A 172,559-nucleotide genomic window follows, 5' to 3' on the forward strand; every position below is an offset into this window, starting at 1 on the left:
ATCCGATGAATTGTAAAAGGAAAATAGCCGGATAATTGAGAAACCCAAGCCACCACACTTGTGGGCGAACTGTTTTGGGAACGCGCTTCCAAACTCGTACAAACATAGGGAAAACAATAAAGCTGGCGATGATCAGACGCATTTGTACCATTAACACCGGATCTAACATGGAATAGGTGTATTTGCCAGCAACAAAAGAGCTGCTCCATAAAAACAGCGCAATGAGAATGTAGCGCATAAGAAATCCTTGAGGAAGTAGATTAGGGATTATTGTAGTGCGCTTTTAGCGTAGCGTAAATGTGCAAGGCGTTTTATTTATGGTTAAAAGTGCGGTCATAAAAAGGAATGTTTTTTTGAAGATCGGATTGACCCGATCCAACTCAGTAGGTGACGACATGGCCGTAGCCTTCAAGAATGGCTTTTATGTGTTCAAGCGATTCTTTTGTCGGGGGTTTTACGTCTTCCAATTCATATTTTTCGCCCATTGCCGCCCATTTATGTGCGCCAAGGCGGTGATAAGGAAGAAGTTCTACTTTTTCAATGTTTGTCATGCCTTCGATAAATTGACCGAGTAAATGTACGTCATGGTCAGAATCTGTATAGCCCGGCACGACTACGTAGCGAATCCAAACCGGTTGGTTACGTTTTTGCAAATATTTGGCAAATTCAAGTGTGCGTTTGTTCGGTACGCCAATAAGATTTTGATGCACTTGATCGTTGAGTTCTTTCAAATCAAGCAAAACCAGATCCGTCACATCAATGAGTTCATCAATCACATGATCGTAATGACGCACAAAACCGTTAGTGTCTAAGCAGGTGCTTATGCCTTCTTTTTTACAGGCTTGGAACCAATCACGAACAAATTCTGCCTGTAAAATGGCTTCACCACCGGAAGCTGTCACCCCACCGCCTGACGCATTCATAAAATGACGATAGCTGACCACTTCTTTCATTAGTTCTTCCACCGTAACTTCTTTGCCACCATGCAAATCCCAAGTATCGCGGTTATGACAATACTTACAGCGCATTAAGCAACCTTGCAAAAAAAGAATAAAACGAATGCCCGGGCCGTCAACGGTGCCACAGGATTCATAAGAGTGGATTCTTCCTACAACTGACATATGTTCCTCAATAATGTGTCATGTGTTCGTTAAAAGTGCGGTAGTTTTTGCCAGCGTTTTTTGATGGCCTTGTCATGTTTATAAAATGAAATGTTCCTAAAAAAATCAGACCGCTTACCTTGCGGCAAGCGGCTGAAATATTAACACAGTTTTATCACGAAATTACATGGATTGTGTAAATGTACGGGTGATAACGTCTTGTTGTTGTTCTTTGGTTAATGAGTTAAAACGTACGGCATAACCGGAAACGCGAATGGTTAATTGCGGATATTTTTCCGGATTTTCCATGGCATCTAATAACATCTCACGGTTCAACACATTGACGTTCAAGTGCTGACCGCCTTCAACTGTTGCCTCGTGATGGAAGTAACCATCCATCAAACCTGCCAAGTTACGTTTTTGCGCTTCGTACTCTTTACCTAACGCATTTGGCACGATAGAGAAGGTATAAGAAATACCGTCTTTCGCATAAGCAAATGGGAGTTTGGCGACAGACGTTAAAGACGCTACCGCACCTTTTTGGTCACGACCGTGCATTGGGTTTGCGCCCGGTCCGAATGGTGCACCGGCGCGACGACCATCCGGGGTGTTACCGGTTTTCTTACCATAGACCACGTTAGACGTGATAGTCAGTACAGATTGTGTTGGCGTTGCATTGCGATATGTTTTGTGCGTTTGAATTTTCTTCATGAAACGTTCAACGAGATCACAAGCAATGTCATCTACACGCGGATCGTTGTTACCAAATTGCGGATATTCACCTTCGATTTCAAAGTCGATAGCAACATTAGATGCCACAACCTTGCCCTCTTTATCTTTGATATCGCCACGAATTGGTTTGACTTTCGCATATTTGATTGCGGCTAAAGAGTCGGCTGCAACGGAAAGTCCGGCGATACCGCAAGCCATGGTGCGATAAACATCACGATCATGGAATGCCATCAATGCGGCTTCATAAGCATATTTATCATGCATGAAGTGGATGATGTTCAATGCGGTCACATATTGTGTTGCCAACCAATCCATGAAGCTGTCCATGCGGGTCATGACGGTGTCAAAATCAAGCACTTCATCTTTGATAGGTTCAGTTTTCGGGCCGACTTGCATACCGTTTTTCTCATCAACACCACCGTTGATTGCGTATAACAAGGTTTTCGCCAAGTTTGCACGGGCACCGAAGAATTGCATTTGTTTACCCACCACCATCGGGGAGACGCAACACGCAATAGCATAGTCATCGCTGTTGAAATCCGGGCGCATTAAGTCATCGTTTTCATACTGTACGGAAGAAGTATCAATAGACACTTTGGCACAGAAACGTTTGAAGGCTTCAGGTAATTTTTCGGACCAAAGGATAGTTAAGTTTGGTTCCGGAGATGGGCCCATAGTGTAAAGGGTATGTAAAATACGGAAGCTATTTTTGGTCACTAAGGTACGACCGTCTAAGCCCATACCACCAAGGGTTTCGGTTGCCCACATTGGGTCACCGGAGAACAATTGATCGTATTCAGGAGTACGTAAGAAACGCACCATACGAAGTTTCATCACTAAGTGGTCGATTAATTCTTGTGCTTCTTGTTCGGTAATTTTGCCGTTTTTCAAATCACGTTCGATATAAATATCTAAGAAGGAAGAAATACGACCGAAAGACATTGCCGCACCGTTTTGTGATTTCACGGCGGCTAAATAAGCGAAGTAAGTCCATTGAACGGCTTCGTGTGCATTAGTTGCCGGGTTGGAAACGTCATAGCCATAAGAGGCAGCCATTTCTTTAATTTTGCCTAAGGCACGATGTTGTTCGGCAATCTCTTCACGTAATTGAATGGTGGCTTGAATGTCTTCACCACGTTCTAGTTTAGGTTGAAGTGAGTCGAATTGTTTTTTCTTATCTGCCATTAAGTAGTCGATACCATAAACGGCTAAACGACGATAATCACCGATAATTCGACCACGACCATAAGCATCCGGCAAACCGGTTAACACACCGGATTTACGGCAACGAAGAATATCCGGTGTATATACATCAAATACGCCTTGGTTATGGGTTTTACGATATTCAGTGAAAATATGTTCGACTTCAGGATCTAATTGACGACCGTAAACTTCACAAGAACCTTTAACCATTTTGATACCACCGAATGGCATAATGGCGCGTTTTAATGGTGCATCAGTTTGAAGACCTACGATTTTTTCTAATTCTTTGTTGATGTAACCCGGTTTGTGAGAGGTGATGGTTGACGGGTTATCCGTATCAAAATCTAACGGCTCATGCGTTTTATTTTCGATTTTGATGCCTTCCATGACTTTATCCCACAACGCCGTGGTTGCAGGGGTTGCATCGGCTAAGAAAGATTCATCACCTTCATACGGGGTATAGTTTTTTTGGATAAAGTCACGCACGTTGACTTCATGTTGCCAATCACCACCGACAAAACCTTCCCAAGCCTTTTGTTGAGCTTCTGTTAATTGAGTCATAACATTCCTCTTTTAGATTATTGATAAAAATAAACCTGTCTAGGAAGGAAATAAACAACGCAAGTTCCCTTCCTTTTATGCACCGATTAATGCGGTCGGTTGATTGACCACAAGGCCAATCCAACACAAAAACCACCGCCGACAATGTTTCCTAATGTCACCGGAATCAAATTTTTCACGATAAAATGATAAAGATTTAAATCTGCGAACTGCTGAGAATCTATATTAATGGCTTGCCAAAATTCCGGTGCGCTAAAGTGTGCCGTGAGGATCCCCATTGGGATCATAAACATGTTCGCTACACTGTGTTCGAATCCTGACGCAACAAACAACGCAATGGGTAAAATCATAATGAATGCTTTATCTGTCAAGGTTTTTCCTGCGTAGCTCATCCAAATGGCAAGACACACCATCACGTTACACAAAATGCCCAAACAAAAAGCCTCAAACCAAGTATGGTGAATCTTATGTTGAGCGGTCGTTAAAATGGTGAATCCCCACTGTCCATTTTCTGCCATTGTTTGACCGGCAAACCAAATGAGAGAAACGATAAAAAGCGCGCCAACGAAATTGCCGAAATAAACCACAATCCAATTTCGTAGCATCTGAAAACGACTAATTCGCCCGCTGGCTCGGGCAATAGTTGTCATGGTTGATGAGGTGAATAATTCAGAGCCGCAGACCACGACCATAATCACACCAAGAGAAAATACCACGCCGCCAACCAGCTTAGTTAAGCCCCACGAAGTTCCGAGATTGCCTGTTTGTGTTGTGGTATAAAAAACGAACGCTAACGCAATAAAAGCACCTGCCGGAATGGCAGAGAAAAAAGAGAGAATTTGTTTTTTAGATGCCTTATAGACGCCGGCATCCTCGCCAATTTGGCTTATTTCTGCCGGAGAGACCATACAAGTTGTTTTGGACGTTTCGGTATTCATTACAGAATTCCCTGTTAATTTATTTGGCTTGTAAATACGTCCACGACAGCGTGGTATTACAAGGAAAGGCCTAAAAAACTTAAAAAAAATTGAATTTTTATCATTTTTGTTAATTATATTTTCTTTCCCCTGCAAAGTAAAAATATTTCTCCCTTTTAATGCGAGAATCTTGTTCTTTGTCAATAATTAGAACGGTGTAGTCAAAAGCCTTTCTTGACGACAGCCAAATTGCTATTTGGGTTGTTTTCTGTTAAAAAGTGCGGTCATAAAACGCAATATTTTTTAAGGAGAAAACCATGGCCGCAGAAACCATTTTCAGCAAAATTATTCGCAAAGAAATTCCCGCCAACATCGTCTATCAAGATGACCTTGTTACCGCCTTTCGCGATATTGCACCGCAAGCGAAAATTCATATTTTGATTATACCGAACAAGCTTATTCCAACCGTCAACGATGTAACTGAACAAGATGAAGTGACTTTAGGCCGTCTGTTTACGGTGGCGGCGAAACTGGCGGCACAGGAAGGCATTGCGCAAGACGGTTATCGTTTAATTGTCAACTGCAACAAACATGGCGGACAAGAAGTGTTCCATTTACATATGCATCTCGTCGGTGGTGAACCTTTAGGTAAAATGCTGGATAAATAATGAAAAAGTCTATTTCTCTCTTTTTTGTGACCGCACTTTTAGCCGGATGTAGCGCAAAGGTGCCGACCTTATTAAATACGCAAAGCCCGATTTTAAACATTGAAGCCCCTGCCGCAGAAAGGCTGGAAGCGGGCGTTGATAGCGACAGTGCGTGGGTCAAAAATAAAACCGAACAGCCGATCAACTTGGCTTACCGCCTGTTTTGGTATGACAAACATGGCGTGACAGTGACGGCTGAAGAGCCTGTCGTTTGGCATAGGTTGGCGTTGCAACCACTGCAAAAACAAGCGCTCACATTGGCTCGACCAACGGCGGATAGTGCCAATTACCGCTTATATCTTCGCTTAAACTAAAATGTCTACACTACTCATTGATTTAGCCGGTTACGAGCTGGAACAAGAAGAAATTGAATTGTTGGAACATCCGCTCGTGGCGGGATTGATCCTCTTTACGCGTAATTTTCACGACCGTGCGCAATTACAAGCGCTGATTCAATCTGTGCGACAAAAGGTGAAAAAGCCCTTGTTGATTACGGTGGATCAAGAAGGTGGCAGAGTACAGCGTTTTCGTGACGGCTTCACCCAACTTCCTGCAATGCAGGCGTTTTCCGCATTGATTGAAGATCCGATTGCACAACAAAAAATGGCATTTGAGGCCGGCTGGCAAATGGCAGCGGAAATGACTGCACTTGATATCGATTTGAGCTTTGCGCCGGTATTAGATCTTGGTCATGCGTGCAAAGCCATCGGTGATCGCAGTTTTGGTTGTGACGTAAAAAGTGCGGTGGATTTAGCGGCTAATTTTATTCGCGGTATGCATCAAGCAGGCATGGCCGCAACAGGAAAACATTTTCCCGGGCATGGCCATGTGATTGCCGATTCTCATTTGGAAACCCCTTATGATGAGCGTAGCCAAGAAGATATTTTCAATCAGGACATTCAGCCATTCCAACAACTTATCGAACAAAATCTGCTCCAAGCCATCATGCCGGCACATGTGATTTATTCGCAATGTGACAGCCAACCGGCGAGTGGATCTAAATTTTGGTTACAAGACATCTTGCGTGCTCAACTGACTTTCAACGGTGCCATTTTCTCTGATGATCTCGGCATGAAAGGGGCGGGATTCATGGGTGATTTTGTGGCGCGTAGCGAACAAGCACTGAATGCCGGCTGTGATTTGTTGTTGCTTTGTAATGAGCGTGATGGTGTGATCCAAGTTTTAGACAATTTAAAACTCTCGGAAAAACAACCGCACTTTTTGTTGCGGCAGCAGCGCCTACAAAGCCTATTCAAACGTAAAAACCTGACGTGGTCAGAACTGGAATGCGCCCCACGTTGGTTGGAAAATTGTCAAAAACTAACCGCACTTCAACAGCAATGGTTGGCAGCGAAAAATTAATATGATGCAATGTGAACATTATCAACGAGGCGATTGTCGTTCTTGTCAATGGTTGGAGTTGCCCTATGCCGTTCAACTGGAACAGAAAACAGCGCATTTGCAACAGCAGCTGCAGGGTTTAGAAACGTCTCATTTGATTTGGTTTGCCCCTTTTCAATCACCCCAAGAAGGGTTTCGTAACAAAGCCAAAATGGTCGTCAGTGGTCCAGTCGAACGCCCAGTCCTCGGCATCTTGCCGAACCCATTGGCGCCACAAAGTGCGGTGGATTTATGTGATTGCCCACTTTATCCACAACGTTTTCAAATCCTCTTTCCCATTCTCAAAGATTTCATTGCTCGCGCCGGGCTTGTGCCCTACAACGTGGCAAAGCAAAAAGGAGAATTGAAACATCTTTTATTGACAGAAAGCCAACACAGCCACCAACTCATGTTGCGCTTTGTGTTACGTTCGGAAGCCAAATTGCCGTTGATTCAACGGGAATTGCCCGAATTGTGCCAAAAATTGCCGCAACTTGCCGTCATTAGCGTGAATATCCAGCCGCAAAATGCCGCAATTCTCGAGGGTGAAAAAGAGATTTTCCTGACGGAACAACACACCTTACCCGAAAGGTTTAATCAGATTCCGCTTTTTATTCGTCCGCAGGGGTTCTTTCAAACTAACCCGCAGGTTGCTGAAGGGTTATACGGCACGGCGCAACAATGGATAAAAGATCTGCCCATTCGTCAACTTTGGGATTTGTTCTGTGGTGTGGGCGGTTTCGGGCTACATTGCTTAAAAGCGTTACAAATGCAGAACCCGGAACAACAAATTTACCTCACCGGCATTGAAATCTCCGCGCCTGCCATTGCTGCCGCGAAACTATCGGCACAACAACTCGGCTTGGAGGCGCAGGTTCATTTTCAATCGTTAGATGCGGCAAATTTTGCCTTGGCACAAGTCGATAAACCGGATTTGGTGATCGTCAATCCCCCTCGTCGAGGCGTTGGCCAATCGCTTACTGAATTTCTCAATGAAATGCGACCGCACTTTATTTTGTATTCCAGCTGTAATGCGGAAACCATGGGCAAAGACTTGCGATCTTTGACTCATTATCAACCGGAAAAAATCCAACTGTTCGATATGTTTCCACATACCGCGCATTATGAAGTGTTGGTGTTGTTGAGATTGAAGTCGTAATACACTAATTTTTTCAACCGCACTTTTTTTATTAAGTGCGGTACTGTTTTCAGTTATTTCTGATCATGCAAAGCCTTATTCATTTTTTCATCTCATTCTCTATTTTTTAGCAATATAGAGAAATTGGTCGCGTTTATAGGTGTACGTTGGGTGATGTCAGGCGTTCAGCAAGTCTTCTCTGGTGGTGAACAACAACGTTTAAACTTCGGGTGAGCATTGTTGCTTAAACCGAATTTATTCTGTTTAGATGAAAGTACCAGCCAATTAGATTTTCCTTCCGCGATAGGGCTTTTAACCTTATTAAAACAACAGCTGTCTCATACCATAGTTATCAGTGTTACTCACCTAGCAGAACTTACCTGATTCTTTGAGCAAATTTTCGGATTAGAAGTATAAAAGTGCGGTTGTAAAAAATACCACTTTTTTAACTACGCTTTGATTTCTTTTGTTAATTTGAACTCACTTTCTATTTATGACGATAATTTTCATATTTGATTATTTTATTGTTTTTATACCTTTACATATAAATAAAAATCGTTATTATTTGCATTTTTGTTATTATTTGGAGCCAAAAATGCATCGTTCTCATCTTTCACCCTCATCTTATTTTCACCTTAGTTTGCTTTCTATTTCTTTATTTTGTACTTGCCAAACCGCGTATACGGAGGACAGTTTAGAGCAGATTAATGTTATTGAAGAAACTGATACTAATACCACTGAAGGTAGCCGCGGCTATACAATTAAGTCGATGAAAACAGCTACCGGACTAAAAGTTTCCGGTAAGGATACGCCACAATCTGTTAGTGTGATTACCAAAAAGCAATTAGATGACAAAGCTATTCATACTCTTGAAGAAGCAATGAAAAATACGACAGGTGTTAATGTTGTACGCGATTCCGGGTTACAAACTCGTTTTCTTTCCCGTGGCTTTTATGTCGATCAAATCGGTGAAGATGGTATTACGACTAATGTCGGTGGGCGTTCAGGTTATACTGCCAAAATAGACGTTTCTCCTAGCACTGATTTAGCTATTTATGATCATATTGAAGTTGTACGTGGTGCGACAGGATTAACCCAGTCAAACTCTGAGCCGGGTGGCACAATTAATTTGATTCGAAAACGGCCTACAGACAAATTCCAACACTTAGGCGAAATCACGATCGATCACCGAGGTAGTGCCCGTACGATGCTGGACGTCGCGGGTGGTATAAATCAAGATAACAGTATTCGTGCTCGTTTAGTTGGTGTAGGGGAAAAAGCGAAGTCTTTTAAAGATAATGTACATGGTAAGAAAGGTTTAATTTATGGTGTCGCTGACGTGGATTTAGGCAATGTTGGTGTGTTAACTTTAGGTGGTATGTATCAGAAAATTAATGAAGTGCCGGATTTTTCTGGTGTGATATTACCTTGTGAAAATCCCCAAGTCGCTCCTTTTGCCTCCCGTCCGGCATGTAATAATCCTGTGAAACTCCCCCGAAATACCTATTTAGGGCAGAGTTGGTCTCGTTTGAAGGGAGATAAATATAACTTATTTGCCAATACCAAATTTGTTTTTGATAACGATTGGGAGTTTAGTATTGAGGCGTCCTATACAAAAAATAATTCAGATGCAAAAGTTGGGCAATTTTTTATCAAAGATGAGCATGCTGCCGGTTTGTCTGGTTCTGATGCAAAAGGATTTCTAACCGAGAAAGGTGAAATTATTCCTTTTGAGCCGAAAGACCAAGCACTTAAAAAATTAAAAGAATATCGTGATCAAGCAACTAAAGAATACGAGCAACGTAAGGCAGATTATGCTCAAAATCAATTTAATCAAGGAGAGTTTAATCAATATAGAAACGATCGGCTTGCAGCCCGGAAGAAAGGATTTGATCAATGCATGAATGATATAGGTCTTGATTTTTTATGTAATGATTGGGCTGATCCTGGTATTGATAAAGATAAACAAGAATATATTGATAAAAAATTACAAGAAGCAGGTATTACTAACGATGCAGAAAATCGTTTTTCAAACTATCTCTACAATAGAGCTTATAACAATAAGGGTACAACTAACCGGAAATTTACATTCGCACCAATTCGACATATTAAAAAAGATGAACAATACGGGATTAAATTGAACCTAACTGGGCACTATAATCTTTTTGAACGAGACCATGATTTTTATGTAGGTTATGCTTATAACCATGAAAATATTCAATCAGATTTTGTTGAAATTTTTCAGAAACGTTATCGTATTAGTACTATTGATGAGGTTGGTCAAGTGCATCAGCATTTAGCCGGTCGTTGTGTTCCTAATGAGCAAGGAAATTATTATTCTCCAACCGATAAAAATCTTCCTGAACCGGATTGGGACAAGCATGATGAAAAAGGTGACCACATGCTTTATACACCGGACTGCCAACATGCCTATAAAATTAAAGTCGATAAAGACGGTAATATTTTGTATGAATTAGATAAAAATGGGCAAAAAATTCCGGAACGTGATAGCAACGGTAACATTAAGTATAAAAATGGTGCTTACGGAAATCCAAATGAAATTGTTTATAAGATGTTAAAGGAGCCGGATGACCATGTTTTAGCTCGCTATAACTATGCTAAATATTTCAATAAAAATGAAACACATGCAGTTATTTTGAGCACTCGTTTTAATGCAACGGAACGCTTCCATTTATTAGGTGGTGTGCAGTTTACCCATTTTGAGACCTCACAACGCAAAGAAACGCCGGTTTATAATGGTGAGCCAGCGACGCGCTATCAATCGCAATCAAATATTGATAAGGATAATGAGCACTATACTGCCAAAATGAAGGGGCATCATTTTACACCGTATGTTGGTATTACTTATGATTTGACGAATGAGCAGAGCCTTTATGCAAGTTATACTAAGATTTTTAAACAACAAGACAACGTAGATATTACCAGTAAAACGGTTTTACCTCCGTTAATTGGCACAAACTATGAAATCGGTTGGAAAGGTTCCTTCTTTGATAATCAGTTAAATAGCTCTTTGGCTTTATTTTCTGTTGAGCAAAAAAATCGTACTGTTGTTGATTTTGGATATATACCGGGAAAAAATGGCGCTGTCGGGTCATTCCAGACCATCGCAAAACCAATCGGACGCGTTGTTAGCAAGGGGTTTGAATTAGAGTTGGCTGGGAATATAACAGAAAATTGGCAACTTTTTGCAGGCTACACTTACAATAAAAGTAAATATAAAAATGCGGAAGAGATTAATAATGAACGGGCAAAAGGCGCTAAAGATCCTTACAACTTTAGTAATTTTACACCTGTTCAGATGTTTCGACTTGCCACCAGTTATCGAATTCCAAGTAGCAAATGGACGATTGGGGCCGGTATCTCTGCACAGAGCCCAACGAGTAGCTTATATGGCATTAAACAAGCAGGTTATACTCTGTTTGATGCCAATATTCAGTACGAGTTTAATCACCACGCCAAACTCAGTTTGATTGGAACGAATTTAGCGGATAAAACTTACTTTGAAAATAACTATAATCGTACCCGCGGGATGAATAATTTCTACGGACGCCCGCGTACTATCATGATGAAATTTGATTGGCAGTTCTAACGAAATAAACAAAAAGTGCGGTCAAAATCCATTGTGTTTTTTGACCGCACTTTTGTTTTGGCTAAAAATAATAGTATTTAGTCTAAACGTTTAAACATCTTTAACCAATCTGCCTTGAATTCACGGCGCATATTATTGATAGCATCGATAATATCGTGGTGAACCAGCTGTTCATTTTGAATCCCTACACAATAACCGCCTTTGCCTTGAAGCAATAAGTCGATAGCATAGACCCCCATGCGGGAACCGAGGATACGGTCAAATGCACATGGTGTACCACCACGTTGGATATGGCCTAAAATGGTAGCGCGGGTTTCATGATGAACGCGTTCTTCAATTTCTTTTGCTAACTCATTCACATCACAAATTAACTCAGTAATCGCAATAATCGCATGGCGTTTGCCTTTAATGATGCTGCGTTCAATTTGGCGAATCAGTTCTTCTCGGTTAAATTCCACTTCGGAAGCTACGATATATTCACAACCGCCGGCAATCCCTGCGGAGATCGTCAAGTCGCTACAGTGGCGCCCCATGATTTCTACGATAGAAATACGTTGGTGGGAACTGGAGGTGTCGCGTAAACGGTCGATCGCTTCAACTGCTGTTTGTAAGGCAGTTTGGTAGCCGATGGTATAGTCGGTGCCGGCAACGTCGTTATCGATTGTCCCCGGAATCCCAACGCATGGGAAACCGTGTTCTTCGGTCAGCAGTTTTGCTCCCATATAAGAACCGTCCCCACCGATCACAACTAACGCGTCAATCCCATGAGAACGTAAAATATCGGCGCATTTGGCGCGGACCTCAGGATTTTTAAATTCCGGAAAGCGGGCAGAGCCTAAACAGGTACCACCACGGTTGATGATATCCGATACGCTATAACGGGTTAATTGCTTAATATTGTTATGGTATAAGCCATAATAGCCGTCATAGATACCATAAACTTCTAACCCCTCATTCAAGCCGGCACGAACCACAGCACGAATTGCCGCGTTCATACCCGGTGCGTCTCCACCGCTTGTTAGTAGTGCAATTTTTTTGATCATGCGTTATTCCTATTAAAATATAAAAGAATGAATGTTAAAAACTGTACAAATTATATCACTTTTTTATCTAACTGCATTTCCTGTTGCACAATAAATGTCGGTTCCGGATGAATCACAATATCACTGCGCGGAAATGTCTTACATAGGCAACGTTCCAAATGTTCGGTAATGTCATGGGCTTCAATAAAAGACAGTTCATCGGCTAATTCTAAGTGAAATTGAATAAAGCGAATGGCACCGGAACGACGGGTGCGTAGTGCATGGAAACTGAGCATTCTTGAATCTTGAACAATTTCTTGATTAAGTACGGCGTGAATTTGTTCAATTTCCTCCGGCGGTAACATTTGATCAAGCAACAGCTGTGTTGAATCAAACAACATTTTTGCGGCATTCCATAAAATATACAGGGAAATTAAAATTGCAAAAACCGCATCTGCCCACAAAATACCGTATGCACTCAAGCCTAAGGAAAGCAAAATAGTGAAATTCATCAGCAAATCGGTTTGATAGTGAAGGCGATCCGCTTTAATCGCCGGACTCTCTGTTGCTTTAATGACCCGTCCTTGATACCACACTAACAATCCGGTAGCTAAAATGGAAAAGACAGTAACGGCCATACCAAGCAGCGTATTGCTCAAAGCTTGCGGGGAATTAAAACGATGAATGCCTTGTAATAATAAGAAAATCGCCGAACCAGAGATAAACGCACTTTGCACGAGCGAAGCCAGGGATTCTGCCTTACCGTGCCCAAAAGAGTGATTATGATCCGCAGGCATTAAAGCGAAACGCAAAATCAGCATGCTCATGAAAGAGGCTAATAAATCCAACATGGAATCGGTGATTGAGGCGAGCATACTCACCGAGCCTGTTTGCCACCAAGCTATGCCTTTTACGATAATCAACACTAAGGCGGTGATAATAGAAAAATGTGCCGCCTTTTTGACTTGAGCAGAATATTCAGAAGCCGGCATTACGATTTACATCCCAACAGCCAATCTGCTTTGCTCAGTTGTTTCATTTCTTTCTCAACCAAATATTTTTTCAGATGGTTGACCACGCGTTTGCTATTCATATTGCCGAGTTTGTAATTTTTCGGAATTTTCAAGGAATACTGATATTGCACAAAGCCACAAAACGGCAATTCTTTACCCTTTGCCATGTCGATTTGCCAGTCTTTGTTTTGTTCGGACGGCTCATAAATGACGTAGGCGTATAATGTTTCGTTTTGACTATAAAGCTGAAAATTTTTCACGCCGGTGTTGGTATAAACTCGTTTGCGTAAATCAATGCGTTGTTGCAAGGTACGGTTTTGAAAGTTTCGATCGAGTAAAATTTCCACCGCACTTTGCCATTCTTTCGGTGTTTCGCCTGGCAACAGATAAACATAACGAGCGACACTGCCCAAATCTTGTTGGGTAGCAAGTTGGTAGGTTTTATCGTTGTGTTGAATGCTTTGCGGCACGTCTAATTGTGAGTTGGAAACGCACGCGGTCAGGAAAAGTGCGGTCAAAATAACAAGTGTTTTTTTCATCATGTTTATTCCGCCAAATCCCGTTTAAAGACAAATTCCGTTTTAGTCGATGCCGCGCTGTCAAACCAGTAGCCGCCAAGGTCGAATTCCTTGAGCTGTTCTACGTCGCTAATGCGATTTTGAATGAGGTAACGACACATTAAGCCGCGTGCTTTTTTAGCATAGAAGCTAATCACTTTATACTTCCCATTTTTGTTATCTAAAAATACCGGTTTAATGATGTTAGCTTTGAGCTTGTGTTCTTGCACCGATTTGTAATATTCATCAGATGCCAAGTTAATGAGTGTACCGTTTTGCTGATCGATCGCTTGTTGCAATACCGGCGTAATGACATTATGCCAGAACGCATATAAATCCTTGCCTTTCGGGTTAGCGAGTTTTGTCCCCATTTCCAAACGGTATGGCTGGATTAAATCGAGTGGCGTTAATAAGCCATATAAGCCGGATAAAATACGCAAGTGTTGCTGGGCAAATAACACATCTTCTTCGTTGAGAGATTCAATGTCTAATCCCGTGTAAACATCGCCTTTGAACGCATAAACCGCTGCTTTGGCATTGTGTTCGTTATGGTTTTGTTGCCATTCGGCAAAACGGGCGGCATTGAGTCCGGCGAGTTTATCGCTGATTAACATTAATGAACCGATGTCTGCCGGTGTCAGTTCACGACAAATATCGATCAGCTGCTGGCTTTGCGCTAAAAAGTTCGGTTGAAAATGCGGAAGTTTTTTGGGCACTGCATTCTCAAAATCTAATGTTTTTGCGGGAGAAATAATCGCTAACATAAAAATTCCTGTAATGGTTCTGATAACAACGCTAAAGCGCGCTTAATTGCCAATTAATCGGGGCAATACCATGTTGTTGTAAATAGGCGTTGGCTTTTGAAAAATGGTGGCAACCGAAAAATCCGCGATGAGCAGACAGCGGTGATGGATGCACGCTGGTTAAAACACAATGTTTTTGGCGATCAATAAATTGCCCTTTTTTCTGTGCCGGGCTACCCCATAATAGAAAGACCAGATTTTCGCGATGTTGATTTAAGGCTTCAATGACTTTATCCGTAAAGATTTCCCAACCCCAATTCGCGTGGGAATGGGCTAAACCTTGTTCTACGGTTAATACCGAGTTAAGCAACAACACGCCTTGTTGCGCCCATTCCACTAAATAGCCATGATTTGGCATCTGAAAGCCTTCGATGTCATTGGACAATTCTTTATACATATTTAACAAGGACGGTGGTGGTTTGACACCGGGTTTAACGGAAAAGGATAAGCCGTGCGCTTGATTTGGCCCGTGGTAAGGATCTTGCCCTAAAATCACCACTTTGACCTGTTCGAATTCTGTTAATTTAAAGGCATTGAACACGTCCGGTGCCGGCGGGTAAATAATTTTCCCCAGTTCCCGTTCTGCATGTACACGTTGCAACACTTGTTGAAAATAAGGCTGTTGTTTTTCCTGCCCAATGACATCTGTCCAGGTTTTCATCATGGAGTTCTCATCTAATTTTGCATAGCGGGAATTATAATGAAGCCATCATGAAATTCATAGCAATAAGCGTGGTTAGTTTGCGATCGATATGTAATTAAATATACCTAGAATAGATTGTTTTTGATATGTATCAAATATTGAAAATAGATTTAAAAAAGACTTTGGTTCTATATCAAATTAATTTGAAATTTTCAAAAGTTTTGATAGAATTTGAACAGTTCAATTAATATACAGAAAAGCCAAACTTAGGAGGCATTTTATGATTAAAGGTATCCAAATTACCCATGCTGCTAACGACAATCTTTTAAACTCTTTCTGGTTGTTAGATAGCGAAAAAGGTGAAGCACGTTGTTTATGTGCAAAAGGTGATTACGCAGAAGATCAAATCGTAGCAGTAAGCGAATTAGGTCAAATCGAATACCGTGAATTACCGGTAAACGTTGCACCAACCGTTAAAGTAGAAGGCGGGCAACACTTAAACGTGAACGTATTACGTCGTGAAACTTTAGAAGATGCTGTATTACATCCGGAAAAATATCCACAATTAACCATTCGTGTTTCCGGTTACGCTGTGCGTTTCAACTCATTAACCCCTGAACAACAACGCGACGTTATTACCCGTACTTTCACTGAAAGCCTATAATTTCAGTTTGAATGAAAAAAGAAACCCCGAAGCAATTCGGGGTTTTGTTTTTTTAAACACACTAAAAACTGACCGCACTTTTCCTTTTCTTTTCTAGCGATTTACACGCTTTTCGGGTACAATCCGCCAGTTAAATTCTATGACTTTTGAATGAGAAAACTGACTTATTTATGAAGAATATTCGCAACTTTTCTATTATTGCCCATATTGACCACGGTAAATCTACCTTATCTGATCGTTTAATTCAAACCTGTGGGGGGCTGTCGGATCGTGAAATGGAAGCGCAAGTACTCGATTCTATGGATTTGGAGCGCGAACGCGGAATTACCATCAAAGCACAAAGCGTGACCCTGAACTATAAAGCCAAAGATGGCGAAACCTATCAACTGAATTTTATCGATACGCCAGGACACGTTGACTTTTCTTATGAGGTATCTCGCTCTCTTGCGGCTTGTGAAGGCGCATTATTGGTGGTAGATGCCGGACAAGGTGTGGAAGCCCAAACCTTGGCAAACTGTTATACCGCCATCGAAATGAACTTGGAAGTGGTGCCGATTTTAAACAAAATCGACTTACCGGCAGCCGATCCTGAACGTGTTGCGGAAGAAATTGAAGATATCGTGGGAATTGATGCCATGGAAGCCGTGCGTTGTTCGGCGAAAACCGGCGTCGGCATTGAAGACGTATTAGAAGAAATTGTTGCTAAAATTCCTGCACCGGAAGGTGATCCGAATGCGCCATTACAGGCATTAATTATTGACTCTTGGTTTGATAATTATTTGGGCGTGGTGTCTTTGGTTCGCATCAAAAACGGTACGTTACGCAAAGGCGACAAAATCAAAGTGATGTCCACCGGCCAATCGTATAACGTCGATCGTTTAGGGATTTTTACGCCGAAACAAGTGGATACCACTGTATTAAATTGCGGCGAAGTTGGTTGGGTCGTTTGTGCCATTAAAGATATTTTAGGCGCACCGGTAGGAGATACCTTAACGCTACACAATAATCCGGCAAGTTCCGTTTTACCGGGCTTTAAGAAAGTTAAACCACAGGTTTACGCCGGATTATTCCCGGTCAGCTCTGATGATTATGAAGCATTCCGTGATGCGCTTGGTAAATTAAGTTTAAATGACGCCTCCTTGTTCTATGAACCGGAAAATTCCACCGCACTTGGCTTCGGTTTCCGCTGTGGTTTCCTTGGGCTGTTGCACATGGAGATTATTCAAGAACGTTTGGAGCGTGAGTACGATTTAGATTTAATCACGACGGCACCAACCGTGGTCTATGAAGTGGAATTAACCAATGGTGAGGTAGTCTATGTAGACAGTCCGTCAAAACTGCCACCGTTAAACAATATTGCTGAAATTCGTGAACCCATTGCGGAATGTAATATGCTATTGCCACAAGAATATCTCGGCAATGTGATTACCCTTTGCGTTGAAAAACGTGGCGTGCAAACCCATATGGTTTATCACGGCAATCAAGTGGCGCTGACTTATGAAATCCCGATGGGCGAAGTGGTGCTGGATTTCTTTGATCGTCTGAAATCCACCTCGCGCGGTTATGCGTCTTTAGATTACGGCTTCAAACGTTTCCAAACGGCAGATATGGTGCGCGTGGATATTATGATCAATGGTGATCGTGTAGATGCGTTAGCGTTAATTGTACATAAAGACAATGCACCGTATCGCGGTCGAGAGTTGGTAGAAAAAATGCGTGAACTTATTCCACGCCAACAATTTGATATCGCGATTCAAGCCGCGATAGGCAACCACATTATCGCCCGTTCCACCGTGAAACAATTACGCAAAAACGTGTTGGCAAAATGTTATGGTGGTGATGTCAGTCGTAAGAAAAAATTGCTACAAAAACAAAAAGAAGGTAAGAAACGAATGAAACAACTCGGCAATGTTGAAGTGCCGCAAGAAGCATTCTTAGCCATCTTACACGTAGGAAAAGACAAATAAGGAAAGTATTAATGTCGAACGTATTTACGATTATTTTAATCGCTGTCGGATATGGTTTGTGGAAAGTATTGGATCATTTTCAGTTACCCAATACCTTTTCTATTTTGCTCATTATTTTTACCGCACTTTCCGGTGCTGTTTGGTGTTATTTGCGTTTTGGCGTGTTACCAAAACGCGCCAGACAAATTGCGCGCTTGGAGCAACGCGGTGGCAAACCGCTAAACGAAGAGGAAAAAACTCAAATTGAACCGATTTCAGAAAGTTCTGAATTTGTCGCGTCTTTGTTTCCGGTATTAGCTTTTGTATTGATTGTGCGCTCATTTATTTTCGAGCCATTTCAAATTCCCTCTTCTTCTATGGAACCCACATTGCGTATTGGCGACTTCATCTTAGTCAATAAATTTGATTACGGTATTAAAGATCCTATTTTCCAAAATACCCTTGTGAAAATGGGCGAGCCGCAACGTGGTGATGTGATTGTGTTCAAAGCACCTGAATCACCAAGCACAGACTATATAAAACGTATTGTCGGCAAACCGGGTGATCGCGTGATTTATAATGAAGCTAATCGTCATTTAACCTTGGTTTACGCCAAAGACGGTAAAGAGTGTTTGACAGATTGTGATATCAAAGAATTTAGCTATACCCAACCTGAACCTAATGACAATTTCCGTTTTATTTTAGGGCGAGATCACAGCGGAAAAGTGCAATATGGTCCGGCGCCGTTGGAGACTGTTGAAACGGGTGATGTGGCACACGCTATCCACTGGTATCCACAGCCGATTAACGAAGGATATCGTTATAAAGCCTTTAGCAAACAAGAAAATTATGTAACAGAATGGGTTGTGCCGGAAGGGCAGTATTTTGTCATGGGCGATAACCGTAACAACAGTGAAGACAGCCGTTTCTGGGGCTTTGTGCCGTCACAAAATATTGTGGGTAAAGCGACCTATATTTGGCTGAGTTTAAAGAAAGAACAGGATGAATGGCCAACCGGCGTTCGCACTGAGCGCTTGTTCCAAAAAATTCAATAATATGCGAGAAGATAACTTAGATCGTTTACAACGAAAAATTGGCTATCATTTCGAAGATGTTGCCTTGCTTAAGCAAGCACTTACCCATCGTAGTGCTGGGCATAATCATAATGAACGCTTAGAGTTTCTAGGCGATGCCATTTTGAATTTAACCATCGCGGAAGCGTTGTTTCATCAGTTTCCAAAATGCAATGAGGGTGAGTTGAGCCGGATGCGCGCGACTTTAGTGCGTGAGCCGACCTTAGCCATTCTTGCCCGTGATTTTCAATTGGGTGATTATTTATCACTTGGGCAAGGCGAGTTAAAAAGTGGCGGTTTTCGCCGTGAATCTATTTTGGCGGATTGTGTTGAAGCGATTATCGGGGCTATTTCACTGGATAGTAGCTTAAGTCATGCGACACAGATCGTGAATCGTTGGTATCAAACGCTTCTTGAAACGATTAAACCGGGCGACAACCAAAAAGATGCTAAAACCCGTTTACAGGAATATTTACAAGGTAATCGCCAACCGTTACCCACTTATCATGTGGTAAGTATTCAAGGGGAAGCCCATAACCAATTATTTATCGTGGAGTGTTCCATTTCAGATAATGACCGCACTTTTATCGGTAAAGGTTCCAGCCGTCGTAAAGCAGAACAAGCGGCAGCAGAGCAAATTCTTCAAGAGTTAAATATCAAATGACAGAACAACTTGAAACGTATTGTGGTTTTATTGCTATTGTAGGTCGTCCGAACGTAGGGAAATCCACCTTACTGAATAAAATTCTCGGACAAAAAATTTCTATTACATCGCGCAAAGCGCAAACGACCCGCCATCGTATTGTGGGCATTAAAACCGAAGGCCCGTATCAGGAAATTTATGTAGATACGCCGGGGCTACACATTGAGGAAAAACGGGCTATCAACCGCTTAATGAACCGTGCTGCCAGCAGTGCGCTCACCGATGTGGATTTAGTCATTTTTGTGGTGGATGGTACTCATTGGAATGATGACGATGAAATGGTGCTTAACAAACTGCGCAAAACCAATGTGCCGGTTGTACTTGCCATTAATAAAATCGATAACATTAAGAATAAAGACGATTTATTGCCATTTATTACGGAAATCAGCAGTAAATTTACCTTTACCGACATCGTGCCGATTTCTGCTGAAAAAGGGAATAATTTAGAGGTGATTGAGAACATCGTGCGTCAATCTTTGCGCCCGGGTGTGCACCATTTCCCGGAAGATTATGTCACCGATCGTTCGCAACGTTTTATGGCATCGGAAATTATTCGCGAAAAATTAATGCGCTTTATGGGGGAGGAATTACCTTATTCTGTGACCGTGGAAATCGAGCAATTTAAGGTGAACGAGCGCGGAACTTATGAAATCAATGCCTTAATTTTGGTTGAGCGTGACGGACAGAAAAAAATCGTCATTGGCCATAAAGGGGAAAAATTGAAAAAAATCGGTACGGAAGCCCGTTTAGATATGGAGCGTTTATTTGATAATAAAGTCCATTTAGAACTTTGGGTGAAAGTGAAATCCGGCTGGGCGGACGATGAACGTGCCTTACGTAGCCTGGGATATATGGAAGAGTAATGTAAAAAAGGTGAGCAACGGGCTCACCTTTTTTATCTTTAAAGTGCGGTGAAAAATCAAATTGTTTTCTGACCGCACTTTTATTTTTTAGAGATTTCTTAATTTATTCGAGTAGAGCACTAAGCATAACGCGATTACCATAATTAAAATGGCGCCGGCAAAGAGAAGTGTGTCTACGGAACTTTCATGATTGACGATGATTAAACGCAACATGGCAGTGATACCGGCATAAATAAAATAACGCAGAGGGAAATGGTAGCCACTTTTGAAATATTGCACGATAAGACCGATAAAACCGAAATATAAGAAAAACATGACCGCTTGTTCAGCAACGTTATAAGGCACAATAGTTGAGGTATTTAAGACCATCATTGCCAAAGAATACGTAATTTTGACGAGGGCGATAATAAGTACAACGGCTAACGCAATTAACGCAGAGCTTAAAACGATTTTTAATATTCCAGTGACGACTTGGGGGAGTTTTTCTAATTGTTGGGATTCTTCCATAGTTTGCTTTCCTTCATTTTATAACGAGATTCAAAGGCTGCGTATTCTAAAACAAGAGAGGATAAGGGTAAATAGATTTGACTAGCGAGAAATATCGGATTTTTTAACCGCACTTTTATAAAAAGAAAGGCTGACATTTGTCAGCCTTTTTGTTTCATTGTTAATTATTTGATTACACCGCAGGCCATACGTGCACCGCCACCACCAAGTGGAGCCGGGTGGTCAGAGTGGTTGTCGCCGCCAGCATGGATCATGATGGAATGGCCACGAACCTCATCAAGGTGTTTAAGGCGTGGCGCAAGAACCGGATTGGTGGCTGTGCCATCATGTAATACGGTTAATGCCGGTAAATCACCTAAGTGAGCGTCATCTTGCCATGGATAGCCATGTTGTTTTGTGCCTTTAGGATCCCAGTGACCGCCAGCGCCTAAGCCCGCAGTGAGTTTTCCTTCTTTTTCTTTGGGTTCACAACTTGGATTTTCATGAATATGGAAACCATGTAATCCTTCGCTTAATCCTTGTAAATTCGGGGTAAACACTAAACCATAATTGGATTCGGTAATGGTAACGGTCCCCACATCTTTATTACCGTTTACCGGATCAAGTTGTTGTACTTTCACTTCAATGGAAGCACCGGCAGGTGCCATATGGTCGTGTTTGTGTTCATGCGCATTGGCGACAGCGCTCGCACAGATTGCGCTGATGCTTACGGCTAAGAGCGTTTTAAATTTCATTTATGTACTCCTTTTATGTTAAAAGTCTTTACTATTCTAACTAAAATGAGGCATAAATCGAATGTTTTTTAAGAAGTTATTGGCTATTAAAGTTATTTGGCATTTTTATCTAACAGGGTTTTATCTTTTTCTTTCATCAAAATAGGATTGATTTATAATAGGAATAGTTACGATTTCATTTAGGAGGAATACGATGGCGAAAGAAGAAGTGGGTCATAATTTTTTGGCACGTCTAGGTAAAACCCGTTTACGTCCGGGCGGTCGCAAAGCAACAGAATGGTTAATTGCAAGCGGTGACTTTAATAAAGAGAAAAAAGTCCTCGAAGTGGCTTGTAATATGTGTACCACTGCCATTGGCTTGGCAAAACAATATGGTTGTCAGATTGAAGGTGTTGATTTAGATGAAAACGCCTTGGAAAAAGCCAGAGCCAATATTGCTGCAAATAATTTACAGGATAAAATCCATGTGCAACGTGCCAATGCGATGAAATTGCCTTTTGAAGACAATACGTTTGACATTGTGATTAATGAGGCGATGCTCACCATGTTGCCTGTTGAAGCCAAAATGAAGGCCGTTGCCGAATATTTTCGTGTATTGAAACCGGGTGGCTTTTTGCTGACGCACGATGTGATGTTAGTAGGAGAGGATCATAAAACGATTTTGGAAAATATGCGCAATGCCATCAATGTGACGGTCACGCCATTAACCAAAGACGGTTGGAAACAAGTGTTTTTAGACAGTGGTTTTCGTAATATCGAAACCTTTTCCGGTGAGATGACACTGTTGTCGCCAAAAGGGATGATCTATGATGAAGGCGTGTTAGGCACATTGAAAATTATTAAAAATGCCATGAAAGCAGAAAATCGTGAGCAGTTTAAGCGAATGTTTAGCACCTTTAATGACCCTGAGCATAAATTGCATTTTATTGCGGTTTGTAGTCAGAAGTGATTGACTTTTTTGAGATTAGCCTCTAAACCGGAGGCTAATTTTTTATAACAATTCAATTTTTCCTGACTCGATCTTAAAAGTGCGGTGCTTTTTTGGTTGCATTTCTTTGAGCTGGTTTTGTGTAATAGCGCTGACAAAAACTTGGGAGCCACTGTTTTGTAAGCGTTCGGCAAGGAGACTACGTTTAGTTTGATCCAGTTCTGAGGCAAAGTCATCAATGAGAAAAATACAATGGCGCTGTTTTTGTTGCATCAAATGTTCACCTTGAGCCAAACGCAGTGCGCACATTAATAATTTCAACTGACCGCGCGATAAAATATCTTCCACCGGCAATCCATTGGCCTTAAAGCGGAAATCTGCTTTTTGCGGACCGGAAACCGTATAGCCTAATGTGCGATCCCGTTCAAAATTACGTGCCAATAATTCGGCATAATTTTGATCTTTTTCCCACCCTTGATGAAAGCTCACACTAATGTCCAGTTCCGGCAGGAATAGACGGCAGGTTTGTTCAATTTCAGGTTGTAGGGCTTGCGCATATTCAGTTCTGAGCAGGCTTACCTGTTCGGCAAGTTTTACCAATTCTACGTCCCAAATTTTCATTTGTTGATAACTTGAAACTTGCTGTAAGGCAGCATTTCGTTGTTTGAGTAAACGACTTAAACTCGCCCACAGAGTATAAAAACTCACGTGATGATGAAATAAGCCCCAATCCAGAAAGGCGCGACGATAGCTTGGGCCACCATTGAGCAAATTTAAACCTTCCGGCGTGATGATTTGCATGGGCAATAAGTGTGCTAGGTCGGAAATTTTATTACCGTCTTCGCCATTGATTTTCACGAGCGTGTTGCCTTGGCGTAGTTTTTGCAAGCCGACTGACCACTGATGTTGCTGTTCTTGAATTTGTCCGAAGAGGGTAAAGTGCGGTTGAGCGTAGGAGATAATCCGATTACTGACCGCACTTTTAAAAGAGCGTCCGTGACCTAAATAGAAAATGGCTTCCAGTAAGCTGGTTTTGCCACTGCCGTTGTTGCCGACCAAAAAGTTAAAGCCGTGATCCAATTCCAGATCCACGGCTTGTAAATTACGAAAATTTTCAACGGTTAAACGTGAAATCGCCATACATTATAAGCGCATCGGCATAATCACATATTCTGCGCTGGCGTCTTCACAATCTTCAATTAAGCAGCTGGAAGAAGCATCGGTTAAGCGCATACGCACTTGATTGCATTTCAACGCATTTAACACATCAAGAATATAGCTGACGTTAAAACCCACTTCCATTTCTTCGCCACTGTAAGAGACATCGATAATTTCTTCTGCCACCTCTTGTTCCGGGTTGGTAGCGGTGATTTTAAGTTGGTTTTCACTGAGTTGTAAGCGTACGCTACGGAAACGTTCGTTAGATAAAATTGCAGCGCGTACAAAGGCTTGTTTTAAGATTTCCCAACTCGCTTCAACGATGCGGGTTGCATTGCGTGGCAACACACGACGATAATCAGGGAAACGACCGTCAATGAGTTTTGATGTGAATGTGATGTTATTTAATTGAATACGTAGGTTATTTGTGCCGATTTGCAAACGCGCCGGTTGATCGCTTGGTTCCAACAAACGTGCCAGTTCTAGCACGCCTTTACGCGGTAAAATCACTGAATGAGTCTGTAAATCTTGTTCTAATGGAATAGTACAAACCGCTAAACGATGCCCATCGGTTGCAACAGTGCGTAATAAATTACCTTCCGTTTCAAATTTCATACCATTTAAGAAATACCGTGCGTCCTGGTTTGCCATAGAAAATTGCGTGGCTTCAATCAAACGGCGTAGCGTCGCTTGCTCAAGCGTGAAATCCACTTCTGATTGCCAATCTGTGAGATTTGGATAGTCTTCTGCCGGTAAGGTGGATAAATTAAATTTACTGCGATCTGAGCGCACAATGGCGCGATCTTCTTCAAATGTGACGGTAATTTCCGCATTGTCCGGTAAACTACGGCAAATATCTAAGAATTTTTTAGCAGGAATTGTAAATTTACCGTCTTGTTCCGCATGAAGTAATGGCGTTTGGGTTGAAAGTTCCACTTCTAAATCCGTACCGGTAATGCTTAATTGATTATTCTCAATTTGCAATAAGACGTTATTTAATACCGGAATATTCGGACGACTATTCAATACGCCACACACTTGTTGCAACGGTTTTAATAAATTTTCTCGGGAAATAATAAATTGCATCTGGTGACTCCTATACGGATAAAGTTCGGATTAAGTTAGCCCAATCTTCTTGAATATTCGGATCTGTGTCGCGGAAACCTGCAATCGTGCGACAGGCGTGTAAAACAGTTGTGTGATCGCGGTCACCGAAGGACTTGCCAATTTCCGGTAGGCTGCGGTTAGTTAATTCTTTTGCCAGCGCCATTGCTACTTGGCGTGGACGAGCCACTGAGCGGGAGCGATTTTTGGATTTTAAATCGGACACTTTTATGCGGTAATATTCAGCAACCACTTTCTGAATATTGTCTACGGTCACCAGTTTATCTTGTAATGCCAACATGTCTTTTAAAGTTTCTCGTACAAAATCAATGGTGATCGGTTCGCCCTTAAATTCCTGCATCGCTTTTACCCGGTTTAAGGCGCCTTCTAATTCACGCACATTGGTGCGTAATTTTTGACCGATGAAGAATGCCACATCATGAGGTAAATCCACGTTATTTTCTTCCGCTTTTTTCATCAAAATGGCAACACGGGTTTCAAGATCAGGTGGTTCAATGGCTGTCGTAAGCCCCCAGCCGAAGCGGGATTTTAAGCGCTCTTCAATTTTCTCAATTTCCCGTGGATAACGATCTGAGGTCAGAATGATTTGGCGACCACGTTCAAATAAGGTATTGAAAATGTGGAAGAATTCTTCTTGGGTTTTTTCTTTGTCACTGAAAAATTGAATGTCATCCACTAACAAAGCATCCAAAGAACGGTAAAATTTTTTAAATTCTTCCATTTTGTTGTCACGAATATACGCCACAACCTGCTGTACAAAACGCTCAGAGTGAATATATACCACACGCGCCTCCGGATTATTGGCGATAATGCCGTTGCCGATGGCGTGCAGCAAGTGCGTTTTACCTAAGCCTGTACCGCCGTATAAGAAAAGCGGGTTTGCGGTTTGTTCACCGGGACTATCTGCCACTTTTTGTGCCACTGCGCGCGCCAGTTGGTTAGATTTCCCCTCAACGAAATTTTCGAAAACTAATTTGGTATTTAGATTGGAGTGGTAAGGTGTTTTATTTGTACTTTTTTCTTCCGAAAAACCGACCGCACTTTGTTTTTTTATAGGTTTCTCTACTTTTGGTGAGGTGGGTTTAATGCCTTCAATAACGGATACGCTAAGATTAGGATTTGCACTGGTTTGACGAGCAATATCGGTAATTAAAGGAAGATAGTTATCAATCACCCATTTTTGCACAAAAGCATTTGATGCATAAAGTAAGATGCCATTTGCGCTAGCCTCAGCTTGTAACGGATAGAGCCAGATTTTGAAATCGTCCGTAGGAATTTTATCTTGTAGTTGCAACAGGCAATTTTGCCACAGAGAATTCGGCTGGTGTTCCACGTTAATATATCCCTTGTTAGTTGGTTTATGGTTTTCCTTTGATTACCTTGCCAACCTTTTATCTTATTGTTTTATATAGGTATTGCTTGTTGAGCGGCTGAATTTTCGGCAATAAAGTGCGGTTGGAAGGGTAGCCATTTTACAATAACAGAGGAAAAAGATCTGCTATCTAGCTCTAAAAAAAGCAAAAAAGGTTGCTTGCCATTTTTAGCCAAAACCGTATAATCGCCTCGCTTTTAAATGCTGTGAGTGATGGAAAAATGAACGAGTTTCCGTGTTTTTTCCCTAATCTCATTTGACGAACGCTGAATTTATGATTACAATTCCGTTCCTTATTTTTTGATAATCTTTGTTTATTTAAACGTTTCCCAACGTTTAAAGTAGAAACAGTTACTGAAACTATTTGACTTAGGTACATTATAATGAAACGCACATTTCAACCTTCTGTATTAAAACGTAGCCGTACTCACGGTTTCCGTGCTCGTATGGCAACTAAAAATGGCCGTCAAGTTTTAGCTCGTCGTCGTGCTAAAGGTCGTAAAAGTTTATCTGCCTAATCGCATATTAATGTGGTTAAGCTAAACTTTCCTAGGGAGTTACGTTTGTTAACTCCCGAACATTTTAAATACGTCTTCCAACAGCCGTCCCGCGCCAGTTCACCTGAAATCACTATTCTAGCCCGCAAAAATCACCTTGAGCATCCCCGCTTAGGTTTAACTGTGGCGAAAAAACATCTCAAACGAGCCCATGATCGTAATCGTATTAAACGGTTATGCCGTGAATCTTTTCGTTTAGCACAGCATGACTTACCGAATTATGATTTTGTTGTTGTAGCAAAACAGGGAATCGGCCGCTTAGATAACCGCACTTTATGGCAAACGCTGGATAAATTATGGCAAAGACACATTCATTTGGCGCAAAAATCCTCATTGGATTAATTCGTTTTTATCAAATCGTTATCAGTCCATTAATTGGCCCCCGCTGTCGTTTCACACCAACTTGTTCTTGCTATGGTATTGATGCTGTAAAAACACATGGAGTGCTAAAAGGTGGTTGGCTTACGGTTAAACGTATATTAAAATGTCATCCCTTAAACGCGGGTGGGTACGATCCCGTTCCACCCAAGATCAATAATAACAAAACAGAGAATAAATAATGGATTCAAGACGCGGCCTGTTGGTCATTGCACTACTCTTTATGTCTTTTATTGTTTATCAGCAATGGCAACTTGATTATCACACGCCAAAACCTGTGGCAATTGAGCAAACTGTAACATCCACATCAGATGTTCCTGCTTCTTCTGGGAACAATACGGTCATCGCAACGGATACCCAAGTAAAAGGTAAAGTGATTACCTTAGAAAATGATGTATTCCGTTTGAAAGTTAATACCTTAGGTGGTGATGTTATTAGTTCTGAATTGTTGAAATATGATGCTGAACTAGATTCCAATATGCCATTTGTATTGTTACAAAATACACCGGAACATGTGTATATCGCTCAAAGCGGTTTAATCGGTAAAGATGGTATTGATACGAAAGCTGGTCGTGCTGATTATCAAGTAGAGGGTGAAAACTTCAAATTAGCCGATGGTCAAAACGAATTAATTGTTCCTTTGGTTTATCAAAAAGAGGGCGTGACTTATCGTAAAATTTTTGTCTTGAAACGCGGTGAATATGACATTGCGGTCAATTACGAAATTAATAACCAAAGCGATAAAACGATTGAAGTTGAGCCTTATGGTCAGTTAAGACATACTTTAGTTGATAGCTCCGGTAGTGTGGCGATGCCAACTTATACCGGTGGTGCTTATTCTTCTTCTGAAACTAATTATAAAAAATACAGTTTCAGTGACATGGAAAATGCCAATTTATCAGTGAATACCAAAGCAGGTTGGGTTGCAGTGTTACAACATTATTTCGTTTCTGCTTGGATTCCTAACCAAGATGCCGACAATCAACTTTATACTTTAACAGATAAAGCGAATAATATCGGTTCAATTGGGTATCGCGGTCCGGTTGTTGCGATTCAACCGAATACAACCGAGAAATTAACCAGCAAATTATGGACCGGTCCAAAATTACAAAATGAAATGGGGCAAGTTGCAGATCATTTAGATCTCACTGTGGACTACGGTTGGGCGTGGTTTATTGCAAAACCATTATTCTGGTTGCTGACATTCATTCAACAATTGGTTCACAACTGGGGTGTGGCGATTATCTGTGTTACCTTAGTGGTTAAAGCGATTTTATATCCGCTCACAAAAGCACAATATACCTCAATGGCTAAAATGCGTATGTTGCAACCAAAATTGCAAGAAATGCGCGAACGTTTCGGTGAAGATCGTCAGCGTATGAGCCAAGAAATGATGAAACTCTACAAAGACGAGAAAGTAAACCCATTAGGTGGTTGTTTACCGCTGTTGTTACAAATGCCGATTTTCATTGCCTTGTATTGGACGTTTATGGAAGCCGTTGAATTACGTCACGCACCGTTCTTTGGTTGGATTCAAGACTTGTCTGCGCAAGATCCGTATTACATCCTACCGATCTTAATGGGCGCCTCCATGTTCTTGTTGCAAAAAATGTCTCCGACACCGGTTGCCGACCCAATGCAACAAAAGATCATGAACTTCATGCCGTTAATCTTCATGGTGTTCTTCCTTTGGTTCCCTGCAGGTTTGGTGCTTTACTGGTTGGTATCTAACTTGATCACGATTATCCAACAACAACTGATTTATCGTGGTTTAGAGAAAAAAGGGTTACATACCCGTCATAAAAAATAGTGAAATCTAGAGAATTAAAAGGCACGCATTGTGCCTTTTATTTTAGTTAAAAAAATGCATGAAAAAATGACCGCACTTTTGCATCATAAAGTGCGGTTACAAAACGCAACGCTTTTTGACGGTTGGTTCTGTCAACGACCCAATTAGCGGAAACAAGCGACCTTATAAAGAAAAAATTAAACGTTTTGAGAGCAGACTTATGAAAGAAACAATCGTAGCTCAAGCCACTGCGCCAGGGCGTGGTGGTATTGGCATTTTACGTGTATCAGGTCCAAAGGCCGCTGATGTGGCACATGCGGTATTAGGAAAATGCCCAAAACCACGTATAGCAGATTATTTGCCCTTTAAAGATGCTGATGGCACCGTGTTAGATCAAGGGATTGCATTGTATTTTAAAGGGCCAAATTCCTTTACCGGTGAAGACGTGCTTGAACTTCAGGGGCATGGGGGACAGGTCGTATTAGATTTATTGCTAAAACGGATTTTGCTTATTGATGGCATTCGGCTGGCGCGTCCGGGCGAGTTTTCTGAGCAGGCATTTTTGAACGATAAATTGGATTTAGCCCAAGCGGAAGCGATTGCCGATTTAATTGATGCCTGCTCCGAACAGGCCGCACGTTCAGCACTCAAATCGTTGCAAGGCGAGTTTTCCAATAAAGTGAATCAGCTTGTGGATTCCGTTATTTATTTGCGTACTTATGTCGAGGCGGCGATTGATTTTCCGGATGAAGAAATCGATTTTCTTGCCGATGGTAAAATTGAAGGACATTTGAATGGCATTATTGCGCAGTTGGAGCAGGTTCGTGCTGAAGCGAAACAAGGTTCTATTTTGCGTGAAGGGATGAAAGTGGTCATTGCAGGCCGTCCGAATGCAGGTAAGTCCAGTTTGTTGAATGCCCTTGCCGGACGTGAAGCGGCCATTGTCACAGACATTGCCGGCACTACACGTGATGTATTGCGCGAGCATATCCACTTAGATGGCATGCCATTACATATTATTGATACTGCAGGCTTACGTGATGCGACAGATGAGGTGGAGCGCATTGGTATTTCGCGTGCATGGAGTGAAATTGAACAGGCAGATCGGATTTTATTGATGCTGGACAGCAGCGATGCCGAACAAGATTTAATAAAAGTGCGGTCGGAATTTCTGGCAAAATTACCGAACACTATTCCGGTTACCCTTATTCGCAACAAAGCGGATTTAACCGGTGAAACGGAACGCTTATATGAGCAAGACGGTTATACGGTCGTCAATTTGTCCGCAAAAACTCAGCAAGGCGTGGATTTATTGCGTGAGCATTTAAAACAAGCGATGGGGTATCAAACGGGTATCGAAGGGGGCTTCTTAGCACGCCGTCGCCACTTGGAAGCCTTAGAACAGGCAGCACAACACTTACAGACAGGACACATTCAATTAACCCAATTCCATGCCGGTGAATTGTTGGCGGAAGAGTTGCGTATGGTGCAAGATGCCTTAAGTGAAATTACCGGCCAGTTTACCTCTGATGATTTGCTCACGAATATTTTTAGTTCGTTTTGTATCGGGAAATAGAGGCAAAGTGCGGTCGGTTTTGACCGTGTTTTTCAGGTATAAAAATACCGATGGTTTTCCATCGGTATTTTGGTTTTTTAGGGTTTAGAAGGCATTATTCTAAGCCAATAATTTCCCAGTTGTGGTGAGAAAGACCTTCGATTTTACCTTTCTTCACGTTTTGGATGTAATCTATCATCATGTTTTGAATGGTACCTTTTTCACGTCCCATTGCTACTTTTGACTCCCACACAACAGGAATTTCCTGTCCTTCAAGAATGCCACCTTTACCGTGCAGTTGGTTGAAACGATAAGAGTTCATACCGACTTTTAATTTCATGTCATCGGTGATCGGTTTGCCATTCGCAAGCGTTAAATCGACGATTTTTTGTCCGCTTGGTTTGCGTAAATTAATTTTATATTTCACACCGCCAAAAAGATCGTAAGTGATGTATTTGGATTTCTTGCGTTCTGCGTTGTAGCGATAGTCAACATCACCAGCTTGAACGGTGTCGAAATAATTCGCCGACCATTCCATATATTGTTTCAGTTGTTTACCTGTCATTTCATAAACAGTCACATCACCGCCGGCGTAACGATAGTTGAAGATAATGTCTTTTTTCTTGATATCGCCTTTGTCCATACGGGCATTTTGGTGGTCGAAAGAGAAAGAAACAACATCTGCATTGCTGTAATAGCGTTCAACATCGTGGATAAAAGAAGAAAGGCCGGTGTCTTGAGCAAAAGCAATGGCCACACCGTGTTTTTTACCTTGCGGTACCATTTCATTTTCCGCTTGACCGATTACTACGTTATTCAATTCACGTAATTTCTCGTGATAGGGCTTGTAGATTTCCACGATTTTTTCATCGGAAGCCAGATCTTTAACCGGTACGGTTTTGGCTTCTTTTTTAAGTAATTTCACTTCTTTTTTATCGTTGATATCAAACGTTAAATCCACCTCGGAAACCACAGTGCCGTAGCGGTGCGGTTCGGTGATCAAGGTGTCTTTGATGGTTTCACTTGGTACATTTTTGTGCATATGACCTGCGATCACTACATCGATACCATCCACTGTGTTAATCACATCACGCATGCCGGTATCCGGAATGTTGTTTTCATTGTCGATACCCATGTGGCTTACGGCAATGATGACATCCACACCTTTCGCTTTTAATGCGGCGACTTGTGCTTTAGCTTCTTCGGTTGGTGAGGTGAATTTCATGTCTTTTAAGTTACCGGTGTCTTCCTCAAATTTGGCAGACATTGGTGTCGTGAGACCGATAATGCCAAGTTTCACACCGTCTTTTTCAATGATGGTGGTCGGTTCGATGTAGCGCTTACCATCTTTGGCATAGTAGAAGTTTGCGGTTAATTTTTGCGCTTGGATGTCTTTTAAGATTTCATCTAACGCCTTCATGCCGAAGTTAAATTCATGATTACCTAATACGAAAATATCGTAGTTCATCGCGTTTAAGACTTTCGCTACCGGATGATCTTTGTAATATTTTTCTTCTTTGGCGAAGACATCCACTTGGTTGTCTTGAATGGCGTCACCCACATCAACCAGTACGACATTTTTATTGTTTTTGCGTACTTCATTAACATAAGTCGCAATTTGAGCGTAAGAACCGGAACGATCTTCTACGTCTGCACCATAGCTCCACGGAACAATACGACCGTGTACATCGGAGGTACCTAAAATTTTGATATTCACTTCTTGCGCCACAGCAGTGCTAAGGGCAGAAAGTGCGAATAGGGAACAGATAAGTTTTTTCATGTGATTTCCTTGTAAATGATAAATCTGCGACGAATTATAACGGTTCAAATACCACAAGCAATATGGATTCAGCAGGATGCTGGCAGAAAATGAAAAAACGCACTTAACAAGAAATTAAGTGCGTTTTTTGATTTCGTTTATTTTGATTAGAGCAACAGAGCGGAGCCCCATTTGATGATATCGAAGAAGAATTTATTTTGGTTAGTCGCCACGCCGTCAGCTGATTTTGTAGTGCCATCAGGATTTTTCTGAACTTCGATCATGCCATTTTTATATTGGCCTTTTACCACTTCTAAATCATCGGCGGCATTTTTTCTTAATATCTCACATTGTGCTTTATCCATCTCTTCCACTTTATCCTGTCTAAATTTCTTATATTGATAAGTGGCGTAATTCATGGATTTTTCATCGTCTTGAATAATTTTTACATATTTCTCGCCAATGATGTTTTCTAACGGGTAGAAGAAAATATATTGTGAATGAATGTAAGCATCTTCTTTTGGAAAGTGCTGTTGCAAAATACGGGTTAAATTTGGATAGATACATTGTTCCGCTTGTTTGCTGGCGAATACCCAACGTTGTGCATTATCATCGGATAACAAATAATCTGCGCCGGCATATTCGCCGGGAATTGGGTCCTGCTTGGTGCCAAATAATGAGCAACCGGTAAGGAATAAAATGACGCCCGAAAAAATAAATTTCTTTAACATGGTTAAACCTTTATAGCTTGATACATTACAAAAAACGTTGGCTATTCTAGCAATAAGCGTGTCATTTAGAAATGATTTGTTTTGTGGAAGGTAAAAAGTGCGGTGGGTTTTCAGCATAAATTATGTTGGAGGCTCCACCGCACTTTTATAAGAGGAAAAACTATCAGCAAATTACCTGTTCAATCATACGACCTTTTTTAGCAGCGTTGGTGTTAGGCTATTTATCGTCACTTTAGTTGATAGAGGAAGGGGATTTTCCACAAAGGTCTTGTTCGTTACTTGCATTTATTGATTTTCTATTATGTAAATACATCACAGGAATCAGCATGTACCCTCTGAATTCTTGTTGATAAATTTCTCCAAGGCTTTTGCTTCCTTGTTGTGCTTTTTCATATTGCTATTTTTCCTGGGTATCGGCATGACCGAAGGCGATTAATGTCATGATTGCGCAGGCAAGCGTAGTAAATTTTAAGATTTTCATTTTTCTCCTAAAATTCAACTATTGATAATAAAAAAACCGCACTCTTTTAAAAGTGCGGTCATTTTTACGGGTGTTTTTTTATTCGTTAAACGAATCTTTCAAACGTTCATCAGCGCGACGGGCTTCGCCTTTGTGTTGTAATTTATTAAGCTGTTTCTCAAGTTTCTCTTCAACGTCGTTGATGGCTTTATACATATCTTCCGCCTCAGCGCTGGCAATGAGGTTGCCAAATGGAGTGCCGATAGAGGCATCAACGGAAAAGCCTTTAGGCGTTTTGTTTAAAATAAAATGAGGATTGATCAGTTGGGTATGCCATTTATTCAGTTTGACAAGTCGTTCTTCAACATGAGCACGGATTGCAGGGGTGATATCCATTTGTTTACTGGTAATATTTAATGTCATAGCATTTACCTCTTATGTGAATGGGGTCTGAGACCCGGTTGAAATCCTTAGTTACAACATAGTAACCTTGCCTTTAATTTTCAAGCGCTTTTTAGGTTGTTTAAAAAGAAAAGTTTAAAAATATGATCCAGGTCTGAAAATTGGGAAAAGATGCTTTTTTTGGGGAGAGAAGTTGCTATGATGGGCAAGTTAAAGAAAGCGGATATTATATTTAATATCCGCTTTCTTTTTTATTGTTGGGTCATTTCGTCTTGATCAAACTGATTGGCATTGAGGCGTGAAAAATAGTCTTTCGTTTCTTCAATGACCACTTTGCGCAAGCTGATTAAGGCAATTAAGTTTGGAATCGCCATTAAGCCATTGACGATATCCGCTAAAATCCAAATGAGATTTAAATGAATAAACGCGCCACAGCCGACTAATGCGATAAATGCGATACGGTAGAGTTTAATACCTCGGATTCCCACCAAATAAACAAAGCAACGTTCACCGTAATAGCACCAGCCAAGAATGGTCGTAAAGGCGAAAAACAGGAGCCCAATGGTGACAATCGTTGCGCCAATAGAAGAACCTAAACCTTGAGAGAATGCATAGTTGGTCACGACAGCACCTTCCATGCCTGTCGTTTGCCACGCACCGGTTAGGACTAAAACAATACCCGTCATAGTACAGACGATAATCGTATCTAAGAATGTACCGGTCATGGAAATCAGACCTTGGCGTACCGGCTCTTTGGTTTGTGCGGCAGCCGCAGCAATCGGAGCACTCCCTAAACCGGATTCATTGGAAAAAATCCCGCGAGCTACACCGGATTGGATGGCTTTCATCACGGTAAAACCTAATGCACCGCCCAATGCGGCTTCCGGATTGAATGCACTGTGAATGATTAACTGAAGTGCGGTCGGAATTTTCTCTAAATTTAACAGAATGATAATGATGGATGTCGCAACATAAAAGACTGCCATAAACGGCACGATGTAGGATGACACCAACGCGATACGTTTTACTCCACCAAGAATAATTAAGCCTACTAACAGAGTGATGATAGCCGCGGTGATACTGACAGGAATGCTAAAAGTATCTTGCATCGCATGAGTGATAGCGTTGATTTGTGGAAACGTGCCGATACCAAAGAACGCAACCAGTACCCCAAATAGGGCAAAGAGTTTTGCTAGCCATCCTAAACCAAGACCGCGTTCAATGTAATACATCGGACCGCCAGCCATAAAACCGTTTTTATCACGTACACGATATTTAACGGCTAATAAACATTCTGCATATTTGGTCGCCATGCCAAGCAATGCGACTAACCACATCCAGAAGATGGCGCCAGGACCACCGGCTTGTACTGCTGTTGCAACACCCACGATGTTTCCTGTACCGATGGTGGCGGCAAGTGCGGTACACAGGGCGGCAAAAGAAGAAACATCCCCTTTTTGTTGTAAGCCGGAATCGCGTTTAAACAAATAGCGTAAGGCACGAGGCAATTGAACGATTTGAATAAAGCCTAAGCGAAGGGTTAAGTATAATCCGGTACCGGATAATAAAATGAGTAGAGGCGGACCCCATATAAAGGAGTCTATTAAAGATAAAATATTTTCAAATGTCATTGATGATTCCTCGTAAATAACCTGATTACAAGGAGGCGGAAAGAATTTTACGGATAGATAAAATAGGAAATAACTCAATAAATTGAGTATGTTATATTAACCGAAATCTTCTGCCCCTGTCCTTTTGCCTGAGCGTTTGAAAAGCGGAAAATATTCCGCTTCTTTGCGCCTTCGGCGTCCATGAGTACTTTCAAGTAGAACTTAAAAGTACCTTGGATCTCTCCAAGGGTTCGTCCAGTAACAGTCCCTGCCATCGCGCCTGAAAGATTTTACCTCGTCGGCGTGGGGTCGATTCCCCGCTCTCCAGCTACCTTCGTCCGAACAATTTATGCTTGTACATAAAGTGCGGTAAATTCTAGCAATATAATTTTAAGATCTCAATCATGCCGTTGGTTGCGTTGCCATTTTTTTGCAATATAACTGCATGTGGGCACCAATTTGAGCTGATTTTCGCGAATAAACGTGATTAAGGCTTGATATAACTTGTCTGCAACGCCTTGCCCACGTAATGTTTCCGACACATAAGTGTGATTGGCGTTGATGGTGTGGTCGTCAATGAAAAAATAAGTGAGCTTGGCAACACGTTGTTGTCTTTCGTCTAACACAAAAAATGTTCCTTGCTCGGCATTTTTCTCGTGCTGAATTTTCATGAGTGGTTTACCCAGTCATTGTCTTCATTTAATAGTCCGCTAGCTGCAAAATCGGCCGTTTCGCATGGAATTGCTTTTTCTTCCGCCGCCCATTCACCTAAATCAATGAGTTGGCAACGTTTGCTACAAAAAGGGCGGTAAGGACTTTGTTCCGACCATTCAACCTGCTTATGGCAAATAGGACAAGGAACCGTAAAAATATCATCGCTCATTGAATTTCTCCGCGAGTTGTAAATAGAGGTGGTGTAAGTCTAGCACTTTTTGTTTAAGTTGAGGCAGGCCGGCAATAAGGTCTTCGTTATTGTTAATGACATCATCGGCATATTTTAAACGTTCTTGGCGGCTCACCTGAGATTGCATAATGCGTTTAATCTGCTCAACTTGATTGTTATCCCGTTGGCCGGCACGTTCTACTTGGGTGTGCTCTAACACATCAATGACTAAGATTCGCTGACAAAGTGCGGTCAAATTATTTTCAATTAATAACGGTACCATGAAAATGCAATAAGGCGCTTGTTGTGCGGCGAGTTGTCGTAACATTTCATGACGAATGGCGGGGTGCAATAATTGATTCAGCCAGTGTTTCTGCATTTCATTGGCAAAGATCTTTTCTCGCAGGGCTGCGCGATTGAGCGTGCCGTCTTCAAGCAAAATTTCCGGTCCGAAATGAGCTGCGATTTCTGCCAATAACGGTGAGCCTTTTTCTACCACTTGGCGAGCAACGAGATCGGCATCAACGATCGGTACGCCAAGCTCTGCAAATAATTCGGCAATGGTACTTTTACCACTACCGATCCCCCCCGTTAGCCCAACCACATATGTCATATTATGTCCTTTGTATCATCAACAGTGGCGCGATCATACGTTCATGTGTTCAATTAAGCAATAAACAGACGAGCCCAGAAAGAGAGAGAAATGGACCGAATGGTACTACGTTGAGTGTACGATTTCGATATTTGGCGTAGGTCGCGTAGGTTAAGCCGAAAAGGCAGGCGAGGAATAAAAAGACGGGGAGTTGCTGTGCCGGCAGAAAAGCCCCTAACCCGAGAGCCAGCCAGTAGTCGCCTCGTCCTAACGCTTCTTGTCGGTAGTACCCTTTGGCAGCATGATAGATAGCATAAAAAACGCCTCCAAAGAGGGCCGCACTTTGTAGGCCCTGTTCAAGGGATAATGCTCCGATTTGCCAATATGCCACTCCTAAGCCGAGGGCAAGTAAGGCTTGGCACAATGTGGGCGAGATCAGGCGATAGTGCCAATCCACCAAAGAAATTGCGCTCAAAATGGTGATATAAAGCGCAAGGCAAAGTCCCTTTGATGGCTCGTCATTGGTGGCATAGCAAAGTAAAAACAACAGTGCGAACAGAATGCCGTAAGCCAGTGCGGAAGCTTGTCTTTGGAGTGGCTTGAGAACGGATTTTTCCGGCATAAAGTGCGGTGGATTTTCCGGGTAAATTTCAATGTATGTGCTGTAAACCTCATGGCTTAATTTGTGGGCAAAATGTACCACATAATTGTGTACCAACCTGCCACAGACAACACCAGCAAGCAGAAAGAATAGCCACATCATTGTACTAGCGAACCCATGTTGAAAATCGGTAGGTACATGCCGAGCATAATTAAACCGATAAGCCCGCCGATAATGACCATTAATAAAGGCTCCAGCATTTGTGACAGGAGATCAATTTGATGATCTAACTGTTGTTGATGATCGTTGGCGATAAATTGCAGCATCTTGGGTAATTGTCCGCTTTGTTCTCCTACTTGTAGCATTTGTTGCGCTGCAGGGGGGAAAATTTGTCCACTCACGCTGGCAGAAAACGGATAGCCTTGTTGAATCCAATGGAGTGCTGATTGCACCTCTGCAATTAATACTAAATCACCTTGTAATTGAGGTTTGGTTTGCCAACTTTGTTGTTTCGGCAGGAAAGATTGAAGTGCCTGATTTAGTGGAATGCCTGCTTGTAACATCAGAAATAAACTGTGGCTGAAACTCACTAAACGGGAAAGCTGAATGATGTGATTAAGCAACGGAATACTATTGATCAGGCGCGTTTTTTGTCGATGAAACCAAGGGGACTGTTTTAATCGAAAACGAATCAATATGCTGGTGAGTACAACAACGATGAGTAGAGCCAACCAATAATTTTGTAACCCTTGGGACAGTGTAAGCAGAAGTTGTGTAAAGGCGGGGAGTTGGGCTCTGTTGTTGTCATACATTGCGGTAAACTGTGGCACGATGAATAACAATAAAAGGATAGTCAAGATTAACGAAATACCAAGCACCAATACAGGGTAAAGCAGGATTTTTTGTATTTTACGCTGCAACGCCAGAGTTTGTTGTTTATGTTGAGCTATTTCATGACAAACCTCAGCAAGTTTGCCGGTCATTTCACCTACTTGAATAAGTTGGCGTTCTTGATAGGTAAGGTATAACCCTTGCTGTTCTAAGGCTTGAGAAAAGGCTAAACCCCTTTCAATGTCTCGTAATAAGAGACGGAGCCATTGATTCAGTGCGATATTTGTGCAGTTTTGCAATAGAATTTGCAAACTATGTTTTAAGGGGACCGCGGCTTGTAATAATGTCGCGAGCTGTGAAAGTAAGGCGCAGATCTCGGCATTTTTCGGTTTATTGCTCAGTTGCCAGTTTTGTTGCAATGTAATGCTTTGCAAACCTCGCGCCATTAAGCGCTGCCGTGCCTTTGCATCGCTTTCTGCTACGATTAGTCCCTTTTGTTTTTGTTGTAACCGATTGATGGCTCGCCAGCGAAACAGTTTTAATTTAGTCATGTGTTTGTCCTAATACCCGTTGAATTTCAGCCAGATCAGTTATGCCGTTTTTGATTTTTTCTAAGGCGCTTTGACGTAAATCATCGAAATCCACCGCATAGCCTTGTGGATGATGTGATTGAGGCTGTAGAAATTGATATACCCCGATACGTCCTTTGTAGCCTTGATGACAGTCACAAAAATACGCAGGATTTCCACCGCACTTTAGGCAACGTTTACGCACCAACCGTTGCGCAATGACGAGCAGCAAACTGCTGTCGATTTCATGGCGCTGAATACCCAACTGTTGCAAGCGAGAAATGGCGGAAGGAGCATCATTGGTGTGTAAGGTAGAAAGGACTAAGTGTCCTGTTTGTGCGGCGCGTAGTGCCATGGCGGCACTTTCTTCATCACGAATTTCACCTAGCATAATGATGTCGGGATCTTGGCGTAAGAAGGTGCGAAGGAGACGGCTGAAATCCAAGCCAATAGGATTATTTACTTGAGTTTGAATAATGCCTGGCAACTGAATTTCAATGGGATCCTCTGCCGTCATAATGTGTTTTTCCGGTGTATTTAAATACTGTAATGCCGTATACAAAGAAATACTTTTGCCGCTACCGGTCGGGCCGGTTACTAAAATCAACCCTTGGGGTTGGCTTAATACATGACGGAAAAGTTGTTGCTGTGATTCATTCATGCCCAGTTCACTAAATTCCAACTGAACGGGTCGATTTTGCTGTAAACGCAACACAGCTTTTTCGCCAAATTGGGTTGCAAGGGTCGAGAGACGAAAATCTAAAATATCGGAAAAGGTGGTTTTAAACTGAAAGCGACCGTCTTGCGGTAAACGTGTCTCGCTAATATCCAATTTCGCCAATAATTTCAGACGGGAAATTAAGCGGTTTGCCAAAGAACGCGAGATTTGTTCTTGTACTTGCAATACGCCATCAATACGAAAACGCACTTGTAATCCTTCGGCTTGCGGTTCCAAATGAATATCGGATGCTTTTTTCTGGGTAGCGTTTTCAAAAATCTGATTGAGTTGTTGAATGATCGGCTCATCAATTTGCTGGGTATCAGGCTGTTCTTGTAGTTCAGTTGAATAAAAGAGCGGTTGATTTTCCTCGACTTTTTCAGATTTTGTTAAATCCTGTAGTGCGTTTTTGAGTACATGGTTAGGCAATAACACCGGCTCAATGTGCTTTCCACTGAGAAAGGAAAAGGTTTCACAAGCGGCAAGATTGGTTAACGAATCTAATCCCAACCACAGCGTTTGGGCATCTTCTTTTAACGGTAATGCCAAATAACGTAAGAGGGCGGTTTGTTGTTGCTGATTTCTAAGCCAAAGCTCAGGCGTAATACAAAATTCTTCGCCCTGTTGATTGATGACCGAATAATGCCGTTCCATCGGATGTTGCATCCCCTTTACCGCCCTATTGGATTAGCACTTAAGAGCAAAAGCCAGCGGGGAAAATCTCTGCATTATTACCGCAGGAAGCCGTCCAACTTACCCCCGTGGCAGCGGTGCCGGAGGCACTGAGGGTGTAGCTAATATTTTCGAGACTGCTTTTCCCGGTTACAGTGATAGCGCCACTTTTTACCGCCGTGGATTTTACGTATTTTTGTTTTGTGGCATCGGTAACATCGGCTTGAATGCCATTTTGTCCTCCGCTGCAGTTGTCGGTTTTGCCGGTGTTATAAATGCACAGTTCCACTTCGGCGCGAAGCGGAGCAGAAGCCTGTAACAATTCGGAAATAGCCGCTTTTTTGGTGTAATTTTGATAAGATGGCACCGCGACAGTGGCGAGAATCGCGACGATCGCAATCACAATCATTAATTCGATTAACGTAAACCCTTTTTTAATGGATTTCAGTGAGATAAAAACGGATTGAATTTTCATAAAAAATACCTTGTTCAATGAAAAATAATAAGGTTGATTTGAAGCAGGAGTATTTTGGCTTAGTGGAAAAATAGCGTGAAATTACACCGCACTTTTCTGGGATCTTGATCGCAAAATAAAAATCTTATGATGGAAAAACAGTTACAAATTAAAGACGGATGGTTAGTCAACGAAAGGAGAGTGTTGTCACCGCATTTTGATCAACGCCCTGAGCCAAAGGAGATTTCCTTGTTGATTATCCATTATATCAGTTTGCCACCGGAGCAATTTGGCGGCGGTTATATTGATGATTTTTTTCAAGGAAAATTAGACCCACAGGCACATCCTTATTTTCAAGAAATCAGTCCGTTACGGGTGTCAGCCCATTGTTTAATTGAGCGTACAGGACGGGTTACTCAATATGTGAATTTTGGTGATCGTGCTTGGCATGCAGGTTTATCTTGTTTTGACGGGCGGGATAAATGCAATGATTTTGCTATTGGCATTGAGTTGGAAGGAAGTAACGAACAGCCGTTTACTGATGCACAATATTTGGCATTACAAGCACTTACGAGGGAAATTATGCGGACATATCCGCATATTACCAAAGAGCGTATTGTGGGGCATTGCGATGTGTCGCCGGGGCGGAAAATTGACCCGGGACAATATTTCGATTGGCAGCGGTATTTACAGAATATTTAAATTGAACAATAAATAGACAGCACAAGGCGGCATTTTTCATTAACAGGAAAATGCCGTTTCTTTTTTATTATTGTATTGATAAATAAGGATAAATTTTCTTTTGATTATTTGCTAAATTGAAATTTTTCAGGTTATTTCTAGTTATTCTGTGGTTGAAACACAATTTTATCCACAGAAATACTGAATAACTCACAAGAGGATGAAAAAGTGTAAAACAGAAATTGAAAAACGAAAACGTGCTCATTTGTCCAACATAAATTGTTGAAAAAATCGCAAAAAACGGATGAGGTATAAATCAGTGAAAATTTGTGAGAAAAATTTAAACAAGTAAGCGAGAAACAGGGAAAGAATTGGAGGGTAGAAAAAGAAATGACAGATTATTTCCTGTTTTTAGCTCGCTATTCACAGGGTTATCCACATCATCAAAAATTCCGCTCAAGAATAACATAAAAATTCGACGTATTTTGGGGCTGCACTTTATAACTTTTTAATCTACAGCATAACCTTTATTTCTTTTTCAATATCCAGAATTCTACGTAATATTGACGACCAATTCATCACCCGTTTTATTTATAGGAGTTTTATATGTCACAATTTCCCATCCATACCATCGAAACTGCACCTGAAGCGGCAAAAGAAGCGTTGAAAGCTGTGCAAAATGCGAATGGATTTATTCCAAATTTAATCGGCGTTCTTGCGAATGCACCGACAGCATTAGAAACCTATCGTACGGTAGGTGGAATTAATGGGCGGAACAGTTTAACTGCAGCGGAACGAGAAGTGGTTCAAATTACAGCGGCGGTGGTCAATGGTTGTGGTTTTTGTGTGGCAGGGCATACTAAAATTGCCTTAAAACTATTGAAACTTGAAGAGGCTCTGGTTAAACAAATTCGCTCGACTGCGCGCATTGAGCAAGATGCCAAATTAGATGCTCTTGCCCGTTTCACACTGACAGTCATCTTGCAAAAAGCAAAACTGACCCAAGCTCAACAACAAGCCTTTTATGATGCAGGTTACACAAAGGAGAATGCCCTTGATGTGGTATTAGGGGTAAGTCTAGCGACCTTATGTAATTATGCAAATAATCTTGCGGATACACCGATTAATCCGGAATTGCAGCCTTTTGCTTAAGGTTCTTTTTATATGTAAGGCAGCTCTTGTGGGCTGCCTTTTTTATGCCCTACTTTTGTTATAACTGATGGTTTTGAAATATGGTCACTAATTCTTTTCTTTTTAAAACGTCCTTTGTTAGATTTTAAGCATTGGCAACACATTAATAAACAAGGAGAAAAATATGCAACAGCGCGATCTTTACCCCCACGAAATCTTGCAGGATGTCATCGACAAAAGTTATGCAAAATCAATTGGCAGCGTAAAAACCTTGGCTATTCTTAGCTTTCTAGGGGGGGGGGGATGTAAGTTTTGGTTATATGGCATATTTAAAAGTCGTCAGTGGTATACCGGCGGAGTGGGCTGGATTGGCAACATTATTGGGGGCAGCGGTCTTTCCTATTTGCTTAATTTGTATTCTTATCGGAGGTGGCGAATTGGCCACGGGGAACATGATGATGATGGCTTTGGGGCGATTAAGCAGACAGGTAAGTTTTCAGAAATTATTACGTAACTGGGTAATTGTGAGCTTAGGTAACCTTGCCGGTGCATTATTTATGGCGTTTTTTCTTGGGCACTATGTGGGGCTGGCTGAAGGCGCAGCAGCAAGTAAAACCATTGCTATTGCAGAAGCGAAAGTAAATATGGATTTCTTGCGAGCCTTTGTTTCAGCGATTGCGTGTAACTGGATGGTGTGTATGGGGATTTGGTTTTATTTTGGTGCAAAGCAAACATCTGGACGTATTCTTGCCATGTGGTTCCCTGTGATGATTTTTGTGTTGATTGGGCTACAGCATTTTGTGGCAAATATGTTTATTATTCCGGCAGGGATTTTTGCTGGAGCAAATGTAACATGGGGCGAGTTTTTCTTAAATATGCTTCCCGTCTTCTTGGGGAATGTGACAGGTGGGGCGGCATTTGTCGGGGCCTCTTATCTTTACGCCTATCGTCATTTGCTCAAAGAGGATTATCAAATTTAGCGCATAAAAGTGCGGTGGCGTTTTTCTGCGTTTTGAATGAAAAATAGGGAATCATGCAGATTCCCTATTTGATTCTTGAATGTGATTGAGTGAAATTTATTTAATTAACTCAATCGGCACTTTAACCACCAACTTTTTAATTTTGGCAGATTGTCCGTTCACGTTACAACAAGGTTTATGGGGTTCATAAGGATAGAATACCGCAAACGTATTTGGCACTAAAGTAATCGTGCTTTTGTTATCGATATCTTGAGTGAGTTGGTAATCATCATCTTCGTGATAGGCTTCGTATTTATTTAAGTCAGGGTAGGTTGCGCCGACTTCAATATTTTCCACACCACGAATCAGGACTTGAATATCCAAATAGTTATGGTGCAATTCTGCTTTTTTGCTGGCAGCGTCAGCCAGTTCAGGTTCCATCACGTTCATGTAAATGCGATCGGTGATGTCATGACGGCCAACCTCTAATTTTTCTAAATCCAACCCTTTTAAATACTCACAGGTTTCAGCAATAACTTTTGGTAAGCCGAGTTTAAAATCGGCACGAGTTAAATCTCCAATTAACATGTTTCCTCCTTTTTTATTTTGAAAACTGGAGTGATTTTATCATCAACCTTATTTTTCAGATAGTCATAAATGGGAATTGCGTAAATAAAGTTACCCATCAAGGCAAAAGCTCTGTATAATGCCTGCGTTTTATTTTCTAAATTAGCGTGCGGCTAACAAAAATGATTTTGTGTCGTAGCCGGTAAAAGTGCGGTGGTTTTTGAGATTATTTTTGCTAGTCGCAAATTGGAAGATAAAACATTGTGATTACTCATTTAAAAAGGAAAACATTGTGAATCCAATTGTTAAACAATTTAAATACGGTCAACATACCGTGACCTTAGAAACCGGTGCCATTGCTCGCCAAGCCACTGCTGCTGTGATGGCAAGTATGGATGATACCACTGTATTCGTTACCGTGGTGGCCAAAAAAGAGGTGAAAGAAGGACAAGATTTCTTCCCATTAACCGTTAACTATCAAGAACGTACTTATGCTGCCGGCCGTATTCCGGGCGGTTTCTTCAAACGCGAAGGTCGTCCGTCTGAAGGCGAAACCTTAATCGCCCGTTTAATCGATCGTCCAATTCGCCCGTTATTCCCGGAAGGCTTCTTCAATGAAATCCAAGTGATTGCCACCGTGGTTTCTGTCAATCCGCAAATCAGTCCGGATTTAGTCGCCATGATTGGTGCGTCTGCGGCGTTAACCTTATCCGGTGTGCCATTTAATGGTCCGATTGGTGCGGCGCGTGTCGGTTTCATCAACGATCAATTCGTATTAAACCCAACCATCAACGAACAAAAACAAAGCCGTTTGGATTTAGTGGTTGCAGGTACTGATAAAGCCGTATTAATGGTGGAATCTGAAGCGGATATTCTCACAGAAGAACAAATGTTAGCCGCTGTCGTATTCGGTCATCAGCAACAACAAGTGGTGGTGGAAGCCATTAAAGAATTTGCCAAAGAAGCCGGTAAACCACGCTGGGATTGGGTTGCCCCAGAACCAAACACCGATTTAATCAATAAAGTAAAAGCATTAGCTGAAGCACGTTTAGGCGATGCGTATCGTATCACTGAAAAACAAGCGCGTTATGAGCAAATTGATGCGATTAAAGCCGATGTCATCGCACAAATTACCGCTGAAGATGACACCATCAGCGAAGGAAAAATTATTGATATTTTCACCGCACTTGAAAGCCAAATCGTGCGTGGACGTATTCTTGCCGGTGAACCGCGTATTGACGGACGTACCGTGGATACCGTGCGTGCATTAGATATTTGCACCGGTGTGTTACCGCGTACTCATGGTTCGGCAATCTTTACCCGTGGTGAAACCCAAGCATTAGCTGTTGCCACTTTAGGGACTGAACGTGATGCGCAAATCATTGATGAATTAACCGGTGAGCGTTCTGATCACTTCTTATTCCACTACAACTTCCCTCCGTATTCTGTGGGCGAAACCGGTATGATTGGTTCACCAAAACGTCGTGAAATCGGCCATGGTCGTTTGGCAAAACGTGGTGTAGCCGCAGTAATGCCAACTTTAGCCGAATTCCCGTATGTGGTACGTGTAGTATCTGAAATTACCGAATCTAACGGTTCTTCTTCCATGGCTTCCGTGTGTGGTGCTTCTCTTGCCTTAATGGATGCCGGTGTGCCGATTAAAGCAGCGGTTGCCGGTATTGCGATGGGCTTGGTGAAAGAAGATGACAAATTTGTCGTGCTTTCTGATATTCTTGGTGATGAAGACCACTTAGGCGATATGGACTTTAAAGTGGCGGGTACACGTGAAGGTGTGACTGCACTTCAAATGGACATCAAAATTGAAGGTATCACTGCTGAAATTATGCAAATTGCATTAAATCAAGCGAAAAGTGCACGTATGCACATTCTTGGTGTGATGGAGCAAGCGATTCCGGCGCCACGCGCGGATATTTCTGATTTTGCACCACGAATCTATACCATGAAAATTGATCCGAAGAAAATCAAAGATGTGATCGGTAAAGGCGGGGCGGTGATTCGTGCATTAACCGAAGAAACCGGTACTTCGATCGATATTGATGATGACGGCACAGTGAAAATCGCTGCAGTGGATAAGAATGCTGTACAAGATGTGATGGCTCGTATCGAAGACATCACTGCTGAAGTCGAGGCCGGCGCCATTTACAAAGGTAAAGTGACTCGCTTAGCGGATTTCGGCGCATTCGTTTCTATCGTAGGTAATAAAGAAGGCTTGGTTCACATTTCTCAAATTGCTGAAGAGCGTGTAGAAAAAGTCAGCGACTATCTACAAGTAGGACAAGAAGTCATGGTTAAAGTCGTCGAAATCGATCGTCAAGGTCGTATTCGTTTAACCATGAAAGACCTTGCTCCGAAAGCAGAAGCTGCTCAACACGTATCCGATGATATTGTAGAGCAGGCATAATTTAAATTTTTTCAAAATGTTACGGTACATTATGTGCCGTAACATTTGTTTTTCAACAAGCAATACTCTGCTTTAAGGCTTATAAAGAAATGACGCAACGTAATGGGTTGTCTAATTTCGCGATTTTCCTAACCATTTTATTTTCAGTCTTTGTATTATCAGGCTGTGTCGGCTTGAGCAATACCTTTGTGTCTAAAAATAAAGTCGTGTTAGCCGAGCAAAATCCAAGCCAGCATTTTGAACAGGAAGTCATGATTGTTCGGATTAGTCAGGTGTTGCTCGTTGGAAAAATGAGTAATGAAGAACGTGCTTCTCTCCATTTTGAACGGGGCGTGCTGTACGATAGTTTGGGGCTTTGGGCTTTAGCGCGTTATGACTTTACTCAAGCTCTTGCATTGCAACCAAAAATGGCGGCAGTGTATAACTATCTAGGGCTTTATTTATTACTGGATGAAGACTATGACGGCGCATTAGAAGCCTTTAATACAGTTTTCAGCCTCGATCCTGACTATGAATATACCTTTCTTAATCGAGCATTAGACTTCTATTATGTGGAACGGTATAACCTCGCCGAACAGGATTTCTTGGCATTTTATCAACGTAATAAATCGGATCCTTACCGCGTCTTGTGGCTGTATTTGAATGAATTAAAATTCAAGCCGGCTGAGGCGCAAAAAAATCTGGCTCAACGTGCTGTTGGGCTGTCTCAGGATTATTGGGGTACCTACATTGTCCAGTATTATTTGGGCAAATTGTCAGTTCAGGAACTACAGGCTAAAGCGCAGCAGTTTGCCACAAAAACAGCGACGCAATACGCAGAGATTCTGACTGAAACCTACTTCTATCTAGCAAAACAAAAACTCAATATGGGACAGGTTGATGAGGCTGAGACCTTATTCAAACTGGCTGTTGCAAATCAGGTGTATAACTTTGTGGAGTATCGTTTTGCGGTGTTTGAGCTTTCAAAATTAGGACAACAGGCTCAAGCAGAATAACGGTGAGCATAACTCAACCGGCGGATGCGTTGTAAGGCGCAAAACGACACATGGTAATAACCTGAAAGCTTTCGTTGAGCTTTCCTTTTATACATTCGAGTATTTTTAATGACTGAAACTAAAATGACTTTCAAGGATTTAGGCTTGCCTGAATTCATTCTTAATGCTGTTGCCGATCTTGGCTTTGAAACACCCTCTCCAATTCAACAAATTTGCATACCGCACTTATTAGAAGGCCGTGATGTACTGGGCATGGCGCAAACCGGGAGTGGGAAAACCGCCGCCTTTTCTTTGCCAATTTTGGCGAAAATCGATCCGACAGAAAAACACCCGCAATTATTAGTGATGGCACCGACCCGTGAATTAGCTATTCAAGTTGCTGATGCTTGCGAGCAATTCGTGAAATATGCCAAAGGTATTAACATTGTGACTTTATATGGTGGCCAACGTTATGACATCCAATTACGTGCGTTAAAACAAGGGGCGCAAGTTGTGGTGGGGACACCGGGACGCATTTTGGATCACCTACGTCGTGGCACCTTAAGTCTTGCTGAGCTTAAAGCCATTGTGTTAGACGAAGCGGATGAAATGTTGCGAATGGGCTTTATTGATGATGTGGAAACCGTGATGGCAGAATTACCTGAACATCACCAAACCGCACTTTTCTCCGCCACCATGCCGGAGCCGATTCGTCGAATCACCAAACGCTTTATGAACGATCCACAAGAAGTCAAAATTAAAGCGACCCAACAAAGTGCGCCGGATATTGCGCAAAGCTGCTGGTATGTTCATGGCTTCCGTAAAAATGAGGCTTTATTGCGTTTCTTGGAAGTGGAAGATTTTGATGCGGCGATTATTTTCACCCGCACCAAAAGTGGCACGTTAGACGTGACGGAATTATTAGAAAAACACGGTTTCCGTGCGGCGGCATTGAACGGTGATATGACCCAACAATTACGTGAACAAACCTTAGAACGTTTGCGTAGCGGTAGCTTAGACATCGTTGTGGCGACAGACGTGGCGGCACGTGGTATTGACATTGAACGTATTAGCCTTGTGGTGAACTATGACATTCCACTGGATGCGGAATCTTATGTACACCGTATTGGTCGTACCGGTCGTGCAGGACGTTCCGGTCGTGCGTTATTGTTCGTAGAACCACGCGAACGTCGTTTGTTGCGCAATGTTGAACACCTTATCAAGAAAAATATTGAAGAGCTGGAATTGCCGAATCATGAAGTGTTACAAGCTTGTCGCCGTAAAAAATTCAAAGATAAAATTACTGCGCAGTTGGAACATCATGATTTAGATCTTTACCGTGAATTGTTGGAAGATATGTTTACTGCCGACCAATCACAAGAAGACATTGCTGCCGCTATGATGATGTTGTTACAAGGCAAACAAAAACTGATTCTTCCACCGGATCCAGTTGTGGACAAAAAAGCCCGCCGTGATCGTAATGAACGCGGTGACCGTCGTGAGAATCCACGTTCAGCAGAACGTCGTGGTGAACGTAAAGGTTATGGCAATCCACAACCAATGGATTTATATCGTATTGAAGTGGGTCGCGGAGATGGTGTGGAAGTTCGCCATATTGTTGGCGCGATTGCCAATGAAGGCGACATTAATAGTCGCTACATCGGTCACATCAAGCTGTATGATGATTATTCCACCATTGAATTGCCACAAGGTATGCCGAAAGAATTGTTACAACAATTCGCGAAAACACGTGTGTTGAATAAACAAATGCGTATGTCTTTTATCGGCGAAGCCAAAGGCGAGCGTGGAGGTGATAATTTTGGCGGAAAACGCCGTGGCGGCCGTTTTGAAGATAAAGGTTTCAAAGGCGATCGTAAATTTAAAGAAAAATCCCACCGCACTTTTAAAGAGAAACGTGAGTTTAGAAAATAAAAAAGAAGACCGCACCTAAAGTGCGGTCATTTTTTAGATACATTTATGGTTTATCATGTGATAAGCCGTTTTTCTTATTCTTCTAGAATGACTTTGCCGATATAGCCGAGGTTGCGATGTTGTTGTGCATAGTCAATGCCATAACCCACCACAAATTCATCAGGAATAGTGAAACCAACCCAGTCTACCGGTACATTTACTTCACGACGGGATGGTTTATCCAACAGAGTACAAATTGTCAAAGAGGCTGGAGCGCGTAAATTAAGAATCTCACGCACTTTTTCTAAAGTGTAGCCTGTGTCAATAATGTCTTCTACGATCAGCACGTTTTTATCGCGGATATCGCTTTCAATATCTTTTGTAATGCGAACATCGTGGTTAGTTGTCATGCCGCTACCGTAGCTTGATGTGGTCATAAATTCGATTTCTACTGGCAAATGTAATTCGCGTACTAAATCCGCCATAAACATAAAGGAACCACGCAACAAGCCTATTACCACAAGGCGATTAACGTTTTTTTGTTGATAGAATGCGGTGATTTCTTTGCCAAGTTCAGCAATACGGGAACGGACTTCTTGTTCGGAAATAAGAATATCGACGTGGTGTTTTTTCATTTAAATGTTACCTTTGGCAGATGATAAGGGCGCTATTTTAACAAAAAAAAGACTGAAGTTTAAACTTCAGTCTTTTTAAGTACCCTAACGAATTTACTTTCTACTCTACCTGTTTGGCGTGCTATGCAGACGTCCAATAACAACCATTCATCTCCATTGCAATACTTAACAGATGCGGCTTATGTTAGCAGAGTTTTCACTCTTGTCAATAAGAATTATTCTCATTTTTATTTTTTAGTTTCCTGAAATTTTCATTTTTTCCAACAAAATGGAACCTGTCTGAATATTGGAGCGATGCTCAATATCATCGGCAACAGCAACAATATTGCGTAACATGTCCGGCAGTTGTCCTGCGATGGTGATTTCTGCAACCGGATATTGAATTTCACCGTTTTCCACCCAAAAACCGGCAGCACCTCGTGAATAATCACCGGTAACTAAATTTACACCTTGTCCCATCACTTCCGTTACAAGCAATCCTCGATTCATTTGGCGTAAAAGTGCGGTCAGTTTTTCTGATGAATTTGGTTTGACCAACCAGTTGTGAATGCCGCCGGCATGCCCGGTGCTTTGCATGCCGAGCTTTCGTCCGCTGTAACTGGTGAGCAAATAAGTTTGTAGAATCCCGTTGCGAATAATCTCTATGTCCTGCGTTCTAACCCCTTCACTATCAAATGGGGTTGACGCTAATTGACCGATAAGATGCGGTCTTTCAGCGATCTCAAACCAATCAGGCAATACTTGCTTACCTAAATGATCCAATAAGAAGCTGGCTTTGCGGTATAAGCTCCCTCCACTGATAGCCGCGGCTAAATGGCTGATTAAGCCGGTTGCGACATCATTTAAGAAAATGACCGGGGCTTCTTGTGTGGCAAGCTTCTGGGGCTGTAATCGAGCAATCGCTTTTTGTGCCGCATTTTCACCGACCCAATGAGGTGGCGCTAATTGATTGATATTGCGTGCTACTGTGTATTCATAGTCTCGTTCCAGTTGTTCTTGATGCTCTGCAATGACGGAGCAAGAAAGCGAATAGCGGCTGGATAAATAGCTTTGCAACATGCCGTGGCTGTTGCCATAAACACGCACTCCGGTGTGGGCATTAAAAGAAGCCCCTTCACTGTTCACGATACGTTCATCATGTTCTAGGGCTGCTTTTTCAGTATCCAAAGCAAGTTGCACCGCTTTATCAACGTCAATTTCAGCAGCGTGATACAAATCCAAATCCGGTGCATTAAATGCCATTAATTCTTTGTCGGCTAACCCTGCACACTCATCCGGTGAAGTGTATTTGGCAATAGCAAGCGCCGCTTCTACGGTATTTTTGATGGCTTCCGGTGTTAAATCGGAGGTGGAAGCATTGCCTTTTTGTTGTCCTACATAGACGGAAATACCCAACGCACCGTCGTTGTTAAATTCAATGTTTTCAATTTCCTGTAAGCGGGTGGAGACGGAGAGACCACCGGATTTAGTCACACCCACTTCGGCCGTTGCACCTGCTTTTTGTGCAATTTCAATGGCAAGGCTGACAGCATCGCGTAGTTGTTGTTCTTGTTGGCGTAAAAGTGCAGTGGTATTTTCAAGTGTTTTTTGTGGCATTGTGCTTTTCTCAATGGTGAAATTTCGCTAATTTTAGCGTATTTTTCTTTTTAAGGCGAACCACGGATTCTGTGCTAAAATGCACCGCACTTTTAAGTAGAACGATGGAAAAGAAGATGGCAAAACGTAAAAAAGAAGATTTTGACTGGCAAGACGAAGAACAGGAAGAAATTATTTGGGTCAGCAAAAGTGAAATTAAACGGGATGCGGAAGTATTAAAAAAACTGGGGGAAAAACTGGTTGAGCTGACAAAGGCAAAATTAGATAAAATCCCTTTGGAAGATCCTTTATTGGAAGCCGTGAATTTAGCGCAGCGTCTGCAAAAAGAAGCACGACGTCGCCAATTGCAATATATCGGTAAATTATTGCGCGGGATGGATGTTGACCCCATCCAAGCAGCGTTGGAAAAATTAGAGAACAAACATCAGCAACAACAAGCAATGTTGCATAAGTTGGAATTATTACGTGATGCGTTAGTGGCAAAAGGCGATGATGCATTAACGGATTTTCTAACGGATTATCCGCATGCTGATCGACAACATCTGCGAAATTTGATTCGTACCGCAAGTAAGGAAAAAGAACAGAATAAACCGGCAAAAGCCTACCGTGAAATTTTCCAGTATTTGAAGGAAATTGTGTTGGAAGATTAGCCCGATGTGAAATAATTCAGCCCCTTAATAAGCAATTTATTAAGGGGCTGTTTTTTATGAGCGGATTAATTTAGCCAGAAGAAGTAACCGAAGGTTGCAATAACTAAGATACACACGATATTCAAAAGAATACCGGCTCTGACCATTTCACTTTGTTTCACTTCACCGGTACCGAACACAATGGCATTCGGTGGTGTTGCGACCGGCAACATGAAGGCACAGGAAGCCCCTAACCCGATGATTAAGGCTAAGCCGATTTCCGGCATACCAAGAGATTGTGCGATAGAAATGAAAATCGGCACTAACAAGGCTGCACTGGCAGTGTTGGAGGTAAATTCCGTTAAGAAAATGATAAATGTCGCAACTAATAAACCGATGAGATAGAAGTGGCCACCTTCAATCAGGAATACGATGCCGTCAGCCAAGATTTTGCTTGCGCCGGAATTTTTTAATACCGCACTTAAGGTTAAGCCGCCACCGAAGAGCATTAATACGCCCCAATCGGTGTTGTTTTGAATTTGCTTCCAGTTTGTTACCCCGGCAACACAAAGGAGCACGGCGGCAGATAAAGCGATAACGCTATCGAAGCTGGCAATTTTACCCTCTAATCCTAATGCGCCTGCAAGAATTGGGTTAATTTGGCTACTGAAAACCCAGCTCAACGCAATAAAGACGAAGATCGCTAAGGTGATCCAACGTGGTTTATTCATTGGAATGGCTTCAAATTGTTGGTCAAAACGAATATTGAGTTTTGGCTTGAAGACAATATAAAGCGTGCCGATCATCAGTGGCATAAGAATTAACATAATCGGTAAGCCATACCACAACCAATCGGCAAAAGTGAGGTGCAATTGGGTGGCAACGATGTTGTTTGGTGGGCTTCCCACTAAGGTTCCCATGCCGCCGATGCTGGCGCTATAGGCAATCCCTAAAAGCACGAACACATAGGTGTTATGTTCTGAATCACGATCTAAACGGCTAAGCACGCCCATGGCAAGGGGTAACATCATAGCTGCGGTCGCGGTGTTGCTGACCCACATGGACAAAAATGCGGTCACGGAGAATAAATACATCACCGCGACAAATAAATTGCCTTTCGCCAACGCCATAATTTTGTTGGCAATCATTTTATCTAACTGTTGAATATGAAGTGCGGTGGCTAAAGCAAAGCCCCCGAAGAATAGAAAAATATTCGGATCAGCAAAGGTCGCTAGTGCCGTGCTGGTTTTGACTAATCCTAAGAAAATGGCAAGTAGCGGAACAATTAACGCCGTGATTGTGACGTGTAAGGCTTCCGTTAACCACAAAATGGCAACCAACGCCAATAATGCCAACCCACCATTGGCATTTTTATCAAAAGGCAGTGTATTGAGTAAGACAAAAAAGAGAATAACCGCAAAAATAAAGATAATTGCACTCCTATAATTCTTACTTTGATTTTGAGTTGTGTCTTTCATAATTTTAATTCCTGTCAATAAAATCAAAGATCAACATATTGCTAAAAATAGGCAATATGCTAAGAAAACTAACACTTCGTTAACAAAAAGCAATTAGTTTTTTATGGAATTGTGACATTGCGCAAAAAAAGTGCGGTGAAAACTTTCTGTATTTTCACCGCACTTTTAGAAGAATAATGATGCAGACTAGGATTAGTCTTGCTCGAAATCTGCGAGGTCTAAGGCTTCTTGTGACAGAATAATGCCGGTGAGATCTGCATAAACAAAGTCTTCCGGGAAGAAGGTTACACCACCAAAGTTGACCGGAACATCTGTTTCGCCGTGGTTGTTTTCATCTGCGCCTACCGGAATTGGGGCTAAAGCATGGATGCCGATGTCGATATTTTCCAGCTGCTGGATTTGACGAACCGCACCATAAACGATGATGCCTTCCCAATGGTTGTCTGCCGCTAATTGTGCAAGTTCCGCATCAATTAATGCACGGCGTACTGCGCCGCCGCCATCAACGACTAATACGCGTCCTTCACCGTTTTCTTCTAAAATTTCAGCTATTAACCCGTTATTTTCAAAGCATTTTACGGTGGTGACTTTGCCATAAAAAGAACTTAGCCCGCCGAAACTTGAGAAAACAGGTTCGACAACATCGACTTGATCGAGATAAATATCGCAAAGTTCAGAAGTATCAATGTACATAAAAGACCCTATTTTTTAAGATGAATACTGCGAGCTAGTATAGTCCGTTTCAGCCTAGAAGCAAGCCAAAACTAAATAGCCCATTGATAAGTAACGCAATCAGCGACATTTGCGCCAGCATCGGGCGCAACGCTACCGGCTCTTTATGAGAGAAAACAAAATAAGCATGTTTGAACAAGAGCGGATAAGTGAGCAAAAAGACGAAACTCAACGGATTACGCAAATTCATGAGGGCAAACAAGAGATAAAACAACGCCGCAATGGAAAGCAACAAGCAATGATAAATCCGCCCATTATGTGGCCCTAAGCGTACAGCAAGGGTGTTTTTGCCCGCTTTGCGATCTTGTTCAATATCACGCAAGTTATTGATATTTAAAACCGCTGTCGCAAGTAATCCGCTGGCAATGGCAGGAAGCAAAATAACGGCAGAGATATCATGTACTTGCAGATAATAGGTGCCGCCGATGCCCAATAACCCAAAGAAAATTAACACGGAAATATCGCCTAAGCCCAAATAGCCGTAAGGCTTGCTGCCCACGGTGTAGGTGATAGCTGCCACAATGGCAAGTACGCCGAGCATGGAAAATGCGATTAAGTCGCTCACATTTTGATAAGCAATGCCGATTAAGAGAGCACCACAAAGGAAACTCAAGGCGATCATCACATAAAGCCCTTTTTTCAACTGTGCAGCAGAAATGGCGCCTTGCTGAATGCCGCGTAATGGCCCAATACGTTCTGCCGTATCGGAGCCTTTTTGGTGATCACCGTAATCATTGGCGAAGTTGGAGAGAATTTGCAGAAACAACGTGGTGAGTAAACATAACACCGTGATTCCCCAATGGAAACTGCCCGCCCAATAGGCAAGCGCGGAACCGGTTAAAATCGTTGCTAAGGCTAACGGCAAGGTTTTCGGACGCGCCGTCTCAATCCACATTTTTATTGTATTTTTTGTCATAATGGCTACTCGAATAACGAAAAATAAGGCGATTTTTTACCGCACTTTTAGCTAAAATAGGCGCCATTCTACAAGGTTATTCTGCAGATTTTAACTGTTTTAAGGAAAATATGTCCGATTCTCTCATATTGCAGCCTGTGGCTGTGATTCACACGCCTTACAAAGAAAAATTTTCTGTGCCGCGTCAACCTAATTTAGTGCAGGATGGCACAGGCATTGTCGAATTGTTGTCGCCCTATAACCAAGCGGAAACTGTCCGTGGTTTAGAACAATTCAGCCACCTTTGGCTGATTTTTCAATTTGATCAAATCCCGCAAGGCAAATGGCATCCTACCGTGCGCCCGCCACGCTTAGGCGGCAATCAACGGGTTGGCGTGTTTGCCTCGCGCTCGACACATCGCCCAAATCCTCTTGGTTTATCCAAAGTGGAATTGCGCCACATAGAATGTAAAAACGGCAAGGTGTTGTTACATCTCGGTGCCGTAGATTTAGTGGACGGCACACCCATTTTCGACATCAAACCTTATCTGGCTTATGCCGACAGTGAGCCTGACGCGATTTCCGGTTTCGCCCAAAGCGAGCCCAAACCGTTGTTACAAGTGGAATTTACTTTGGAAGCGGAAAGTGCGGTTAAAAAACACAGCAAAAACCGACCGCACTTACAACGTTTTATTACCGACGTTATCCAACAAGATCCCCGCCCGGCGTATCAACAAGGCAAAGCCACCGATCGTCTTTACGGCATTTCGTTGTATGACTTGAATGTGAAATGGCGGATTAAAGCGGAGCGTGTGGATGTGGCGGAAATTGTGCAAATTGAAACCTTAGTAAATCATCAGGAAGATTAATCTGCGAACTTTTTGAAGTGTATTTCTGATGAGAAAATATTTTAAATTTTCACTGCACTTTTCAGGATTTCTTATTCACTCAACCCCGCTAAAATCGAACATTCCGGGCAATCGTTGCCTTGGCAGCTGTCGTGCCAGCGTTGGAGTTCAGCCACCATTTTTTGTAGTGCATGAATTTGTGCATTGAGGGTTTCGATATGTTGTGCCGTAAGTTGTTTCACTTCACGGCAGTTGCGATTCGGGTTGTCTTGTAATTGAAGTAATTGGGCGATTTGTTGCAGGGAGAAACCCACGCCTCGCGAGTGGCGGATAAAACGCAAACGGGCGAGATCGTTTTCTTCATAATAGCGGTAACCTGAAAGTGTACGTGTGCCGGCTTTGAGTAAGCCCCGTTTTTCGTAATCACGGATTTGTTTGGCAGATAAGCCGGTGAGTTTGGCTGCTTGACTGATGTTCATAAAAAGTGTTTGACCTTAACCTAACGTTAAGGTTTATATTAATCTCGCCGACCAAGGTCGGCAAGGTTTAACTTAACAAAGGAGCAAATAATGCAAAACGTAACCCTAAAAATTGATGGCATGACCTGTGGTTGTTGTGTGAAAAACGTGACTCGCGTATTGAGTGAATTAGATGGTGTCGCGCACGCAGAGGTAAGTTTGGAAAAAGCGCAAGCGGTCGTGAGTTTTGATGAAAATAAAGTGCAACCTGCCACGTTGGTGGAAGCGCTGGAAGATGCCGGGTTTGATGCGGCAGTAGCGTAATTTTTCTACTTGTTAACGCGGCATGAAAACTCTGTCTTGTTTGACACCGCAAAAACGAGTTGAAAACCCACCGCACTTTTCTGTGAAAGGAAATAAAAAGAGGATGTTATGCAAAAAGTCTCCCTTCAAATTGGTGGCATGACGTGCCAGTCGTGTGCCAGTCGGATTGAAAAGGTATTGAATAAAAAGGATTTTGTGCAGAAGGCGGGCGTGAATTTCGCCAGTGAAGAAGCGCAGATCACTTTTGATGAAAAGCAAACTTCCGTTGAACAGCTGATCCAAATTATTCAAAAGACCGGTTTCACGGCACAGCTCAAGCAAGAACAGGTAGCGTTGCCGCAAGAACGAAACATTTCGTGGCGGTTGATTTTATTGTGGCTGATTAACGTGCCGTTTTTAATCGGTATGCTCGGCATGATGCTGGGGCGGCATGATTGGATGTTGCCGCCGATGTGGCAAATGGCGTTAGCCACGATTGTGCAATTCGGCTTGGCGATTCCCTTCTACAAAAGCGCTTGGGGCAGTATTAAAGGTGGCTTGGCAAATATGGATGTATTGGTCAGCCTTGGCACCTTAACCATTTATTTTTATTCTGTTTTTATGCTGTTTTATATGCCGTACATGCCCCATGATCACGGTTCGGCAAATATTTATTTTGAGGCGTCCGTCATGGTGTTGGGCTTTGTGAGTTTGGGAAAATTCTTAGAAGATCGTACCAAAAAACACAGCCTAAATAGCCTTGGTTTATTGTTACAGCTGACACCAAAACAGGTGCGCGTGCAACGTAACGGCGAATGGCAAACCGTGCCGTTAAATCAAATCCAAGTGGGCGAATTGTTGCGCGCTAACCAAGGCGAACGCATTGCGGCGGATGGCGTGGTGGAAGAAAGTTCGGGTTGGTGTGATGAAAGCCATTTAACCGGCGAATCGTTGCCTGAAATGAAAAAATCGGGAAGCCCTGTGTTGGCGGGCGCGATGGTGACGGACGGCAGTTTGGTTTATCGCTCGCAACAGCTTGGTAGCCAAACGTTGCTCGGCGATATGATGAACGCCCTTTCTGAGGCGCAAGGCAGCAAAGCGCCTATTTCCCGTTTTGCCGACAAAGTGGCGGCAGTGTTTGTGCCAACGGTGATAGGCATCTCCTTGCTGACGTTTTTACTCACTTGGTGGCTTCAACATGATGTGGTGACAGCTTTAATTCATGGGGTTGCGGTGTTGGTGATTGCCTGCCCTTGTGCCTTGGGCTTAGCCACGCCGGCAGCGATCATGGTGGGGATGGGCAAAGCCGTGAAACAGGGCATTTGGTTTAAAGATGCCGCTGCCATGGAAGAATCCGCCCATGTGAACGCGGTGGTGTTGGACAAAACCGGCACGCTCACAGAAGGCAAACCGCAAGTGGTCGCTTTTTGGCAGGCGCAAAGTGCGGTCTATTCTGAAGATGAAATTTATGCGTTGGCGGCCGCTATTGAACAAAGCGCGACACATCCGCTGGCAAAAGTCCTTGTGCAAGCCGCAGTGGCGAAAAACGTAGTGTTGCCTGCGGTGCAACATATTCAGGCAGATGTGGGACAGGGGATTCAAGGCGAGATTGAACATATTGGCACGGTGAAAGTGGGGAAACCTGCCTATTGCGGTTTGACGTTACCAACTGATCTTGAGCCGGTGTGGCAAATCGCCAGCATTGTGGCAGTCGCTGTAAACGAGCAGCCCGTTGCCGCGTTTGCCTTAGCAGACGCCTTAAAATCGGACAGTCAAAAGGCAATTCAGCGTTTGCAGGCACATAATATCGATGTGTATATCATGAGTGGCGATAATCCTAACGTAGTGCAATACATTGCCGATCAGCTTGGGATTCAACATGCGCAGGGTAATATGTCGCCGCGAGATAAAGCAAGTGCGGTTAAAATTCTACAAGAAAATGGCAACGTGGTCGCTATGGTGGGGGATGGCGTAAATGACGCGCCGGCACTTACAGCCGCCAATGTAAGTTTTGCTATGCACGATGGCGCGGATGTGGCGCAACACAGTGCGTCGGCAACCCTGATGCAGCATTCGGTCAATCAGTTGGTGGATGCCTTACTGATCTCCCGCGCGACGCTAAAAAACATTAAACAAAATTTATTTTTTGCGTTTATTTATAACGTGTTGGGCATTCCGCTAGCCGCCTTGGGGTTGCTCAGTCCAGTGGTTGCCGGCGCGGCGATGGCGATGAGTTCGATTTCTGTGTTAAGTAATGCGTTACGCTTAAAGAAAGTGAAAATTGAATAGTCGAGGAAAAGAAAAGTGCGGTTAAAATTCATTGTGTTTTTTAACCGCACTTTTTTATTAGTTGGAATAAATCAATTCCGGAGATTGATTGTCGTTGATGACGCTTTCGTTGACCACCACTTTTTCTAATCCTTCTAAAGAAGGCAAGTCGTACATGGTGTCGAGCAAGACGCCTTCGATGATGGAGCGTAAGCCGCGGGCGCCGGTTTTACGGGCAAGGGCTTTTTTTGCCATGGCGATTAAGGCTTCTTTAGTGAATTCCAGTTTCACGTTTTCTAAGCCAAATAGCGCTTGATATTGTTTACATAAGGCATTTTTCGGTTCGGTCAGAATACGCACGAGGGCTTCTTCATCTAATTCGCTTAACGGTGCAACCACCGGTAAACGTCCGATAAATTCCGGGATTAAACCGTATTTCATTAAATCGTCCGGTTCTACTTGTTTGAACAAGTCGGTCAATGTGGCTTTGTCTTTTTCGCTCTTAATTTCGGCGCCGAAACCAATGGCAGTGGCGACGCTGGTGCGTTTTTCAATGACTTTATCTAAGCCGGCAAAGGCACCGCCGCAAATAAACAGAATTTTCGATGTATCGATGCGCAACATTTCTTGTTGTGGATGCTTGCGTCCACCTTGTGGTGGAATGGAAGCAACCGTGCCTTCAATCAGTTTTAACAAGGCTTGTTGTACCCCTTCGCCGGAGACATCACGGGTGATGGACGGATTTTCTGATTTGCGGGTGATTTTGTCGATTTCGTCGATATAAATAATGCCTTGTTCCGCACGTTCGATGTCGTAATCACAGTTTTGCAGTAATTTTTGTAACACGTTTTCCACGTCTTCGCCCACGTAACCGGCTTCTGTCAAGGTGGTGGCATCCGCCATGGCGAAAGGCACATTTAACATACGCGCCATGGTCTCTGCCAACAGGGTTTTACCGCTACCGGTCGGGCCGATCAGCAAAATGTTACTTTTACCTAATTCCACATCATTGGTTTGATGTTTGGTGCGTAGGCGTTTGTAGTGGTTATACACTGCCACCGCCAACACTTTTTTCGCGTAATCTTGGCCGATGACATAATCGTCTAAATGGGCGCGGATTTTATGCGGTGTGGGTAATTCCTGCTCTTTTGTTGCTTCTGCGTCTTCGCTTTCGGCTTCTTCGCCATGCTCTTCGTTGAGCAACATATCGTGACACAATTCGATACATTCATTACAAATGTAACCAGAGGTGCCGGCGATAAGTTTATTGACTTCGTCTTGTTCTTTGCCACAGAAAGAACAATGTAATTCTTTATCTTTTGCCATGTTTATCTCTTAACGTTTGGTAAACACTTCATCGATCAAGCCGTAGTTTTTGGCTTCTTCGGCAGACATAAAGTTGTCGCGATCAGTGTCTTTTTCGATGGTTTCAATGGGCTGTCCGGTGTGGAAAGCCAAGCGTTCGTTTAAGGTGCCTTTAATTTTTAAAATTTCTTGCGCATGAATTTGAATATCCGATGCTTGTCCGCGGAAACCGCCTAACGGTTGGTGGATCATCACGCGAGCATGTGGCAAGGCACCACGTTTGCCCGGTGCGCCGCCGGCCAATAAAAAGGCTCCCATGGAACAGGCTTGTCCAACGCACAAGGTACGCACATCGGGCTTGATGAATTGCATAGTGTCGTAAATTGCCATGCCGGCAGTCACAGAACCGCCAGGTGAGTTGATATATAAATTGATGTCTTTATCGGGATCTTCTGATTCTAGGAAAAGCAATTGTGCCACAATCAGATTGGCCATGTTGTCTTCCACTTCACCGCTTAGGAAAATCACGCGATCTTTCAGTAAGCGAGAATAAATATCATAGGCGCGTTCGCCGCGGGAAGTTTGGTCAACGACCATAGGAATTACACTCATATGTTCCTCAATTTAGTCAGGATAGGGTGAAAAGTGCGGTCAGAAAAAACGGAGTTTTTTGATATTGGACGAGCCAACAGCGCCGCAAAAACAAATTTATTTCATAAAAAACGGCGGCTATTTTACCTGAAAAATTGGGTTTGCTGAATGACTATTCCGGCAAAAATAAAAATGCGGTCATTCGTTTGAAAAAATGACCGCACTTTTAGGCGTTGGAACCTGTTATTACGGTTCTTGTTTTGCCGGATCCTCTTTTAACGACTGATAGTCCACCAAGGCTCGCCAGTTAAACACTTTGATTGGTTGCGGTTTCGGGTTGAAAAAATCTTCTTGGCTTAAATGACTTTCTTTAATGCCTAACCATTGGGCAAAGCCGTGAATAAAATTAAAGGCGCTTTGCGGGTTTTTAATGAGGGTTCTTTTGGTATCGTCACTGGAAAAACGAACAAAAGGCACCGCATAACTTTGTTTATATTCCTTGTTATTTAGCATAGACAGATTTTTTCCTGCGCCTAAATGCGCCAAGCCGTGATCCGAGAAATAAATGACGGAATAGCTTTGTCCTTGATCTTTTAGAATTTGATTCACTTCAGACAATAAGCTGTCCGTTTGTTTTAAGGTATCTAAATAACAAGACATTTCTCGGCTAATTAAATGGAATTTCGGTTCTTCGCCATTTAAATGGGCGCAAAAGGTCGGGTGCGAACCAATTAAATGTAAAACGATTAATTTGGTTTGATCTTTATCTTTCGCCAAAAGTTGTTTTAACGGATCCAATAATGCCGTGTCCGAGATATTGTCCGAATCATACCCGCCTTTTTTGGTAAAGAACGATTCATCCGCTTGAATGCCGATACGCGATGCCATGGTGTCCCATTCGCCCACTTTGCCTTGGTTGGACAACCAATAGGTTTTGTAATGGGCAAGTTTGGCGAGCGAGATAATGTTATCGGTGTAAACCGTTTCTTCATTGTTGTTAATAGAACGATACAGCGTGCGTTGTAAAGACGGTTGCGTATTTGGGCCGGCAGCCACATATAAATTGAAAATCAAACCGTTCACTTGTTCCAAAAACGGCGTGGTTTTTTGTGGATAGCCGTATAAAGATGTGTAATCCCGTCGCATACTTTCGCCGATAACTAAGACATAGTTTTGATATTTGGGCTCCACGGAAAGGATTTGCCATTCCGGTGTTTTGGTTAAGGCGTCATTTAATAATGCCCGTTGCGTTAAATAGGTGTTATTCACTTTGATGGCGTTAGACATAAAGCTGACTGGATAAAAGTTTGAGGCTTTAAAAAATTCGGAGAGCTTGAATTCTTTTTCGGGATCCGTATTTTCCACTTCTTTTGTAATGGGCGTATAAAGTGAAAAGGCGACAAGACCAAGGTAAACGGCAGCATAGATTTTTTTCTGAGATTTATTTGAGGTTTTATGTCGTTGAATCAATAAGATAACGATAAATAAAAGAAGATAGAAAAAAGTAAAAATATAAATAGAGAGCGGAATCGCTTTAAAAAAGCCGATAGTTTCACTGAAATTGGTTTCATAAACTGAGGCAATTACCCCAATCGACACCGGGCCATATAATAAGCCGGAAGGAAGATAGCCGAGAGAGAGCGCGAAAATAAAAAGAAAACCAATCAAAAATAAGATCTTGCTGTGTTTCCGTAAGGTGAAAAGCAGCAAACCTAATGCGAAAATGCTCACCAGATTAGTCAGATAATTATCCAAAATGCCTAAGGCAATGTGGGAAAGAAAGGAAAAAATCAATAATAACAACGCAAAAGTGATGTCATTATTGATGAAATGGTGTTTTTTGAATTGACTCATTTTAGGTGCCACGGGTGTTTTTCATGTACTTTTCTAAGGGCGGAAATTTTAGACCCTTTATTTCCTAAAATGAAGTATTTTCGTTTCAATACATTAAGTTATAACTATTCCTTATGGGGGATGCGATTTTTTTATTTGCATTTAAGGGGATTAATTTTAATAATGTGGCGATTTTTGAAAAGGTATTGATGCAGTAAGGCTTGAGCGAGTTGAGCCTTACGCGAATTAAGGAAATTTTATGAATATTCAGCAGGTTATAAAAGAAAATCGCTTGGAGCTGTTGTTCCAGCAAGGGTCATTTGGTCTTGAAAAAGAAAGCCAACGTGTGCACGCAGATGGGGCAGTTGTGGTTACTGAGCACCCAAAATGCTTTGGCAATCGTTCTTATCATCCTTATATCCAAACGGATTTTGCGGAAAGTCAGCTTGAATTAATCACCCCACCCAATAAAAAAATTGAAGATACGTTGCGTTGGTTATCCGCCATTCACGAAGTGGTGTTACGCTCTTTACCGGAAGACGAATATGTCTTTCCGTTGAGTATGCCGGCCGGCTTGCCACCGGAGGATCAAATTAAAGTGGCACAACTGGACAATCCGGTCGATGTGGCGTACCGCGAGCATTTGGTGAAATCGTACGGTAAAAGTAAGCAAATGGTGAGTGGTATTCACTACAACTTCCAGCTTGAGCCAGCGTTCATTCAACAGCTGTTTGCACGACAAAATGACTATCAAAGTGCGGTGGATTTTCAAAACGATTTATATTTGAAAATTGCCCGTAATTTTTTGCGTTATCAATGGATCCTCGTTTATTTGTTTGCGGCCACGCCAACGGTTGACACCAATTATTTCCGTCACGGTACGCCATTAAAAGCGGGGCAATACGTCCGTAGTTTACGTTCTGGCCAATATGGTTATGTGAATGACCCGAGTGTGAAAGTATCTTATGACAGCTTGAACGATTATGTGAAAACCTTGGAACACGCGGTGAGTAGCGGACAGCTTATTGCCGAAAAAGAATTTTATTCCAACGTGCGCTTGCGTGGTGCGAAACAGGCGAGTGAATTGCTACAAAACGGCATTCAGTATTTGGAATTCCGCCTGTTCGACCTAAACCCGTTTGAGGCTTATGGTATCGCATTAAATGATGCCAAATTCGTGCATTATTTTATTTTGCTAATGGCGTGGCTAGATGAAGAATCCTTAGCAAGTGCGGTGGAATTAGGCAAAGAAAAATTAGCGCAAGTGGCATGGGAAAATCCGCTGTCGGCAACGGCTTTCCAAGCAGAAGGCGAACGTGTTTTACAGCAATTATTGGCGATGTTGTCGGAAATTCATGCTGACGCAGAGATGACTGAGATCGTCAAAGAGAAACTGGCGCAATTTGCCGACCCAAGCCAAACGCTTGGTGCACGCTTAGTCAATGCCATCGAAGCACATGGCGGTTATCAAAAACTGGGTGCGGAACTGGCGATTCGTTACAAAAAACAAGCCTTTGAACGTTTTTATGCGTTGTCGGCTTTCGACAACATGGAGCTTTCCACCCAAGCCCTGATGTTTGATGCCATTCAAAAAGGCTTAAAAATGGAGATTTTAGACGAGCGCGATCAGTTCTTAAGTCTGCAATTCGGTGATCATTTGGAATATGTCAAAAACGGCAACATGACTTCCCATGACAGCTACATTTCGCCACTCATCATGGAAAATAAAGTGGTGACCAAAAAAGTGTTGGCGAAAGCCGGCTTTAACGTGCCGCAAAGTGTGGAATTTACCAGCGTAGAACAAGCGGTAGCCAATTATGCTTTATTTGCTGGGCGTGCCGTTGTGATTAAACCGAAATCCACTAATTACGGTTTGGGCATCAGTATCTTCCAACAGGGCGTGCATGATCGTGAGGATTTTGCCAAAGCCATTGAAATTGCTTTCCGTGAAGATAAAGAGGTGATGGTGGAAGATTATCTCACCGGTACAGAATACCGTTTCTTCGTGTTAGGTGATGAAACCCTTGCCGTGTTATTGCGTGTACCGGCAAATGTGATTGGCGATGGCGTGCATACGGTGGCGGAATTAGTGGCACAGAAAAATGATCATCCGTTGCGCGGCGATGGCAGTCGTACGCCATTGAAGAAAATTGCGTTGGGCGACATCGAACAGTTACAGTTAAAAGAGCAGGGCTTAACCGTTGATAGCGTACCGGCGAAAGATCAGTTGGTGCAGCTGCGTGCCAATTCCAACATCAGCACCGGTGGCGATTCCATTGATATGACCGACCAAATGCACCCAAGCTACAAAGCCTTGGCGGTCGGTATCACTAAAGCCATGGGCGCTGCGGTGTGTGGTGTGGATTTAATCATTCCCGATTTAACCAAAGCGGCTGAACCAAGTTTGCAATCTTGGGGCGTCATTGAAGCCAACTTTAATCCAATGATGATGATGCACATCTTCCCGTACGCAGGACAATCCCGCCGGGTGACGCAAAACGTGCTGAATATGCTCTTTCCGGAACTGAAATCATAGCCCAATAGCGTAAAAGGCGAATCTGAGGATTCGCCTTTTTGTTTGCTTGAAGTGCGGTTGGTTTTACAACCGTTTTTTGCCACATTCGATACTTGCGATCATGGTAAAAGACACACGTTTCAATGCAATTTATGCTATATTGTTCCTCACTTTTTGTGCATTTATTGAGGCTGAATTTTGACCGAACAAGTTACTCAAACCTTGACCTTGGAACCGCAGGATAACGAGCGTTTGCGTTCGTTGTGTGGCGCGGGAGACGAACACCTTTCTTTAATAGAAAAATATTTCAATCTTTCCATTGCCCGCCGAGGTTTTACTTTTACATTGCAATCGCAAGGGGAAAATCCATCGGCACATGTTCAGCACCTTGTGCAAAGTGCGGTAGATTTAATTCGTGATTTATATGCGCAAACCGCGCCGGTGCGTGGGCAGATCAAAGAGTTAGATTTGGAAGATGTGCACATCGCGTTGGTGGAAAGTCGTATTTTAGAACAAGATGCCGAACCAACCCGCTCTGAAAGCAAGGTGTATAGCACAACGATTAAAACTAAGCGGGGCTTAATCAAACCGCGCGGACCAAATCAAATTCAGTATTTGCACAATATTTTGCGTTATGACATCAGTTTCGGTATTGGTCCCGCCGGGACGGGAAAAACCTTTTTAGCGGTCGCTGCTGCGGTAGAAGCCTTAGAACGACAGGAAATTCGTCGTATCTTGCTGACCCGCCCTGCGGTGGAAGCCGGTGAAAAGCTGGGTTTTCTGCCGGGCGATTTAGGGCAGAAAATCGAGCCGTATTTACGCCCGCTCTATGATGCGTTATTTGAAATGTTAGGTTTTGAGCGCGTGCAAAAACTCATGGAACGCAATGTGATTGAAATTGCACCGCTGGCGTATATGCGTGGGCGCACCTTAAACGACAGTTTTATTATTTTGGATGAAAGTCAAAACACCACCGTGGAACAAATGAAAATGTTTTTGACCCGCATTGGCTTTAATTCGAAAGCGGTGATTACCGGCGACATTACGCAAATCGACTTGCCTCGCTCGCAAAAATCCGGTTTGCGTCATGCCATTGAAGTGTTGTCCGGCGTGGAAGAATTAAGTTTTAATTACTTTGACAGCAAAGACATTGTGCGCCATCCGGTGGTGGCGAAAGTGGTGCAGGCGTATGACGCTTGGGATGCGCAGGAAGAAATTCGTCGTCGCGAATTGGCGGAGCAACGTAAAGCAGAACGTGAAGAAAAAGCCGAGCGCGAAGAATAAACTGAGAAAGAAGAAAAAGTGCGGTCAGAAATGACAATGAATTTAGGAGAGCAATATGGGTAAGATGATCATTGATTTACAAATTGCTTGCGAGCAAGAAAGCGGCTTGCCAACCGCAGAACAAATCGAACAATGGGCAACAGCCGCAGTACAACCGCAAAGTGATGAAGTGGAAATGACTGTACGCATTGTAGATGAAGCGGAAAGCCATGCCTTGAATTTGAATTATCGCGGTAAAGATCGCCCGACCAATGTGTTGTCTTTCCCTTTTGAATGCCCTGATGAAGTGGAGCTGCCGTTACTCGGCGATTTGGTGATTTGCCGTCAAGTGGTAGAGCGTGAAGCGCAGGAACAAGACAAACCTCTCATGGCGCATTGGGCGCACATGGTGGTGCACGGCAGCTTGCATTTGCTTGGTTATGATCACATTGAAGATGATGAAGCAGAGGAAATGGAAAGCTTGGAAACCCAAATCATGACGGAACTGGGCTTTGCAGATCCGTATTTGAGCGAGAAATGAGCCGAGTACTCCTCATTTTAGTGGGTGAGGATGACTTTCTTGCCCACCAATTAAATCACAACCTTTCACTTAAAAGTGCGGTCTGGATTGGCGATGTTTCACCGTACTTTGCCACCCAAGCCTATTTTCCTTTTAGCAAAACGAAAAATCTGCTCGGTAGTGAATTTCCTGCCATCATTTATGACGCACGACAAGGCATTCACTTGGATGCCCTCGCCATGGCGGCAGGCACATTGCAGGACGGTGGTCAGTTATTATTGTTGTTGAATCATTGGGCAGATTTAGCCAACCAACCGGACAGTGACAGCCTGCGTTGGTCGGGCGAAAAACACGCCATAAACACACCGCACTTTATCGCCTTTTTGCAGGAAAAAATCGCAAAATACGGTTTTCCTGTTTATCAAAGTACGCCGTTAACGCTTGCCTCGCCGAAGCCTCAAAAAGACCGTTCAACATATTGTCAGCCAACCTTAGAACAAGTCCGTTTATTGCAACAAATGGCGGAAGCCGAGGAGGAGATCCTGATCGTCACGGCAAAACGTGGGCGTGGAAAATCGGCGTTGGCGGGACTCTTTGCCAAACAGCAATTGGCACAAAACCAGCCGATGATTCTCACAGCCCCGAATAAAAGTGCGGTCAATATTTTCAATGAATTTGCCGGGGCGGAAATCACCTTTATGCCGCCTGATGAACTTAGCCAAAACCTCAGCGACGCGCCACAACAATTTGCCAACCATTGGTTGTTTGTGGACGAAGCGGCGATGATTCCGCTAGACATCTTATTTCGCCTAACTAAGGCCTTTAAACGCGTTGTGTTGACGACCACCATTCACAGCTATGAAGGCACAGGCAGAGGATTTTTATTAAAATTCATGGCGAAAACTGATCGCACTTTGCGCCATGTTGAACTGTTTACGCCGTTACGTTGGCAGGCGGATGACAAACTGGAAGCGTTTATTGACGACCTTTTGCTGTGCGATTGCGAAGATCGTCTGCCACAACCGCCTTATGATGAGGCACTTGCTGAACAGCTTCAGATTTCTCATTGTGAACGGATTCCTCATGATCAAATTGAATCTGTTTACGGCTTGCTGACCTTGGCGCATTATCGAACCTCGCCTTTGGATTTACGCCGTTTATTGGATGCACCACAGCAGCAATTTTACCTTGCACAAGTACAGAATTCCTTGCTTGGTTGCGTATGGGCAGTGCCGGAAGGTGGGCTGGCGGACAAAACGTTAATTCGCCAAATTCGACGTGGAGAACGTCGCCCACGCGGCAATTTGGTGGCGCAAATGCTGTGTTTCCAAGCTGGGTTGGAGGAAGCGTGTGAATTGCGTTCTCTGCGCATTTCCCGCATTGCCGTGCAACCCAACTGGCAACAGCAGGGGCTAGGACAACGTTTAATTACGCAGATGAAACAACAGGGCGCAGTGGATTTTCTTTCCGTCAGTTTCGGTTACACGCCGGAACTGCTCGCATTCTGGCAAAAGTGCGGTTTTATTTTGGTGCATTTTAGCGAAAGCAAAGAAGCCAGTAGCGGTTGTTATTCTGTGGTGGCATTATGTCCGTTGAGTAAGGAAGGGCGATTATTCGTGCAACGGGCAGAAAAACAATTTCAACGTAATTTGCCTCTTTCTTTGCATCCGCTGGCGACACAGTTTGCTCGAACAGAAATAGATTGGACGCTGGATAGCTCAGATTGGCAATCGTTAACCGATTTTGCCGATTTTTTCCTGCCGTTATCTTCTGCCTTGCCGTCGATTCGGCGTTTAATCACATCGGCAGGTGAAGCGCCTTTCCCCTTGTTGGCAGATTATTGCAAACAGCCGGAAAAAAGACCAAATAAGAAAATATGGTTAGAAAATTGTCGTAGGGAAGTGAAGAAATGGTTGCAAAAAAATGCTGTCCTTTTATGATAACAATCCCTTAACAATTTAAAAGAAAATAAAAAACGAAGGAGACAAAAATGAGCGAAGAAGGCAAAAAAAGTTGGGTGAAACGTGCCTGGGAAGCCTATTCTGATTTTTGTAAAGAAGCCGGTATTGATCAAGGCACTTGCCGTGGCTGTGTGCCGGTAGTGAAGTTTGACGAAGATGCCGAACCGAAAGAGAAAAAAGAACAGAAAGAGGAAAACACTCATTAAGATTAGCATACCTAGGGGATGAATTCCCCTAGTATAACACTGTTTTTTTATACAGACTTTTATTGGAAATCCCCCCTGTTTGCGCTAAACTAGCGACAATTTTTTTTTAAGATATTGTCGTTTTATGCAAACTCCATTTTTTCACATCGAAATTCCAACTCAAGCACAAGATCATAAAATTTTAGCCAATATTCTGCCCGGTGCGGATAGCCTTGCCGTGAGTGAAATTGCGGCGCAGTTTAACGGGTTAACCGTCGTGGTGACGAACGACACTCGAAGTGCGGTGCGTTTAGAAAAAGAATTAGCGCAACTGAGTCCACTTAATGTCACCTTTTTCCCCGATTGGGAAACCTTGCCTTACGACAGTTTTTCGCCTCATCAAGATATTATTTCTGCCCGCTTGAGTGCTTTATTTCATTTACAGCAACGCAAGCAAGGCATTTTCATTTTGCCGATTGCCACCTTAATGCAACGGGTTTGCCCGCCCTCTTATTTACAACATCGGGTGTTACTGATTAACAAAGGCGACCGTTTTGTCATTGAAACCCTTCGTTTGCAATTGGAAAAATCAGGTTATCGCGCGGTGGAGCAAGTGTTGGAACATGGCGAATATGCCGTGCGCGGTGCTTTGTTGGATCTTTTCCCGATGGGAAGTGCGGTGCCTTTTCGCTTAGATTTTTTTGATGATGAAATTGATTCCATTCGTACTTTTGATGTGGATACACAACGCACGTTGCAGGAAATCGATCAAATTAATTTATTGCCGGCACACGAATTTCCAACGGACAACCAAGGCATTGAATTTTTCCGTAGCCAATTCCGCGCAGCGTTTGGCGAAATTCGACGGGATCCGGAACATATTTATCAACAAATCAGCAAAGGCACGTTAGCGGCAGGGATTGAATATTGGCAGCCCTTGTTCTTTGAAGAAATGGCGACCTTATTTGATTATTTTCCTGAAAATACACTGTTTATTACCGGTGAGCAAAATCAAACGCAGGGTGAGCGTTTTTATGCGGATGCGGAACAACGTTTTGAGAGTCGCCGCGTCGATCCGATGCGTCCGTTATTGTCACCCGATAAACTTTGGCTGCGCATTGATGACGTAAATCGTCAGTTAAAAAATTACCCTGCCATTGCATTAAAAACGGAAAAAGTGCGTTCGTCCGCGCGGCAGAAAAATTTGGCCATTACGCCCTTACCGCCACTGACCATTCAATCGCAACAAAAAGAACCGTTACATCAATTACGCCAATTTATTGAGCATTTTAAAGGCAATATTTTATTTATCGTGGAAACGGAAGGGCGCCGTGAAACCTTGTTAAGCCTGCTTGCTCCGTTAAAACTGAAACCAAAACAGATTCATAGCTTGGCGCAAGCAACGGAAGAAAAATTGGCGTTAATGGTTAGCCCGTTGGAGCATGGTTTTATTATTGAACAGGATGTGCCCCTTGCCATTATTTGTGAATCGGAATTGCTTGGCGAACGCGTGCAACAACGGCAGCGGGATAAATCCCGCACGGTAAATCCCGATACCTTGATTCGTAACCTTGCCGAATTACAAATCGGTCAGCCTGTGGTGCATTTGGATCATGGCGTGGGGCGCTATGGCGGTTTAGTGAGTTTAGAAAACGGCGGCATTAAAGCGGAATATTTGTTGCTCAATTATGCCAACGACTCGAAATTGTATGTGCCGGTGGCGTCGTTACATTTAATCAGCCGTTATGTGGGCGGTGCTGATGAAACCGCGCCGTTGCACAAGTTAGGCTCCGAAGCATGGGGCAAAGCGCGCAGCAAAGCGGCGGAGAAAATTCGTGATGTGGCAGCAGAGTTATTGGATGTGTATGCGCAACGTGAAGCGCAAAAAGGCTTTGCGTTCCGATATGATCGTGAGGAATTCCAACAATTCACCGCCACGTTCCCGTTTGAAGAAACGCATGATCAACTCATGGCAATTAATGCGGTGATTTCCGACATGACTCAACCGAAAGCTATGGATCGTTTGGTGTGTGGTGATGTGGGTTTTGGTAAAACGGAAGTGGCGATGCGTGCTGCCTTTTTAGCGGTGATGAACCATAAACAGGTTGCTGTGTTGGTACCGACCACGTTGTTGGCGCAACAACATTTCGATAATTTCAAAGACCGTTTCGCCAATTTGCCGGTGAACGTGGAAATGTTATCCCGCTTCAAAACCGCGAAAGAGCAGAAGCAAGTGCTGCAGGATTTAGCCGAAGGCAAAGTGGATATTCTGATTGGCACCCATAAAATCATTCAAGGCGATGTGCAATTCCATGATCTAGGCTTGTTGATTATTGACGAAGAACACCGTTTTGGCGTGCGCCAAAAAGAAAAAATGAAACAGCTGCGCGCGAACATAGATATTCTTACTCTGACGGCAACGCCAATTCCACGTACCTTAAACATGGCGATGAATGGTATTCGCGATCTTTCCATTATTTCTACGCCACCGGCGCGCCGTTTAACGATTAAAACCTTTGTGCGTCAAACGGATGAACTGGTGATTCGAGAAGCGATTTTGCGTGAAATTTTGCGTGGCGGACAGGTGTATTATTTGCATAACGATGTGGCGAGCATTGAAAATACGGCAGAAAAACTGACCGCACTTGTGCCGGAAGCGCGCGTGATTGTGGGGCATGGACAAATGCGCGAACGTGAGCTGGAACGCGTGATGTCGGATTTTTATCATCAACGTTATAACGTGCTGGTGTGCTCTACGATTATTGAAACCGGTATCGATGTGCCGACCGCGAATACCATTATTATCGAGCGTGCCGACAATTTCGGTTTGGCACAGCTACACCAGTTGCGCGGACGGGTTGGGCGCTCTCACCATCAAGCCTATGCGTATTTGCTCACACCGCCACCGAAACTGATGACGAAGGATGCGCAAAAACGCTTGGAAGCCCTGGAAAGCCTAGACAACCTTGGTGCTGGCTTTATTTTGGCTACTCACGATTTGGAAATTCGCGGTGCCGGGGAATTGCTAGGCAACGAGCAAAGCGGACAAATTGAGAGTATCGGTTTTTCGCTTTACATGGAATTGTTGGAGCGCGCAGTAAAAGCCCTAAAAGAAGGGCGAGAGCCGTCATTGGATGAACTGACGCAACAACAAACAGAAATTGATTTACGGATGCCGGCACTATTGCCGGAAGATTATTTGGGCGATGTGAATATGCGTTTGTCTTTCTATAAACGCATTGCCGGTGCGGAAAATACCGAAGCGTTGGATGAGTTAAAAGTGGAGCTTATTGACCGTTTCGGACCATTGCCACAAGCCACGCGGAATCTGTTGCAAATTGCGCAATTCCGACTGGATTTAAAACCGCTTAATGTCATTCGCTTGGATGCCAATGCGCAAGGCGGATTTATCGAATTTGCGCCGAACGCCGTGTTAGACCCGATGATCTTTTTACAGTTAATCCAACGCAATCCGGCGGTTTATCGTTTTGACGGTCCACATAAATTCCGCTTTACCAAAGATTTAACGGACTACAAAGTGCGGTTAGAATTTGTGGAGAATTTGGTCAAAGAATTAATTAAGAAAGAAAGGGTATAAATTTATCTCGCGGAGTTCTTATCATTGGCAAAGTCAAGGTTGCATTTTGCCAATTTAAAAGATGAATCTAAAATGAGATAAATGCCAAGTAGAAGAAATGTAAAAGGCGCTAAGTTTTCACTTAGCGCCTTTTTTGAATATGGCGGAGGAACTGGGATTCGAACCCAGGGAGGGCGTAAACCCTCGCCGGTTTTCAAGACCGGTGCCTTCAACCGCTCGACCATTCCTCCGTGTTTTGAGCGAGGTGAATAATACGGACTTTGCTATACCAAGTCAAGCAGTTAAATAAAAGATTCTATTTAACTGCTTCATTTTCAAACGACTAGTTTTCAGACGCGGCTTTTGTTGGTTCTGCGTAGACATGGCTGATAGCCGTATGATGCCCAGCAGCACCTTTACCGTAGAAATAATAGCGGGATTCCTGCCATTCTTGAACCGGATATGTTGTGATTGGCTCACCGGAGGCTTTAGCTAAAGTCGCGTCAGCTTTGGTATGAGTTACTGCAGAGAATGTCCCAATACGGCCATTGAACACATAAGTGCGGTCAATTTCGGCCATGAATTTCACATCATGCTCAGCTTTAGGCTCAAGTTGTTCTGCGATTGCCGCTGTGGGTTCTGACGTCACGTTATTGTTTAAACGTTCTAAGGACGCCTGAATTTTCTTCTCAACAGAATCATTTGCCGGTTGGGTGATAAATTCAGTTAACGGCTGAACTTCACTTTTGGCTTTCTCAACAATCATATCCAAGGCAGGCACGGTAATATTTTTCTCGACTTCTGCACTTGATTGATTTTGTTGTTCAAGCAGTTCATCAACAGACAAGAACGGTGTTTCTTTAGGTTGATTCACTTGCGTCATATCAATCCATACTTTACCGCTGGCAAGTTCAGGAGATGCTACTGCAGCAAATAACGGCATAGGTGATTTTTCTTGTGGACGACGACGGCGTTGACTATTCACACGTAAATGACGTGGTAAACGACGTTGACGAGAATTATCACGACTGCGTTCTGACTCATTTGAGGTTTCAGTTGCGTTTGTTGAAACGGTATCTTCTACATTACGAGTATCATTGATGTTTTCAGCAAATGCCATGTTTTCCGCTTGCGGTATTAGATTGTCAGTGGCTTCGTCATAAACACGAACTTTTTTATGTAAATCTCGACGTTGACGACGTTGTGTCGGTTCGGTCTTTTCTTCGTTAAGCGGAGAAGAAACGCTAGGTTTAATGATTTCTTCAATCACCTCTGGTTTATGACTGCGTTTGTTATTGCGTTCTTGGTTACGACTTCTAATCTCAGATTTATCAGAACTTTGTTCTTCAACAACGTTTTCTACGTTTTCGCTACGAACACGACGGTTGTTACGACGGTCTTGATTACGACGATTACGGTTGTTCATGTTTCTGTTGTTTGGACGAGCTTTTTTATTTTTCTCTTCCGGTTTTGGCTCAGACGCAAATAAACCTTTTAAGGCAACGAATAAACGGCTTAACAACGATGGCGCTTTGGGTTCTTTGCGCTCAATCGGTGCCGGTGCCGGCATGGTAATCGCCAATGAAACTGCCGCACTTTCCACCGCCGGGGTTTCTGCCGGTGTGGCTTCAATGTTACGAGAAACTAGCGATTCCTCTGCGGCAAAGGTTTCATCTTGATCTTGATGTAATTTTGCTAAATTGTAGCTTAACTCATTCACTTCTTCGCCATCACGAACACGGAACACACTGAAGTTCGGTGTTTCCATCGCTTCGTTTGGCACCACGATAATATCGACATCATGGCGTTTCTCGATGCTATGAATGGCTTTACGTTTTTCGTTTAATAAGTAAGACGCGATTTTTACCGGAACAATGGTATGTACCTGTTTGGTATTTTCTTTTAATGCTTCTTCTTCCAATAAACGCAAGATAGACAGTGAAAGTGATTCGTTATCACGGATTTTACCGGTGCCTTGGCAACGCGGGCAGACATGATGAGAGGATTCACCTAATGACGGACTCAAACGTTGGCGTGACATTTCCAACAAACCGAAGCGGGAAATACGACTAATTTGAATACGTGCACGATCTTGGCGTACGGCATCGCGAATGCGGTTTTCTACTTCACGCTGATGGCGCACCGGTGTCATGTCGATGAAGTCGATCACAATCAAACCACCTAAGTCGCGTAAGCGAAGTTGACGCGCAATTTCATCTGCCGCCTCAAGGTTAGTGTTTAATGCGGTTTCTTCGATATCGCCGCCACGGGTAGAACGTGCGGAGTTAATATCAATGGCGGTTAAGGCTTCAGTAGCGTCAATGACAATAGAACCCCCGGAAGGCAAACGCACTTCACGTTGGAAAGCCGATTCAATTTGGGATTCGATTTGATAATGACTGAACAGCGGTACTTCGCCTTGATACAATTTCACTCGATTAATGAAATCGGGACGTACGAGTTTGATGTGTGCTTTCGCTTTTTCATAGACTTTCGGGCTATCAATCAGAATCTCACCGATATCACGACGCAAATAGTCGCGAATCGCACGCACGATGACATCACTTTCTTGGTGAATTAAGAATGGCGCAGGGCGACTTTCTGAGGCTTGTTTGATTGCTTCCCAATGGTGCAAGAGTACTTTTAAGTCCCATTGCAATTCTTCCGGCGATTTCCCGACCCCGGCAGTGCGCACGATTAAACCGACACCTTCAGGCACATCCAAGGAACTCAAAGCATCTTTTAATTCTAAACGCTCATCGCCCTCAATGCGACGGGAAATACCGCCGGCGCGGGGATTGTTTGGCATGATCACCAAATAACTTCCGGCGAGGGAAATAAAGGTTGTCAGCGCAGCGCCTTTATTGCCGCGCTCTTCTTTGTTCACTTGAACAATGACTTCCTGTCCTTCCGAGATAATATCGCGAATATTCGGGCGGCCTTGATAGACATAATCTGCCGGGAAATATTCACGTGCAATTTCTTTCAACGGTAAAAAACCGTGACGTTCTGCGCCATAATCCACAAAAGCAGCTTCCAAACTCGGCTCAACGCGAGTGATTTTCCCTTTGTAAATATTGGCTTTTTTCTGTTCATGTCCTGGGCTTTCAATGTCCAGATCAAATAAGCGTTGCCCATCGACTAACGCAACGCGCAACTCTTCTTTTTGAGTTGCGTTAATTAACATTCTTTTCATTCGTTTTCTCTTTTATTAAAAAGGGGGAATACCTTAAAAATACGCCATCAAAATTGACCGCACTTTGCTTAGTTGCCGACCTCGTGTCTGTCGCAGAATGTCCGTCTTCCCGACTGTCATCCGCTGGGTGCATTGGCCACCTTATTCACACTCATATCATCCTGATATGTGAATAAAAACAAAACCGGTTAAAAAATGGTTTGCAAGCTGTCGCTCATGTTGATGGTTAAAATCATTGTAATAACAACGTCTTATGCCGAATGCTGCATTGTATTTTATCAATGATAACCTGTTTATTTTAAAGCCTTTTTTATGACTCAAAAAGACGCATTATTATCGCTTGAATAGGGATTTTTAGCAAGGCGTTTCGCCCTGTCGAGGCGATTCTTTGCAACATTCAAACTCTCCGCACAATATGCTATGATGCGCGCCAATTTTTATGTAAAAGATCGTAATAAACACAAGATGAATGAAAAGATAGTAAACCCGAACGTGCAATTTCTCACCATAAGTGATGATGAAGCCGGTCAGCGATTGGATAATTTTCTTCTTGCGCGCTTAAAAGGCGTGCCTAAAAGTCTGATTTATCGCATTGTACGCAAAGGCGAAGTGCGGGTGAATAAAGGCAGAAGCAAGCCGGAATATAAATTACAAGCCGAGGATGTGGTACGAATTCCGCCGGTGCGTGTGGCAGAAAAAGCACAGGACACCGTCTCCAATAAACTCACCAAAGTTGCCCAACTAGAACAACACATTATTTTTGAAGACAATTATTTACTCGTGCTGAATAAGCCTTCCGGTATTGCCGTGCATGGGGGCAGTGGGCTTGATTTTGGCGTAATTGAGGCGCTACGCGCACTTCGTCCGGAGGCACGTTTCTTGGAATTGGTTCATCGTTTGGATCGCGATACTTCGGGGATTTTATTGGTGGCGAAAAAGCGTTCTGCGTTGCGTCATTTACATGAACAGTTGCGTGAAAAAACGATTCAAAAAGAGTATTTAGCTCTTGTGCGTGGGCAGTGGCAATCACACTGTAAAGTGGTGCAGGCGCCGCTGTTGAAAAATGAGTTATCGAGCGGTGAGCGCATTGTGAAAGTGAGTGAACAAGGTAAACCGTCGGAAACCCGTTTTTCCGTAGAAGAACGCTACGAGAATGCCACGTTGGTGAAAGCTTCGCCGGTAACGGGGCGAACCCACCAAATCCGTGTGCATACCCAATATGCCGGCCATCCCATTGCGTTAGATAGCAAATATGGCGACAAAGTATTCGATCAACAAATGGCGGAATTGGGTTTGAATCGTTTATTCTTGCATGCTTATTCTATTCGTTTTGAGCATCCGCATAGTGATGAAACGTTACGTTTAACGGCACAGTTGGATGAGAAAATGAAAGGGATCTTAAAACGATTGCGAGAGATGAAGTAAAGTGCGGTGGATTTTCCGTGCATTTTAAAAATACTGAAAAAATGACCGCACTTTGTACGATAGAAAACAAAAACGCCAAGCAAAAGCTTGGCGTTTTTTATGTTTCAATTAAATATTTTGGTTGATAAATGCAGCCAATTGATTTTTTGGTAATGCACCCACTTGAGTGGCCACCGGTTTACCGTCTTTAAACAAGAGTAATGTTGGGATACTGCGCACACCGAATTGCATTGGGGTTGCTTGGTTGTCATCAATATTCATTTTCACAATTTTCACTTTACCGCCAAATTCGGCTGCCAAATCGTCAAGGATTGGCGCAATCATTTTGCATGGTCCGCACCATGGCGCCCAAAAATCTAATAATACCGGCACGTCTGAATTTAATACGTCTGCAACGAAAGTCGCATCGCTGGAATGTAATACTTTACTCATTTTTCTGTCCTTATTTCCTTTAGTGAACAATGTCATTTTACATGGCATTTTTGTTTAAATGTGCGCGCATGATAGCATAGCGCAACGCGATTCGCACAAATTAGTTTAATTGCCGAAAACTAAGAGGGTTGCACGGTATTGGCGCATGGCTTGCCCTTACCGATGGCATAAATGTTCGATAAGGTGACGTCAGCGATGCTGGTGAGTGCCTCCTCCGTTAAAAACGCTTGGTGTCCGGTCAACAATACGTTGTGACAGGAAGACAATCGACGGAACACATCATCTTGAATGACTTCGTTGGATTTATCTTCAAAGAATAAATCTCGTTCATTTTCATAAACATCCATGCCTAAAGCGCCAATTTTACGTTGTTTTAACGCATCAATAGCTGCTTGCGTATCAATGAGCGTACCACGGCTGGTGTTGATGATCATGACACCGTCTTTCATTTTGGCAAAGGCGTCACGGTTGAGCAGATGGTAGTTTTCCGGTGTTGCCGGACAGTGTAATGTAATCACATGAGCGCGATGATAAAGTTCATCCAAGGTGACATATTCTGCGCCTAACTCTTCTGCTAGCGGATTTTTAAACGGATCGTAGGCTAAAATCTGCATGCCAAAACCTTTGAGAATGCGAATGACGGCAAGGCCGATTTTCCCTGTCCCGACCACGCCGACGGTTCGCCCATGCATATTAAAGCCGATCAGCCCTTCTAAAGAAAAATTCGCCTCACGCGTGCGTTGATAAGCACGGTGAATACGGCGATTTAATGTCATCATCAACCCAACAGTGTGTTCTGCCACGGCTTCCGGGGAATAGGCCGGCACGCGAACGACAGTTAAACCAAGCTCTTGAGCGGCTTTTAAGTCTACGTTGTTAAATCCGGCGCAACGTAAAGCAATAATTTTTACCCCAAGTGCGGCGAGTTTTTCTAATACTTTTCGGCTGCCGTCATCATTCACGAAAATACATACGGCTTCGCAGTGTTCCGCCATTTTGGCAGTGCGTTCACTGAGCATAAAATCGTAAAATTCCAACTCCAAACCATACTTAGCGTTAATTAACTCTAAATATTTTCGGTCGTAACTTTTCGTACTATATACTGCAACTTTCATTTTGCCCTCCCAATACGTTAAGTTTATTTTAACTGTGCGAACGCCTGTGCTAAATCTGCTTTGATATCTTCTATATTTTCTAAACCAACGGAAAAGCGTAACAGATCATTGGTGATCCCACGTGCAATGCGTTCGGCTTCCGGAATGTCCATGTGTGTTTGGGTTGCCGGATAGGTGATGAAACTTTCTGTGCCACCAAGACTTTCGGCAAAGGTGATGAGTTTAATTGCTTTTAAGAACGTATTTACCCAGGTTTCATTTTGCAAGCGGAAAGATAACATACCGCCTTTATTCGGGTATAACACATCTTTTACTTGTGGCTGTTGACGTAAAAAGTCGGCAACGGCAGTCGCATTTTCTTGATGACGTTGCATACGCAGAGCCAAGGTTTTCATGCCACGAATAGTTAACCAAGAGTCAAACGGCGATAACACAGGGCCGGCACCATTCTGAATATAAAACAGTCGATCGCAAAGTTCTTTTCCTTTGGCTACGATTAAACCGACTAAAACATCATTATGTCCGGCAAGGTATTTTGTGCCACTGTGAACCACAATGTCCGCACCATGTTCCATCGGGCGGAACAGCATCGGTGTTAAAAATGTATTATCAATGATCAGTAATAAATTGTGGCGTTTGGCAACCTGTGCAATGGCATCCACATCGCATTCTTCCATTAATGGATTGGAGGGGGTTTCAATAAAAATCGCTTTTGTATTCGGGGTAATTGCGGCTTCAATAGCTTGTACGGAAGCAGTGTTCACATAAACCGGTTTAACACCATGGGTATTTTTATAGCAAAAATCCAATAAGCGATAAGTGCCACCATAGACATCACTGGAAACAATCCATTCATCCGGTGCGGTAAATAACGACATTAATAATTGAATAGCCGCCATGCCGGAAGAACAGGCAAATCCGCGTTCACCTTTTTCTAACTGAGCAATGGTTTCTTCGAGTACGGCACGCGTTGGATTTTTGGTTCGGGTATAGTCAAATCCGGTGCTTTCACCAATGCCGTGATGGCCGTAGGCGGTAGAAAGAAAAATCGGGGTGGAAACAGCGCCTGTACGCTCATCAGTGCGATTTCCCGCTTGGGCTAATAAGGTATCAATTGCATATTTTTGTGTCATAAATCCTCCGAGAAAATAAAAAATTTTGCATCGCACTTTAAGAAAAGTAGCTTTCATTTTGGCACAAACCATTGTGTGGCGAAAGAGGATTTTTCTAACCATTTGATTGAATAAATGAAAATTTTTGTTTATTAAATTTAAATCTTTTGCATTTTTTTTCAACAAACTCACTGATTTCTGAAATTGTTTGTTGACAGTTTTAGAGAAGTCAGTAAAATGCAGCGCACTAACAGCAGATGCGGGAATAGCTCAGTTGGTAGAGCACGACCTTGCCAAGGTCGGGGTCGCGAGTTCGAGCCTCGTTTCCCGCTCCAAACTAACGGCGTGTTAGCAAAGCGGTTATGCACTGGATTGCAAATCCATGTAGCTCGGTTCGACTCCGGGACACGCCTCCATAACCATCGAGCGCAGTTAGTAAATCACTCAGCCCGAGTGGTGGAATCGGTAGACACAAGGGATTTAAAATCCCTCGCCTTTCGAGGCGTGCCAGTTCAAGTCTGGCCTCGGGCACCATTTTCTGGTAATAAAAATAATCGTAAGAAATAGTCGCAAAAGCGACTTTTTTTATGCCTGAAATTGGCTAATGTTCTAATTTTTGCAAAAAATCTCTAAAAAATGACCGCACTTTAAGCATCAATAAAAACTTAAAGTGCGGTCATTTTTTCATGCATTTTATTCAAATAAAGAACTATGTAAGACTTTAACAATATCATCGGCCTTATCACTGTCAGCTAATAAGCAAATGTTGTTGGTGCTGGCACCATAGCTGATCATGCGGATATTATACGCATCTAAGGTTTCAAAAATCCGTTTGGCAACACCGGAGGCTGTATGTAACTCATTGCCAATTAACGCAATTAAAGATAACCCCACATCCACTTTCACTGTGCAAAATTCACTTAATTCACGGAGTAATTCTTCTGATAACAAGCTTGCACCGGAAGATGCCGATCCGGTTTTATCTAAAGTTAACGCGACACTGACTTCCGATGTGGTAATGGTATCTACGGAAATTTTGTGTTTTGCTAAAATGGTAAAGATATTCGCTAAGAAACCTTGTGCATGCAGCATATTTAAGCTGGAGAGTGTGAGCAGGGTTTGGTCACGGCGTAGAGCGATTGCGCGGAACGTCGGGCGAGGTTGCGGATTGCGGGTCACCCAAGTACCGCCCTCTTGTGGCGCTTTACTGGAACCAACATAGACCGGGATATTGCTACGCACGGCAGGTAGTAAGGTTGCCGGGTGCAACACTTTCGCACCGAAGGTTGCCATTTCTGCCGCTTCGGAAAAACTCATGGTATCAATGCGTTGTGCGTTTGACACGATGCGAGGATCGGTGGTGTAAATGCCGGCAACATCGGTCCAAATCAACACATCTTGTGCGTTTAATACTTCCGCTAATAGCGCCGCAGAATAGTCACTACCGCCACGTCCTAAGGTGGTTGTTTTACCTTGTTCATCACGCCCGATAAAACCTTGGGTAATGACTAACTCACCGCGTTCGATTAACGGTTTCAAGAGGTTATCGCAGTTTTGACGGGTTTGTTCATCGTTTGGTGCGGCTTTGCCGAAATGGCTGTTTGTGGCAACAATGGTACGAACATCCAACCAAGTGGCTTCAATTTGTAATTCACGCAACACTTCCACAAAAATCAAGGAAGACATCATTTCCCCATGGCTGATTAATTCATCGGTTAATGCCAAAGAGGTGGCTAAATTTGCGGCTTCCGCCAATGAGGTGATATTGGCTAATAAGGCTTCGATTTTTGGACGCACGCGACTGTCGTCTTTTAATTCTGTCAAAATATTTTCTTGAATTTGACGCACTTCATTTAGCAATTTATTGCGTTCCGGTTCTTCGCAACCGTTTGCCAAGGCAACCAATAAATTGGTAACACCGGCGGAAGCTGAGAGGACAACAACGCGAGTATTGGGATCAGCAATCACGATGTTGGCACAAGATTGCATGGCAGGGTAGTTGGCGACGCTGGTACCACCGAATTTAGCGACGGAAAGATGAGACATAAAAAAACTCCGATAAATAAGTATGATTTGTGTGTTTACTCTACAAATACTGATTTACCGAAGTTTTGTCAAACAATTAATTTTGATTTTTAAATAATATTTAAAAAATATCCTCTTTTTTAAGAACGGATCGAATAATCGCCTACGCACACCCACTTATAGGTGGTGAGTGCCTCTAATCCCATGGGGCCGCGGGCGTGTAATTTTTGTGTGCTTACCGCTACTTCAGCGCCTAAACCAAATTGTCCGCCGTCAGTAAAGCGGGTACTGGCATTGACATAAACCGCCGCCGAATCCACTTGTGCGATAAATTGCTGTGCCAGCTTTTGCGAAGAGGTCAAAATACTGTCGGAGTGTTGACTGCCATATTGACGAATATGGGCGACGGCTTGTGCTAAATCTTCGACGACAACTACATTTAAATCCAATGACAGCCATTCTTGTTTCAGTTCATCTTCCACCAATGGCACCACATTGGCACCGGCTTTTTGCAACAAGAAAAGTGCCGTCGGATCCGCGTGTAATTTTACGTTTTTCTCTTTCAACGTTTCTGCCAGTTTAGGTAAAAAGTCATTTGCAATGCTGCGTTGTACCAACAGCGTTTCCAAGGTGTTACAGGTGCTCGGACGCTGTGTTTTCGCATTAAAAATCACCGGCAGTGCTTTTTCCAAATCGGCGGTTTCTTCAATGAACATATGACAAACGCCGATACCGCCGACAATCACCGGAATGGTGGAATGTTCTTTGGCTAATTGATGCAATGCTGCACCACCACGAGGGATGATCATGTCCACATATTGGTCTAATTTCAGTAATTCCATGACCAGCGCACGGTCGGGATCGGTAATGGCTTGAACCGAGGCTTTAGGTAAACCTGCACGCGCTAAGGCAGTTTGCACCACCTCCACCAACACCTTGTTGGAATGTTGAGTTTCTTTGCCGCCACGTAGAATGACGGCGTTGCCGGTTTTTAAACAGAGACTGGCGACATCAATGGTCACATTTGGACGCGCTTCGTAGATCGTACCAATAACCCCTAAAGGCACACGCACACGTTCAATTTTGACCCCGCTATCCAACACGCCACCGTCAATAATCCGTCCAACAGGATCCGCAAGGGAAATCACATGACGCACGTCATTAGCTATGCCCTGTAAACGCTCAGGTGTTAACAATAAACGATCAATAATGGCGTCGGATAAACCGTTTTGTTTGGCACTTTCGATGTCTTGCGCATTGGCGGCTAAGATACGAGCTTGTTCTTGTTCTAATTGCTCGGCGATTAATGCTAAGGCTTGATTTTTTTCGCGTTGGGAAAGCTGGGAAAGTACGAAAGCAGCCTCTTTCGCCTGTTTTCCCATTTCAATTAAATTGACGGACATCTTTTCTCCTATTTCATTTTTTGCGGTAATTTGTCGTCTTTATGATGCGTTGAAATATCTTGTTCCTGATAATCAAAAATCGGCAGGCCCCATTCAAAGTAAATTGCCAGTAAGCGGGTAATAAAGCCGACAATCAAGGTAATGATAATGACGATGTTTTGATCTACCTGTAGATGTTGTAGGCCGATGTAAATAGCCGTCGCCAGTAATGCCACACTGGCGTATAGCTCTTTCTGGAACACGAGAGGAATGCGATTACACAATAAATCACGCAACACGCCGCCGAATGCGCCGGTAATAATGGCGGCAATTACGGCTATTGTTGTGCCGTGCCCCATATCTAACGCGATTTGGGCACCAATAATGGAAAACACGATAAGCCCAACGGCATCCAGTACCAAGAAAATGGTGTGAAAATAACGCATGAAATGGCGAATAAAAGGCGCGATAAATACAGTTAACACCGCAGCCGAGGCGACGATAATAAAATATTCGGGATGTTTTACCCACCCAAGCGGATAATGCCCTAAGAGCACATCGCGCACGGAACCGCCACCAATAGCGGTCATGCTGGCAATAATAACGACGCCGAAGATATCCATTTTCTCTCGACCTGCAGCAAGGGCGCCGGTAATCGCTTCTGCGGTGATACCAATGATATAGAGAATGCTGAGCAGCATAAAGGTTCCTTAAAGTGCGGTAAATTTTTGCGTTATTTTAGAGAGAGAAGGGGCAAAATGCCATGTTTTAGATCATAACTTTATTTTGTGTTGCGAGGATTGAAAAAACGTTGCTTTTTTTAACCGCACTTTTGCCCTAACTTTTGACCGTTTTTGGGAATTCTTGCATAATGCACGGCAATTTTTGTCTTTGTTTATTACAAGGAAATCATATGTCCGAAGAACAACCTAAATTTTTAACCGCACTTTCGTCTTTCTTCCCCATTTTTTTGTTACTCGTTATTGATTTTTTTGCTTTCGGGTTGCAGCTACAGCCTAACGCGATGTCGCATTTGGCGCTTGGTGTATTAACGGCACAGCTGATTTGTCTGATTGCTTTTATTAAAGGCGAAATTTGTAATGGGCAACGTTCCCGTTTAGGGCTGGCAAACCTTTATTTTGGACTGTTTTGGATGGTGTGGCTATTGTTCAGTTTAGGGACAAGTTATCACAATGTATTCATGGACTTGGTTTGCCTTTGTGGCTTAGCAATGACTATCATCACATGGAAGCAACCGTTTGAGGTTAAATTACGTCATGTCTTATTAAAAATAGCCGGTTTCATTGGCATGTTGGGTGTCATTGGCTATTGCTTGATGCTGGTTGACGAAGAAAACTTCATTAAATTTAACCCCGCTGCACAAATTTTGTTGGGGATTATTTTGGCGAATTTAGCTTTAGTGATTTCTCGCAATCGTCTGAAAGGATTTATTGCGTTGTTGATGTTGGCGGCGATTGCGTTCCTGGCATTGAATGCGCTCTTTGTATGTGTAAATTTATTCCTGCTTTCTCAACAAAGTGCGGTGGTTTTTAGCAACGAATTTGCTTTGTTGCTTTACCTCTTGTTGCATTTAGTGATGGCGGCGATTTTGGCAATGCATGTTTTCAAAAAATGGGCGTTGTCTTATAACAGCCTTCTTATTCTTTTACTTATGACGGCCAGTTTGTCACTGTGGGCAAATTTTGCGTATTTGATGTAATGTGTTATTTAGGTAAGAAAAAACCTCCTCAGAATTGAGGAGGTTTTTTTATGAACGTTTCTTTAAATGAAATGCGTCATTTTTTGACCGTACTTAATAGATTACTCTTTAAAATCTCGCATTAATTGTTCGGCTTTTTTCACCATTTCTCTAGAACCGATGAAAAGCGGAACGCGTTGGTGTAATGCAGTCGGTTGAATATCCAAAATACGGTTATAGCCGTCACTTGCCACACCGCCGGCTTGTTCTGCCAAGAATGCCATTGGGTTGCCTTCATAGAGTAAACGCAATTTGCCGTTCGGGTAGTTTGTCGCGCTTGGATAAATATAGATACCGCCTTTAAGCATGTTGCGGTGGAAGTCGGACACCAAAGAACCGATATAACGAGAAGTGTAAGGTCGTTGAGTTTCTTTATCTTCTTCTTGGCAATATTTCAGGTATTTTTTCACGCCTACCGGGAATTTGAGGTATTGCCCTTCGTTAATGGAATAAATTTTACCGGTTTTTGGAATTTGAATGTTTTCATGAGAGAGACAGAACACACCGAGTGATGGGTCGTAAGTAAAGCCGTTTACGCCATTCCCTGTGGTATAAACCAACATGGTGGAGGAGCCATACACGATATAACCTGCTGCCACTTGGCGATTGCCCGGCTGCATGAAGTCTTCTAAGGTGACGGGTGTGCCTACCGGTGAAACGCGGCGATAAATGGAGAAAATAGTACCGACGGCAACGTTAACATCAATGTTGGAGGAGCCGTCCAATGGGTCGGTTAAAATGACATATTTCGCGTTGCGACCGCGCTCCGTATCAAAGGCAATGAAATTTTCTTCTTCTTCGGAAGCAAAACCAGCCACTTCTTCGCGGCTCATGAGGGCTTGTTTCATCGTGTTGTGAGCGAACAAGTCTAATTTCATTTGCGCTTCGCCTTGCACATTTTCTACACCGGAATTACCGATAATGTTATTAGTTAAGCCGGCTTTGTTGATATCACGGTGAATCACTTTGGCCACTAAGCGAATGGAGGACAAAATGCCACTTAATTCCCCTTTAGCATTTGGGTATTCCGCTTGTTTTTCTACAATAAATTCGCCTAACGTTTTCATACTTTTTCCTTATTTGATGAATAAATTTACTCAAATCGTAACTTGCCTTATTATAACATCCTCGTTTTCAGATGATTAAAAAGATTCCTATTTCTGTGATTCACAACACATTTTTCGCCTTTACATCAGAAATTGGAATGAATAAGGACTCCAAATGACAACCAAACATCTTCATATTTTAGGTATTTGCGGCACATTTATGGGCGGTATTGCCATGATTGCCAAACAAATGGGCTACCATGTTACCGGCTCTGATACCAACGTTTACCCGCCGATGAGCACGTTCCTTGCGGAAAATAACATTGAAATTATACCGCACTTTGACCCAAGCCAACTGCAACCGGCGCCGGATATGGTGATTGTGGGCAATGCCATGAAACGTGGGAATCCTTGTATTGAATATATGTTGGCAAACAACCTGCCTTATACCTCCGGGCCACAGTGGTTGCATGATCATTTATTACGTGATCGTTGGGTTCTGGCGGTATCAGGAACCCATGGAAAAACCACCACCACCGGGATGCTGACGTGGATTTTGGAACAAAACGGTTTGCAACCGGGCTTTTTAATCGGTGGTATTGCAGGCAATTTCGGGATTTCTGCCCGTTTAGGTAAGAGCCCGTATTTCGTGATTGAAGCGGATGAATATGACACTGCATTTTTTGATAAACGTTCTAAATTTGTGCATTACAATCCGCGCACGTTGATTATTAATAATATTGGTTTTGATCACGCAGATATTTTTGATGATTTGAAAGCCATTCAGCGCCAGTTCCACCACATGATTCGCACCATTCCAAACAATGGACGGATTCTCTCTTTTGCTCATGAAGAAAGTGTGCAACACACTTTATCAATGGGCTGTTGGTCTGAATGCCAATATGTCGGTCGCGAACAGGAATGGTATGCGGAGCGCATTAAACACGATTGCACGGAATTTAGCGTGTTCCATAACGGTGAAAAAGTGGCAGAGGTGCACTGGAATATCGTAGGTGAGCACAATATGCGTAACGGCTTGATGGCGATTGCGGCGGCGCATCATGCTGGCGTGAGTATTGAAAATGCCTGTGCTGCACTGGGGACATTTATTAACGCAAAACGCCGTTTGGAAGTGAAGGGCAATGTTCAGGGCGTGACGGTTTACGATGATTTCGCCCATCATCCGACAGAAATACAAGCCACATTGACCGCACTTCGCGATAAAGTAGGGCAAAATGAACGTATTTTGGCAGTGTTGGAACCGCGTTCTAACACTATGAAAATGGGCGTACATAAAGAGGAAATCGCGCCAGCCTTAGAAAAAGCGGATGCGGTATTTTTATTCCAACCGGACACCATTCCATGGAAAGTTGCAGATATTGCCGCGCATTTAACTCAGCCGGCCTATGACAGCGATAATTTGGATGACTTGGTTCATCACATTGTTGCTGAAGCCAAACCAACGGATCATATTTTGGTAATGTCCAACGGCAGTTTTGGCGGTATTCATCAGAAGCTGTTAGACGCATTACAAATGAAATCGGTTTAAAACATAAGAAAAAAGGCATTCGTTTTTACGAATGCCTTTTTTGTAGAATCTGGTTGCGGGGGCCGGATTTGAACCGACGACCTTCGGGTTATGAGCCCGACGAGCTACCAAGCTGCTCCACCCCGCGTTTGAGGGCGCTAACTATACCTGTTTGAAAATGAATTGCAAGTTTAAACATAAAAATAAGGTGTGTTTGTTATAAAAATAGCCGATATGTTGCTTTTTTAAACATGAAATCTTTTTTCCATCGGGTTAAATGTGAAAAATATGTCGAAAATCTACCGCACTTTATTGTTATCGCCCACCCGAGGCGCATATTCATTCGACATAAATTGGTGTAAAATTCGCCTCTCATTTATTTTGTTTATTTTTATTTAGGACTTTGTATGCGCCTTAATCAAACTCTTTGGTCTACATTTTTAACATTATCCGCCATTGTACTTTTGGCTTCTTGTTCCTCTAATGGTGGCAAAATGTCGCGCAACTCGGGAGCATCTGATGTTGATCCACAAAAATTTGGGGCGGTTTATCAGGGCAGAAGCTATCAACAAGCGATTTTGGCGCCCGTAAATCAAGTGGAGAACAAAAGTGCGGTCATAAACCAAGGCGATTTTTTAGCGCAGTTATCCAATATTCATAGTTATTCCGGCAAATTAAGCAGTAATTTTGCACCGATTTACGACAAGGTTACTGCCTGGGTACTTGCCGGGGCAAACGTCAATGAATTGAATAATTTTGGGATTCATTCACAGGTGATGAAAGGCTTTGACGGCTACCAAAACGTGTTAATGACAGGCTATTATTCGCCGGTGATTCATGCTCGCCGCACACAGCAAGGCAAATATAACCAACCGATTTATGCGCTTCCGACTCAAAAACGTTTTTCCCGCGCTGAAATTTATGCCGGCGCATTGAAAGGCAAAGGATTAGAACTGGCGTATAGTGATTCCATGATTGATAATTTCTTGCTTGGCGTGCAGGGCAGTGGTTATGTGGATTTTGGTGAAGGCAATTTGAATTATTTTGCGTATGCCGGTCAAAATGGTTACCCGTATGCCGCCGTGGGTCGCTTGTTGGTAGAAGATGGTGAGATTCCGAAAGAAAAAATGTCTATTCAGGCGATTCGTGATTGGGCGAATGCAAATCCGTCTCGGGTTCAAGGTTTGCTTGAACGTAACCCGTCTTATGTCTTTTTCAAAAATGATCCGAATGGCAAAGTGAAAGGCGCGGCAGGCGTGCCATTAGTGCCAATGGCTTCGGTGGCTTCTGACCGTGGTGTGATTCCGTTGGGTAGCGTCTTGCTCGTTGAAGTGCCACAAATTGATAATGAGGGTAATTGGACGGGCGAACATAAACTGCATTTGATGGTGGCATTAGATGTAGGCGGTGCGGTGAACGGACACCATTTCGATTTATATCGTGGTATCGGCGATCAGGCGGGGCATATTGCTGGCTTGTCAAAACATTATGGTCGCGTTTGGGTGTTACGCTAATGGCACGCGTAGATAATTACGAACAACGTTTCGGCGGTATTGGTCGTTTATATGGCATCGAGGCTTTAGCCCGTTTACGCCAAGCACATATTTGTGTTATTGGTATCGGTGGCGTGGGCTCTTGGGCGGTGGAAGCGCTTGCTCGCTCAGGCGTGGGAAAAATCACGATGATTGATATGGATGATATTTGCGTGACGAATATTAACCGCCAAATTCATGCCTTGACGGGCAATATCGGTCAGCTCAAAACAGAGGTCATGCAACAACGGGTGAAATTGATTAACCCCGAATGCGATGTCAATGTCATTGATGATTTTATTTCTGCGGAGAATTTATCCCAATACCTTCGTGCTGAGTATGATTATGTCATTGATGCCATTGATAATGTGAAAACGAAAGCCGCATTAATTGCCTATTGTAAACGTCACAAAATCAAGATGATCACCGTGGGGGGCGCCGGTGGGCAAACGGATCCAAGCCAAATTCAAATTGCCGATTTAAGCCGTACCATTCAAGACCCGCTGTTGGCAAAAGTGCGGTCGGTTTTACGCAAGGATTACCATTTCACGCAAAACCCAAAACGGAAATTCGCCATTGAGGCGGTTTTTTCGACTCAGCCACTGATATTCCCTCAAATGGGGGAAAACTGCTCTGCGTCTGCCACCATGAATTGCGCTAATGGTTTTGGCGCGGCAACGATGATTACGGCGACGTTTGGATTTTTTGCGGTTTCTCGCGTCATTGATAAGTTATTACAGAAAAAAGACTGACTTATTTTTTTTCATAAAAAAAGATGGTCATCTCAATAAAAAAAGAGTAACCTAGTCGCGTTTTGTTTAATTTATCTGTCCCATTATAAAAGGAAATACAATGACTCAATTCGTACAAGGTTTGAAAAAAACGGCAATTGCCACAGCGATTCTTTCTTTCTCCGCCGTGGCTTCTGCAACCATCGTAACGTCTGTTAAACCCTTAGGTTTTATCGCCTCCTCGATTGCCGACGGCATTACCGACACGGAAGTGTTAGTCCCGGCCGGCGCGTCACCACATGATTACAGCTTAAAACCCTCCGACGTGCAAAAACTCAAATCCGCTGAAATGGTCATTTGGATCGGCGAGGATGTGGATGCCTTTTTAGATAAATCCATTGATGATCTGGACTATAAAAAAGTCTTAACCATCAAAGACATTGCCGCCATTGAACCGTTCTTATTAAAAGGTGAACATCATCACCATCATCATGGCGAAGGTGAAGCCCATGAGGATCATGATCATGCCCACGAAGGACATCACCACGATCACGAGAAACATGAGCATAAACACGAAGAACAGGATCACAAACATGAACACGCCGGGCATGAACATCATCATGATCACGACCATGAAGACTTAGGCGTAAATTGGCACGTTTGGTACTCTCCGGACATCAGTAAATCCGTTGCGCAACGCATTGCAGCAAAACTGGTGAAACAATATCCGGAGAAAAAAGAGCAGATTGAAAAAAATGTGGCGGAATTTAACCACACTTTGGATGAACAAAGCGCGAAAATCAAAACACAATTGGAAGGCGTAAAAGATAAAGGTTTCTATGTGTTCCACGATGCTTACGGCTATTTCAACCAAGCCTATGGGTTGAACCAAACCGGTTATTTCACCATTAATCCGTTGGTAGCACCGGGTGCAAAAACCTTAGCAAAAATTAAAGAAGAAATTGCCGAACACAAAGTCAACTGCTTATTTGCTGAGCCGCAGTTCACGCCAAAAGTGATTGAAAGTTTAAGCAAAGCGACACAAGTAAAAGTTGGACGCCTTGACCCGATGGGCGATGCCGTTAAACTAGGTGTTAATTCTTATGCTGCTTTCCTTCAATTTACCGCAGATAGCTATAGCCAATGTTTAGCGAAATAAACATATCAATAAAAGGCATGTGTTAAACATGCCTTTTTTGTTTTTATGGCTATTGAATAAAATAGTCCCCTGATTCAAAATAGGGGTGCTATTGTTTTTAGCGATTTATCAAACCCAAAGGAGAATTTCATGAAAAAAACATTAAAAATGACCGCACTTGCCGTGGTTTCTGCGTTTGTATTAGCCGGTTGTACTCATCAGGCGACACAAGGCGACGCTCAATTACAGCAACAAGCAGTGTTAGGCATTAACTGGATGCAAGAATCCGGTGAATACAATGCATTGGCGTATCAAGCTTTTAATACGGCAAAAGTCGCCTTTGATCACGCAAAAGTGAAAAAAGGCAAGAAAAAAGCGGTTGTCGTGGATTTAGACGAAACCATGATTGATAACAGTCCATACGCAGGTTGGCAAATCCAAAATAATAAACCATTTGATGGCAAAGATTGGACTCGCTGGGTTGATGCGAGAGAATCAGGCGCTATTGCCGGTGCGGTGGAATTTAATAATTATGTCAATTCACACAAAGGCAAAATGTTCTATGTGTCTAATCGTAAAGACAAAAATGAAAAAGCCGGCACCATTGATGACATGAAACGTTTAGGTTTTACGGGTGTTGATGAATCCTCTCTTTACCTCAAAAAAGATAAATCAGCCAAATCCGCTCGTTTTGCTGAAATTGAAAGCCAAGGTTATGACATCGTACTTTATGTCGGTGATAACTTAGATGACTTCGGTGATGCAACACACGGTAAATTAAATGCAGATCGTCGTGATTTTGTGGTGAAAAACCAAGCTAAATTCGGTAAAACTTACATTGTGTTACCTAACCCGAACTACGGTGGTTGGGAAGGCGGTTTAGCTAAGGATTATTTCAAAGGTGATTCCCAAAACAAAGTGAAAGCCCGTTTAGATGCTATTAAAGCATGGAGCGGTAAATAATTTCCTTGCGAAAAAAAACGATAAAAATCACCGCACTTGAAGTAAACCTCAAGTGCGGTTTTTTATCTTCCGTTTGAAAGATTATTTTTTACTGATTTTGTTATCTAATGCGAATGCACCGGCGCCGGCAAATACAAAATATAAGAAGATAAAGCAGTATAAAAATGCGGTTTCACCGCCATTGGCTAATGGAAATAAGAAACCTTTAGGTGCATGGAACATGAAGTAAGCGACCGCCATTTGGCCACTTAGTAAGAAAGCGGAGACGCGAGTAAATAAACCTAAAATTAAGAGAATACCGAATACAAGCTCAATGATGCCACCTACGCCCATTAATGAAGCCAATTCCACAGCGCCATTGCCGCCAGTCATGGAAACAGGGAATTCCCAGAATTTTGCTGTTGCGTGCAACACAAAAGCATAGCCTGAAACGATACGTAATAAACCTAAAAAGTAGTTGCTGTATTTGTTTAAAAACATTTTTCCTTTCCTTAAATAGAAGTAATCAAAATTGAGGTTACATATGCTAACGATTAATCTTGAAGAAAAAAATGACTAAAAAAGAAAAGGATTTTTTCTTAATCGTTAATGAATATTATTTTTAGCCGCTTGGAGTGTTTGCAAAAATGCCTCACTTTCCATAAAACCGGTAATGCGCTGGGCTGCGATTTCTTTGCCTTCAGCATTAAAGAAAATCAGTGTCGGCAAGCCGGTTACCGCGAGCTGTTTCATTAAAGTGCGGTTGTTTTCGCTGTTGTTTGTCATGTCGATTCTTAACAGTAAAACTTCTTGTAATGCGGCTTGCACCTTTGAATCGGCAAAGGTTTTATGATCAAACTCTTTACAGGCGATACACCAATCTGCATAGAGATCCAGCATTGCCATGGATTTAGGATTTTGTGCTAATGCTTGTTGAAGTTCGTCGTAGCTGTGTACTTGTTGAAATTCAAGTGAATTTTGAACCGCACTTTGGGTTTCTGCCGGTTGTGCATGATTCTGCCATAGCCATGTTTGTAACGGCTGAGCGAGTGCCATGGCTGCGATGAGGGATACAATGCGGAAGAATAATCCGATGCCGGTGGAACGCATTTGCATAGCAAGCCAGACAAAGAAACTGACACCAAGTAATGCCCACAAACGCGGTTCCCAAACGGCAGGAAGAATACGGGAAAGTAAAAACACCGGTAACGCTAGCATGACAAAACCAAATGCGGTTTTCACGTTTTCCATCCAAGCGCCGGATTTCGGTAGGATTTTGTTACCGAATACGGTAATCAGAATGAGCGGTAACCCCATGCCAAGGGCTAATAAATACAAGGTTAATGCACCAATCACAAAATCCCCGGATTGAGCCACATACAGCAATGCACCGGAAAGTGGAGCGGAAGTGCAAGGGGATGCCACTAAACCGGCGATTGCGCCCATGGCAAATACACCGAAAAAGGCACCGCTCTTTTGTTGTTGACTGAGCTGAGTTAGTTTAGTTTGTAATGAGGAGGGCAGTTGTAAGGTAAATACACCGAACATTGAAAGCGCCAGCAAGGTGAAAACAAGTGACAATCCAATTAAGACATAGGGGCTTTGTAACGCCACTTGGAACGGTAAACCGATGAGTACAACCAATAAACCCAATAAAGTATAAGTTAATGCCATGCCTTGCACATACACGAAACTTAACGCCACGGCTCGCCATGTATTACTCTGTTCTGTTCGACTACCGATTACAATGGCCGATAACAAAGGAAGCATTGGGAGGACGCAAGGGGTAAAAGCCAATCCGATACCGAGGACAAAAAACCACAACATGGCATACTTGCTCTGAAATAGGCTGTCAGCAAGTTGATTTTGTTGTGATGATAAAACATCTGAATTTCCTGCCGCACTTTGCTGTCTTTTGGCTTCCATTGGGGCTGTCATCGCTTTTTGTGGGATGTCGCTGAGCGTAAATTGCTTGGTTTCCGGCGGATAGCAAAAGCCTTGGGTACAACCTTGGTAGGTAACGTCTAAAAGATCTTGCACGCCTTTATTTGGCAACGGTAACTTAAGGGCAAGCTGGTGTTTGAAAATATTTACTGTGCCGAAATAAGGATCTTGATACTGTTCCGCTGTAGTTAAAAATTGCGGTTGAACGTCAATTGGCTGACCGTTAAGTGAAAATTCCAGTTTGTCTTGGTAAAGATAGTAATTGTCGATAATTTGCCAATTCAACAAAATATTTTCATGCTGCTGTTCTGCATGCAGCTGAAATGCTTGATCCACCGGTAAAAATTTCGGTTTATTATTGAAGAGATCCGCAGCTTGTAGGCTCAATGTTGTGAGTAAACAGAACGCGAGAAGAAGATATTTTTTCATAAGATACAGTGATGATTTTCCATAAAATGGGGCACATTCTAGCACTACAGAAAACAAATTGCTGTAAAATATCGTCCTTTATGGTCGCGTTTTTTGTGAAATAAATTCGCAGTGAGCCGGCTTTATTAGAAGTCATATTATTGAGGGAATAAAATGAATATCACCGTTTATTGTGGTGCGGCATTGGGAAATGTACCGGCATATCAGCAGGCAACAATTGAGTTAGGTAAATGGCTTGCACAACATCATCATCGATTGATTTATGGTGGTGGCAAAGCAGGACTCATGGGATTGTTAGCAGATACCGTATTATCTCATGGTGGGGAAGTGATAGGCGTGATTCCCGCATTTTTACGAGAAAGGGAAGTTGCGCACAGTGGCTGTACAGAAATTATCGTGGTCAATTCTATGGCGGAACGGAAAGCAAAGATGTTGGCATTTGCTGATGCTTGTATTGCGTTGCCTGGTGGACCGGGAACACTAGAAGAAATCTGTGAAGTGTATTCTTGGTCGCGTATTGGACAAAATCCGCATCCTTGTATTTTATTTAACCAAAATGGTTTTTATGAACCGCTCAGAAGCATGTATCAAAGCATGGTAAATATTGGGTTCTTGAGTCAAACACATTTTGACAAATTGTTATTCAGCACAGATCTTCTTGAAATAGAAAAGTTTATTAAATCCTATCAAGCACCTGAAATAAGAACTTATTAGGTTTTTATTAAAGTGCGGTCAAAAATAACATTGTTTTTTATAAAAATTAATTATGCATTTTGGGTGTTTTTCTAAGTTGTTTTTGCTTATGTAAAGCTTGATTCAACACTTTTTTCTACCTCCTTATTTTTTTAATTAAAATAAGTTTGCTTGGATGGCGTTTTTTGTGTAACATGGCGCACATTGTTATTTTTCATCAAGAAATAAGGTTGTGTAAAATGAAAAAAGGGATTCATCCGGAAAATTATCGTACCGTTCTTTTTTATGATTCCAATGCTAAGCAAGGCTTTTTGATTCGTTCTTGTGCCAGAACCACAAATACTATGAAATGGGAAGATGGTAAAGAATATCCGGTATTTATGTGTGATACGTCCTCAGCATCACATCCATTCTATACCGGTAAAGTTAGACAAGTCGCCAATGAAGGTCGTGCCAGTGATTTTGCTAACCGTTATGGCAAGTTCAGTATCTTTAAATCAAAATAGGGAATGTTTATGCAAGTTTTATCTTCATTAAAAACAGCAAAAACTCGCCATCCTGGTTGTAAAGTGGTACGTCGTCATGGTGTTGTATATGTGATTTGTAAAGAAAACCCACGTTTTAAAGCGCGCCAGGGTGGTAAGAAAAAACGTTGATTCCTCTCGTATTTTAGCTTTGTGTGTAATTTTAGCTTAGTCCTTCAATAACATTGTTTATTGAAGGATTTTTTATTTGCTGAATCCTGTTGGTTTTATGATATAGATCACAAAATCAAATATGAATAAATTCTCATTTAATCGTTTTTGTTGTTAGAATTATGTTGCAATTATAAAATTCAGATTATGTGTTGTTAAATAACTGAATACCTAAGTAATAACTAAGAAAATGAAGGATTTGCTGATGCAAACACCACAAATTTTAATTGTTGAAGATGAGACGATTACCAGAAATACATTAAAAAGTATTTTTGAAGCCGAAGGATATGATGTTTTTGAAGCAGCTGATGGTTCCCAAATGCACCGAATTCTAGAGGCGGAAGACATTAATTTGGTCATTATGGACATTAATTTGCCGGGGAAAAATGGTTTGATGCTTGCTCGTGAGTTGCGTGAGAATGCAGATATTGCATTAATGTTTTTAACGGGCCGAGATAATGAAGTTGATAAAATTCTTGGTTTAGAAATTGGGGCCGATGATTACATTACCAAACCGTTCAATCCACGTGAATTAACGATTCGTGCACGTAATTTATTACAGCGTACAATGCAGGAAAATCAGCGTGCTCATCAAATCGAACAATATAAATTTAATGGTTGGACATTAGATTTAAATAGCCGTACTTTGGTTACGCCGGAAGGCGAAGAGCGTAAGCTACCACGCAGTGAATTTCGTGCTATGTTGCATTTCTGCGAAAATCCAGGAAAAATTCAAACCCGTGAAGAATTATTGAAAAAAATGACAGGACGTGAACTTAAGCCACAAGATCGCACGGTAGATGTCACGATTCGCCGTATTCGAAAACATTTTGAAGATCATCCTGATACACCGGAAATCATCACGACTATTCACGGAGAAGGTTATCGCTTCTGTGGAGAGTTAGAATAAAGGGAATCAGCGCATTGGGCGCTGATTTTTTTATCCCCAAAGAAAAAGTGCGGTGAGTTTTTTTTGCAGTTTTGATGTAACCGGAAATGACCGGATACATTTCACTCTTTAATCGTATCAAAAATCAACAAGTCGCCCTTATTGCCAAACGGGAGACAAATTATCCTTATTGTGTGCTTTTGCTATCTTTGCGTGGATTCGGTAGAATGTGCACCAATTTATGTTTAGTTTCCAATAGTATATGACCAAGAAAAAAGTAAAACCCGGTTCTAATACGATCGCGTTAAATAAACGTGCGAGACACGATTATTTTATTGAGGATGAAATTGAGGCAGGTCTTGAATTGCAAGGTTGGGAAGTGAAATCTATGCGCGCCGGCAAAGCAAATTTAAGTGATAGTTATGTTATTTTTAAAAATGGTGAAGCCTTTTTATTTGGTGCGAGTATTCAACCCTTAAGTGTAGCATCGACGCATGTCGTATGTGACCCAACCCGTACCCGTAAATTATTGCTGAAACAACGTGAATTAGATTCTTTGTTCGGCAAAGCAAACCGTGATGGATTTACGCTAATCGCTCTTTCTTTATATTGGAAAGGTGCATGGGCAAAAGTCAAAATTGGCTTGGCGAAGGGTAAGAAACAACAGGATAAGCGAGAAGATATTAAAGAACGCGAGTGGAAAGTAGCAAAAGAGCGAATCATGAAAAATGCGCGAAAAGGCTAGTTTTCTCTGCGGTAATTCATAAAAAAAGTGCGGTCAAAAAACACGTAGATTTTTGACCGCACTTTTTATATCAGATTAAGGTTTGTAGATAATTTCTACGCCTTCCTCATCTTCTTCTGACCAGTCATCCCAGTCGTTATCATCTTCATCATCAAAATCAGCATTTTCTAATTGCTCTTGATGGTAATCTTCCCATTTGAATTTGACTTCTTCATTTTCTACCGGCGTTTCTTCCGTTTCACGTGGATGCGCTTCTAGGAAGTCCATGATATCACGACACAATTGAGGAACATTTTTACCCGCCGCAGCAGAGATCAAATAATAATCTTCTTCCCAGCCTAAGCGTCCAGCAATTTCTTCTGCACGTTCATGCGCTTCTTCGTCGCTCATGGTATCGATTTTGTTGAACACCAGCCAACGTGGTTTATCCGCTAAGGATTCACTGTATTGGAATAGCTCAGATTCGATAATTGCTACGTTATCTGCTGGATCAGAATCGTCAATCGGATTGATGTCTACCAAATGAATTAATACGCGACAGCGTTCTAAGTGTTTCAAGAAACGAATACCTAATCCGGCACCTTCTGATGCACCCTCAATTAACCCGGGAATGTCTGCGATAACGAAACTGCGATTATCATCTACTTTCACCACGCCGAGACTTGGCACTAAGGTGGTAAACGGATAATCAGCGACTTTTGGTTTGGCAGCAGAAACCGCACGGATAAAAGTGGATTTACCGGCATTTGGTAAACCAAGCATACCGACATCGGCGAGCAACATTAATTCTAATAGTAAATCGCGTTTTTCTCCCGGTGTCCCCATGGTTTTTTGACGTGGCGCACGGTTAATAGAGGATTTGAAACGAGTATTACCTAATCCATGATAACCACCTTTGGCAACTAATAATCTCATGCCATTTTTGGTTAAATCACCGATAATTTCTTGAGTGTCGTTATCAATAGCGCGCGTTCCTACCGGTACACGTAAAGTAATATCTTTGCCTCGATGTCCGGTACAGTTTGCACTGCGCCCGTTTTCACCGCGTTCGGCGGCAAAGCGTTTTTCAAAACGGTAATCGATAAGCGTATTGAGGTTTTCGTCAGCGATTAAATAAACGTCACCACCATCACCACCATCGCCGCCATCAGGGCCGCCTTTAGGAATATATTTTTCACGACGGAAACTGGCACAGCCGTTGCCTCCATCACCTGCTTCGACACGAATCAAAGCTTCATCAATAAATTTCATTCAACTTCTCCAAAATACTGAAAATTACTACCGCACTTTTGGTCGAGCAGGAAATAACTTTTGCCCGATGGCGGATAAAATTGCCCCGCATACTACAATAAACGCACCGATATAGCTAATAGTATTTAGTTCAGGGGCGGCAAAATCTGTTGGGTCGATATAGTGAGCAAAGTGTGCAAATAAAATGGTAAACAACGGAACCAAGGTAATGACCACGCTGACTTTTGACACTTCCCAACGGTTTAATGCTTCAGCATAAGCACCATAACCAAATAGCGTATTTAAACAACAGTAAATTAAGCAACCAAGGCTGATAGGCGTTAGGCCTTGTACTTGCGAGAATTTAGCGAAAGGCGTAAAGACAAGGGTGCAACCGAAATAAATCATCAGTAAAATTTGTTGTGAGCTGAATTTTCTTAGCATGAGTTTTTGTGCCATACCGTAGGCAACCCATATTAAGGACGCGCTAATGCTGAGGAAAACCCCCGTGGAGTAGGTATTTAAGTCGTGGAAGATTTCTAGCCGATCATTAAAGAATAAACCTAATCCAATGATTAATAGGGCTAAACCGGCTTTTTGGTGTATCCCTAATTTTTCTTTAAAAATCACAACGCCACAAATGAGCATACCAAAAGACGATAAATGGATAAAAATTTGTGCAACGGAAGGTTCAATGTAATTGAGTGAGCTATTAAATAAGAAGAAATTACCGGCTAATCCTAGTACGCCAACCATAACTAACGTACTGTAATAACCCAGTTTTGATATGTTGGGCAACGCTTTTTTGTAACCAAGGAGTAAGAGGATAACAACACTGGCAACGATAAAGCGATACCAAACAATGGTTTCCACATTCATGGCAGAAACCACTTGCTTTAACGCAATAGGCAAAGACCCCCACGCCATGGCGGTGATCAGGGCAAAAAGAAAACCTAACATAGGTTGTTGTTTCATGATTTTACCTACAAAAAAGCCCTGCATTGAGCAGGGCGTTTTATTCTGTTTTATAAAATTATTCAGTAACAATACTTACGTATTTACGGCTTTTCTCGCCTTTTACTTCAAATTTTACTTTACCATCGGCTGTCGCGAATAAGGTGTGGTCACGTCCCATTCCAACGTTGTTGCCCGCGTGGAATTTAGTACCACGTTGACGAACGATGATGCTACCTGCTAATACAGATTCACCACCGAAACGTTTAACACCAAGACGTTTAGCTTCAGAATCACGACCGTTACGAGTTGAACCACCAGCTTTTTTAGTTGCCATCTACTTGATCTCCTCTGAAATTATGCTTGAATCCCAGTGATTTTCACTTCTGTGAACCACTGACGATGACCTTGTTGTTTACGGCTGTGTTTGCGACGACGGAATTTAACGATTTTAATTTTATCGCCACGACCTTGTGCAACTACTTCAGCCACTACTTTTGCACCAGCAACTACTGGGGCACCGATTTTAACATCTTCACCATTAACGACCATCAACACTGAATCGAATTCAACTGTTGCGCCAGTTGCAAGTTCAAGTTTTTCTAAACGAACTACTTGACCTTCGCTCACACGGTGTTGTTTACCGCCACTTTGGAAAACTGCGTACATAAATACTCCGCTATAATTGTGCTCTAATGTTGTTTCATTTCACACATAAAATTCATATAAATAGGGCGCAAATTCTACGTAAAAATTTAGGGGATAGCAAGAACTTATTTACGATAAAATAAAAAAATTGGCAATTTAGGTAGTTTAATTTCAGAAAGGGGGAAAAATCGGGTAGAATCAACCACACTTTCGTTTTGAATTTCATCTACTTCCCCTAATTTTAAGTGGCTTAATTATAGAAATGAATACAACAAACTTAATGGATATGAAGGCAATCCAGGCGTTAAGCCAAGCGGATATGCAAAAAGTGAACGAATCAATTTTAGTCCAGCTGAACTCAGATGTGGTGCTGATTAATCAATTGGGATTCTACATCGTACAAGGCGGTGGCAAACGCATTCGTCCCTTAATCGCTGTGTTGACGGCAAGAGCCTTGGGTTTTGAAGGGGCAAAAGCCATTACCTGTGCCACTTTTGTCGAATTTATTCATACGGCATCTTTGTTGCATGATGATGTCGTTGATGAATCGGATATGCGTCGCGGACGTGCCACGGCAAATGCGGAGTTTGGTAATGCTGCAAGCGTGTTAGTGGGCGATTTCATTTATACCCGTGCGTTCCAATTAGTTGCTCAGCTGGAATCGTTAAAAATTTTGCGCATTATGGCGGACGCCACCAATGTGTTGGCAGAAGGCGAAGTGCAACAATTAATGAACGTGAACGATCCGCAAACCAGCGAAGAAAATTATATGCGGGTAATTTACAGCAAAACCGCCCGTTTATTTGAAGTGGCTGCCCAGGCAGCGGCAATTATTGCCGGCGGCAGTGAGGCGCAGGAACAGGCGCTGCAAAGTTATGGACGTTATCTCGGCACGGCATTCCAGTTGGTGGATGATGTGTTAGATTACAGCGCCAATGCCGAAGCGCTCGGGAAAAATGTGGGTGATGATTTAGCCGAAGGCAAACCGACCCTTCCTTTATTACATGCGATGCACCACGGTAATGCAGAACAAGCTGCGTTAATTCGCGAAGCCATCGAACAAGGTGGAAAACGTGAGGCCATTGATGAGGTGTTAGCTATTATGGCAGAACATAAATCCCTCGATTACGCGATGGATCGCGCTAAACAAGAAGCACAAAAAGCCGTTGATGCGATTCAGATTCTGCCGGAAAGCGAGTATAAACAAGCATTGATTTCCTTAGCGTATTTATCCGTGGATAGAGCATATTAATGAAAAAGCGACTCCTAACATGTTTGTTGTGCTTTTTTAACCAGTCAGTTTTATCAGCCGATTTTTCCTGCGCAGAACCAAATGGCGCATCTAAAATGGTGACGTTTTTCAACCAAATTGATAATCATCACATGGAAAGCGGTTTGTTACCGCCCAATGAAAAACTCGTTCGAACCGATAATTCACAGATGTGGGAATATACAAATAAGGCGAATACAAAGGCTGTACTCGAAGTAAAGTCTGCTGATACGCCGAAGTTTTTTGTGTTTTCACTTTATAATCCAAAAGGTTCAACAATATTTGTTTATAAATGTATCGAAATTCTTCAGGCTAAATAATCATGACAGAACAACAATCTCAAAGTGCGGTCGGTTTTCAACATAAAACGCGCAAACAAAAGCAGCGCAAAGATCCGAACGCACCTTTTATCCGTGAAAAACTGGAATTGCCCGAAGGGCATAATAAACTGCTTTTGCATTCCTGTTGCGCGCCTTGTTCAGGGGAAGTGATGGAAGCCATCTTGGCGTCCGGTATTGAATTTACGATTTATTTCTACAACCCAAATATCCACCCGTTAAAAGAATATTTGATCCGCAAGGAAGAAAATATTCGTTTTGCACAGAAATTTGGTATTCCGTTTATTGATGCCGATTACGATCGTCAAGAATGGTTTGATCGTGCTAAAGGCATGGAGTGGGAGCCGGAGCGCGGCATTCGTTGTACCATGTGTTTTGATATGCGTTTTGAAAAAGCGGCTGAATATGCCCATGGACACGGTTTCCCGGTGTTCACCAGTTGCCTTGGCATTTCTCGCTGGAAAGACATGGAGCAAATTAACGGTTGCGGTCATCGTGCGGCAGAAAAATATGATGATGTGATCTATTGGGATTACAACTGGCGTAAAGAAGGTGGCTCACAACGGATGATTGAAATCAGTAAACGTGAGCGTTTTTATCAGCAAGAATATTGCGGTTGCGTTTATTCTTTGCGTGATAGTAATAAATGGCGCGAGCAAACCGGTCGCCAGAAAATTGAAATCGGTAAACTTTATTACTCACCGAATCAGTAAGTCATTCCATGTATTGTTTCATGGCAGATAAATTTCAGGCAAAGCTTGCTTTTCTAGTGTTTATCTGCCTTTTCTTTCTTCTCTTCAATTGCTATTTCTTCTACCTCCAACAGGTAAAATTCTGCGAAAAATCTGCTTTTTTACTAGCGGGAAAAAGCGCAACTCGGTAGAATAGCCAGTCAATTTTTATGAACCATTAGAGTAAATTTTAGCCAGTATGACGCAAAAACTACATATTAAAACTTGGGGCTGCCAGATGAATGAATACGATTCATCTAAAATGGCGGATTTATTACACAGTACGCACGGTTTAGAACTCACCGAGGTGCCGGAAGAAGCAGATGTTTTATTACTAAATACCTGTTCTATTCGTGAAAAAGCACAGGAAAAAGTTTTTCATCAATTAGGTCGTTGGAAAGAATTAAAGAAAAATAACCCGAATTTATTGATTGGTGTAGGTGGTTGTGTAGCATCGCAGGAAGGCGAACACATTCGCACCCGCGCGCCTTATGTGGATATTGTTTTTGGGCCGCAAACGTTGCATCGTTTACCGGAAATGATTAATCAAATTCGTGGCGGGAAAAGCTCCGTTGTGGATATTAGCTTCCCAGAAATCGAAAAATTTGACTGTTTACCGGAGCCTCGTGCTGAAGGCCCAACCGCGTTTGTTTCTATTATGGAAGGCTGTAATAAATACTGTACTTACTGCGTAGTGCCTTATACACGCGGCGAGGAAGTCAGCCGTCCGGTGGATGATATTTTATTTGAAATTGCGCAGTTAGCCGCACAGGGCGTGCGTGAAGTGAACTTACTAGGTCAAAATGTGAACGCTTATCGTGGGCCGACATTTGACGGTGAAATTTGTACTTTTGCGGAATTATTACGTTTAGTTGCTGCCATTGATGGTATTGACCGCTTACGTTTTACGACGAGCCATCCAATCGAATTTACCGATGATATTATCGATGTTTATCGTGATACGCCGGAGCTCGTGAGTTTCCTTCATTTGCCGGTGCAATCCGGTTCAGACCGTGTGTTAACCATGATGAAACGCGGACATACAGCGCTTGAATACAAATCCATTATTCGCAAACTCAAAGCAGTACGTCCGAATATTCAAATCAGTTCTGACTTCATTGTGGGCTTCCCGGGAGAAACAAAGGAAGATTTCGAGCAGACCATGAATCTGATCGCCCAAGTGAACTTCGACATGAGTTTTAGCTTCATTTATTCTGCACGACCAGGTACGCCGGCGGCAGATTATCCTGACGATGTCACCGAAGACGAGAAAAAACAACGTTTATATTTGTTGCAACAACGTATCAATAACCAAGCAGCACAATTCAGCCGTGCGATGTTGGGCACGGAGCAACGTGTATTAGTGGAAGGTCCATCGAAGAAAGATATTATGGAATTAACCGGTCGTACGGAAACCAACCGTATTGTGAATTTCCAAGGCACGCCGGAAATGATCGGGAAGTTTGTCGATATTAAAATCACGGACGTATTCACGAACTCTTTACGTGGTGAAGTGGTGCGCACCGAAGATCAAATGGGCTTACGTGTGTTGCAATCGCCGCAAGCAGTGATTAACCGCACCCGTAAAGAAGATGAACTGGGTGTGGGTCGTTACACAGGCTAATGCATCTTATAAAAATGAAAAAACCTCGCGATATTGGCGAGGTTTTTTATTGTGTTTATTTTGCCTTTTCGAGGAAAATTAAATATTCCTCTAACATTTCAATGGCTTCCAAACAACGGGCGCGACGTTGTTCCAGCTGTTCTAATTTGAGTCGGCTAAACGAAACGTCTTCCCTTTGTGCCTTATTTAGTTCATCTTTCTCATGCTGAATTTTTTCATTAAAAGAAGCTAAATATTCATAATATTTGGCCAGACGTTCGCGCGGTGGCAGGGTGTGTACAGGATGTTGACGTTTATTTTGCAGTTTATTTTCTTCTTTAACGGGAAAGAGTTGAGCATTTTGCTGTTGACGCGTTAAGGCATCAGAAAGTGCGCTGCATTGTGCGGAGAGTTTTTGCGTGTAAAACTGCCATGCTTCAATGTTATCGCTTTCAATCTTTTCAAGCTGTATAAGCGTGTGTTCGATCTGCGCAAAATAAAATGCCGTTTTTTGCCAATTTTCCGTAAACAGATTGGGTGAAAATTTGGTGTAAACAATCTCTTCTTTTTGCGTGGCGTAATGCGCGAAGAAATGCTCAAGACTTTGTTTTAGGCGCTGAATAGATGTGTTGTTCATAGGCATAAGGAAGAAAAGTGCGGTAGAAAATTTACGTGTTTTTCCGACCGCACTTTTAGGGTTAGAGAGTCATTGCTGCAAGCCAGCCAAAGGCTAACAACGGAATGTTATAGTGAATGAAGGTAGGTACAACAGAATCCCAAATGTGGTCGTGTTTACCGTCCATATTCAAACCGGATGTCGGCCCTAAGGTGGAGTCGGAAGCCGGTGAACCCGCATCACCTAATGCTGCCGCAACGCCCACGATAGACACGGTGGCAAGTGGGGAGAAGCCGAAAGACAAACAAAGCGGCACATAAATCGAGGTGATGATTGGCACCGTAGAGAAGGAAGAGCCGATCCCCATGGTGATCAACAAGCCGACGAATAACATTAAGAACGCTGCAAGTCCTTTACTTTGTAAGCCTTGCCCTAAAGTTTGCACTAAGTCTGTTACGCCACTGGTGGTATTAATCACATTAGCGAAGCCGGACGCGGCGATCATCACAAAGCCGATCATTGCCATTAGGCGTAAGCCTTGTTGGAAAATATCGTTACTTTCTTTTAGCTTGAAAATGCCGAACACGGCAAAAATGACTAAACCGACCAAACCACCGATGATAGTAGAGCTTGTCACTAATTGTGTGGTGAAGGTTGCCACAATCGCGATAAGGCTGGCGGTGATTTGTTTTGGTGTAATGTTAGCAATGTGTTGCTCAATGTCTTGTGTTGTTGGTTCTGCTGTGGTGACACTGTATTCACGAGGTTTGCGATAAGTGATAAATACGGCAGTCAATAAGCCTAAAATCATTCCAATTACGGGAATCATCATGGCAAGGGAAACTTCACTGACGGTTGTTTGTAATCCCAATGGCGCACCAACATGATTAATATTTTTTACCAAAATGCTTTCAATAAAGATTTTACCGAAACCCACCGGTAATAACATATAGGTGGCGGTTAAACCAAAAGTGAGGACACAGGCCACAGCGCGGCGGTCAATTTTCAGTTTGTTGAACACGGCAAGTAGCGGCGGAACCACAATTGGAATAAACGCAATGTGCACCGGTAACAGGTTTTGTGATGAAATCGAGAATAAGACCAGAATCCCCAATAAGGCATATTTGAACATGGCAATCCCATTGGCAGAGGGGGTTTTGTTCATGCGGGTAATCACTTTATAGGCGAGTAAATCAGTGATGCCGGATTTGGAGATGGCAATGGCAAAGGCACCGAGCATGGCATAGTTCATTGCCACTTCAGCACCTCCACCAAGTCCACCGGTAAAGGCTTCAATGGTTTTTGTGAGACCTAGGTCACCAATTAAACCTGCGGTGAGGGCAGAAATAACCAAGGCTATGACCACGTTAATTCGCAGCAAGCTGAGCACCAGCAAGACCGCGATAGAAATAACAACTGGGTTGGTAAGCATTTTTTTGTCCTTATGATTTAAGTTATTGATAATTTACTAGAGAAATAAAATTTGTCTAATAAAATCATGGGTTAATTTCTAAGGCATTTATTTTTACGGTAAAAAAACAAACCCCTCGAAAGTCAACTTCCGAGGGGCTTAAAGGGATAGCGTTTTATTCGTGCCTGCTCGGAAGTCATCTTCCAAGCACACCAAATACCTGAAAGATCATTCAGTTGCGTGGTGATGATGGTGACGACGAATAAAGCGCATTTGGGAATCTCCTATGTGAATTGCTTTTTAAGCTACTTCAAAAAAAATTTTACTGCAAGTGTTTTTTCAAAAAAAATGTAAAGTGCAGTCGATATTTTTAATTTTCTGCCACCACATGTGGAAAACCACCCAAGTGTTTTAAATGATTCACCATATAACAAAACAGCTCTGCTGTGCGTTCTGTATCATATAATGCAGAATGGGCTTGTTGGTTGTCAAAAGGAATTTGGGCCGCTTGGCAGGCTTTTACTAATACGGTTTGTCCGAACATAAAACCGCTTAATGTGGCGGTATCAAAAGTGGAAAACGGATGGAATGGGTTGCGCTTGGCATTCATACGTTGCGCCGCTGCCATCACAAATCCATGATCGAATGACGCATTATGCGCGACGATGATTGAACGTTGGCAGTCTGCGTCTTTTTGTGCCTTACGTACCATTTTAAACATCTCGCTGATAGCGATATTTTCACTCACGGCTCCGCGTAAAGGATTATCGATGTCGATACCGTTAAATTTGATAGATTCAGGATCGATGTTAGCGCCTTCAAAGGGCTGAATGTGAAAATGACATTTTTGGTCCGGTACTAAGTTGCCGGCGTCGTCCATTTTTAGGGTAATGGCTGCCAGTTCTAATAGCGCATCGGTTTTGGCATTTAAGCCGGCGGTTTCCACATCGATTACTACCGGTAAATAACCGCGAAATCGGTGTTTTAGTAAGTTGTAATTAATTGCTTTTGGGGCTTCAGACATAGCTTATCCTAAAAATAAAACGTGGATTATCGTTTATAATCCACGTTAAAAAACACTTGAATTTTTTACCGCACTTTAGCGGGTAACTTAGTTGCCTAAGCCGGCTTGTGCGCTTTGATTTTCGATGAATTCAATTTTGTAACCGTCCGGATCTTCTACGAAAGCGATCTCGGTTTTACCGCCTTTCACCGGGCCCGGTTCGCGAGTAACATTCCCGCCCGCCTTGCGCACAGCTTCACAGGTCGCATAAATATCATCTACACCAATAGCGATATGACCGTAAGCATTACCTAAATCATATTTCTCTACGCCCCAGTTATAGGTTAATTCCAATACGGACGCTTTGTCTTCATTATCGTAACCTAAAAATGCCAGAGAATATTGGTATTCCGGATTTTCACTGGTACGCAATAAACGCATGCCCAATACATCTTGATAAAACTGGATAGAACGTTGTAAATCGCCGACGCGCAACATGGTATGTAAAATTCGCATGATATTCTCCATTAAATAAAATCTCGCCAATTATGCCACAGAATCATGGACTTTTCTTTGGAAAATAAAAAGGATTAAGCCCAGTTGAACTTAATCCTTCAAAATAAATTTAAAAAACGCAGTAAAATCTCACCGCACTTTTCAGGTTTAGAACGTGTAGTTTACACTTAAACGAACATCACGACCCAGTTCAGGCAAGGTGGATACCCCTGCGCGTTGGCTGTGGCTGCGATAGTATTTGTTGAATGCATTGTTTAATGCAAGGTTGATATTCACGCTTTCAACCGGTTTCCATGTGATATAGAAATCGTTGACGCCATAGCCCGGACGTTTTGTGGTGGTTGCACCACCGCCACGGTTTTGGGTGGTAGAATCATAGCTGGTATGTTGTACAAAGCGGCCTTTCCAACCGATTTCAACGTCAGGTTGTTCGAAGTGGTAAGACACACCGGTGGTCCAAGTACGACCGATCGGAATGGCGGTTACAGTGCTATCCACGGTTCTGCCGTCTAATTCCGGCTTGCTGTAAGCTACACCAGCACGCAAGGTTAAGCCTTCGTATTTATAGGCTGCACCTAATTCATAACCATGATTTCTTAATTTGCCTGCATTTTGGATTTCATAATAACCTGGTCTGATTTGCGTAAAGGCGTGCGTATCTTGGATCGTTTGCCAGAAATAACTTCCGTTCAAAGAAAGGCTGTCGGCTAATTTATAGTTGAAGCCTACTTCCGCGTTGCGCGATCTTTCCGGTTTAATGTTATTGGCAATGGAATACACTGCAGGTTTTCCTCGAGTCGATCCTGAAGAAAGCATGACTTCAAAGAAACGAGGACTTCGGGTAGCGTAGTTTAAGCTGGTATTTAAACTTAAATCATTGGTCACTTCATAAATTAAACCGACACTTGGGTTTAGGTTTCCTTTACTGGATTTTGAACCGTCCATTGCACGGAATGAGAAATGATCATAACGTAAGCCGGTGGTTAAGGTGAACGCGCCTAAGCCCCAGATACCTTCCGCATAAACACCCACATCACGTTTCTTTTGGGTCTTCATTTGGACGCCGTTTTGAACGGTAAGTGAGTTAGGCTTACCTTCTTGATCGCGGTAATTGATACCGTATTTGATTAAGTGAGATTCACCGACGGGAGAATCCAAGTTTAAGTTTGCACCATTAGCAATTAAACGGGTTCTGGAACGTTCGCTTGGCTCTTCACGACTAATTACACTGCGCCATACATTAGCCTTAGCATTGCTAATAAAGCCCATGTTTTTGCCGGTCCATTCAATCTTGCTAGTATCGTTTGTGGTGATGCGATAGCGAGGGGCGTTATTGGCAGTATTTATAATTTTTTTTCCATCACGATCTAAAACATACCAAATATTTCCTTCTTGGCTTAATGTATAGCCGTTTGCACGCTGTTCTCTTGTTAGAGTCGGTGGATTGCCGTTTTGCGCACTGGCGGTTAACCAATCTTGCGAAAAGTCAAACTCTTCACGAAGTGCGCGAACGCCGTAATGACGCTCTTGACGATGGCTTAATTCGATACGTTGATCTTCAGTAATATCAACCCCAACTTTGGCGAGTAAACCACGTTGATGTAATGCACTGTTTTGAACTTTTGTACCACCTTCCAAATTACGGAAATTATGGCCGCCTTTATAGTCGCTTTCATTTACCCAATTACCGGAAAGTAATACATCCATCGCTTGGGCGCGTGAATAAACGGTTACTCCTTTACTCCAGCCCTTGTTTGAGCTCACACCTGCATTTACCTTAAAACCAATGTCTTGACCGTCTTTTAGCAAATCTTTTGCGCTCACGGTTTCTGCCACGATAGCACCGCTGGTTGCACCAATGCCGGCACTGGCTGAGCCGGTCCCTTTTTGCACGCTCACTTTCTTGAATAGTGCCGGGTCAAACATGAAACGGCCTTGGTGGTGGAAAAGTTGGGCGTCGGTATAAGCATCATCTACTTTCACATCCACTTGATCTTGTCCCATCCCGCGAATGGTGAACCATTGTGATGTGCCGCGACCACCGCCAAAGTTAATCGCCGGTTCGTCTTTTAATAAACCTTTTAGTTCGGTTTCCGTGCTGCGATTAATTGATTCTGTTGTAATCACATTGGTTTTACTTTTGGCACCGGTATTTTCAGACACCACGTTAATGATCTCTAAATTTTCCGCATAAACTGCAGTGGTAACTAACATTGCGAGGGGAAGCAATGAAAAATGTTTACGCATAAATGCTCCTCTAAAGGTTGATGAAAGATGAAATTTACAGCGTGGCAATTTAACGTATTCGCTTAATTTATGCAAATGATAATTATTCTTGATAGAAAATTATTTCTAATGGTATTTTATGAATAAGAATATGTATGGTTTTTGTTAAAAGAGACGTAAACCGGAATCACTATTGGTATGAAGAAATAATAAACGTGAGAAGGAAAATACCGCAAAATCTCACCGCACTTTTGCTTTTTCTCATAAAAATTGACTAAAATTCCTTAACTTTTCACTGCTGATTGAAAGGAAACGAAAATATGAATCGAACAGGGTTATTCAACTTATCTTGGGAACGTTATCTTAATTTATTGTTTCTCTTGTTAACGGTTGGTTTTCTTAGTAGTGGTGTCGTCACATTCATTGCTGCAAACTGGGATTATCTTTCTGATTTAACGAAGATTTATGGGTTACAAACACTGCTTTTAGTCACGGTGGCCTTGGGTATTTATTGCTTTATTCGAGAGAGCCATCGACAAGCCAAAGAAAAATTGAAGTGGAAGACATATAGCCTTTTTTTTGTTGCTTCTGTCTTGATTGGCGGTTTGTTTGCCTTAGTTGGACAAACCTATCAAACGGGGGCTGATGCATGGCAGCTATTTGCTGTTTGGACACTTTGCCAACTTCCATTTTTATTATTGTTTCCAAATGTGGCTTCTGCATTATTATTTGCCGCCACTGCCAACATTGCGTTTTATTTGTTTAATGAGCAAAACTCAAATAATTCAATGTGTTATGCCTTGCTTGTGAATGCAGGGTTACTCGTGATATCAGAATTATTTAGTAAAACTTTTCATGATCAATATTGGCGCATTTTACCTAAAGTATTTTTAGTACTGACTTTTGCCAGTTTATTTGGTTTAACAACAATTTATGATGTGTACTTTTATGCTTATGCTTGGGTTGAACTTGGTCGTTCATCACTCGGTTTTTTGCAAATTGCTATTCCTGCCTTGATTGCATTTTATGTATATCAAAAATATCGATTTGATTTTATTAATTTAATTATTTCAGTCATAGCATTACTTGGTGCTTATTACTTTTTGGCTTATTTTTTGATTCGTGGTTTCGATGAGGGGGTAATTTTAGGATTAGTAGGCTTTATTTTTACTATAATGGCAATTAATTTTTTGTTAAAACTTTATAAGCGAGAATATCCAAATAATAAGAAATCCCATTGGGCGATTTCAATATTATGGGTGATAGCCTTATTGATAGCGGTAGCGACGATAGGCGTTTGGTTATTCTTTTCTTTAGGTTTAGAGGAGTCTAGTGCATTCATTATTGGCGTTCTTTTATTTGGTATAGCTTGGTTGCTTACCTTAAATAAAGATAAAAATGAATACACTACAATTTTTACGGGTTTATTTTTTCTGATCGCAAACAGTTTTTTAGGATTCTATTTGTTTGTTAAATTTGATAATCCTTTTCTTTTATTAGGATATGAATTTAGCGAAGATTCAAATCTCGGTATCTTTATCTCTACACTGATTTTTACAGTCATTATTATCGTTAGCTACAAATTGATGCCAAATTCTTTAGTAAGGCTTCTACTGGTTATCCAACTTCTCGTTTATTGGCAAATTTCCTATGATATCTATTTCCATAGTTATAGCTTGAATAACACATGGTTTAATAAAATCCAGCTACTGAGTTCGATTGTACTCTTTTATTGGATCATGGGGCCTCATCAATCAGAACGAATTTATTTAAAGCCCATTGCCTGGGGGATGGTGTTATTCTCTCTATGGAGCTCTGCACCATCGTATATGACGTTTCCTTTGGTAGATTACGATATTATTGATACAGATGTTTTAAGTGATGTTATGACATCAGACATAGTGAGCCTTGATAATGTATTGCAAATTTTAAGTGGAGAATTTTGGTCACACTTCCGGTTTGATGTTAGCCATATCTTATATTTACTTATCTGTGCATTACCATTAGTTGTCTATGCATTGATGAATAAGTACAGCAAGGTTAAATATACGGAAGTTTTGTTAATTCTCTTCGCATTAACCTTGTTTGTATTAGGTTTTGTTGGGGCACCAGCTATTTTATATTTAACAGCGTTATTATTGCTCGTTTATTGGACGGATAGTCGCGCTTTTTTCGGACTTTTGATCATTATTTTTATTATTCATTTAAGCGGATTTTATTACCAATTGAGCATTCCATTGCTCTATAAAGGAGTGTTGTTAGTAAGTTTTGCTATTATTTTTGCGATTATCGCTTTATTCTTGCATGCACGTTATAAAACCCCTTCGCAAAGTGCAGTTGAAAACTATCCTATTTTTAAAGCTCCGATTGGGCTTGTCGGCGTATTTGTGATTGCGTTATTGGGGGCTGTGAACTATAAAGTGCAACAATTTGAAGATGTGTTGGCTACAGGTAAACCTGTTGTCTTAAAAATTGTTCCCGCGGATCCTCGTTCATTAATGCAAGGCGATTATATGGTATTGGATTATGCTATTTTATCTGAATTGCAGCAAAGTCAGTTTTCACCTGAATCGAATGAATCTAATGAAACCACAGGTATAGATGAATTAAGTCCTTCAGGGAAAAAAGCGTATATCCTTGTTCATCTTGATAAAAATCATGTTGCGACATTCTGTGAGGCGCAATCAGAGACACCAACAGATTTTAAACATTGCACCCCAAATGTTTATTTACCAGTTCGCTATAAATATTGGTCACCTAAATTACCAAGTCAGGAATATTTCTTTGCGGAGGGAAAAGAGCGATATTATGCGCAGGCAGAGTACGCCGAATATCGTTTTAAAAACGGTGTTTTATTGCTTGCCCGCCTGCTGGATCAGGATTTAAACCCTTTATAAAAATGGGAATAAGATCGTTGATAGATAAGAAAAAAGTGCGGTGGGTTTTTCAAACGTTTTACGTCCACTGCACTTTTTTATTTTTAGCTTGCGCTTATTTCATCGCAATCATGGAACCGAAGTTAAAGCATTGAAACCAAAGCTCCACATGCGAAAAGCCGACATTTTTTAATCGCGCTTTATGGGTTTCAATGCTGTCTGTGCGCATCACATTTTCAAGTGCGGTGCGTTTTTGGCTCACTTCTAATTCGCTGTAACCGTTGGCGCGTTTAAATTGATGGTGGAGATCAATCAGTAAGTTGTTGGTTTGCTCGTCTTCAAAACGGAATTTTTCTGACATCACCAATACGCCGTTTGGATTTAATCCTTGATGAATTTTTTCTAACAACGCCACGCGATCTTGTGGTGGCAGAAATTGCAGGGTGAAATTCAAAATCACCATGGATGCGTTTTTGATCTCAATGTGGCGAATGTCGTCACAGAGAATCTCGACCGGAATGTCGCTGTGGTAGGCGGCGATATGTTGACGGCAACGTTCTACCATCGGTTGGGAATTGTCCACCCCGATAATTTTCACATTAGGTTGGTTGATATGACGACGAGCGGAAAGGGTTGCCGCGCCACGGGAACAACCTAAATCATAGACATGGCTATTTGCCGTAACAAAACGTTCGGCAAGCATACCGATGGCGGTAATAATATTGGAATAGCCCGGCACAGAGCGTTGGATCATGTCGGGAAAGACTTCCGCGACGCTTTCGTCAAACGTAAAATCGCCCAATTTTTCAATGGGCGCAGAGAATAGGGTATCTTTCATATTTTTTGCGATGCAATAATTTGAAATAAAAAGTGCGGTTATTTTAGAGAAAGTTTTTAACGGCGCAAATAAATTTCGCTTTCCAATTCAAAAGCCCAGGCAATTTCCGTATAATCGCACGGTTAATTTCTCTTTAATGATCCAGAATATAATAAGGAATAAAAAATGATGCGTTCACATTATTGCGGTGCGTTAAACCGCGCAAATATCGGTCAGGAAGTAACATTAAGCGGTTGGGTTCATCGCCGCCGCGATTTAGGTGGGTTGATCTTTATTGATATGCGCGATCGTGATGGCATCGTGCAAGTGTGTTTTGACCCGAAATACCAAGATGCCTTGACCGCGGCTGCCGGTTTGCGTAACGAATTTTGTATTCAAATCAAAGGTGAAGTGATTGCTCGTCCGGACAACCAAATCAATAAAAACATGGCGACCGGTGAAGTGGAAGTGTTGGCAAAAGCATTGAAAATTTACAATGCCTCCGATGTGTTGCCGTTAGACTTCAACCAAAACAACACGGAAGAACAACGCTTAAAATACCGTTATTTGGATTTACGTCGTCCGGAAATGGCGCAACGTTTGAAAACCCGTGCGAAAATCACCAGTTTTGTACGTCGTTTCATGGATGACAACGGTTTCTTAGACATTGAAACCCCAATGCTAACCAAAGCTACACCGGAAGGTGCGCGCGACTATTTAGTGCCAAGCCGTGTGCATAAAGGCAAATTCTATGCATTGCCACAATCACCACAGCTTTTCAAACAGTTGCTCATGATGTCCGGTTTTGATCGTTATTATCAAATCGTGAAATGTTTCCGTGACGAAGATTTGCGTGCGGATCGTCAACCGGAATTTACCCAAATCGATGTGGAAACCTCTTTCCTGACAGCGCCTGAAGTGCGTGAGATTATGGAACGCATGGTGCACGGTTTATGGCAAAACATCATTGGTGTGGATTTAGGCAAATTCCCTGTGATGACTTGGCACGAAGCGATGAATCGTTTTGGCTCCGACAAACCGGATTTGCGTAACCCACTGGAACTAGTGGACGTTGCAGACATCGTTAAAGCGGTGGATTTCAAAGTGTTCCAAGGTCCCGCCAATGATCCGAACGGTCGTGTGGCGGTCATTCGCGTACCAAATGGCAGCGAAATTACGCGTAAACAAATTGATGAATACACTCAATTTGTTGGTATCTACGGTGCGAAAGGTTTAGCTTGGGCGAAAGTGAATAATATCAATGCGGGACTTGAAGGCGTTCAAAGCCCGATTGCGAAATTCTTAAATGAAGACGTATGGAAAGCGTTATCAGAACGTGTAAAAGCACAAAACGGCGATATCTTGTTCTTCGGCGCAGACAAATGGCAAACCACCACAGATGCCATGGGCGCATTACGTTTGAAACTGGGTCGTGATCTCGGTTTAACCCGTTTAGACGAATGGCAACCGCTTTGGGTCATTGATTTCCCAATGTTTGAACGTGATGATGAAGGCAATTTGGCGGCAATGCACCACCCATTCACATCGCCGCGTGATTTCACACCGGAACAATTGGAAGCGGATCCAACAACTGCGGTGGCGAATGCTTACGATATGGTCATCAACGGCTACGAAGTCGGCGGCGGTTCTGTACGTATTTTCGATCCGAAAATGCAACAAACGGTATTCCGTATTCTTGGCATCAACGAACAAGAGCAACGCGAAAAATTTGGCTTCTTGTTGGATGCATTGAAATTCGGCACACCGCCACACGCAGGTTTGGCGTTCGGTTTAGATCGTTTAACCATGCTTTTAACCGGCACTGAAAATATCCGTGATGTGATTGCGTTTCCGAAAACGACGGCAGCGGCGTGCTTAATGACCGAAGCGCCAAGTATTGCGAATCTACAGGCATTAGCTGAGTTGAGTATTCAGGTTGTAAAAGCTGAGTAAATTTGAAATTTGAATAATAGAGTGCGGTCAATTTTGACCGCACTTTCTTTTTTAGATAAAAAATTTTATCTACTAAAATAAATTGCTTTTTTGGTGTGATAACTTGCCTTGCCTCTTGGTTTTGAAGTTATTAACTGAAATTTTCAATAAATCAAAATTTTATTCTTTTATTTCCCTTTGGGTAGAATTTTATTTTCTTTACTGAGTTGTGAAATTCTATTATAAATGAGTCCTTTCCCGCATTTATGCTTAATTTATAAGAGAGAATTTTATGAGTGAAGTTTCAAATTCAGTAGAAAAATCCACGTGGGCGACTAAATTTGCTGCGTTGGGCCCAGGCATCGTTATGGCATCTGCTGCCGTTGGCGGTTCGCATATTATCGCGTCCACCCAAGCGGGTGCGATTTATGGTTGGGAATTAGTGAGCATCGTAATTCTTGCGAATTTATTCAAATATCCTTTCTTCCGTTTCGGCGTGCAATATACCTTAGATACCGGCAATACCTTGTTGGAAGGTTACCGCCAAAAAGGTAAATTTTATTTGTGGCTATTCCTTGCATTAAATATTTTTGCCACCGTGATTAACACCGCCGCGGTAGGTTTGTTAACCGCAGCCATTTTAACTTTCGTGATCCCTATTCCATTGCCAATGCCGGTCCTCAGTTTATTGGTGATCGGTGTGACAACCGGCATTTTACTGTTAGGGAAATATCGCTTATTAGACAGCTTGTCCAAAATTATCATGATCGCCTTAACTGTGACAACAGTCAGTGCTGTCGTGATTGCATTCATGCGTAACGGTATGCAAGGTGTTGCACCGGCAGATTTCGTTGCGCCTTCCCCGTGGGAATTAAGCAAATTGGCATTTTTGGTGGCGTTAATGGGCTGGATGCCGGCGCCGATTGAAATTTCTGCGATTAACTCCATGTGGGTGGTGGCAAAACGTCGCTTGACCAAAGTGTCTTATCAAGACGGTTTGTTTGACTTTAACGTGGGTTACATTGGCACAGCGATTTTAGCCGTTGTGTTCTTAGCACTTGGCGCATTAGTACAATTCGGTTCGCCTGAAACCGTAGAAATGGTGGGCGGTAAGTATATCGCGCAATTAATCAATATGTATGCCAGCACCATCGGTGAATGGGCGCGCTTATTGATCGCAGTGATTGCCTTCATGTGTATGTTTGGTACAACCATCACCGTTATCGACGGTTATTCCCGTACTAATGTTGAATCCTTGCGTTTATTACTTGGTAAACACGAAAGCACCGTAAAAACCTTAAACATTGCCATGGTGCTTGCGGCCGCCTCCGGTTTAGCCATTATTTTCTACTTTAATAACGCCGTTGGCCCGATGTTGAAATTCGCGATGATCGCATCCTTTGTTTCTGCGCCGGTGTTTGCATGGTTGAACTTATCCTTAACCATGAAAGCGAAACACAGCGTGAAAGGCGGATTATTGTGGTTATCCTTTATCGGCTTATTCTACTTAACCGCGTTTGCCGCACTCTTTATTGCACAGCAAGCCGGCTGGTTAGGCTAAAAATTTTTCTAAAAATGACCGCACTTTAAGGACTTCTTTAAAGTGCGGTTCTTTTTTACGTTGTTTTGCGTGAAAATACATAGCGAACTTTTTATTTGCGTGGATATCCAATTGAAATACAAAAACAACCAATCTGTCCTTGTTGTCATTTATGCCAAAGAGAGTGGCAGAGTACTCATGCTACAACGGCGAGACGATGCGGATTTCTGGCAATCGGTCACCGGTTCCCTTGAAGAAAATGAAATACCGTATGACGCGGCAGTGCGTGAAGTTTGGGAAGAAGTGCGGTTAAAAACGCCGTCAAAAAGCACTGCACTTTGGGATTGTCATGAAAGCGTAACGTTTGAAATTTTTCCGCATTTCCGCTATAAATACGCACCGAATGTTACCCACTGCCGAGAGCACTGGTTTTTGTTGGCAGTGGATCAGGAATTTACCCCTGAATTAACCGAACATCTCGCTTTTCAATGGGTTTCGCCGGCACAAGCGATTCAAATGACGAAATCCCCTAATAACGCGGAAGCGATAAGAAAATATTTATTTGATTTGACAAAATAGAAGGAAAACAACATGGCAGGCCATAGTAAGTGGGCAAATATTAAACACCGTAAAGCGGCGCAAGATGCGCAACGTGGCAAAATCTTTACTAAATTAATTCGAGAATTGGTAACCGCTGCAAAAATCGGTGGCGGTGATGTGGGATCGAACCCACGTTTACGTGCGGCAGTGGATAAAGCGCTCAGCAACAACATGACCCGTGATACCATTAACCGTGCCATTGAGCGTGGCGTTGGTGGTGGCGATGACACCAATATGGAAACCAAAATCTATGAAGGTTACGGCCCGGGTGGCACGGCCGTCATGGTGGAATGTTTGAGCGATAACGCCAACCGTACCATTTCCCAAGTTCGCCCAAGTTTTACCAAATGTGGCGGTAACTTAGGTACAGAAGGTTCTGTTGGTTATTTATTTAGTAAAAAGGGCTTGATTATTGTTAATCAAGCAGATGAAGATGCATTAATGGAAGCGGCGATTGAAGCCGGTGCCGATGATGTTCAACCACAAGATGATGGCTCTTTTGAAATTTATACTGCGTGGGAAGAATTAGGTTCCGTACGCGATGGCATTGAAGCGGCAGGCTTTAAAGTGCAAGAAGCAGAAGTGACAATGATTCCATCAACAACCGTAGATTTGGATGCGGAAACTGCACCGAAACTATTGCGTTTAATTGATATGTTGGAAGACTGTGATGACGTACAAAACGTTTATCACAACGGTGAAATCAGCGATGAAGTCGCTGCAATGCTATAAGGAGCATTTATGAAATTTGTTAAAGTATTCTCTGCAATGGCTACCGTTGCCATTTTGGCGGCGTGTTCTAATGCAACAGCCAATGTCGAATCCAAAGCTGCCGGCGCCATGCCAACGATTACGGATAAAACCGTCGTGTATTCTTGCAACAAGAAAACCGTGACTGCCGTGTATCAATTCGAAGGTCAAGAACCGACAGGGGCAATGGTGATGGTAGGCAATAAAGTGATTGCAAAAGATTTTGCTCGCGATACCGCCCAAAAAGATTTTACCGCATTTACTTCCGGCAACTATGTGTGGAATGTGGATAGCGGTTTAACCTTGGATAAATTTGATTCTGTCGTGCCGGTAAATCTTTTACAAAAAGGCAAAAAATCCGACAAAATCATCGTGAAAAACTGTGATGTGAACGCGAAAGCTACAGCAAAAGCAAATCAATAAACTTTCACTTCAAATAAAAACGGCTAGGTCTTCTAGCCGTTTGTTTTATACCCGATTATGACAATTATTTTAGGCATTGACCCCGGTTCGCGCGTGACCGGTTATGGCGTTATCCGACAAACCGGGCGACAATTGGAATACCTTGGCAGTGGCGCCATTCGCACTCAAGTGGATGATTTACCAACCCGTTTAAAACGTATTTATGCCGGTGTGTCGGAAATCATCACGCAATTTCAACCGGATATGTTTGCGATTGAACAAGTGTTTATGGCAAAAAATGCGGATTCAGCCCTGAAACTTGGGCAGGCACGTGGCACGGCGATTGTTGCGGCAGTGAATCATGATTTGCCGGTGTTTGAATATGCGGCGCGCCTAATTAAACAAACGGTGGTTGGTATTGGTTCGGCGGATAAGGTTCAGGTACAAGAGATGGTTACCCGAATTCTGAAACTTTCCGATAAGCCACAAGCGGATGCGGCGGATGCTTTAGCGATTGCGATTACTCATGCTCATTCCATACAGCACTCTTTCCATGTGGCAGATGCTGCGGGGCAAAACGAAACGCAGGAAAAATTGACCGCACTTTTACGTACTCGATATAGTCGAGGCCGTTTCCGTTTAAAAATTTAACTGGATATTTATCCAGTTTTATTTTATGCTACGCACAATTTCTTACAGATAACTAGGATTGCTATGATTGGTCATCTCACCGGTATTTTAATGGAAAAACAGCCGCCGGAAATTTTGTTGGATGTGCAAGGTGTCGGCTATGAACTGTTGTTGCCGATGACAAGTTTTTATCATCTTCCGGAAGTGGGGAAACAAACTAGCTTATTTACCCATTTGGTCGTGCGTGAAGATGCTCATTTGCTCTTTGGATTTGCCCAAAAAACCGACCGCACTTTATTTCGTGAATTGATTAAAACCAATGGCGTTGGGCCTAAATTGGCGTTGGCAATTTTATCTGCCATGTCGGTGGATGAGTTTGCGTATGCCATTGAACGTGAAGAATTGTCAAAATTAGTGAAGATTCCCGGCGTCGGCAAGAAAACCGCAGAAAGACTCTTAGTTGAACTCAAAGGCAAGTTTAACGGCGTGAAAAATAACGATTTCTTTATGCAAGCGGATCATTTGCCAAGCTTTAGCATAGAAGCCGTTGCAACCGCTGAACCTTCTAATGAGGCTGTGGCGGCATTGATCGCCTTGGGTTATAAGCCGGTTGATGCGGAGAAAATGGTGAAAAAAGTCTCTAAACCGGAACTTTCCAGTGAACAGTTAATTCGTGAAGCTTTAAAAGCCGCGTTGTAATTTGAGACAGACAAGATGATTGAAGCAGACAGAATTATCAGTGCTACGGCAAAATTAGACGAAGATGTCATTGATCGTGCCATTCGTCCCAAATTGCTGGCGGATTATGTGGGGCAACCACAAGTTTGCGAACAAATGGAAATTTTCATCAAAGCGGCACAATTACGTCAGGATGCCTTGGATCATTTGTTGATTTTTGGCCCGCCGGGATTGGGAAAAACCACACTGGCTAATATTGTCGCCAACGAGATGGGCGTAAATATTCGCACGACATCCGGTCCGGTTTTGGAAAAGGCGGGTGATTTAGCCGCCATGCTGACAAATCTTGAGCCTCATGATGTGTTGTTTATTGATGAAATTCATCGCCTTTCCCCTGCCATTGAAGAAGTATTGTATCCGGCAATGGAAGATTATCAGTTGGACATCATGATTGGTGAAGGCCCGGCGGCCCGTTCCATTAAATTGGATTTACCGCCTTTTACGCTTATCGGTGCTACAACTCGAGCCGGTTCTTTAACTTCGCCATTGCGCGATCGTTTTGGCATTGTACAACGCTTGGAATTTTATTCCGTGCCGGATTTAACGTCCATTGTGTCAAGAAGTGCGGTCTGTTTGCAGCTTAAAATTGATGATTCGGCAGCCTATGAGATTGCTCGCCGTTCTCGCGGAACGCCGCGGATTGCGAATCGCTTATTACGTCGAGTGCGAGATTATGCCGATGTGCGTAATAACGGTGTGATTACCGAAGCCATTGCGAAAGCGGCACTGTCTATGTTGGATATTGACGATGCCGGTTTTGATTATTTGGACAGGAAGTTGCTGACAGCTGTTTTAGAGCGTTTTGATGGTGGTCCAGTGGGATTAGACAATTTAGCGGCAGCCATTGGTGAGGAGCGGGATACTATTGAAGATGTGTTGGAGCCTTATTTAATTCAGCAGGGATTCTTACAACGAACACCGCGAGGAAGAATAGCAACCTCAACAACTTATCGCCATTTTGGCATTGAAAAAATTTCCCGAGAAGACTAAAAAAATAAAAGGCTTATTGATTTTCAATAAGCCTTTTATTTTTATCTTGTGATTATTGTTGCTGTTGTTTCATGCTGTTGAGTTTCGCTAATGCCACATCGCAACTTTTGATTTGTGTAGCCAATTCCATTTCAAGAATTTGCTGTTTGCTCTGATTGAGTTTGCTTCGAATCTTGTTTACTTGAGTATGGGTGCCGGGTTGTTTTTCTGCTTCAACAATCAGGTTTTCAGTTTCGTTGAATAAATCCTTGCATTGCTGTGGCATTTCTGATGATTTCTTCGCACTATTTTCAGCGGCATTTCCTACATTTGAAAAACTCATTACGGCGCTAGCCATGCAAAGTGCGGTCAAAATTCGTGTTGTTTTTGTTGCCATTTGAAATACCCTTGAACCATTCAAGTAAAAAGTAATATTAATAAATTGCCAAGGAAATTATCAAAATGTTGCTTAAAAGTCCAGAATTTCTTTCTAAATTTGTGATCTGGCGAATTTTAATCTGATAAATATTGCAAGTTTGTTTAGAAAACATATAATTTGATGTAGATCAATTTTACTCAAAATACTTATTTTTAGTTGTTTTTGATTGAGTTCAAAAAATGTGATCTGGGCAACATTTCTACTATTCTTTATCCCTATTTTTAGTAGTAGAATGTGGCTCACATTTAGGTTGTCTGTGTAATAATCGACTTAAAAAACTTTAACTAGTGGTGATTATAAAGATAATCTTATATGAAAAATTCAAAAGATATTTTGAGTTTGTGGGGTGATTACGAAGTAATCATAGAATTTAAAAACTTGTAGACTTTACAAGGAGATGAGATGTTAGACGTTGTTGAACTCTCAAGATTACAGTTTGCTTTAACCGCGCTGTATCACTTCATTTTTGTACCACTGACACTAGGATTGTCTTTCGTGCTTGTCATCATGGAAACAACCTATGTCGTAACAGGTAAAGAAGTGTATAAAGATATGACAAAATTTTGGGGTAAGTTATTTGGGATTAACTTTGCCCTAGGGGTAACGACCGGTATCATTATGGAATTCCAATTTGGTACGAACTGGTCTTACTATTCTCACTATGTAGGTGATATTTTTGGTGCGCCGTTGGCGATCGAAGCATTGCTTGCATTCTTCTTAGAATCCACATTTGTGGGTTTATTTTTCTTTGGTTGGGATCGCCTAACAAAAGGGAAACACCTATTGGCAACTTATTGTGTCGCTTTCGGTTCAAACCTTTCTGCGATGTGGATTTTGGTGGCAAACGGTTGGATGCAATCACCGACAGGTTCAGAATTTAATTTTGAAACCGTTCGTATGGAAATGACCAGTTTCTTAGATTTATGGTTGAATCCGGTTGCACAAAGTAAATTCTTGCATACCTTATCTGGAGGTTATGTTGCCGGTGCGTTTTTTGTGTTGGGAATCAGTTCTTACTATTTGTTGAAAGGTCGTGATCTTGGCTTTGCTAAGCGTTCTTTCTCTATTGCTGCGACCTGGGGATTTATTGCCTCAATTGCCGTGTTAGTGATGGGCGATGAATCCGGTTATGATATTGGTAAGGCGCAACCTGTAAAATTAGCGGCGATGGAAGCTGAATTTGAAACGCATGCTGCGCCAGCGCCATTCCATCCTGTTGCTCTTCCGAATACCGCAGAAATGCGTAATGATTTTGCGATTGAAATTCCATACCTTGGTGGCTTAATTGCTACACGTTCTTTAGATAAAGAAATTACCGGTCTAAAAGAGCTTCAAGCTAAAAATGAAACGCGCGTTCGCAATGGTATTATGGCCTATGATTTGTTTACTCAGTTAAAAGCACAGAAAAAAGCAACAGGTCAGGTTAACCCAGAAACCAAAGCGCAATTTAATGAAGTGAAAGGCGATCTTGGTTTTGGATTGTTGTTAAAACGTTATACCGATAAAGTTGTGGATGCAACGGAAGATCAAATTAAACAAGCAGCACGTGATACCATTCCTAATGTCGGTCCGAACTTCTGGGCGTTCCGTGGAATGTTAGCCGCCGGTGGTTTAATTATCTTATTAACGTTTGGTGCATTTGTGCAAAATTTACGTAGTCGAGTCACTGCATCACCATTACTCCTTAAAGCATTGTTATGGGGATTACCATTGCCATTCTTAGCCATTGAATTTGGTTGGTTCCTAGCTGAGTACGGCCGTCAACCTTGGGCGATTTATGAAGTATTGCCTGTTGGTGTGTCGGCATCCAATTTAAGTGTGAGTGATCTCTGGTTCTCTATCGGGTTAATTTGTGTGCTTTATTTCTTCTTTATTATTGTTGAAATGTACTTAATGTTTAAATACGCCCGTTTAGGTCCGAGCGCATTAAAAACCGGTAAATACTACTTTGAGCAATCATCTAAATAAGCAGGAGACGAATTATGATTGATTATGAATTTCTACGTATTATTTGGTGGGTGCTAGTCATTGTATTACTCATCGGTTTTTCTGTTACCGATGGTTTTGATATGGGCGTGACCGCACTTTTACCGGTTGCCGGTAAAAAAGAAGTTGAAAAGCGTATTATGATCAACTCCATTGCTCCTCACTGGGATGGTAACCAAGTCTGGTTATTAACTGCCGGTGGAGCAATCTTTGCGGCATGGCCGATTGTGTATTCTGTAGCCTTCTCCGGTTTCTATATTGCCTTATTCTTAGTGTTGGCGGCATTATTTTTCCGTCCAATTGGCTTTGAATATCGTGCAAAAATTGATAACCCAACATGGCGTGCAGTATGGGATTGGGGTTTGTTTGCCGGCGGTTTTGTACCAGCATTAGTTTTCGGTGTAGCATTTGGTAATTTATTGCAAGGTGTGCCATTTGAATTAAATGAGCTTTCACAAGTGACCTATACAGGTTCATTCTTTGCGTTATTAAACCCATTTGCACTACTTTGCGGCGTGCTAAGTCTTGCCATGTTAGCGACACACGGCGCAAACTGGTTACAAATGAAAACAACGGCAGAGTTGCGCAATCGTGCAAGAGCCATTACCCAAATTGGCGCATTAGTGACATTAATTACCTTTGTTCTTGCGGGCGTATGGCTTTCTTTTAAAGAAGGTTATATTGTAACCAGCGTATTGGATCACTTTGCCCCATCTTCTCCAGCCTCCGGCAAAGAAGTGGCTGTTGAAGTTGGTGCATGGTTTAAGAACTTCAATGAGACTCCTGCTTTATGGGCATTCCCAGCATTGGCTGTTGTGGGGGCATTATTGAATGTGATTGCATCTAAAGCAAATCGTTGTGGTTTTGCCTTCTTCTTCTCTGTATTAACCATGGCGGGTGTGATTATTACTGCAGCAGTATCCATGTTCCCATTTGTGATGCCTTCAAGTACTCACCCGGCACAAAGCTTGTTAATGTGGGATGCGACTTCAAGTGAATTAACCTTAACGTTAATGTTCTATCTCGCATTAGTCTTCGTGAGTATCTCATTGCTTTACACTATTTGGTCATACTACAAAATGTTTGGTCGTTTAGATGAAAGCTTTGTTGAAGACAATAAAAACACCTTATACTAAGGAGAATAATATGTTATATGCAGTTTGGGTCATCGGTGTTTTATTCGCGATAGGCGTAAGTGCAAAAATTACAATGAACAAAGAGCGTTCAGGTCAATTTGACGAGTAATTGAATGATTAATTCATTGTATCAATTAGTAAATAAGGGTTCATTGCGAACCCTTTCATTTATTTTAGCGCTGATTTTAACGGCGTTTTTCTTTTTTAACATTAACCAATTTTCAACGCAATTAAGAGCGGTCGAATTTTATTATGTTTTTATTTTGATCTGGAGCGTTGGGATTTTATGGATTCATGGTTTGGGCTTTGAGATCAGAGCAACGCTATGGCGTATGCTTTTCATGCCATGGATTGGTTATCTCGCAGCAATCATAAGTTTGTTGCATAATCTATTAACTTAAAATCAAAGAGTTAATTTTTAATAAGTGCAATTTCAAGCTTGCTAATCATTTTGCAGCACTCTAAAATAACCGACCTCCTGCTTTCTAAATTTCATTAAATGGGGAAGAAAAGTTGGAACAGAACGTTTTTTATTATTCTGCTCGTGTTTATTACGAAGATACAGATGCAGGTGGTGTGGTTTATCATGCACGCTATTTACATTTTTTTGAGCGGGCAAGGACAGAATATTTAAGAACATTTAATTTTTCCCAACAAGAATTGTTAGCAGAAAATAAAGGGGCTTTTGTCGTTAAATCAATGAATATTGATTACTGTTTCCCTGCGAAATTAGATGACTTGCTGCAAATAGAAACGCTTGTTACAGAAATAAAAGGTGCGTCCATTATTTTCTCTCAAATTATTAAACGGAATGAATTAACGTTGTGTCGGGCTACCGTAAAGGTAGCCTATGTTGATCTTGGTAAAATGAAACCGATGGCAATTCCATCGCAAATCAAGGCAACACTAGTCAATTAATTATTAGTGAGTTGTTTTCGGAGTATACAATGACCTCAGAATTAAACTTTTTAGATCTCTTTTTAAAAGCCAGTATTGTAGTTCAATTAGTAATTCTTATTTTAGTGAGCTTTTCTATTATTTCTTGGGCGATTATTATTCAACGTAGCCGAGTATTAACGAAGGCATTAAAAGAGTCTATGGCATTTGAAGACCGTTTTTGGTCCGGTGAGGATTTAAATAAATTATATGAAGGGTTATCTAATCGTCGTGATGGTTTAACCGGTAGTGAACAGATTTTTTATGTTGGTTTTAAAGAGTTTACTCGTTTGAAACAAGCAAACCCAGATGCACCGGAGGCGATTATTAAAGGTAGTACTCGTGCAATGAATTTATCTATGAATCGCGAAATTGAAGATATTGAAACTCGCGTTCCATTCTTGGCAACCGTAGCATCCATTAGCCCATATATAGGTCTTTTTGGTACGGTTTGGGGAATCATGCACGCTTTCATGTCCTTGAGTGGAGCAAAACAAGCTACATTACAAATGGTTGCACCGGGGATTGCAGAGGCATTAATTGCAACAGCAATCGGCTTATTTGCAGCAATTCCAGCTGTAATGGCTTATAACCGTTTAAGTTTACGCGTGAATAAACTTGAACAAAATTATGGTAATTTTATTGATGAATTTACGACAATCTTGCATCGCCAGGTTTTCGGTAAAAATCACCATAGTTAATTAATCATATTTTTAGCTGTACTTTGTGTTAAAAGTGCGGTCATTATTTTAGATGTTTTTTCGATTATACGTTTAGAAGGTTGATATGTCTTATCGTCGTCAGCGCCGCGATATTAAATCTGAAATCAATATTGTTCCGTTTTTGGATGTGCTTTTAGTATTGGTTTTGATTTTTATGGCTACTGCGCCAATCATTAGCCAGAGCGTGGAGGTTGAATTGCCGGATGCCGTGCAAAGCCAAAACGTTTCTGCAGAAGACAGAACACCGGTTATTCTAGAAGTTTCCGGTGTTGGGCAATACGCGATTTCAATTGGAGGAAATCGTACAGAAAATTTAACTGAAGATATGGTTACCCAGTTATCTAAGCAAGAGTTTGATAAAGATAACAATACAATGTTCTTAGTTGGTGGCGCGAAAGACGTACCTTATGAAGAAGTGATTAAAGCACTTAATTTGCTTCATCTCGCCGGAATTAAGTCAGTTGGGCTAATGACAAATCCAATTTAATGAGATAGGTAACCATTGTGCAGAAAAAGCGACAAAAAGGTGATGTTGATGCAGTTGTGATTTCAGTCATAATGCACTTGATTTTGTTTGGTTTGCTTATCCTTAGTTCCTTATACCACAATATTGATATTATGGGTGGTGGTGAAGGCGATGATGGCGAAGTCATAGGCGCTGTTATGGTTGATACCGGTTCTGCCGCTCAAGAGTGGGGGCGGATTCAGCAGCAAAAAAAAGGCCAAGCTGATAAACAAAAGAAACAAGAATTAGAAGATAAAAAACAAGAAGAACAGCAACGTCAACAAGAGCTAGAGAAGAAAAAAGAGCAAGAAAAACAAAAACAACTTGCTGAGCAAAAGAAACAGCAAGAGGAAAAAGCCCGTTTAGAGGCATTAGAGAAACAAAAAGAAGCAGAAGAAGCAAAAGCCAAACAAGAAGCAGAAGCAGCTAAATTGAAAGCTGATGCAGAAGCTAAGCGCTTAGCTGCCGCAGCTAAACAAGCGGAAGAAGAAGCGAAAGCAAAAGCCGCAGCAGCAGAAAAAGCAAAAGCCGAGGCGAAAGCTAAAGCTGAGGCTGAAGCAAAGGCAAAAGCGGATGCCGAAGCTAAAGCAAAAGCTGAAGCGGATGCTAAAGCAAAAGCTAAGGCAGAAGCAGATGCAAAAGCAAAAGCCGAAGCCAAAGCGAAAGCTGATGCTAAGGCAAAAGCAGACGCAGCGAAGCGTAAGGCTGATCAAAATGCATTAGATGATTTCTTTAATGGTGGTGATCTTGGTGGTGGAAGTGCAATCAAAGGTGGAAATGCGAATAAACAAGGTAGCCAAGGCTCTGGTGCATCAATGGGAGCTGGGGATGGAGGTAAAACCGGTTCTGCATATGCAGGTGTCGTTTACTCTTCGATAAAACCTTATTTCCGTGGAGATACACGCTTTATAGGTAAAGTTTGCGATATTAAAATGGAGCTTGCCAGTGATGGAACCATTTTATCGTATGAGAAAAAATCCGGGCCTAATGATTTGTGTGCAGCTGCATTAAATGCGATTGAGCAAGCTAAAAAAATGCGTAGAGCACCAACTCCGGAAGAGTATGAAATGTTTAAGAGCTTTACTCTTGGGTTTGACCCGAGAAAAGTGCGGTAGTTTTTTACCGCACTTTGAACAATAGGAGAAAAAATGAAAAGAGTTATTCGAGTATTTAGCTTATTTATTATGCTATTGGGATTGACTTCAGTAGCACGTGCAGAAGTTCGCATCGTTATTGATGAAGTTATGGATTCTGCGCGACCAATTGCCGTTGTTCCGTTTAAGTGGAATGGACCAGGTAGTGCGCCGGCAGATATTGCAGATATCATTGCATCAGATTTACGTAATAGCGGAAAATTTAATCCACTTTCTGTCAGTAAAATGCCTCAGCAGCCGACTACAGCTGCAGAAGTTAACCCTAGTGCATGGTCTGCATTGGGTATTGAGGCAGTAATTGTTGGACAAGTAACTCCGTCTAATGGTGGTTTTGATATTGCTTACCAATTAGTCGATACCATGGGAAGTGCGGGTTCGATTTTGTCTCAAAACCAATATACGGTGACTCAAAAATGGGTTCGTTATGGTGCACATACTGTGAGTGATGAAACCTTTGAGAAACTAACAGGGATTCGTGGTGCATTTCGGACTCGTATTGCTTATGTCGTGCAAAAAAATGGTGGCTCACAACCTTATGAGGTCCGCGTAGCCGACTATGATGGTTTTAACCAATTTATTATTAATAAGAGCTCTCAGCCTTTTATGTCTCCGGCATGGTCTCCTGATGGCAAAAAATTAGCGTATGTTTCTTTTGAAAATAAAAAAGCGCAAATTATTCTGCAAGATCTTAGCTCAATGGCACGTAAAGTAATCGCTTCATTCCCAGGGCATAACGGTGCTCCTGCTTTCTCGCCAGATGGCTCAAGATTAGCATTTGCCTCTTCAAAAGATGGCGTATTGAATATTTATGTAATAAATTTGGGTAGTGGACAGATTTCTCAGTTAACCAGTGGTTCAGGTAATAACACGGAACCTTCTTGGTCGCCTGATGGGCAGTCAATCGTGTTCACATCCGATAGAGGCGGCTCTCCGCAAGTTTATCGCATGAGTGCATCCGGTGGCGGAGCATCTCTTGTTGGTGGACGTGGTAGTGGTCAAATCAGCTCAGATGGTAGTACGTTAGTAATGATCGATGGAAGTAATAACATTGTGAAACAAGATTTGGTTTCAGGTGGTTCTGAGGTACTAAGTTCAACTTTCTTAGATGAAAGTCCGAGTATTTCACCAAATGGTATTATGATTATTTATAGCTCTACCCAAGGTCTGGGAAAGGTGCTACAATTAGTGTCCACAGACGGACGCTTTAAGGCACGTTTACCAGGGAATGATGGACAAGTTAAATTTCCAGCTTGGTCACCATACTTAACTAAATAAACAAGGAGAAATCAATGAATAAATTTACTAAAGCATTGTTAGTTGCTGGTTCAGTAGCTGTATTAGCTGCTTGTGGATCATCAAAAAATGAAAGCGCAAACGGCCAAACTTTTGGTGGTTACTCTGTTCAAGACTTACAACAACGCTACAACACTGTATATTTCGGTTTCGACAAATACAATGTTGAAGGTGAATATGCTCAAATCTTAGATGCTCACGCTGCATACTTAAATGCAACTCCAGCAACTAATGTACGTATTGAAGGTAATACTGATGAACGCGGTACTCCAGAATACAACATGGCATTAGGTGAACGTCGTGCTCACGCAGTACAAAGTTTCTTAACTGCTAAAGGTGTACAAGCAGGTCAAATCTCTACTGTTTCTTACGGTGAAGAAAAACCAGCAGTATTAGGTCATGACGAAGCAGCTTACGCGAAAAACCGTCGTGCTGTATTAGCATACTAATTTTTGCTATTTCAAATAAAAAACCGGGTATTAGCCCGGTTTTTTATTTTTTGTTTTACTGTGTGCTTCTTAATTAGATGCATACATATTTTATTATTTTTATTTTGATGCATATTCAAGCGAATAAATAAAAAAATAAAATTTTTTATTGATTATTGAAATAAAACCAGTATTATAACCCACCGTTGTTGGGTCGTTAGCTCAGTCGGTAGAGCAGCGGACTTTTAATCCGTTGGTCGAAGGTTCGAATCCTTCACGACCCACCACTCAAAAATACCCCTTTCTCAAGGGTCGTTAGCTCAGTCGGTAGAGCAGCGGACTTTTAATCCGTTGGTCGAAGGTTCGAATCCTTCACGACCCACCAATTTAAAGCTGTATTTCCCAAATATGGGTCGTTAGCTTAGTCTGGTAGAGCAGTGGACTCTTAATCCATTGGTCATAGGTTCGAATCCTATACGACCCACCAATAAAATTTCTTATATATCATATAATTAAGAATATCTAGGTAAATTTTAAATGTGACATGTTTTGCGCGAGTGTCGTAAACGCGACGTGTTTTTTTGTCAATTTTCTTCCAAATTAATTTTACTTTGCGATCTTCTTCGCAAAATTTCTCTATCTGCGTGTTTTAGCCTTTCTTATTCCCTTAAAGTGCGGCTCAAAAAAAGGAACGTTTATGCAAAAAGGGTTTACTTTGCTGGAAATGTTAATCGCGCTTTTCATTCTTAGTCTATTGTTGATGCTTGCTTTACCCGCATGGCAGCAGCATTCACAGCAGAACGTCTTGCAAAAAGAGCAGCAAAAACTTTATGCGTTTTTACGTCAAATTCAAGCTCGTGTAGAAAACTCCTCCGATATCTGGTTTATCATGGCAAGCCGTGATCTGCCAGGTAAACGTTGGTGTTTAACGGCGCAGATTAAAAATCATCACCTATGTGACTGTTTAGCTCCTCAAGGTTGTCCTCAGTATGTTTCTGCACATTTTTATTATCCGGCTGCGGACACAATGTTGATTAGCAAACGTTATTATCCTCTAGAACTTACACGTTTAAGCGGTATTCGTAATACGGCTTCTACTGCTTGTTTTGTCCTACAAGCGAATTCTCAGCGTACTTTATTTTCGTTTTTTAATGTGGGTAGTCTGAAATTAAAAGATAACCAGTCGTTGAGTGCATGTGTGAATGATGAAGAATAAGTTTTTTTATGACGTAGTGTATTCTCGTGGGCAAACGCTTGTTGCGCTTATGATTTCAGTGGCGCTTTCAAGTTTTTTACTGCTTGTTATTATGCAGTTTTATAGCCAGCATCAGCAACAGAACCGTGAAATGTTACTTCGTTTGCAATTACAAACTGAGTTACAACGTGTAATCCAATTAATAGGCAAAGATTTGGCAAGAAGCGGCTTTCGTGCGGTAAATGATAAATTGACGAAAAATAATTTGGCGTTATTTGAACTGGGAAATATTCCCTCATCGGTTGTTATCACTCAAATGAATAGCGAGAGAAATAACAGCTGTGTGCTGTTTTTTTATGATTTGGATTCGAATGGGTGTATTGGTACTGGTTATCAAGAGGGTGCTTGTATCTCAAATAAACGTAATGCTACAAAGGAAATTGAACGGGAATTATTTGGTTACCGACTTCATCAAAAAATGTTGGAAACACGTTTAACTTACAAAAACACAGTAAAACAAAATTGCAATCGAGAGGAATGTCAACGCTATACCCAGCAGTCCGCTTGTAATCATGGCGGTTGGGTGGATTTATTAGACGATAAGGTATATGAAATTTCCCATTTGAGCTTTGATTGGTTAGCAGAAAAACAGGGCGTTGAAATACGTTTAGCAGGGCATTTTAAAACGAATAAAAAGATTAAATATGAAACCTCTCTCGTTGTGCCTTTATTAAATGGAGCTAAAGAATGAGAAAACTCCATCGAGGCATGATGACGTTGAGTTTGTTGATTTTGCTGAGTTCATTTTTACTTTTAACGCTACTTTTTAACGATGACTTATTCCGCCTTTATTCTTCTATTGCAGCTCAGCGACACGTATATGTGACTCAGCAAATAAAATTGCAAACGCTAAGCCAAGCGACAAAAAAAGAGAAATGTCAGCAAGTTCCGTTAAATGAAAACGGCGATACCTTTCTCTTGACATTTCGGCTGGAGAACAATCCATTTGCCGATGGCTTAAGCCATTATGCGTGGTGTCAACGGGATAAGTTATTTCAAAAACAACCGGTGCGAAACCAACATGAAAAATTGTTTGATCAGTTTATTTCCGAAGAAGGGCTTGCGCTTTTTCGTTCACAATTGTCGTCGCCTCCGCTCATGTTAGGCTCATCATCGCCTGCGGCATTGTATTGGTTCACGGCGGAAGAAACCGAATGGGAGATTAACAAAAACGTGAATGCGGTGATTGTCGCCGAAGGCGATTTACACATTCGAGGACAAGGTAAAATTAGTGGTTCGATTATTACCAAGGGGCGATTGACGTTAGATGAAAATATTAAAGTGACTTATTCCAAAAGTACGGTTACTCAGATCGTGCAACAATACAGTCGTTGGCGTTTAGCAGAGAAGAGTTGGTATGATTTTGTCGTTCCCAAAAATTAATCAGAAAGGCATGAGCTTGCTGTCCTTGTTGGTGACCTTATCTGTATTCAGCGGGCTTTTCCTCACGTTTAACCAATGGGGAAATGTGCAACGCAAAAGTGCGGTGGAAATTTATCAACGTTTTCAAGCCATCCAACTTGCCGAAAATCAACGACAACGCCAGTTTCTTGGTCTCTCTTGCGAAAGCAGCATTCACCAAAACCACATTCATTTTCATATTACGTGCACGCAAAATCAGGTTACGGTGAAATATCCTCGGGGTGAAATTCGTTTATAATAGCGCAAGTTATATTTGAGCGCATTTCCGGAGGCGGCGTGTTTACTGTTTATCATTCGAATCAACTTGAAGTGCAAAAGGACATTCTCGTTGAATTAATTCAACGTCAACCGCTGAGCAATCCATTACAGCCGGAAACGGTGCTGGTACAAAGTCCGGGCATGGCACAATGGTTACAGTTACAAATCGCAGAGCAAAAAGGCATTGCAGCAAATTTTGCGTTTCCGATGCCCGCCAGTTTTATTTGGCAGCTTTATGCTGAAAACTTGCCCGATGTGGCGCAAAGCAATCAATTTAATAAAAACGCCATGATGTGGCGCTTGATGTGCTTAATTCCTCAATATTTAGAGCAAGAGGCTTTCCATCCTTTACGCCATTATCTGGCGCATTCTGTGCAATCGGAGCAATTTAAACTCTATCAACTTGCCGGGAAAATCGCCGATTTATTTGACCAATATTTGGTTTACCGCCCAGACTGGATCGCTGCTTGGGAGACGCATCGTGATGCGGAGATTCGTCATCAACTTGAAACCCAATTAAATCTTAATCACGATCGTTTATCGGCACAGATTGAACAAAATATCGCATGGCAGGCGAGCCTATGGCGGGCGTTAGTGCAGGCGGTAAAAGCAGAAACCGGATTAGATTGGGTGCAACACCGAGCGCATTTACACCAATTATTGTTAGAAAAACTCCGTGAAAATCGACCGCTCTTTTTGCCAGAACGCCTTTTCATTTTTGGCATTCCGGCGTTGCCAAAAGCGTATTTAGAACTTTTTCAAGCCATTAGCACATATTGTGATGTGCATTTGTTCTTCAATAATCCTTGTCAGGAATATTGGGGGGACATTGTCGATCCAACATTTGTTGAAAAATTAGCACTACGCACTCGTACTGATTATTTCAACCAGGTTAATAAACCTTTGTTGTCCGCAGACCAAATGGCGCAGCTAGAGCACCAATGGGAGGTGACTTACGCACAGGAAAAATTGCAGGTCGGCAATCCTTTGTTAGCTTCATGGGGAAAATTGGGACGCGATTTTTCTTATTTATTAACGCAGTTGGAACCGAATGAGATTTCTGCCTATGCGGAGATTGAACCGCGGAATTTATTGAGTCAAATTCAACATCAGATTTTGCACCTTATGCCGAGTGGCAGTGAGCCGTTAAACTATCAAGAAAATGACCGCACTCTAACCTTCCATTCTTGCCACAGCACGATGCGGGAAGTGGAAGTCTTGCAGGATTATCTGCTGCATTTATTACAAGAAAATCCCCATTTAACCCCAAAAGACATCATCGTGATGGTGGCGGATATTGATAAATACACGCCTTATATTCGCGCGGTTTTCGGGCAACATGCTACGCCGCAAACTGCCATTCCATTTTCGATTTCGGATAACAAATTATCGGAAAATGATGTGATTATTGCCGGTTTCCTCTCTTTATTGCAGCTCAAAGAAAGCATTTTTAGTGCAGAAGATGTGTTGGCGCTGTTAGATGTGCCGGCAATACGCCAACGCTTTAATATTGAATTGCAGGATTTGGCACAAATTCGCGATTGGGTGAAAAATGCCGGCGTACGTTTTGGTTTAGAAAAACAACGTGCACAACCTCATTGTGAGGTGCAAAGCAACTACAATTCCTGGCAAGCCGGTTTGGAACGTATGTTATTGGGGTATGCCTTACGGGAAGAAAATGGTATTTGGCAAGACAGCCTTGGATTGGACAGCAGTTTCGGCTTAAAAGGTCAGCTGGCAGGGCAACTGGCTGAGTTTATCGCCGCATTATCAGATTGGTTCCAAACATTGCAACAGCGCTATTCCGTGGCGCAATGGCAACAACATTTGTTGACCTTAACGGATCGTTTCTTTGCCGTAACAACGGAAACCGAAGAAACCTTATTTTATATTAAAGACGTGATTCAGCAATTTGTAGAACAGTTACAGGACGTGCATTTTGACGAGCGCTTGGCGGTTGATGTTGTGGCAGATGTCATGAGTGGTGCGTTAGAAGAAAACCCGAATCACTACCGTTTTTTAGCCGGTAAAGTGAATTTCTGCACGTTGCTGCCGATGCGTTCTATTCCGTTTAAAGTGGTCTGCCTGCTCGGTATGAATGACGGTGAATACCCACGTCAACAGCCGCCAAATAGTTTTGACTTAATGCAGTATCACCGTATTAAAGGCGATCGTGCGCGCCGTGATGATGATCGTTACTTGTTCCTTGAGGCTTTGCTGTCTGCGCAAGAATATCTGTATATCAGCTACATCGGACGTTCCATTTCGGATAATCAAGAGCGTGAGCCCTCCGTATTGGTGAGCCAGTTGTTGGATTACATCGTGGAAAATCTGCCGAATGAAGCCAGGGATTGGCGGGCATTGCTGGTGCAACAACACGGCATGACGGCATTCAGTCGAAAAAACTTTGAAAAAAACGACCGCACTTTTAGCCCTTCTTTTGCACAACAATGGTTGCCTTTGGTGAATTCACAATCCAATCAAGCATTGCCGGATTTTATTCAACCGACGATAGCGCAGGATGATTTCGAACAAGAAACGGAGATTGAATTTTCTCGTTTGGTGGCATTTGTGAAAAATCCGGTGAAATTTTTCTTTGAGCGCCGTCTCGGTGTGAATTTTTCCGAGCAGGAAGAAAGTATCGCTGACAGTGAAAATTTCGTTTTAAATAATGGCTTAGAGAAATATCTGATTCATGCGGACTTGGTCGATGTCGATGAACACCAAATCGACGCGTTTTTTGATCATTTGAAGGTGAAAGGCGTATTGCCAAGAGGTGAATTTTCGACACTCTACGCCAATAAATTATTGGATGAAGTGGGAGAATTTAAACAATATATTGCCGATTATGTGGAACAAACGCCACAAAACCGTTTTGTACAAATGACCTTGCCGACAGCATTCGGTAATATCACCTTATCAGGCAATATCTCCCATTTATATGGTGACCCGTTACAGCGTGTGACTTGGCGCATGGCCACCGTCAAAGACAAAGATCGTATTGAAGCGTGGCTGTATCATTTATTGTTGTGTGCAACGCAGCCACAGCCGACGGAATCCCTTTTCCAAGGCAAGGACAAACGCGAGATTTTTCAAGTGGTGTCTCAGCAGGATGCCCTTGCGCAACTGCAAATTTATGTCGAAAGCTATTTAGCAGGGCAGGCACAATTACAGTTGATTCCAACACAGGGCATTGAGGCATACCGAAAACAGATTGCTAACGAAGATGAAGTAGATGTTGATAAGTGTTTAGCACAGTTAATAAAAATTGCTGAAGGTGATGATCATTCCTGTGGCGATTTATATTGGCAACGTGTGTTGGTACAAACGCAGGAATTAGATTTGAATTGGATAAATCAGCAGGTGAAAGCGTGGTTTGTGCCGATGTTGCAAGCGATTAAAACGGAAAAATAACCTTATAAATAGACCGCCATGACCACGGCATTTTCCCGTTTTCCATCAGGCGTCGGGTAATAGTTTTTACGGATATCCACTTGATTAAAGCCCAGCGAATCATAAAGCGCTTGGGCTTTTTTATTGGATTCACGTACTTCTAGCCACAATGTCAAAATGCCTTTTTGTCTGAGTTGGGTGATGAGCTCGTTTAAGAGCTGTCGTCCGAGTCCCAAGCCTTGTTTTTTCGGATCGATAGCAATATTAAACAGGGTGGCTTCATCTAACACCGTCTGACAAATGGCAAATCCGTAAATCTGATGGCCTTCGGCGATCTTTAAATTGAGATAACGCTCGCCTTGGTTATTTTTCAGCGTACCTAAACTCCAAGGCACGGCGTGAGCCGCCTGCTCAATGGCATAAAGTGCGTCAAAATCTTGTGCTTCAATGGGCGAAATGCTTATCACGACAGATCCTTGTTATTCGGCATTGATGGAAGGGGATTGCTGAATGGTTTGCCAAAGTTGGCGTTTTGCCTGCGGATGTTGTTTAAATTCTTCAAGATCACCAGACTGCCACACATTTAACGGTTGTGGGAGAGATAAAGTGCGGTCATTTTCCGAGGCGTTTTGAGAAAGCAACCAATAACTGACTTTATGGTTAACTTGCAAATAAGCAAGCTGTTCAAAGGTGATGTTTAAGACTTGCTCGCTGTTCAGTGTCAGGCTGCGTAACACATCCTGCACAACAGGTTGTTGCAATAGATTTTGCTGACTGATGATAATCAAACGAATAGGCTCGGCGACAGTGATATTCATTGCGCCTTTCAACGCTTCCGGGCGTACTAACTGCCATTGGCTAATGCCCATTTGTTGCAGTAATACATCTCGACGGGAGTGGGGGTGGCGCGTTTCTTGCATATCTAAAATCAATTCAATCCAGTATAATGGGCGCCCATTTTAACCAATAAGGCAGAGGATTAATAGCGTGATTTGTACAGAAAGTGAAGTGTTGGAAAGGCATTTAGATTTTTTAACGGGGAAATCATTATTGCTTACCGGCGCGGTGAACGATGAGTTTCTTTCCGATTTACGACGCCAAGGTTTTAACGCTCGTGCTTGGAGTTGGTATTTTGATTACGCCAACCGAGAAAATCAAAAGCAACAAAGAGCGGTGGATTTTTCCCTTGAATTTCAATGCCAAGCCGATTTGATCCTGTTTTATTGGACGAAGAACAAACAGGAATGCCATTTCCAATTAATGCAAATACTTGCCAAAAGCCCGGTGGGGCAAGAAATACTCATTGTCGGCGAAAATCGTAGCGGTGTGCGTTCTGCCGAAAATATACTTGCGGACTTCGGCGATATTCACAAAATCGACTCTGCCCGTCGTTGTAGTCTTTATCATTTTCAGTTAAAAAATCCACCGCACTTTGAGCTGAATTCCTTCTGGAAATCCTACCAACACCCACAACTTGCCGATGTCACCGTGTATGCGTTACCGGGCGTCTTCAGCGCCGCTGAACTGGATGGCGGCACCGCATTATTGTTGACCACGTTAAAAAACGTGTCGGGCGATGTGCTGGATATCGGTTGCGGCGCCGGCGTGATTGGCAGCTACATTCAAAAACATCATCCGAAAACCAAGCTTGTGATGACGGATATTCACGCCATGGCGCTTGAATCGGCACAGCGAACGTTGCGAGAAAATCAGTTGCAAGGCATGGTGTTGGCAAGCGATGTGTTTTCTCATGTGGAAGGAAAATTTGACCTGATCATTTCCAACCCGCCGTTTCATGATGGCATTGATACCGCTTATACCGCCGTTAAGGAATTGATTGAACAAGCAAAATGGCATCTTAAAACCGGTGGTGAATTGCGTATTGTGGCGAATGCCTTTTTGCCTTATGCCGACTGGTTGGATCAATATTTCGACGGTCATGAGGTATTGGCAAAAAATAATAAGTTTAAGGTGTATTCAGTACGCGGATGAGTGAATAGTACGTTAAATTTCGCTAGTCTGACAAAAACCTTTTAGCTAGAATTCTACCTATTATTTACTACTTCAGGAGACGACTATGAACTTTCCTAAAATCGCCCAACAAGTGATTGAAAAACTTGGCGGCAAAGAAAATATTGTCACAGCGGCTCACTGTGCTACCCGTTTGCGTATTGTGCTAAATGATGAAAGTAAAGTGGACAAGGAAGGCATCGATAATATTGAGGGTGTAAAAGGGCAGTTTGCTGTTGCCGGGCAATATCAAATTATTTTTGGTTCCGGTACCGTGAATAAAGTCCACGCTGAATTAACTAAATTGCTGGGCATTGGCGATGTGAGTAAAGCGGAAGTGGCAGAAGCGGCAGGCGGTAATCAAAGTTTGTTGCAACGTTTGGTAAAAGGTTTAGCGGATATCTTCGTACCGATCATTCCGGCCATTGTGGCAGGCGGTTTATTGATGGGTATTTACAGCATGCTCACCGCCAAGGGGTTCTTTGTGGATGAACTCAGCGTCATTGACATGCATCCCGAACTCAAAGATTTAGTGGATTTTATTAATACCATTGCGAACGCACCGTTTGTATTTTTGCCGGTATTGCTTGGTTTCTCCGCCACCCGTAAGTTTGGCGGTAACCCATTCCTTGGGGCCGCATTAGGGATGTTATTGGTTCACCCGGCACTGGCTGATGGTTGGAACTATGCTTTAACGTTGGCAGAAGGCAAGATCCAATATTGGAATGTGTTTGGTTTGGAAATTGAACGTGTAGGTTATCAAGGCACTGTGATCCCAACCTTAATTTCCGCTTGGGTGTTGGCAACGTTAGAAAAAACGTTTCGTAAATTTGTCCCGTCTTATTTGGATAACCTTATTACACCGTTATTTTCCTTATTTATCGCAGGCTTCTTGGCGTTTACCCTCATCGGTCCAATCGGACGTGAAGCCGGTTCATTAATCGCCGCAGGGTTGACCTGGTTATATGACACCTTAGGTTTCATCGGCGGTGCGATTTTCGGTACCTTCTACGCACCCATCGTGATTACCGGTATGCACCAAACCTTCATTGCGGTGGAAACCCAATTATTGGCGGAAATGGCACGCACCGGCGGTACCTTTATTTTCCCAATTGCGGCAATGTCTAACATTGCGCAGGGCGCCGCCTGTTTGGGCGTGGCATTTGCCTTAAAAGATCCGAAAGTTCGCGGCTTGGCCATTCCTTCCGGCATTTCTGCGTTGCTTGGTATTACCGAGCCGGCTATGTTCGGGGTGAACTTGCGTTATCGCCAAGCCTTTATCGCGGCGATGATTGGCTCCGGTCTGGCAAGTGCCTTCATTGCCTTCTTTAACGTAAAAGCCATTGCCCTTGGTGCGGCAGGTTTCTTAGGTATTCCGTCGATTAAGCCTGACAGCCTCGCTATGTACAGCATTGGCATGGCGATTTCCTTTATTGTGGCGTTCAGCCTTTCCACTGTTTTAGTGAAACGCGAACAAGCCAAAGCATAGTTTGCCAACCTTGAGAAAGCACGAATTTGTGAAAGTAAATTCGTGCTTTTTCTTTTGCACAAATATAAAAACGTCGTCAAAAACGACCGCACTTTTTTACAAATTTTTCGAGCATTTCTACATAAACGCAAACGTTTGCGCTATAATACGCCACCTTAAATTTTACTTCATAAATCAAAGGAAATTATTCATGCAATCAACTCGTCCCATTCGCCAAGCATTGCTTAGCGTGTCCGATAAATCCGGTATTGTGGAATTCGCCCAAGGCCTCGTAAAACGCGGTGTTAAGCTGCTTTCTACCGGCGGTACGGCAAAACTGTTAGAACAAAACGGCTTGCCGGTAACCGAAGTGTCCGATTACACCGGTTTTCCGGAAATGATGGACGGTCGCGTGAAAACCTTACACCCAAAAGTGCACGGTGGGATTTTAGGTCGTCGTGGTACGGATGATGCGATCATGCAGCAACACGGCATTGAAGGCATTGATATGGTGGTGGTGAATTTATATCCTTTCGCCGCAACCGTGGCAAAACCAAATTGCATGTTAGAAGATGCCGTGGAAAATATTGATATCGGCGGCCCAACCATGGTGCGTTCTGCGGCGAAAAACCATAAAGATGTGGCGATTGTTGTGAACAATCAGGATTTTGATGCCATTCTTGCCGAAATGGATCAACATCAAAACAGCTTAACCCTAGAAACCCGTTTTGATCTTGCTATCAAAGCATTTGAACACACTGCCCAATACGATTCCATGATCGCGAACTATTTCGGTCAGTTGGTGAAACCTTATCATGTTGCTGCTGAAGAAGATGCGGAGGCGAAGTGCGGTCAATTTCCACGGACTTTAAATTTGAATTTCGTGCGTAAACAAACCATGCGTTACGGCGAAAATGCTCATCAAAATGCCGCGTTTTATGTGGATATCAATGTAAAAGAAGCGAGTGTGGCGACGGCAAACCAACTACAAGGTAAAGCCTTATCTTACAATAATATTGCCGATACCGATGCTGCGCTAGAATGCGTGAAAGAATTTGATGAGCCGGCCTGCGTGATTGTGAAACACGCCAATCCGTGTGGGGTGGCTTTAGGCAAAGACATTTTAGAGGCCTACAATCGCGCCTATCAAACAGACCCAACTTCAGCCTTTGGTGGCATCATTGCGTTTAACCGTGAATTAGACGAAAAAACCGCAAATGAAATTGTCGAACGTCAATTTGTGGAAGTGATTATCGCACCGAAAGTGTCTACAGAAGCCGTTGAAGTGGTGAAACGTAAGAAAAATGTCCGTTTGCTTGAATGTGGAGAATGGCAAGCCCGTACCCAACGTTTAGATTTCAAACGCGTGAACGGTGGCTTGTTAGTGCAAGATGCGGATTTAGGCATGGTGGGCTTGGATGATTTAAAAGTGGTCAGCAAACGTCAACCGACCGAACAAGAATTGAAAGATTTATTATTCTGCTGGAAAGTGGCGAAATTTGTGAAATCGAATGCCATTGTTTATGCCAAAGATAACCAAACTATTGGTATTGGTGCGGGCCAAATGAGCCGCGTGTATTCGGCCAAAATCGCCGGTATTAAAGCGCAAGATGAAGGCTTGGAAGTAGCCGGTTGTGTGATGGCATCCGATGCGTTCTTCCCATTCCGTGATGGCATTGATGCGGCGGCGAAAGTGGGCATTCAATGTGTCATTCATCCGGGCGGTTCAATGCGTGATCAGGAAGTGATTGACGCGGCAGATGAGCATAATATGGTGATGGTATTGACCGGAATGCGGCATTTTAGACATTAATTTATGCAGCAACTTCGCTCAATGAGCGACTTACTTATTCCCCCTCTTTCGTAAAGAGGGGGCGAGGGGGAGATTTCAACGATACTAAATGTACTATGAGGTTAAAATAACTTCTGCCAAATCTCCCCTACCCCTCTTTGCTAAAGAGGGGATTAAATTCAAAAAGACACAAGGACTACAACATGAACATCCTCATCATCGGAAATGGCGGTCGTGAACACGCTCTGGCTTGGAAAGCGGCGCAATCTCCATTAGCGGATAAAATTTTCGTTGCACCGGGCAATGCAGGGACGGCGTTAGAACAAAAGGTTGAAAACGTGAATATCGCTGCAACGGATATTCCTGCGTTGGTTAAATTTGCCCAAGATAACCACATTGGTTTAACGATTGTAGGGCCAGAAGCACCACTTGTGATTGGCGTGGTGGATGCATTTCGTGCAGCTGATTTAAACATTTTCGGACCAACGCAAGCCGCGGCGCAATTGGAAGGTTCCAAAGCCTTTACTAAAGATTTCTTAGCCCGTCATAAAATCCCAACCGCGGAATATCAAAACTTCACCGAAGTCGAACCGGCATTGGCTTACTTGCGTGAAAAAGGCGCGCCCATTGTCGTTAAAGCGGATGGTTTGGCGGCAGGCAAAGGCGTGATTGTGGCGATGACGTTGCAAGAAGCGGAAGAGGCAGTGCGCGATATGCTTTCCGGCAATGCCTTTGGTGAAGCCGGCAGTCGGGTGGTCATTGAAGAATTTTTAGATGGCGAAGAAGCGAGTTTTATCGTCATGGTGGACGGCAAAAATGTCGAGGCTATGGCGACCAGTCAAGACCACAAACGTGTGGGCGAAAAAGACACCGGCTTGAACACTGGCGGCATGGGGGCCTATTCCCCTGCGCCAGTGGTGACACCTGAAATTCATGCGCGGGTAATGCGTGAAGTGATCTATCCAACGGTCAACGGCATGGCGGCAGAGGGCAATGTTTACACCGGTTTCTTGTATGCCGGTTTGATGATCATGCCAAATGGCCAGCCGAAAGTGATCGAATTTAACTGCCGTTTCGGTGATCCAGAAACCCAACCGATTATGTTACGTTTGGAATCGGATTTGGTGGAGCTTTGTCTTAAAGCCTGTGATGGCAAATTGGACGAAGTGAAATCCCAATGGAATCCGAAGGCTTCTTTGGGTATCGTCTTAGCCGCAGAAGGCTATCCGGGGGATTATCGTAAAGGCGATGAAATCAGCGGTTTGCCTCAAAGTGAGGTCGAAAATGAGAAAGTTTTCTTGGCGGGCGTAGAAGTGAAAGCGGGCAAGTTAGTCACCAATGGCGGCCGCGTGCTTTGTGCTACGGCATTAGGTGAAAGCGTATTTGAGGCACAACAAAAAGCGCTGAAACTGGCTGAACAAATTCAATGGAACGGTCGTTTTTATCGCCGTGATATCGGCTACCGCGCCGTGGCTCGTGAGCAGCAAAAATAACTACATTTCATGTTAAGGGATCGAATGGATTATAAAAATAAAGAATTATGTCGTCTTCGTACCATAAGTTTTTTTCTAACGTTACATAAAAATAAAGCTCAATGGGAAGACGCCCTTTATTCAGTCAAACGTGATGTGGATTTGTTATTGCCAGCTGTGCAGAAAGTAGGTTATACCTTGCAATCGATTCGAGTGATTACCAATCCCTTTGGTGAATATTTGGATTTAACCAATTTGCAGACGGCAAAAGCAGATTTGCAGTATTTAACGGAGTTACTGAATAAATTTAATGAAAGTGGAATTCGCCTTCGATTTGCGATAGGCGCGGCGAGAAATAAAGAGGAAATTGCGTTATTGCCAGAGTTAATCGCAGCTTATGGTGACTTGTGTAATGCCTGTGTTAATGTACCATTAGATGAAAATGGCGTGTTAGATAATGAACTTATTGAACAATCTGTTTATGCAGTACAACGAATTGCAAATATCACTCCACGTGGCGAAGGTAATTTTAACTTTACTGTGAATTTTAATTGCAAGCCATTTATTCCTTATTTCCCCGCCGGTTATCATCTAAGTCATTTACCAAATAGTTTTGTCATTGGTTTAGAAACACCCGATTTATTAGTCGAAGTATTAAAATCTGTACCAAAATCGCCTCATAATAAATTTTATGCGGATTGTTATCGAGCAATGTCGCAAGCGCTGCAATATCATGTAGATCAAGTATTAGAGATGTTAAGTGCGGTCAAATTATCAGGTGAATTTGAATTTGCAGGTATTGATAGTTCGGCAGCACCATCAAAAAATTGTTCATCCATGACAAAAGTGTATGAATTAATGGGATTGCCCTATTTTGGTGCGGCTGGTTCAGTAGAGGTTTCTGCTTTACTGACAAAAGTCTTTAAATCAATCCAGCGTGTACCATTGGTTGGATTTTCTGGATTAATGTTGGCGGTGACAGAAGATTTAGGTTTAGCCGAAGGGACACAAAAACACTATTTTGATATTCGCGCTTTACTAACTTATAGCGCCGTATGTGGTATCGGTTTAGATACGGTTCCTGTGGCGGGAAATGCTAAGGCTGAAAGCATCACCGCTATTATGCGTGATACGGGAACGATGGCATTTCGCTTAAATAAACCGCTAACTGTGCGTTTATTCCCCATTCCGAATAAGATTGCAGGTGAAATATCCGAATTTGAGAGTGATGATTTATGTAACTGCCGCCTTTTACATATTCCGGATTAAAAAAATTTTCCCTACTTTGTATTGATGAATGTTATCTCTACTGTCAATAAAAGGAGCATCTCATGAGAAAATTAATATTGGGTGGTCTTGTTGCTGTATTATTCTCAGGGTGTACGGTAGCTCATCAGCAAACTGAACAAGAACAAGCCTTAGTCGGCGATTGGATTTGTCATGTAAAACCTGCAGCCAAATCCCCTTTACCTGTTGAGCATTTTGATTACGTCACTTATCGACCGGATCAAACTGTGCTTCTACGCGGCATTTCACAGATTGATACAAAAGAAGGTTGGATGCGCTATTTATTGCAAGCAAAAGCTAAATGGCAGGTGAGTGATGGTAAGTTAAGTTATGATTTTACCGATCGTCTATTTAAAACCGCCCATTCACCACTAGTTACGAAAATTATTGAACAATCTCCAGAATTTAAAGAATTAGATAAGGAATTTGTTTCACCTTGTAGCAACTGTGGTGATCATCTAGACATGAAGATTAAAATGAAAAGTCCAACAAGGATGACTAGTTTTAATACTTATACGAAAGAAACCAGCCAATGCCGTAAACTTGGTGCTGGCGAGAAAACAAAAGAAGTTAAACTAATTGAGACATTAGTGAAAGAAAAAAGCCCGATTTAGATAAATGAATGTTTTTCATTGTAATAATGAAAAATATGATCGAAATTTTTGATTAAGTTTTTACTTGGAAACAGATAAACTATACACAAATAATTCAAACAAAGAGGAAAACACAATGTTTAAAAAGAGCATGAACATCGCTGATTACGATCCGGTTTTATGGCAAGCCATTCAAGATGAGAATCGTCGTCAAGAAGAACATATTGAATTAATCGCTTCTGAAAACTATGCCAGCCCGCGCGTAATGCAAGCGCAAGGTTCTCAATTCACCAATAAATATGCGGAAGGCTATCCCGGCAAACGCTATTATGGTGGTTGTGAGTACGCTGACATTGTGGAACAGTTGGCGATTGATCGCGCGAAAGAATTATTTGGCGCAGATTATGTGAACGTGCAACCGCACTCCGGTTCACAAGCGAATGCGGCCGTTTATATGGCATTATTGAATCCGGGCGACACCATTTTAGGCATGAGCTTGGCACATGGTGGTCACTTAACCCACGGTGCTTCCGTGAGCTTCTCCGGTAAAATCTATCATGCAGAACAATATGGCATTACTGATGATGGTTTGATTGACTACGATGCGTTGCGTAAACAAGCGCATGAAGTGAAACCAAAAATGATCGTGGGCGGTTTCTCTGCTTATTCTCAAGTAGTTGATTGGAAAAAAATGCGTGAGATCGCAGATGAAGTGGGCGCTTATTTATTCGTGGATATGGCACACGTTGCCGGTTTAATTGCGGCGGGCGTCTATCCGAATCCACTTCCGTATGCCCATGTTGTTACCACGACAACGCATAAAACCTTAGGTGGCCCACGTGGTGGTTTAATTTTATCTGCCAGCGGCGATGAAGAGATGTATAAAAAACTTCAATCTGCTGTTTTCCCTGCAGGTCAAGGTGGTCCATTAGTTCATATCATTGCGGCAAAAGCGGTATGTTTCAAAGAAGCGTTAGAGCCGGAATACAAAATCTACCAACAAAATGTATTGAAAAATGCAAAAGCCATGGTGGAGGTGTTTAAACAACGCGGTTATAAAGTGGTTTCAAACAGTACCGAAAATCACTTGTTCTTAGTGGATTTAGTTCAACAAGGTTTAACCGGTAAAGCGGCGGATGCGGCACTTGGTAAAGCAAACATTACCGTGAATAAAAACTCTGTACCGAATGACCCACAAAAACCCTTTGTGACTTCCGGTATCCGTGTGGGAACCCCTTCCGTGACCCGTCGTGGTTTTAACGAGCAAGATTGTCGTGAACTTGCCGGCTGGATGTGTGATGTGTTAGATGCACTCGGTAAAGACAATGAAGAACAAGTGATTGCGGCGACAAAAGAAAAAGTATTGGCAATCTGTAAACGCCTTCCGGTTTACGCCTAATTATTCAGGCTTTTCTCTTTAAGCGGCGAATTTCGCCGCTTTTTTATTGCTTAAAGTGCGGTCGAAAAATCAAAGATTTTTCTGATGTATTGGAGAAATGCGATAAGTATGGAAAATAAAAAAGGTCGTTAGAAAACGACCTTTTTTGTTTTAGTGATTTTTATGGTAACTCTTCAATATCATCTTTATTCACTTTCGGTTGAACCATATGTTCACGGGTTAAACCTAAGTCATAGGCGATAGCAATCGCAATGAAGATGGAAGAATAGGTACCGAATCCGATCCCGATGAGCAAGGCTAGCGAGAAGCTATGAATTGTCGGACCGCCGAAGATGAAGAGGGCGATAACGACAATCAACGTGGTGACCGATGTCATAATGGTACGGGATAGGGTTTGAGTTAAGGAAATATCGATGATGTCGATGGCGGAAATCCGTCTGATTTTACGGAAGTTTTCACGCACACGGTCGAACACCACGATACTGTCGTTTAACGAATAACCTACCACGGAAAGGATCGCCGCAATAAAGGTTAAATCCATTTCGATTTGTAAGTAAGAAAATGCCCCTAGGGTAACAATTACGTCGTGCGCCAAAGAAAGCACACCGCCGGTGGCTAAGCGCCATTCAAAACGCATGCCCACATAAAGCAATAGCATAATGAGGGTGGCTAATGTGGCGTAAATAGCTCCTTGGGTTAATTCTTCCCCGACGTTCGGCCCAACAAACTCAATGGAACGAATTTGAATATCACTATCCAAGGTATTCAGCATTTTTTTGACGTGATCGCCGATTTGTGCATCATCGGTTGCCGGTAGGCGAATCATCACATCACGCACACCACCGGTGGTTTGCACGAGTGGACTCTCAATGCCGTTTTGTACCAACGTAGAACGGATTTTCTCCAAATCTGCCGGTTGGGAGAAGTGGGTATCTACCACCACGCCACCGGTGAAATCTAAGCCCCAGTTGAAACCTTTGGTAAACACAAAGAATAACGAAACCGCGATAATCACAACGGAAGCAAGGTAGCCCCATAGACGGAATTTCATGAATTCCACTAAACGGAAAGGGAGTTTAATGCCTTGAATTTCTTTAATTGGCTGACTTCTATTTTCTAAATTCACAATATATTTCCTCACCGTTAAATTGATAATTTATCAATTCGTTTGCCGCCGTATAAGAAATTCACGATTGCACGTGTTCCGGTGATTGCGGTAAACATTGAGATAGCAATCCCCAAAGATAAGGTGATTGCGAAGCCTTTAATTGGCCCCGTCCCCACGGCGTAGAGTGCTACCGCAGTCAAAATGGTGGTTAAGTTCGCATCAAAGATAGAACTGAATGCACCGTTATAACCTTCGTTAATGGCTTGTTGAATTGGACGGCCATTGCGAATTTCTTCTTTAATCCGCTCAAAAATCAACACGTTCGCATCCACGGACATCCCAACAGCCAGCACGATACCGGCAATCCCCGGCATGGTAAGCGTGGCACCCGGTAATAAGGACATTAAACCGACCAATAAAACGATGTTGGCAATTAAGGCGACATTGGCGATAAGACCGAATTTACGGTAGTAAATGACCATAAAGGCAACAACGATCATTAAGCCCCAGAAACTTGCTTGCAAACCTTGTTCGACGTTTTGTGCGCCAAGAGACGGACCAATTGTGCGTTCTTCCACGATTTGAATCGGCGCAATTAACGCACCGGAACGAAGCAACACCGCAAGATTTTGTGCTTCTGCCGGAGAATCAATGCCGGTAATTTGGAATTGACTACCGAAACGACCTTGAATGGTGGCGACGTTAATGACTTCTTCATGTTTTTGTAAAATGGTTTTGCCATTTTCATCTTTTTTGCCGCTGTCTTTATATTCTACGTACAACGTTGCCATCGGTTTTTGGATGTTTGCTCGAGTGGTTTGTGACATGATTTCACCACCTTCGCTATCCAAGGTGACGCTCACTTGCGGTCTGGAGGTATTTTGATCCACGCCTGAACTTGCGTTGGTAATGTGTTCACCACCTAATACGGCACGTTTATAGAGTACGATAGGGCGATTGTTTCTGTCATATTTTACTTCAGAATCAGAAGTTACCATGCCGCGAGCGGCTGCCTCTAAGTTTGCATTACCATTGACTAAACGGAATTCAAGAGTCGCTGTCGCACCAAGAATTTCTTTTGCGCGGGCAGTATCTTGTACCCCCGGCAATTCAACCACGATACGTTCTGCGCCTTGGCGTTGAATTACCGCTTCAGCTACACCTAGTTCGGTGACACGTTTACGCAAAATACTTAAGTTTTGTTCAATCGCGCTTTCGCGGGCTTCATTTAATGCCGCATCAGATAAGGCTAAAGACAGGGTGTTATCAGAAATCGCGCGAATGTCTAGGGTTGGATGCTGTTTGCGTAAATAACGCTGTACATCATATAACTGTTCCGGATTCGCCAACGTGACTATCGTGGAGAAGTTCTCTGCTGACTTAATGGCGCTGTATTGATACTTCTCTTTGCGCAATTCGGTACGTAAGGAATCTTGTAATTGCTCTTGACGTTTGGTGAGCGCAGAGTTCATATCCACTTCCATCAGGAAGCGTACCCCACCACGCAAATCCAAGCCCCATTTCATTGGATTGCCGCCAATACTGCTTAGCCATTTTGGTGTTGCCGGTGCAAGGTTTAATGCGATAGAGTAGTTATTGCCTAATTTTTCAGTGATTTTATCTTTGGCGAGTAATTGGTTATCGGTATTGTTAAAACGTACAAGAATAGAGCCGTTTTCTAACACGATGGATTTAGTTGCCAGATTATTTTCTTTTAGGACAGTTTGAACTTCGCTTAGCACGCTGGAATTAGCTTCCTGGCCACGAGTTCCTGAGATTTGTACGGCAGGATCTTCACCGTAAAGATTTGGAAGAGCGTATAAAATACCAATGGCGACCAAAAAGATCACCATTAGATTCTTCCATAAAGGGTAACGATTTAACATAGATTTCCTGTTCCCTTGAGGAATGTAAGATTAAAGGGTTTTAATTGTGCCTTTCGGTAATACCGCTGCGATGTAGTTGCGGTTGATCGTCACTTCAGTGCTGTCGTTTAAGGCGATAACGATGCTGTCGCTGTTTTCAACTACTTTGGTGATTTTACCGATGATACCGCCGGCAGTTAATACTTCGGTGCCTTTGGTTAATTCGGACATTAATTTTTTGTGTTCTTTATTTCTTTTCGCTTGCGGACGATAAATCATGAAATAGAAAATCAATCCGAAGATGATAAAAATAAATAACATTGACATTGGGCTGCCTTGTTGAGCTTCCATTCAAATTTCCTTTTAGTTAATGAAAAGAGAAGACGCTGTGGAGCGTCCGTAAACTGATTAAAATCGGTAGCTAAAATACCATAAATTCGCTTAAATGTGAAAACGATATTGCAAAAATCACGGCAAAAACGACCGCACTTTTGAAGACTGAAAATAGAGAGGTTACTTGTTTATTTTGGTGATTTTAATGGTACGTTGTGATTGACTTATTACGGTAAAAGACAACTGCTGTGCTTCGCAAAATAAACGAAAATCTTCGATGTCACTTTCCGCAGCAAGCCACACCGTCAATACATCATTTGGGGCTAATGTTTTGACGGCATTTTTCGTCATCAATAACGGCAGAGGACAACGATACTCACGCGTATCAAGTTGATATTCCATAGTTTAAATCAACGATGGCTTAAGCTTGTACGCGACGACGAGCACTCATGATCTCACCGATTTCGCGTAATTCCGATTCCGACAAATGTTGTTTACCCAGCTCAAATAACGGCTCTTCCAACGCGATATGTTTGTCGTAACCTGAGACCACATTGTTGATCAACGCCACATCAACATTTTCTCGATCGCCCGTCAACAAGGCTTGCAACTGTTCAGATAATTTTGCCCAGTTATCATGCAAGGTCACGTGCTGTCTTTCTAATTCATCAATGTCTTTTTGCGCTTCCGGCACATATTTCACCAAAAGTGGGAAAAAATCTTTTTCTTCATCATCATGGTGCAGCGGGGCTGACTGATTGAAATAATTGAGAATTTGCTGAACGTCATTTTTCACCGCCTGATTACAACCGTTTTTTGCCAAATAATCAGGCAAAATCGTCAATTGCCGACAAAAACGTTTCACTTTGCCATGGCAGGCATACAGCATTTCAATGGGTTCATTCCAACTGGCGAATTTCTGAGGTTCAAGGATTTGCATAGGGCCTCCTGTGAGAGATGAAAGTGCGGTGGAAAAAACACGTAAATTTTTCACCGCACTTTTTACGGATGATTTTTAGCTGATTATTTTTCTGTTTCTGCAAGTTGTAACGGCGGAACAGGCTTGCCGATTCTCGCATAAAATTCCACCACGAAATCATCGAAGCGATCGTCTTCAATGGCTTGGCGGATTTCCGCCATTAAACGCTGGTAATAACGCAAGTTGTGGATGGTGTTTAGGCGCGCCCCGAGGATTTCGCCGCATTTATCCAAATGATATAAATAGGCTTTAGTGTAATGCTTACAGGTGTAGCAATCACAGTGCGGATCTAACGGGCTGGTATCGTCTTTGTATTTGGCGTTGCGGATTTTCACGATGCCGTCGGTGACGAATAAATGACCGTTACGTGCATTACGGGTTGGCATGACACAGTCGAACATATCGATGCCGCGGCGTACGCCTTCCACTAAGTCTTCAGGTTTGCCCACGCCCATTAAATAGCGTGGTTTGTCGGCAGGGATTTGCGGGCAAATGTATTCTAAAATGCGGTGCATATCTTCTTTCGGTTCACCTACGGCCAAGCCACCCACGGCATAGCCGTCGAAGCCGATGTTCACCAAGCCTTCCAGAGACACTTTGCGTAATTCTTCAAAGGTACCGCCTTGGATAATGCCGAATAAGGCATTTTTGTTGCCCAATTCATCAAAGCGGTTGCGGCTGCGTTGTGCCCAACGTAAAGACATTTCCATGGATTTTTTGGCGTAGTCAAACGTTGCCGGATAAGGCGTACATTCATCGAAAATCATCACAATGTCAGAACCCAAATCATATTGGATTTCCATGGATTTTTCTGGTGATAAGAAAATACGTTCGCCGTTGATTGGGTTTTGGAATTTCACGCCTTCTTCGGTAATTTTGCGTAATTTGCCCAAACTGAACACTTGGAAGCCACCGGAATCGGTAAGGATCGGGCGATGCCATTGCATAAAATCGTGCAAATCGCCGTGTTTACGTATCACTTCTTGCCCCGGACGAAGCCATAAATGGAACGTGTTACCGAGGAGAATTTCTGCACCGGTCGCACGTACTTCTTCCGGTGTCATGCCTTTTACCGTGCCATAAGTGCCTACCGGCATAAACGCCGGAGTTTCAACGGTAAAAGTGCCTTGTGGGCGTTCAAATACCAAGCGACCACGACGGGCGTTGCCACTGGTTTTATCTAATTCATACTTCATTTAATTTCCTCAACGAATAAACAGTTCGAAGGTTTTTAGTCAATAAAAAAGCCTGAGTAACAGGCTTGAGTTGCAGGATTTTAGGTGGAGAACCTAAATAAGTCAATTTCTATTCCATTCCCTTCACATTCGGATTTTTGCTGATAAACATGGCGTCGCCATAACTGAAAAAACGATAGCGATTTTCTACCGCACTTTTATACGCATCCATGGTATGGCTAAACCCTGCGAAAGCAGAAACCAACATAATCAATGTGCTTTCCGGCAAATGGAAGTTAGTAATTAAACAATCCACCACGCGGAATTTTTTGCCCGGATAAATGAAAATAGATGTATCGGAAAAATACGGCTCAATTAACACATCACGTTGTTTTTCTTCCGCCGCTAATGCTGCACTTTCAATGGATCGCACGGAGGTCGTTCCCACGGCAATCACGCGTTTACCGGCTTTCTTAGTGGTTAGAATGGCATCGCAAACCTCTTGAGACACTTCCACGTATTCTGCGTGCATAACATGATCTTCAATGTTTTCAACACGTACCGGTTGGAACGTTCCCGCGCCCACATGCAAGGTTACAAAGGCGAAATTGACGCCTTTCTCTTTGAGTTTGGCTAGAAGTTCATCATCAAAATGTAAACCGGCGGTCGGTGCGGCAACCGCCCCCGGCACTTTGTTATAGACGGTTTGATAACGCTCTTGATCCGCTTCTTCGTCAGGACGATCAATATAAGGTGGCAAAGGCATATGCCCGATTTGTTGTAAAACGTCAAAAAGTGCGGTCTGTTTTTCAGCGATTTCAATTTCAAATAAACTGCCTTGGCGACCAACCATCAAGGCTTTTACACCGTTGCCTTCGCCTAATTTATCTTCACCTAAAATTAGTTCAGCCCCTTCTTTCGGCGCTTTAGAGGCGCGAACATGGGCAAGAAAACGGGATTCGCTTAATACGCGTTCTACCAAGACTTCTATTTTTCCGCCACTGATTTTGCGCCCGAACATCCGCGCAGGAATAACACGGGTATTATTGAAGATCATCAAATCGCCCGGATGAATCAATTCCAACACATCGGCAAAAGTGCGGTGGAAAATGTCCCCGTTTTCGCCATTCAACTGCAATAAACGGCTGGCAGTTCGTTCTGTTTTGGGATAACGGGCAATCAACTCATCTGGTAAATCAAAATAAAAATCAGCAACACGCATAATGGAATATCTGGTTTGAAAAAGAGGGCGGTAGTCTAGTGCGAATTGGGGAGAATCTCAAGGAAATAAAAGAAATCACGCTAATTTCTTTTGGCGAATATGTAGAAGAAAGTATTTGTACGGACTAATTCATCCTTTAATCTATGTTTTATTTTTCTCAAGGCAAAAAAAAGCCCTTTCAAGGGGATAAGGGCTAAAAGTATTTGGAGTCATATTTTTTTTAGGGTACGAGTTGCATTATATGCTTCCAAATTAATAATGCAACATTTATTTAACAATAAATTAACTTTTCTTTTCGTGCGGATTGCGCGTGTTGGTATCAACCAAATTTCGCATGAGCAACGCATAGTCCAAATGAATGTCTTGCGGCACGTCTAAGAAGACAAAATGCCCGTCACCCAAGGCAGCATCTACCTCGACATTTTTGCGGTTGAGCATTTTGTTGATTTTAAACACGATGTTGCCTTGTGGCGTCATCATTTCCACTTCATCGCCGAGCAAGAATTTATTCTTCACTGCCACTTCTGCCATGCCAAGTTCATTACGTTTACCGGTGAATTCGCCGACAAATTGTTGACGATCGGAAATGGAGTAGCCGTAGTCATAATTTTGGTATTCATCGTGGGTGTGGCGACGTAGGAAACCTTCGGTATAACCACGGTGGGCAAGGGACTCTAAGGTATCCATTAAGCTTTCATCAAACGGTTTGCCGGCGGCCGCATCGTCAATGGCTTTGCGATACACTTGGGCTGTACGGGCGCAGTAATAGAAGGATTTGGTACGACCTTCGATTTTTAAGGAATGTACCCCAAGTGCGGTGAGTTTTTCCACATGTTGTACGGCACGTAAATCTTTCGAGTTCATGAAATAAGTGCCATGTTCATCTTCAAAGGCGGTCATTTGCTCGTTAGGATTTTGCGCTTCGGTGTAAAGGAAAACTTTATCGGTGACCGCGCCTTCGCCCAAGGTCGGCGCGACATTTTTCACCTCAATCTGTTGGCTCGGGTCGAATTTCGGCACGATATTGCCTACGTCATCCACTTTGCCTTCTTCCATTTTGTATTCCCAGCGGCAGGCATTCGTGCAGGTGCCTTGGTTTGGATCGCGTTTGTTGATATAGCCGGAAAGAAGACAACGGCCGGAATACGCCATGCAAAGTGCGCCGTGTACGAAAATTTCGAGTTCAATATCCGGTACTTGTTGACGGATTTCGGCGATTTCATCAAGAGACAGTTCGCGAGATAAAATCACGCGGGTCAACCCCATTTGCTTCCAGAATTTCACAGTTGCCCAGTTCACCGCATTGGCTTGCACGGAAAGGTGAATATCAATGTCAGGGAAGTGTTCGCGTACCAGCATAATCAAACCGGGATCGGACATGATCAGCGCATCCGGCCCCATGTCGATAACCGGTTGTAAATCTTTAATAAAGGTTTTGAGTTTGGAATTGTGCGGTGCAATGTTCACCACGACATAGAACTTTTTGCCGAGCGCATGGGCTTCATCAATGCCGATTTTTAAATTAGCGTGATTAAATTCATTATTGCGTACGCGTAAACTGTAACGGGGTTGGCCGGCATACACGGCGTCTGCGCCATAAGCAAAGGCATAACGCATATTTTTTAAGGAGCCGGCAGGGGAGAGTAATTCAGGTTTAAATGGGGTTGTCATAAATTTCTCTTATGGTCTGATTTCAAGTCAGGAATTTGCGCAAGGCAAATCGTAAAGACGGGTATTTTAGGCGGATTTTGCTTTTTGTAAAGGAGAAGTGCGGTGGAAAAATAAAATGTTTTTTAGCGGAATGTGAATAAAAAAGTGGGCCTGTAGCCCACTTTCTTGTGATGGTATTTAGTCTTTACTTTCCGGTTGAGAAGAATCCATCATTAGTTCATGTTGCTTCAGAAGTTCTTCTACGGTTTTTCCGTTAATTAGAAAACGGTTATTGTCCCTTTCTAGTGTCAGAACGTAGTTATCGCCTTCTTCGATAAATATCGGAAATAGTCGCTCTTCCGGTTTGAGCTCAGTCAACAAGGCTTGCCAAAATGGGGAGGCTTTTTTGATTTTTAAACTTTCTTCATCAGAAGTCTCCGCGAGGCCTTTGCTTAGAACAATATTGGTTGTGCTTTGCATATTTTCGATGAACATGTCTGCGATGGACTGTTTATCTTTAGTTGTTTTTAACGTGCCTTTAAGATGGATACTCACCGGATAGGCTTTTGTGGTTGGATAGGTATTTAAATTGAAAGTGAGGGTTGTGTTGTCACTGGTTAAGTCTAGGGCTTTCCATTGATTTTCAAGGAGTTTTTGTGTAGTTTCCTGTGTGAAATAAGCTGAACACAATGGTGCAGTCAATCCGAAACAAAACTGATTTTCTGCAAATTGAGCAATATTAGTTACGGTGAGCGGTAGATTGAACGCAAGATCTTCCATTTGCACTTGTGCTTCAGGCAACGTCAGTTTTTTTAGTGAAATCGTGGAATTTCCACGATATTGGTTGTCTTTCTCTGAGCCTTGATGTTTTAACGCTAATGTTTCCAAAGAGACATGTTGATGATTAAATGCTTGTAGTGAGATTTCTGCATTGCTGTCTCCAGCCATTGCGTTTGCCCATTGTTTCTTCAGCTTTAATAAGGTCTTGTTATCTTCTTTGGGGGCGTTTTTGATGGAAAGGGCATCTAAATAGAGCGGAATAAATGCCAATTTGTTTTCCAAGTTATAGCCATCAAGTCGATAGACGATTTGAGCCCCTTTGGCTTCCCATTGTTTGCTTTGATCTTCCGGCGTCTGTTTGATACCGGCAGCATTTAATTGCAACGTCAGATTGGCTTTGGTGAGATCTGCATTTGCCATCGTTAAATTGAGTTTTGCCTCATTTAAATTAAAGTAAGGCTTTTGATTTTTAGGCGCATCCACGGATTTAACGGAAAGAGCTCCGTTAAATGTGTGGTTTTGCGTGAGGACGGCGGCTAGAAAATTGGCTACATGTTTAATGTTTTGCTCACCGTTTAGCTGTTTCTTAAATTCATTGGCAAAATCCACCGCACTTGTTACACCTTGCTGTTGTAGATTGAGCATCATGCCGTTAATCACGGTTTGGCTTTCTTCTGTCGTACGTTCTTTGTTGGCAATGCGTAAGGTGTCGCTACTCAATTGCGTGGAAAGATCGCGCAAATCTGTATCAGCCGATTTTTTCACACCAAATTGATAACGGGCGTTTTTCAGTTGGATTTTGGTGTTTTCTCCATTTAACAAATCCCATTCGGCATGTTTAGCATCGAGTTCAAGTGTTGAAATGTCGTATTGGTTTTCGCCAACGGGCACAAGTTTAATCTGGGCATGAATTTGTTCTAATTTGCTGTTTTTATCATAGTTAAAGCCGCTTAAGTTGGCATTAAGCGCTACGTTTTTTGAACCCGCATTAAAATCTAATGTAATTGAAAGAGCTTGCGCTTTATTCGTAAAATCACGGAAGTCGGTGAGTATGTTTGATTGTAGATAATCACCTACCGGTGAAAATTTGCTGTTAATGGTATTTTTATCAATGGTGATATTGAGATCTTTGTTTAATTGACGCACCAATTGTTCGGAAAGTGTGGATTCCGCTGTAATAAAAAAAGGCAACGCCGTCAGTTTGGTAGAAATAATATTGGTTTTTTGGCCATCATTATTTTCTAAACTAAAGGTAAGATCGCGACTAAAAAAGTTCTTGGCACTTTCCGTCACATTGAGGCTGAGTTGATTATCTAGAGAATAAGGGAATTTTTGCAAAACCCGATCTACTTGCTGATTGGTATAAAACTGCGCGCCCCCACCCAGTGCAACAAGGATGGCAGCAAGGGTTAAAGTAACTTTTCTTTTTTTACTCATGTGATTCTCAAGCTTAGGTTAAGGTTGTTTCGATGGCGATACGGAACGCCAGCGTTAAAAATATCATAAATGATAACCGCACTTTACTCTCTTGAATATAAAGTGCGGTTAATATTTTAATTATTTTTGATTTTTATTGGTTTTTTAACAGGAAAACCCCCTGTTCGGAAAGATGCACATAGGCTTCTTTCGATGCCGGGTTGAACTGTTCCGGGCGGCAGTTAATCAACAAATCTTGACCATGCCATACCGCCACCACTTCCCAATGGTTACCCATATACACCGCACTTTTAATGGTGCAACGTTGCGCTTCTGTGCCGGTTTCATGGAGATAAACGGCTTCCGGGCGAACGCCTGCTAAACAATCACCGTCCGGTAAATTGAATTGAGCGGCATTATTTAAGGTAAGCTCATAGCCATGAATGTTAACGCTATCCCCTTGCAATTTCGCCGGGAAAATACTGGATTCGCCCATGAAGTTAGCCAGGAATAACGAGTTCGGGCGTTGATACAGATCTTTTGCCGGTGCTTTTTGCATGATTTTCCCTTTATTCATCACGATAACTTCGTCGGATACCGCAAAGGCTTCTGTTTGGTCGTGGGTCACGTATAGAGACGTGATGCCAAGGCTTTGTTGTAATTCACGGATTTTTTCCCGCATTGCGCGACGTAAGTTAGCATCGAGGTTGCTTAAGGGCTCATCGAACAGTAACACTTTCGGCTTGAGAACAAGCGCACGAGCAAGCGCCACACGTTGTTGTTGACCACCGGAGATTTGATCCACATAACGATCTTCAAATCCGGCCAAATCCACCAATTCCAAGGCTTCTTTAACGCGTTGTTTACGCTCTTCCTTGCTCACGTTTTGCATGCGTAAGCCGTAGCCGACATTATCACCGATACTCATGTGAGGGAACAACGCATAGGATTGGAACACGATACAAATATCGCGGTTTTGAATGGACGATTTGGTTACGTCTTCACCGTCAATGAAAATTTGTCCGGAAGTTGGATTCTCAAGCCCGGCAACCAAACGCAAAATAGTTGTTTTACCGCAACCGGATGGCCCAAGTAACGTCACCATCGTGCCACGTTTAATGGTTAAATCCAAATTATCAATCACCACAGATTTGCCAAAGGCTTTTGTGACATTTTTTAATACTAAGAAATCATTACTCATATTTTTTACCTACAACTTAATTCATTTTTTTCGCTTTGGAACGGGAAATGCGGGTGTCACCGACAATCCAGTCGAAGAATAAAATAATCGCCATCATCACCACGATTAAGATAGAGCCATATGCAATGGCAATCCCATACTCACCGTCTTCGACACGGTTTAGGATGTATGCGGTTGCTACACGGGTATCCGCAGTCACCAAGAAGATGATTGCACTCACTGTCGTCATGGCACGCACGAAACTGGTGACAAGGGCAGAAAGCAAGGCCGGTTTTAATAATGGCAACACGATATACCACAGGGTTTTCCATGAGCTACCTTTCAGAGAAAGGGAGGCTTCGTCTAGGGATTTATCGAGTTGTCCCAAGCCTGCAATCGCCGCACGCATACCGATTGGCAAGTCACGCATCACCATGGAAATTACCACGATAATACTGGTACCGGTGATGTACATCGGCGCATTGTTAAAGGCAAGAATGTAAGAGACCCCCGCCACGGTGCCCGGTACGGCAAAACAAAGCATGGTTAAGAACTCAAGGGATTTTTTCCCTTGGAAGTCTTTACGCACCACAATATAGGCAATTAATAAACCAAAAATGGCAGTAAGTGGTGCCGCGATACCGGCGTAAATTAAGGTATTAATTAAGGAAGGCCACGCACCGTCACTTAATCCTTGACCGAACAACATGGCGTAGTTCTTCAAGGTTAAGGTATAGTCCACACCCCAGTTGACGGTGAAGCTTCCGTAGAAAATACTGCCGTATAAAGCAAGATTGAAGATAACCCAAGCGCCGAGCATGAAAATAATCGTGTATTTCAAGCCAGTAGGGAGTTCTTGTACATCGCCGCGATAAGATTTACCGGAAACAGTCACATAAGAGCGGTTGCCAATCCATAAATATTGAATGATAAAAATCGCCAAGGAGAAGATTAACAACATGGAGCCAAGGGTACTGGCGGAGGCGTAATCTAATTGTGAACCGGCAATGTAGAAGTAAATTTGCGTTGCAATCACATCGAAGCTACCGCCCAACACCAACGGGTTACTAAAGTCTGCGAGCGATTGGATGAATACGATGAGGAACGAGTTCGCCAAGGCTGGGCGCAGTAACGGGAAAATGATGTTATAGAAAGTTTGGTAACGGTTGGCACGTAAAGTATAAGACGCTTCTTCAATAGATGGATGCACAGATTTTAATGCGCCGTCTAAAATCATGAAGGAAATTGGCGCAAATGCCAAAATCTGTGCAATGGCGATACCGTTAAAACCGTATAACCAGTTGTGGTTGGTGAAACCGAAATAGGTAGATAAAAATTCGGTCACATAACCGGAGCGACCCAACATTAAGGTAACCCCTAACCCAACGACAAACGGTGGTGTAACAATCGGCAAAATAGAGAAGATTTTACCGATAAATGCGGTACGGCGCGCAATTCGTGTAGTGTAAAGAGCAAATGCTAAGCCGAACACCGTAGAAACAATGCCCACGAAGCCGGATAGGAACAAGGAGTTACTGATAACGCGCACAATGTAGCTTTGTGTCAAAATACGCATCACTTGTTGTGGTGCAAAGGTCTCTCCATCGTAGAACATGGAGACAAAAATTGCCAATGTCGGATAAACGATAAAGAAGAAAATCAGCAACACAATGCACAGCAAGGAGGCAATAATAAATTTGTCGCCTTGCATAATCTTTAACTTCGCCAAAGAGAGCGTAGCAAGTGCGGTGAAAGCGATGAGTAAAACGATCACCGAATAGCCCATGCTGATTTTCAGCACGCTGGCGCTGATAAAGGTAAATAATGTAGCCAGTACTAATAAGTAAAGTTCCGCTTTGGCTTGTGTATTAGGGGATAATTTCAGCCACGGTAATAAACCGTATAAAATCACCGGCAAGAACCAAAAAGCGGTAATGTTAAAAGACGACCAACCCATGGCATCAAAGAATTCATCGGCGGTGCTGTCAAACAAGCCGTAATCTAAGGCGTGGGAAGGGAGAACAAGAAATGCAACAATGGACAAAATTATCCAAAAATTCGCAGAATGTGTGATTGGTAGTTTATTTGCGTTCATACAACCTCGCATAAGAAGAAATAGAGAAGCAATGCAATAGACATTGCTTCTTTATTTAACAACAATTTATTTGGCTAGTTTAACATCATCAACCCATTTCGTGATTAAACGTTTACGCAAGTCAGTGGCACCGTATTTGTCAAAATCATAGTTAATCAGGTTAATCGATTTAAAATCCAACGCATAAGGGGATTGTTGCGCTGTGGTATTGGTTAAAATGGAATAGGCTTCGCCTTTTTGCCATGTTAATTCTTGCGCTTCTTTCGATAGCGCCCAATCTACGAAAAGTTTCGCATTTTCAAGATTGCGTGCGCCTTTAATTACGCTGACTCCACCAATTTCATAGCCTGTACCTTCGCAAGGTACCACTAATTCAACCGGTGCACCTTTGGCTTTTTCTAAGGAATATTCGTGTAAAAAGCCGATACCGATTGCGGTTTCACCACGCGCCGTGTTACGGGTGGCTGTATTACCGGATTTGGTATATTGCGACACGTTTTTGTTTAACGCTTTCAAGTAGTTGAAGGCTTCATCTTCACCCCAAAGTTGGATATAGGTGGCTAATTGCGTATAGCCGGTTCCTGAGCTTTGCGGATCCGCTGCTTGAATTTCATTGCGATACATTGGATCGGCTAAATCTTTCCAGCATTTCGGGGTTGGCAAATTGAGTTTTTTCAAGCGTTCTGGGTTTACGCCAAAACCTAATACACCAAGATAAATGGCGGAGGAATAGTTACCTTTCATTTTAGCCGGATCACGGAACTGCTCTACAATTTGTGGCAGATTTGGTGATTTATAAGGCTCTAACAAGCCCATTTCACCCGCTTGGGAATGCGGATCCATGGTGCCACCATACCAAACATCGCCTTGCGGGTTATCTTTTTCCGCATCGATTTTGGCTAAGATAGTGCCTGTGCCGCCACGAATAAAACTGGTTTTTACATCATACTTTTTCTCGAATGCCATGGCTTCTTGCTCGCACATGGTGTTTTGCGCACTGCAATAAATCACCAAGCGACCTTTCGCTTCCGCATTGCTGCTGAATAACATCCCTCCGAGTACCACACTTGAAAGTGCTACCGCAATTTTTGAGAGTTTCATTTCAACACTCCTGTGTTTTTGATGTCGAGGTAACGCACGTTTGTTGATGTGCGTCCTAATGATGGTGATGGACTCGTGTCGTCAGGACACGAGCCATCCATATAAGAAAAGTGCGGTGAGAAAAAGACATGAATTTTCGACCGCACTTTAGCGTGCTTATTTCGCTAATTTAACGTCTTGAACCCATTTTTCAATTAAGGCTTTGCGTTGTTCGGCAGCACCGTATTTTTCAAAGTCATAATTGATGAGATTCAATTTATTTGGATCAAACGCCGTTGGCGATTGTTCTGCTGTTGTGTTGGTTAAGATTTGTAAGGATTCACCTTGTTTCCATGCCAATTCTTGGCCTTCTTTAGACAACGCCCAATCTACGAATAATTTTGCATTATCGAGATTACGCGCGCCTTTTAAGATGCTCACGCCACCTAATTCATAGCCTGTACCTTCACATGGCACCACAAGTTCCAATGGTGCGCCATTACGTTTTTCAAGGGCGTAATCGTGTAAGAAACCGATACCCACGACTGCTTCACCGCGAGCCGCGTTACGGGATGGGGTGACGCCGGATTTGGTGTATTGGGAAACGTTTGGATGTAACGCTTTTAAGAAATCAAAGGCTTTGTCTTCACCCCAAAGTTGTACGAATGTGGCAAGCGCAGTATAGGCTGTACCGGCACTTTGTGGGTCAGCAATTTGTACTTCCCCTTTCAAACGTGGATCCGTTAAGTCTTTCCAGCATTTTGGCACTTCTTTAATGCCTAATTTTTCCAGGCGTTCTGTGTTCACGCCGAAACCTAAGATCCCCATGTAAATAGCAGAAACATAGTGACCTTTGGTTTTTGCCGGATCGCGGAAACGTTCTACGATTTCATCAATATGTTTAGATTTGTAAGGTTCGATTAAGCCTAATTCAGCCGCTTGCGCTTGTGGGTCGAATGTACCGCCGAACCACACGTCGGCTTGCGGATTATTTTTTTCCGCTTCTACTTTAGCAAAAGTACTGCCTGATCCGTTACGAATAAAGGAGGTTTTGACATCATATTTTTCACCAAACGCTTTGGTGGTGGTTTCACATAAAATGTTCGTCGCACTACAATACACGACTAAACGTCCTTGTGCCGTTGCAGCTTGTGATGCGAGTAATCCACCGGCTAAAAGTGCGGTTGAAATTGCAAGAGAAAGTGATTTTAGCTTCATGTTGTACCTCTTTATTGTCCATAAAATGAAAATGTAATATGAATATGCTCAAGCAAGTGCTTTTGAGGTTTGCATGTTACATAAAATAACTATCAATTAATGTGAGAAGTCTCACAAAATGAAGAATTTTATGAGTGAATCTGTTGCGTAAAAAATTAATTGTAGAAAAATTGTTTGTAAACAGATCTATTTATGTCAAAAAAACGCTTTTTTCTTTATAATTTCGCCAAGTTATTTACTCAATGAGGGAAAGGGAAACGGTATGTCAGAGCATCAAACACCATCTTGTATTATTATCGCTATCGCCGGCGCTTCGGCTTCAGGGAAAAGTTCTATTGCCTCTACTGTACATAAAGAACTTTGTCATGAACTAGGGTGTGAAGAAATCGGTATTATTGCAGAAGATAGTTACTACAAAGATCAAAGCCACTTAGAGATGTCTGAACGGGTTAAAACCAATTATGACCACCCAAACTCTATGGACCGCGATTTGCTTATTGCCCATTTAAAAGCCTTGAAAGCCGGTAACGCCGTCGATATTCCTGTGTATAGTTATGTAGAGCATACCCGAACCGATGAAGTGACTCACTTTACGCCAAAACGTATTGTGATTTTAGAGGGGATCTTGTTGCTTACCGATGAGCGTGTGCGCCAGTTAGCTGATATTTCCGTGTTTGTGGATACACCGTTAGATATTTGCTTTATTCGCCGTTTACAGCGTGATATGGAAGAACGTGGGCGCACCCTTCAATCTGTTATTGATCAATATCGTGCCACGGTGCGTCCGATGTTCCTGCAATTTATCGAACCCTCTAAACAACACGCTGACATTGTGATCCCACGCGGGGGAAAAAACCGCATTGCCATCAATATGTTAAAAGCGCAAATTATGCAATTATTAAGCCAAAAATAGGGGCCTGAAATGAGATTATGTGATACTGACATTGAACGTTATCTGGATGAAGGCTTAATTTCGCTGAATCCGCGCCCGTCTAACGATAAAATTAATGGTGCGACGATTGATGTTCGTTTGGGGAATTCTTTTCGTGTGTTTCGTGAACATTCCGCCCCTTACATTGATTTAAGTGGGCCGAAAGAGGAAGTCTCTGCGCAGTTGGAGTCAGTCATGAGTGATGAAATTATTATTGCTGATGACGAAGCTTTCTTTTTGCATCCCGGCATGCTTGCCCTTGCCACTACTTTAGAATCAGTCAAACTGCCGGCGAATATTATCGGTTGGCTAGACGGACGATCTTCTTTGGCGCGTTTGGGTCTCATGGTGCACGTAACGGCACACCGTATCGATCCGGGTTGGGAAGGCAAAATTGTGTTGGAGTTTTATAATTCCGGCAAGTTGCCATTGGCGTTGCGTCCAAATATGGTGATTGGTGCCTTGAGTTTTGAAGTGTTAAGTGGCATAGCGGCACGCCCGTATAATCGCCGTAAAGATGCCAAATACAAAAATCAACAAAACGCGGTTGCCAGTCGCATTGACAAGGATAAATAAATGAAAAAGATCGCCTTGATGACATTGGTCGTGATGTTAGCGATCTTTGCTTTTTTTTATGTTCAACTTAATAAACTAGAAAGTGCGGTAAGTGCCAAGTTGGCACAATATGAAACTGTATTTCAACATTTTAGTATTGGTTTTTTCCCACAGCCCTATGTCTCTTTTGAGGGGGGTAAACATAACCAAATTTCTATTGAGAAATTAAAAGGAAAATTTAATTTTTCTGCTTTAATTTCCGGAAATCTGCAACTTACACAGTTAGATATTCAACATATTCGTTTTTCCGATAATGCACTCAATTCTGCTGATATACACATGCATTTCTCCGATTTCAATCTGGATAATTTTCAACAAGATCGTGTGTTGTTTAATGGGCCTCAGTCTTTGATGCTTGAATGGGATAAGCCATTATATGGCGATCTACAACGCTTCCATTTTCGTTTCAATAAAGGGGAAATTTCACGGTTTGCAGAAAACGACTTTGCAGTGGTGTTTGAAGACGCTGAGCTAAACCAACAACCGCTAGGTACTCTCCGTGCAGAAGTCGATTTATCCAAATACACTAAATATGTTATTGCCGATATTATTTCGGATTGCGATTTCGTTTGTATCGCACACCTAGATTATGCAAGCTATCCAGGCCAAAGTGCGGTCAGCTTTAGAGGTAAAAATTATCCTATCGAACGCTTATTGGCATTATTTAATTTCCCAAATACGCTCACCGGCAACACGGATTTTGACATTACCGCCGAGTTCGTTCAGTCGCAAATAAAAGCTGGTAAATTCTATTTCAGTGCACATGAGGGGGAGTTATCCGGTGTGAATCTATTGGCGCTTGTAGGGCAATATTTGCCGATCAATTGGAATGAGGCAGAACTCAAGCAAAAAGACAAAATTAAAACCCCTTATGAAAAATTGGTAACAAGTTTTACGTTAAACGAAAGCCAATTAAAGATTGATAGAATAACGCTAAAAACCTCTACCCTTTTAGGGCAGGGTTCTGGCCAAGTAGATTTAAATGCAATGCAATGCGACATTCATTTGAATCTCCGTTTGGCAAACGAAAAATATGCAGATCTTTCCTTGCCAATTCATTTTTTTGATAACTGTTATTCGCCTCGGTACGAATTGCAAATCAATAAAGATTTTCGCAAGAAAATCAAAGAACTGATTAAACTCAAATTAAAGTAGTTTTTCTCTATGTACTCTTTACAAATCGTTCGGCGTCTGAAATTTTTTCGTGTCATTTTGCTGGCATTTGCTGGATTTGTCTTTAATACCACAGAGTTCTTGCCGGTTGCCTTATTGTCAGATATTGCCGACAGTTTTCACATTCCGGTGGAACAAGCCGGCTTGATGATCACGCTCTATGCTTGGATTGTGTCGCTCATGTCGTTGCCTTTTATGCTCATGACGGCAAAACTGGAGCGACGCAGTTTACTCATTAAATTATTTATTGTTTTTGTGGCAAGCCATGTGCTTTCTGTGTTGGCGTGGGACTTTTGGGTGTTATTGCTCTCTCGCATCGGCATTGCTTTTACGCATGCGATCTTTTGGTCCATTACCGCTTCACTTGCCGTGCGCGTTGCGCCGAAAGATAAAAAAGCACAGGCGATTGGATTATTGGCAATGGGCAGTGCGTTAGCAATGGTGCTTGGTTTACCTCTTGGTCGGGTTATCGGACAGTTTTTAGGTTGGCGAGAAGCCTTTGGCATTATTGCTTTTCTTGCGTTTTGTATCCTCTTATTGCTTTATCGATTCCTACCGCACTTGGCTAGTCGCAACGCCGGTTCACTAAGTAGCGTGCCTTCTTTATTTAAGCGCCCGTTATTAGTGGGATTCTATGCATTAACTATACTTATTATCTCAGCGCATTTTACCGCTTATAGTTATATTGAGCCCTTCATCATTCGCGTTGGAGGAATGAGTGATGGTGTGGCCACCGCAATTTTATTGATTTTTGGGTTGTCAGGGGTAACCGCAAGCCTTCTCTTTAACCGCTTTCACCGTTTTGCGCCGGCCAAATTCTTGTTGGCGTCTATGGCTATTTTAGTATTTTCTTTGATTTTGTTATTACCATTCAGTCATAGCGAATTTTCCATGTATTTACTGGCATTCGTATGGGGTGTTGGTATTTCGGGCATTGGACTGAGTTTGCAGGTGCGAGTACTACAACTGGCACCGGATGCGACGGATGTAGCCATGGCCATTTATTCGGGGCTATACAATGTTGGTATAGGAGGAGGCGCGTTGTTTGGTAATCAAGTAATGCAACATTTTGGTTTAGCCAATATCGGTTTTTCCGGGGCGGCCTTTGCAGCGATGGGGCTACTGCTGTTTATTTATATTCATTTTCGCTATGGAAAAGCCAATAGCGGAAATAATCTCTAATTCGCTATGGAAAAGCCAATAGCGGAAATAATCTCTAATAAAAAGAAGGAAATTTTATGAAAAAATGGCTCTTGCAATTTGTTCAACTTGCGAAACAAGCCTTGGTTCGACACCCGGTTGAGCTTTTATTGGTGGCAATTTGTGGTGCAATCCCGATTTTTGCCCCTGAACCCATGGCGATGATGGAGCGTTATGCCGACTTTTTGCTATGGGCGCCAATGGCGTTTATGTTGGTTAATTTGACCCATGGAAATAAATATTATCGTTTGAGTATTTTTATTCCTATCGCGTTTGGAGTGTTGGCGACATTGGTTGATCTTAACGATTTCACACAAAGTGCGCGTTTCGGTATTTTAAACCTTGCCGTATTAGTAATTTTCTTGTGTAAAAACGTGGCAAAAAACAACCGCACTTTTATGAGTATCTTGCTCAATAATATGCTCAATGCTGTGATTGCCACATTGTTTGCGCTGATCATCGGTGGAATAGGCAACGGATTGGCAGCAGCCATTCAAGCATTATTCCATGTGGATATGTATGCCTTGTCGATGTATTCTCGGATTTGGTTAGTGACGTGGTGGTGGATTTTCCCACTGGCATATTTAAGTTTGTCGCAACGAGAAAATCTCTTTAGCGGGCGTTTTAATGAATTAAGCAAGATTCTGCTAAACTGGATTTTATCCCCTGCGTTGGTGATTTATACTCTGATTATTTACGCTTATGCAGTGTCGATTTTGATCCAAGGTAAAATGCCGGAAGGCATGATCGCCAATGTGGCATTTCCTTATTTGATGATTGGCATTGTGCTTTATACCTTGCAAATCCTGTTGGATAACGAAAAATGGCAGAAGTTTTATCGTCTGTTGCCGTGGCTCAATTTATTGCCGTTGGTGATGTTGTGGTATGCCATGTCTATTCGCATTCAGTATTATGGCTTGACCCAAGATCGCGTGTATTTACTCATGGGGGCTATGATTCTTGTATTATGGAACTTCATTTTGCTCGTGCCGAAAATCAGACAATATCGTCTTCTTGCCGGCGTGCTGTTGCTAGCGTTATTAAGTAATGCTTTTGTGATTGACGCAAACCAAATCGCTTACGAAGATCAATTGGCTCGTTTTGATAATTTTGTAAAAACTCAACAATTATTAGATAGCAATGGCAAATTAACTGAAGAGCACATTAAACAATGGACAGCGACTCGAGGAAATGATGCTAAATTGTCTGATGAATTTCGCAATAGAACTTATGCAGTGTTGTTACGAGCAGATGAACAATGGGTTGAGGAATTCAAACAACATTATGGTATTCCGAAAGAAAAATCGCTTTATGAATGGTTGCCTGAATCAAATGGTTATCAAGAGGAATTAGTGTCTTATTTTGAGATTGAAAATAAACAAGAGCAGTTTATGGACATTCAGAATTACAACCGTTTCCTGTGGCTTAACGGTGAAGTAGCAGATCGTCGATTTACCATTAGTGAGCTTAATTCAAAAGAAGAGGATTGTCAGATTGGATTGGAAGCGGTTTTAGATTCGCACGGCAAATTAAATGGTGCTTATGTCAAATGCGGAGATTTCTTGCGCAACAATAACCCGCCGGATTTTTTGTTAAAAATACAACGAAAAGAGGGTGGAGAATACGTTACATGGAATCTTGATGCCTATTTGCGTGATTTGTTTGCCCGACACAATTTGGATATTCACAAAAAATACACTAAAAATGAGTTGGCCATCTTAACAAAAGACGCCAAACCTTATGTGGTGCTAGGTGACGTAGTGGTCTTTTTTGATTATTTAACTATTGAATATGACGAAAGAGGTGACTACAAAGGTTATGCCGCACAACGGCTATCCATTACCGGCGTATTCTATAAATAGAAGATAAAAAAGTGCGGTGATTTTTCACCGCACTTTTTGTTTATCGTTTTGCTTTCTTAATAAACTTCATCAAACGTTTACGTTTACGTAATTGGTTCGGCGTGAGTTTATTGCGTCTGCCGGCAAACGGATTGTTGCCTTCTTGGAATTGCAGACGAATCGGCGAGCCGATAATTTTGAGGCTACGGCGGAAATGGTTGGATAAATAACGTTTGTAAGAATCCGGTAGTTTATCCACTTGGTTACCATGAATCACAATGATTGGCGGATTGTAGCCACCCGGGTGGGCATATTTCAGTTTCACGCGGCGACCGCTAATCATCGGCGGTTGATGTTCGTCCACCGCGATTTGCAGAATACGAGTCAGCATGGATGTCGTCATTTTCTGCGTCGCACAGTCGTAGGCTTCTTTGACGGAATCAAATAAATTGCCAACGCCACTGCCGTGCAAAGCAGAAATAAAGTGCACGCGGGCAAAATCAATAAAATCTAAACGACGATCGAGCTCGGATTTCACGCGATCTTTGACATCGGTGTCCAGTCCATCCCATTTATTGACCACAATCACCAAAGAACGTCCGGCGTTTAAAATAAAGCCGAGGAGGGACAAGTCTTGATCGGAGATGTTCTCACGGGCGTCAATAACCAATAGCACTACGTTGGCGTCTTGAATAGCTTGTAGCGTTTTGATCACGGAGAATTTTTCTACCGCTAAATGCACTTTACCGCGTTTGCGTACCCCCGCCGTGTCGATTAACGTGTAATTTTGTCCATCGCGTTCCATTGGAATGTAAATACTGTCGCGGGTGGTGCCCGGCATGTCGTAAACCACGACGCGATCTTCGCCCAAAATGCGGTTAGTCAATGTAGATTTCCCTACGTTTGGACGCCCCACAATGGCGATTTTAATGTTTTGGTTATCCGGTGTTTGTTCTTGTGCTAGTTCTTCATCTAAAAGTGCGGTGTCTTCTTCGTTTGAAAAATCGAAATCTTCGTCCCATTCGTCAAATTCAGCGACCTCGGAAGAAACATCGGCGTTTTCGACCGCACTTTCTTCTGTCGTTTCTGCCATTTGCTCTGCGAATGGGGCAAGCACGTGTTCCATCAAGCTTGTGATCCCACGCCCTTGAGAGGCGGCAATTTGCGCAATTTCACCTAAGCCTAATTGATAGAACTCTGCACAGTGGGAATCAGCATCAATGCCGTCCACTTTGTTGGCAACCACCACGGTGGTTTTGTTTTGGCGTTGGCGTAAATAGTTTGCAATGCCGATATCCGCTGATGTTAAGCCGGCACGGGCATCCACTAAGAATAAAACGATGTCTGCTTCTTCAATGGCAAGTAATGATTGCTCTGCCATTTTTTCTTCTACGCCTTCTTCCGTGCCGTCGATACCACCGGTGTCAATGACGATGAAATCGTGTCCGGCAAGATGCGCTTGGCCATATTTACGATCTCGGGTTAGACCTGGAAAGTCGGCGACTAAAGCATCACGGGTACGGGTTAGGCGATTGAATAAGGTGGATTTGCCCACGTTTGGACGACCCACCAAGGCAACTACGGGAGTTGTCATAAAAACCTCTTATAAATGAATGTGCCACGGGAATATTGATATCGGCACTTGAAAAATGGCTGGCATTATAGCGGATTTTGGCTGTGATGAGAAATGACAAGGGTTGGACGAAATAATTTATTTCTAAAAATCACTTTAAAATTTTTGCGTTGGTATTATATTAAAATAGACGAAAATTTGTACTGTTCATCTTCACGATTCATCAAGTTACCCTAAGCTGCTCAGAATTTAGCGAAAAATTAAACCGAATAATATGATTTAAAAATTAAAGAAATAAGGATAACTATGGCAAAAAGAAATTATTACGAGATATTGGGCGTAGATAAAAACGCCGATCTCGACACAATAAAAAAAGCGTATCGCAAATTGGTGCGCAAATATCACCCGGATGTGAGCAAAGAACCTGATGCGGTGCAGAAAACTGCCGAAGTGAATGAAGCTTATGAAACACTGAAAGACACACAAAAACGGACAGAATATGATGAAATGTTGGCTAATCCATTTGACGGTACAAGCCAAACGCGAGACAACCCATTTGAGGGGGCTTACGGCGACACCAATGGTTTCCGTCATTATGAATTCCATTCCGGTGATGATGAGCCATTCGGACAAGGAGATTTTCATTTCGAAGATTTATTCTCTGCCTTTGGGCGTCGAGGACAACAATCACATACTCGCCAAACAGGGCCAATGAAAGGCGAAGATCAGCATGCTGAGCTCAGTATTGATATTGCCGCCGCTTATGACGGCACTGAGCGTTCTGTGACTCTAAATGTGCCGACTATTGATGAATATGGCAGAATTACTCAACAAAACAAAACATTAAACGTAAAAATTCCGAAAGGTATTACGGAAGGACAACAAATCCGTTTGGCTCGCCAAGGTTTGCCGGGCATTAATGGAGGAGAAAACGGTGATTTATATTTGAAAATTCGCTTCCATGAACGCCCCGATCTTTATGTGAAAAATAAAAAAGACGTTTGTCAAACTATCGATGTATTCCCATGGCTGGCGGCATTGGGTGGCAAAATTCAGATTGTAACCCTTGGCGGACGTCTGCAACTCAACTTGCCGGCTAACAGCCAAAATGGCAAAAGCATTCGTTTGAAAGGTAAAGGCATTCCGGCTAAAGAACCGGGCGATTTATATTTGAATATTCGCATTTTGGTGCCACCGGTTGAGGATGACGCCGACCGTGCCGCATGGGAGCAAATTGCCACACATTTCGCCAGCAAACAGGCCTAAAATAGAACAAGGAATTGAAATGATGAATCAAGATATTGATATCAAATTGAGCTTTAATGAAATGTTGAAAGTCTGTTCTGATGATCGTCAGTGGTTACTGGAACTGATTGAAGAAGGCGTGATTTCAGTGGATGGGCGACCCGAGCAGGCGATTTTCAGTGGTTTCCAAATGGCCCGCGTGCGTCGGGCTTGCCGTTTGCGGCATGATTTTGATGCCAGTGTACCTGCGCTAAGTTTGATTATGCGTCTATTGGACGAAGTAGAAGAATTACGTAAACAGAATCGTCCTTTTTCCTTACTGGATGAGGTGAAAATAGGCTAAAAGTGCGGTCATTTTTGATGATATATTTATGTTGTTAATGAAATAATTTACCTGTATGTGATGTGTAGATTTTATTGTTAGAAACTTGAAAAGGAGAAATGCTATGTTAAAAAACATTGAAAAAGCCACAGTACTAAAACTTAATGATCTATTGACATATCAGGACGGACAGGTCATCAGTAAAACCTTCTCGCAAAATCCGGCGGTGGGATTGACCATGTTTTGTTTACCAAAAGGCGAAGAAATCAGTGCGCATAAATCACGTGGCGATGCCTTAGTTACTATACTGGAAGGCAAAGCCCGAATTACGATTGACACCACTGATTATGATGTCAATGCCGGCGAAAGTATTGTTCTTCCGGCGGACATTCCTCATGCGCTATACGCATTGGAAAATTTTAAAATGTTTTTGACTGTGGTATTTCCGAAAGAAGGAAGATAGTTAGAAGAGAAAAGAGGCGCTTGGGGAAAGCGCCTTTATTTTTATGTTTTGAATAGTTGCTTCGGCATTTGCTAGAATTAAGAAAGGTAGTTTAGTGAAAAAGTGTTCATTACTTATGCGATATAGAAACTCGTTACACATGACAAAAAGTAGTGAGGAACAATAAAAAATAAATTTCTGGCATCATTTTATTCTTTATATGACGAAGAGAATGTACTTTTAAAGATGAGTACGAGAGGAATAATGTAACTGATGAACTTCAAAGAAGTGGCGGAACGGACGGGACTCGAACCCGCGACCCCCTGCGTGACAGGCAGGTATTCTAACCAGCT

At 42.5% G+C, this 172,559-nt stretch carries 157 protein-coding genes, 8 tRNA genes, 2 pseudogenes, 1 riboswitch and 1 other annotated feature (1 of these 169 only partly in view); of the genes and pseudogenes, 92 read left to right on the top strand and 75 right to left on the bottom strand.

Going from position 1 to position 172,559, the window contains the following annotated elements:
• The 4 genes from ACO5E4_RS00640 to focA form a co-directional block, all read right to left on the bottom strand.
• Positions 1 to 238 carry the start of a DMT family transporter gene (locus tag ACO5E4_RS00640; RefSeq protein WP_454906098.1) on the bottom strand. The gene continues 626 nt to the left of window position 1, outside the view, so 238 of the gene's 864 nt are visible here — the first part of the coding sequence; the start codon lies at positions 236 to 238; its stop codon lies off the left edge, out of view.
• Between the two features lie 142 nt (positions 239 to 380).
• Positions 381 to 1,121: a pyruvate formate lyase 1-activating protein gene (gene pflA, locus ACO5E4_RS00645; RefSeq protein WP_485861717.1), complete on the bottom strand. Its 741-nt coding sequence runs from the start codon at positions 1,119 to 1,121 to the stop codon at positions 381 to 383.
• Positions 1,122 to 1,283: 162 nt separating this feature from the next.
• A complete protein-coding gene (gene pflB / locus ACO5E4_RS00650) occupies positions 1,284 to 3,596 on the bottom strand; it encodes a formate C-acetyltransferase (protein WP_485861718.1) in 2,313 nt (770 codons plus the stop codon).
• Positions 3,597 to 3,682: 86 nt separating this feature from the next.
• Complete coding sequence (gene focA / locus ACO5E4_RS00655; RefSeq protein ID WP_485861719.1) at positions 3,683 to 4,534, bottom strand: formate transporter FocA; 852 nt, start codon at positions 4,532 to 4,534, stop codon at positions 3,683 to 3,685.
• Between the two features lie 296 nt (positions 4,535 to 4,830).
• On the opposite strand from focA, the gene hinT reads away from it, so the two are divergent.
• The 5 genes from hinT (at position 4,831) to ACO5E4_RS00680 (ending at position 11,348) form a co-directional block, all read left to right on the top strand.
• Positions 4,831 to 5,181, top strand: coding sequence for a purine nucleoside phosphoramidase (hinT, locus tag ACO5E4_RS00660; protein ID WP_485861720.1), 351 nt, complete (start codon positions 4,831 to 4,833; stop codon positions 5,179 to 5,181).
• A complete protein-coding gene (locus tag ACO5E4_RS00665) occupies positions 5,181 to 5,534 on the top strand; it encodes a YcfL family putative periplasmic lipoprotein (protein ID WP_485861721.1) in 354 nt (117 codons plus the stop codon). Before hinT ends, ACO5E4_RS00665 begins: the two co-directional genes overlap by 1 nt.
• 1 nt (position 5,535) lies before the next feature.
• A complete protein-coding gene (nagZ, locus tag ACO5E4_RS00670) occupies positions 5,536 to 6,582 on the top strand; it encodes a beta-N-acetylhexosaminidase (RefSeq protein WP_485861722.1) in 1,047 nt (348 codons plus the stop codon).
• Position 6,583: 1 nt separating this feature from the next.
• The gene (gene rlmC / locus ACO5E4_RS00675) at positions 6,584 to 7,759 is read left to right on the top strand and encodes a 23S rRNA (uracil(747)-C(5))-methyltransferase RlmC (protein WP_485861723.1); all 1,176 of its coding nucleotides are present in this window, start codon (positions 6,584 to 6,586) and stop codon (positions 7,757 to 7,759) included.
• Between the two features lie 574 nt (positions 7,760 to 8,333).
• Positions 8,334 to 11,348 carry a TonB-dependent siderophore receptor gene (locus tag ACO5E4_RS00680; RefSeq protein WP_314953923.1) on the top strand — a complete coding sequence of 1,005 codons (3,015 nt, stop codon included), beginning with the start codon at positions 8,334 to 8,336 and terminating at the stop codon, positions 11,346 to 11,348.
• 77 nt (positions 11,349 to 11,425) lie between these two features.
• On the opposite strand, the gene pfkA is transcribed toward ACO5E4_RS00680, so the two are convergent.
• From pfkA to ung, 5 genes are read right to left on the bottom strand one after another with little or no spacing between them, the layout of a single operon-like run.
• On the bottom strand, positions 11,426 to 12,391 hold the full coding sequence (gene pfkA, locus ACO5E4_RS00685) for a 6-phosphofructokinase (RefSeq protein ID WP_314953920.1): 966 nt from the start codon (positions 12,389 to 12,391) through the stop codon (positions 11,426 to 11,428).
• A 50-nt stretch (positions 12,392 to 12,441) separates the two neighbouring features.
• Positions 12,442 to 13,362: a cation diffusion facilitator family transporter gene (locus ACO5E4_RS00690; protein ID WP_485861724.1), complete on the bottom strand. Its 921-nt coding sequence runs from the start codon at positions 13,360 to 13,362 to the stop codon at positions 12,442 to 12,444.
• The gene (locus ACO5E4_RS00695; RefSeq protein WP_485861812.1) at positions 13,362 to 13,922 is read right to left on the bottom strand and encodes a hypothetical protein; all 561 of its coding nucleotides are present in this window, start codon (positions 13,920 to 13,922) and stop codon (positions 13,362 to 13,364) included. Before ACO5E4_RS00695 ends, ACO5E4_RS00690 begins: the two co-directional genes overlap by 1 nt.
• 5 nt (positions 13,923 to 13,927) lie before the next feature.
• Positions 13,928 to 14,704: a peroxide stress protein YaaA gene (gene yaaA, locus ACO5E4_RS00700; protein ID WP_006719194.1), complete on the bottom strand. Its 777-nt coding sequence runs from the start codon at positions 14,702 to 14,704 to the stop codon at positions 13,928 to 13,930.
• Positions 14,705 to 14,735: 31 nt separating this feature from the next.
• The gene (gene ung / locus ACO5E4_RS00705) at positions 14,736 to 15,404 is read right to left on the bottom strand and encodes a uracil-DNA glycosylase (protein WP_032997965.1); all 669 of its coding nucleotides are present in this window, start codon (positions 15,402 to 15,404) and stop codon (positions 14,736 to 14,738) included.
• 262 nt (positions 15,405 to 15,666) lie between these two features.
• Between ung and grcA the strand changes: the two genes are divergently transcribed.
• The 5 genes from grcA to era all read left to right on the top strand — a co-directional run bounded on the left by grcA (position 15,667) and on the right by era (position 20,635).
• Positions 15,667 to 16,050, top strand: coding sequence for an autonomous glycyl radical cofactor GrcA (gene grcA, locus ACO5E4_RS00710; protein ID WP_296026044.1), 384 nt, complete (start codon positions 15,667 to 15,669; stop codon positions 16,048 to 16,050).
• A 170-nt stretch (positions 16,051 to 16,220) separates the two neighbouring features.
• On the top strand, positions 16,221 to 18,017 hold the full coding sequence (gene lepA, locus ACO5E4_RS00715) for a translation elongation factor 4 (RefSeq protein ID WP_295976515.1): 1,797 nt from the start codon (positions 16,221 to 16,223) through the stop codon (positions 18,015 to 18,017).
• Positions 18,018 to 18,028: 11 nt separating this feature from the next.
• Positions 18,029 to 19,051, top strand: coding sequence for a signal peptidase I (gene lepB, locus ACO5E4_RS00720; RefSeq protein WP_485861725.1), 1,023 nt, complete (start codon positions 18,029 to 18,031; stop codon positions 19,049 to 19,051).
• Position 19,052: 1 nt separating this feature from the next.
• A complete protein-coding gene (gene rnc, locus ACO5E4_RS00725) occupies positions 19,053 to 19,733 on the top strand; it encodes a ribonuclease III (RefSeq protein WP_485861726.1) in 681 nt (226 codons plus the stop codon).
• Positions 19,730 to 20,635, top strand: a complete 906-nt coding sequence (gene era / locus ACO5E4_RS00730) for a GTPase Era (RefSeq protein WP_485861727.1) — start codon at positions 19,730 to 19,732, stop codon at positions 20,633 to 20,635. Before rnc ends, era begins: the two co-directional genes overlap by 4 nt.
• Positions 20,636 to 20,722: 87 nt before the next feature.
• Here the strand turns inward: era and psiE are convergent, their stop codons facing one another.
• Positions 20,723 to 21,142, bottom strand: a complete 420-nt coding sequence (gene psiE / locus ACO5E4_RS00735) for a phosphate-starvation-inducible protein PsiE (protein ID WP_314953895.1) — start codon at positions 21,140 to 21,142, stop codon at positions 20,723 to 20,725.
• Positions 21,143 to 21,306: 164 nt separating this feature from the next.
• On the bottom strand, positions 21,307 to 21,876 hold the full coding sequence (sodC, locus tag ACO5E4_RS00740; RefSeq protein WP_021616302.1) for a superoxide dismutase family protein: 570 nt from the start codon (positions 21,874 to 21,876) through the stop codon (positions 21,307 to 21,309).
• A gap of 193 nt (positions 21,877 to 22,069) precedes the next feature.
• On the opposite strand from sodC, the gene ACO5E4_RS00745 reads away from it, so the two are divergent.
• Positions 22,070 to 22,825 (top strand): class I SAM-dependent methyltransferase, encoded by a 756-nt coding sequence (locus tag ACO5E4_RS00745; RefSeq protein WP_296025610.1) that lies wholly within the window; start codon positions 22,070 to 22,072, stop codon positions 22,823 to 22,825.
• A gap of 42 nt (positions 22,826 to 22,867) precedes the next feature.
• Here ACO5E4_RS00745 and recF read toward each other — a convergent pair whose 3' ends face one another.
• From recF to dnaA, 3 genes are read right to left on the bottom strand one after another with little or no spacing between them, the layout of a single operon-like run.
• Positions 22,868 to 23,944: a DNA replication/repair protein RecF gene (gene recF / locus ACO5E4_RS00750; RefSeq protein ID WP_485861728.1), complete on the bottom strand. Its 1,077-nt coding sequence runs from the start codon at positions 23,942 to 23,944 to the stop codon at positions 22,868 to 22,870.
• A gap of 3 nt (positions 23,945 to 23,947) precedes the next feature.
• Complete coding sequence (gene dnaN, locus ACO5E4_RS00755) at positions 23,948 to 25,048, bottom strand: DNA polymerase III subunit beta (protein ID WP_485861729.1); 1,101 nt, start codon at positions 25,046 to 25,048, stop codon at positions 23,948 to 23,950.
• Positions 25,049 to 25,058: 10 nt separating this feature from the next.
• Positions 25,059 to 26,420 (bottom strand): chromosomal replication initiator protein DnaA, encoded by a 1,362-nt coding sequence (dnaA, locus tag ACO5E4_RS00760; RefSeq protein WP_485861730.1) that lies wholly within the window; start codon positions 26,418 to 26,420, stop codon positions 25,059 to 25,061.
• Between the two features lie 422 nt (positions 26,421 to 26,842).
• Between dnaA and rpmH the strand changes: the two genes are divergently transcribed.
• The 5 genes from rpmH (at position 26,843) to mnmE (ending at position 30,759) form a co-directional block, all read left to right on the top strand.
• Positions 26,843 to 26,977, top strand: coding sequence for a 50S ribosomal protein L34 (gene rpmH, locus ACO5E4_RS00765; RefSeq protein WP_005539760.1), 135 nt, complete (start codon positions 26,843 to 26,845; stop codon positions 26,975 to 26,977).
• 12 nt (positions 26,978 to 26,989) lie between these two features.
• The gene (rnpA, locus tag ACO5E4_RS00770; protein WP_485861731.1) at positions 26,990 to 27,358 is read left to right on the top strand and encodes a ribonuclease P protein component; all 369 of its coding nucleotides are present in this window, start codon (positions 26,990 to 26,992) and stop codon (positions 27,356 to 27,358) included.
• The gene (gene yidD, locus ACO5E4_RS00775) at positions 27,313 to 27,576 is read left to right on the top strand and encodes a membrane protein insertion efficiency factor YidD (RefSeq protein WP_314953882.1); all 264 of its coding nucleotides are present in this window, start codon (positions 27,313 to 27,315) and stop codon (positions 27,574 to 27,576) included. Before rnpA ends, yidD begins: the two co-directional genes overlap by 46 nt.
• Positions 27,576 to 29,204 (top strand): membrane protein insertase YidC, encoded by a 1,629-nt coding sequence (gene yidC / locus ACO5E4_RS00780; protein WP_314953880.1) that lies wholly within the window; start codon positions 27,576 to 27,578, stop codon positions 29,202 to 29,204. The genes yidD and yidC overlap by 1 nt, the downstream gene beginning before the upstream one ends.
• 199 nt (positions 29,205 to 29,403) lie before the next feature.
• Positions 29,404 to 30,759, top strand: coding sequence for a tRNA uridine-5-carboxymethylaminomethyl(34) synthesis GTPase MnmE (gene mnmE / locus ACO5E4_RS00785; protein WP_485861732.1), 1,356 nt, complete (start codon positions 29,404 to 29,406; stop codon positions 30,757 to 30,759).
• Between the two features lie 94 nt (positions 30,760 to 30,853).
• Here the strand turns inward: mnmE and ACO5E4_RS00790 are convergent, their stop codons facing one another.
• From ACO5E4_RS00790 to ACO5E4_RS00840, 11 genes are all read right to left on the bottom strand, one after another.
• Positions 30,854 to 32,518 (bottom strand): bifunctional metallophosphatase/5'-nucleotidase, encoded by a 1,665-nt coding sequence (locus ACO5E4_RS00790; RefSeq protein ID WP_485861733.1) that lies wholly within the window; start codon positions 32,516 to 32,518, stop codon positions 30,854 to 30,856.
• Positions 32,519 to 32,664: 146 nt separating this feature from the next.
• Positions 32,665 to 33,228: a DUF5358 domain-containing protein gene (locus ACO5E4_RS00795; RefSeq protein WP_485861734.1), complete on the bottom strand. Its 564-nt coding sequence runs from the start codon at positions 33,226 to 33,228 to the stop codon at positions 32,665 to 32,667.
• A gap of 559 nt (positions 33,229 to 33,787) precedes the next feature.
• Positions 33,788 to 34,111: a ribosome-associated translation inhibitor RaiA gene (gene raiA, locus ACO5E4_RS00800; RefSeq protein WP_006719151.1), complete on the bottom strand. Its 324-nt coding sequence runs from the start codon at positions 34,109 to 34,111 to the stop codon at positions 33,788 to 33,790.
• Between the two features lie 230 nt (positions 34,112 to 34,341).
• Positions 34,342 to 35,721: an alanine/glycine:cation symporter family protein gene (locus ACO5E4_RS00805; protein WP_485861735.1), complete on the bottom strand. Its 1,380-nt coding sequence runs from the start codon at positions 35,719 to 35,721 to the stop codon at positions 34,342 to 34,344.
• A 106-nt stretch (positions 35,722 to 35,827) separates the two neighbouring features.
• Positions 35,828 to 35,957: riboswitch (glycine riboswitch) on the bottom strand.
• A 141-nt stretch (positions 35,958 to 36,098) separates the two neighbouring features.
• Positions 36,099 to 36,371, bottom strand: coding sequence for a GNAT family N-acetyltransferase (locus ACO5E4_RS00810; RefSeq protein ID WP_454904981.1), 273 nt, complete (start codon positions 36,369 to 36,371; stop codon positions 36,099 to 36,101).
• Positions 36,368 to 36,583: a DNA gyrase inhibitor YacG gene (gene yacG / locus ACO5E4_RS00815; RefSeq protein WP_314816327.1), complete on the bottom strand. Its 216-nt coding sequence runs from the start codon at positions 36,581 to 36,583 to the stop codon at positions 36,368 to 36,370. Before yacG ends, ACO5E4_RS00810 begins: the two co-directional genes overlap by 4 nt.
• Entirely contained in the window at positions 36,573 to 37,196 is a 624-nt protein-coding gene (coaE, locus tag ACO5E4_RS00820; RefSeq protein WP_485861736.1) for a dephospho-CoA kinase, read from the bottom strand. The genes yacG and coaE overlap by 11 nt, the downstream gene beginning before the upstream one ends.
• 49 nt (positions 37,197 to 37,245) lie before the next feature.
• Positions 37,246 to 37,938: a prepilin peptidase gene (locus ACO5E4_RS00825; protein ID WP_485861737.1), complete on the bottom strand. Its 693-nt coding sequence runs from the start codon at positions 37,936 to 37,938 to the stop codon at positions 37,246 to 37,248.
• On the bottom strand, positions 37,935 to 39,158 hold the full coding sequence (locus ACO5E4_RS00830) for a type II secretion system F family protein (RefSeq protein ID WP_485861738.1): 1,224 nt from the start codon (positions 39,156 to 39,158) through the stop codon (positions 37,935 to 37,937). Before ACO5E4_RS00830 ends, ACO5E4_RS00825 begins: the two co-directional genes overlap by 4 nt.
• Positions 39,151 to 40,560 carry a GspE/PulE family protein gene (locus tag ACO5E4_RS00835; protein ID WP_485861739.1) on the bottom strand — a complete coding sequence of 470 codons (1,410 nt, stop codon included), beginning with the start codon at positions 40,558 to 40,560 and terminating at the stop codon, positions 39,151 to 39,153. The genes ACO5E4_RS00830 and ACO5E4_RS00835 overlap by 8 nt, the downstream gene beginning before the upstream one ends.
• 28 nt (positions 40,561 to 40,588) lie before the next feature.
• A complete protein-coding gene (locus ACO5E4_RS00840) occupies positions 40,589 to 41,041 on the bottom strand; it encodes a pilin (protein ID WP_485861740.1) in 453 nt (150 codons plus the stop codon).
• Between the two features lie 126 nt (positions 41,042 to 41,167).
• Here ACO5E4_RS00840 and ampD point away from each other — a divergent pair, with 126 nt between their 5' ends.
• The 3 genes and pseudogenes from ampD to ACO5E4_RS00855 all read left to right on the top strand — a co-directional run bounded on the left by ampD (position 41,168) and on the right by ACO5E4_RS00855 (position 43,812).
• The gene (gene ampD, locus ACO5E4_RS00845) at positions 41,168 to 41,722 is read left to right on the top strand and encodes a 1,6-anhydro-N-acetylmuramyl-L-alanine amidase AmpD (protein WP_485861741.1); all 555 of its coding nucleotides are present in this window, start codon (positions 41,168 to 41,170) and stop codon (positions 41,720 to 41,722) included.
• A 585-nt stretch (positions 41,723 to 42,307) separates the two neighbouring features.
• Positions 42,308 to 42,853, top strand: coding sequence for a carboxymuconolactone decarboxylase family protein (locus ACO5E4_RS00850; RefSeq protein ID WP_485861742.1), 546 nt, complete (start codon positions 42,308 to 42,310; stop codon positions 42,851 to 42,853).
• Positions 42,854 to 43,016: 163 nt separating this feature from the next.
• Positions 43,017 to 43,812, top strand: a pseudogene (locus ACO5E4_RS00855) (formate/nitrite transporter family protein).
• 96 nt (positions 43,813 to 43,908) lie between these two features.
• Here the strand turns inward: ACO5E4_RS00855 and nanQ are convergent.
• Positions 43,909 to 44,379 carry an N-acetylneuraminate anomerase gene (gene nanQ / locus ACO5E4_RS00860; protein WP_485861743.1) on the bottom strand — a complete coding sequence of 157 codons (471 nt, stop codon included), beginning with the start codon at positions 44,377 to 44,379 and terminating at the stop codon, positions 43,909 to 43,911.
• Positions 44,380 to 44,650: 271 nt separating this feature from the next.
• Between nanQ and pnp the strand changes: the two genes are divergently transcribed.
• The 3 genes from pnp (at position 44,651) to ACO5E4_RS00875 (ending at position 49,686) form a co-directional block, all read left to right on the top strand.
• Positions 44,651 to 46,780, top strand: coding sequence for a polyribonucleotide nucleotidyltransferase (gene pnp / locus ACO5E4_RS00865; protein ID WP_485861744.1), 2,130 nt, complete (start codon positions 44,651 to 44,653; stop codon positions 46,778 to 46,780).
• Between the two features lie 89 nt (positions 46,781 to 46,869).
• Positions 46,870 to 47,775, top strand: a complete 906-nt coding sequence (gene nlpI, locus ACO5E4_RS00870; RefSeq protein ID WP_297928781.1) for a lipoprotein NlpI — start codon at positions 46,870 to 46,872, stop codon at positions 47,773 to 47,775.
• 108 nt (positions 47,776 to 47,883) lie between these two features.
• A complete protein-coding gene (locus ACO5E4_RS00875) occupies positions 47,884 to 49,686 on the top strand; it encodes a DEAD/DEAH box helicase (RefSeq protein WP_485861745.1) in 1,803 nt (600 codons plus the stop codon).
• Positions 49,687 to 49,760: 74 nt separating this feature from the next.
• Here ACO5E4_RS00875 and hpt read toward each other — a convergent pair whose 3' ends face one another.
• Both hpt and pmbA read right to left on the bottom strand, forming a co-directional pair.
• Positions 49,761 to 50,300 carry a hypoxanthine phosphoribosyltransferase gene (gene hpt, locus ACO5E4_RS00880; RefSeq protein WP_314953849.1) on the bottom strand — a complete coding sequence of 180 codons (540 nt, stop codon included), beginning with the start codon at positions 50,298 to 50,300 and terminating at the stop codon, positions 49,761 to 49,763.
• 234 nt (positions 50,301 to 50,534) lie between these two features.
• Complete coding sequence (gene pmbA, locus ACO5E4_RS00885) at positions 50,535 to 51,896, bottom strand: metalloprotease PmbA (protein WP_485861746.1); 1,362 nt, start codon at positions 51,894 to 51,896, stop codon at positions 50,535 to 50,537.
• 116 nt (positions 51,897 to 52,012) lie between these two features.
• On the opposite strand from pmbA, the gene yjgA reads away from it, so the two are divergent.
• Positions 52,013 to 52,546: a ribosome biogenesis factor YjgA gene (yjgA, locus tag ACO5E4_RS00890; protein WP_485861747.1), complete on the top strand. Its 534-nt coding sequence runs from the start codon at positions 52,013 to 52,015 to the stop codon at positions 52,544 to 52,546.
• Between the two features lie 65 nt (positions 52,547 to 52,611).
• On the opposite strand, the gene ACO5E4_RS00895 is transcribed toward yjgA, so the two are convergent.
• The 3 genes from ACO5E4_RS00895 to ACO5E4_RS00905 form a co-directional block, all read right to left on the bottom strand.
• The gene (locus ACO5E4_RS00895; RefSeq protein ID WP_314953845.1) at positions 52,612 to 54,003 is read right to left on the bottom strand and encodes a DASS family sodium-coupled anion symporter; all 1,392 of its coding nucleotides are present in this window, start codon (positions 54,001 to 54,003) and stop codon (positions 52,612 to 52,614) included.
• Between the two features lie 192 nt (positions 54,004 to 54,195).
• Positions 54,196 to 54,696 carry a ribonuclease E activity regulator RraA gene (rraA, locus tag ACO5E4_RS00900; protein WP_109128135.1) on the bottom strand — a complete coding sequence of 167 codons (501 nt, stop codon included), beginning with the start codon at positions 54,694 to 54,696 and terminating at the stop codon, positions 54,196 to 54,198.
• Positions 54,697 to 54,745: 49 nt separating this feature from the next.
• Positions 54,746 to 55,651 (bottom strand): 1,4-dihydroxy-2-naphthoate polyprenyltransferase, encoded by a 906-nt coding sequence (locus tag ACO5E4_RS00905; protein ID WP_109859668.1) that lies wholly within the window; start codon positions 55,649 to 55,651, stop codon positions 54,746 to 54,748.
• 110 nt (positions 55,652 to 55,761) lie between these two features.
• On the opposite strand from ACO5E4_RS00905, the gene tsaA reads away from it, so the two are divergent.
• A complete protein-coding gene (gene tsaA / locus ACO5E4_RS00910) occupies positions 55,762 to 56,499 on the top strand; it encodes a tRNA (N6-threonylcarbamoyladenosine(37)-N6)-methyltransferase TrmO (protein ID WP_109859669.1) in 738 nt (245 codons plus the stop codon).
• A 71-nt stretch (positions 56,500 to 56,570) separates the two neighbouring features.
• Here the strand turns inward: tsaA and ACO5E4_RS00915 are convergent, their stop codons facing one another.
• Positions 56,571 to 56,957, bottom strand: coding sequence for a MerR family DNA-binding protein (locus ACO5E4_RS00915; RefSeq protein WP_111297425.1), 387 nt, complete (start codon positions 56,955 to 56,957; stop codon positions 56,571 to 56,573).
• A gap of 90 nt (positions 56,958 to 57,047) precedes the next feature.
• Here ACO5E4_RS00915 and ACO5E4_RS00920 point away from each other — a divergent pair, with 90 nt between their 5' ends.
• Positions 57,048 to 57,260: a heavy-metal-associated domain-containing protein gene (locus ACO5E4_RS00920; RefSeq protein WP_109129629.1), complete on the top strand. Its 213-nt coding sequence runs from the start codon at positions 57,048 to 57,050 to the stop codon at positions 57,258 to 57,260.
• A 108-nt stretch (positions 57,261 to 57,368) separates the two neighbouring features.
• Positions 57,369 to 59,528: a heavy metal translocating P-type ATPase gene (locus ACO5E4_RS00925; RefSeq protein WP_485861748.1), complete on the top strand. Its 2,160-nt coding sequence runs from the start codon at positions 57,369 to 57,371 to the stop codon at positions 59,526 to 59,528.
• Between the two features lie 57 nt (positions 59,529 to 59,585).
• On the opposite strand, the gene clpX is transcribed toward ACO5E4_RS00925, so the two are convergent.
• The 3 genes from clpX to ACO5E4_RS00940 all read right to left on the bottom strand — a co-directional run bounded on the left by clpX (position 59,586) and on the right by ACO5E4_RS00940 (position 63,257).
• Positions 59,586 to 60,833 (bottom strand): ATP-dependent protease ATP-binding subunit ClpX, encoded by a 1,248-nt coding sequence (clpX, locus tag ACO5E4_RS00930; RefSeq protein ID WP_109859672.1) that lies wholly within the window; start codon positions 60,831 to 60,833, stop codon positions 59,586 to 59,588.
• 9 nt (positions 60,834 to 60,842) lie between these two features.
• Positions 60,843 to 61,424 (bottom strand): ATP-dependent Clp endopeptidase proteolytic subunit ClpP, encoded by a 582-nt coding sequence (gene clpP, locus ACO5E4_RS00935; protein WP_006719109.1) that lies wholly within the window; start codon positions 61,422 to 61,424, stop codon positions 60,843 to 60,845.
• Between the two features lie 225 nt (positions 61,425 to 61,649).
• Positions 61,650 to 63,257 (bottom strand): phosphoethanolamine transferase, encoded by a 1,608-nt coding sequence (locus ACO5E4_RS00940; RefSeq protein ID WP_109859673.1) that lies wholly within the window; start codon positions 63,255 to 63,257, stop codon positions 61,650 to 61,652.
• Positions 63,258 to 63,495: 238 nt separating this feature from the next.
• Between ACO5E4_RS00940 and gshAB the strand changes: the two genes are divergently transcribed.
• The 6 genes from gshAB to mfd all read left to right on the top strand — a co-directional run bounded on the left by gshAB (position 63,496) and on the right by mfd (position 73,278).
• On the top strand, positions 63,496 to 65,772 hold the full coding sequence (gene gshAB, locus ACO5E4_RS00945; protein WP_109859674.1) for a bifunctional glutamate--cysteine ligase GshA/glutathione synthetase GshB: 2,277 nt from the start codon (positions 63,496 to 63,498) through the stop codon (positions 65,770 to 65,772).
• Between the two features lie 177 nt (positions 65,773 to 65,949).
• Entirely contained in the window at positions 65,950 to 67,035 is a 1,086-nt protein-coding gene (locus ACO5E4_RS00950) for a PhoH family protein (RefSeq protein ID WP_485861749.1), read from the top strand.
• A 55-nt stretch (positions 67,036 to 67,090) separates the two neighbouring features.
• Positions 67,091 to 67,555: an rRNA maturation RNase YbeY gene (ybeY, locus tag ACO5E4_RS00955; protein WP_454905319.1), complete on the top strand. Its 465-nt coding sequence runs from the start codon at positions 67,091 to 67,093 to the stop codon at positions 67,553 to 67,555.
• Positions 67,552 to 69,474, top strand: coding sequence for a tRNA(Met) cytidine acetyltransferase TmcA (locus ACO5E4_RS00960; protein WP_485861750.1), 1,923 nt, complete (start codon positions 67,552 to 67,554; stop codon positions 69,472 to 69,474). The genes ybeY and ACO5E4_RS00960 overlap by 4 nt, the downstream gene beginning before the upstream one ends.
• 50 nt (positions 69,475 to 69,524) lie before the next feature.
• Positions 69,525 to 69,701, top strand: coding sequence for a DUF5363 domain-containing protein (locus tag ACO5E4_RS00965; RefSeq protein WP_454905323.1), 177 nt, complete (start codon positions 69,525 to 69,527; stop codon positions 69,699 to 69,701).
• 124 nt (positions 69,702 to 69,825) lie between these two features.
• Positions 69,826 to 73,278 carry a transcription-repair coupling factor gene (gene mfd / locus ACO5E4_RS00970; protein ID WP_485861751.1) on the top strand — a complete coding sequence of 1,151 codons (3,453 nt, stop codon included), beginning with the start codon at positions 69,826 to 69,828 and terminating at the stop codon, positions 73,276 to 73,278.
• Positions 73,279 to 73,418: 140 nt separating this feature from the next.
• On the opposite strand, the gene ACO5E4_RS00975 is transcribed toward mfd, so the two are convergent.
• The 3 genes and pseudogenes from ACO5E4_RS00975 to rne form a co-directional block, all read right to left on the bottom strand.
• Positions 73,419 to 73,508: transfer RNA gene (locus ACO5E4_RS00975), tRNA-Ser, on the bottom strand.
• Between the two features lie 92 nt (positions 73,509 to 73,600).
• Positions 73,601 to 74,023, bottom strand: coding sequence for a polyhydroxyalkanoate depolymerase (locus ACO5E4_RS00980; protein ID WP_485861813.1), 423 nt, complete (start codon positions 74,021 to 74,023; stop codon positions 73,601 to 73,603).
• A 51-nt stretch (positions 74,024 to 74,074) separates the two neighbouring features.
• Positions 74,075 to 76,453 (bottom strand): annotated as a pseudogene (rne, locus tag ACO5E4_RS00985) (ribonuclease E); the annotation flags it as partial.
• A 465-nt stretch (positions 76,454 to 76,918) separates the two neighbouring features.
• Here rne and rluC point away from each other — a divergent pair.
• On the top strand, positions 76,919 to 77,878 hold the full coding sequence (gene rluC, locus ACO5E4_RS00990) for a 23S rRNA pseudouridine(955/2504/2580) synthase RluC (RefSeq protein WP_485861814.1): 960 nt from the start codon (positions 76,919 to 76,921) through the stop codon (positions 77,876 to 77,878).
• A 108-nt stretch (positions 77,879 to 77,986) separates the two neighbouring features.
• On the opposite strand, the gene trxA is transcribed toward rluC, so the two are convergent.
• The 3 genes from trxA to ACO5E4_RS01005 form a co-directional block, all read right to left on the bottom strand.
• The gene (trxA, locus tag ACO5E4_RS00995; protein ID WP_314953809.1) at positions 77,987 to 78,310 is read right to left on the bottom strand and encodes a thioredoxin; all 324 of its coding nucleotides are present in this window, start codon (positions 78,308 to 78,310) and stop codon (positions 77,987 to 77,989) included.
• Positions 78,311 to 78,429: 119 nt separating this feature from the next.
• On the bottom strand, positions 78,430 to 79,425 hold the full coding sequence (locus ACO5E4_RS01000) for a 2-hydroxyacid dehydrogenase (RefSeq protein WP_314953807.1): 996 nt from the start codon (positions 79,423 to 79,425) through the stop codon (positions 78,430 to 78,432).
• A gap of 23 nt (positions 79,426 to 79,448) precedes the next feature.
• Positions 79,449 to 80,558, bottom strand: a complete 1,110-nt coding sequence (locus ACO5E4_RS01005; protein WP_485861752.1) for a methionine biosynthesis PLP-dependent protein — start codon at positions 80,556 to 80,558, stop codon at positions 79,449 to 79,451.
• Between the two features lie 238 nt (positions 80,559 to 80,796).
• Here ACO5E4_RS01005 and ACO5E4_RS01010 point away from each other — a divergent pair.
• The 3 genes from ACO5E4_RS01010 (at position 80,797) to ACO5E4_RS01020 (ending at position 81,071) form a co-directional block, all read left to right on the top strand.
• Positions 80,797 to 80,872, top strand: a tRNA-Gly gene (locus tag ACO5E4_RS01010).
• Positions 80,873 to 80,879: 7 nt separating this feature from the next.
• Positions 80,880 to 80,953, top strand: a tRNA-Cys gene (locus tag ACO5E4_RS01015).
• A 31-nt stretch (positions 80,954 to 80,984) separates the two neighbouring features.
• A tRNA-Leu gene (locus ACO5E4_RS01020) sits at positions 80,985 to 81,071 on the top strand.
• A 159-nt stretch (positions 81,072 to 81,230) separates the two neighbouring features.
• Here ACO5E4_RS01020 and lysC read toward each other — a convergent pair.
• From lysC to ACO5E4_RS01035, 3 genes are all read right to left on the bottom strand, one after another.
• Positions 81,231 to 82,583, bottom strand: coding sequence for a lysine-sensitive aspartokinase 3 (lysC, locus tag ACO5E4_RS01025; RefSeq protein WP_485861753.1), 1,353 nt, complete (start codon positions 82,581 to 82,583; stop codon positions 81,231 to 81,233).
• Positions 82,584 to 82,702: 119 nt separating this feature from the next.
• Positions 82,703 to 83,965 carry a glutamate-5-semialdehyde dehydrogenase gene (gene proA / locus ACO5E4_RS01030; protein WP_485861754.1) on the bottom strand — a complete coding sequence of 421 codons (1,263 nt, stop codon included), beginning with the start codon at positions 83,963 to 83,965 and terminating at the stop codon, positions 82,703 to 82,705.
• Between the two features lie 8 nt (positions 83,966 to 83,973).
• On the bottom strand, positions 83,974 to 84,645 hold the full coding sequence (locus ACO5E4_RS01035; RefSeq protein WP_111305298.1) for a trimeric intracellular cation channel family protein: 672 nt from the start codon (positions 84,643 to 84,645) through the stop codon (positions 83,974 to 83,976).
• A 212-nt stretch (positions 84,646 to 84,857) separates the two neighbouring features.
• Between ACO5E4_RS01035 and ACO5E4_RS01040 the strand changes: the two genes are divergently transcribed.
• Positions 84,858 to 85,664 carry a hypothetical protein gene (locus ACO5E4_RS01040; RefSeq protein WP_485861755.1) on the top strand — a complete coding sequence of 269 codons (807 nt, stop codon included), beginning with the start codon at positions 84,858 to 84,860 and terminating at the stop codon, positions 85,662 to 85,664.
• 101 nt (positions 85,665 to 85,765) lie between these two features.
• Here the strand turns inward: ACO5E4_RS01040 and fbp are convergent, their stop codons facing one another.
• The gene (gene fbp / locus ACO5E4_RS01045; RefSeq protein ID WP_109128117.1) at positions 85,766 to 86,770 is read right to left on the bottom strand and encodes a class 1 fructose-bisphosphatase; all 1,005 of its coding nucleotides are present in this window, start codon (positions 86,768 to 86,770) and stop codon (positions 85,766 to 85,768) included.
• A gap of 154 nt (positions 86,771 to 86,924) precedes the next feature.
• On the opposite strand from fbp, the gene mpl reads away from it, so the two are divergent.
• On the top strand, positions 86,925 to 88,298 hold the full coding sequence (gene mpl, locus ACO5E4_RS01050) for a UDP-N-acetylmuramate:L-alanyl-gamma-D-glutamyl-meso-diaminopimelate ligase (protein WP_485861756.1): 1,374 nt from the start codon (positions 86,925 to 86,927) through the stop codon (positions 88,296 to 88,298).
• Positions 88,299 to 88,348: 50 nt separating this feature from the next.
• Here mpl and ACO5E4_RS01055 read toward each other — a convergent pair.
• A tRNA-Met gene (locus tag ACO5E4_RS01055) sits at positions 88,349 to 88,425 on the bottom strand.
• 259 nt (positions 88,426 to 88,684) lie between these two features.
• Here ACO5E4_RS01055 and mltA point away from each other — a divergent pair.
• From mltA to ACO5E4_RS01075, 4 genes are all read left to right on the top strand, one after another.
• Positions 88,685 to 89,791 (top strand): murein transglycosylase A, encoded by a 1,107-nt coding sequence (gene mltA / locus ACO5E4_RS01060; protein ID WP_485861757.1) that lies wholly within the window; start codon positions 88,685 to 88,687, stop codon positions 89,789 to 89,791.
• On the top strand, positions 89,791 to 90,561 hold the full coding sequence (gene tcdA / locus ACO5E4_RS01065) for a tRNA cyclic N6-threonylcarbamoyladenosine(37) synthase TcdA (protein ID WP_485861758.1): 771 nt from the start codon (positions 89,791 to 89,793) through the stop codon (positions 90,559 to 90,561). Before mltA ends, tcdA begins: the two co-directional genes overlap by 1 nt.
• 100 nt (positions 90,562 to 90,661) lie before the next feature.
• Complete coding sequence (gene znuA, locus ACO5E4_RS01070; protein ID WP_485861759.1) at positions 90,662 to 91,699, top strand: zinc ABC transporter substrate-binding protein ZnuA; 1,038 nt, start codon at positions 90,662 to 90,664, stop codon at positions 91,697 to 91,699.
• Between the two features lie 129 nt (positions 91,700 to 91,828).
• Positions 91,829 to 92,641, top strand: a complete 813-nt coding sequence (locus ACO5E4_RS01075; protein ID WP_485861760.1) for a 5'-nucleotidase, lipoprotein e(P4) family — start codon at positions 91,829 to 91,831, stop codon at positions 92,639 to 92,641.
• A gap of 81 nt (positions 92,642 to 92,722) precedes the next feature.
• Here the strand turns inward: ACO5E4_RS01075 and ACO5E4_RS01080 are convergent, their stop codons facing one another.
• Complete coding sequence (locus ACO5E4_RS01080; protein WP_109128112.1) at positions 92,723 to 93,121, bottom strand: DoxX family protein; 399 nt, start codon at positions 93,119 to 93,121, stop codon at positions 92,723 to 92,725.
• 105 nt (positions 93,122 to 93,226) lie between these two features.
• A complete protein-coding gene (locus ACO5E4_RS01085; RefSeq protein WP_485861761.1) occupies positions 93,227 to 94,993 on the bottom strand; it encodes a protein-disulfide reductase DsbD in 1,767 nt (588 codons plus the stop codon).
• 153 nt (positions 94,994 to 95,146) lie between these two features.
• On the opposite strand from ACO5E4_RS01085, the gene ACO5E4_RS01090 reads away from it, so the two are divergent.
• From ACO5E4_RS01090 to smpB, 5 genes are all read left to right on the top strand, one after another.
• Positions 95,147 to 95,707 carry an LOG family protein gene (locus ACO5E4_RS01090; RefSeq protein WP_485861762.1) on the top strand — a complete coding sequence of 187 codons (561 nt, stop codon included), beginning with the start codon at positions 95,147 to 95,149 and terminating at the stop codon, positions 95,705 to 95,707.
• A 218-nt stretch (positions 95,708 to 95,925) separates the two neighbouring features.
• Complete coding sequence (locus ACO5E4_RS01095; protein ID WP_314956350.1) at positions 95,926 to 96,192, top strand: type B 50S ribosomal protein L31; 267 nt, start codon at positions 95,926 to 95,928, stop codon at positions 96,190 to 96,192.
• A gap of 9 nt (positions 96,193 to 96,201) precedes the next feature.
• Entirely contained in the window at positions 96,202 to 96,342 is a 141-nt protein-coding gene (ykgO, locus tag ACO5E4_RS01100; RefSeq protein ID WP_006719061.1) for a type B 50S ribosomal protein L36, read from the top strand.
• Between the two features lie 244 nt (positions 96,343 to 96,586).
• Positions 96,587 to 97,291, top strand: a complete 705-nt coding sequence (arcA, locus tag ACO5E4_RS01105) for a two-component system response regulator ArcA (RefSeq protein WP_314956355.1) — start codon at positions 96,587 to 96,589, stop codon at positions 97,289 to 97,291.
• A 241-nt stretch (positions 97,292 to 97,532) separates the two neighbouring features.
• A complete protein-coding gene (smpB, locus tag ACO5E4_RS01110) occupies positions 97,533 to 98,015 on the top strand; it encodes an SsrA-binding protein SmpB (RefSeq protein WP_109128109.1) in 483 nt (160 codons plus the stop codon).
• A 75-nt stretch (positions 98,016 to 98,090) separates the two neighbouring features.
• On the opposite strand, the gene cgtA is transcribed toward smpB, so the two are convergent.
• The 4 genes from cgtA to rplU are packed head-to-tail and all read right to left on the bottom strand — an operon-like array spanning position 98,091 to position 100,868.
• On the bottom strand, positions 98,091 to 99,266 hold the full coding sequence (gene cgtA, locus ACO5E4_RS01115) for an Obg family GTPase CgtA (RefSeq protein ID WP_485861763.1): 1,176 nt from the start codon (positions 99,264 to 99,266) through the stop codon (positions 98,091 to 98,093).
• Between the two features lie 27 nt (positions 99,267 to 99,293).
• Positions 99,294 to 100,220 carry a DMT family transporter gene (locus ACO5E4_RS01120; RefSeq protein ID WP_485861764.1) on the bottom strand — a complete coding sequence of 309 codons (927 nt, stop codon included), beginning with the start codon at positions 100,218 to 100,220 and terminating at the stop codon, positions 99,294 to 99,296.
• A gap of 58 nt (positions 100,221 to 100,278) precedes the next feature.
• Positions 100,279 to 100,536 carry a 50S ribosomal protein L27 gene (gene rpmA, locus ACO5E4_RS01125; protein ID WP_005539872.1) on the bottom strand — a complete coding sequence of 86 codons (258 nt, stop codon included), beginning with the start codon at positions 100,534 to 100,536 and terminating at the stop codon, positions 100,279 to 100,281.
• A gap of 20 nt (positions 100,537 to 100,556) precedes the next feature.
• Positions 100,557 to 100,868: a 50S ribosomal protein L21 gene (gene rplU, locus ACO5E4_RS01130; RefSeq protein WP_006719042.1), complete on the bottom strand. Its 312-nt coding sequence runs from the start codon at positions 100,866 to 100,868 to the stop codon at positions 100,557 to 100,559.
• Positions 100,869 to 101,127: 259 nt separating this feature from the next.
• On the opposite strand from rplU, the gene ispB reads away from it, so the two are divergent.
• The 4 genes from ispB (at position 101,128) to miaB (ending at position 104,810) form a co-directional block, all read left to right on the top strand.
• Positions 101,128 to 102,099 (top strand): octaprenyl diphosphate synthase, encoded by a 972-nt coding sequence (gene ispB, locus ACO5E4_RS01135; RefSeq protein ID WP_485861815.1) that lies wholly within the window; start codon positions 101,128 to 101,130, stop codon positions 102,097 to 102,099.
• A complete protein-coding gene (locus tag ACO5E4_RS01140; RefSeq protein WP_314956470.1) occupies positions 102,099 to 102,437 on the top strand; it encodes a hypothetical protein in 339 nt (112 codons plus the stop codon). The genes ispB and ACO5E4_RS01140 overlap by 1 nt, the downstream gene beginning before the upstream one ends.
• A gap of 2 nt (positions 102,438 to 102,439) precedes the next feature.
• Positions 102,440 to 103,168 (top strand): epoxyqueuosine reductase QueH, encoded by a 729-nt coding sequence (locus ACO5E4_RS01145; RefSeq protein WP_485861765.1) that lies wholly within the window; start codon positions 102,440 to 102,442, stop codon positions 103,166 to 103,168.
• Positions 103,169 to 103,385: 217 nt separating this feature from the next.
• Positions 103,386 to 104,810, top strand: a complete 1,425-nt coding sequence (miaB, locus tag ACO5E4_RS01150) for a tRNA (N6-isopentenyl adenosine(37)-C2)-methylthiotransferase MiaB (protein WP_485861766.1) — start codon at positions 103,386 to 103,388, stop codon at positions 104,808 to 104,810.
• Between the two features lie 55 nt (positions 104,811 to 104,865).
• Here the strand turns inward: miaB and priC are convergent, their stop codons facing one another.
• The 5 genes from priC to ACO5E4_RS01175 all read right to left on the bottom strand — a co-directional run bounded on the left by priC (position 104,866) and on the right by ACO5E4_RS01175 (position 110,582).
• Positions 104,866 to 105,426, bottom strand: coding sequence for a primosomal replication protein PriC (priC, locus tag ACO5E4_RS01155; RefSeq protein WP_485861767.1), 561 nt, complete (start codon positions 105,424 to 105,426; stop codon positions 104,866 to 104,868).
• Positions 105,427 to 105,487: 61 nt separating this feature from the next.
• Positions 105,488 to 106,837: a Na+/H+ antiporter family protein gene (locus ACO5E4_RS01160; RefSeq protein ID WP_485861768.1), complete on the bottom strand. Its 1,350-nt coding sequence runs from the start codon at positions 106,835 to 106,837 to the stop codon at positions 105,488 to 105,490.
• A gap of 103 nt (positions 106,838 to 106,940) precedes the next feature.
• Positions 106,941 to 107,069: a sequence feature (His leader region), on the bottom strand.
• 117 nt (positions 107,070 to 107,186) lie between these two features.
• Positions 107,187 to 107,840 (bottom strand): ribonuclease T, encoded by a 654-nt coding sequence (rnt, locus tag ACO5E4_RS01165; RefSeq protein ID WP_485861769.1) that lies wholly within the window; start codon positions 107,838 to 107,840, stop codon positions 107,187 to 107,189.
• 87 nt (positions 107,841 to 107,927) lie between these two features.
• Positions 107,928 to 108,335 (bottom strand): lactoylglutathione lyase, encoded by a 408-nt coding sequence (gene gloA / locus ACO5E4_RS01170; protein ID WP_485861770.1) that lies wholly within the window; start codon positions 108,333 to 108,335, stop codon positions 107,928 to 107,930.
• 147 nt (positions 108,336 to 108,482) lie between these two features.
• Positions 108,483 to 110,582 carry a TonB-dependent receptor domain-containing protein gene (locus ACO5E4_RS01175; RefSeq protein WP_485861771.1) on the bottom strand — a complete coding sequence of 700 codons (2,100 nt, stop codon included), beginning with the start codon at positions 110,580 to 110,582 and terminating at the stop codon, positions 108,483 to 108,485.
• A 299-nt stretch (positions 110,583 to 110,881) separates the two neighbouring features.
• Here ACO5E4_RS01175 and ACO5E4_RS01180 point away from each other — a divergent pair, with 299 nt between their 5' ends.
• Positions 110,882 to 113,458 (top strand): GDYXXLXY domain-containing protein, encoded by a 2,577-nt coding sequence (locus ACO5E4_RS01180; RefSeq protein ID WP_485861772.1) that lies wholly within the window; start codon positions 110,882 to 110,884, stop codon positions 113,456 to 113,458.
• A gap of 94 nt (positions 113,459 to 113,552) precedes the next feature.
• On the opposite strand, the gene cmoA is transcribed toward ACO5E4_RS01180, so the two are convergent.
• On the bottom strand, positions 113,553 to 114,275 hold the full coding sequence (gene cmoA, locus ACO5E4_RS01185; RefSeq protein WP_485861773.1) for a carboxy-S-adenosyl-L-methionine synthase CmoA: 723 nt from the start codon (positions 114,273 to 114,275) through the stop codon (positions 113,553 to 113,555).
• 165 nt (positions 114,276 to 114,440) lie between these two features.
• Here cmoA and aspS point away from each other — a divergent pair, with 165 nt between their 5' ends.
• The 8 genes from aspS (at position 114,441) to ruvB (ending at position 121,836) form a co-directional block, all read left to right on the top strand.
• Complete coding sequence (gene aspS, locus ACO5E4_RS01190) at positions 114,441 to 116,207, top strand: aspartate--tRNA ligase (protein WP_485861774.1); 1,767 nt, start codon at positions 114,441 to 114,443, stop codon at positions 116,205 to 116,207.
• 271 nt (positions 116,208 to 116,478) lie between these two features.
• The gene (locus ACO5E4_RS01195) at positions 116,479 to 117,747 is read left to right on the top strand and encodes an NRAMP family divalent metal transporter (protein WP_109860026.1); all 1,269 of its coding nucleotides are present in this window, start codon (positions 116,479 to 116,481) and stop codon (positions 117,745 to 117,747) included.
• A gap of 111 nt (positions 117,748 to 117,858) precedes the next feature.
• Positions 117,859 to 118,305, top strand: coding sequence for a dihydroneopterin triphosphate diphosphatase (nudB, locus tag ACO5E4_RS01200; RefSeq protein WP_485861775.1), 447 nt, complete (start codon positions 117,859 to 117,861; stop codon positions 118,303 to 118,305).
• A gap of 12 nt (positions 118,306 to 118,317) precedes the next feature.
• Entirely contained in the window at positions 118,318 to 119,058 is a 741-nt protein-coding gene (locus tag ACO5E4_RS01205; RefSeq protein WP_021615175.1) for a YebC/PmpR family DNA-binding transcriptional regulator, read from the top strand.
• Between the two features lie 9 nt (positions 119,059 to 119,067).
• Positions 119,068 to 119,499 (top strand): hypothetical protein, encoded by a 432-nt coding sequence (locus ACO5E4_RS01210; protein ID WP_454905411.1) that lies wholly within the window; start codon positions 119,068 to 119,070, stop codon positions 119,497 to 119,499.
• A gap of 57 nt (positions 119,500 to 119,556) precedes the next feature.
• Positions 119,557 to 120,129: a crossover junction endodeoxyribonuclease RuvC gene (gene ruvC, locus ACO5E4_RS01215; protein WP_485861776.1), complete on the top strand. Its 573-nt coding sequence runs from the start codon at positions 119,557 to 119,559 to the stop codon at positions 120,127 to 120,129.
• A gap of 63 nt (positions 120,130 to 120,192) precedes the next feature.
• On the top strand, positions 120,193 to 120,807 hold the full coding sequence (gene ruvA, locus ACO5E4_RS01220) for a Holliday junction branch migration protein RuvA (RefSeq protein ID WP_485861777.1): 615 nt from the start codon (positions 120,193 to 120,195) through the stop codon (positions 120,805 to 120,807).
• 15 nt (positions 120,808 to 120,822) lie between these two features.
• On the top strand, positions 120,823 to 121,836 hold the full coding sequence (ruvB, locus tag ACO5E4_RS01225) for a Holliday junction branch migration DNA helicase RuvB (protein WP_111295137.1): 1,014 nt from the start codon (positions 120,823 to 120,825) through the stop codon (positions 121,834 to 121,836).
• Positions 121,837 to 121,888: 52 nt separating this feature from the next.
• On the opposite strand, the gene ACO5E4_RS01230 is transcribed toward ruvB, so the two are convergent.
• Positions 121,889 to 122,212: a DUF5339 domain-containing protein gene (locus ACO5E4_RS01230; protein ID WP_485861778.1), complete on the bottom strand. Its 324-nt coding sequence runs from the start codon at positions 122,210 to 122,212 to the stop codon at positions 121,889 to 121,891.
• Between the two features lie 444 nt (positions 122,213 to 122,656).
• On the opposite strand from ACO5E4_RS01230, the gene ACO5E4_RS01235 reads away from it, so the two are divergent.
• The 17 genes from ACO5E4_RS01235 (at position 122,657) to recC (ending at position 136,763) form a co-directional block, all read left to right on the top strand.
• On the top strand, positions 122,657 to 124,222 hold the full coding sequence (locus ACO5E4_RS01235; RefSeq protein ID WP_485861779.1) for a cytochrome ubiquinol oxidase subunit I: 1,566 nt from the start codon (positions 122,657 to 122,659) through the stop codon (positions 124,220 to 124,222).
• A 14-nt stretch (positions 124,223 to 124,236) separates the two neighbouring features.
• Positions 124,237 to 125,376 (top strand): cytochrome d ubiquinol oxidase subunit II, encoded by a 1,140-nt coding sequence (cydB, locus tag ACO5E4_RS01240; protein ID WP_485861780.1) that lies wholly within the window; start codon positions 124,237 to 124,239, stop codon positions 125,374 to 125,376.
• A gap of 113 nt (positions 125,377 to 125,489) precedes the next feature.
• Positions 125,490 to 125,777 carry a cyd operon protein YbgE gene (gene ybgE, locus ACO5E4_RS01245; RefSeq protein ID WP_485861781.1) on the top strand — a complete coding sequence of 96 codons (288 nt, stop codon included), beginning with the start codon at positions 125,490 to 125,492 and terminating at the stop codon, positions 125,775 to 125,777.
• A 112-nt stretch (positions 125,778 to 125,889) separates the two neighbouring features.
• A complete protein-coding gene (ybgC, locus tag ACO5E4_RS01250) occupies positions 125,890 to 126,294 on the top strand; it encodes a tol-pal system-associated acyl-CoA thioesterase (protein WP_485861782.1) in 405 nt (134 codons plus the stop codon).
• A gap of 29 nt (positions 126,295 to 126,323) precedes the next feature.
• Complete coding sequence (gene tolQ / locus ACO5E4_RS01255) at positions 126,324 to 127,013, top strand: protein TolQ (protein ID WP_006718998.1); 690 nt, start codon at positions 126,324 to 126,326, stop codon at positions 127,011 to 127,013.
• 85 nt (positions 127,014 to 127,098) lie between these two features.
• Positions 127,099 to 127,521, top strand: coding sequence for a colicin uptake protein TolR (tolR, locus tag ACO5E4_RS01260; protein ID WP_006718996.1), 423 nt, complete (start codon positions 127,099 to 127,101; stop codon positions 127,519 to 127,521).
• A 17-nt stretch (positions 127,522 to 127,538) separates the two neighbouring features.
• On the top strand, positions 127,539 to 128,654 hold the full coding sequence (gene tolA, locus ACO5E4_RS01265; RefSeq protein ID WP_485861783.1) for a cell envelope integrity protein TolA: 1,116 nt from the start codon (positions 127,539 to 127,541) through the stop codon (positions 128,652 to 128,654).
• Positions 128,655 to 128,687: 33 nt separating this feature from the next.
• Entirely contained in the window at positions 128,688 to 129,968 is a 1,281-nt protein-coding gene (gene tolB, locus ACO5E4_RS01270) for a Tol-Pal system beta propeller repeat protein TolB (RefSeq protein ID WP_485861784.1), read from the top strand.
• A gap of 14 nt (positions 129,969 to 129,982) precedes the next feature.
• Complete coding sequence (pal, locus tag ACO5E4_RS01275; RefSeq protein WP_006718991.1) at positions 129,983 to 130,435, top strand: peptidoglycan-associated lipoprotein Pal; 453 nt, start codon at positions 129,983 to 129,985, stop codon at positions 130,433 to 130,435.
• A gap of 190 nt (positions 130,436 to 130,625) precedes the next feature.
• Positions 130,626 to 130,701 (top strand) — tRNA-Lys (locus ACO5E4_RS01280).
• A 22-nt stretch (positions 130,702 to 130,723) separates the two neighbouring features.
• Positions 130,724 to 130,799: transfer RNA gene (locus ACO5E4_RS01285), tRNA-Lys, on the top strand.
• A gap of 25 nt (positions 130,800 to 130,824) precedes the next feature.
• Positions 130,825 to 130,901, top strand: a tRNA-Lys gene (locus ACO5E4_RS01290).
• A 210-nt stretch (positions 130,902 to 131,111) separates the two neighbouring features.
• The gene (locus tag ACO5E4_RS01295) at positions 131,112 to 131,630 is read left to right on the top strand and encodes a prepilin-type N-terminal cleavage/methylation domain-containing protein (protein ID WP_485861785.1); all 519 of its coding nucleotides are present in this window, start codon (positions 131,112 to 131,114) and stop codon (positions 131,628 to 131,630) included.
• Positions 131,617 to 132,360 carry a hypothetical protein gene (locus ACO5E4_RS01300; RefSeq protein ID WP_485861786.1) on the top strand — a complete coding sequence of 248 codons (744 nt, stop codon included), beginning with the start codon at positions 131,617 to 131,619 and terminating at the stop codon, positions 132,358 to 132,360. Before ACO5E4_RS01295 ends, ACO5E4_RS01300 begins: the two co-directional genes overlap by 14 nt.
• Complete coding sequence (locus ACO5E4_RS01305) at positions 132,357 to 133,052, top strand: DUF2572 family protein (RefSeq protein ID WP_485861787.1); 696 nt, start codon at positions 132,357 to 132,359, stop codon at positions 133,050 to 133,052. The genes ACO5E4_RS01300 and ACO5E4_RS01305 overlap by 4 nt, the downstream gene beginning before the upstream one ends.
• The gene (locus tag ACO5E4_RS01310) at positions 133,027 to 133,329 is read left to right on the top strand and encodes a DUF5374 domain-containing protein (protein ID WP_485861788.1); all 303 of its coding nucleotides are present in this window, start codon (positions 133,027 to 133,029) and stop codon (positions 133,327 to 133,329) included. Before ACO5E4_RS01305 ends, ACO5E4_RS01310 begins: the two co-directional genes overlap by 26 nt.
• A gap of 38 nt (positions 133,330 to 133,367) precedes the next feature.
• Positions 133,368 to 136,763, top strand: a complete 3,396-nt coding sequence (gene recC, locus ACO5E4_RS01315) for an exodeoxyribonuclease V subunit gamma (protein ID WP_485861789.1) — start codon at positions 133,368 to 133,370, stop codon at positions 136,761 to 136,763.
• Between the two features lie 2 nt (positions 136,764 to 136,765).
• Here recC and rimI read toward each other — a convergent pair whose 3' ends face one another.
• Together rimI and ACO5E4_RS01325 are read right to left on the bottom strand one after the other, a co-directional pair.
• Positions 136,766 to 137,209, bottom strand: coding sequence for a ribosomal protein S18-alanine N-acetyltransferase (rimI, locus tag ACO5E4_RS01320; protein ID WP_006718977.1), 444 nt, complete (start codon positions 137,207 to 137,209; stop codon positions 136,766 to 136,768).
• A gap of 12 nt (positions 137,210 to 137,221) precedes the next feature.
• Positions 137,222 to 137,662, bottom strand: coding sequence for a DNA polymerase III subunit psi (locus ACO5E4_RS01325; RefSeq protein ID WP_485861790.1), 441 nt, complete (start codon positions 137,660 to 137,662; stop codon positions 137,222 to 137,224).
• 67 nt (positions 137,663 to 137,729) lie between these two features.
• On the opposite strand from ACO5E4_RS01325, the gene rsmC reads away from it, so the two are divergent.
• The 7 genes from rsmC to glyA all read left to right on the top strand — a co-directional run bounded on the left by rsmC (position 137,730) and on the right by glyA (position 146,763).
• A complete protein-coding gene (gene rsmC, locus ACO5E4_RS01330; protein ID WP_485861791.1) occupies positions 137,730 to 138,734 on the top strand; it encodes a 16S rRNA (guanine(1207)-N(2))-methyltransferase RsmC in 1,005 nt (334 codons plus the stop codon).
• A gap of 85 nt (positions 138,735 to 138,819) precedes the next feature.
• Entirely contained in the window at positions 138,820 to 140,241 is a 1,422-nt protein-coding gene (locus ACO5E4_RS01335) for a sucrose-specific PTS transporter subunit IIBC (RefSeq protein WP_485861792.1), read from the top strand.
• A 190-nt stretch (positions 140,242 to 140,431) separates the two neighbouring features.
• The gene (gene purH, locus ACO5E4_RS01340; RefSeq protein ID WP_485861793.1) at positions 140,432 to 142,033 is read left to right on the top strand and encodes a bifunctional phosphoribosylaminoimidazolecarboxamide formyltransferase/IMP cyclohydrolase; all 1,602 of its coding nucleotides are present in this window, start codon (positions 140,432 to 140,434) and stop codon (positions 142,031 to 142,033) included.
• Positions 142,034 to 142,215: 182 nt separating this feature from the next.
• Positions 142,216 to 143,505 carry a phosphoribosylamine--glycine ligase gene (gene purD, locus ACO5E4_RS01345; RefSeq protein WP_485861794.1) on the top strand — a complete coding sequence of 430 codons (1,290 nt, stop codon included), beginning with the start codon at positions 142,216 to 142,218 and terminating at the stop codon, positions 143,503 to 143,505.
• A 24-nt stretch (positions 143,506 to 143,529) separates the two neighbouring features.
• A complete protein-coding gene (locus ACO5E4_RS01350) occupies positions 143,530 to 144,753 on the top strand; it encodes a DUF711 family protein (protein ID WP_485861795.1) in 1,224 nt (407 codons plus the stop codon).
• 62 nt (positions 144,754 to 144,815) lie between these two features.
• Positions 144,816 to 145,385: a hypothetical protein gene (locus ACO5E4_RS01355; RefSeq protein ID WP_485861796.1), complete on the top strand. Its 570-nt coding sequence runs from the start codon at positions 144,816 to 144,818 to the stop codon at positions 145,383 to 145,385.
• 115 nt (positions 145,386 to 145,500) lie between these two features.
• Positions 145,501 to 146,763, top strand: a complete 1,263-nt coding sequence (gene glyA, locus ACO5E4_RS01360; RefSeq protein ID WP_021616683.1) for a serine hydroxymethyltransferase — start codon at positions 145,501 to 145,503, stop codon at positions 146,761 to 146,763.
• Between the two features lie 160 nt (positions 146,764 to 146,923).
• Here glyA and secF read toward each other — a convergent pair whose 3' ends face one another.
• The 13 genes from secF to ACO5E4_RS01425 form a co-directional block, all read right to left on the bottom strand.
• Positions 146,924 to 147,889, bottom strand: a complete 966-nt coding sequence (secF, locus tag ACO5E4_RS01365) for a protein translocase subunit SecF (RefSeq protein ID WP_048749823.1) — start codon at positions 147,887 to 147,889, stop codon at positions 146,924 to 146,926.
• A 17-nt stretch (positions 147,890 to 147,906) separates the two neighbouring features.
• Positions 147,907 to 149,757, bottom strand: coding sequence for a protein translocase subunit SecD (gene secD / locus ACO5E4_RS01370; RefSeq protein ID WP_485861797.1), 1,851 nt, complete (start codon positions 149,755 to 149,757; stop codon positions 147,907 to 147,909).
• Between the two features lie 30 nt (positions 149,758 to 149,787).
• Positions 149,788 to 150,087, bottom strand: coding sequence for a preprotein translocase subunit YajC (gene yajC / locus ACO5E4_RS01375; protein WP_006718961.1), 300 nt, complete (start codon positions 150,085 to 150,087; stop codon positions 149,788 to 149,790).
• Positions 150,088 to 150,249: 162 nt separating this feature from the next.
• Entirely contained in the window at positions 150,250 to 150,471 is a 222-nt protein-coding gene (locus ACO5E4_RS01380; RefSeq protein ID WP_485861798.1) for a sulfurtransferase TusA family protein, read from the bottom strand.
• 19 nt (positions 150,472 to 150,490) lie between these two features.
• Positions 150,491 to 151,009, bottom strand: coding sequence for a hemerythrin domain-containing protein (locus tag ACO5E4_RS01385; protein ID WP_485861799.1), 519 nt, complete (start codon positions 151,007 to 151,009; stop codon positions 150,491 to 150,493).
• Positions 151,010 to 151,092: 83 nt separating this feature from the next.
• A complete protein-coding gene (tgt, locus tag ACO5E4_RS01390) occupies positions 151,093 to 152,244 on the bottom strand; it encodes a tRNA guanosine(34) transglycosylase Tgt (RefSeq protein ID WP_485861800.1) in 1,152 nt (383 codons plus the stop codon).
• Between the two features lie 109 nt (positions 152,245 to 152,353).
• Positions 152,354 to 153,445: a tRNA preQ1(34) S-adenosylmethionine ribosyltransferase-isomerase QueA gene (gene queA / locus ACO5E4_RS01395; RefSeq protein WP_048749838.1), complete on the bottom strand. Its 1,092-nt coding sequence runs from the start codon at positions 153,443 to 153,445 to the stop codon at positions 152,354 to 152,356.
• Between the two features lie 282 nt (positions 153,446 to 153,727).
• Positions 153,728 to 155,116, bottom strand: coding sequence for a prephenate-dependent tRNA uridine(34) hydroxylase TrhP (trhP, locus tag ACO5E4_RS01400; protein WP_485861801.1), 1,389 nt, complete (start codon positions 155,114 to 155,116; stop codon positions 153,728 to 153,730).
• A 177-nt stretch (positions 155,117 to 155,293) separates the two neighbouring features.
• Positions 155,294 to 157,312, bottom strand: coding sequence for a YdgA family protein (locus ACO5E4_RS01405; RefSeq protein ID WP_485861802.1), 2,019 nt, complete (start codon positions 157,310 to 157,312; stop codon positions 155,294 to 155,296).
• Between the two features lie 133 nt (positions 157,313 to 157,445).
• Complete coding sequence (gene fbpC / locus ACO5E4_RS01410) at positions 157,446 to 158,492, bottom strand: ferric ABC transporter ATP-binding protein (protein ID WP_485861803.1); 1,047 nt, start codon at positions 158,490 to 158,492, stop codon at positions 157,446 to 157,448.
• Positions 158,493 to 158,508: 16 nt separating this feature from the next.
• Positions 158,509 to 160,566: an ABC transporter permease gene (locus tag ACO5E4_RS01415; RefSeq protein ID WP_485861804.1), complete on the bottom strand. Its 2,058-nt coding sequence runs from the start codon at positions 160,564 to 160,566 to the stop codon at positions 158,509 to 158,511.
• A 66-nt stretch (positions 160,567 to 160,632) separates the two neighbouring features.
• Positions 160,633 to 161,667 (bottom strand): ABC transporter substrate-binding protein, encoded by a 1,035-nt coding sequence (locus ACO5E4_RS01420; RefSeq protein ID WP_485861805.1) that lies wholly within the window; start codon positions 161,665 to 161,667, stop codon positions 160,633 to 160,635.
• Between the two features lie 156 nt (positions 161,668 to 161,823).
• Positions 161,824 to 162,864: an ABC transporter substrate-binding protein gene (locus tag ACO5E4_RS01425; protein ID WP_485861806.1), complete on the bottom strand. Its 1,041-nt coding sequence runs from the start codon at positions 162,862 to 162,864 to the stop codon at positions 161,824 to 161,826.
• Positions 162,865 to 163,126: 262 nt separating this feature from the next.
• On the opposite strand from ACO5E4_RS01425, the gene udk reads away from it, so the two are divergent.
• Genes udk through ACO5E4_RS01450 form a run of 5 tightly spaced genes read left to right on the top strand, consistent with a single transcriptional unit; the run spans position 163,127 to position 168,645 of the window.
• Entirely contained in the window at positions 163,127 to 163,777 is a 651-nt protein-coding gene (udk, locus tag ACO5E4_RS01430; RefSeq protein WP_485861807.1) for a uridine kinase, read from the top strand.
• Between the two features lie 9 nt (positions 163,778 to 163,786).
• Positions 163,787 to 164,371: a dCTP deaminase gene (gene dcd / locus ACO5E4_RS01435; RefSeq protein ID WP_314955644.1), complete on the top strand. Its 585-nt coding sequence runs from the start codon at positions 163,787 to 163,789 to the stop codon at positions 164,369 to 164,371.
• A complete protein-coding gene (locus ACO5E4_RS01440) occupies positions 164,372 to 165,565 on the top strand; it encodes an AsmA family protein (RefSeq protein WP_485861808.1) in 1,194 nt (397 codons plus the stop codon).
• Positions 165,566 to 165,574: 9 nt separating this feature from the next.
• Positions 165,575 to 166,765, top strand: coding sequence for a sugar transporter (locus ACO5E4_RS01445; RefSeq protein ID WP_485861809.1), 1,191 nt, complete (start codon positions 165,575 to 165,577; stop codon positions 166,763 to 166,765).
• 56 nt (positions 166,766 to 166,821) lie between these two features.
• Entirely contained in the window at positions 166,822 to 168,645 is a 1,824-nt protein-coding gene (locus ACO5E4_RS01450) for a DUF4153 domain-containing protein (RefSeq protein WP_485861810.1), read from the top strand.
• 40 nt (positions 168,646 to 168,685) lie between these two features.
• Here the strand turns inward: ACO5E4_RS01450 and der are convergent, their stop codons facing one another.
• Positions 168,686 to 170,218: a ribosome biogenesis GTPase Der gene (gene der / locus ACO5E4_RS01455; RefSeq protein WP_485861811.1), complete on the bottom strand. Its 1,533-nt coding sequence runs from the start codon at positions 170,216 to 170,218 to the stop codon at positions 168,686 to 168,688.
• Between the two features lie 285 nt (positions 170,219 to 170,503).
• On the opposite strand from der, the gene ACO5E4_RS01460 reads away from it, so the two are divergent.
• The 3 genes from ACO5E4_RS01460 (at position 170,504) to ACO5E4_RS01470 (ending at position 172,227) form a co-directional block, all read left to right on the top strand.
• On the top strand, positions 170,504 to 171,463 hold the full coding sequence (locus ACO5E4_RS01460; RefSeq protein WP_314955661.1) for a DnaJ C-terminal domain-containing protein: 960 nt from the start codon (positions 170,504 to 170,506) through the stop codon (positions 171,461 to 171,463).
• Positions 171,464 to 171,485: 22 nt separating this feature from the next.
• On the top strand, positions 171,486 to 171,785 hold the full coding sequence (locus ACO5E4_RS01465; RefSeq protein ID WP_111295443.1) for a chaperone modulator CbpM: 300 nt from the start codon (positions 171,486 to 171,488) through the stop codon (positions 171,783 to 171,785).
• A gap of 103 nt (positions 171,786 to 171,888) precedes the next feature.
• Positions 171,889 to 172,227, top strand: coding sequence for a cupin domain-containing protein (locus ACO5E4_RS01470; RefSeq protein WP_006718932.1), 339 nt, complete (start codon positions 171,889 to 171,891; stop codon positions 172,225 to 172,227).
• The last annotated feature ends 332 nt before the right edge of the window (positions 172,228 to 172,559 follow it).

The organism is Aggregatibacter sp. (assembly GCF_057314075.1).

Bases quoted from the DNA above. Each gene is read 5' to 3' on its own strand.
- queA (WP_048749838.1), bottom strand. From the start codon at position 153,445: ATGCGTGTTGCTGATTTTTATTTTGATTTACCAGATGAGTTGATTGCC.
- mfd (WP_485861751.1), top strand. From the start codon at position 69,826: ATGCAAACTCCATTTTTTCACATCGAAATTCCAACTCAAGCACAAGAT.
- ACO5E4_RS00905 (WP_109859668.1), bottom strand. From the start codon at position 55,651: ATGACAAAAAATACAATAAAAATGTGGATTGAGACGGCGCGTCCGAAA.
- ACO5E4_RS01465 (WP_111295443.1), top strand. From the start codon at position 171,486: ATGAATCAAGATATTGATATCAAATTGAGCTTTAATGAAATGTTGAAA.
- tgt (WP_485861800.1), bottom strand. From the start codon at position 152,244: ATGAAGTATGAATTAGATAAAACCAGTGGCAACGCCCGTCGTGGTCGC.
- tolR (WP_006718996.1), top strand. From the start codon at position 127,099: ATGTCTTATCGTCGTCAGCGCCGCGATATTAAATCTGAAATCAATATT.
- ACO5E4_RS00790 (WP_485861733.1), bottom strand. From the start codon at position 32,518: ATGAAAAAACTTATCTGTTCCCTATTCGCACTTTCTGCCCTTAGCACT.
- ACO5E4_RS01460 (WP_314955661.1), top strand. From the start codon at position 170,504: ATGGCAAAAAGAAATTATTACGAGATATTGGGCGTAGATAAAAACGCC.
- udk (WP_485861807.1), top strand. From the start codon at position 163,127: ATGTCAGAGCATCAAACACCATCTTGTATTATTATCGCTATCGCCGGC.
- ruvB (WP_111295137.1), top strand. From the start codon at position 120,823: ATGATTGAAGCAGACAGAATTATCAGTGCTACGGCAAAATTAGACGAA.
- focA (WP_485861719.1), bottom strand. From the start codon at position 4,534: ATGAATACCGAAACGTCCAAAACAACTTGTATGGTCTCTCCGGCAGAA.
- ACO5E4_RS01470 (WP_006718932.1), top strand. From the start codon at position 171,889: ATGTTAAAAAACATTGAAAAAGCCACAGTACTAAAACTTAATGATCTA.
- ACO5E4_RS00925 (WP_485861748.1), top strand. From the start codon at position 57,369: ATGCAAAAAGTCTCCCTTCAAATTGGTGGCATGACGTGCCAGTCGTGT.
- ruvA (WP_485861777.1), top strand. From the start codon at position 120,193: ATGATTGGTCATCTCACCGGTATTTTAATGGAAAAACAGCCGCCGGAA.
- ACO5E4_RS01425 (WP_485861806.1), bottom strand. From the start codon at position 162,864: ATGAAGCTAAAATCACTTTCTCTTGCAATTTCAACCGCACTTTTAGCC.
- yajC (WP_006718961.1), bottom strand. From the start codon at position 150,087: ATGGAAGCTCAACAAGGCAGCCCAATGTCAATGTTATTTATTTTTATC.
- ACO5E4_RS00825 (WP_485861737.1), bottom strand. From the start codon at position 37,938: ATGATGTGGCTATTCTTTCTGCTTGCTGGTGTTGTCTGTGGCAGGTTG.
- purD (WP_485861794.1), top strand. From the start codon at position 142,216: ATGAACATCCTCATCATCGGAAATGGCGGTCGTGAACACGCTCTGGCT.
- ACO5E4_RS00810 (WP_454904981.1), bottom strand. From the start codon at position 36,371: ATGAAAATTCAGCACGAGAAAAATGCCGAGCAAGGAACATTTTTTGTG.
- ACO5E4_RS01000 (WP_314953807.1), bottom strand. From the start codon at position 79,425: ATGAAAGTTGCAGTATATAGTACGAAAAGTTACGACCGAAAATATTTA.
- rpmH (WP_005539760.1), top strand. From the start codon at position 26,843: ATGAAACGCACATTTCAACCTTCTGTATTAAAACGTAGCCGTACTCAC.
- clpP (WP_006719109.1), bottom strand. From the start codon at position 61,424: ATGAGTGTAATTCCTATGGTCGTTGACCAAACTTCCCGCGGCGAACGC.
- fbpC (WP_485861803.1), bottom strand. From the start codon at position 158,492: ATGAGTAATGATTTCTTAGTATTAAAAAATGTCACAAAAGCCTTTGGC.
- ACO5E4_RS01145 (WP_485861765.1), top strand. From the start codon at position 102,440: ATGACAGAACAACAATCTCAAAGTGCGGTCGGTTTTCAACATAAAACG.
- yidD (WP_314953882.1), top strand. From the start codon at position 27,313: ATGGCAAAGACACATTCATTTGGCGCAAAAATCCTCATTGGATTAATT.
- yaaA (WP_006719194.1), bottom strand. From the start codon at position 14,704: ATGTTAGCGATTATTTCTCCCGCAAAAACATTAGATTTTGAGAATGCA.
- nanQ (WP_485861743.1), bottom strand. From the start codon at position 44,379: ATGTTAATTGGAGATTTAACTCGTGCCGATTTTAAACTCGGCTTACCA.
- ACO5E4_RS00940 (WP_109859673.1), bottom strand. From the start codon at position 63,257: ATGAGTCAATTCAAAAAACACCATTTCATCAATAATGACATCACTTTT.
- trhP (WP_485861801.1), bottom strand. From the start codon at position 155,116: ATGACAACCCCATTTAAACCTGAATTACTCTCCCCTGCCGGCTCCTTA.
- arcA (WP_314956355.1), top strand. From the start codon at position 96,587: ATGCAAACACCACAAATTTTAATTGTTGAAGATGAGACGATTACCAGA.
- ACO5E4_RS00895 (WP_314953845.1), bottom strand. From the start codon at position 54,003: ATGAAAGACACAACTCAAAATCAAAGTAAGAATTATAGGAGTGCAATT.
- ACO5E4_RS01180 (WP_485861772.1), top strand. From the start codon at position 110,882: ATGAATCGAACAGGGTTATTCAACTTATCTTGGGAACGTTATCTTAAT.
- tsaA (WP_109859669.1), top strand. From the start codon at position 55,762: ATGTCCGATTCTCTCATATTGCAGCCTGTGGCTGTGATTCACACGCCT.
- ACO5E4_RS01415 (WP_485861804.1), bottom strand. From the start codon at position 160,566: ATGAACGCAAATAAACTACCAATCACACATTCTGCGAATTTTTGGATA.
- ACO5E4_RS01195 (WP_109860026.1), top strand. From the start codon at position 116,479: ATGAGTGAAGTTTCAAATTCAGTAGAAAAATCCACGTGGGCGACTAAA.
- rplU (WP_006719042.1), bottom strand. From the start codon at position 100,868: ATGTACGCAGTTTTCCAAAGTGGCGGTAAACAACACCGTGTGAGCGAA.
- ACO5E4_RS01300 (WP_485861786.1), top strand. From the start codon at position 131,617: ATGATGAAGAATAAGTTTTTTTATGACGTAGTGTATTCTCGTGGGCAA.
- ACO5E4_RS01035 (WP_111305298.1), bottom strand. From the start codon at position 84,645: ATGCTGCTCAGCATTCTCTATATCATTGGTATCACCGCAGAAGCGATT.
- ampD (WP_485861741.1), top strand. From the start codon at position 41,168: ATGATGGAAAAACAGTTACAAATTAAAGACGGATGGTTAGTCAACGAA.
- rnt (WP_485861769.1), bottom strand. From the start codon at position 107,840: ATGTCTGAAGCCCCAAAAGCAATTAATTACAACTTACTAAAACACCGA.
- ybgE (WP_485861781.1), top strand. From the start codon at position 125,490: ATGATTAATTCATTGTATCAATTAGTAAATAAGGGTTCATTGCGAACC.
- gshAB (WP_109859674.1), top strand. From the start codon at position 63,496: ATGAATATTCAGCAGGTTATAAAAGAAAATCGCTTGGAGCTGTTGTTC.
- ACO5E4_RS01090 (WP_485861762.1), top strand. From the start codon at position 95,147: ATGAATATCACCGTTTATTGTGGTGCGGCATTGGGAAATGTACCGGCA.
- ACO5E4_RS01160 (WP_485861768.1), bottom strand. From the start codon at position 106,837: ATGCTTACCAACCCAGTTGTTATTTCTATCGCGGTCTTGCTGGTGCTC.
- der (WP_485861811.1), bottom strand. From the start codon at position 170,218: ATGACAACTCCCGTAGTTGCCTTGGTGGGTCGTCCAAACGTGGGCAAA.
- ruvC (WP_485861776.1), top strand. From the start codon at position 119,557: ATGACAATTATTTTAGGCATTGACCCCGGTTCGCGCGTGACCGGTTAT.
- ACO5E4_RS00960 (WP_485861750.1), top strand. From the start codon at position 67,552: ATGAGCCGAGTACTCCTCATTTTAGTGGGTGAGGATGACTTTCTTGCC.
- ACO5E4_RS01230 (WP_485861778.1), bottom strand. From the start codon at position 122,212: ATGGCAACAAAAACAACACGAATTTTGACCGCACTTTGCATGGCTAGC.
- ACO5E4_RS01205 (WP_021615175.1), top strand. From the start codon at position 118,318: ATGGCAGGCCATAGTAAGTGGGCAAATATTAAACACCGTAAAGCGGCG.
- rluC (WP_485861814.1), top strand. From the start codon at position 76,919: ATGAATGAAAAGATAGTAAACCCGAACGTGCAATTTCTCACCATAAGT.
- pmbA (WP_485861746.1), bottom strand. From the start codon at position 51,896: ATGCCACAAAAAACACTTGAAAATACCACTGCACTTTTACGCCAACAA.
- ACO5E4_RS00680 (WP_314953923.1), top strand. From the start codon at position 8,334: ATGCATCGTTCTCATCTTTCACCCTCATCTTATTTTCACCTTAGTTTG.
- ACO5E4_RS01295 (WP_485861785.1), top strand. From the start codon at position 131,112: ATGCAAAAAGGGTTTACTTTGCTGGAAATGTTAATCGCGCTTTTCATT.
- dnaN (WP_485861729.1), bottom strand. From the start codon at position 25,048: ATGCAATTTATTATTTCCCGAGAAAATTTATTAAAACCGTTGCAACAA.
- ACO5E4_RS01085 (WP_485861761.1), bottom strand. From the start codon at position 94,993: ATGAAAAAATATCTTCTTCTCGCGTTCTGTTTACTCACAACATTGAGC.
- ACO5E4_RS00840 (WP_485861740.1), bottom strand. From the start codon at position 41,041: ATGAAAATTCAATCCGTTTTTATCTCACTGAAATCCATTAAAAAAGGG.
- sodC (WP_021616302.1), bottom strand. From the start codon at position 21,876: ATGAAATTTAAAACGCTCTTAGCCGTAAGCATCAGCGCAATCTGTGCG.
- mnmE (WP_485861732.1), top strand. From the start codon at position 29,404: ATGAAAGAAACAATCGTAGCTCAAGCCACTGCGCCAGGGCGTGGTGGT.
- ACO5E4_RS00835 (WP_485861739.1), bottom strand. From the start codon at position 40,560: ATGCAACATCCGATGGAACGGCATTATTCGGTCATCAATCAACAGGGC.
- ACO5E4_RS00690 (WP_485861724.1), bottom strand. From the start codon at position 13,362: ATGCCGGCTTCTGAATATTCTGCTCAAGTCAAAAAGGCGGCACATTTT.
- ACO5E4_RS00745 (WP_296025610.1), top strand. From the start codon at position 22,070: ATGGCGAAAGAAGAAGTGGGTCATAATTTTTTGGCACGTCTAGGTAAA.
- cmoA (WP_485861773.1), bottom strand. From the start codon at position 114,275: ATGAAAGATACCCTATTCTCTGCGCCCATTGAAAAATTGGGCGATTTT.
- hpt (WP_314953849.1), bottom strand. From the start codon at position 50,300: ATGAAAAAACACCACGTCGATATTCTTATTTCCGAACAAGAAGTCCGT.
- tcdA (WP_485861758.1), top strand. From the start codon at position 89,791: ATGGCACGCGTAGATAATTACGAACAACGTTTCGGCGGTATTGGTCGT.
- clpX (WP_109859672.1), bottom strand. From the start codon at position 60,833: ATGGCAAAAGATAAAGAATTACATTGTTCTTTCTGTGGCAAAGAACAA.
- purH (WP_485861793.1), top strand. From the start codon at position 140,432: ATGCAATCAACTCGTCCCATTCGCCAAGCATTGCTTAGCGTGTCCGAT.
- ACO5E4_RS01385 (WP_485861799.1), bottom strand. From the start codon at position 151,009: ATGCAAATCCTTGAACCTCAGAAATTCGCCAGTTGGAATGAACCCATT.
- ACO5E4_RS01445 (WP_485861809.1), top strand. From the start codon at position 165,575: ATGTACTCTTTACAAATCGTTCGGCGTCTGAAATTTTTTCGTGTCATT.
- secD (WP_485861797.1), bottom strand. From the start codon at position 149,757: ATGTTAAATCGTTACCCTTTATGGAAGAATCTAATGGTGATCTTTTTG.
- ACO5E4_RS00875 (WP_485861745.1), top strand. From the start codon at position 47,884: ATGACTGAAACTAAAATGACTTTCAAGGATTTAGGCTTGCCTGAATTC.
- rraA (WP_109128135.1), bottom strand. From the start codon at position 54,696: ATGTACATTGATACTTCTGAACTTTGCGATATTTATCTCGATCAAGTC.
- ACO5E4_RS01310 (WP_485861788.1), top strand. From the start codon at position 133,027: ATGATTTTGTCGTTCCCAAAAATTAATCAGAAAGGCATGAGCTTGCTG.
- pal (WP_006718991.1), top strand. From the start codon at position 129,983: ATGAATAAATTTACTAAAGCATTGTTAGTTGCTGGTTCAGTAGCTGTA.
- rlmC (WP_485861723.1), top strand. From the start codon at position 6,584: ATGATGCAATGTGAACATTATCAACGAGGCGATTGTCGTTCTTGTCAA.
- ACO5E4_RS01325 (WP_485861790.1), bottom strand. From the start codon at position 137,662: ATGCAAGAAACGCGCCACCCCCACTCCCGTCGAGATGTATTACTGCAA.
- grcA (WP_296026044.1), top strand. From the start codon at position 15,667: ATGATTAAAGGTATCCAAATTACCCATGCTGCTAACGACAATCTTTTA.
- pflB (WP_485861718.1), bottom strand. From the start codon at position 3,596: ATGACTCAATTAACAGAAGCTCAACAAAAGGCTTGGGAAGGTTTTGTC.
- ykgO (WP_006719061.1), top strand. From the start codon at position 96,202: ATGCAAGTTTTATCTTCATTAAAAACAGCAAAAACTCGCCATCCTGGT.
- ACO5E4_RS00830 (WP_485861738.1), bottom strand. From the start codon at position 39,158: ATGACTAAATTAAAACTGTTTCGCTGGCGAGCCATCAATCGGTTACAA.
- lepA (WP_295976515.1), top strand. From the start codon at position 16,221: ATGAAGAATATTCGCAACTTTTCTATTATTGCCCATATTGACCACGGT.
- ACO5E4_RS01175 (WP_485861771.1), bottom strand. From the start codon at position 110,582: ATGCGTAAACATTTTTCATTGCTTCCCCTCGCAATGTTAGTTACCACT.
- fbp (WP_109128117.1), bottom strand. From the start codon at position 86,770: ATGAAAACGTTAGGCGAATTTATTGTAGAAAAACAAGCGGAATACCCA.
- ACO5E4_RS01005 (WP_485861752.1), bottom strand. From the start codon at position 80,558: ATGACACAAAAATATGCAATTGATACCTTATTAGCCCAAGCGGGAAAT.
- pflA (WP_485861717.1), bottom strand. From the start codon at position 1,121: ATGTCAGTTGTAGGAAGAATCCACTCTTATGAATCCTGTGGCACCGTT.
- pfkA (WP_314953920.1), bottom strand. From the start codon at position 12,391: ATGATCAAAAAAATTGCACTACTAACAAGCGGTGGAGACGCACCGGGT.
- priC (WP_485861767.1), bottom strand. From the start codon at position 105,426: ATGAACAACACATCTATTCAGCGCCTAAAACAAAGTCTTGAGCATTTC.
- nlpI (WP_297928781.1), top strand. From the start codon at position 46,870: ATGACGCAACGTAATGGGTTGTCTAATTTCGCGATTTTCCTAACCATT.
- yjgA (WP_485861747.1), top strand. From the start codon at position 52,013: ATGGCAAAACGTAAAAAAGAAGATTTTGACTGGCAAGACGAAGAACAG.
- ACO5E4_RS01450 (WP_485861810.1), top strand. From the start codon at position 166,822: ATGAAAAAATGGCTCTTGCAATTTGTTCAACTTGCGAAACAAGCCTTG.
- ACO5E4_RS00915 (WP_111297425.1), bottom strand. From the start codon at position 56,957: ATGAACATCAGTCAAGCAGCCAAACTCACCGGCTTATCTGCCAAACAA.
- lepB (WP_485861725.1), top strand. From the start codon at position 18,029: ATGTCGAACGTATTTACGATTATTTTAATCGCTGTCGGATATGGTTTG.
- raiA (WP_006719151.1), bottom strand. From the start codon at position 34,111: ATGACATTAAATATTACCAGTAAACAAATGGATATCACCCCTGCAATC.
- ispB (WP_485861815.1), top strand. From the start codon at position 101,128: ATGGATATGAAGGCAATCCAGGCGTTAAGCCAAGCGGATATGCAAAAA.
- ACO5E4_RS00805 (WP_485861735.1), bottom strand. From the start codon at position 35,721: ATGACATTTGAAAATATTTTATCTTTAATAGACTCCTTTATATGGGGT.
- ACO5E4_RS01120 (WP_485861764.1), bottom strand. From the start codon at position 100,220: ATGAAACAACAACCTATGTTAGGTTTTCTTTTTGCCCTGATCACCGCC.
- psiE (WP_314953895.1), bottom strand. From the start codon at position 21,142: ATGGAAGAATCCCAACAATTAGAAAAACTCCCCCAAGTCGTCACTGGA.
- ACO5E4_RS00795 (WP_485861734.1), bottom strand. From the start codon at position 33,228: ATGTTAAAGAAATTTATTTTTTCGGGCGTCATTTTATTCCTTACCGGT.
- mltA (WP_485861757.1), top strand. From the start codon at position 88,685: ATGCGCCTTAATCAAACTCTTTGGTCTACATTTTTAACATTATCCGCC.
- ACO5E4_RS01350 (WP_485861795.1), top strand. From the start codon at position 143,530: ATGGATTATAAAAATAAAGAATTATGTCGTCTTCGTACCATAAGTTTT.
- ACO5E4_RS01305 (WP_485861787.1), top strand. From the start codon at position 132,357: ATGAGAAAACTCCATCGAGGCATGATGACGTTGAGTTTGTTGATTTTG.
- rpmA (WP_005539872.1), bottom strand. From the start codon at position 100,536: ATGGCAACTAAAAAAGCTGGTGGTTCAACTCGTAACGGTCGTGATTCT.
- ACO5E4_RS01140 (WP_314956470.1), top strand. From the start codon at position 102,099: ATGAAAAAGCGACTCCTAACATGTTTGTTGTGCTTTTTTAACCAGTCA.
- ACO5E4_RS01075 (WP_485861760.1), top strand. From the start codon at position 91,829: ATGAAAAAAACATTAAAAATGACCGCACTTGCCGTGGTTTCTGCGTTT.
- trxA (WP_314953809.1), bottom strand. From the start codon at position 78,310: ATGAGTAAAGTATTACATTCCAGCGATGCGACTTTCGTTGCAGACGTA.
- dcd (WP_314955644.1), top strand. From the start codon at position 163,787: ATGAGATTATGTGATACTGACATTGAACGTTATCTGGATGAAGGCTTA.
- ACO5E4_RS01405 (WP_485861802.1), bottom strand. From the start codon at position 157,312: ATGAGTAAAAAAAGAAAAGTTACTTTAACCCTTGCTGCCATCCTTGTT.
- rnc (WP_485861726.1), top strand. From the start codon at position 19,053: ATGCGAGAAGATAACTTAGATCGTTTACAACGAAAAATTGGCTATCAT.
- ACO5E4_RS01080 (WP_109128112.1), bottom strand. From the start codon at position 93,121: ATGTTTTTAAACAAATACAGCAACTACTTTTTAGGTTTATTACGTATC.
- ACO5E4_RS00920 (WP_109129629.1), top strand. From the start codon at position 57,048: ATGCAAAACGTAACCCTAAAAATTGATGGCATGACCTGTGGTTGTTGT.
- tolQ (WP_006718998.1), top strand. From the start codon at position 126,324: ATGACCTCAGAATTAAACTTTTTAGATCTCTTTTTAAAAGCCAGTATT.
- ACO5E4_RS01380 (WP_485861798.1), bottom strand. From the start codon at position 150,471: ATGGAATATCAACTTGATACGCGTGAGTATCGTTGTCCTCTGCCGTTA.
- nagZ (WP_485861722.1), top strand. From the start codon at position 5,536: ATGTCTACACTACTCATTGATTTAGCCGGTTACGAGCTGGAACAAGAA.
- gloA (WP_485861770.1), bottom strand. From the start codon at position 108,335: ATGCGAATTTTACATACCATGTTGCGCGTCGGCGATTTACAACGTTCT.
- mpl (WP_485861756.1), top strand. From the start codon at position 86,925: ATGACAACCAAACATCTTCATATTTTAGGTATTTGCGGCACATTTATG.
- ACO5E4_RS00850 (WP_485861742.1), top strand. From the start codon at position 42,308: ATGTCACAATTTCCCATCCATACCATCGAAACTGCACCTGAAGCGGCA.
- ACO5E4_RS01095 (WP_314956350.1), top strand. From the start codon at position 95,926: ATGAAAAAAGGGATTCATCCGGAAAATTATCGTACCGTTCTTTTTTAT.
- aspS (WP_485861774.1), top strand. From the start codon at position 114,441: ATGATGCGTTCACATTATTGCGGTGCGTTAAACCGCGCAAATATCGGT.
- ybeY (WP_454905319.1), top strand. From the start codon at position 67,091: ATGGGTAAGATGATCATTGATTTACAAATTGCTTGCGAGCAAGAAAGC.
- coaE (WP_485861736.1), bottom strand. From the start codon at position 37,196: ATGACATATGTGGTTGGGCTAACGGGGGGGATCGGTAGTGGTAAAAGT.
- ACO5E4_RS01210 (WP_454905411.1), top strand. From the start codon at position 119,068: ATGAAATTTGTTAAAGTATTCTCTGCAATGGCTACCGTTGCCATTTTG.
- proA (WP_485861754.1), bottom strand. From the start codon at position 83,965: ATGTCCGTCAATTTAATTGAAATGGGAAAACAGGCGAAAGAGGCTGCT.
- era (WP_485861727.1), top strand. From the start codon at position 19,730: ATGACAGAACAACTTGAAACGTATTGTGGTTTTATTGCTATTGTAGGT.
- ACO5E4_RS01040 (WP_485861755.1), top strand. From the start codon at position 84,858: ATGTCCGAAGAACAACCTAAATTTTTAACCGCACTTTCGTCTTTCTTC.
- ACO5E4_RS01420 (WP_485861805.1), bottom strand. From the start codon at position 161,667: ATGAAACTCTCAAAAATTGCGGTAGCACTTTCAAGTGTGGTACTCGGA.
- glyA (WP_021616683.1), top strand. From the start codon at position 145,501: ATGTTTAAAAAGAGCATGAACATCGCTGATTACGATCCGGTTTTATGG.
- recF (WP_485861728.1), bottom strand. From the start codon at position 23,944: ATGGCGATTTCACGTTTAACCGTTGAAAATTTTCGTAATTTACAAGCC.
- ACO5E4_RS01440 (WP_485861808.1), top strand. From the start codon at position 164,372: ATGAAAAAGATCGCCTTGATGACATTGGTCGTGATGTTAGCGATCTTT.
- cgtA (WP_485861763.1), bottom strand. From the start codon at position 99,266: ATGAAATTTATTGATGAAGCTTTGATTCGTGTCGAAGCAGGTGATGGA.
- miaB (WP_485861766.1), top strand. From the start codon at position 103,386: ATGACGCAAAAACTACATATTAAAACTTGGGGCTGCCAGATGAATGAA.
- ACO5E4_RS00665 (WP_485861721.1), top strand. From the start codon at position 5,181: ATGAAAAAGTCTATTTCTCTCTTTTTTGTGACCGCACTTTTAGCCGGA.
- ACO5E4_RS00980 (WP_485861813.1), bottom strand. From the start codon at position 74,023: ATGATTGTTGAGAAAGCCAAAAGTGAAGTTCAGCCGTTAACTGAATTT.
- ACO5E4_RS00695 (WP_485861812.1), bottom strand. From the start codon at position 13,922: ATGAAAAAAACACTTGTTATTTTGACCGCACTTTTCCTGACCGCGTGC.
- hinT (WP_485861720.1), top strand. From the start codon at position 4,831: ATGGCCGCAGAAACCATTTTCAGCAAAATTATTCGCAAAGAAATTCCC.
- ung (WP_032997965.1), bottom strand. From the start codon at position 15,404: ATGAAAACCTGGACAGATGTCATTGGGCAGGAAAAACAACAGCCTTAT.
- ACO5E4_RS01355 (WP_485861796.1), top strand. From the start codon at position 144,816: ATGAGAAAATTAATATTGGGTGGTCTTGTTGCTGTATTATTCTCAGGG.
- ACO5E4_RS01335 (WP_485861792.1), top strand. From the start codon at position 138,820: ATGAACTTTCCTAAAATCGCCCAACAAGTGATTGAAAAACTTGGCGGC.
- lysC (WP_485861753.1), bottom strand. From the start codon at position 82,583: ATGTCTCATCTTTCCGTCGCTAAATTCGGTGGTACCAGCGTCGCCAAC.
- smpB (WP_109128109.1), top strand. From the start codon at position 97,533: ATGACCAAGAAAAAAGTAAAACCCGGTTCTAATACGATCGCGTTAAAT.
- ACO5E4_RS01235 (WP_485861779.1), top strand. From the start codon at position 122,657: ATGTTAGACGTTGTTGAACTCTCAAGATTACAGTTTGCTTTAACCGCG.
- yidC (WP_314953880.1), top strand. From the start codon at position 27,576: ATGGATTCAAGACGCGGCCTGTTGGTCATTGCACTACTCTTTATGTCT.
- ACO5E4_RS00965 (WP_454905323.1), top strand. From the start codon at position 69,525: ATGAGCGAAGAAGGCAAAAAAAGTTGGGTGAAACGTGCCTGGGAAGCC.
- tolB (WP_485861784.1), top strand. From the start codon at position 128,688: ATGAAAAGAGTTATTCGAGTATTTAGCTTATTTATTATGCTATTGGGA.
- znuA (WP_485861759.1), top strand. From the start codon at position 90,662: ATGACTCAATTCGTACAAGGTTTGAAAAAAACGGCAATTGCCACAGCG.
- yacG (WP_314816327.1), bottom strand. From the start codon at position 36,583: ATGAGCGATGATATTTTTACGGTTCCTTGTCCTATTTGCCATAAGCAG.
- cydB (WP_485861780.1), top strand. From the start codon at position 124,237: ATGATTGATTATGAATTTCTACGTATTATTTGGTGGGTGCTAGTCATT.